Source organism: Planctomonas sp. JC2975, from assembly GCF_012985205.1.
Lineage (GTDB): Bacteria > Actinomycetota > Actinomycetes > Actinomycetales > Microbacteriaceae > Humibacter.
Genome location: NZ_JABEKS010000001.1, coordinates 1203713 through 1433119 on the forward strand (window position 1 = coordinate 1203713; position 229407 = coordinate 1433119).

Annotated in this window: 203 protein-coding genes, 2 tRNA genes and 2 pseudogenes (1 of these 207 running past the window's edge); 94 read left to right on the plus strand and 113 right to left on the minus strand. The window is 68.6% G+C overall.

From position 1 onward, the window contains the following. Nucleotides 1–5 precede the first annotated feature (5 nt). From HII28_RS05600 to HII28_RS05615, 4 genes are all read right to left on the minus strand, one after another. Nucleotides 6–1040: a ribose-phosphate diphosphokinase gene (locus tag HII28_RS05600; protein ID WP_170024500.1), complete on the minus strand. Its 1035-nt coding sequence runs from the start codon at nucleotides 1038–1040 to the stop codon at nucleotides 6–8. Further along, the gene (glmU, locus tag HII28_RS05605; protein ID WP_205864574.1) at nucleotides 1015–2481 is read right to left on the minus strand and encodes a bifunctional UDP-N-acetylglucosamine diphosphorylase/glucosamine-1-phosphate N-acetyltransferase GlmU; all 1467 of its coding nucleotides are present in this window, start codon (nucleotides 2479–2481) and stop codon (nucleotides 1015–1017) included. Before glmU ends, HII28_RS05600 begins: the two co-directional genes overlap by 26 nt. A gap of 88 nt (nucleotides 2482–2569) precedes the next feature. After that, nucleotides 2570–2641 (minus strand) — tRNA-Gln (locus HII28_RS05610). A 131-nt stretch (nucleotides 2642–2772) separates the two neighbouring features. Beyond that, nucleotides 2773–3261, minus strand: a complete 489-nt coding sequence (locus HII28_RS05615) for a DUF1801 domain-containing protein (RefSeq protein ID WP_170024501.1) — start codon at nucleotides 3259–3261, stop codon at nucleotides 2773–2775. A gap of 209 nt (nucleotides 3262–3470) precedes the next feature. Between HII28_RS05615 and HII28_RS05620 the strand changes: the two genes are divergently transcribed. From HII28_RS05620 to cobA, 11 genes and pseudogenes are all read left to right on the plus strand, one after another. Beyond that, a complete protein-coding gene (locus tag HII28_RS05620; RefSeq protein ID WP_170024502.1) occupies nucleotides 3471–3965 on the plus strand; it encodes a MarR family transcriptional regulator in 495 nt (164 codons plus the stop codon). A gap of 604 nt (nucleotides 3966–4569) precedes the next feature. Next, the gene (locus HII28_RS05625; protein ID WP_240977575.1) at nucleotides 4570–5238 is read left to right on the plus strand and encodes a GTP pyrophosphokinase family protein; all 669 of its coding nucleotides are present in this window, start codon (nucleotides 4570–4572) and stop codon (nucleotides 5236–5238) included. 46 nt (nucleotides 5239–5284) lie between these two features. Next, a complete protein-coding gene (locus HII28_RS05630) occupies nucleotides 5285–6010 on the plus strand; it encodes a CbiX/SirB N-terminal domain-containing protein (protein ID WP_170024504.1) in 726 nt (241 codons plus the stop codon). A 193-nt stretch (nucleotides 6011–6203) separates the two neighbouring features. After that, the gene (locus HII28_RS05635) at nucleotides 6204–7910 is read left to right on the plus strand and encodes a nitrite/sulfite reductase (protein WP_170024505.1); all 1707 of its coding nucleotides are present in this window, start codon (nucleotides 6204–6206) and stop codon (nucleotides 7908–7910) included. After that, nucleotides 7907–8653 (plus strand): phosphoadenylyl-sulfate reductase, encoded by a 747-nt coding sequence (locus HII28_RS05640; protein ID WP_170024506.1) that lies wholly within the window; start codon nucleotides 7907–7909, stop codon nucleotides 8651–8653. The genes HII28_RS05635 and HII28_RS05640 overlap by 4 nt, the downstream gene beginning before the upstream one ends. 104 nt (nucleotides 8654–8757) lie before the next feature. Beyond that, nucleotides 8758–9642 (plus strand): annotated as a pseudogene (gene cysD, locus HII28_RS05645) (sulfate adenylyltransferase subunit CysD); the annotation flags it as partial. 160 nt (nucleotides 9643–9802) lie between these two features. After that, the gene (locus tag HII28_RS05650) at nucleotides 9803–11128 is read left to right on the plus strand and encodes a GTP-binding protein (RefSeq protein WP_170024508.1); all 1326 of its coding nucleotides are present in this window, start codon (nucleotides 9803–9805) and stop codon (nucleotides 11126–11128) included. A gap of 146 nt (nucleotides 11129–11274) precedes the next feature. Beyond that, nucleotides 11275–12378, plus strand: coding sequence for an ABC transporter substrate-binding protein (locus HII28_RS05655; RefSeq protein WP_240977249.1), 1104 nt, complete (start codon nucleotides 11275–11277; stop codon nucleotides 12376–12378). Beyond that, nucleotides 12375–13169, plus strand: coding sequence for an ABC transporter ATP-binding protein (locus HII28_RS05660; RefSeq protein WP_170024509.1), 795 nt, complete (start codon nucleotides 12375–12377; stop codon nucleotides 13167–13169). The genes HII28_RS05655 and HII28_RS05660 overlap by 4 nt, the downstream gene beginning before the upstream one ends. Further along, entirely contained in the window at nucleotides 13159–14124 is a 966-nt protein-coding gene (locus tag HII28_RS05665; protein WP_170024510.1) for an ABC transporter permease, read from the plus strand. Before HII28_RS05660 ends, HII28_RS05665 begins: the two co-directional genes overlap by 11 nt. 38 nt (nucleotides 14125–14162) lie before the next feature. Then, nucleotides 14163–14882, plus strand: a pseudogene (cobA, locus tag HII28_RS05670) (uroporphyrinogen-III C-methyltransferase); the annotation flags it as partial. An 88-nt stretch (nucleotides 14883–14970) separates the two neighbouring features. Here the strand turns inward: cobA and HII28_RS05675 are convergent. Then, on the minus strand, nucleotides 14971–15840 hold the full coding sequence (locus tag HII28_RS05675; RefSeq protein ID WP_170024511.1) for a LysR family transcriptional regulator: 870 nt from the start codon (nucleotides 15838–15840) through the stop codon (nucleotides 14971–14973). Nucleotides 15841–15931: 91 nt separating this feature from the next. Here HII28_RS05675 and HII28_RS05680 point away from each other — a divergent pair, with 91 nt between their 5' ends. Together HII28_RS05680 and HII28_RS05685 are read left to right on the plus strand one after the other, a co-directional pair. After that, on the plus strand, nucleotides 15932–17170 hold the full coding sequence (locus HII28_RS05680) for an MFS transporter (protein WP_170024512.1): 1239 nt from the start codon (nucleotides 15932–15934) through the stop codon (nucleotides 17168–17170). A 136-nt stretch (nucleotides 17171–17306) separates the two neighbouring features. Beyond that, complete coding sequence (locus HII28_RS05685) at nucleotides 17307–18203, plus strand: alpha/beta hydrolase (RefSeq protein WP_170024513.1); 897 nt, start codon at nucleotides 17307–17309, stop codon at nucleotides 18201–18203. A 58-nt stretch (nucleotides 18204–18261) separates the two neighbouring features. Here HII28_RS05685 and HII28_RS05690 read toward each other — a convergent pair whose 3' ends face one another. From HII28_RS05690 to HII28_RS05700, 3 genes are all read right to left on the minus strand, one after another. Further along, nucleotides 18262–18804, minus strand: coding sequence for a GNAT family protein (locus tag HII28_RS05690; RefSeq protein WP_170024514.1), 543 nt, complete (start codon nucleotides 18802–18804; stop codon nucleotides 18262–18264). Nucleotides 18805–18936: 132 nt separating this feature from the next. Next, on the minus strand, nucleotides 18937–20052 hold the full coding sequence (locus HII28_RS05695) for a 3-deoxy-7-phosphoheptulonate synthase (protein ID WP_170024515.1): 1116 nt from the start codon (nucleotides 20050–20052) through the stop codon (nucleotides 18937–18939). Nucleotides 20053–20348: 296 nt separating this feature from the next. Beyond that, on the minus strand, nucleotides 20349–21341 hold the full coding sequence (locus HII28_RS05700; protein WP_170024516.1) for a hypothetical protein: 993 nt from the start codon (nucleotides 21339–21341) through the stop codon (nucleotides 20349–20351). Between the two features lie 116 nt (nucleotides 21342–21457). Here HII28_RS05700 and HII28_RS05705 point away from each other — a divergent pair, with 116 nt between their 5' ends. Continuing rightward, nucleotides 21458–22336: a GNAT family N-acetyltransferase gene (locus HII28_RS05705; RefSeq protein ID WP_170024517.1), complete on the plus strand. Its 879-nt coding sequence runs from the start codon at nucleotides 21458–21460 to the stop codon at nucleotides 22334–22336. Between the two features lie 31 nt (nucleotides 22337–22367). Here the strand turns inward: HII28_RS05705 and HII28_RS05710 are convergent, their stop codons facing one another. Beyond that, nucleotides 22368–23144, minus strand: a complete 777-nt coding sequence (locus tag HII28_RS05710) for an SDR family NAD(P)-dependent oxidoreductase (RefSeq protein ID WP_170024518.1) — start codon at nucleotides 23142–23144, stop codon at nucleotides 22368–22370. A gap of 101 nt (nucleotides 23145–23245) precedes the next feature. Between HII28_RS05710 and HII28_RS05715 the strand changes: the two genes are divergently transcribed. From HII28_RS05715 to gdhA, 4 genes are all read left to right on the plus strand, one after another. Further along, entirely contained in the window at nucleotides 23246–24094 is an 849-nt protein-coding gene (locus tag HII28_RS05715; RefSeq protein ID WP_170024519.1) for a helix-turn-helix transcriptional regulator, read from the plus strand. Between the two features lie 62 nt (nucleotides 24095–24156). Beyond that, nucleotides 24157–25506 (plus strand): MFS transporter, encoded by a 1350-nt coding sequence (locus HII28_RS05720; protein ID WP_170024520.1) that lies wholly within the window; start codon nucleotides 24157–24159, stop codon nucleotides 25504–25506. A 63-nt stretch (nucleotides 25507–25569) separates the two neighbouring features. Further along, complete coding sequence (locus HII28_RS05725; protein ID WP_346769204.1) at nucleotides 25570–26277, plus strand: NAD(P)-binding domain-containing protein; 708 nt, start codon at nucleotides 25570–25572, stop codon at nucleotides 26275–26277. Nucleotides 26278–26422: 145 nt separating this feature from the next. Next, nucleotides 26423–27772, plus strand: coding sequence for an NADP-specific glutamate dehydrogenase (gene gdhA, locus HII28_RS05730; RefSeq protein WP_170024522.1), 1350 nt, complete (start codon nucleotides 26423–26425; stop codon nucleotides 27770–27772). A 120-nt stretch (nucleotides 27773–27892) separates the two neighbouring features. Here gdhA and HII28_RS05735 read toward each other — a convergent pair whose 3' ends face one another. Beyond that, on the minus strand, nucleotides 27893–28471 hold the full coding sequence (locus tag HII28_RS05735) for a hypothetical protein (protein ID WP_170024523.1): 579 nt from the start codon (nucleotides 28469–28471) through the stop codon (nucleotides 27893–27895). 215 nt (nucleotides 28472–28686) lie between these two features. Here HII28_RS05735 and moaA point away from each other — a divergent pair, with 215 nt between their 5' ends. The 4 genes from moaA (at nucleotide 28687) to HII28_RS05755 (ending at nucleotide 35237) form a co-directional block, all read left to right on the plus strand. Further along, nucleotides 28687–29790: a GTP 3',8-cyclase MoaA gene (gene moaA, locus HII28_RS05740; protein ID WP_346769205.1), complete on the plus strand. Its 1104-nt coding sequence runs from the start codon at nucleotides 28687–28689 to the stop codon at nucleotides 29788–29790. Between the two features lie 119 nt (nucleotides 29791–29909). Continuing rightward, the gene (fdhD, locus tag HII28_RS05745) at nucleotides 29910–30758 is read left to right on the plus strand and encodes a formate dehydrogenase accessory sulfurtransferase FdhD (RefSeq protein WP_170024524.1); all 849 of its coding nucleotides are present in this window, start codon (nucleotides 29910–29912) and stop codon (nucleotides 30756–30758) included. After that, nucleotides 30755–33070, plus strand: coding sequence for an FdhF/YdeP family oxidoreductase (locus HII28_RS05750; protein WP_170024525.1), 2316 nt, complete (start codon nucleotides 30755–30757; stop codon nucleotides 33068–33070). Before fdhD ends, HII28_RS05750 begins: the two co-directional genes overlap by 4 nt. Before the next feature lie 184 nt (nucleotides 33071–33254). Then, nucleotides 33255–35237 carry an ABC-F family ATP-binding cassette domain-containing protein gene (locus HII28_RS05755; RefSeq protein WP_170024526.1) on the plus strand — a complete coding sequence of 661 codons (1983 nt, stop codon included), beginning with the start codon at nucleotides 33255–33257 and terminating at the stop codon, nucleotides 35235–35237. A gap of 51 nt (nucleotides 35238–35288) precedes the next feature. On the opposite strand, the gene HII28_RS05760 is transcribed toward HII28_RS05755, so the two are convergent. The 6 genes from HII28_RS05760 to HII28_RS05785 form a co-directional block, all read right to left on the minus strand. Continuing rightward, nucleotides 35289–36506: an MFS transporter gene (locus tag HII28_RS05760; RefSeq protein ID WP_170024527.1), complete on the minus strand. Its 1218-nt coding sequence runs from the start codon at nucleotides 36504–36506 to the stop codon at nucleotides 35289–35291. A 9-nt stretch (nucleotides 36507–36515) separates the two neighbouring features. Then, complete coding sequence (locus tag HII28_RS05765; protein ID WP_170024528.1) at nucleotides 36516–37457, minus strand: 4-(cytidine 5'-diphospho)-2-C-methyl-D-erythritol kinase; 942 nt, start codon at nucleotides 37455–37457, stop codon at nucleotides 36516–36518. A 10-nt stretch (nucleotides 37458–37467) separates the two neighbouring features. Further along, a complete protein-coding gene (gene rsmA / locus HII28_RS05770; protein WP_170024529.1) occupies nucleotides 37468–38367 on the minus strand; it encodes a 16S rRNA (adenine(1518)-N(6)/adenine(1519)-N(6))-dimethyltransferase RsmA in 900 nt (299 codons plus the stop codon). Between the two features lie 43 nt (nucleotides 38368–38410). Further along, the gene (locus tag HII28_RS05775; protein ID WP_170024530.1) at nucleotides 38411–39316 is read right to left on the minus strand and encodes a TatD family hydrolase; all 906 of its coding nucleotides are present in this window, start codon (nucleotides 39314–39316) and stop codon (nucleotides 38411–38413) included. A 35-nt stretch (nucleotides 39317–39351) separates the two neighbouring features. Then, entirely contained in the window at nucleotides 39352–40938 is a 1587-nt protein-coding gene (gene metG / locus HII28_RS05780) for a methionine--tRNA ligase (protein WP_170024531.1), read from the minus strand. Between the two features lie 151 nt (nucleotides 40939–41089). Beyond that, complete coding sequence (locus HII28_RS05785; RefSeq protein WP_170024532.1) at nucleotides 41090–41794, minus strand: SDR family NAD(P)-dependent oxidoreductase; 705 nt, start codon at nucleotides 41792–41794, stop codon at nucleotides 41090–41092. Nucleotides 41795–41897: 103 nt separating this feature from the next. Here HII28_RS05785 and HII28_RS05790 point away from each other — a divergent pair, with 103 nt between their 5' ends. Further along, complete coding sequence (locus tag HII28_RS05790; RefSeq protein WP_170024533.1) at nucleotides 41898–42743, plus strand: helix-turn-helix domain-containing protein; 846 nt, start codon at nucleotides 41898–41900, stop codon at nucleotides 42741–42743. Nucleotides 42744–42852: 109 nt separating this feature from the next. Here HII28_RS05790 and HII28_RS05795 read toward each other — a convergent pair whose 3' ends face one another. Beyond that, a complete protein-coding gene (locus tag HII28_RS05795) occupies nucleotides 42853–44856 on the minus strand; it encodes an anthranilate synthase family protein (protein WP_170024534.1) in 2004 nt (667 codons plus the stop codon). A gap of 279 nt (nucleotides 44857–45135) precedes the next feature. Here HII28_RS05795 and HII28_RS05800 point away from each other — a divergent pair, with 279 nt between their 5' ends. Next, nucleotides 45136–46359 (plus strand): MFS transporter, encoded by a 1224-nt coding sequence (locus HII28_RS05800; RefSeq protein ID WP_170024535.1) that lies wholly within the window; start codon nucleotides 45136–45138, stop codon nucleotides 46357–46359. Nucleotides 46360–46405: 46 nt separating this feature from the next. Here the strand turns inward: HII28_RS05800 and HII28_RS05805 are convergent, their stop codons facing one another. The 8 genes from HII28_RS05805 to HII28_RS05840 all read right to left on the minus strand — a co-directional run bounded on the left by HII28_RS05805 (nucleotide 46406) and on the right by HII28_RS05840 (nucleotide 55858). Beyond that, on the minus strand, nucleotides 46406–47689 hold the full coding sequence (locus HII28_RS05805; protein WP_170024536.1) for an aminotransferase class V-fold PLP-dependent enzyme: 1284 nt from the start codon (nucleotides 47687–47689) through the stop codon (nucleotides 46406–46408). Further along, nucleotides 47686–48720 carry an amidohydrolase family protein gene (locus HII28_RS05810; protein WP_170024537.1) on the minus strand — a complete coding sequence of 345 codons (1035 nt, stop codon included), beginning with the start codon at nucleotides 48718–48720 and terminating at the stop codon, nucleotides 47686–47688. The genes HII28_RS05805 and HII28_RS05810 overlap by 4 nt, the downstream gene beginning before the upstream one ends. Then, nucleotides 48717–49622, minus strand: coding sequence for a tryptophan 2,3-dioxygenase family protein (locus tag HII28_RS05815; RefSeq protein ID WP_170024538.1), 906 nt, complete (start codon nucleotides 49620–49622; stop codon nucleotides 48717–48719). Before HII28_RS05815 ends, HII28_RS05810 begins: the two co-directional genes overlap by 4 nt. 78 nt (nucleotides 49623–49700) lie before the next feature. Continuing rightward, nucleotides 49701–51845 (minus strand): alpha-galactosidase, encoded by a 2145-nt coding sequence (locus HII28_RS05820; protein WP_205864577.1) that lies wholly within the window; start codon nucleotides 51843–51845, stop codon nucleotides 49701–49703. Then, nucleotides 51842–52657 (minus strand): DeoR/GlpR family DNA-binding transcription regulator, encoded by an 816-nt coding sequence (locus HII28_RS05825; RefSeq protein ID WP_170025985.1) that lies wholly within the window; start codon nucleotides 52655–52657, stop codon nucleotides 51842–51844. Before HII28_RS05825 ends, HII28_RS05820 begins: the two co-directional genes overlap by 4 nt. A 7-nt stretch (nucleotides 52658–52664) precedes the next feature. Next, on the minus strand, nucleotides 52665–53579 hold the full coding sequence (locus tag HII28_RS05830; RefSeq protein ID WP_170024539.1) for a carbohydrate ABC transporter permease: 915 nt from the start codon (nucleotides 53577–53579) through the stop codon (nucleotides 52665–52667). Further along, on the minus strand, nucleotides 53576–54538 hold the full coding sequence (locus HII28_RS05835) for a sugar ABC transporter permease (RefSeq protein WP_170024540.1): 963 nt from the start codon (nucleotides 54536–54538) through the stop codon (nucleotides 53576–53578). The genes HII28_RS05830 and HII28_RS05835 overlap by 4 nt, the downstream gene beginning before the upstream one ends. Nucleotides 54539–54556: 18 nt before the next feature. Next, on the minus strand, nucleotides 54557–55858 hold the full coding sequence (locus tag HII28_RS05840; RefSeq protein ID WP_170024541.1) for an extracellular solute-binding protein: 1302 nt from the start codon (nucleotides 55856–55858) through the stop codon (nucleotides 54557–54559). 261 nt (nucleotides 55859–56119) lie between these two features. Here HII28_RS05840 and HII28_RS05845 point away from each other — a divergent pair, with 261 nt between their 5' ends. After that, a complete protein-coding gene (locus HII28_RS05845; RefSeq protein ID WP_170024542.1) occupies nucleotides 56120–59239 on the plus strand; it encodes a glycoside hydrolase family 2 TIM barrel-domain containing protein in 3120 nt (1039 codons plus the stop codon). A 40-nt stretch (nucleotides 59240–59279) separates the two neighbouring features. Here the strand turns inward: HII28_RS05845 and HII28_RS05850 are convergent, their stop codons facing one another. The 3 genes from HII28_RS05850 to HII28_RS05860 all read right to left on the minus strand — a co-directional run bounded on the left by HII28_RS05850 (nucleotide 59280) and on the right by HII28_RS05860 (nucleotide 62086). Then, nucleotides 59280–59855 (minus strand): glyoxalase superfamily protein, encoded by a 576-nt coding sequence (locus HII28_RS05850; RefSeq protein WP_170024543.1) that lies wholly within the window; start codon nucleotides 59853–59855, stop codon nucleotides 59280–59282. Between the two features lie 330 nt (nucleotides 59856–60185). After that, a complete protein-coding gene (locus HII28_RS05855; RefSeq protein WP_170024544.1) occupies nucleotides 60186–61574 on the minus strand; it encodes a DHA2 family efflux MFS transporter permease subunit in 1389 nt (462 codons plus the stop codon). Next, nucleotides 61571–62086, minus strand: a complete 516-nt coding sequence (locus HII28_RS05860; protein WP_205864578.1) for a PadR family transcriptional regulator — start codon at nucleotides 62084–62086, stop codon at nucleotides 61571–61573. The genes HII28_RS05855 and HII28_RS05860 overlap by 4 nt, the downstream gene beginning before the upstream one ends. Before the next feature lie 117 nt (nucleotides 62087–62203). Here HII28_RS05860 and HII28_RS05865 point away from each other — a divergent pair, with 117 nt between their 5' ends. Next, complete coding sequence (locus HII28_RS05865) at nucleotides 62204–62746, plus strand: GNAT family N-acetyltransferase (protein WP_240977251.1); 543 nt, start codon at nucleotides 62204–62206, stop codon at nucleotides 62744–62746. A 10-nt stretch (nucleotides 62747–62756) separates the two neighbouring features. Here the strand turns inward: HII28_RS05865 and HII28_RS05870 are convergent, their stop codons facing one another. Together HII28_RS05870 and rsmI are read right to left on the minus strand one after the other, a co-directional pair. After that, nucleotides 62757–63809, minus strand: a complete 1053-nt coding sequence (locus HII28_RS05870; protein WP_170024545.1) for a hypothetical protein — start codon at nucleotides 63807–63809, stop codon at nucleotides 62757–62759. A gap of 100 nt (nucleotides 63810–63909) precedes the next feature. Then, nucleotides 63910–64728 (minus strand): 16S rRNA (cytidine(1402)-2'-O)-methyltransferase, encoded by an 819-nt coding sequence (gene rsmI / locus HII28_RS05875; RefSeq protein WP_170025989.1) that lies wholly within the window; start codon nucleotides 64726–64728, stop codon nucleotides 63910–63912. Nucleotides 64729–64987: 259 nt separating this feature from the next. On the opposite strand from rsmI, the gene HII28_RS05880 reads away from it, so the two are divergent. From HII28_RS05880 to HII28_RS05895, 4 genes are all read left to right on the plus strand, one after another. Beyond that, nucleotides 64988–66625 carry a glycosyltransferase family 39 protein gene (locus HII28_RS05880; RefSeq protein WP_346769207.1) on the plus strand — a complete coding sequence of 546 codons (1638 nt, stop codon included), beginning with the start codon at nucleotides 64988–64990 and terminating at the stop codon, nucleotides 66623–66625. Between the two features lie 75 nt (nucleotides 66626–66700). Further along, complete coding sequence (locus HII28_RS05885) at nucleotides 66701–68308, plus strand: S53 family peptidase (protein WP_170024546.1); 1608 nt, start codon at nucleotides 66701–66703, stop codon at nucleotides 68306–68308. Nucleotides 68309–68382: 74 nt separating this feature from the next. Next, complete coding sequence (locus HII28_RS05890; RefSeq protein ID WP_170024547.1) at nucleotides 68383–69675, plus strand: O-acetylhomoserine aminocarboxypropyltransferase/cysteine synthase family protein; 1293 nt, start codon at nucleotides 68383–68385, stop codon at nucleotides 69673–69675. Between the two features lie 127 nt (nucleotides 69676–69802). Further along, the gene (locus tag HII28_RS05895; RefSeq protein ID WP_240977590.1) at nucleotides 69803–70294 is read left to right on the plus strand and encodes a CoA-binding protein; all 492 of its coding nucleotides are present in this window, start codon (nucleotides 69803–69805) and stop codon (nucleotides 70292–70294) included. A gap of 101 nt (nucleotides 70295–70395) precedes the next feature. On the opposite strand, the gene HII28_RS05900 is transcribed toward HII28_RS05895, so the two are convergent. Beyond that, nucleotides 70396–70779 (minus strand): hypothetical protein, encoded by a 384-nt coding sequence (locus HII28_RS05900; protein WP_170024549.1) that lies wholly within the window; start codon nucleotides 70777–70779, stop codon nucleotides 70396–70398. A gap of 69 nt (nucleotides 70780–70848) precedes the next feature. Between HII28_RS05900 and HII28_RS05905 the strand changes: the two genes are divergently transcribed. Further along, nucleotides 70849–74133, plus strand: coding sequence for a BTAD domain-containing putative transcriptional regulator (locus HII28_RS05905; RefSeq protein WP_170024550.1), 3285 nt, complete (start codon nucleotides 70849–70851; stop codon nucleotides 74131–74133). Between the two features lie 25 nt (nucleotides 74134–74158). Here HII28_RS05905 and HII28_RS05910 read toward each other — a convergent pair whose 3' ends face one another. After that, nucleotides 74159–74710, minus strand: coding sequence for a TetR/AcrR family transcriptional regulator (locus HII28_RS05910; RefSeq protein ID WP_170024551.1), 552 nt, complete (start codon nucleotides 74708–74710; stop codon nucleotides 74159–74161). Nucleotides 74711–74877: 167 nt separating this feature from the next. Here HII28_RS05910 and HII28_RS05915 point away from each other — a divergent pair, with 167 nt between their 5' ends. Beyond that, nucleotides 74878–75831: an oxidoreductase gene (locus tag HII28_RS05915; RefSeq protein WP_170024552.1), complete on the plus strand. Its 954-nt coding sequence runs from the start codon at nucleotides 74878–74880 to the stop codon at nucleotides 75829–75831. Nucleotides 75832–75846: 15 nt separating this feature from the next. Here the strand turns inward: HII28_RS05915 and HII28_RS05920 are convergent, their stop codons facing one another. The 6 genes from HII28_RS05920 to HII28_RS05945 all read right to left on the minus strand — a co-directional run bounded on the left by HII28_RS05920 (nucleotide 75847) and on the right by HII28_RS05945 (nucleotide 81341). Beyond that, nucleotides 75847–77535 (minus strand): PH domain-containing protein, encoded by a 1689-nt coding sequence (locus HII28_RS05920; protein ID WP_170024553.1) that lies wholly within the window; start codon nucleotides 77533–77535, stop codon nucleotides 75847–75849. Then, a complete protein-coding gene (locus HII28_RS05925; protein WP_170024554.1) occupies nucleotides 77532–78191 on the minus strand; it encodes a PH domain-containing protein in 660 nt (219 codons plus the stop codon). The genes HII28_RS05920 and HII28_RS05925 overlap by 4 nt, the downstream gene beginning before the upstream one ends. A 100-nt stretch (nucleotides 78192–78291) precedes the next feature. Then, complete coding sequence (locus HII28_RS05930; RefSeq protein ID WP_170024555.1) at nucleotides 78292–79137, minus strand: ABC transporter permease; 846 nt, start codon at nucleotides 79135–79137, stop codon at nucleotides 78292–78294. After that, a complete protein-coding gene (locus HII28_RS05935) occupies nucleotides 79134–80159 on the minus strand; it encodes an ATP-binding cassette domain-containing protein (protein ID WP_170024556.1) in 1026 nt (341 codons plus the stop codon). Before HII28_RS05935 ends, HII28_RS05930 begins: the two co-directional genes overlap by 4 nt. Nucleotides 80160–80374: 215 nt before the next feature. Further along, nucleotides 80375–81109 (minus strand): Clp protease N-terminal domain-containing protein, encoded by a 735-nt coding sequence (locus tag HII28_RS05940; RefSeq protein ID WP_170024557.1) that lies wholly within the window; start codon nucleotides 81107–81109, stop codon nucleotides 80375–80377. After that, complete coding sequence (locus HII28_RS05945; protein WP_170024558.1) at nucleotides 81102–81341, minus strand: hypothetical protein; 240 nt, start codon at nucleotides 81339–81341, stop codon at nucleotides 81102–81104. The genes HII28_RS05940 and HII28_RS05945 overlap by 8 nt, the downstream gene beginning before the upstream one ends. A gap of 354 nt (nucleotides 81342–81695) precedes the next feature. Here HII28_RS05945 and HII28_RS20645 point away from each other — a divergent pair, with 354 nt between their 5' ends. Both HII28_RS20645 and HII28_RS05955 read left to right on the plus strand, forming a co-directional pair. Continuing rightward, nucleotides 81696–82130 carry an SHOCT domain-containing protein gene (locus HII28_RS20645; protein ID WP_170024559.1) on the plus strand — a complete coding sequence of 145 codons (435 nt, stop codon included), beginning with the start codon at nucleotides 81696–81698 and terminating at the stop codon, nucleotides 82128–82130. Nucleotides 82131–82218: 88 nt separating this feature from the next. Then, nucleotides 82219–83166, plus strand: coding sequence for a rhodanese-like domain-containing protein (locus tag HII28_RS05955; protein WP_170024560.1), 948 nt, complete (start codon nucleotides 82219–82221; stop codon nucleotides 83164–83166). Nucleotides 83167–83208: 42 nt separating this feature from the next. Here the strand turns inward: HII28_RS05955 and HII28_RS05960 are convergent, their stop codons facing one another. From HII28_RS05960 to HII28_RS05970, 3 genes are all read right to left on the minus strand, one after another. After that, entirely contained in the window at nucleotides 83209–83568 is a 360-nt protein-coding gene (locus HII28_RS05960) for a cupin domain-containing protein (RefSeq protein ID WP_170024561.1), read from the minus strand. A gap of 45 nt (nucleotides 83569–83613) precedes the next feature. Next, on the minus strand, nucleotides 83614–86202 hold the full coding sequence (locus tag HII28_RS05965) for a DUF3516 domain-containing protein (RefSeq protein WP_346769208.1): 2589 nt from the start codon (nucleotides 86200–86202) through the stop codon (nucleotides 83614–83616). A 113-nt stretch (nucleotides 86203–86315) separates the two neighbouring features. Then, a complete protein-coding gene (locus tag HII28_RS05970; RefSeq protein ID WP_170024562.1) occupies nucleotides 86316–87059 on the minus strand; it encodes a LysR family transcriptional regulator substrate-binding protein in 744 nt (247 codons plus the stop codon). A 261-nt stretch (nucleotides 87060–87320) separates the two neighbouring features. Here HII28_RS05970 and HII28_RS05975 point away from each other — a divergent pair, with 261 nt between their 5' ends. Then, nucleotides 87321–87728, plus strand: coding sequence for a DUF5997 family protein (locus HII28_RS05975; RefSeq protein WP_240977253.1), 408 nt, complete (start codon nucleotides 87321–87323; stop codon nucleotides 87726–87728). A gap of 149 nt (nucleotides 87729–87877) precedes the next feature. On the opposite strand, the gene HII28_RS05980 is transcribed toward HII28_RS05975, so the two are convergent. Further along, entirely contained in the window at nucleotides 87878–90925 is a 3048-nt protein-coding gene (locus tag HII28_RS05980; RefSeq protein ID WP_170024563.1) for an AAA family ATPase, read from the minus strand. Between the two features lie 104 nt (nucleotides 90926–91029). Further along, nucleotides 91030–91224, minus strand: coding sequence for a hypothetical protein (locus HII28_RS05985; RefSeq protein WP_170024564.1), 195 nt, complete (start codon nucleotides 91222–91224; stop codon nucleotides 91030–91032). 236 nt (nucleotides 91225–91460) lie between these two features. Here HII28_RS05985 and HII28_RS05990 point away from each other — a divergent pair, with 236 nt between their 5' ends. Next, on the plus strand, nucleotides 91461–91742 hold the full coding sequence (locus HII28_RS05990; protein ID WP_170024565.1) for an acylphosphatase: 282 nt from the start codon (nucleotides 91461–91463) through the stop codon (nucleotides 91740–91742). 161 nt (nucleotides 91743–91903) lie between these two features. On the opposite strand, the gene HII28_RS05995 is transcribed toward HII28_RS05990, so the two are convergent. Further along, a complete protein-coding gene (locus HII28_RS05995; RefSeq protein WP_170024566.1) occupies nucleotides 91904–93199 on the minus strand; it encodes a M18 family aminopeptidase in 1296 nt (431 codons plus the stop codon). 213 nt (nucleotides 93200–93412) lie between these two features. On the opposite strand from HII28_RS05995, the gene HII28_RS06000 reads away from it, so the two are divergent. From HII28_RS06000 to HII28_RS06010, 3 genes are all read left to right on the plus strand, one after another. Beyond that, nucleotides 93413–93916: a glutathione peroxidase gene (locus HII28_RS06000; protein WP_170024567.1), complete on the plus strand. Its 504-nt coding sequence runs from the start codon at nucleotides 93413–93415 to the stop codon at nucleotides 93914–93916. Nucleotides 93917–93925: 9 nt separating this feature from the next. Continuing rightward, nucleotides 93926–94159, plus strand: coding sequence for a hypothetical protein (locus HII28_RS06005; RefSeq protein WP_170024568.1), 234 nt, complete (start codon nucleotides 93926–93928; stop codon nucleotides 94157–94159). 71 nt (nucleotides 94160–94230) lie between these two features. Then, nucleotides 94231–95016, plus strand: a complete 786-nt coding sequence (locus HII28_RS06010; protein ID WP_170024569.1) for a glycosyltransferase family A protein — start codon at nucleotides 94231–94233, stop codon at nucleotides 95014–95016. Here HII28_RS06010 and HII28_RS06015 read toward each other — a convergent pair. The 7 genes from HII28_RS06015 to HII28_RS06045 all read right to left on the minus strand — a co-directional run bounded on the left by HII28_RS06015 (nucleotide 94982) and on the right by HII28_RS06045 (nucleotide 103246). After that, nucleotides 94982–95917, minus strand: coding sequence for an alpha/beta fold hydrolase (locus HII28_RS06015; RefSeq protein WP_346769209.1), 936 nt, complete (start codon nucleotides 95915–95917; stop codon nucleotides 94982–94984). The genes HII28_RS06010 and HII28_RS06015 overlap by 35 nt on opposite strands. Continuing rightward, complete coding sequence (locus tag HII28_RS06020) at nucleotides 95917–99477, minus strand: bifunctional RecB family nuclease/DEAD/DEAH box helicase (RefSeq protein WP_170024570.1); 3561 nt, start codon at nucleotides 99475–99477, stop codon at nucleotides 95917–95919. Before HII28_RS06020 ends, HII28_RS06015 begins: the two co-directional genes overlap by 1 nt. Before the next feature lie 42 nt (nucleotides 99478–99519). After that, nucleotides 99520–99936, minus strand: coding sequence for a hypothetical protein (locus HII28_RS06025; protein WP_170024571.1), 417 nt, complete (start codon nucleotides 99934–99936; stop codon nucleotides 99520–99522). Nucleotides 99937–100051: 115 nt separating this feature from the next. Further along, entirely contained in the window at nucleotides 100052–101083 is a 1032-nt protein-coding gene (locus HII28_RS06030; RefSeq protein WP_170024572.1) for an aldo/keto reductase, read from the minus strand. A 32-nt stretch (nucleotides 101084–101115) separates the two neighbouring features. Further along, entirely contained in the window at nucleotides 101116–102114 is a 999-nt protein-coding gene (locus HII28_RS06035) for an aldo/keto reductase (protein WP_205864580.1), read from the minus strand. Continuing rightward, complete coding sequence (locus HII28_RS06040) at nucleotides 102111–102473, minus strand: MerR family transcriptional regulator (protein ID WP_170024573.1); 363 nt, start codon at nucleotides 102471–102473, stop codon at nucleotides 102111–102113. The genes HII28_RS06035 and HII28_RS06040 overlap by 4 nt, the downstream gene beginning before the upstream one ends. A gap of 116 nt (nucleotides 102474–102589) precedes the next feature. Beyond that, on the minus strand, nucleotides 102590–103246 hold the full coding sequence (locus HII28_RS06045; protein WP_170024574.1) for a nicotinamide mononucleotide transporter family protein: 657 nt from the start codon (nucleotides 103244–103246) through the stop codon (nucleotides 102590–102592). A gap of 303 nt (nucleotides 103247–103549) precedes the next feature. Here HII28_RS06045 and HII28_RS06050 point away from each other — a divergent pair, with 303 nt between their 5' ends. Next, complete coding sequence (locus HII28_RS06050; protein WP_170024575.1) at nucleotides 103550–103891, plus strand: hypothetical protein; 342 nt, start codon at nucleotides 103550–103552, stop codon at nucleotides 103889–103891. 21 nt (nucleotides 103892–103912) lie between these two features. Here the strand turns inward: HII28_RS06050 and HII28_RS06055 are convergent, their stop codons facing one another. The 4 genes from HII28_RS06055 to HII28_RS06070 form a co-directional block, all read right to left on the minus strand. Next, on the minus strand, nucleotides 103913–106042 hold the full coding sequence (locus HII28_RS06055; RefSeq protein ID WP_170024576.1) for a DUF255 domain-containing protein: 2130 nt from the start codon (nucleotides 106040–106042) through the stop codon (nucleotides 103913–103915). 17 nt (nucleotides 106043–106059) lie between these two features. After that, nucleotides 106060–106818 (minus strand): phosphotransferase, encoded by a 759-nt coding sequence (locus tag HII28_RS06060; RefSeq protein WP_170024577.1) that lies wholly within the window; start codon nucleotides 106816–106818, stop codon nucleotides 106060–106062. Between the two features lie 147 nt (nucleotides 106819–106965). After that, nucleotides 106966–107796 carry an aldo/keto reductase gene (locus HII28_RS06065; protein ID WP_170024578.1) on the minus strand — a complete coding sequence of 277 codons (831 nt, stop codon included), beginning with the start codon at nucleotides 107794–107796 and terminating at the stop codon, nucleotides 106966–106968. A 32-nt stretch (nucleotides 107797–107828) separates the two neighbouring features. Further along, nucleotides 107829–108515 (minus strand): helix-turn-helix domain-containing protein, encoded by a 687-nt coding sequence (locus tag HII28_RS06070; RefSeq protein WP_205864581.1) that lies wholly within the window; start codon nucleotides 108513–108515, stop codon nucleotides 107829–107831. 94 nt (nucleotides 108516–108609) lie between these two features. On the opposite strand from HII28_RS06070, the gene HII28_RS06075 reads away from it, so the two are divergent. Beyond that, nucleotides 108610–109983, plus strand: coding sequence for an MFS transporter (locus HII28_RS06075; protein WP_170024579.1), 1374 nt, complete (start codon nucleotides 108610–108612; stop codon nucleotides 109981–109983). A 126-nt stretch (nucleotides 109984–110109) separates the two neighbouring features. Here the strand turns inward: HII28_RS06075 and HII28_RS06080 are convergent, their stop codons facing one another. The 3 genes from HII28_RS06080 to HII28_RS06090 all read right to left on the minus strand — a co-directional run bounded on the left by HII28_RS06080 (nucleotide 110110) and on the right by HII28_RS06090 (nucleotide 113004). After that, nucleotides 110110–111717 carry a long-chain fatty acid--CoA ligase gene (locus HII28_RS06080; RefSeq protein ID WP_170024580.1) on the minus strand — a complete coding sequence of 536 codons (1608 nt, stop codon included), beginning with the start codon at nucleotides 111715–111717 and terminating at the stop codon, nucleotides 110110–110112. Nucleotides 111718–111961: 244 nt separating this feature from the next. Beyond that, nucleotides 111962–112273, minus strand: coding sequence for an AzlD domain-containing protein (locus HII28_RS06085; protein WP_170024581.1), 312 nt, complete (start codon nucleotides 112271–112273; stop codon nucleotides 111962–111964). Next, nucleotides 112270–113004 (minus strand): AzlC family ABC transporter permease, encoded by a 735-nt coding sequence (locus HII28_RS06090; protein ID WP_170024582.1) that lies wholly within the window; start codon nucleotides 113002–113004, stop codon nucleotides 112270–112272. The genes HII28_RS06085 and HII28_RS06090 overlap by 4 nt, the downstream gene beginning before the upstream one ends. Before the next feature lie 214 nt (nucleotides 113005–113218). On the opposite strand from HII28_RS06090, the gene hrpA reads away from it, so the two are divergent. Continuing rightward, complete coding sequence (gene hrpA / locus HII28_RS06095) at nucleotides 113219–117151, plus strand: ATP-dependent RNA helicase HrpA (protein ID WP_170024583.1); 3933 nt, start codon at nucleotides 113219–113221, stop codon at nucleotides 117149–117151. 161 nt (nucleotides 117152–117312) lie between these two features. Here the strand turns inward: hrpA and HII28_RS06100 are convergent, their stop codons facing one another. Beyond that, a complete protein-coding gene (locus HII28_RS06100) occupies nucleotides 117313–117846 on the minus strand; it encodes an NUDIX domain-containing protein (protein ID WP_170024584.1) in 534 nt (177 codons plus the stop codon). A 41-nt stretch (nucleotides 117847–117887) separates the two neighbouring features. Between HII28_RS06100 and HII28_RS06105 the strand changes: the two genes are divergently transcribed. The 3 genes from HII28_RS06105 (at nucleotide 117888) to HII28_RS06115 (ending at nucleotide 122641) form a co-directional block, all read left to right on the plus strand. Next, nucleotides 117888–118472, plus strand: a complete 585-nt coding sequence (locus HII28_RS06105) for a GNAT family N-acetyltransferase (protein WP_170024585.1) — start codon at nucleotides 117888–117890, stop codon at nucleotides 118470–118472. A 183-nt stretch (nucleotides 118473–118655) separates the two neighbouring features. After that, nucleotides 118656–121361 carry a phosphoenolpyruvate carboxylase gene (locus HII28_RS06110; protein ID WP_205864582.1) on the plus strand — a complete coding sequence of 902 codons (2706 nt, stop codon included), beginning with the start codon at nucleotides 118656–118658 and terminating at the stop codon, nucleotides 121359–121361. 278 nt (nucleotides 121362–121639) lie between these two features. Continuing rightward, complete coding sequence (locus HII28_RS06115) at nucleotides 121640–122641, plus strand: LacI family DNA-binding transcriptional regulator (protein WP_170024587.1); 1002 nt, start codon at nucleotides 121640–121642, stop codon at nucleotides 122639–122641. A gap of 285 nt (nucleotides 122642–122926) precedes the next feature. On the opposite strand, the gene HII28_RS06120 is transcribed toward HII28_RS06115, so the two are convergent. From HII28_RS06120 to HII28_RS06130, 3 genes are read right to left on the minus strand one after another with little or no spacing between them, the layout of a single operon-like run. Next, the gene (locus tag HII28_RS06120; RefSeq protein WP_170024588.1) at nucleotides 122927–123832 is read right to left on the minus strand and encodes a carbohydrate ABC transporter permease; all 906 of its coding nucleotides are present in this window, start codon (nucleotides 123830–123832) and stop codon (nucleotides 122927–122929) included. Nucleotide 123833: 1 nt separating this feature from the next. After that, the gene (locus HII28_RS06125) at nucleotides 123834–124784 is read right to left on the minus strand and encodes a sugar ABC transporter permease (protein ID WP_346769210.1); all 951 of its coding nucleotides are present in this window, start codon (nucleotides 124782–124784) and stop codon (nucleotides 123834–123836) included. A 30-nt stretch (nucleotides 124785–124814) separates the two neighbouring features. Next, a complete protein-coding gene (locus tag HII28_RS06130; protein ID WP_170024589.1) occupies nucleotides 124815–126167 on the minus strand; it encodes an extracellular solute-binding protein in 1353 nt (450 codons plus the stop codon). Nucleotides 126168–126691: 524 nt separating this feature from the next. Here HII28_RS06130 and HII28_RS06135 point away from each other — a divergent pair. Then, entirely contained in the window at nucleotides 126692–128233 is a 1542-nt protein-coding gene (locus HII28_RS06135) for an alpha-N-arabinofuranosidase (protein ID WP_170024590.1), read from the plus strand. A gap of 180 nt (nucleotides 128234–128413) precedes the next feature. Here the strand turns inward: HII28_RS06135 and HII28_RS20455 are convergent, their stop codons facing one another. After that, complete coding sequence (locus HII28_RS20455) at nucleotides 128414–128719, minus strand: hypothetical protein (RefSeq protein WP_205864933.1); 306 nt, start codon at nucleotides 128717–128719, stop codon at nucleotides 128414–128416. A 47-nt stretch (nucleotides 128720–128766) separates the two neighbouring features. On the opposite strand from HII28_RS20455, the gene HII28_RS20460 reads away from it, so the two are divergent. Then, on the plus strand, nucleotides 128767–129252 hold the full coding sequence (locus HII28_RS20460) for an aminoglycoside phosphotransferase family protein (RefSeq protein ID WP_205864583.1): 486 nt from the start codon (nucleotides 128767–128769) through the stop codon (nucleotides 129250–129252). 33 nt (nucleotides 129253–129285) lie between these two features. Here the strand turns inward: HII28_RS20460 and HII28_RS06145 are convergent, their stop codons facing one another. From HII28_RS06145 to msuE, 4 genes are all read right to left on the minus strand, one after another. After that, nucleotides 129286–130083, minus strand: coding sequence for an amino acid ABC transporter ATP-binding protein (locus HII28_RS06145; protein WP_277348395.1), 798 nt, complete (start codon nucleotides 130081–130083; stop codon nucleotides 129286–129288). Beyond that, complete coding sequence (locus HII28_RS06150; RefSeq protein WP_170025998.1) at nucleotides 130080–131024, minus strand: amino acid ABC transporter permease; 945 nt, start codon at nucleotides 131022–131024, stop codon at nucleotides 130080–130082. Before HII28_RS06150 ends, HII28_RS06145 begins: the two co-directional genes overlap by 4 nt. A gap of 139 nt (nucleotides 131025–131163) precedes the next feature. Further along, nucleotides 131164–132066, minus strand: coding sequence for an ABC transporter substrate-binding protein (locus tag HII28_RS06155; RefSeq protein ID WP_170024591.1), 903 nt, complete (start codon nucleotides 132064–132066; stop codon nucleotides 131164–131166). A gap of 341 nt (nucleotides 132067–132407) precedes the next feature. After that, a complete protein-coding gene (gene msuE, locus HII28_RS06160; RefSeq protein WP_170024592.1) occupies nucleotides 132408–133049 on the minus strand; it encodes an FMN reductase in 642 nt (213 codons plus the stop codon). Between the two features lie 378 nt (nucleotides 133050–133427). On the opposite strand from msuE, the gene HII28_RS06165 reads away from it, so the two are divergent. Together HII28_RS06165 and HII28_RS06170 are read left to right on the plus strand one after the other, a co-directional pair. Continuing rightward, complete coding sequence (locus HII28_RS06165; protein ID WP_170024593.1) at nucleotides 133428–134627, plus strand: metallophosphoesterase; 1200 nt, start codon at nucleotides 133428–133430, stop codon at nucleotides 134625–134627. A 144-nt stretch (nucleotides 134628–134771) separates the two neighbouring features. Beyond that, nucleotides 134772–135233: a phage tail protein gene (locus HII28_RS06170; RefSeq protein WP_170024594.1), complete on the plus strand. Its 462-nt coding sequence runs from the start codon at nucleotides 134772–134774 to the stop codon at nucleotides 135231–135233. Between the two features lie 48 nt (nucleotides 135234–135281). Here HII28_RS06170 and HII28_RS06175 read toward each other — a convergent pair whose 3' ends face one another. From HII28_RS06175 to HII28_RS06190, 4 genes are all read right to left on the minus strand, one after another. Further along, nucleotides 135282–136952, minus strand: coding sequence for an ABC transporter ATP-binding protein (locus HII28_RS06175; RefSeq protein ID WP_346769319.1), 1671 nt, complete (start codon nucleotides 136950–136952; stop codon nucleotides 135282–135284). 65 nt (nucleotides 136953–137017) lie between these two features. After that, nucleotides 137018–138100 (minus strand): ABC transporter permease, encoded by a 1083-nt coding sequence (locus tag HII28_RS06180; RefSeq protein ID WP_170024596.1) that lies wholly within the window; start codon nucleotides 138098–138100, stop codon nucleotides 137018–137020. A gap of 1 nt (nucleotide 138101) precedes the next feature. After that, the gene (locus HII28_RS06185; RefSeq protein WP_170024597.1) at nucleotides 138102–139199 is read right to left on the minus strand and encodes an ABC transporter permease; all 1098 of its coding nucleotides are present in this window, start codon (nucleotides 139197–139199) and stop codon (nucleotides 138102–138104) included. 141 nt (nucleotides 139200–139340) lie between these two features. After that, a complete protein-coding gene (locus HII28_RS06190; RefSeq protein WP_170024598.1) occupies nucleotides 139341–140960 on the minus strand; it encodes an ABC transporter substrate-binding protein in 1620 nt (539 codons plus the stop codon). 252 nt (nucleotides 140961–141212) lie between these two features. On the opposite strand from HII28_RS06190, the gene HII28_RS06195 reads away from it, so the two are divergent. From HII28_RS06195 to yidC, 3 genes are all read left to right on the plus strand, one after another. Further along, on the plus strand, nucleotides 141213–143243 hold the full coding sequence (locus HII28_RS06195) for a DUF5107 domain-containing protein (RefSeq protein WP_170024599.1): 2031 nt from the start codon (nucleotides 141213–141215) through the stop codon (nucleotides 143241–143243). 32 nt (nucleotides 143244–143275) lie between these two features. Next, nucleotides 143276–143557 (plus strand): hypothetical protein, encoded by a 282-nt coding sequence (locus HII28_RS06200; RefSeq protein ID WP_170024600.1) that lies wholly within the window; start codon nucleotides 143276–143278, stop codon nucleotides 143555–143557. A 120-nt stretch (nucleotides 143558–143677) separates the two neighbouring features. Beyond that, nucleotides 143678–144418: a membrane protein insertase YidC gene (gene yidC / locus HII28_RS06205; protein ID WP_170024601.1), complete on the plus strand. Its 741-nt coding sequence runs from the start codon at nucleotides 143678–143680 to the stop codon at nucleotides 144416–144418. On the opposite strand, the gene HII28_RS06210 is transcribed toward yidC, so the two are convergent. Together HII28_RS06210 and HII28_RS20110 are read right to left on the minus strand one after the other, a co-directional pair. Continuing rightward, nucleotides 144408–145310 (minus strand): RNA polymerase subunit sigma-70, encoded by a 903-nt coding sequence (locus tag HII28_RS06210; protein ID WP_205864584.1) that lies wholly within the window; start codon nucleotides 145308–145310, stop codon nucleotides 144408–144410. The two genes, yidC and HII28_RS06210, sit on opposite strands and share 11 nt — an antisense overlap. Then, nucleotides 145307–146335 carry an alpha/beta hydrolase gene (locus HII28_RS20110; protein WP_170024603.1) on the minus strand — a complete coding sequence of 343 codons (1029 nt, stop codon included), beginning with the start codon at nucleotides 146333–146335 and terminating at the stop codon, nucleotides 145307–145309. Before HII28_RS20110 ends, HII28_RS06210 begins: the two co-directional genes overlap by 4 nt. Before the next feature lie 145 nt (nucleotides 146336–146480). On the opposite strand from HII28_RS20110, the gene HII28_RS06220 reads away from it, so the two are divergent. From HII28_RS06220 to HII28_RS06230, 3 genes are read left to right on the plus strand one after another with little or no spacing between them, the layout of a single operon-like run. Then, nucleotides 146481–146846: a GntR family transcriptional regulator gene (locus HII28_RS06220; RefSeq protein WP_170024604.1), complete on the plus strand. Its 366-nt coding sequence runs from the start codon at nucleotides 146481–146483 to the stop codon at nucleotides 146844–146846. Next, nucleotides 146843–147760: an ABC transporter ATP-binding protein gene (locus tag HII28_RS06225; protein ID WP_170024605.1), complete on the plus strand. Its 918-nt coding sequence runs from the start codon at nucleotides 146843–146845 to the stop codon at nucleotides 147758–147760. The genes HII28_RS06220 and HII28_RS06225 overlap by 4 nt, the downstream gene beginning before the upstream one ends. Nucleotides 147761–147777: 17 nt before the next feature. Next, on the plus strand, nucleotides 147778–148467 hold the full coding sequence (locus HII28_RS06230; protein WP_346769211.1) for a hypothetical protein: 690 nt from the start codon (nucleotides 147778–147780) through the stop codon (nucleotides 148465–148467). 174 nt (nucleotides 148468–148641) lie between these two features. Here HII28_RS06230 and HII28_RS06235 read toward each other — a convergent pair whose 3' ends face one another. The 3 genes from HII28_RS06235 to HII28_RS06245 all read right to left on the minus strand — a co-directional run bounded on the left by HII28_RS06235 (nucleotide 148642) and on the right by HII28_RS06245 (nucleotide 152331). Further along, nucleotides 148642–149625 (minus strand): ribonucleotide-diphosphate reductase subunit beta, encoded by a 984-nt coding sequence (locus HII28_RS06235; RefSeq protein WP_170024607.1) that lies wholly within the window; start codon nucleotides 149623–149625, stop codon nucleotides 148642–148644. Nucleotides 149626–149755: 130 nt separating this feature from the next. After that, complete coding sequence (locus HII28_RS06240) at nucleotides 149756–149851, minus strand: ribonucleotide-diphosphate reductase subunit beta (protein ID WP_170024608.1); 96 nt, start codon at nucleotides 149849–149851, stop codon at nucleotides 149756–149758. Continuing rightward, nucleotides 149851–152331 carry a ribonucleoside-diphosphate reductase subunit alpha gene (locus HII28_RS06245; protein ID WP_170024609.1) on the minus strand — a complete coding sequence of 827 codons (2481 nt, stop codon included), beginning with the start codon at nucleotides 152329–152331 and terminating at the stop codon, nucleotides 149851–149853. Before HII28_RS06245 ends, HII28_RS06240 begins: the two co-directional genes overlap by 1 nt. Nucleotides 152332–152955: 624 nt before the next feature. Here HII28_RS06245 and HII28_RS06250 point away from each other — a divergent pair. After that, the gene (locus tag HII28_RS06250) at nucleotides 152956–154167 is read left to right on the plus strand and encodes an MFS transporter (protein WP_170024610.1); all 1212 of its coding nucleotides are present in this window, start codon (nucleotides 152956–152958) and stop codon (nucleotides 154165–154167) included. Between the two features lie 32 nt (nucleotides 154168–154199). Here HII28_RS06250 and HII28_RS06255 read toward each other — a convergent pair whose 3' ends face one another. The 3 genes from HII28_RS06255 to HII28_RS06265 form a co-directional block, all read right to left on the minus strand. Further along, nucleotides 154200–155618 carry a glutamate decarboxylase gene (locus HII28_RS06255; RefSeq protein WP_205864586.1) on the minus strand — a complete coding sequence of 473 codons (1419 nt, stop codon included), beginning with the start codon at nucleotides 155616–155618 and terminating at the stop codon, nucleotides 154200–154202. A gap of 79 nt (nucleotides 155619–155697) precedes the next feature. Then, nucleotides 155698–156273 (minus strand): NAD(P)H-dependent oxidoreductase, encoded by a 576-nt coding sequence (locus tag HII28_RS06260; protein WP_170024611.1) that lies wholly within the window; start codon nucleotides 156271–156273, stop codon nucleotides 155698–155700. 147 nt (nucleotides 156274–156420) lie between these two features. Next, nucleotides 156421–157437: an aldo/keto reductase gene (locus tag HII28_RS06265; RefSeq protein ID WP_205864803.1), complete on the minus strand. Its 1017-nt coding sequence runs from the start codon at nucleotides 157435–157437 to the stop codon at nucleotides 156421–156423. A 389-nt stretch (nucleotides 157438–157826) separates the two neighbouring features. Here HII28_RS06265 and HII28_RS06270 point away from each other — a divergent pair, with 389 nt between their 5' ends. Genes HII28_RS06270 through HII28_RS06280 form a run of 3 tightly spaced genes read left to right on the plus strand, consistent with a single transcriptional unit; the run spans nucleotide 157827 to nucleotide 159959 of the window. Further along, complete coding sequence (locus HII28_RS06270) at nucleotides 157827–158987, plus strand: acyl-CoA dehydrogenase family protein (protein WP_170024613.1); 1161 nt, start codon at nucleotides 157827–157829, stop codon at nucleotides 158985–158987. Between the two features lies 1 nt (nucleotide 158988). Beyond that, nucleotides 158989–159744, plus strand: a complete 756-nt coding sequence (locus tag HII28_RS06275; protein ID WP_170024614.1) for a hypothetical protein — start codon at nucleotides 158989–158991, stop codon at nucleotides 159742–159744. Beyond that, the gene (locus HII28_RS06280; RefSeq protein WP_170024615.1) at nucleotides 159741–159959 is read left to right on the plus strand and encodes a DUF6186 family protein; all 219 of its coding nucleotides are present in this window, start codon (nucleotides 159741–159743) and stop codon (nucleotides 159957–159959) included. Before HII28_RS06275 ends, HII28_RS06280 begins: the two co-directional genes overlap by 4 nt. Before the next feature lie 57 nt (nucleotides 159960–160016). On the opposite strand, the gene HII28_RS06285 is transcribed toward HII28_RS06280, so the two are convergent. After that, complete coding sequence (locus HII28_RS06285) at nucleotides 160017–160394, minus strand: RNA-binding S4 domain-containing protein (protein WP_170024616.1); 378 nt, start codon at nucleotides 160392–160394, stop codon at nucleotides 160017–160019. Nucleotides 160395–160573: 179 nt separating this feature from the next. On the opposite strand from HII28_RS06285, the gene HII28_RS06290 reads away from it, so the two are divergent. Both HII28_RS06290 and HII28_RS06295 read left to right on the plus strand, forming a co-directional pair. Beyond that, nucleotides 160574–161413: a DUF2510 domain-containing protein gene (locus HII28_RS06290; protein WP_170024617.1), complete on the plus strand. Its 840-nt coding sequence runs from the start codon at nucleotides 160574–160576 to the stop codon at nucleotides 161411–161413. A 70-nt stretch (nucleotides 161414–161483) separates the two neighbouring features. After that, nucleotides 161484–161645, plus strand: coding sequence for a hypothetical protein (locus HII28_RS06295; RefSeq protein WP_170024618.1), 162 nt, complete (start codon nucleotides 161484–161486; stop codon nucleotides 161643–161645). Between the two features lie 38 nt (nucleotides 161646–161683). Here the strand turns inward: HII28_RS06295 and HII28_RS06300 are convergent, their stop codons facing one another. Further along, on the minus strand, nucleotides 161684–162268 hold the full coding sequence (locus tag HII28_RS06300; protein WP_170024619.1) for an isochorismatase family protein: 585 nt from the start codon (nucleotides 162266–162268) through the stop codon (nucleotides 161684–161686). 191 nt (nucleotides 162269–162459) lie between these two features. On the opposite strand from HII28_RS06300, the gene HII28_RS06305 reads away from it, so the two are divergent. The 4 genes from HII28_RS06305 (at nucleotide 162460) to HII28_RS06320 (ending at nucleotide 166517) form a co-directional block, all read left to right on the plus strand. Continuing rightward, nucleotides 162460–163554: an outer membrane lipoprotein carrier protein LolA gene (locus HII28_RS06305; RefSeq protein ID WP_170024620.1), complete on the plus strand. Its 1095-nt coding sequence runs from the start codon at nucleotides 162460–162462 to the stop codon at nucleotides 163552–163554. Nucleotides 163555–163598: 44 nt separating this feature from the next. Then, a complete protein-coding gene (locus tag HII28_RS06310; protein ID WP_170024621.1) occupies nucleotides 163599–164537 on the plus strand; it encodes an ABC transporter ATP-binding protein in 939 nt (312 codons plus the stop codon). Further along, a complete protein-coding gene (locus HII28_RS06315) occupies nucleotides 164524–165441 on the plus strand; it encodes an ABC transporter permease (RefSeq protein ID WP_170024622.1) in 918 nt (305 codons plus the stop codon). Before HII28_RS06310 ends, HII28_RS06315 begins: the two co-directional genes overlap by 14 nt. A 167-nt stretch (nucleotides 165442–165608) precedes the next feature. Beyond that, nucleotides 165609–166517 (plus strand): Fpg/Nei family DNA glycosylase, encoded by a 909-nt coding sequence (locus HII28_RS06320; RefSeq protein ID WP_170024623.1) that lies wholly within the window; start codon nucleotides 165609–165611, stop codon nucleotides 166515–166517. 103 nt (nucleotides 166518–166620) lie between these two features. Here HII28_RS06320 and HII28_RS06325 read toward each other — a convergent pair whose 3' ends face one another. Further along, on the minus strand, nucleotides 166621–167127 hold the full coding sequence (locus HII28_RS06325) for a nitroreductase family deazaflavin-dependent oxidoreductase (RefSeq protein ID WP_170024624.1): 507 nt from the start codon (nucleotides 167125–167127) through the stop codon (nucleotides 166621–166623). 85 nt (nucleotides 167128–167212) lie between these two features. Here HII28_RS06325 and HII28_RS20465 point away from each other — a divergent pair, with 85 nt between their 5' ends. The 6 genes from HII28_RS20465 (at nucleotide 167213) to HII28_RS06355 (ending at nucleotide 174024) form a co-directional block, all read left to right on the plus strand. Continuing rightward, entirely contained in the window at nucleotides 167213–167344 is a 132-nt protein-coding gene (locus HII28_RS20465) for a hypothetical protein (RefSeq protein WP_277348396.1), read from the plus strand. A 35-nt stretch (nucleotides 167345–167379) separates the two neighbouring features. Next, on the plus strand, nucleotides 167380–168399 hold the full coding sequence (cofD, locus tag HII28_RS06335; protein WP_346769212.1) for a 2-phospho-L-lactate transferase: 1020 nt from the start codon (nucleotides 167380–167382) through the stop codon (nucleotides 168397–168399). A 121-nt stretch (nucleotides 168400–168520) separates the two neighbouring features. Further along, nucleotides 168521–168934 carry a nitroreductase/quinone reductase family protein gene (locus HII28_RS06340; protein WP_170024625.1) on the plus strand — a complete coding sequence of 138 codons (414 nt, stop codon included), beginning with the start codon at nucleotides 168521–168523 and terminating at the stop codon, nucleotides 168932–168934. A 130-nt stretch (nucleotides 168935–169064) separates the two neighbouring features. Further along, nucleotides 169065–171617: a 7,8-didemethyl-8-hydroxy-5-deazariboflavin synthase CofG gene (gene cofG / locus HII28_RS06345; RefSeq protein ID WP_346769213.1), complete on the plus strand. Its 2553-nt coding sequence runs from the start codon at nucleotides 169065–169067 to the stop codon at nucleotides 171615–171617. Beyond that, nucleotides 171614–173116, plus strand: coding sequence for an NAD(P)/FAD-dependent oxidoreductase (locus HII28_RS06350; protein ID WP_170024627.1), 1503 nt, complete (start codon nucleotides 171614–171616; stop codon nucleotides 173114–173116). Before cofG ends, HII28_RS06350 begins: the two co-directional genes overlap by 4 nt. A gap of 86 nt (nucleotides 173117–173202) precedes the next feature. Then, complete coding sequence (locus HII28_RS06355; protein WP_170024628.1) at nucleotides 173203–174024, plus strand: LLM class F420-dependent oxidoreductase; 822 nt, start codon at nucleotides 173203–173205, stop codon at nucleotides 174022–174024. Here HII28_RS06355 and cofE read toward each other — a convergent pair. Both cofE and HII28_RS06365 read right to left on the minus strand, forming a co-directional pair. After that, a complete protein-coding gene (gene cofE / locus HII28_RS20650) occupies nucleotides 174021–175625 on the minus strand; it encodes a coenzyme F420-0:L-glutamate ligase (RefSeq protein WP_170024629.1) in 1605 nt (534 codons plus the stop codon). The two genes, HII28_RS06355 and cofE, sit on opposite strands and share 4 nt — an antisense overlap. After that, the gene (locus HII28_RS06365; protein WP_170024630.1) at nucleotides 175622–176629 is read right to left on the minus strand and encodes a TIGR03557 family F420-dependent LLM class oxidoreductase; all 1008 of its coding nucleotides are present in this window, start codon (nucleotides 176627–176629) and stop codon (nucleotides 175622–175624) included. Before HII28_RS06365 ends, cofE begins: the two co-directional genes overlap by 4 nt. Before the next feature lie 257 nt (nucleotides 176630–176886). On the opposite strand from HII28_RS06365, the gene HII28_RS06370 reads away from it, so the two are divergent. From HII28_RS06370 to HII28_RS06380, 3 genes are all read left to right on the plus strand, one after another. Next, the gene (locus HII28_RS06370; RefSeq protein WP_346769320.1) at nucleotides 176887–177954 is read left to right on the plus strand and encodes an acyl-CoA desaturase; all 1068 of its coding nucleotides are present in this window, start codon (nucleotides 176887–176889) and stop codon (nucleotides 177952–177954) included. Nucleotides 177955–178129: 175 nt separating this feature from the next. Further along, nucleotides 178130–178984, plus strand: coding sequence for an LLM class F420-dependent oxidoreductase (locus HII28_RS06375; protein WP_170024631.1), 855 nt, complete (start codon nucleotides 178130–178132; stop codon nucleotides 178982–178984). 2 nt (nucleotides 178985–178986) lie between these two features. Then, complete coding sequence (locus HII28_RS06380) at nucleotides 178987–179427, plus strand: nitroreductase family deazaflavin-dependent oxidoreductase (RefSeq protein WP_170024632.1); 441 nt, start codon at nucleotides 178987–178989, stop codon at nucleotides 179425–179427. Between the two features lie 85 nt (nucleotides 179428–179512). Here HII28_RS06380 and HII28_RS06385 read toward each other — a convergent pair whose 3' ends face one another. After that, entirely contained in the window at nucleotides 179513–180400 is an 888-nt protein-coding gene (locus HII28_RS06385) for a LysR family transcriptional regulator ArgP (RefSeq protein WP_170024633.1), read from the minus strand. Nucleotides 180401–180471: 71 nt separating this feature from the next. Here HII28_RS06385 and HII28_RS06390 point away from each other — a divergent pair, with 71 nt between their 5' ends. After that, nucleotides 180472–181212 (plus strand): LysE/ArgO family amino acid transporter, encoded by a 741-nt coding sequence (locus HII28_RS06390; protein WP_346769214.1) that lies wholly within the window; start codon nucleotides 180472–180474, stop codon nucleotides 181210–181212. Nucleotides 181213–181227: 15 nt separating this feature from the next. Here HII28_RS06390 and HII28_RS06395 read toward each other — a convergent pair whose 3' ends face one another. Continuing rightward, a complete protein-coding gene (locus HII28_RS06395; protein ID WP_170024634.1) occupies nucleotides 181228–181743 on the minus strand; it encodes an SRPBCC domain-containing protein in 516 nt (171 codons plus the stop codon). Nucleotides 181744–181882: 139 nt separating this feature from the next. On the opposite strand from HII28_RS06395, the gene HII28_RS06400 reads away from it, so the two are divergent. Further along, the gene (locus HII28_RS06400) at nucleotides 181883–182356 is read left to right on the plus strand and encodes a helix-turn-helix domain-containing protein (protein ID WP_170024635.1); all 474 of its coding nucleotides are present in this window, start codon (nucleotides 181883–181885) and stop codon (nucleotides 182354–182356) included. Between the two features lie 8 nt (nucleotides 182357–182364). On the opposite strand, the gene HII28_RS06405 is transcribed toward HII28_RS06400, so the two are convergent. The 5 genes from HII28_RS06405 to HII28_RS06425 all read right to left on the minus strand — a co-directional run bounded on the left by HII28_RS06405 (nucleotide 182365) and on the right by HII28_RS06425 (nucleotide 190661). Further along, the gene (locus tag HII28_RS06405; RefSeq protein ID WP_170024636.1) at nucleotides 182365–183081 is read right to left on the minus strand and encodes a hypothetical protein; all 717 of its coding nucleotides are present in this window, start codon (nucleotides 183079–183081) and stop codon (nucleotides 182365–182367) included. 43 nt (nucleotides 183082–183124) lie between these two features. Then, nucleotides 183125–185356, minus strand: coding sequence for an MMPL family transporter (locus HII28_RS06410; RefSeq protein WP_170024637.1), 2232 nt, complete (start codon nucleotides 185354–185356; stop codon nucleotides 183125–183127). Nucleotides 185357–185507: 151 nt separating this feature from the next. Further along, nucleotides 185508–189011: an endo-1,4-beta-xylanase gene (locus HII28_RS06415; RefSeq protein ID WP_170024638.1), complete on the minus strand. Its 3504-nt coding sequence runs from the start codon at nucleotides 189009–189011 to the stop codon at nucleotides 185508–185510. A gap of 171 nt (nucleotides 189012–189182) precedes the next feature. Then, a complete protein-coding gene (locus HII28_RS06420) occupies nucleotides 189183–189839 on the minus strand; it encodes an NAD(P)H-binding protein (RefSeq protein WP_170024639.1) in 657 nt (218 codons plus the stop codon). Nucleotides 189840–189974: 135 nt separating this feature from the next. Then, nucleotides 189975–190661, minus strand: a complete 687-nt coding sequence (locus tag HII28_RS06425) for a hypothetical protein (protein WP_170024640.1) — start codon at nucleotides 190659–190661, stop codon at nucleotides 189975–189977. A 154-nt stretch (nucleotides 190662–190815) separates the two neighbouring features. Here HII28_RS06425 and HII28_RS06430 point away from each other — a divergent pair, with 154 nt between their 5' ends. From HII28_RS06430 to HII28_RS06440, 3 genes are read left to right on the plus strand one after another with little or no spacing between them, the layout of a single operon-like run. After that, on the plus strand, nucleotides 190816–191211 hold the full coding sequence (locus tag HII28_RS06430) for a DUF2255 family protein (RefSeq protein WP_170024641.1): 396 nt from the start codon (nucleotides 190816–190818) through the stop codon (nucleotides 191209–191211). 49 nt (nucleotides 191212–191260) lie between these two features. Continuing rightward, complete coding sequence (locus HII28_RS06435; protein ID WP_240977257.1) at nucleotides 191261–192259, plus strand: phosphotransferase; 999 nt, start codon at nucleotides 191261–191263, stop codon at nucleotides 192257–192259. 60 nt (nucleotides 192260–192319) lie between these two features. Next, nucleotides 192320–192748 (plus strand): pyridoxamine 5'-phosphate oxidase family protein, encoded by a 429-nt coding sequence (locus HII28_RS06440; protein ID WP_170024642.1) that lies wholly within the window; start codon nucleotides 192320–192322, stop codon nucleotides 192746–192748. A 103-nt stretch (nucleotides 192749–192851) separates the two neighbouring features. Here HII28_RS06440 and HII28_RS06445 read toward each other — a convergent pair whose 3' ends face one another. Beyond that, on the minus strand, nucleotides 192852–193751 hold the full coding sequence (locus tag HII28_RS06445) for a PHB depolymerase family esterase (protein WP_170024643.1): 900 nt from the start codon (nucleotides 193749–193751) through the stop codon (nucleotides 192852–192854). 268 nt (nucleotides 193752–194019) lie between these two features. On the opposite strand from HII28_RS06445, the gene HII28_RS06450 reads away from it, so the two are divergent. The 3 genes from HII28_RS06450 (at nucleotide 194020) to HII28_RS06460 (ending at nucleotide 196744) form a co-directional block, all read left to right on the plus strand. Further along, complete coding sequence (locus HII28_RS06450; protein WP_205864587.1) at nucleotides 194020–194838, plus strand: alpha/beta hydrolase; 819 nt, start codon at nucleotides 194020–194022, stop codon at nucleotides 194836–194838. A 143-nt stretch (nucleotides 194839–194981) separates the two neighbouring features. Continuing rightward, a complete protein-coding gene (locus HII28_RS06455; protein ID WP_170024644.1) occupies nucleotides 194982–196025 on the plus strand; it encodes an NYN domain-containing protein in 1044 nt (347 codons plus the stop codon). Between the two features lie 155 nt (nucleotides 196026–196180). Further along, complete coding sequence (locus tag HII28_RS06460; protein ID WP_170024645.1) at nucleotides 196181–196744, plus strand: dihydrofolate reductase family protein; 564 nt, start codon at nucleotides 196181–196183, stop codon at nucleotides 196742–196744. 18 nt (nucleotides 196745–196762) lie between these two features. On the opposite strand, the gene HII28_RS06465 is transcribed toward HII28_RS06460, so the two are convergent. Then, nucleotides 196763–197740, minus strand: a complete 978-nt coding sequence (locus HII28_RS06465; RefSeq protein ID WP_170024646.1) for an alpha/beta fold hydrolase — start codon at nucleotides 197738–197740, stop codon at nucleotides 196763–196765. A gap of 113 nt (nucleotides 197741–197853) precedes the next feature. Between HII28_RS06465 and HII28_RS06470 the strand changes: the two genes are divergently transcribed. Beyond that, nucleotides 197854–198531, plus strand: coding sequence for a GntR family transcriptional regulator (locus tag HII28_RS06470; protein ID WP_170024647.1), 678 nt, complete (start codon nucleotides 197854–197856; stop codon nucleotides 198529–198531). 149 nt (nucleotides 198532–198680) lie between these two features. Here the strand turns inward: HII28_RS06470 and HII28_RS06475 are convergent, their stop codons facing one another. The 5 genes from HII28_RS06475 to HII28_RS06495 form a co-directional block, all read right to left on the minus strand. Continuing rightward, complete coding sequence (locus tag HII28_RS06475; RefSeq protein ID WP_170024648.1) at nucleotides 198681–199883, minus strand: amidohydrolase; 1203 nt, start codon at nucleotides 199881–199883, stop codon at nucleotides 198681–198683. Nucleotides 199884–200169: 286 nt separating this feature from the next. Continuing rightward, nucleotides 200170–200559, minus strand: a complete 390-nt coding sequence (locus tag HII28_RS06480; protein ID WP_170024649.1) for a Rid family detoxifying hydrolase — start codon at nucleotides 200557–200559, stop codon at nucleotides 200170–200172. A 33-nt stretch (nucleotides 200560–200592) separates the two neighbouring features. Next, a complete protein-coding gene (locus tag HII28_RS06485) occupies nucleotides 200593–201324 on the minus strand; it encodes an IclR family transcriptional regulator (RefSeq protein WP_170024650.1) in 732 nt (243 codons plus the stop codon). Between the two features lie 3 nt (nucleotides 201325–201327). Beyond that, a complete protein-coding gene (locus HII28_RS06490; RefSeq protein ID WP_170024651.1) occupies nucleotides 201328–203019 on the minus strand; it encodes an amidohydrolase family protein in 1692 nt (563 codons plus the stop codon). 11 nt (nucleotides 203020–203030) lie between these two features. Next, complete coding sequence (locus HII28_RS06495; protein ID WP_170024652.1) at nucleotides 203031–204356, minus strand: alanine racemase; 1326 nt, start codon at nucleotides 204354–204356, stop codon at nucleotides 203031–203033. 135 nt (nucleotides 204357–204491) lie between these two features. Between HII28_RS06495 and HII28_RS06500 the strand changes: the two genes are divergently transcribed. Together HII28_RS06500 and HII28_RS06505 are read left to right on the plus strand one after the other, a co-directional pair. After that, nucleotides 204492–205502 carry a sugar kinase gene (locus HII28_RS06500; protein WP_170024653.1) on the plus strand — a complete coding sequence of 337 codons (1011 nt, stop codon included), beginning with the start codon at nucleotides 204492–204494 and terminating at the stop codon, nucleotides 205500–205502. Between the two features lie 34 nt (nucleotides 205503–205536). Further along, nucleotides 205537–206139 carry a bifunctional 4-hydroxy-2-oxoglutarate aldolase/2-dehydro-3-deoxy-phosphogluconate aldolase gene (locus HII28_RS06505; protein WP_170024654.1) on the plus strand — a complete coding sequence of 201 codons (603 nt, stop codon included), beginning with the start codon at nucleotides 205537–205539 and terminating at the stop codon, nucleotides 206137–206139. 213 nt (nucleotides 206140–206352) lie between these two features. On the opposite strand, the gene HII28_RS06510 is transcribed toward HII28_RS06505, so the two are convergent. The 4 genes from HII28_RS06510 to galU form a co-directional block, all read right to left on the minus strand. Further along, nucleotides 206353–206428, minus strand: a tRNA-Ala gene (locus tag HII28_RS06510). Nucleotides 206429–206727: 299 nt separating this feature from the next. Then, nucleotides 206728–207984: a hypothetical protein gene (locus HII28_RS06515; protein ID WP_170024655.1), complete on the minus strand. Its 1257-nt coding sequence runs from the start codon at nucleotides 207982–207984 to the stop codon at nucleotides 206728–206730. A 109-nt stretch (nucleotides 207985–208093) separates the two neighbouring features. Beyond that, on the minus strand, nucleotides 208094–208741 hold the full coding sequence (locus tag HII28_RS06520; protein WP_346769215.1) for a GNAT family protein: 648 nt from the start codon (nucleotides 208739–208741) through the stop codon (nucleotides 208094–208096). A 23-nt stretch (nucleotides 208742–208764) separates the two neighbouring features. Next, entirely contained in the window at nucleotides 208765–209706 is a 942-nt protein-coding gene (galU, locus tag HII28_RS06525; protein WP_170024657.1) for a UTP--glucose-1-phosphate uridylyltransferase GalU, read from the minus strand. A 140-nt stretch (nucleotides 209707–209846) separates the two neighbouring features. Between galU and HII28_RS06530 the strand changes: the two genes are divergently transcribed. The 3 genes from HII28_RS06530 to mscL all read left to right on the plus strand — a co-directional run bounded on the left by HII28_RS06530 (nucleotide 209847) and on the right by mscL (nucleotide 211418). Further along, entirely contained in the window at nucleotides 209847–210428 is a 582-nt protein-coding gene (locus HII28_RS06530; protein ID WP_170024658.1) for a 5-formyltetrahydrofolate cyclo-ligase, read from the plus strand. 60 nt (nucleotides 210429–210488) lie between these two features. After that, on the plus strand, nucleotides 210489–210818 hold the full coding sequence (locus HII28_RS06535) for an FmdB family zinc ribbon protein (protein WP_170024659.1): 330 nt from the start codon (nucleotides 210489–210491) through the stop codon (nucleotides 210816–210818). 126 nt (nucleotides 210819–210944) lie between these two features. After that, nucleotides 210945–211418 (plus strand): large conductance mechanosensitive channel protein MscL, encoded by a 474-nt coding sequence (gene mscL / locus HII28_RS06540; RefSeq protein WP_170024660.1) that lies wholly within the window; start codon nucleotides 210945–210947, stop codon nucleotides 211416–211418. A gap of 93 nt (nucleotides 211419–211511) precedes the next feature. Here mscL and HII28_RS06545 read toward each other — a convergent pair whose 3' ends face one another. Together HII28_RS06545 and HII28_RS06550 are read right to left on the minus strand one after the other, a co-directional pair. Then, nucleotides 211512–211724: a hypothetical protein gene (locus tag HII28_RS06545; protein ID WP_170024661.1), complete on the minus strand. Its 213-nt coding sequence runs from the start codon at nucleotides 211722–211724 to the stop codon at nucleotides 211512–211514. A 50-nt stretch (nucleotides 211725–211774) separates the two neighbouring features. Further along, nucleotides 211775–215518, minus strand: a complete 3744-nt coding sequence (locus HII28_RS06550; RefSeq protein ID WP_346769216.1) for an AAA family ATPase — start codon at nucleotides 215516–215518, stop codon at nucleotides 211775–211777. Nucleotides 215519–215740: 222 nt separating this feature from the next. On the opposite strand from HII28_RS06550, the gene HII28_RS06555 reads away from it, so the two are divergent. Further along, a complete protein-coding gene (locus tag HII28_RS06555; RefSeq protein WP_170024663.1) occupies nucleotides 215741–215995 on the plus strand; it encodes a hypothetical protein in 255 nt (84 codons plus the stop codon). Nucleotides 215996–216008: 13 nt separating this feature from the next. Here HII28_RS06555 and hutI read toward each other — a convergent pair whose 3' ends face one another. The 3 genes from hutI to hutH form a co-directional block, all read right to left on the minus strand. Continuing rightward, complete coding sequence (hutI, locus tag HII28_RS06560; RefSeq protein WP_346769217.1) at nucleotides 216009–217220, minus strand: imidazolonepropionase; 1212 nt, start codon at nucleotides 217218–217220, stop codon at nucleotides 216009–216011. Continuing rightward, entirely contained in the window at nucleotides 217217–218872 is a 1656-nt protein-coding gene (hutU, locus tag HII28_RS06565) for a urocanate hydratase (protein ID WP_170024664.1), read from the minus strand. Before hutU ends, hutI begins: the two co-directional genes overlap by 4 nt. Before the next feature lie 123 nt (nucleotides 218873–218995). Next, nucleotides 218996–220582 (minus strand): histidine ammonia-lyase, encoded by a 1587-nt coding sequence (hutH, locus tag HII28_RS06570; protein WP_170024665.1) that lies wholly within the window; start codon nucleotides 220580–220582, stop codon nucleotides 218996–218998. A gap of 101 nt (nucleotides 220583–220683) precedes the next feature. On the opposite strand from hutH, the gene HII28_RS06575 reads away from it, so the two are divergent. Beyond that, nucleotides 220684–221436, plus strand: a complete 753-nt coding sequence (locus HII28_RS06575) for an IclR family transcriptional regulator (protein WP_170024666.1) — start codon at nucleotides 220684–220686, stop codon at nucleotides 221434–221436. Between the two features lie 21 nt (nucleotides 221437–221457). Here HII28_RS06575 and HII28_RS06580 read toward each other — a convergent pair whose 3' ends face one another. After that, on the minus strand, nucleotides 221458–222399 hold the full coding sequence (locus HII28_RS06580) for an arginase family protein (RefSeq protein WP_170024667.1): 942 nt from the start codon (nucleotides 222397–222399) through the stop codon (nucleotides 221458–221460). 288 nt (nucleotides 222400–222687) lie between these two features. Here HII28_RS06580 and HII28_RS06585 point away from each other — a divergent pair, with 288 nt between their 5' ends. Then, nucleotides 222688–222993, plus strand: a complete 306-nt coding sequence (locus tag HII28_RS06585; protein WP_170026006.1) for a metalloregulator ArsR/SmtB family transcription factor — start codon at nucleotides 222688–222690, stop codon at nucleotides 222991–222993. Further along, nucleotides 222990–223469, plus strand: a complete 480-nt coding sequence (locus HII28_RS06590) for an SRPBCC family protein (RefSeq protein ID WP_170024668.1) — start codon at nucleotides 222990–222992, stop codon at nucleotides 223467–223469. The genes HII28_RS06585 and HII28_RS06590 overlap by 4 nt, the downstream gene beginning before the upstream one ends. Nucleotides 223470–223569: 100 nt before the next feature. Here the strand turns inward: HII28_RS06590 and HII28_RS20125 are convergent, their stop codons facing one another. From HII28_RS20125 to HII28_RS06605, 4 genes are all read right to left on the minus strand, one after another. Then, a complete protein-coding gene (locus HII28_RS20125) occupies nucleotides 223570–224154 on the minus strand; it encodes a M24 family metallopeptidase (RefSeq protein ID WP_346769218.1) in 585 nt (194 codons plus the stop codon). Beyond that, nucleotides 224094–224684 carry an aminopeptidase P family N-terminal domain-containing protein gene (locus HII28_RS20130; RefSeq protein ID WP_240977260.1) on the minus strand — a complete coding sequence of 197 codons (591 nt, stop codon included), beginning with the start codon at nucleotides 224682–224684 and terminating at the stop codon, nucleotides 224094–224096. The genes HII28_RS20125 and HII28_RS20130 overlap by 61 nt, the downstream gene beginning before the upstream one ends. Nucleotides 224685–224854: 170 nt before the next feature. After that, nucleotides 224855–225712, minus strand: a complete 858-nt coding sequence (locus tag HII28_RS06600; RefSeq protein WP_170024669.1) for an EamA family transporter — start codon at nucleotides 225710–225712, stop codon at nucleotides 224855–224857. Between the two features lie 94 nt (nucleotides 225713–225806). After that, complete coding sequence (locus HII28_RS06605) at nucleotides 225807–226295, minus strand: MarR family transcriptional regulator (RefSeq protein WP_170024670.1); 489 nt, start codon at nucleotides 226293–226295, stop codon at nucleotides 225807–225809. Nucleotides 226296–226396: 101 nt separating this feature from the next. On the opposite strand from HII28_RS06605, the gene HII28_RS06610 reads away from it, so the two are divergent. After that, the gene (locus HII28_RS06610) at nucleotides 226397–227020 is read left to right on the plus strand and encodes an NADPH-dependent F420 reductase (RefSeq protein ID WP_170024671.1); all 624 of its coding nucleotides are present in this window, start codon (nucleotides 226397–226399) and stop codon (nucleotides 227018–227020) included. Nucleotides 227021–227257: 237 nt separating this feature from the next. Further along, nucleotides 227258–228634 carry a glycosyltransferase family 87 protein gene (locus HII28_RS06615; protein ID WP_170024672.1) on the plus strand — a complete coding sequence of 459 codons (1377 nt, stop codon included), beginning with the start codon at nucleotides 227258–227260 and terminating at the stop codon, nucleotides 228632–228634. Here the strand turns inward: HII28_RS06615 and HII28_RS06620 are convergent. Then, on the minus strand, nucleotides 228586–229407 hold the 3' portion of the coding sequence (locus tag HII28_RS06620; protein ID WP_170024673.1) for a DUF561 domain-containing protein. 246 nt of this gene lie beyond the right edge of the window; the window shows 822 of its 1068 coding nt (coding positions 247–1068); the start codon falls outside the window, past its right edge — the gene reads right to left on this strand; the stop codon is at nucleotides 228586–228588. The genes HII28_RS06615 and HII28_RS06620 overlap by 49 nt on opposite strands.

The following is a 229407-nucleotide window of genomic DNA, read 5'->3' on the forward strand; positions in this document are numbered from 1 at the left end:
TGCGGCTAAGCCTCGCCGTTGAACATCGAGGTGACGGATCCGTCCTCGAACACTTCGTGGATCGCCCGTGCCAGCAGCGGGGCGATCGGCAGGATCGTCAGCGACGGGAACCTCTTCGCCTCCGGCAACGGGATCGTGTCAGTCACGACCACCTCGTCGATCGAGGCGTCCTGCAGCCGTTCCGTCGCCGGATCGCTGAACACCGCGTGGGTCGCCGCCACGATGACCCGCTCGGCGCCGGCGTCCTTGAGCGCCTGTGCCGCCTTGACGATCGTGCCGCCGGTGTCGATCATGTCGTCGACGATGAGGCACACGCGGCCCCGTACCCGGCCGACGATCTCGTTGACCGTGACCTGGTTGGCGACGTTCGGATCGCGACGCTTGTGGATGATGGCCAGCGGCGCTCCGAGGCTGTCCGACCACTGGTCGGCGACGCGCACACGCCCGGTGTCAGGAGAGACGACCGTCAGCTTCTCGCGGTCCTCGGGAGACAGGGTCTCCTTGAAATGGTGCAGCAGCACCGGCTTCGCGAAGAGGTGGTCGACGGGTCCGTCGAAGAAGCCCTGGATCTGCGCGGCGTGCAGGTCGACGCTCATCACGCGGTCGGCCCCTGCCGTCTTCAGCAGGTCGGCGACGAGCCGGGCGCTGATCGGCTCGCGGCCGCGACCCTTCTTGTCCTGACGCGAGTACGGATAGTACGGCGCGACGACGGTGATGCGCTTGGCTGATGCGCGCTTGGCGGCATCCAGCATGATGAGCAGCTCCATGAGCCACTCGTTGACGGGCGGCCCGAACGACTGGATGAGGAACACGTCGCACCCGCGCACCGACACCTCGAAGCGTGTGAGGATCTCCCCGGACGCGAACGTGCGGTACTCGGTGGGAACCAGCTCCGTGCCGAGCTCGGAGGCGACGGCGGCGAGGAGCTCCGGATGCGAGCGCCCGCCGGAGACGACGAGCCGCTTCTTCGTCTTGGCGACGAGACCCGGAGCTATCCCCCGGTCCCGGTCGAGATCAACCGTCTTGTCTTTGCGAGCCATCGTTCGCTTCCTGTGCGGATCGAGCACGCTCAGCGACCTCGGCGGCCGCCGTGCCCGATCGGTTCTTCTCGACCCATCCCTCGATGTTGCGCTGAGGGGCGACGCTGAGAGCCAGGGCACCGGCCGGGACGTCCTTGCGGATGACTGCACCGGCGCCGGTCTTCGCGCCGTCTCCGATCCTAACCGGCGCAACGAAGACGTTGTGCGACCCGGTGTGCACCTCGTCGCCGATCTCGGTGCGGTGCTTCGTCAGATCGTCGTAGTTCGCCGTGATCGTCCCCGCGCCGAGGTTGACGCCGCGGCCGACGTTCGAGTCGCCGATGTAGCTGAGGTGCGGCACCTTGCTTCCCTGGCCGATGTGCGAGTTCTTCGTCTCGACGAATGTGCCGATCTTGCCGTCCGCATCGAGCACCGTCCCCGGGCGCAGGTAGGAGAACGGACCGACGGATGCCCGTGCACCGATCACCGCGAGCGTCGCGTCCGTTCGCTTCACCTTCGCGCCCTCGCCCACCTCGCAGTCGACGAGGGTGGTGTCAGGACCGATCACGGCATCCTTCTCGACGGTCGTCGCGCCCTTGAGCTGCGTGCCGGGAAGGATCGTCACATCCGGCGCGAGCGTCACCGTGAGGTCGATCCACGTCGTCGCCGGATCCTGCACCGTCACACCGTTCAGCTGCCAGCCGCGCACGATGAGCGCGTTGAGGCGTGCTGCGGCCTCGCTGAGCTGGGCGCGGTCGTTGATGCCCTCCGCCTTCCAGGACTCGGCGACCGGCACGGCCGAGACACTGCTGCCGGCACGATGCAGCAGCTCGACCATGTCGGTGAGGTACTTCTCGCCCTGGGCATTGTCGGTGCGCAGGTACGCCAGCTGGTCGCGCAGCGCGCTCACGCCGAACACGTAGATGCCCGCGTTGATCTCGTCGATGGCGCGCTCGGCGGCTGTGGCGTCCTTGTGCTCGACGATGCGCTCCAGCCCGCCATCGGCCGCACGCACGATGCGGCCGTATCCAGTGGCATCCGAAACCACGCTGCTCAGCACCGTCGCCGCAGCGCCACTGGCCCGGTGGCCGTCGATGAGCTCGCGCAGCGTGTCGGCATCCAGAAGCGGCACGTCGCCGTTGAGCACCAGGACATCCCCGTTGAAGCCCTCAGGCAGATCGGCCACCGCCTGTTCGACGGCGCGTCCCGTGCCGGGCACGTGATCCTGGTCGATGATCACGGCGTCGGGCAATTCGGCCTCGATCACCTCGGACACGCGGTCGCGCTCGTGGCGGACGACGGCGAGGATCAACGCCGGATCCATCGCTCGAGCCGTCGCGAGCACGTGACTCACGATCGGCGCGCCGGCCAGCGGATGCAGCAGCTTGGGCGTCGCGGACTTCATGCGCGTTCCCTGGCCTGCGGCGAGAACGATGATGGCGAGGTTGGGATCGGTCACCATGACAGTATTCCCGCACTGCGGCGTCGCCTGCCATTCGGGCTCCGCCGCTGTGCCACCACCGAGCTCCGCCGCTCCAAGCACGGGCGAGCTCCGCCGCCAGGACTCGAACCTAGACCTAACAGCTCCAAAGGCTGTCGTGCTGCCATTACACCACGGCGGATAGCGCCCTCCAGTCTGCCAGACGCCGGAGGGCGCCTCGGTCCTTCACCCCTCGTGGAGCCCGTCGGAACCGGCCGATACGAGCCTGTTTCGACGGGTGCGACGAGCGGTAGGCCGTCGACCGGGATGGACTCAGGAGACGGCGCGACGCACCAGTTCGGTGATCCGGTCCCGGACCTCGGGAGTGAGCTCCTTCAGCGAGTAGTAGATCGGCCACATGTCGCCGTCGTCGAGCTTCGCCTTGTCACCGAATCCGAGCGTCGAGAAGCGGGCCTTGAACTTGTTGGCCGGCTGGAAGAAGCAGATGGTGTCGCCGTTGAACGCGTACGCGGGCATGCCGTACCAGGTCTTCGGCGTGAGCTGGGGCACCGCCGCCATGACCAGCTCGTGCACCTCGCGCGCCATGGTGCGATCCGGCTCGACCATCTTCTCGATCTGGGCCATCAGGTCGGTCAGGCCGTCCGCCTTGGTCGCCTTGCCGCCGCGACGAGCGTTCGTCTTCAGCTCGTTCGAATACTCCTTGATGGCCGCCCGCTCGTCGGCAGTGAACTCCACGGAGTTCGCCTGCTTCGTCGTGCTGCGCGGCTTCGCCGCCTTTGCTGTCGTCGTGTTCTCGCTCATGGAACCGATCGTGACAGAAGCCTGCCGGACCGGCTTCTTCAAAACTGCGCGATGCACGAAACGTACAACCGAGCAGTTCCGTCCTAAGGAAACGGTGCGGGCCAGGGCGCGTCACCCGGGACCACTGAGCGGTCTCCTTCCGGCCGCCGAGCTGCGCACGCCGGGCGCGCATCCGCCGAACGCCCGCCTCCCTGCTCGATAATGGACGGATGCCGGAGCACGCTGACGAGGTCGCGCGGATCGTCGACGCCTGGGAGCGCGAGCGCCCCGATCTCGACTTCGCTCCGCTTCAGGTGCTGTCCCGCGTCGACCGTCTCTCCAAGCACCTCGACCGTGCGCGACGCGCCGCGTTCGGACGCTCCGATCTGCAGTCGTGGGAGTTCGACGTGCTCTCCGCGCTCCGCAGGGCGGGGACGCCGTACCGGCTCAGCCCGAAGGCCCTGCTCACCCAGACCCTCGTGTCGAGCGGCACGATGACCAACCGCATCGATCGTCTCGTCGAACGCGGACTCGTTGAGCGCCAGACCGACCCGAACGACGGGCGCGGCATCCTGGTGCGAATGACGGCACAGGGCCTCACGCGCGTCGACGCCGCGATCACCCGGCTCGTCGACGCAGAGGCTGAACTGCTGCGCACGTTGCCCGCCGGCGAGCAGACCCGGCTCGCCGGCCTCCTCCGCAAGCTCAGCTTGGATTTCGACTGAGTTCACGTGCACGCCGAAACCTGGCGGCCGACACGGCCGACAGCCCCGGCGTCGCGGAGGCCGAAATGGCCTCCGCTCCTAGCTCCAGTGCACGCCGCCCGGCGTGCCGCAGTCGACCGACAGCGCGGTCGGGCATGTCCTTCCGCCCCCACTAGTGGTCACGTCGAGGCCCGACAGAGCCGTCCTTTCCCAGAAACGACCAAGAAATGTACCCCGACTGTCCACCCAAATGCTGACTATCTCTGCACTACGGCCACGGCGATAGTTGTCTTGTTGCACGGACTCTTGGAGGAGATCCACCCGGTCGGGGGGACTTGGGGCAACACCTGGGGGAGCTGAGCCAGGGCGATATTCGGGTTGTCGCCCTGGCTCAGCCTTAGCCCAGACGATGCGTGACTGCGGGAGATCCGGTCGAGTATCGGCGTCACGTTCCCGGGCGGCATCCGATTCCTGTTGGAGTTGTAACACAGCCGGCATCAGGACTGCACACACGGTTCGCCAAGTTGACACGGATACTGTCAATTTCGTGACTTCCGCCGAACTCGCCCGGTCCGACGAACATCCCGGACCCCGCCCGCTGCTCAGCGCCCGCACGCTCGACCTACTGGAACACGCCGACAGCGGCACGCTGTCGGACCTCACGGCACTGCGCGACCAGGTCTCCAAGTTCCTCATGCGTTACCGGTTCGGCGTGGCGGAAGTCGAGACGAAGCTCAACATCCTGCGCGAGGAGTTCAGTCTCGTCGACGGCTACAACCCCATCGAGAGCATCTCTGTTCGGGTCAAGACCCTGGAGAGCGTGCTCGAGAAGGCTGCTCGCAAGGGCGTGGAACTCGATCTGGATGCCATCAAGTCCGGTCTGTCGGACATCGCCGGTGTGCGCGTGATCTGCAGCTTCGTCAGCGACGTGTACCGCATCGTCGAGCTGCTCACGTCGCAGGACGACATCACGGTGCTCGAGGTGAAGGACTACATCGCGAACCCCAAGCCCAACGGATACCGCAGCCTGCACGTCATCCTCGAAGTGCCGGTGTTCCTCTCCGGAGGACCGGAGCAGGTGCGGGTCGAGGTGCAGTTCCGCACGATCGCCATGGACTTCTGGGCCAGCCTGGAGCACAAGACCTACTACAAGTACGACACCCAAGTTCCTCAGCACCTCATCGACGGGCTGACCGAAGCCGCCGATGCCGCTTCGCACCTCGACGAGACGATGGAACGGCTGCACCACGAGGTGCGGGACTACGCCCCGCCGGAGCGCACGATCGGCGTGTAGGCAACGCCGCAGGAGTGGGTGCTGCCGGTAGCATCGAGCGATCGTCATGACCGCCACCCTCTTCGCAGCATCCCACGGCACGTCCTCCCCCGCCGGGCAGGCGGCCGTGCGCGCACTCGTCACCCGGGTCGCCGCAGCCACGACGATGCCCGTCGTCGGCTGTCACGTCGATGTCGAGCAGCCCGACGTTCCCACAGCCATCGCGGAGGCGCGCGATGCGGACCACGCGATCGTCGTGCCGCTTCTGCTCTCCGCCGGCTACCACGTGTTCGTCGACCTCGCGGATGCCGCACGTTCCGCCTCGATTCCGGCGACGGTCTCGGCGGCGCTCGGCCCGGACGAACGCCTGGTCGACGTGCTCGCTCGGCGACTCGACGAGGCGGGACGAACCCCGCACGACAGCATCGTGCTCGCGGCGGCGGGCTCGAGCGATCCGCGCGCGCTCGAGGACTGCCGTCGCACCGGACGGATGCTCGCCGCCCGCCTCTCCACGCCGGTCACCGTTGGCTTCCTCTCCGCGGCGTCGCCCTCGCTCGGCGACGCCGTCGCGGAGGCGCGTCGCACGGCACCGGATTCCGGGGTGCTGGTCTCCACCTACCTGCTCGCCCCCGGCTACTTCCTCGACCTGGTGCTGCAGGCCGGTGCCGATCGCGTCGCGGATCCGCTCCTGACCCCGGACTCGACGCCTCGGCAGCTCGTGGACGTCGTGCTGGACCGCGCGTCTGACGCATCGGCGGCGGCGGGGCTGCCGGAGATCGTCCGCCTCCGCTGATCCGCCGCACGCGGCCGGCGCGGGTGCACAGGGTCGCGCCATCGCGCATCCTGCGCAACCACGTCTCGAACTGTTACGTCACGTGTACGGCTGTTTCACCCCCCGTCGCGGGGGTCGCGACGCCCTCGTAGCGTGAGGGTCGACATCCGTCCGCCCCTTCGCCTGCGTCGGGGTACCCACCAGTGAGGTGAGCATGACGTCCGTGGATTCGAGACCGGCGCAGAGAGTGCGCCCGCCGCGCGCCGGAGTGCCTAACGGCCAATGGAAGGTCGACGGCCGCGCGCCGTTGAACGGGAACGAAGAACTCAAGCAGGCCGATGACGGTCTCAACGTGCGCGAGCGCATCGAGAACGTCTATGCGGCAGGCGGATTCGACAGCATCGATCCCGGCGACCTGCACGGACCCTTCCGTTGGTGGGGCCTCTACACGCAGCGCAAGCCGGGAATCGACGGAGGCCGCACGGCCACGTTGGAGCCCGAGGAGCTCGAAGACCGCTACTTCATGATGCGCGTGCGCATCGACGGCGGAGCGCTCACCACCGAGCAGTTGCGCGTGATCGGCGAGATCTCGCGCGAGTTCGGTCGCGACTCGGCAGACCTCACCGACCGGCAGAACATCCAGCTGCACTGGGTGGAGATCGAGTCCGTTCCTGAGATCTGGCGTCGGCTCGAAGCCGTCGGACTGCAGACGACGGAGGCGTGCGGTGACGTGCCACGCGTGATCCTCGGCAGTCCGGTCGCCGGCATCGCAGCAGACGAGATCATCGACCCGACACCCGTGATCAGGGAGATCTCGCGCCGGTACATCGGCGATCCCGCCTTCTCCAACCTTCCCCGCAAGTACAAGACGGCCATCACCGGACACCCGAGCCAGGACGTCGTGCACGAGATCAACGACATCTCGCTCGTCGGTGTCGTGCACCCGGAGCTCGGTGCCGGCTACGACCTGTGGGTGGGCGGCGCTCTGTCGACGACGCCGCGTCTCGGCGAGCGCCTCGGTGCGTTCGTCACTGAGGCGCAGGCACCCGAGGTCTGGGAGGGCGTCACGTCGATCTTCCGCGACTACGGATATCGCCGCCTGCGCAACAAGGCCCGCATGAAGTTCCTCCTTGCGGACTGGGGTCCCGAGAAGTTCCGCGAGGTGCTGGAGCGCGAATACCTCGGCTTCACCCTCGCCGATGGCCCGGCAGCGCCGAAGCCGTCAACGCCCGGCGACCACATCGGCGTGCATCCGCAGAAGGACGGTGCGTACTTCATCGGCGTCGCGCCGACCGTCGGGCGGCTGTCGGGAACCCGGCTCGTCGCCATCGCCGACGCCCTGGAAACCCACGGCTCCTTCCGGCTGCGCACGACGCCGCACCAGAAGCTCGTCGTGCTCGACGTGGCCGAGGACGACGTCGAGCCGCTCATCGCCGACCTCGACGCGCTCGGTCTCTCCGCCCGGCCGAGTCCGTTCCGCCGCTCGACCGTCGCGTGCACCGGGCTGGAGTACTGCAAGCTCGCCATAGTCGACACCAAGGACACCGCGACCGAGGCCATCGCCGCGCTCGAGACGCGGCTGAAGGGCATCGACCTGCCGCATCCGATCAGCCTGCACATCAACGGCTGCCCGAACTCGTGCGCACGCATTCAGACGGCAGACATCGGCCTGAAGGGTCAGCTCATCACCGACGAGAACGGTGTGCAGTCCCCCGGATTCCAGGTGCACCTGGGCGGCGGCCTCGCCTCCGATATCCGTGGCGAGGCAGGGCTGGGCAGAACCGTACGCGGCCTTAAGGTCACTGCGAGCGACCTCATCGACTATGTAGAGCGCATCACTAGGCGCTGGATAGCGGAACGTACCTACGATCAGACCTTCGCCGAATGGGCGTTGTCGGCCGACGAGGAGGCACTTCGATGACCACGAGCACGACGACCGGGGTGCGCGCTCCGAAGCGCGACGAGGACGAGCTCCGCGCCATCGCGGCAGCGGGCGAACGCGAGTTGCGCTCGCTGACGGGGGCGGAGGCATCCGCTGCGGATGTCGTCGCCTGGGTCGCCGAGAACGTGCAGGTCGGCGCGGCGGCCGTCGCGTGCTCGATGGCGGATGCCGTGCTGCCGCACGTCGTCGCCCAGTCACTGCCCGGCGTCGACGTGCTGTTCCTCGACACCGGGTACCACTTCCTCGAGACGCGCATCACGCGCGACGAGGTGGCCCGCTCGCTCGACGTGCGTGTCGTGGACGTGCTTCCGGAGCAGAGCGTCGCCGAGCAGGATTCCGCATACGGCAAGGATCTCTTCGCCCGCGATCCCGGCCTCTGCTGCGAGCTGCGCAAGGTCGCACCGCTGAAGAAGTCCCTGGCCGGCTACGAGCTCTGGTTCACCGGCGTGCGCCGTGACGAGGCTCCGACGCGCACCAACACCCCGCTCGTCGTCTTCGACGACCGCCACGGCCTCATCAAGGTCAACCCGCTGGCGGCGTGGAGCTTCGACGAGCTCCTCGACTACGCGGGCGAGCACTCGGTTCCGCTCAACCTGTTGCTCTCGAACGGGTATCCGTCCATCGGGTGCGAGCCGTGCACCAAGCGGGTGGCGCCGGGAGAAGATCCGCGTTCCGGCCGGTGGGCCGGACTGGCGAAGACCGAATGCGGGATCCACTTGTGAGCGCGGTCGAAACGATCGTGGGACGGGAAGCCGCCGAGTATTCGGCGCCTCGACGAGCTCAGGGCGACGCTCGCTTCTCCCGCTCAGGGGCCTCGGCCCACGACAGTGCGTTGGACGTGCTCGAGAACGAGGCGATCCACATCATCCGCGAGGTGGTGGCCGAGTTCGATCGACCGGTGATGCTGTTCTCCGGCGGCAAGGACTCGGTGCTCATGCTGCACCTGGCGGCGAAGGCGTTCTGGCCGGCGCGCATCCCCTTCCCCGTGCTGCACGTGGACACCGGCCACAACTTCCCCGAGGTGCTCGAGTTCCGCGACGAGACCGTCGCCCGGCTCGGGCTCACTCTCGAGGTCGCCAGCGTTCAGGACTACATCGACGACGGACGACTCTTCGAGCGCGCGGACGGCACCCGCAACCCGCTGCAGACCGTGCCGCTGCTGGACGCGATCCGCGGTCACGGCCATGACGCCGTGTTCGGCGGTGGCCGGCGCGACGAGGACAAGGCACGGGCGAAGGAGCGCATCCTGTCGCTGCGCGACGAGTTCGGCCAGTGGGATCCGCGCAACCAGCGTCCCGAGCTCTGGAACCTCTACAACGGCAAGCACACGCCAGGGCAGCACGTGCGCGCCTTCCCGATCAGCAACTGGTCGGAGCTCGACGTGTGGCGCTACATCGAGCGGGAAGGCATCGCCCTCCCGAGCCTCTACTACGCGCACGAACGCCAGGTATATGCCAGGGACGGCATGTGGCGGGCCGTGTCGCCGGTCTCGCCCGCACGGGAAGACGAGTCGGTCGAGATCCGACAGGTGCGCTACCGCACGGTCGGCGACATGTCGTGCACCGGAGCGGTGGAATCGGACGCCGTCGACGTCGCGGCCGTGGTGCGCGAGGTCGCGGCATCCACGCTGACCGAACGCGGAGCCACCCGCGCCGACGATCGCATCAGCGAGGCCGGCATGGAGGATCGCAAGAAGGACGGGTACTTCTGATGCCCGCGCTGGAGCTTGGACCGAAGGCCGTTTCCGGCCTTCGGCGCGACGCCGGCGCCGACCGCCGTCTCGGCGCTCGGGACACAAGGACATGGACGACGCACAGAGCCGGCCACCCACTCTTCAGCTCGCTCCGCTCGCTCAGGGATCTGGAGGCATCATGACCGCAACGCTCTTCCGCTTCGCCACCGCCGGATCCGTCGACGACGGCAAGTCGACGCTCGTCGGACGCCTGCTGCACGATTCGAAGTCGATCCTCGCCGACCAGTGGGATGCCATCACCCGCGCGAGCGAGCAGCGCGGCTTCGCCGGCGGGGAGCGCGTCGACCTGGCGCTGCTCACCGACGGCCTGCGGGCCGAGCGCGAGCAGGGCATCACGATCGATGTCGCCTACCGCTACTTCGCCACGGACCGCCGCAGCTTCATCCTCGCGGACTGCCCCGGCCACGTGCAGTACACGAGGAACATGGTCACCGGATCGACCACAGCGGATGCCGTCGTCGTGCTCATCGACGTACGTCACGGCGTGCTCGAGCAGACCCGGAGGCACCTCTCGGTGGTACAGCTGCTGCGCGTGCCGCACCTCATCGTCGCCGTCAACAAGATCGACCTCGTCGGCTACGACGAGGCGACCTTCCGGTCCGTTGAACGGGATGTGCTCGCCGTCGCCGCCGACTTAGGGATCGACGAGGTCTCCGTCGTGCCGGTGTCGGCGCTCGAGGGCGACAACGTCGTGAACGCGTCGGAGCACACGCCCTGGTACGACGGGCTTCCGCTCCTCGACCTGCTCGAGACGCTCGAGGTGATCGACGAGGTCGAGAACACGCTGGCACCGTTCCGGCTGCCGGTGCAGACGGTGATCCGTCCGCAGGGCGCGCTCGCGCCGGGACTGGACGCCGACGCCTATCGCGACTACCGCGCCTTCGCCGGGCAGGTGGCATCCGGCTCGGTGAACGTCGGCGACGAGGTCACCGTTCTGCCGGCCGGCATCCGCACTCGCGTCGCGGGCATCGACGTGGCCGGACGCTCCCTGGACACCGCCGTTGCGTCGCAGTCCGTGGCTCTGCGTCTCAGCGACGACGTGGATGCCGCACGCGGCAGCGTGATCGTCGCCGCCGGAGAGGAGCCGGAGCTCGTCTCCGAGCTGACTGCGTCGCTGTTCTGGCTGGACCCCCGGCCGCTGCAGCCGGGATCCCGCGTGCTCGTCAAGTACGGAACGGCTACGGTGCAGGCGTTGGTCACCACGATCGACGGCCGCCGCGACCTCGAGACGCTCGAACTCGAACCAGCGGACCGCCTCCAGATCAACGACATCGGCACGGCACGACTGAAGCTCGCCGCCGCGCTCCCGTTGCTCGCCTACTCCGAGCACCGCAGGGCAGGGGCGTTCGTCGTGATCCAGCCGCAGGACGGCGCGACGCTCGCCGCGGGCATCGTCTCGAGGGCCGGCGTCGAAACCGATCCGGCGAACGCGTTCACCATCTGAATCCCTTCCGATCCGCCCCGTCTGGGCCGCTGCCGCTGGCGCAGCGCACTCGAAAGGGCCCGAGCTTCCCACCACTCGAACACACCGCACACTCGAACACCACTCACCCCGATCCATACGCGCACCACCGACACGAGGACACCACCATGACCGCACACCTGACCCGACGCGCCTTCGCACAGCTCACCGTCGCCGCCATGGGCGCCGCTGTCGTCGGGACGATGACCGGGTGTTCGGCAGCGGATGCCGCACCGACTGCCTCTGCGAAGGCCGGATCGGCCGGGACGGCGGCCGCGAAGCTCCGCCTCGGGTACTTCGACAACGTCACGCACGCGCCGGCGCTCATCGGGCTGCAGGAGGGGATCCTGGCGAAGAGCCTCGGATCCACGACGCTCACCACGGAGATCTTCAACGCAGGTCCCGCGACGATCGAGGCGCTCAGCGCCGGCGCCATCGATGCAGCGTTCATCGGACCGAGCCCGGCGATCAGCTCGTACGCATCGAGCGGCGGCAAGTCGATCCGCATCATCTCCGGTGCGACCAACGGCGGTGCGGCCCTCGTGGTGTCGAAGGACATCACGAAGGCTTCGCAGCTGAAGGGCAAGACGCTCGCATCTCCGCAGCTCGGCAACACGCAGGACGTTGCGCTCCGCACCTGGCTGGCCAAGCAGGGGCTGAGCACCTCGCTCACAGGCGGCGGCGACGTGACCATCACGCCGACCGACAACGCCCAGACGCTCGCGCTGTTCAAGCAGGGCAAGCTCGACGGAGCGTGGCTGCCCGAGCCGTGGGTGTCCCGTCTCGTCATAGAGGGCGGAGCGCACGTGCTCGTCAACGAGACGTCGCAGTGGAAGGGCGGAAAGTTCCCGACCACGGTGCTGGTGGCGAACCAGTCGTTCATCGACGCGCACGGCAAGACCGTCGATGCGTTGGTCAAGGGGCATCAGGCATCGGTCGACTGGCTGAACTCCCACTCGCGGCAGGATGTCGCCGATGCCGTCAACGCGAAACTCAAGGCAGACAGCGGCACGAGCCTCGACGACACCGAGCTGCAGAGAGCCCTCGGCCAGGTGACATTCGGCCTCGATCCGATCGCGTCCACGTTCCCGGAGCTGCAGAATCACGCCATCAAGCTCGGCCTCTCCAAGTCGGCGGACCTGCACGGCATCTTCGATCTCACGTCGGTCAACGCCCAGCTGAAGGCGGCGAAGAAGGCGGCCGTCTCGTCCGCCGGCCTCGGGGTGAAATGACCAGCGGCACGGCGATCGCCCCCGGCCGGTCCGACGCCACGATCGATGCAGCATCGCCGGCGATCGACATCAAGGGACTCACGAAGCGTTACGGCGCAGCGCAGCCGCTCGTGCTGGACGGCATCGAGCTGCAGGTGGCGCGCGGCGAATTCGTGTGCCTGCTCGGGGCATCCGGATGCGGAAAGTCGACGCTTCTGAACATCGTGGCCGGACTCGAGGCGCCGACCACCGGCACCGTCAGCGTGCCGAGCGGACGCGCCGCCGTCATGTTCCAGGATGCGGCGCTGTTCCCGTGGCTCTCCGCCCGTCGCAACGTGGAGCTGGCCCTCCAGCTGAGCGGAGCCGCCAAGGCGGAGAGGTCGAGGCGCGCCGTCGAGCTCCTCGAGCTCGTGAACCTCGCGGATGCCGCTGACAAGCGTCCGCACGAGCTTTCCGGCGGCATGCGCCAGCGGGTGGCCCTGGCGAGGGCGCTCGCCCAGGACAGGGATGTGCTCCTGATGGACGAGCCGTTCGCTGCGCTGGATGCCATCACCCGCGACATCCTGCACGACCAGCTCGAGCGCATCTGGCGTACGACCGGCCGCACGATCGTCTTCGTCACGCACAACGTGCGGGAGGCAGTGCGTCTGGGCCAGCGCGTTGTGCTGCTGTCGTCGCGTCCCGGACGCGTGGCCGAGCAGTGGACGATCGACGAGCGTCTGCGCAGCGGCGAAGACGAAGCGGATGCCGCGGAGCTCGCGGCTGGCATCACCGACCGTCTGCGCGGGGAGCTGGTGCGCCATGTCGCTTGACTACAGCGGGTCCGAGTACAGCGGATCCACCTCCACGACGGCACGGCCGCGCGCCGATCACGAGCGATACGCATTCTCTGATGTCGAGGCCGGACTCGACTCGCTGCAGTCCGGCGGGCACCGTTCGACGCGGTCGTGGCGGCGAGCCCTGAGCAGCGTGCTGCTGCCGGTCGCGCTTCTGGTCGTGCTCATCGTCGTCTGGCAGGTCTACGTGTGGATCGCCCAGCCGCGACCGGACATCGTGCCCAGCCCCATCGCCGTCGCGCAGTCGTTCGGCGACCTCTGGTCGAGCGGACGCCTGCAGCAGGCTGTGCTGACCAGTCTGGAACGCGGCGTGCTCGGATTCCTCATCGCCGTCGCCGTCGGGACCCCCCTCGGGTTGCTTCTCTCCGAGGTCCCTCTTCTGCGCCGGGCGGTCGGCCCGCTCATCTCGGGTCTTCAGGTGCTGCCGTCCGTCGCCTGGGTGCCCGCCGCCATCCTCTGGTTCGGCCTCTCGGACGCGACGGCCTACTTCGTCGTGCTGATGGGCGCGACGCCGTCGATCGTGAACGGCCTGCTTTCCGGCGTCGACCAGGTTCCGCCGCAGTTCCGCCGGGTCGGCACCGTGCTAGGCGCCTCGAAATGGCAGCAGGCGACGCTCGTTGTCATGCCGGCGGCGCTGCCCGGCTACCTCGGCGGCCTCAAGCAGGGATGGGCGTTCTCCTGGCGCTCGCTCATGGCAGCGGAGATCATCACGACGGGCGGAACGATGGGCTTCGGCCTCGGAACACTGCTCGACCAGAGCCGTCAGCTCGCAGACCTGTCGGGCGTGATCGTGACGATCGTGGGCATCCTCGTGATCGGGATCGTCGTCGAGCTGCTCGTATTCGCGCCGATCGAGCGCAGGATCGCGCGCGGCAGGGGACTCGCCCGCACCGCGGATTCACGCGTCGGGTCCGTCGGGAGTCCACTGTGACCGGAGCGGAGTCCGAAGCCTCGACTGCAACTGCAGCAGGATCCGTCGCGCTCATCGGCGGCGGCCCGGGGGACGCCGGGCTGATCACGCTGCGCGGGCTGGAGCTGCTGCACGCAGCCGAGGTGGTCGTGGCCGACCGGCTCGGTCCGAGGTCGCTTCTCGACGAGCTCGACGACGCCGTCGAGGTGATCGACGCGGGCAAGCATCCGGGTCACCATCCCGTACCGCAGAAGGAGATCAACCGGCTGATCGTGGAGCGCGCCCTTGCCGGCAAGCGGGTCGTGCGGTTGAAGGGGGGCGACCCGTTCGTCTTCGGCCGCGGGCATGAAGAGGTCGAGGCGTGCCGTGAGGCGGGCGTCCCTGTCGAGGTCGTGCCCGGCGTGACCAGCGCGGTGTCGGTGCCCGCCGCGGTCGGCATCCCGGTGACCGCGCGTGGCGTCGCGAACGGGTTCACCGTGCTGACCGGACATGAGGACCTGGACGTCGTGCCGGGTGGAGGCGACCACACCGTCATCCTGCTGATGGGCGTGAGCGGACTGGCCACCAGCGGGGCCACGCTGGTCGGCGAGAGACGGCCCGCCTCGACCCCGGTGGCGATCATCGAGGACGGCTTCGGGCCGCGACAACGGGTGACCATCGGCACACTGGGCACCATCGCCGGCATCGCGGCGTTGGCGGGCGTGCAATCACCGGCCGTCATCGTGGTGGGCGACGTCGTGAGGCTGTACCGGGCCGAGGCCGAACTCGGTCCCCGCTGAGGGCCGGCCTGGGAGACGGTGAATCCGTCGTAGCGGCGCGGCTGGCCGCCTGACCGGCAGCATCCTGACCACTCGAGCACTATGCCTATCAGTGAGTCGAGAGCAGCGCATCGAGCAACGCCTTCGTCGCAGCGCCCGGCGAGGTGCGGGTCACCACGCTGAAGTCCCAGTCGATGCGCTCGGCCAGCGGCACACGGACGGCCTCCATAGTCGGCGGGATGAGCAGACCCGGAAGAAGCGCGACTCCCAGGCCTGCCGCGACGAAGGCCGGGATGGCGGCGGTTTCGGTCGCCTCGATGGTGACATTTCGCACGATTCCGAGGCTGCCGAGAGCGATGTCGAGCACATCCCGGTTGCCGAAGCCGACGGGGGCGTCCACGAATCGTTCATCTGCGAGTTGCGTCAGCCGCAACGTCGCGCGGCTCGCGAGTTCGTGGTCCGGCGGAAGGATGGCCTCGAAGGGCGTCGTCGACAATCTGTGCACCGCCAATCCTGGGGCTGCAGCCGCGGGCAGCCCGAACAGGCAGAGGTCCAGACGACCACGCCGCACGTCCTCCGCCAGCTCCCTCGACCCGGTTGGAGCTGAGCGAAGCCGCAGGTCGACGAGGGGGTGGTCACGATGGAAATCGCCGATCGCCCGAGGGAGCGCCAGGTAGCTCACGCTCGAGAACACTCCGATCCGCAGTTGACCGCGCAATTCTCCCCCCGGGTCGGCCGCGGTGCGGGCACGAGCTTCGGCCTCAGCGAGCTCCCGGAGCGCCGGCAGTACCGATTCTCCGGCTTGCGTCATCCGCACGCCGTGCTGGTCGCGTTCGAACAGCACGACCCCGAGCGCGCGCTCCAGAGCCTGGACGCCTGCCGAGACGGTCGACTGCACGGCGTAGACCCGTGCTGCGGCACGGGTGAAGCTCAACTCGTCGGCGACCGCGATCGCATACTCCACCTGTCTGGTGTCCATGCGGCGAGCTTAGTTTGTCATCGATGTGATCGATGGCATGCATCGAAGGCGTTCGTTGGACGCGATGACGGTGGTTGACCAGTCTTGGGGGATGACATCGACGACCACCGCGCCGACACCAACCCCGGCTGCTGCACGGATTCAGCACCGCACGGGGTTCTGGATCATCGCCCTCGCCTTCCTCACCGCAATGGCGTTCTGCGCCGTTCCGACACCGCTCTACGCGATCTATCAGCGGCGCGACGGCTTTCCGACGATCGTTCTCACGGTCATCTTCGGTGCATACGCCGTCGGCGTCATGCTGAGCCTCTACCTTGCGGGGCACGTCTCCGACCGGATGGGCCGCAGGCGGATCATCGTCGCCTCTCTGGGCGTGAACCTCGCTGCGGCAATCCTGTTCCTCGTCTGGAACGACGTCGCCGGCCTCATCGTGGCGCGTTTCGTCAGCGGGCTCGGGATCGGCGTGCTTGCGGCGGCCGCGACCGCATACCTCGCCGAGCTGGGCGCAGCCGCAGGCGGCTCGGGCGGACGATCCGCGCTCGTGGCCACGTTCGCCAACCTGGGCGGCATCGGGCTGGGCCCACTGGTGGGCGGACTGATCGCCACCTGGTCCGCGCGGCCGCTCGTGGTCCCGTACGTGCTCTTCGCCCTCCTCTTCGCCGCGGAGGGCATCCTCGTGGCACTCGTGCCCGAGACCGTCGAACAGAAGACCGAGCATCAGGCATACCGGCCGCAGCGCATCGCGATTCCCGTCGAGCGGCGCGGCGCCTTCTGGGCCGCCGCCCTGGGCGCCTCCGCCGCTTTCGCCGTGTTCGGCACGTTCATGGGGCTCTCGTCGACATTTCTCGCCGGCGTCTTGGGGCTCCAGTCAGCGCTTCTCACGGGCGTGGCGCCCTCGGTCGTGTTCCTGGCCGCGGCAGCGGCCCAGGCGGTCACGGCACGGCTTCCGATCGCCCTCCAGCTCCGGCTGGCCGTGGCACTCGCGGTCTGCGGGCTCGCGGCCGTCGGCGTCAGCGCGCTCGCCGCATCGCTCGCGCTCTTCCTGGCCGGCGGAGGCGTCGCGGGCGCCGGCATCGGCATCCTGTTCCGTTCAGCGCTCGCCACCACGGCGGCCATCGCAGGGCCTGAGCGCAGGGGTGAGGCTCTCGCCGGCATCTTCCTCATCGCATACGCCGGCATGACGGTTCCACCGCTGCTCACGGCTGTCGCGCTCGGCGTCTGGCCGGCAGTGACGGTCCTCGTCGTCCTCTCGACCGCAGGGATCGCGCTCGTCATCGTCTCCGGATCCGCCATGCTCCGGGGGTTCACCCACCGCCTGCGCACCCGGTGACCGCACCGGACAACCCGCGTCGATCGGTGGGTCAGCCGGGTCGTCACGAAACGATCACCGGATCAGGCTGGATCTGCGGCCGGATCCGGTCGATCCGAGTCCGCGCAACCCACTGTCCGAGGGAGAGAAATCCATCATGAAGCCCGAGTCCTTCTCACTCCACCGCCACCTCACGGTCGCCTTTGTCGCCGCGACAGCGGTCGCCGTCGCGGTCGGCCTGTCGGCGTGCGCGACTCCCGCGCCTACGAGTTCCCATGCCGCGTCCACCTCCGCCGCCTACCTCCGGATGATCGAGAACGACGGGCACAGGATCGCGTTCCACGTGACCCCCGGGTCCCTTCCGGCCGTCGTGCTCGACGCGGGCGGCGGTGCGGACTCCAGCTACTGGAACATACTGGTGCCGCTGCTCTCCGCTGCGACCGGGTCCGAGATCGTGACGTACGACCGCGAAGGGATGGGCGGCAGCGACGTCGTTTCTGGCGCGTATTCGATGAAGAGGGAGGCATCCGATCTGCACGCCGGCATGAAGCAGCTCGGGATCGCCGGACACTCGGTCCTCGTGTCGCACTCGGAAGCCGGCGAGATCGCGACCAGCCTGGTGAACGAGCACCCGCGGGACGTCGAGGGTGCCGTGCTCGTGGACGCGAGCCTTCCCGAGTTCTACACGAAGACGGAGATCGCGCGTGTGGTCGCCGCGAACACGCCAGAGGTCGCTCAGCTGAAGAAGCTGACGAAGCTGACGCCTGCCGAGCGACAGCTGGTCGCCACGGCCAAGGATTACGCGCCCGAACACGCCGCGTACCACGAGCTGAGCTGGCCGGCCTCTGTTCCTGCAACGGTCATCCCGTCGGCATCCACCCCGTTTCCGACCGCAGAAGACGCGAACCTCTGGCGGCAGGCGCAGGTGGACTTCGCGAGTGCTGCTGCGAACCGACGCCTCGTGAAAGCGCCGGGTACCTCGCACGACGTGCCGTTGGATGCCCCTCAGCTTGTGGTCCGGGAGATCACGGACATGCTGACGAGCGTCGGCTGATGCGAGCTGCGCCCCGAGCCGCAGGGGCAGGGGCGCAGCAGTTCGGCGGATGCTCGCCTCAGTCGGCCGCGCCTTGTCGCGTCTCCCACTCCGAGCGCAGCAGGCCCATGACGACGTTGTCCTCGTACCGTCCTCGCACCCAGGCATGTTCGCGCTGTCGGCCCTCGACCACGAAACCCGCCTTCTCATACGAGCGGATCGCGCCGGCGTTCGACGCGATCGCCTCGAGGTGCACGCGTCGCAGGTTGCAGCGCACGAACGCGAACTCCAGCAGCTGCGACATCGCCTCCGTGCCGATGCCCTTGCCGCGGGCCTCGGCGACCAGGGCGATCCCGACCTCGCCATGACGAGCGAGCTCATCGACGTCGAACAGCGAGACCGTGCCGACGGCGACGCCGTCGGCGTCGATCACGAACTGCACATTTCTTGCTGACGACTCGGCGTTGCCGGCCAGTCGGGCCTCGAATGCGGCCCTCGTCATCGGCGCCGGCGACGACGGGCTCCGCTCCTCCCAGGTCTCGAGCTCGGACGCGAGCGCGAACAGCATGTCCAGATCGGCATCGGTGCGGGCACGGAGCGTGACAGCGGCGGAACGTGGCATGCACCGTAGGTTACCGAGCGCAGCCGACGTCACGGATCCGTCACACCGCTGCGGCCCTCTCCCCGATCGCTGGAGTGCTGCGGAGGTCACCGGCGCAGCACTGCGGTCGCCACCGAATGCGCGCCGCTACCGTCACAGGGCGAGGCCCGCGTGCGATCCGTGCTCGCTGCGGGCGCGAGCCGCATCCGCCAGCTCGCCGATCAGGACAGCGGTGTCGTCCCAGCCGATGCAGGCGTCCGTGATGCTCTGGCCGTAGACGAGACCCGCGCGACCGGCATCCGTGAGCGGCTGGTTGCCCGGCAGCAGGAAGCTCTCGGCCATGACGCCGGCGATCGGCTCGCCGGCGCGCACCTGATCCGCGAGTTCGCGGAGAACGGATGCCTGCCGCACATGGTCCTTGCCGCTGTTGCCGTGACTGGCGTCGACGACCACGCGAGGGGTGTGGCCGGCGCGTGCCAGCAGCGCCGCAGCATCCGCCACGTTCGCCGTGTCGTAGTTCGGCGCGCCGCGTCCGCCGCGCAGGATGACGTGGCCCGCATCGTTGCCGCTCGTGGACACCAGCGCCGCCCGGCCGTCGTCATCGACGCCGAAGAAGACGTGGCGCTGCGCGGCGACCGTGCATCCGTCGACCGCGACCTGCACGTCGCCGTCGGTCGCGTTCTTGAAGCCGATCGGCACGGACAGCCCGCTCGCGAGCTGGCGATGGATCTGGCTCTCCGTGGTGCGGGCGCCGATCGCGCCCCAGCTGACCGCATCGGCGATGTACTGAGGGCTCGTGGGCTCCAGGAACTCGCAGCCGACCGGCAGCCCGAGCTCCAGGATGTCGATGAGCAGCTTGCGCGCCATCCGCAGGCCCTCGGCGACGCGGTGGGTTCCGTCGAGGTGCGGGTCGTTGATGAGACCCTTCCAGCCTCCGGTGGAACGCGGCTTCTCGAAGTACACGCGCATGACGACGAGAAGGTCGTCGCGACGTTCGCGTGCAACGACAGCCAGCCTGCGCGCGTAGTCGAGCGCGGCATCCGGATCGTGCACGGAGCACGGCCCGACGACGACGAGCAGTCGCGGATCGTCGCCGCGCAGCACTGCCTCGATCTCGCGGCGGCTGCCGGCGACGAGCTCGGCCGCGTGCGCGTTCAGCGGCAGTTCGGCGCGCACCTGCGCCGGCGTCGGCAGCGTCTCGAGCGCGACCACGCGCGTATTCGACGTGGCTGCGGCCGGCGCGGCTTCTCCTGCGGATGGGATAGTCATCGGTGGTCCTCACGTTCTGCGGCGAGAGGGCCAGGCCAACCCGCCGGTTAAAGGCGAAAGGCAGGATCTGCGATCCTGCCCGTTGGCTCTGGAGAAGTGCTGGTCAGCGCGTTCCGACCGTCGGCTCCTCCAGAGCCAACGCGAAATACGCATACCAGCGGGTGTTCATGCGGGCGAGGCTATCAGAGCGGACGCGGATGCGCCAAAGAGCCGCATGCCCGCCGAGACGACGATCGCGCCGTGACGATGGCTTCACCATGGTCACGGCGCGAGTCCTCGGTCGACGTTCGGGCCGGTCAGTACTCGACGGCCACGCGCGGCATGCGTCCGCGACGCGTGCGACTCACGGCCAGACGCAGCAGCAGCACGACGGCCGCGACCACGACGGTCAGCACCAGAGGCGGCAGCAGCACGCTGAACTCGAACAGCGTCGACTGGAACGCGGCGACACCGTGTCGCGCCAGCACGGACGGGGCCGACGACAGGGCGTGCGACGCGGCCACTGCGCCGATCGCCACATTGATGGCAGGAGCGATCCACACGAGCGCCAGCGCCACGAGGGCCGCGATGATGCGGCCTACCGTGTCCATCCCGCTCCAGCCGATCGCGGCCGCGATGATCACGGCCGGAAGCCAGGCGTCGATCTCGGTGCCGATCAGCTGCATGCGGGACAGCGACGTCAATGTCGTGTAGCTCGCCAGCCACTCCGAGAAAGGCAGCGCGGCGAGGGCGAAGCCGAGCAGGGCACCGGCGCGCGGCGCGCGGGCGATGAGCGCGAGGATCCCGGCACCGGCGATGATGGCGACCAGCGCGACGAGCACGATCACGGACAGGTAGGCCGTGGACTCGATGCGGTGCTTCACGCCGGCCTGGAGCACGAAGGCGGCCTGCGCCGTCGCCACCGCCTGCACGAGGACGACGCCGGCGAGCAGGGCCCAGAATCCGCCCTGTGTCAGCTTGGTGCGGGCGAGACGGCCGACGAATCCGGCGATCGCGGACCCGGCGAGGAACATCACGACGACGTCGCCGAGCCCGTTCTTGCCCAACGGCAGGAGTGCCAGGGGCATGTCGGATGCCGACGTGTGCGTCGCCCAGAGCTTCTGCACGGGTAGGGCCATGCCGCTCAGCAACCAGGGCAGCAGGCCCAGTGCTCCGACGACGATGCCGACGATGAGCCACGCCCACCAGAACGACGAACGCGGATCCTCCTCGATCACGTCGATCGAGCCGGTCCGTGGGTAGTGTCCGCTGCCGTTCAGCGCCGAACCCACCGAATACCCCTCTGACATGCCGCTCCTTCCGCCGCGCCCTTGCGAGCCGACGGGAAGCGGCCCGCCCCCCGCGTGTAACCCTTTCACGGGTCATGGCGCCTTTACAAGGTGGACCGACGCGTTACCGTGGTCGGATGCCTGACGCCCTGCCCATCGCCCCCGATTCGCAACGCCTCAGGGCCGACCTCGCGGCACTCGCCGACGAGGGCTGGCCGGCGACCGAACGCGCGGATGTCGACGGCTGGGTCGCCCGATTCGCGTCCGGCGTCACCCGCCGCGCCAACTCCGTGTATCCGGCGGCGGACGTCCTGGAGCCCGACCAGGCGATCGCGACCGTCGAACGCCTCTATCGCGACCGCGGTCTGCGTCCCGTCTTCCAGCTCTCCGACGACGACGCCGAGCTGCAGCGCGTGCTCGCCGCTCGCGGATACCTCGAGGACAGCGAGACGCTCATCATGACCGCGACGCTTGCGACTGTCGCAAACCGCCTCGCGGAACCGCTGGCCACCGCGAGCGACGTCGCGACCGGTGAACCGACCGCGGGAGTCCAAGCCCGAGTCAGCACCGACGCCGCGGGGGCTGAATCCTCCGTGGTCGTCCGCGATGAACCCGACGACGAGTGGCTGGCCACGTGGTGGACGGTCGACGGCAGGGGCGGCGCGGCGGAACTCGAGGTGGCCCGACGCATCCTCACCGGGGTCCCCTCCCTGTACGCGACCGTGCGGGACGAGCACGGTGCGGCATCCGTCGGCAGGCTCGCGATCGTCGAGCGGGACGAGACCACCTGGGGCGGCCTGTACGCGGTCGCCACGCGGGAGGACGCCCGCGCACGCGGCCACGCCAGCGCCGTGATCGCCGCGCTGGTCGCATCCGGAGCCGATCGCGGAGTGACGGATGTCTGGCTGCAGGTCATGGCGTCGAACGCCGTGGCCCGCAGGCTCTACGGACGCCTCGGGTTCCTGCACTCGGCGACATACCGGTACCTAGCGGCGCCGATGCAGACGGGATCCTGAGGATCACCGCCGGCGTCGGGCGCGACGCCCGTCACGCTGCGCTGCGCGCCGCGTGCGGATCTTGCCGGTTCAGCGCTGCGACCACCGTGTCGTACTCGCCGCGCACCTCCGCGTAGCGCAGGAACTTGACGCGCTCCACCTGGATCTCGCGGGCGTCGGGATCGGACTCGATGAGTCGCATCACCTCGGCGATGAACTCGTCGAGCGGCATCGCGACCGCGCTCGTCTCCTGTCCTGGCATCAGAGCGGTACGCACCGCGGGCGGCTCCAGTTCGAGGAGCTGCACGCTCGTGTCGGCCAGCTGAAGGCGCAGCGACTCGGTGAGGAGGTGCACGGCAGCCTTCGTGGCGTTGTAGGTCGGCGTTGCGACGAGCGGCACGAACGCGAGACCGGACGAGACGGTCATGATGACCGCGTCGGTGCGCGTCTGCAGGTGCTCCACGAACACGCCGATGAGACGGATCGTGCCGAGCAGGTTCGTCGTCACCGTCGCCTCGGCCGTCTCGAGGAATCCGGCGGGCGTGTGCCAGTCCTCGGCGCGCATGATGCCCGCCATGGTCACGATCACGTTGAGGTCGGGGTGGTCGGCGAGCACGCGGTCCGCTGCGGCCGTGATGCTCGCCGCGTCTGCCGTGTCGATCTGCACGGCGTCGATGCCGGGATGCTCGGAGCGGATGCTCTCGAGCAGTTCCGTCCGCCGCCCTCCGACGATGACGGTGTTGCCGCGCTCGTGGAGGGCGAGCGCAAGGGCGAGCCCGATGCCGCTGGTGGCGCCGGGGATGAAGATGGTGTTCCCGCTGATCTGCATGACTTCAGCGTGATCGCACCGGGACGCTGGCGGCAGAGAGCACTCATCGTGGGATCCGGGATCCCTGGATGGCTTTGCGGACGACAGGCCAGGATGGAGCGATGGATCCCGCCGCTCTCGCCGAATTCCTGCGCCGCCGACGCTCCGCGTTGACGCCTGCCGACGTCGGGCTTCCTGAGGGCGCGCGTCGGCGCACACCCGGTCTGCGCCGCGAGGAGGTCGCGCAACTGGCGGCCATGTCATCCGACTACTACACGCGACTGGAGCAGCGGCGCGGACCGCAGCCGAGCGAGCAGATGCTCGCATCCCTCGCGCGTGCGCTGCGCCTCAGCCGTGACGAACGGGACTACCTCTATCGCGCGGCCGGCCACGCGGCGCCGGACCGCACATCCGTGTCCGCTTATGTCGCGCCGGCGCTGCTGCGCGTGCTCGACAGGCTCGACGACTCCGCCGCCCTCGTCTTGTCGAGCCTCGGCGAGACGCTCGCGCAGAACCACATCGCCACGGCCCTGTTCGGCGACCGTGTCTCGCTCACCGGCTGGGAGCGCAGCGACGTGTACAGGTGGTTCGCGCATCCGGAGACGGAGCGGATGATCTACCCCGCCGATGACCGCGACCGGCAATCCCGCGCCGTCGTGGCCAACCTCCGTGCAGCGTACGGCGCGATGGGTCGCCGGTCGCGCGCCGGCGAGCTCGTCGCCGAGCTGACCAGGATCAGCCCCGAGTTCGCAGCCGTCTGGGCGCGCCACGAGGTCGCCAAGCGCTTCGAGGACCACAAGGTGCTCATCCATCCGGAGGTCGGCGAGATCGAACTCGACTGCCAGGCGCTCTTCACCGAGGATCAGGGCCAACTGCTCCTCGTGCTCACCGCCGCACCGCGCAGCGACGCGGACGAGAAGCTCCGCCTGCTGTCGATGCTCGGGGCTCGAGCGTTCACCGGCGGCGACTGAGCGACGGTGGGGCCCGGCGCCCCTGGTCGGGAGACGACGCCGTATCCGCTTAGGGTGAAGGGATGTCCGACCCCGCCGACGCGCCAGCCAACGCGGACTCCCCCGACGTCGTGGTCCGCAGCGACACGGCACGCGACTCCTCGCGCGAGGCGTCCGTGTGGCGCAATCGGTCGTACGTGCGGCTCTGGATGGGCGAGACGTTCTCGCAGGTCGGCGAGCAGCTCGGCACCCTGGCCATCCCGGTGCTCGCCGTGCTCGTGCTGGATGCCACCGCACAGGAGGTCGGTCTGCTGAATGCGGCCGAGACGCTCGCGTTCCTCCTCATCGGCCTGCCGGTCGGCGCCTGGGTGGACCGGATGCGCAAGCGCCGCGTCATGATGACGGCGGATGCCGTGCGGGCGGTGGTGCTCGCGTCGATTCCGCTGCTGTGGGCGTTCGGCGTGCTGCAGATCTGGTACCTGTTCGTGGTCGGCGCGGTGGTGGGCGGCGCGACAGTCTTCTTCGATGTCACGTATCAGAGCTATGTGCCGAGGCTCGTGCGGCCGGAGCAGGTGGCGTCGGCGAACTCCGGCCTGGAGGCGAGCGCTCAGGTGGCGCGGGTGGGCGGGCCTGCGGCATCCGGTGGTCTTCTAGCGATCATGCCAGCACCGCTCGTCGTGCTCGCGACCTCCATCGGCTACCTCTTCTCGTTCGCGTTCGTGGCCTCCATCCGCGACGACGAGCCGCGGCACGAGAGGTCGCAGCACGCGTCGCTGCCGCGGGAGATCGGCGAGGGCCTCCGCTTCGTGTTCGGCACACCGCTGCTGCGCCGCATCACCCTGATGACCGGGTCGTTCAATCTCTTCGGCGGGCTGGTGCTCACGCTCCTGCCGCTCCTGGTGCTGCGGGAACTCGGGCTCTCGCCGGCCGTGTACGGCGTCGTCACCGCGATGGGCGCCGTCGGCGGCATCCTCGGTGCGCTGTGCACGCCGTGGCTGTCCCGGGTGATCGGCGAGGGTACGGTCATCGTCGTCGCGGCGCTCGTGTCGTCGGTGCCGCCGTTCGTCATCCCGCTCGCCGCGCTCTTCCCGTCGGCGGCGATCCCGCTGCTCGTCGGTGCCGACTTCCTGTTCAGCTTCGGCGTGCTCGTCTACAACATCGCGCAGGTGTCGTTCCGGCAGCGCATCTGCCCGCGGCCGCTGCTCGGCCGGATGAACGCGTCCATCCGGTTCGTCGTGTGGGGTGTGATGCCCATCAGCGGTGTGCTCGCCGGCGCGCTCGGCGGATGGCTCGGCGTGACCACGACGATGTGGATCGGCGCCGTGCTCTCGCTGCTCGGCTGCGGCATCGTGCTGTTCTCGCCGCTGACCGGCATGCGCAAGCTGCCGGACGGTCCGGCGGAGCCTGTGCGTCCCAGCGCAATCGCGGACTGAGGCGTCACCGATCGACGGACGAGATCGGACCGCACGATGGCATCCGACCTACGATTGAGCATCGTGACGACAGACAGCGGCGACGGCATTCGCACGGTCGGCATCCTCGGCGCGGGCAAGCTCGGGACCGTGCTGGCCCGCCTTGCGGTCGCAGCGGGGTTCCGCGTGCTGGTCGCAGGGTCGGGCGATCCGGCGAAGATCGCCCTGATCGTCGAGGTGCTCGTACCGGGAGCCAACGCCGTGTCGGCGGACCAAGCCGCTCGTGAGTCAGACATCGTCGTGCTCGCCCTGCCGCTGGGCAAGCACGAGACGCTGCCGGTGGAGGCCCTGGACGGCAAGCTCGTCGTCGACGCCATGAACTACTGGTGGGAGGTCGACGGGATCCGCGACGACCTCAACGACCCGCTCACCTCCACCAGCGAGATCGTGCAGAAGTTCCTGCCGGGATCCCGTGTCGTGAAGGCCTTCAACCACATGGGCTACCACGATCTCGAGGAGGAGACCCGGCCGCGCGGCGAAGAGGGCCGCAAGGCCATCGCGATCGCCGGCAACGTCGGCGCCGATACTGACGCCGTCGCCGACTTCGTCGACGACCTCGGCTTCGACCCTGTGCTTGCGGGGCCGCTGCCAGAAGGCATCCGCATGGAGCCCAACACCGAGCTCTTCGGAGCGGATGTCGATGCCGACCAGGTGCGGCACCTCCTGACCACCTTCCCGGACTCGGCACGGGGACGTGTCGTCGCGCGCGCACGCGCCGAGCGAGCCGCCTGAGGCGCTCGCCGTCCTGAGCCCCTGCACACCCGCGCGATGGTCGCCGACGAGTGGTATCCCACTTGCGGGTACCCTGGGGAGGTTGCCTGTGAATCTTGACAGATTGTCCGGGCCACCCCTCTCCCCCTGATCGATTGGAGACCTCGTGCCCGAGCTCGAACAGAATCTGTCGTCGGTTTTCGACGAAGTCGTGCGACGCAATCCAGGTGAAACGGAGTTCCACCAGGCGACGCGCGAGGTTCTGGAGAGCCTCGGACCCGTTGTGGCGAAGCATCCGGAGTACACCGACGCACAGGTCATCCGCCGTCTCTGCGAGCCGGAGCGCCAGATCATCTTCCGCGTGCCGTGGACCGACGACGCCGGTCGTGTGCAGCTCAATCGCGGATTCCGCGTCGAGTTCAACTCGGCGCTCGGCCCGTACAAGGGTGGCCTGCGCTTCCACCCGAGCGTCTACCTCGGCATCGTGAAGTTCCTCGGATTCGAGCAGATCTTCAAGAACTCCCTCACCGGACTGCCCATCGGCGGCGGCAAGGGCGGCAGCGACTTCGACCCGAAGGGCAAGTCAGACGCCGAGGTCATGCGCTTCTGCCAGTCCTTCATGACCGAGCTGTACCGCCACATCGGCGAGCACACCGATGTCCCGGCCGGAGACATCGGCGTCGGCGGACGCGAGATCGGCTACCTGTTCGGCCAGTACAAGCGCATCACGAACCGCTACGAATCTGGAACGCTCACGGGCAAGGGCCTCACCTGGGGCGGATCGCAGGTGCGAACGGAAGCGACCGGCTACGGTGCCGTCTTCTTCGTCGACGAGATGCTGAAGACCGCAGGCGACTCCTTCGAGGGCAAGCGCGTCGTGGTCTCCGGATCCGGCAACGTCGCCATCTACGCGATCGAGAAGGTGCACCAGCTGGGCGGCGTGGTCGTTGCCTGCTCCGACTCCGACGGCTACATCGTCGACGAGTCCGGCATCGATCTCGATCTGCTCAAGGAGATCAAGAACGGGCACCGCGGCCGGGTGAGCGAGTACGCGGAGAAGCGCGGCGCATCCGCTCACTACGTCGCCGGCGGTTCCATCTGGGATGTGCCGTGCCAGATCGCGCTGCCGTGCGCCACGCAGAACGAGCTCGGCGCGGCCGGCGCCCACGCGCTCATCACCAACGGCTGCCGAGTGGTCGCCGAAGGCGCGAACATGCCGACGACGCCGGATGCCATCCGCGCGCTTCGCGAAGCGGGCGTCGCGTTCGCCCCTGGCAAAGCAGCCAACGCGGGCGGTGTGGCGACGAGCGCACTGGAGATGCAGCAGAACGCATCGCGCGACTCGTGGACGTTCGAGTACACCGAGGAACGCCTCGCCGAGATCATGCGATCGATCCACGATCGGTGCCTGACGACGGCCGACGAGTACGGCGCTCCCGGCAACTACGTCGCCGGCGCCAACATCGCCGGCTTCACCCAGGTGGCAGACGCGATGCTCGCATTGGGACTGATCTAGGCCCGATCGCGGAAGAGGCGGACCAGCGCCTGGCGCCGCCGTCGTCGGCACGAGGGGATGTGTGCCGACGGCGGACGGTGGTCGTTATACCGACGACGTCCTGTCGCTGGACGACGCCGATCAGACCGGCAGCTTCCAGCCGAGTGCGAAGTTGAACGCGACGGCCAGCATCAGGTACATCAGCCACAGCCCTGTGATGATGTGGAAGAGGCCGAGCGCGCGCTCTCCGAGCTGAACGCCGATCGCGGCGAAGAAGTCGGCGAGGTAGATCAGCGCCAGTCCGAGGAACAGCAGTCCGACGGCCCAGTCGCCTGAGACGAAGAAGACGACGAGTCCGACGATCGAAATGATGAAGAACGCCACGCACATGCCGGCGTTCGGGCGGGGGTCGTGGCCGCGATAGCGGTTGAATCCGATCGCGAACCAGTGGATGCCGTACGCGGAGAACGCGAGTGCGGCCATGTAGAGCGGCGGTGCTTTGAACACCTGGAACCAGGTGAGGCCGACGAACAGGATCATCCCGGTCAGGAATTGGCAGAATCCGGGCAACCAGATGCCCCAGATCCCCGTTGCCCTGTCGACGAGTTCGTTGCGTTTAGGCCAGCCGAACAGTTCCTGCGGCCCGTAGATCAGGTATCCGGTGCCGAGACCGAAGAACCCGAGTGCGAGCGGCGGGAACATCGAGATTGCGAATTGCATGGTGAACCTTCTTCTATCCAGTTCCCCTCCATCTCATGGTGACCCCGTTCCCAGCGAACTTCAAGACTCGACTCAGTGTGAGGTCTCACAGGTGCGCGCACTGCACCACCCACGAGTTCGGCACGCGGCTTACTCTCGAATCGGTGAGGACGTACGCGCAATGCCGCGCGATGTCATGGCACACCGGTTCTCGACACCGAGGTGAGGAGCACGTCGTGGCGGAGACGATCCGGAGAGGAGCCGGGCAGGGTGCTCGGGCGCTGCCTGCCACCGGCGAGCTCGCGGATCAGCGCGGCAGACGCCTCACGGACCTGCGTGTCTCCGTCACCGATCGCTGCAACTTCCGCTGCGTGTACTGCATGCCGCGGGAGATCTTCGGACGCGACTACGCCTTCCTCCCGCGGGCAGAGCTGCTCACGTTCGAGGAGATCGAACGCGTCGTTCTGGCCGGAATGCGCCTCGGCGTTCGCAAGGTGCGGCTGACCGGCGGCGAGCCGCTGCTGCGCAAGGGCATCGAGGAGCTCGTCGCCATGCTCGCCGCCCTGCGCACTCCGGACGGTCAGCGGCTCGACCTCGCCCTGACGACGAACGGATCCGCGCTGGCCGCCAAGGCCGAAGCCCTGGCCGAGGCCGGTCTGAACAGGGTCACCGTCTCCGTCGACTCCCTCGACGACGAGACGTTCCGGCGCATGAACGACGTGGACTTCCCGCTCCAGAGGGTGTTGGACGGACTCGAGGCCGCACGCGGTGCGGGACTGGGACCGGTCAAGGTGAACATGGTCGTCAAGCGCGGGCAGAACGACGACGACGTGCTGCCCATGGCGGAGCATTTCCGCGGGAGCGGATGCGTGCTGCGTTTCATCGAGTACATGGACGTCGGCACGACCAACGGGTGGCGCCTGGAGGAGGTGGTGCCATCGAGCGAGGTGCTGGCGCGGATCGCCGCCGTCCATCCGCTCGAGCCGATCGCGCCGACCGCACCCGGCGAGACGGCGACACGGTGGCGCTATCGGGACGGCACCGGCGAGATCGGGGTCATCTCCTCCGTGACGCAGCCGTTCTGCTCGGGCTGCACCAGGGCACGTCTGTCGACCGACGGACGGCTCTACACCTGCCTGTTCGCCGACCACGGCACGGACCTTCGGGCCCTGTTGCGATCAGGATCCGACGACGACGGGCTCACCGCCGCGATGGCCGGCGTCTGGTCGAGACGAGAGGACAGGTACTCGGAGCTGCGGGCATCGTCGACGCCGTCCTCCGGCCGATCCGCTGCTGACCGCGATGGCCACCGCATCGAGATGTCGTACATCGGCGGATGACGCGGCTGCACCGCGTCGTGGCCATGCGGGAAGGCGCTTGCCGCGCAGCCATCCTTCCAGTGCTCTCACGCTCGCCGTCGTCTGTTGCGATATCGGGGGCAGCAGCGTATTCCTGAAATATGGGCAGGGTCACGACCCGACGTCGAGTCGCCCGGCTGACGATCGGCGCCGCAATCGCGAGACGGGAAGACACCCTCGTCGTCGAGGAACCACTCGAAATCCGTGTCGGCGGGCGCTCGCTCGCCGTGACGATGCGGACACCGGGCAACGACGTCGAGTTGGCGGCGGGCTTCCTGGTCTCGGAGGGAGTCATCCATCGCGGCGACGACTTCGCCACCGCACGGTTCTGTGCCGGTGAGGGCGTGGAGAACACGTACAACGTGCTCGACGTGACGCTCGGTCCGGGAGTCGCGCCGCCGTCATCCGCTCTCGCCAGGGAGTTCTTCACGACCAGCTCGTGCGGCATCTGCGGAAAGTCGAGCATCGACGCCGTGCGCACGAGTTCGGCGTTCGAGGTGCGCGACGACCAGGTGCGCGTGCCGGTGCAGACGCTGGTGCAGCTGCCCGATCGGCTGCGAGCAGCCCAGGACGTCTTCGAGAAGACCGGGGGCCTGCACGCCGCCTGTCTGTACCGAGTCGCCGACGACGAGCTCATGGTCGTGCGCGAAGACGTCGGCAGGCACAACGCCGTCGACAAGGTGGTCGGCTGGGCGCTGACCCACGACCTGCTTCCGCTGACCGGGACCGTGCTGATGGTCTCCGGCCGCGCGAGCTTCGAACTGACGCAGAAGGCGCTCATGGCCGGCATTCCGATGCTGGCGGCGGTGTCCGCTCCGTCATCGCTGGCTGTGGAACTCGCCATCGACGCAGGCATGAGCCTGATCGGATTCGTGCGCGGCGACTCGATGGTGGTCTACGCGGGCGGGCAGCGGGTCGACGAGACGTGTACGGAGGGAAGTGCGGCATGACGATCAACGAAGCGCCGAGCGAGCGAACGGTCGACGACGTCGAGAACCTCCAGATCTCGCATCCGAAGCAATGGGCCGCCGGCATCCCAGGGATCCTGCATTCGGTCGGACCGGCGGTGCGGGAGCTGGGCCCGACGCGCGCCGCGAAGCTGCTGACCTCGATGAACCACAAGGACGGCTTCGACTGCATGAGCTGTGCGTGGCCGGATCCGTCGCACCGCAAAGTTGCGGAGTTCTGCGAGAACGGAGCGAAGGCGGTGACCTGGGAGGCGACGCCCGTCACCGTTGCGAGTTCCTTCTGGGCCGAGCATCCGATTCCGGTCCTGCTGGAGAAGTCGGAGTACTGGCTGGGCATGCAGGGGCGGCTCATCGAGCCCGTCTACAAGGCCGCCGACAGCGATCACTACGAGCCGATCGCCTGGGAGGAGGCGTTCCGCATCATCGGCGACAAGCTGAAGTCGCTGGACTCCCCCGACCGCGCCGCCTTCTACACGAGCGGCCGTACGTCGAACGAGGCCGCGTTCACGTATCAGCTCTTCGCGCGGGCGTTCGGCACCAACAACCTGCCCGACTGCTCCAACATGTGCCACGAGTCCACGGGTGCCGCGCTCGGCGAGGTGATCGGCGTCGGCAAATGCACGGTGACGTACGACGACTTCGCCAACGCGGACCTCATCGTCATCATGGGCCAGAACCCGGGCACCAACCATCCGCGCATGCTGACGGCACTCGAGGAGGCGAAGCAGGCAGGGGCGAAGATCGTGGCGGTCAATCCACTGCCGGAGGCGGGCCTCATGCGGTACAAGAACCCGCAGCAGGTCGGCGGCTGGATCGGCAAGGGAACGGGTCTCGCCGACGACTACCTGCAGATCAGGCTGAGCGGCGACCAGGCACTCATGCAGGCCGTGGCGAAGCGTGTGCTCGAGGCGGAGGATGCCGCGCCGGGCACCGTGCTCGACCGCGACTTCATCGACACGTACTGCCAGGGATTCGACGAGTACGCGGCAGCCGTGCGCGAGCTGGACGAAGTGGATGTGCTTCGAGCGACCGGCCTCACTGCTGGAGAGATCGGCGGACTCGCCGACCGCTATATGAAGGCGGATCGCGTCATCATCACGTGGGCGATGGGCCTCACCCAGCACAAGAGCGCAGTGGCGACGATCAAGGACATCATGAACCTGCTGTTCCTGCGCGGGAACATCGGGAAGCCGGGGGCCGGCGCCTCGCCCATCCGCGGACACAGCAACGTTCAGGGCGACCGCACCATGGGCATCTGGGAGAAGATGCCGCCGGCCTTCCTCGACAAGCTGCAGCAGGAGTTCCACTTCGACCCGCCGCGCACGAACGGCGTCGACAGTGTGGACGGCATCCGTGCACTGGCCGACGGCCGCATCTCCGTGTGGTTCGCGCTCGGCGGCAACCTGGTTGCCGCCATCTCCGACACCGATGTCGCCGAGAACGCCGTGCAGAAGGCCGACCTGACCGTTCAGGTGTCGACCAAGCTCAACAGGTCGCACGCCGTCGTCGGCAAGGAGGCGCTCATCCTGCCGACGATGGGACGCACGGAGATCGATCTCCAGGCATCCGGCGAGCAGTTCGTCTCGGTGGAAGACACCGTGTGCGCCGTGCATCCGTCATGGGGCAAGGTGGAGCCGGTATCGCCGAACCTGCTGTCGGAAGTGTCCATCATCACGCGGCTTGCCCGTGCGACGCTCGGTGACTCCGTGCCCATCGACTGGGCCGGATTCGAGAACGACTACGACAGGATCCGGGATCACATCGCCCGCGTCTGCCCCGGCTGCGAGGACTACAACACCAAGATCCGCAGGGAGGGCGGCTTCGTGCTACCGCACGGACCACGCGATTCGCGCACATTCCCCACCGACACCGGCAAGGCGAAGTTCACCGAGAACGAGTTGAAGTACGTGGAATGCCCTGACGGGCGGCTGCTGCTGCAGACCATCAGGGCTCACGACCAGTTCAACACCACCATCTACAGCCTGAACGACAGGTATCGCGGCGTGAAGAAGGGCCGCGACGTGGTGTTCGTGAATCCGCTCGACATCGCCGAGCTCGGGCTGCGCGACGGCCAGCGCGTCGACGTGCACAGCGAGTTCAGCGACGGCGTCGACCGCGTGATCCGCGGGTTCCGGCTCGTGTCGTATCCGACAGCGCGCGGATGCGCCGCCGCCTACTTCCCCGAGGCGAATCCGCTGGTGCCGCTCGACGCCACGGCAGACGTCAGCAACACGCCGGCGTCGAAGTCCGTCGTCATCCGCATCGAACCGGCGGCGATGCTCGTGAGCGTCTGAGCAGTCCGCACAGCTGTGCCCTACGGACTCGGCATCCGCGTGGGCCGTGCCGACTGCGGCACTTCGTGCTGCCGTCCGACGGGTCGAGGCCCGCGACACGACGCGTCGCGCCGACGTGCCGCGATTCGGCACAGACCACCGGTGGACACCGCCGGCCCGCACCTCCCCTACCCTTTAATGCGACATGGCGCATCTTCTCGGGGCCGAAGCCCTGCATCTCGAGTTCCCCACCAAGGTCGTCTTCGACTCCGTCTCGCTCGGAGTCAACGAGGGCGACCGCATCGGCATCGTCGGCCGCAACGGCGACGGCAAGTCGAGCCTGCTGGCCATGCTCGCTGGGCGGCGAGAACCCGACGCGGGCAGGGTGACGGTGCGCGGCGGCATCCGCATCGGCGTGCTCGACCAGGATGACGTGCTCGACGACACGCACACCGTGGGGCACATCGTGGTCGGCGACATGCCCGAGCACGAGTGGGCCGGCGACGCGCGCGTGCGCGACGTGATCGCCGGACTGCTGGCGGACATCCCGTGGGATGCCCGCATCGGCTCCCTGAGCGGCGGTCAGCGGCGCCGCGCGGCCCTCGCCGCGCTGCTGACCGGTGACTGGGACGTGCTCGCTCTCGACGAGCCGACGAACCACCTCGACGTCGAGGCCATCACGTGGCTGGCAGGGCACTTGAAGCGTCGTTGGGCAGCCAGCGCGGGCGGCCTGCTGGTCGTGACGCACGACAGGTGGTTCCTCGACGAGATCTGCACGGCGACGTGGGAGGTGCACGACCGCATCGTCGAGCCGTTCGATGGCGGGTACGCCGCCTACATCCTGCAGCGCGTGGAGCGCGACCGGATGGCCGCGGCCACCGAGGCGAAACGGCAGAACCTGGCGCGCAAGGAGCTCGCGTGGCTGCGCCGCGGCGCACCGGCGCGCACGTCGAAGCCGAAGTTCCGCATCGACGCCGCGAACGCGCTGATCGAGGACGTGCCGCCCATCCGCGACTCGGTCTCGCTCAAGGCGCTCGCGGTGTCGCGACTGGGCAAGGAGGTCGTCGATCTCGTCGATGCGTCGGTGTCGTATCCGGTCCGCGACGATGACGGCACGATCGAAGGCGCACCCGAGGGCCGAGCGGACGGCGCGTCCGTCGACACCTCGACCGCAGATCACGCTGAGCGGAAACCAGTGCTCCGCGACGTGGAGTGGCGGATCGCGCCCGGCGAGCGCACGGGCATCCTGGGGGTCAACGGCGCGGGCAAGTCGACGCTGCTCGGACTGGTCGCCGGCACGGTCCAGCCGACGTCCGGCCGCGTGAAACGCGGCAAGACCGTCAAGGTCGCCTCCCTCACCCAGCGCCTGGACGAGCTCGAGCAGCATCTCGGCGACCCAGTGCGGGTGGTGCTCTCGCGTCTGCGTACGACCTACACGATCGGATCCGGATCCAAGGCCCAGGACCTCACGCCGGGCCAGATGCTGGAACGACTCGGATTCTCCTCCCCGCAGCTCTCCACGCCCGTGAAGGATCTCTCCGGCGGCCAGAAGCGGCGCCTTCAGCTGCTTCTCATCCTGCTCGACCAGCCGAACGTGCTGATCCTCGACGAGCCGACGAACGACCTCGACACCGACATGCTCGCCGCCATGGAGGACCTGCTCGACTCGTGGCCGGGAACCCTCATCGTCGTCTCGCACGACAGGTACTTCATCGAGCGCGTCACCGACCAGCAGTACGCCATCCTGGACCACCGACTGCGCCACCTGCCAGGAGGGGTGGACGAATACCTGCGGCTGAGGGCGCTCGAGGAGAAACGGGGTGCCGGCGCCCGGACGACCGGTTCGGCTCGAGACGGCGCAGCGTCCGGCGGCTCTGCCGGGTCGGTCGGGCTCGTTTCGGCGGGCTCGACCAGCGGTGCAGGCCGGACCGACGGTGCGAGCGCGACGGGTGACGGCGGGGGGCTCCAAGGCGCCGCCCTCCGCGACGCGCAGAAGGAGGTCGCGTCGATCGAGCGCCGCATCGCCAAGCTCGTCGAGCGCATCGACGCCGAGCGGACGGCCCTGGCCGAACACGACCAGGCGGACTACGCCGGCCTGCTCGCGAAGACGGATGCCATCGGCTCGCTCGAGCTCGAGGCATCCGCTCTGGAGGAGCGCTGGTTCGAGCTCACGGAGTTGATCGGCTAGTTCGGTCCCACCGACCACGCACTCTGCACGGAGCGCCCGAACCGCGGGTGGTCAGGACGCGGGCGCCCGGCGTGACCGGAACGCGTACACGACGACGAGTGCCGCCGCGAGTACGGCGAGTCCCGCGACGAGCGCGATCGTCGCGCTCCATCCCCCTCCGCCGTAGACGAAGCCGCCAACCCAGCCGATGAGGCTCGATCCGAGGTAGTAGAAGACGTTGTAGAGCGAGGCGGCCTGTGCCCGGCCGACCGTCGCCCGTGCGCCGACCCAGCCGGATGCGATCGCATGGGCCGCGAAGAATCCGCCGGTGAACACGACGAGTCCGACGATCACCGCGACCAGCTGGGTCGCCAGCGTGAGGAGTGCTCCCGCGATCATCACGGCGATTCCGGTCAGCAGTACAGCTCTGCGCCCGAAGCGACGGGCGGACCCTCCGGCCTGCCGTGACGTGTACGTGCCCGCCAGATAGGCGAGGAAGAGCAACGACGTCGCGAACGCGCCGAGCTCGAACGGCGGCGCCTCCAGCCGGAACGCCAGGTAGTTGTAGACCGTGACGAAGCCGCCCATGAGCAGGAACGCCTGAGCGAACAGCACCAGCATCCCGACGTTGCGCAGGTTCGCGAGCGCCGCCTTCGCCGCCCATACGAGCGTCGCCTGCTCCGATCGCCGACTGCCGAACGGCTTCGGCGTGATGAGGACGAACCCCACGGTCGCGACGGCGCACAGCGCCAGGACCACCCCGACGCCGAGACGCCAGCCGCCGAGTTCCGCGAACGGCGCTGCGACGATGCGGCCGAGCAGTCCGCCGATCGTCGTGCCGGAGACGTAGGTGGCGGCCGCCACCACCGTGTGCGACGCCCGCACCTCTTCGTGCAGGTATGTGATCGCCAGCGCGGGAACACCGCCCAGCGCTAGACCCTCCAGCACGCGCAGCACGAGGACCGCCTCGAAGCCCGGCACCACCACGACGGCCGAGCCGAACACGACGGCTGCGACGAGCGCGATGCGCATCGCCGGCAGGCATCCGATCCGACCGGCGAGCCACGACCACGGCAGCACGCCGACGGCGAGCCCGATGGTCGCAGCAGAGATGAGGAGTGCGGACTGGGCTGCAGTGACGTGCAGATCGCGGGCGACGAGAGGGAGTATGCCTTGCGGGGAATACAACTGGGCGAAGGTCGCCACGCCGGCGAAGCCGAGCGCGATCACGATGCGTCGGTACTCCGGCGTTCCGCGGTCGTGGCCGCGCCATCCCGCGACGTCGGTCATGCCCGGCGGTCACCCACCGAGCGTCATCACCCTCGCACCGTGCACTGGGCCGGACACCCGCACGGCTCGCAACTGCGCCGCGCTCAAAGCGATCTGCAGGTCGATCGCGCTCTCCCGGTCCTCGGCGAGGAACGCGACGGTGGGACCGGATCCGGAGACGAGTCCCGCCAGGGCGCCGCTGCGCTCCCCCAGCTCCAGCACGTCGGCGAGCTCGTCGGAGAGGTGGATGGCCGGCGCCTGCAGGTCGTTGGCGAGATTCTCGGCGAGCATGGCCGGATCCCCCGCACGCAGCGCCTGCAGCAGCTCCGTGCTGACCGACGGATGCTCGACCACCGGTCCCAGCTCCCCGACATGCCGTTCGCGGTGCAGGTCGAGCTCGCGGTAGACGACCGGCGTGGACAGCTCGCCGTGCGGCAGCACGAGCACCCACTCGAACCGGCCCTGGGTGAGAACAGGGCTCAGCTCGTCACCGCGTCCGAGCCCGATCGCGGTTCCCCCGGCAAGCGCGAACGGAACATCCGCGCCGAGCTGTGCGGCGAGATCGTGCAGGTGGTCGCGGCTGAGGCCGGCGCTCCAGAGGGCGTCGCACGCGATGAGCGTGGCAGCGGCATCCGCTGATCCGCCGCCCATGCCGCCCGCGATCGGCACGTTCTTCTCGATCTCGATGCGCACGCCACCGGAGACGCCGGCCGCCTCGGCGACGAGCCCGGCCGCGCGCACGGCGATGTTGCTGTCATCCGTCGGCAGTCCGCTGCAGTCGATGGGGCCGCTGAAGCTCACCGTCACCTGGGACGCCGGCCACACCCGCACGTCTTCGTACAGCGACACCGCCTGATAGACGGTGGCGACGTCGTGGTAACCGTCGTCGCCGACGGAACCGACGCCGAGGTACAGGTTCACCTTGCCAGGGGCACGGGCGTGAACGGGAAGGCCCAGGCTCGCGGACGTCATGTGTACCAACCTACGGGGTCGTCGAACCGGGGGTGTGGCGGGCGAGGGCCAGGAACTGCTCCATCGTGAGTTCCTCTCCCCTGGCCGTCGGCGGCAGGCCGACGGCTTCCAGAGCGGCGGATGCCCGTGCAGAATCCCCGAAGACGCCCGACAGCGACTGCCGCAGCATCTTGCGACGCTGGCCGAAGGCCGCATCCACGATGGCGAACAGGCGGCGTCGCAAGGCTTCCTCGCTCAGAGCGTCGCCCTGCCGGTGCTCGCCCTGCTCGGTGCCGCCCGGATGCTCGTGCCGCTGGAAGGCGACCAGGATCGAGTCCACGTTCGGCACCGGCCAGAACACCTGACGGGAAACCTGTCCGGCCGTGCGCCACGATCCGTACCACGCGGCCTTCACGCTGGGCGACCCGTACACCTTGGATCCGGGCCCCGCCGCGAGACGCTGCCCGACTTCGGCCTGCACCATGACGACTCCGGACTCGAGCGTCGGGATGCGCTGCAGCAGGTGCAGAAGCACGGGAACCGACACGTTGTACGGCAGGTTGGCGACGAGCCGAACCGGATCGGCGGGGAGCGTGTCGACCGTGAGCGCATCCTGGTGCACGACGGTGAGCCGCTCGACCGCTTCTGGCGCCAGCTGTTCCACCGTGATCGGCAGCTGTGCCGCAAGCCGACCGTCGATCTCGACCGCCACGACCGACGCATCCGCCTCCAGCAGGCCGAGGGTCAGCGATCCGAGTCCAGGACCGACCTCGAGCACCACGTCGCCCGGCTCCACCTCGGCCACCCGCACGATTCGTCGCACCGTGTTGGCGTCGATCACGAAGTTCTGTCCGAGCTTCTTCGTTGGCGTGACATCGAGCAGCTCCGCAAGATCACGGATCTCCGCTGGTCCCAGCAGTTGCACGGTCATCGTTCGCCCCCGGCTCCGACTCGCACGTCCGACCCTGTCATGATCACGCGATGATGCCGATCGGCGTCGTAGGCGGCGCCTGAACGGGCTCGGAATCCCACTTGCCGTAGACGAGCTCGGTGTTCGAGACGATCTGAGCGGCGAGCACCGACACGTCGGTGCCGATCACGTCGGCCATCCCGCGCATGGTGTGAGGGATGAGGTACGGGGCGTTCGGGCGGCCGCGGTACGGCGTGGGCGTGAGGTAGGGCGCATCCGTCTCGACGAGGATCAGCGAGCGCGGAGCGATCTCCAGAGCGTCGCGAAGATTCTGCGCGTTCTTGAACGTCACGGTGCCGGCGAACGACATGTACCAGCCGTTGTCCGCGCAGATCTCGGCGAGGTCGCGTCCACCTGAGAAGCAGTGGAACACCACCGTCTCCGGTGCGCCGACGCGCTTCAGCGTCGAGATGACATCCGCGTGCGCGTCGCGATCGTGGATCTGCAGTGCCAGCCCGTGCCGCTTCGCCATGTCGATGTGCGCCTCGAAGGAGCGGTACTGCGCCGCGCGGCCGTCCTCGTCCGTTCGGAAGAAGTCGAGGCCAGTCTCACCTATGGCCCGCACCCGCGGACGACCGGCCAGCTGGTCGATGACGGCCAGCGCGTCGTCCAGGGTGCCCGCGGCATCGAGCTCCGGCGCATCGTTCGGGTGGATGGCCACAGCCGCCAGCATGCGAGGCTCTATTGCGGCCGTCTCTGCCGCCCAGATGGACGACGCCACGTCGGTGCCCACCTGCACCACGCCGCGCACGCCGACGGACGAGGCGCGGTCCAGCTGTTCGCGATAGCTGAGCGCCAGGCCGTCCTCGATGCGTCCGGGACGCGCAGACGGATCGATGTGCGTGTGGTTGTCGTACACCGGCACCGTGAGCGGTGTCGGCAGCGGCGGATACGTCGGGTCGCTAGGCATGGGGCTCGCTGCACATGAAGTCGGCCGCAGACCAGCTACTCGGCGGCGATCTGGTCGATGCGCGGGAAGAGCGACTCGAGCGAGGACACGCGGATGCCGGCAGGCAGCTGCCCCCAACGCCCGGCGTCCCGCAGCGGCTGAGCGTCCAGCTCGCCGAGTGCACCATCCGCCCCGAGCGCGGTCCACAGCCTGCCCGTGGCCTTCGGGACCACCGGCGAAAGGAGCACGGCGAGCGCGCGCAGACCCTCGGCCGCCGTGTACAGCACGGTCTGGAGGCGCTCGCGGTTCGCGTCATCCTTGGCGAGCGTCCACGGCTCCTGTTCCGTGATGTATCCGTTGAGCTCGTCGACGATCGTCCAGATCGACGCGATGCCCTCGTGGATCGCGAAACGCCCGATGGCGGCGTCGGCACCCGCCGCGGCATCCGCGACGGTCTTCTGGATGCCCGCGTCGGCCTCCGTCGGGGTACCCGCTGCGGGCACCTCGCCGTCGAAATAGCGCTGCAGCATGGCGATCACGCGAGAGGCGAGGTTGCCGAAGCCATTCGCGAGCTCCGCCTGGTAACGGGCGGAGAGATCTTCCCAGCTGAACGAGCCGTCCTGGCCGAAGCTGATGGCGCGCATGAAGTAGTAGCGGAACGCGTCGGACCCGAACGTGTCGGTGATTTGCGACGGCGCGATTCCGGTGAGCTTCGACTTGCTCATCTTCTCGCCACCGACGAGCAGCCAGCCGTGGCCGAACACCTTGTGCGGCACCTCGAGACCGGCAGCCAGCAGCATGGCGGGCCAGATGACCGCGTGGAAGCGGGCGATGTCCTTGCCGACCAGGTGGTACGCCGGCCAGCGGCGGGCGAAGAGCTCGTCATCCGTTCCGTAGCCGACGGCGGTCGTGTAGTTGAGCAGAGCGTCGAACCAGACGTAGACGACGTGCGACGGATCCCACGGCACCTTGATGCCCCAGTCGAAGCTCGACCGCGAGATGGACAGATCGGAGAGGCCCTGGCGAACGAACTGCACGATCTCGTTGCGCACGCTCTCCGGCTGCACGAAGTCGGGACGCGACTCGTACAGGTCGAGGAGCTGCTGCTCGAACGCGCTCATGCGGAAGAAGTAGTTCTTCTCCTTGAGGATCTCGATCGGCCGCGAGTGGATCTTGCACACCAGCTGGCCCTGGTATTCGCCGCTGAGCGGTTCGTCCAGCTCGTCGCGCAGCTTGTACTCCTCGCAGCCCACGCAGTAGTAGCCCTCGTACTCGCCTGCGTAGATGTGTCCGTCGTCGTGCAGCTTCTGCAGGAAGCGGGTGACGGCCACCTCGTGACGCTCGTCGGTGGTGCGGATGAAGTCGTCGTTGGCGATGTCGACCGTGTCCAGCAGCGGCTTCCATGCGGATGCGACGAGCCGGTCGGCCCACTCCCGCGGCTCCAGGCCGTTCGCGGTCGCCGTGCGGAGGATCTTCTGGCCGTGCTCGTCGGTTCCCGTCAGCAGCCAGGTGTCGTCGCCGGCCTGGCGGTGCCAGCGGGAGAGCACATCCGCGGCGACCTCGGTGTAGGCGTGCCCGATGTGCGGAACATCATTCACGTAGAAAATGGGCGTGGTGATGTAGAACGAGGAGCCGTCGGACATGCGTTCCATCCTAAATGGAGCGCGGTGCCCGCCTCGGCCGCATTACAACGCGCAGGAGTGGTGCGCCGGCGTGAAGGCGGAGGCCCGGTGGGGCCTCCGCCTTCACGCCGGGTCCGAGGCGGCTACGCTTCCCCGGGCAACCGGAATGAGGTCACCAGCCGAGTCCGCCGGCATCCTCCTGGAAGGTGCCCGTCGGCCCGTCGACACCGATGGTCGCCAGGCGCACGACGACCTCCGCGCTCTCCTCGGCCGGACGGCCGGGGTGGCTGCCTGGATCGCCGCCACCCAGCTCCGTGGCGGTGATGCCCGGCTCGACGGCGTTGAACTTCACCTCGGGCACCGCCTTCGCGTACTGCACGGTGATCATGGAAACGGCGGCCTTGCTCGACCCGTAAACGATCGACGGGAATGCGAAGGCCGGCCGGGTGGGCTCGTGCGTCGCCCAGAAGGAGCCGAGAGCGCTCGACACGTTGACGACCACCGGGTTCGCCGACTTGCGCAGCAGCGGGAGGGCAGCCTCCGTGACGCGGATCAGACCCACCGCGTTCGTGTCGAACACCTCGAGCACGCTCGGGCCGTCGAGAGCTTCTCCCCCGCCCTGTCGCTTGGCGATGCCGGCGTTGTTGACGAGCACATCCAGCCCGCCGTCCGCCTCGATGGTCTTCAGTGCGGCGGCCACCGACGCATCATCGGTGACGTCGAGCTGGACGAAGCGGGCGCCGAGCTCCTCGGCTGCCGCGCGGCCGAGCTCCTCGTTGCGTGCCCCGAGGTAGACGGTGTGCCCTGCGGCGATGAGCTGAGCGGCCGTTGCCTTTCCGAGGCCCTTGTTGGCCCCGGTGATGAGTGTCGTTGTCATGTGCAACAGCGTGCGCCGATCCGCAGAGCCCAGGCAGTCGCTTGCTTATCGTAGGAACGCCAAGGCCAGGATGCGTCAGCGGATCCGTCGCAGACTGGAGAACGTGGATGTGTGGGACTTCGGCGGCGCCGTCCGTCAGTGGCGGGATCGCGCGACCCCTGAATCGGTGGGTCTGCCCCTCGGGCTGCGCAGGCGAGCAGCAGGGCTCAGGCGCGAGGAACTCGCCGGCCTCGCCGGCATCTCGGTCGACTATCTGACTCGGCTCGAGCAGGGGCGGGCATCCGCTCCGTCACTGCAGGTCGTCGAGGCGCTCGCCAGGGCGCTGAGACTGTCGGATGCCGAGCGCGACGTTCTCTTCCAGCTCGCGGGCCTCGCCGCGCCGGGTCCGGGCCTCGTGCCGACGCGGATCGCGCCCAGCGTGCAGCGACTCCTCGACCGCCTGGATCACACCCCTGTGATCGTGCAGGACGCCGCCTTCAACTTCGTCACCGCCAACGGGCCGTACGACGCGCTGATGGGCGACACGTCGGCCTGGACCGGCAACGAACGCAACGGCGTCTGGCGCAACCTGGTGGGTCCTGGCACGCGGGCAGTGCACACGCCCGAGGGACGTGACGCGTTCGAGCGCGGCATGGTCGCCGAGCTGAGGCTGACGGCGAGCCGCTATCCGGCCGATCCCGGCCTGAAGAAACTCATCGGGGAGCTGGCCGCGGCGAGCGCTCGATTCCGTGAGCTCTGGGAGACGGCCGAGATAGTCGACACGGCCGATCGCACCAGGCAGAAGGTGATCGACCACCCAACGGTCGGCCGCATCACGCTGGACTGCGACAACCTCACCGTCGCTCGCGACGACCTGCTCATCACCGTGTACACCGCCGAACGCGGCACCGACGATGCGGACAAGCTCGCGCTCGCCATCGTGCTCGGCACACAGCAGGTGGTCGGCTGAGGCCGACCCGGGTGCTGCTCTCGGCGGCTTTGGTACCGGGCGGCGTCAATAGGCCATCCGGCCAGGAACCTGCCTACCTGACATGTTTCCGGCTTGCGCGCGCGTTCCGTCATGTCGAGCGGATGCGAGCGGGCGATGCGCCGGCGGCCGTGCCCGCGGTGGCGAGCGCGTGCTCGATGAGGGCGGACAGCATCCGCTCGCCGTCCGGCGAGAGCACCGACTCCAGGTGGGCCTGCACCGAGGCGATGCCCGGCGCCCGGAACGCCGTCACGACCCCGTTCGCGTCGATGGACGGCTCCAGCGTCACTTCGCGTCGGTCGTCGTCCGACTCGGTGCGCTCGCGCACCCCGAACGTGTTGTAGAACCCGACGCGCGCCGGCGAGCCGAAGACGTCGACCGCGAGCTGGATGCCCTGCCGCGGCTCAGCGAGCGGGGCGACATCGTGGCCGGCGAGCATCCCGAGCACCTGATGGCTGAGGCACACCGAGAGCAGCGGCCTGCCGCTGCGGATCCGCTCCACCATCAGCGCACGGAGCCGGTTGATGCGGGGCTGCGGGCGCCGCGGATCGCCGGGTCCGGGACCGAACACGACGAGGTCGTCCGTCAGCACGTCGTCGACGTCGGCGCAGGGTCGCACGCGCACCGTCATCCCCGAGTGGCGCAGCTGGTGCGCGAGCATCTCGGTGAACCCGTCCTCGTTGTCCACCACCAACACGCTCGCGCCGGCGAATCGCGTCGAGGTAGGGGTCTGCTCGCGCATCCAGAACGGGGCAAGGGCGTTGTTGCGTCGCTGCAGCGCCGCGGCGATTTCGGGATCCGTCTCGGTGAACGGCGTCGGTGCAGCGCCCGCCTCGGCCGACCCGGTCTGTGCGGCAGGCCTGGGCGGGGCATCGTGCAGTCCGAGTGCGGTGAGGATGCCGGCGGCCTTCGCCCTGGTCTCCGCCGCCTCCGCTGCCGGGTCGGAGTGCCGCACCAGGGTGGCGCCCGCCGTCACGGTCACTCGCCCGTCGGCCGCGATCCTGGCCGTGCGGATGAGGATGGGCGCGTCGAGCGACCATCCGTCGTCCTCCGGCTCGAACAACGCGATGACGCCGGAGTAGTAGCCGCGCGGGCGCGTCTCGTGGCGCGCGATGACCCGGCAGGCGTTCTCCATCGGGGATCCGGTGACGGTGGGCGCGAACATCGTGCGCCGGAGCGCCTCGCGCGGATCCAGCGACGAGCGTCCGTCGAGCAGGTACTCGGTGTGGGTGAGGCGGGACATCCGCTTGAGGAACGGGCCGGACATCCGTCCTCCTGTCGGGCAGAGCGAGCTCATCAGCTTCAGCTCCTCGTCGACGACCATGAACAGCTCGTCGGTCTCCTTGGGATCAACGAGGAAGTCGAGCAGCGCCTCGCGCGTCGGTCCGTCGCTCCCGTGCCGGTACGTGCCGCTGATCGGGTTCATCACGGCGCGTCCGCCCTTCAGCGTCAGGTGCCTCTCAGGGGTCGCGCCGACGAGCATGACCGGCTCGGCCGCTTCGAGCCCCGAAGACGCGGAGCGCAGCGGCGCCGGAAGGTGCACGGCGAATGTCCAGTACGCACCGTTCTCGCCGGTGAGCAGCGCCCGCATCCACGCCAGGAGCGCGCACGCAGGTGCGTCGTGCAGCGTCGCCTCGAAGCGACGGGCGATCACGAAGTTCGCGCCCTCGCCTTCGCCGATCTCCGTGTCGATCACGCGCCGCACGATGCCCTCGTACTCCTCGTCGCTGCTGTCAGGACCGTGGAACGTGGTCGCCGGGGCGTGCGCGGGGAGCAGGGACAGGGCATCCGCGAGTCGAACGCGTTCCACGCGGGATGCGATCAGGCAGCGCAGCGGGGCACCGTCGTCGTGGGCGACGAAACCGCGCTCGAGAATCTGCCGGTACGGGACGGCGGCAAGCACCGGTGCGTCCGTCAGCGGAACGTCGGCCAGTGCGTCGACGTCGACGACTTCTCCGGTGAGTACCTCGAGGTGGTCGTCGCCCTCGCGTCGCAGCAGCGCGAACGGCGGACACTCTGCTGTGTCGTCCGATTCGGCGGCGAGCGCCAGCGAGATGAGCTCGGTGAGGAGCGGATGCGGATCGGTGTCGGTCATGGCGGGTCCTGTCTGCCGCCTACCGGAGATCACTCCCCCGATACGGGAAACGACCGCCGAGAGGGCGGTCGTCGTGTGCGTGGGTGCGCGTTCGTCGGTCCGCCGATCAGGCGGGCCACCAGGTGAGGAAGGTCGAACGCATGGGAACACCTTAGTCGACCGACTCCCGTAGGCGTCAAAAGGACGTCCGGCCGGAAACATGCCATTCGGCCATGTTCTCGGCGGGAGAGCGCGCACTGTGCTGTCGAGCCTGCCGGCGAGGTCTGCCAACATCGACCTGTGCCTGAACTGAAGACCGGCCCGCGCGCAGCCTTGGCCGTTCGCCCCTACCGCCGCTGGTTCGCGTCCCAGATCTTCTCCGCCTCCGGCACGTCCACCCAGCTGATCGGCATGGCATGGCTGGTGGCGCAGGCCACCGGCAGCGGGATCGCCCTGGCCGGGATCACGTTCGCCATCTATCTGCCGGTTCTCGTGCTCGGTCCGTTCGCGGGCGTGCTGGTGGACAGGTTCGATCGTCGGCGGCTGCTCGTGTGGACGCAGGTGGCGTTCATCGCGCTCGGCACGGTTCTGGCGGTCGTGACCGCTCTCGGATACGAGAGCCTTCCGTTCATCTACGCCATCGGCATCGCCACCGGCCTGGTGAACTCCGTCGACGCTCCTGCCCGCCAGGTGTACCTGATGGATGTGCTCGACCACCGCCTGCTTCCTTCCGCGATCGGCCTGTACGAGGTCGTGATGAACAGCGCACGAGTGCTCGGACCCGCCCTTGCCGGAGTTCTGCTCGCCACCGTGGGCATCGTGCCGTGCTTCGTCTTCAACGCCGTGTCGTTCGTGCCGGCCCTCATCGCGCTGATCCTGAACCGCCACGTGGTCAGCCATCGGGAGGCGCACGCCGAGCGCCGCGCGCGGCTGCTCGACGGCGTCCGCTGGACTCTGCGAAACCCCAGTGTGATCGTCACGCTGGTCCTCGCCAGCACCTCGGGGATGCTCTTCAACCTCACCGTGACGCTGCCGCTCATCACCACGAAGACGTTCGCACTCGACGGCGGCGTGTACGGCACGCTCACGGCCGTGTTCGGCGTCGGTGCGCTGATCGGCGCAGTGCGCGCGACGATGCAGACCACCTCGCCGCGCTTCCGCGCGACCGTTTCCCTCGCGCTGGGGACCGGGCTCGTCGTCATCCTGACGGCGCTCGCTCCGAGCGTGTGGCTGTTCGGCATCGGTCTCGGGCTGGCCGGCGCGGGGTCGATCTGGTTCATCGCCCGCGCCAACGCGTACGTGCAGCTCTCCGCGCCGGCACCCATCCGCGGTCAGGTGATGAGCATCTGGAACATGGCTCTGCCCGGCATGAACCCGTTCACCGGTTTGCTCGCGGGAGCGGTGGCGGATGCCGTGAGTCCGCAGGCGGGCTTCGGCCTGTCCGGTGTGCTGTACGTGGTGATCGCCGGCGTGGGCCTGCTCGGTGCGGCGGCGCGCCGCCGATCCCGTACCGAGCTCGGCTAGGCGAGCAGGCCGCCCGGTGCCACTGATCGTGAGTCGCCGCGCCAGGTCACCCGAGCCCCGTGGCCCTGAGCAGTTCCGCCCGGAGGGCGTCCCGCACGGCGGCCATGCCGTCGTACGTCTCCTCGAACGAGGTCGACAGGGGCGAGAGCCCGATGCGCAGGCCGTCCGGGTCGCGGTAGTCAGGGATGACGCCGCGGCCCCACAGCGTCGCCGTGACCGTGCGCATCGAGCGATGCGACACGGTGATGTGGCCGCCGCGGCGGGAGGGATCCCGCGGGGATGCCAGCTTCGCGCCAAGGGGCGCGAGCCACTCGTCGAACAGCGCGATGGCGAAATCGGTCAGTTCCAGCGACTTCGCCCGCACCGCCGCGATGCCGCGATCCTCGATCATCTCCAGCGTGTCCTGCATCGCCAGCATGCCGATGATCGGCGGGGTGCCGCTGACGAACCGGCGCATGCCCTCCGCCGGCCGGTACTCGGGGCCCATGGCGAAGACATCCGATGATCCCATCCAGCCCTGGATCGGCTGCCGCAGCACGTCCTGCAGGTCGGCGCGCACGTACGCGAACGCGGGCGACCCCGGCCCGCCGTTCAGGTACTTGTAGGTGCATCCCACGGCCAGGTCGACGCCCCAACGATCCAGCTCGACCGGCACCGATCCCGCCGAGTGGCAGAGATCCCAGAGCACGAGTGCGCCGGCTTCGTGCGCGATGCGCGTGATGGCCGGGGCATCCGCGAGGAAACCGGAGCGGTACGCCACGTGACTGAGTACCACGAGCGCCGTCTCCGCGCCGACGACGGCCGCGACCTGCTCCGGCGTCACTCCCGACGCCGGATCCGCTTCGATCCACCGCAGCGTGAGACCGCGCTCTGCCGCGATCCCGTCGAGCACGTACCGGTCGGTCGGGAAGTTGTCGGTGTCGAGCACGATCTCCGTTCGCCTGCCGGAGCCGCGTGGGGCATCCACAGCCGCCCTCGCCAGCTTGTAGAGCAGCACCGTCGTCGAGTCGCCGATCACCGTCTGACCGGATGCCGCACCCAGCACTGCGCGCCCCAGCCGGTCCCCGATCGCGAACGGCAGCTCCATCCACTCCTCGTCCCAGCCGCGGATCAGCCGGCCGGCCCACGCCTCGGTGAGGAACTTCTGGATGCGCTCCACGCTGTGCACCGTCGGCCGCCCCAGCGAGTTGCCGTCGAAGTAGGCGACGAGGCCTTCCGATGGCACGAACCGCGTGCGGAAATGCGCCAGTCCGTCGCTGCGGTCCGCCCTGCGGGCGAACGAGTGGAACGGATCAGGCGCACCCGTGCGGCCGTCGTGCTGGGTCGTCATTCCAGGGTCTCCTCCAGGTAGTCGATGGTCGTCCCCCTTGCACCGGCCAACCAAGCCGCAGCCGCCTCCGCCGTAGCCGGCGGCAGTCCCGGCACCCACGCCAGCCGCTGGCCGATCTCGTCCGGATGCGCCGTGCCGGCGATCGAGGCGACCAGCGCATCCCTGTCCTGCCCGGTGGACGCCAGCGCGGCCAGCTCGCGGGCGTTGATGCCGATCGGCAGCGGACCGTTGCCGAGATCCGTCCCGTAGAGCACACGGGCTCCGGCCGCGACGAGATGGCGCAGGTTGTCCGTCGCGGTGTCGAACTCCGCTGAGCGATCGCCGTATCCGTGGATGTCGAGCGTCGACACGACCGCCGTGCCGGCCCGCGAGATGCGCGACACGAGCCCCTGGTCCAGCAGTTCGGTGAACGGCGTATGCGCGAGCACGTTGACGCCTGCGTCGAGGGCCCTGCGGGTCATCCCCTCGCCCTCCACATGGGCCGCGACGGGCACGCCCTCCGCGCGCGCCGCCGTGACGATCGCCTCGAGCAGCTCCGGCGACGGAACCGGTCCCGCCGTCGCGTTCAGCGTCACCTTGATGACGGATGCCCCTGCCGCGGCCTGCGCGCGCACCGCCGTCTCCGCATGGTCCGCCTCCGCCAGTTGCACGACGGCCGGTTCCGGCGCCCAGTCGCGCTGGGACGGATACCCGCCGACGCACGTGAGGAACGCGCCGGCGATGTGCACCCGCGGCAGCATGGATCCGGGGAACGCGGCCTGCGTGCGGATCCGTCCCGTGACCGCCGGATCCCCTCCAAGGTCGACGACGCTCGTCACGCCGCCGGCGAGCAGCGGTTCGGGGTCGATGAGGCCCAGGTGCACGTGGTGGTCGGTGAGGCGCGGGAACAGCGTGCCGGGGACGGAGAGGTCGGCACGGGCATCCGCATCGACGGGGTGCAGAAGCCCGTCGCGCACGGCGAAGACGCTGCGGCCTCGGAACGCTCCAGCCCACGACGCCTCGAACGCGACAGTCTGCCCCTCCTCGATCACGACGCGCCGATCTGCGTGCGCACCGCATACAGCTCGGGGAAGAACGTGATGTCCAGCGCCTTCTGCAGGAAGGGCGCGCCGCTGGACCCTCCCGTTCCGGTCTTCATGCCGATCGTGCGCTGCACGGTCTTCAGGTGACGGAACCGCCACAGCTGGAAGTTGTCCTCGAGGTCGACGAGTTCCTCGCACGCTTCGTACTCCGACCAGTGCTCGTCGGCGTTCTCATAGATGCCGACGATGACGGGCACGAGCTCATCAGACATCCGGTACGCCTGGGTCACGTCGCGGTCGAGGACCGCGGGCGGCACGGCGAATCCGGCGCGTGCCAGGTACCTCAGGAACTCGTCGTAGAGCGTCGGGGCCCTCAGGATGCCCTCCAGCAGCTCGTGCGCACCGGCGTCGCTCTCGAACACCCGCAGCATGCGCGCATCCTTGTTCCCCAGCGTGAACTCGACCGCCCGGTACTGCCAGGACTGGAATCCGGACGAGTTTCCGAGGAACCCGCGGAACTGCGCGTACTCCGTCGGCGTGAGCGTGGCGAGAACGGACCACTGCTCCGTGAGGGTGCGCTGGATGTGCTTCACCCTGGCTATGCGCTTGAGCGCCGGCTGCAGGAGGTCGTCGCGAAGCAGGGTGCAAGCATCCGTCAGCTCGTGCAGCACGAGCTTGAGCCACAGCTCGGTCGTCTGGTGCTGCACGATGAACAGCAGTTCGTCGTGGTGCTCCGGATGACTCACCGGATGCTGCGCCGACAGCAGGCGCTCGAGGTCGAGGTACGACGAGTAGCTCATGCGCCGCGCGAAGTCGGTGACGATGGACTCCTCGTAGCGGTCCGCCGAGCTGGGACCGACCGCCGCAACAGCCCTTCGAGCCGGCTCCGTCTCGGGTGCGTCGTGCGTCATCGTGCCTCCTCGCAGTCCGCCCCCATTCTTGCCGGGACGCCCGGATCGTCGCATCACCGCACCGCGGTTCGGACGCTCCTACACGGCGACGAGTTCCAGCACCATCGCGTGCTCCGGGTGCAGTGCAGGCAGCGGGAGCCCCGCCTCGGCGAGCACTCGGCCCGACACGACTGCGGCCTCGCCAGAGGCGATGGCATCCTTCAACCAGACCGGGACGGCGCCGAACGCGACGGCATGCGGATCCACCGGCAGGCCGGGAGCGACACGGTAGTGGCGGTCGGGATCGAGGCCCGGGATCCGGAGCCGGGCCGGCGTCTCGTTCGGCGACGTGGCGAGCACGACGTAGGCGAGCAGGGCTCGGGAGCGGTCGTGTGCGACGGTTCCGTATGCGGCGTCCTCGGTGCCGGGACGGTCGACGTGCACGGCGCGGCCGGAGTGGATGAGATCGCGGTTCGCCTTGTAGAACGCGATCACCTCACGAAGCTGGTCGCGCTCGCCCTCCCCGAGGGTGCGCACGTCCCACTCCATGCCGAAGTGCGCGAAGAGCGAGGTGATCGCCCGGAACGACAGGTCGTGCGTGCGCCGTGTGGTGTGCGAGGTGCCGGGCCCGACGTGCGATCCGATCAGCTCCGGTGGCAGAACGAGACCCGTGCCGCGCTGGATGCTCTGCCGCTCCAGCGCGTCGTTCGTGTCAGACGCCCAGACCCGGTCGGTACGACCGAGGATGCCCAGATCCACTCGGCCGCCACCCGACGAGCAGCTTTCGATCTCCACCCCGGGATGTGCTGCCCGCAGCTCGTCGAGCAGCCGGTAGACGGCGAGCGTCTGCTCGTGCGTCGAGGCGCGACCGTCGTGGCCGAGCTCGAGCTGGTCGCGGTTCTGGTCCCACTTCAGGAACCCGATCGGATACTCGCTGAGCAGTGCATCGAGCCGCTCGAAGACATACGCCCAGGCATCCGGATTCACCAGGTCGATCACCTGCTGGTGGCGCCACGGCAGCGACATCCGGCCGTGCCTGCCGTCGGGGCGCGAGATCCAGTCCGGATGCTCGCGCGCCACCCGTGAATCCTCGCTGATCATCTCCGGCTCGACCCAGAGTCCGAACTGCATGCCCTTGCCGCGCACGTGCTCGACGAGCGGGGTGAGGCCGTTCGGCCAGACATCCGGATCCACGAACCAGTCGCCCAGTCCCGTCGTGTCGTCGCGACGGCCGAGGAACCAGCCGTCGTCGAGCACGAAGCGCTCGACGCCGAGGTCGGCTGCGGCATCCGCGAGCTCGGACAGCACGCCGAGGTCGTGGTTGAAGTACACGGCCTCCCACGTGTTCAGCACGACGGGACGCGGTGTCGACGGATGTCCGTCCCTGGCCCGCACCCAGGAGTGGAAGCGAGCGCTCATGCCGTCCAGCCCGTCGCGCGAATACGACGCGTACACCGTCGGTGCGACGTACGTCTCGCCCTCGGCGAGCGCGACCTCGCCGGAGTGCAGCAGTTCGCCGACCGCGAGCACGGTCTGACCGTCGCCGGCGCGCTCGACGCGACTGGTGTGGTCGCCGCTCCAGCCGAGGTGCAGCGCCCAGACCTCTCCGTCGCGCCACCCGAAGCCTGGGGTGCCCGCGGCGATGATCAGCGTCGAATCGTGTCCGGTTCGGCCATGACGGCCGCTCCGCACCCAGGTGCCCTGGTCGATCCGTCTGCGTTGCTGGTGCTTCTCGCGCGACCAGTGGCCGGTGAGATCGAGCGACTCCCCGGCCTGGGCTGGTACCGGCAGCGTCGCGTCGAGCACGTCGAGCCCGTACGTACCGGTTCCGGTGTTCGTGACGCTCTGGTCGACGAGGAGGAGGCCGTCGGCGCCGAGGGTGAGCGCGACATCCACGCGCAAGCCGGAGGCGTCGTCGGTGAAGACGAGCACGGCGCGCTGCGAGCCGGCCGGATCCGCGGACTCGGTGCGGGCGTCCTGCAGGACGAGCCGTGGTGAGAACGACCTGCCCGAGCGGTTCCCCTCGATGCCAGGCGTGCCGCGCCATCCCCGTGCCGGCTGCGGGATCAGGGACGCGGTGACGGGTGCGTCGAAGCTGGAGGCGCCCGTGCCCCCTGCGAAGAAGGCCGGATCGGGAGCCTGCTCGCCGAGGTCGGCTCCCCAGTGCGCGACACGCGCATCCGCGTCGCGCAGGTCGAGGAGAACGCTGACACCCGCCGCACGCAGGTACAACCGGTCGATCATGAAGGAGCCTCCGAAGGGGTTCGATTCTCGTGAATGGTGACGATGCGCAGCTCGCCTGCGCGCGTGGACAGTATTTCTCTTGCGTGGCCGCCGAGTCCGTCGTCGCTGATCACGACTGCCGCCTCGTCCAGTTCGGCGATGGTGGACATGCCGACCGTTCCCCACTTGGTGTGGTCGGCCAGCACGACCACGCGGCGGGCAGCGGCGACCAGCGCCCTGTCGGCCTCCGCCTCGAGGAGATTCGGGGTCGTGAAGCCTTCGTGCTCGTCCATGCCGTGCACGCCGAGGAACAGGTAGTCGAGGTGGAGCTGTCGCAGCGCCGAGATCGCGATCGGTCCGACGAGCGCATCCGACGGCGTGCGCTCACCGCCGGTGAGGATGACGTGCCCCCGCCCGCTGGACGCCATGGGGAACAGCACGCTCGCCACCTGCACCGAGTTCGTCACGACCGTGCAATCCAGCGGCGCGTTCGCCAGGATCGACGCGAGACGCCACGTGGTCGTTCCCGCGCTGATGCCGATGGCGCTGCCCGGCTGCACGAGAGATGCAGCCTCCCGCGCGATCGCCAGCTTCTCCAGTTCTTCGCGCACGATCTTCGTCTCGAACCCTGGCTCGTCGGTGCGCAGCCCGCCGCCGGGCAGCGTGGCACCGCCGTGTACGCGCTCCAGCAGTCCGCCGGTGACGAGCACGTCGATGTCACGCCGAACGGTCATCTCGCTCACCGCGAATTGCGCGGCCAACTCGGTGACGCGTACCGTGCCGCGTTCCCGCGCACGAGCGACGATGGCGCTCTGACGCGCAGCTGCAAGCATCATGCGATTATCCCTTGCTGGCGCCGAGCGTCAGACCCGCGACGAACTGCCGCTGGAGCACGAGATAGATGATCAGCGTCGGGATGACCGTGATGATGGCGCCGGCCGCCAGCAGGTTGTAGTTCGAGAGGAACTGCCCCTGTAGGTTGTTGATCGCCGTGGTCACCGGCAGCCGGTCACCGGACTGGATGAAGATCAACGGCCAGAAGTAGTCGTTGTAGATGAAGATCACTTCCAGCGTGCCGAGGGCGGCGAGCGCCGGCCTGGTCAGCGGGAGGATCACGTTCCAGTACTGGCGCCAGATGCTCGCACCGTCGACGCGCGCCGCTTCGGTGAGCTCGTTCGGGATCGCCTTCATGAAGTTCGAGAGCACGAACGTGCAGAAGCCGATCTGGAACGCCGTGTTCGCCGCGATGACGCTCACGTACGTGTTCAACAGCGTGCCGGAGTCGCTCATCCAGTAGGGCAGCGTCGTGTGCTTGAACATCTCGAAGAGCGGGGCCGCCAGCACCTGGGGTGGCAGCAGGTTGCCCGCCGTGAACATGATCAGCAACGTCACATTGAAGCGCCAGCTGTACCGCGACACTGCGAAGGCCATCATCGAGGCGAAGAACAGGGTCAGCAGCACTGCCGGCACCGTGATGATCACCGAGTTGCCGAAGTAGGTCGGGAATCCGCCCTGCGTCCACGCGTCGATGAAGTTCTGGAAGTTGTAGTGCCCGGCGATCGAGAAGTAGCCGTACTTGTCGGTGTCGGCCTTCGGCCGCAACGACGTGTACAGCGCCCAGGCGAGTGGCAGCAGCCAGATGACCGCCATCACGATGATGAAGATCGCGGTGCCCCAGAGGCGCTTCTTGTGGCGCCTCGGTGGAGTCGGGGCGTGCGGCGGCACGCGGACGGATGTCGTCGTCGTGGCGCTCATTCCGTCTCCTTTCGGAATGTCCTCGCCAGATACCAGACGATGGGCACGAGAGAGATGATCAGCAGCACCACGGCGAGCGCGGATCCGACGCCGATCACCTGACCCTCACCGATGAGGTTCTGGATGACCAGTGCGCTGAGGAGTTCGAGGCCGTTCGTGCCTCTGTTGATCACCCAGACGATGTCGAACGCGCGAAGCGACTCGATGATGGTGATGACGACGATGATGATGTTCGTCGGCTTCATGGCGGGGAACACCACCTGGAAGAAGGACTTCCAGGCGCCGGCCCCGTCGAGGGCTGCCGCCTCCTTCAGGCTCGGATCGACGCTCTTCAGGCCCGCCAGGTACAGGATCATCACGTAGCCGGCATGCCGCCACGTGGCCGCGACCATGGCGGCCCACAGATTCACTCCCGGCGTTCCGAGCCAGTCGACGGCATTCGGTTTGCCCGCTGTGCCCAGCAGGAAGTTCAGCAGGCCGTTGTCCTGCGAGTAGAAGAGCTGCCAGATGATGCCGATCAGCGCGAGCGACAGCATCACCGGCGCGAAGAAGATGCTCTGGTAGATGCGGCTGCCCTTGAGCGCCTGGTCGAGCAGCACCGCGAGCAGGAGCCCGAGAGGCGTTCCGACGACGCCGAGGAACAGCAGCCAGACGATGTTGTGGAGTACGGCAGGCCAGAACGGTGTGTAGTCCTGGAAGACGTACTGGTAGTTGCCCCAGCCGGCCCACTTCATGTCGCTGAAGTCGAGGCCGTTCCACTGCACGAACGACAAGCCGATCGAGAACAGGGTGGGCAACCAGACGAGGACGAGCTGGATCAGGGTGGGGATTCCCACCATGATCGACAGCACCACCACGTCTCTGCGGGTGAATTGGCGCAGCCGACGGCGCTTCCGGGCGGGGTTGCTGCCCCGCCCGGAAGCGGTCGCCTTCTGCGTGTCTGCAGACGTGACCGCCATGAGGATACTTCGCTGCCGCTACTCGGCGGCGTAGAGCGTCTTCGCCTGCGCCTCGATGTTGCTCAGGTCGACGCTGCCGTTCTTGATGAACGTCTGCATCGCCGGCTCGAGCACGTTGGATGCCATGGCCGGCAGGGCGTCACGGTCGAAGAACTGGCTGATGTACTTCGCGTCGGCGATCACACCGCCCAGCTTCTTGGTGAACGCGCTGTAGCCGGAGGTGTCGGCATCCTTCGCCGTCATGATGTTCGACTTGTCGATGGCGTAGTACGCCTCCTGGCCCTTGCCGGTTCCCATGAACTGCAGCATGTCCTTCGCCGCCTGGTTCTGGTCGCCCTTCTTCGACAGCATGAGACCGTCGATCGGCGCCTCGACCGCGTCCTGACCCTCGACCGCGACGGACGGGAACGGGAAGAAGTCGATGTCGGCGAGCACCGTCGGATCCGTGAACTGCTGCGTGATGAACGAGCCGAGCAGCATCATGCCGGACTTGTTCTGCGCGAGCTTCTGCGCGGCATCCTGCCAGGTGAGACCGAGCGCGTCGGGGTCCTGGTACGGCAGCATGATCTTCCAGGTGTCGAAGACGTCCTGAACCTTCTTTTGGTTCCAGGACTCCTTGTGCGCGCACAGGTCGACGTGGAACTGGTAGCCGTTCGTGCGCATGTTGAGGTAGTCGAACGTGCCGCACGCGGGCCAGGCATCCTTGTCGGCGAACTGGATCGGGATGATCCCGTCGCCCTGCATCTGCTTGCACAGCGCCTCGAACTGGTCCATCGTCGTCGGCACCTGGTAGCCCTTGGACTGCCAGAACGACTTGCGGTAGAAGAAGCCCCACGGGTAGTTGTAGTTCGGCACGAAGTACTGCTTGCCGTCCTCACCCGTCGACGCCTTCTTGAGCGCGTCGGAGAAGTTGCTGCCGATCTTGTCCCACACGTCGCTGACGTCGCCGACGAGACCCTTCTTCGCGTAGTACTGCATGCGGTAGCCGGCGAACCAGGTGAATGCGTCGTCAGGGCTGCCCTGCAGATAGTTGTTGATCTTGTTCTGGAACCCGTTGTGGTCGACCGTGTTGACTGTGACTTTGTCGCCCGACTTCTTCTCGAACGCCGAGACGAACGACGCGTAGGCCTTCTTCGGGACCGGGTCGGACGCATTGGATCCGAACGTGAGGGTCTTGCCTCCGGACGACGATCCGCCGCCCGAGGTGGTTCCGGTGCAGGCCGCCAGCAGCGGAACGGCACCAAGACCCAATGCCCCGACGCCGACACCCTTCAGAAGAGTGCGGCGACCGATGGGGGTGCCACCGTTGAGCTCGTGCATGTTGACTCCTTTGTAACGTGCAGAGGGGTGTGCAAAAACGCACATTGTCGATCATATTCACGCACTGCTCTCGACGGAATAACGAATCGGACACGACAGGTGGTTCGTGATCGATTTCCCGGTTGGAGAGCGGTTTCCCATACGCCATCGGTCCTCTCCGGTCCGTCCGGGCAGGGTGGCACCGCCCACCCACGATGTGCATCGGGGTACGAAATCGCATAAATTCGCACACGAGTCACCCCATCGATCGAAGGAGCTCGAATGCCGTCGTCACATGAAGCATCCCTGGGCGCGGTGTGGAGGCATCCGGAAGTCACCTCCCTGGGCCGCGAGCCGCAGCACGCCGTCGCCAGGACAGCACTCTTCGATGGCAGCGTCCCTGCCGACGTGATCGACCTGGACGGCACGTGGCGATTCCAGCTGCTTCCGCGGCCGGAGGCCGAACTCGGGGATGGATGGCGTGACATCCGCGTGCCGGGCGCGTGGACCATGCAGGGCACGGACGATGCCCCGCAGTACCTGAACATCAGGATGCCCTTCCCCACCTCCCCGCCCACGGTGCCAGACGAGAACCCGACGGGCGTCTACCGCCGCTCGTTCACGGTGCCCGGCGAGTGGTCGGGCCGAAGGATCATCCTGAGCGTCGGCGCTGCCGAGAGCGTGCTCCTCGTCCGCGTGAACGGCGTAGAGGCCGGTGCGAGCAAGGGAAGCAGGATCGCCGCCGAGTTCGAGGTGACCGATCTCGTGACGGCCGGCGAGAACGAGCTCGAGCTGACGGTCGTGAAGTGGTCGGACGCCAGTTTCATCGAAGACCAGGACCAGTGGTGGCACGGCGGCATCACCCGCGGAGTGCGCCTGTTCGCCACGAACCGCCTCTACCTGCGCGACGTGAAGGCCATCGCGGACTTCGACGCGGCATCCGGATCCGGACGCCTCGATGTGCAAGTCGTCGTCGGCGCGCCCGACGACGTGACGCCCGCAGGGCTCAGCGTGCGCGTTCGGCTGGAGGACAGGACGTCGGAGGGCAACGCCGCCGGTATCGACGCGGCAGTCGGCGAGGTGGCGCGGGGGGCGGCATCCGTCTCCACCCGGGTCGAAGCGGATCCCGACGAGGAGGAGTCGCAGGAGCTGATCGCGCAGATCCCCGCCGACCAGAGCCTGTTCGAACTGCACGGCAGGAACGCCGCGGGCGTGCAGCTGGAGGAACCGCTGCGCACTCTGGCCGCGATCGCGACCTCGGTGATCCTGCCGGAGGCGCACGGACGGGCGGCGACGAACCTTCCCGTCCCGCACGTCTCGCCGTGGAGCGCCGAGACGCCCGCGCTGTATCCGCTGACCGTCGAGCTTCTGGACACCGAAGGCACCGTGCTCGACACCGCGCGGCTGCGCGTCGGCTTCCGTCGCGTCGAGATCGTCGGCAGGGACCTCCTCGTCAACGGACGCCGGATCATGGTGCAGGGCGTGAACCGCCACGAGTTCGACCCGCGAACCGGTCGCACTCTCACCCGCGATGAGATCGCCGCGGAGCTGGCCGACCTCAAGCGCTGGGGCTTCAACGCCATCCGCACGTCGCATTACCCGAACGACCCCGCTTTCTACGACATCGCGGACGAGTACGGCTTCTACGTGGTCGACGAGGCGGACCTGGAGACGCACGACTGGGCCTGGAGGCTGTGCGACGATGCGCGGTACCTGAACCAGTTCGTCGACCGGGTGTCGCGCATGGTGCTGCGCGACAAGAACCACGCGTGCGTCATCATGTGGTCGCTCGGCAATGAGGCGGGCTCGGGGACCAACCAGGATGCCGCAGCCGGCTGGGTGCGCGGCTACGACCCGACCCGGCCGGTGCACTACGAGGGCGCTATCGCCCGCGACTGGTTCGGCGGGCAGCGGCAGACCGACGTCGTGAATCCGATGTATCCGCCGATCGACGCGATCGTGTCGTACGCGCGCAATCCGCGGGCCGACCGTCCGCTCATCATGTGTGAGTACAGCCACGCGATGGGCAACTCGAACGGATCGTTCGACGACTACTGGAGCGCCATTCGCTCTACTCCCGGCCTGCAGGGCGGCTTCATCTGGGAGCTGAAGGACCACGGACTGGATCCGGAGGGCGACGGGCACTACCGCTACGGCGGCGACTTCGACGGCGGGGACGCCACGCTCAACGACGGCAACTTCTGCATCGACGGGCTGCTGTTCCCCGACGGGAGCCCGCATCCTGCGATCTTCGAGGTGCGACACGTCTTCTCCCCCGTCGAGCTCGTCTCGGATGCCACGGCCGCCCGCGCCGGCACCCTGCGGGTGCTCAACCGGCAGACGTTCGCGTCGCTGGACGACCTTGCGATCGAGGCGACCGTCGCCAGGACCGACGGTGCACCGACCGCCCCTGTGCGGCTGGATGCCTCGGCCGACGCCGGCGGTACAGCCGAGGTCGCGCTGCCGGCAGGACTCGTCGAGCAGCTGACGCAGGATGGCGCGCTCGCACTCCGCGTCACCGTGTGCACCGCGATCGATCGGGTCTGGGCGCCTGCTGGCACCGAACTCGCGGTCCTCGAGGTGCGACTGCCGGCGGTTGCTCGACCAGGTCGGCCGGCTGTCGCAGCAAGCTCCCCCATCGTGCTCGATACCGACGGTGTCGTGCAGCACCCTGTGTTCGCGTCCGGCCCTCGCCTGCTGTTCTGGCGCGCACTGACCGACAACGACAAGTCCATTCCGCTGCAGCAGCGGCTCGAGGCGACGGGGCTGCGCGATCCCGAGCGTCGGGTCGGGGCCGTGCGGCAGGACGGCGACGCGACCGTCGTGTCGGCGACGTACACGACCGCATCCGGACACGTCATCGAGCACGCGCAGCGGGTGACGGCATCCGGCGACGAGCTCGTCTTCGTCGAGCGTGTGATCGTGCCAGAGGGGATCGGTCCGGTGCCCCGGATCGGCGTCGAGTTCGCGCTCGTCCCCGGGTTCGAGGGCGTGTCGTGGCTGGGCGACGGGCCGCACGAGACGTACCCGGACCGCAGGTCGTCCGGGCTGCTCGGCCGGTGGGAGTCCACCGTCGACCAGCTGCAGACCCCCTACGTGCGGCCGCAGGAGAACGGCGGGCGCACGGGCGTGACGAACGCCGCGCTGAGCGATGGGACCAGCACCGTCGAGCTTCGGTTCGGCTCGCCGGTGCTGTTCCAGGCATCCCACCAGAGCGTGGAAGACCTCGAGCGCACCGGTCACTCGTGGGAGCTGCCGCGGCACGACGAGACGTACGTGCGCGCGGACATCGCCCATCGCGGCCTCGGCACGGCATCGGTCGGACCGGACGCGCTCGAACCCTTCATCGTGCGACCCGGCGTCTACGAGTGGACGTGGTCGTTCTGCGTCGTGCCGTCGTGACGGCCGGCTGAGCACCTTCCCGGCGCTGCTGCCGCGACGATCACGGTGTGTGGAACACCAAGCGGTTGCCGAACGGATCCGGCACGACGAGGTCAGCGCCCCACTCCTGAACCGTCACGCCGATGCGCAGCGGGTACAGCGGATCCGCCTCGAGCCGACGCTGCAACGCGTGCACGTCGGCGACCCGGATGCGCACGGCGGATCCCGGTGTCGCATCGCCATGGTGCTCACTGAGGTGGAGCACGCAACCCTCGCGTGACACCTGGCGGTAGAGCGGCATCCCGTCGTCGAAGCGGTGCTCCCAGTCGAGCTGGAATCCCAGATAGCCGACGTAGAAGCGCTCCGCCTCCTCTCCGGGGAACGTTCGCAGGATCGGGACCGTCACCGGGTGGGAGACGGATGGCGTGGCATCCGTCTCCCTGTTTTCGGAGTCGGTCGAGGCTGCGCGAGTCTCTGCAGAGAGAGCCGCTGCCGCGGTGTTCCAGTCGCGATGGCCGAGGGCGGCGGCGACCAGTTCGAGGGCGTGCGAGTGCGTGATCGGGATGCCGTCGGCATCCATTCGTGCGCGGAGCCTGCGAGCCATCGCCTTCGCCCGGTCTGGCTCCGTGGCAGCCATCCGAGCCGTTGCCTTCGGACCGTCACTCCGGGGAACGGTGCTGCTCGGACGAGCGCCCCTGGGATCGGATTCGGTGTCCATGCGTCGTGCCTTCCGTCGACGAGACGTGAACGGGGTCTCTCCGTTGCCCGGATCGCCGACTGCAGCGTCGCGGATGATATGCGGTGTGATCAGGGTTTCACCGTCTCGGCTTGGCCGAGGGAGATGGCAGGCACCTGTGGCCGCCGCCAGCCTAGCCCGCGACGGCCGCGCGCGACAGCGGGTCCGAATTCGATGCGTCGCAGCTGCAGCACGCTGACAACGGTGCGCGGCGCGGTGATCGCAACTCCGTTACGGCGCATCCCCGAGTCGCCCGAGTGGCCGCCGCGGAAGGAAGAGCGAGACGATCGCCGCGGCGCCGGCCAGCATCGCGACGATGACCGCCACCTCGTGCAGCGCGGAGATCGGCCCGACCGAAAGGCTCCGTGTGGTGAAGAGGTTCGCGATCAGACCGATGCCGAGCGACCCCGCGATGCGCTGCACGACGTTGAACGCGGTGTTCGCGTCGGCCTGCTCCTCCTGCGAGAGTCGGAGGTTGATCAGTGTGAGCAACGGAGTGACGACCAGCCCGATGGCGGCCGAACGGGCAGCAAGCACGAGCGCTGTGATCCAGAGCGGAGTCGTCGCATCCACGGCGAGAAGGCCGAGACTGGCGACGACGAGCACAACGAAACCGCCGAGGACGACCAGTCGCACGCCGAGCCGATCGGAGGCGCGCTGCCCGAGCACGGTGCCCAGACCGGTCAGGATTCCCTGCGGCAGCAGCGCCAGCCCCGTCGCGACAGCGGTGTGCCCCTGAACGGCCTGGAGGAAGACAGGCAGCAGGAACACGATCGACCATGCGGCGACGGAGGCGGCAGCGCACAGCACGAAGGAGAGCGCTGCGTCGCGATCCTTCAGGATGCGCAGGTCGAGCGCAGGGTGATCCGTTCGGCGCAGATGCAGGCCGTAGGCGGCGAGAAGGGCGGCTCCGAGGATCACGGGGATCCAGACATCCGCTCTCGACCAGCCGACGCTCGCACCACGGTCGAGGCCGAAGAGCACGCCGAAGAGGCCGGGCGCGAGCAGGAGAGTTCCAAGCACGTCGAAGCGCGCGTCGGGATTGGCCGCAGGCGCGAGCTCCTTCGGTATGGATCGCATGGCAAAGGCGGCCAGGATGCCAACGGGCACGTTGATGAGGAAGATCGAGCGCCAGCCGAACGCACCGATCAGCAACCCGCCGAGGCTCGGCCCGAGAGCCGGCCCCAGGAAAAGCAGCATGCCGGCGAGCGGCGAGATGCGACGGGACGACCCGCTGGACCCCATCAGCATGCCCATGGCGAGTGGCACCAGCGTCGCACCGGAGAGTCCCTGGAGCACTCGGGCCGCGATGAGCGTCTCGCTCGTCGGCGCCATCGCGCACAGCAACGACGCCAGTGTGAACGCGATCACGCCCGTCGAGTAGACGCGCAGCGTTCCGAAGCGGCGAGCGAGCGTCGAGGTCAGCGCCAGTCCCGTGCCGAGAGCGAGCAGGTAGCCGCTGGAGACCCACTGCACCGTGGCAAGTCCGGCGTGCAGCTGCACCGAGATGGGCGCGATCGCCACGTTGACGATGCTCGAGTCCAGCATCGACAGCAGCGGCCCGGCGAGCAGCGCGTACTGGGTGACGACGCCAAGCCGACGAACCGGAGCGGTGGTCATGCTTCGGAAGCTCTCGCACGCAATGACGCGAGCCAATCGAGCTCCGCGTCGATCTGTTCGCGGGAACGCTGCACGACGGCACTGCTCCAGTACTCCCCGGACGTGCGCTCGGAGAGCCTCGCCAGTCCGTCGGCGAGCGTCATGATGGCGGTGACCCTGGCGTCCAGGATGGCCAGGCGCTCCGCGGGCTCGAGGAACGAGAACTGGCCCAGCCGCGTGAGGAACTCCAGATCGTCACCTGCCTGGGCCGCCGGGAATTCGGCGATGAGGTCGTGCAGGAGCTCGCGGCCGACATCCGTCAGCTCGTAGATGTGGCGAGGAGGGCGGGATTCCTGCTGCTCGACTGTCATTCTGACGGCACCCGCCTCGACGAACCGACGCAGGGCCGGATACAGCGAGTTGTTGTTGATGACGATCCCCGTCGTCCCCTCGATGCGCTTGCGCAACTCGTAGCCGTGCGCAGAGCGTCGGGAGAGGTGCCGCAGGATCAGGATCTCCGGATAGGCCATCATAGGTTAACGTAACCTATGTTTGGTCGACGCGCCAGTACCTGAAGCCGCCCGTCACCACCGTCACAGAGACCGCGGAGAACGGACGTGGGCGCGCCCGACCTGGTGGAGGCTGTCGGTATGAGCACCTCGCAGACTCCCGACCTCTCCGCCACCTCGTCGCCGGCCCCACTCCTCGCCATCTCGACCGCCGACGACGACGATCGCGTCGTGTTCGAGAGCTTGTGGCAGCTGTTCCGCCACGAGATGTCCGCGTTCACCGGGTCGTTCCCCGACGCCGATGGCCGCTACCGTCAGGAGCGTCTCGACGCCGCGCTCGATCCGTCGGAACCCGGCTGGATCGGATACCTCTTCCGAATCGACGACGCGCCGGCCGGGTTCGCCGTGGTGCGCGGCCTCGATGCCGAGGAGCGCGTCATCAACAGCTTCTTCCTCGTGAACCCGGCTCGTCGCGGCGGCCACGGTACGGCTGCCGTCGAGGCGATCACGGCACTCGATCCGGGACGATGGGCCGTCGCCTTCCAGGACGCGAACACGGCTGCGGCGGTGTTCTGGCCCAGGATCGCCGCACGGCTGGATCCGGATTTCGTGCTCGAGCACCACGCCGTCCCAGACCGGCCCGACGTTCCAGCTGATGCCTGGGTGCGATTCCGCCGTCGTTAAAGCAGGTGGGTCACCAGGCTGCCGACACGTCGGCGTGGGTGCGCAGGATCCCCTCTGTCGAGCCATCGGGCGCGCGCCCGATGCCGCACTCCGTCGCCACGCCGAACACAGCGGCGTGCGGGAGCGCCGCCGAGATCCGACGCCTCGCGCCCTCTTCCCCGTCCTCGCGGTGGACGAGCCCGAGGTAGAGCTCCGTGTCGGCGTGCAGGCGGAGGTCGTCCAGCGGGGCGAAATAGGCGTCGTCGTCGCGCTCGATCGGCACCGGAAGGTGGATCCACGTGATCGGGCGGGTGACGGCATCCGTCAGCATGTTCGCGAAGCGCACCAGGTTGCCTGCGTCCCGGGGCTCGATGAAGTGCTTCTCCGCCACATCGCCGTAGCAGAGGTGGAATCCGACTTCCACGTCGGCGGGCACGCGGGACGCCTGGTCGGCGGATCGCTCGGTGAGCCCAGCCCACACGTCGTCGCCCCACCACGACTCTGCGCCGTATCCGCCGCGGTGCACGATGTCTTCGATGATGCCGAACTCCACGGCGTTGTCCCACTGGATCGCCAGGTCCTCGTGCGGGATGGCATCAAGGATGCTCTCCAGCTCCCGGTACATCGCCTCCCGGTAGACGGGCTCGAAGGCGGCCCGTTGGTCCGCCGGGAAGTACGCGCCGACGACGGCGAGGGGCGTCGGCAGCGAGACCTGGAACCGGACCCCGGCGGGGATGTCCCCTTCGGCGCGAAGGCGCCGGAAGGTCGCGAAGGACTCCTCGGCGGCCTCGGCGTAGCCCAGCGGCGGGAGCTCGATGGTCGCCGGGTCGACGCCGTCGGCGATGCGAAGCGGACGGGCGTCCAGCATGCGCAGCGGGATCGGATGCTCCCCAACGCGCTCGATTCCCTCTGCTCGACCCAGCACGTCCGGCTGGAACATGATCCAGTGGAAACGCTTGCCGGGTTCGCCGTCGGGGATTCGCTTGAGCCGGTCGCCCAGGATTCCTGCGGCCGCCCGCATCGTGGTCTCGGCGTCGTCGTAGTTGACGCTGCCGACCAGCAGCGCGCCTTGGGGTTGGGTCACCACCCCATTGTGCCGGATGCGGGTTGTGCTCCCGACGGCTGCACCGGCCGGAGAGAGCGAACAGTCCTGTCGACGGAATCCGTCTGGCAGACGACGACGGCTAGCGGGTGCGGGCGCGCAACGCTGCTTCGTACAGGGTGCGGCGCGAAAGGCCGGTGGCTGCTGCTACGGAGGCGGAGGCATCCTTGAGGCTCTCGGTGGCCGTGAGCAGCAGCACCTCCTGCACGGCGGTGTCGAGATCCACCGTGCGCGGCACCGCACCGGCGACGACGACGACGATCTCGCCCCGAACGCCGTCATCGGCCCAGGCCGCGAGCGCCTCCGGCGTTCCGCGACGGACCTCCTCGTGCAGCTTCGTCAGTTCGCGGCACACGACGACGAGACGCGATCCGCCGAAGGCGTGCCCCATGGCGCGCAGCGAATCCGCCAGCCGGTTCGGCGACTCGAAGAACACCATGGTGCGTCGCTCGTCGGCCAGCGATCCGAGAGCCGATGCGCGCTCCCCCGCCTTGCGCGGCAGGAATCCCTCGAACGTGAACCGGTCCGTCGGGAGTCCGGAGACGGCGAGCGCGGTGAGCACCGCGCTCGGCCCCGGGATCGCGGTGACGGTCACACCCGCTTCGATGGCTGCCGACACCAGGTGGAAACCGGGGTCGGAGACGGTGGGCATGCCGGCATCCGAGAGCACGAGGAGGTCGTCTTCGCGGGCGAGCTCCACCAGGTCGGCGGACTTCTCCCGCTCGTTGTGATCGTGCAGCGCGATCAGGCGCGGACGGTTCTCGACGCCGAGCGCCTGCATCAGGCGCTGAGCCACCCTGGTGTCCTCTGCGGCCACCACCCTGGCCGTTTCGAGCGCCTCCACCAGCCGGCGAGAGGCGTCGCCCAGATTTCCGATAGGCGTCGCCGCAAGGATGATCACGTGTCCAGTCATATCGCGGCTGCGCCGCTCACGGGCTCGATCAGCTCGGCGATGCGAGCAAGCTTGCACCGCTCTCACCTCAATCGCCCATATCGCGGCTCACCGCTCATAGGCTCAATCAGCTCGGCGATGCGAGCAAGCTCGCACCGCTCTCACCTCAATCGCCCATATCGCGGCTCACCGCTCATAGGCTCAATCAGCTCGGCGATGCGAGCAAGCTCGCACCGCTCTCGCCTCAATCGCCCATAGCATTGCCGTCGTGACTGACGCCCCCGCCCACCATCGCTCGACGGCCGCCGGCGCCGTCGGGTCGCGGCTCGATCGGTGGTTCGCCCGCCACGTGAACACCCCGGCGAAGCTGCGCTGGTACACCTGGGGCCTGCCCGCACTCGTCACGCTCGTCGCCGCCGTGACGCGACTGTGGGCGCTCGGGGATCCGCACACCCTCGTGTTCGACGAGACCTTCTACGTGAAGGACTCGTGGACCCTCCTGCACAAGGGTTGGGAGGCGGCCTGGCCGCCGAACATCGACGAAGCCTTTGCGGGCGGCGACGTGAACGCGTACACCGGCGATCCGGAGTTCGTGGCGCATCCGCCGTTCGGCAAGTGGATGATCGCGATGGGCCTCGCCGCCTTCGGCGCCGGGAACAGCGTCGGCTGGCGCATCTCGACGGCGGTGGTCGGCATCCTGGCGGTCGTGGTGCTCATGCTCATCGCGAAGCGCATGTTCCGCTCGACGCTCATCGCCTCGCTCGCCGGATTCATCATGGCGATCGACGGCAACGCCATCGTGATGAGCCGGGTCGCCATCCTCGACAACTCGGTGATGTTCCTCGCCCTGCTCGCCTTCGGATGCCTCCTGCTCGACCGGTCCTGGCAGGAGAAGCGACTGGCGGCATGGGTCGCGGTGCGGGCGGAGGCCGGCGAGCCGCTCGGCTGGGGTCCGTGGATGTGGTGGCGCCCATGGCTGCTCGTCGCCGGGCTGCTGCTCGGACTCGACGCCGGCGTGAAGTGGACCGGGTTCTATTTCCTGGCGTTCTTCGCCGTGTACGTGTTGATCACCGACGTGCTCGCCCGGCGCCGCGCCGGCGTGCCGTTCTGGCCGGAGGCGGGGATCCTCAAGGGCGGCGTGGTTGCGTTCGTGCTGATGGTGCCGCTCGCTTTCGTGACTTACGTGGCCACGTGGTCCGGCTGGATCTTCACCAGGGGCGGCTACTACCGGGACTGGGTGCAGACCACGGCGGGCGCGGCGTGGACGGGTCCGCTCTCCTGGGTGCCGAACTGGGCGCAGAATCTCTGGCACTACCAGTCGGAGATGTACGGGTACTCGATCAATCTGCACACAGCACATCCGTACCAGTCGAATCCGCTGACCTGGCTGCTGCAGCTGCGGCCGACGAGCATGTACTACGTCGGAACGAGGTACGGCGTCGACGGCTGCACCTCCCAGGGCGGATGCTCGGCAGCGATCACCGACCTCGGCAACCCGATCATCTGGTGGCTCGGCACAGCAGCCCTTCTGTACCTGATCTACCGCCTCATCCGGTACCGCGACTGGCGGCACGGCTTCATCCTGATGGGCCTCGCCGCCGGCTACCTGCCGTGGATGCTGTACGCCGGCCGCACCATCTTCACCTTCTACTCGATCGCGTTCGCCCCGTATCTCTACCTGGCGCTCGCCGCCGTGTTCGTGCTCATCATCGGCACGCCGGCGGATGACCATTACCGGCGCACCCGCGGGCTCAACCTTCTCGTCGTCTTCCTGATCGTGATCACCGTTGTCTCGGTGTTCTTCTACCCGATCTGGACGGGCATGCAGATTCCGTTCTGGTACTGGCAGATGCACATGTGGCTGCAGAACTTCCCGACCGGCATCGGCACGATCGGGTGGATCTAGGGGCGCGCGGAAACTTCTGCGTACACGGTGGCAAGCCCTTGCGCCGATGTCGCGCCCTCGTGGTACCCAGGAACCATGACGCGCGACGAGAACCCGACGAACGACGACCAGCGGCCCGGCAGCACGCCGGCCAACGAGCTTCCGGGCAGCGAGCGCGCGCCGCTCGGGTCAGCGACCACCACGGGTCCCGTTCCCGACGACGAAACGATCGAGGCCACGATCGTGCTGCGGCGCCGGGAGCCCGTGCCCGACGAGGTGCTGGTGAATCCGATCCCTCGCGACGAGTTCGTGCAGCGGTACGGAGCGGACCCCACGGATGTGGACGCCGTGGTCGCCGAGGCGGAGTCGGCCGGTGCCGAGGTGCTCAGCGTGGACGCGGGCGAGCGGCGCATCCGGATCAGGGCGAAGGCGAGCGTCGTGCACGATCTCTTCGGCGCGAGCCTCGAGACGGCGGAACACGAGCCACGCAGTGGCGGCACGGTGCGCTTCCGGCAGCGCACCGGCACGCTCGCGCTCCCCGAAGGCATGCAGGGCCGCGTGGTCGCGGTGCTCGGGCTGGACGATCGCCCTCAGGCGACGGCGCACTTCGTCTCGATCGCGTCGGCCGCCGTCGCCGTCAGCTACACGCCGCCGCAGGTCGGCGCCGTGTACAAGTTCCCGCAGGGCACCGACGGAACAGGGCGCACCATCGCGATCATCGAGCTCGGCGGCGGCTTCGACCAGAGCGACCTCGACACGTACTTCGCCGGACTCGGCATTCCGACACCGAGCGTGACGGCGGTCGGCGTCGACGGCGCGGCGAACGTGCCGGGAGGCGACCCGAACGGAGCCGACGGCGAGGTCCTGCTCGACATCGAGGTGATCGGCGCGCTCGCTCCCGCCGCGAACATCCTGGTGTACTTCGCGCCCAACACCGACGCCGGATTCGTGGATGCGGTCACCAGTGCCGCGCACGCCGACCCCACTCCCGATGCCATCAGCATCAGCTGGGGCGAGAGCGAGGACGCATGGACCGCGCAGGCGCGCCAGGCGTTCGACGACGCGCTCGTGGATGCCGCAGGACTCGGCGTCACCGTCACGGCGGCCGCAGGTGACGACGGCAGCTCGGACCGCGTCACCGACGGCAAGCCGCACGTCGACTTCCCCGCCTCGAGCCCGCACATCCTGGCCTGCGGAGGCACGAGCCTCAATGCGAATGCCGCGACCGGACACGTTACCTCCGAGGTGGTGTGGAACAACGGATCGGGCCGCGGCGCAACGGGCGGCGGCGTCAGCGACGCTTTCGGGGTGCCGTCCTGGCAGGCAACCGTCGGCGTTCCGAAGACGAGCTCGGGATTCGCAGGCCGAGGCGTGCCCGATGTGGCGGGCGATGCGGATCCGCAGACCGGCTACAAGGTGCGCGTCGACGGCACAGACACCGTCATCGGCGGTACCAGCGCCGTCGCACCGCTCTGGGCGGCGCTCGCCGCTCGGCTCGTGCAGGCGACGGGATCCCGCGTCGGCCTGCTGCCGATGCGCCTCTACACAGGCGCGACCGCGACGGCCACGGCAGCCGGATTGCGCGACATCGTCACGGGCAACAACGGTGCCTACGCCGCCCGTGCGGGCTGGGATGCGTGCACCGGCCTCGGTGTGCCGGACGGCGACGCACTGGTGGCGACCCTGCGCGCCACGGCCGGCTGATCCTGCGGCGGCGGCGTTGACACTGTGTTACGCGCGGTCCGTGACGACGTGCGAGGCTCCGCTACGGTAGCCGCGTGGCAGACCGCGAATTCGGCTTTCGCACGCGTGCGATCCATGCCGGCAACATCCCCGATCCCGTGACCGGAGCCAGGGCGCTCCCGATCTACCAGTCCAGTGCCTTCGTCTTCGACGACACCGCGGATGCCGCCGCCCGCTTCGCCCTGCAGAAGTACGGCAACATCTACTCCCGCCTCGCCAACCCCACCGTCGCGAGCTTCGAGGAACGCGTTGCGAGCCTGGAAGGCGGTCTGGGAGCCGTCGCGACGGCATCCGGACTCTCTGCGCAGTACATCACCTTCGCGTCGCTGGCCGGGGCCGGCGACCACATCGTGGCATCCGCGAACCTGTACGGCGGATCCATCACCCAGCTCGACGTGACGCTGCGCCGGTTCGGGGTGGAGACCACGTTCGTGCAGAGCTCGGATCCGGCCGACTACGCGGCAGCGATCACGGACAGGACGAAGCTGATCTTCGCGGAGACCATCGCCAACCCGTCGGGCGAGATCGCCGACATCGAGGGCCTGGCCGAGGTCGCGCACGCCGCGGGCATCCCGCTCATCATCGACTCGACGATCGCGACTCCCTACCTGAACCGTCCGATCGAGTGGGGTGCCGACGTCGTCGTGCACTCCGCGACGAAGTTCCTCGGCGGTCACGGCACGACGCTCGGCGGAGTCGTCGTGGAGTCTGGCCGTTTCGACTGGCACTCCGACCGCTTCCCGCTCTTCGGCCAGCCCGTGCCGAGCTACGGCGGGCTGCAGTGGTCGGGCAACTTCGGCGAGTACGCGTTCCTCACCAGACTCCGCGCCGAGCAGCTGCGCGACATCGGGCCGTCGCTCGCCCCGCACTCCGCCTTCCTGCTCGCCCAGGGCGTTGAGACGCTGCCCTTCCGCATGCAGGCGCACGTCGACAACGCGCGCGCCGTCGCCGAGTGGCTCGAGGCGGATCCGCGCATCGAGGCCGTCCACTGGGCGGGGCTGGAGTCGCATCCGCACTTCGAGCGGGCGAAGAAGTACCTGCCCAAGGGTCCGAGCTCGGTCTTCACGTTCGAGGTCGCCGGCGGACGCAGCGTCGGCCAGAAGCTCATCGAGTCGGTCGGCCTGGCCAGCCACCTGGCCAACATCGGCGACGCGAAGACGCTGATCATCCATCCGGCGTCCACCACGCACGCTCAACTCACCGAGCAGCAGCTGATCGACGCAGGCGTGCTCCCCGGATCCGTGCGCCTCTCGGTCGGCATCGAAGACGCCGACGACATCATCTACGACCTCGACCAGGCGCTGGCCGCGGCCACCAAGGAGGACTGAGATGACCGCAGCGCAGCCGGCCGCGACGCAGTCGACGGATGCCGCACCCACTTCCAGCGAGGACACGATCGTGCAGCTGGCGAACGGCCTCAGCTGCGAGCTGCCGGCCGACTCGCCGCTCGCGAAGCTGCTGAAGTCGCAGCGCACGTGGGTGGGTCCGGATGCCAAGCAGCGCCTCAAGCTGCTGCGGAACGCGAAGTCGGTCGCGATCGTCGGCGCTTCCTCGAATCCGTCTCGTTCCAGCTACTTCGTCGGAACGTACCTTCAGCAGTCCAGCGACTACCGGGTCTACTTCGTGAATCCGAACGCCGACACGATTCTCGGTCAACCCGCGTACAAGTCGCTCGCCGACCTGCCAGAGGTGCCGGACATCGTGGATGTGTTCCGCCGCGGCAGCGACATCCCGCAGGTCATCGACGAGGTCGTCGCGGTCGGCGCGCCCACCATCTGGGTGCAGCTGGGCATCTGGAACCAGGATGCCGCGTACTACGGCGAGGAGAAGGGCCTCACCGTGGTCATGGACCGCTGCATCAAGATCGAGCACGCCCGCTTCCATGGCGGCCTGCACCTGCTCGGCTTCGACACCGGAGTGATCTCGTCCCGCAAGCAGGAGCGCTAGGCGCTCCGCCGCTTTCCGTCGACTCGCCCCTCTGGCTCCCGGCTAGTCCTACTGCGCCACGCGGTTAGGGGCGAGTCGCGAACCGACAGTACGTGGATTGGTCAGGACAGGCCGTCGAGCACCACCGGCGCATGCGGGTCGAGCGGACGCAGCTGCGGCGGTATCGGGAACGGGAGGGTGTATTCCAGAAGCGGAATGTCTATGGCTCCCCAGTCATCCCGCTTCACGACGATCTTCTCGATCGACACCTCGGTGACACGCACCCGCAGCCAGCGTCCGTCGTCGAGGTGCAGCTCGTACGGGTCCGCCAGGTAGCCGATCCCGAGCGCCTCGAGCGTTTCCTCGGCCACGAGCCAGTCGACGGCGTCCGTGCGTTCGCGGCCGAGCAGGTCGACCACCACGAAGTCGTCCGCCTCCGGACGGATCCAGCCGAGCAGTTCGCGGTCGCCTCTGCGGTGTTCGATCCAGTCTGCGGGGATGGGCATCCCCCGACGCTACCGCCACCGCTGCGCACGGGCCGGGCTCGGACACCCGTCCTGGGTAGACTGTGCCCGGTGAGCCAGGCGACCGCACGCGTCCGAGTGCATCGCGTCGCCGTCCTGGGTCCGGTGCTCGTCGAGGGCCATGACGGAACGGCCGCCGAGCCGGGCGGTGCCACGGCGAAGGGTCTCGTCGTGTCGCTTCTGCTGGCCAGGAACGCGCTGTCGGTGCGCGGCATCGGCGAGGACCTTTGGGAGGACGAACCGCCTCGCAACGAGAAGGCGGCCCTGCAGACGCTCGTGTCGCGGGTTCGCGCTCTCGCGGCCGACGGTCTCATCGTCTCGACTCCCGGCGGATACGCGCTCGGCGTCGACGGACACGACAGCGACCTCGGCGCGGCGGCCGCCCATCGCGATGCGGCACGCGCCGCTCTGGAACGCGGCGATGCGCACGCGGCGGACGCTGAGGCATCAGCTGGGCTGACGCTCTGGCGCGGTGAACCGGGAGCCGACCTGCCAGACGGCGACCTGGCCCGGCGCTTGGCGAGCACGGCGTCGGACCTGCGCAGGAGCCTTGCACTGCTGCGAGCGGATGCGCGGATCGTCACGGGCGACGGCCTCGGCGCCCTCGCCGACCTCGACCCGTACGCCGAGGCTCTCCCTCTGGACGAAGACGTCGAGTTGAGGCGGCTGCGGGCGTTCGCGGCCATCGGACGTCGTAACGAGGCGATCCGCGACTTCGGGGAGTTCCGCACCAGGATGCGCGACGAGCTCGGCACGACGCCGTCCTCGGATCTCGTGGCCTTCCACACGGAGCTGCTGCGCGAACCGGAGCCAGACACCGCTGCGCGAACGGTGCGCGTCGGCATCCGTGTGGCACCGAATCCGCTCGTCGGCCGCGATGAGGACGTCGCCGCACTCGAGGAGCTGGTGCGCACGTCGCGGCTGACCACGATCCTCGGCGCTGGAGGTCTGGGCAAGACGCGTCTCGCCCAGGAGATCGCCGGACGCGTTGCCGAGCGGATGCCCGCCGTCGTGGTCGTGGAGCTGGCGAGCGTTCGCGCGGGCGACGACGTCCCGCTCGCGCTGGCCTCAACGCTCGGCATCCGCGAGTACACCGGCACGCGCCTCACTCTCGCAGACCCCGCGACGCGCGTCGACGTGCGCGGTCGCATCCTCTCCACGCTGGCCGAGAGGCCGACGCTGCTCGTCATGGACAACTGCGAGCACCTCATCGATGCGGCTGCGGAGTGGATCGACGACATCCTGGCCTCCACGCGCGACGTGCGCGTGCTGGCCACGAGCAGGGCGCCGCTCATGATCGCCGCCGAGCAGGTGTACCAGCTGCAGCCGCTGGCCGCAGCGCCGGCCGAGCACGGCACGCACGGTCCGGCCGTCGCCCTCTTCATGGATCGGGCACGGGCGGCGAGGCCGTCCGTCGTGCTGCCGGAGGACGTCATCGAGCGTCTGTGCGTCAAGCTCGACGGCCTGCCACTGGCCATCGAGCTCGCGGCTGCCCGAGTACGTTCGATGTCGGTCGAGGAGATCGAGCGGCGCATCGACAACCGGTTCGCCCTGCTGCGCGGCGGCGATCGATCGGCTCCCGAGCGGCATCGCACGCTCCTCTCGGTGATCGACTGGAGCTGGAACCTGCTGCGCGGTTCGGAGCAGCGCTCGCTGCGTCGGCTCTCGGCGTTCGTCGACGGCTTCGACGCGGATGCCGCGCTCGCGGTCTGCGATCCGCGCGATGACGTCGAGGCCGACCTCGAAGGCCTGGTGAACCAGTCTCTGCTCACCGCTGCGGAGAGTCCGCTCACCGGGCGGCTGCGCTACCGCATGCTGGAGACGGTTCGCGAGTTCGGCGACCAGCGCCTGGCGGAGGCGGACGAACGCGACGAGGTGGCCACGAGCATCCGCGGCTGGGCGGACGCATTCGCGCTCGCGGCACTCGAGACGACGTACGGACCGGAGCAGATCGACACGTTCCGGCTCGTCGAGGACGAGCAGGACAACCTCGTCGCGGCCCTGCGTGATGCGATCACCGTGCCGGATCCGGACACCGCGTCCTCCGTGTTCGCCGCCCTCTCGATGCATTGGACCCTGCGCGGCGCTCACGCCGAAGTGCTCGGATTCGCCGGCTCCCTGCTGGAGGCGCTGCGCCGGTACTCCCCGGATGCGACGCACCGCGACGCCGCATTGGTGTCCCTGAGTCTCATCGGCGCGACCTCGATGTTCGGCGACGCGCGGCAGGGTCTGCGCTCCCTCGTGCGTGCCAAACGGGTCTTTGCGGAGGGGCGGCCGACGAGTCCGCAGCTGGCGGCGATGATCCGGCTGGTGCTCGCGCTGCCTGACGTGCCTCGGATGATCGCCATCGTGGGAGAGCTGCGTGCCAGCGACGACACGGCGACGGCATCGATGGGCTACCTCATCAGTGCGCAGCTCGCTGAGAACTCCGGCGAGATCGACGAGGCGCTGGCCTTCGCGACACGTGCGTTCGAGAAGGCCGAGCAGGCTCGCGACGTATGGACCGTCGGCATGGCAGCGCACTCGGTGGCGTCACTGCACAGCCAGCGTGGCGAACCATCCGAGGTGCTGAGGTGGGCGGATCGCGCGCGACGCAATCTCGAGCTGCTGAACGCGGGCGAGGACCTGCAGCAGCTCGACTGGATGTGCGCGATCACGGACATCACGCTCGGTGATCCGGAAGCGGCGCGCCCGACGTTCGACCGGCTGGCGCAGTTGGAGGGCGACAGGCAGAGCTTCGACTGGCGCGACCTCAAGGCGATCGGGCTCGCCGGACTGGCCGAGATCGCCATCGCTCAGGGCGACTTCACCGAAGCGGAGCGGCAGTACGCGCTCTCCGAGCAAGTGTGGGGCGATCCGCCCAGCGGCTTCGCCCCCTGGTATTACGTCGCGGGGGCAGGGCTCATCGTCGCGTCGGTTCGTGCCGGGCACGTGAACGATCCGCGCGTGACGCGCACGGCCGGGCGGATGCGGCGCCGGCTCCTGCGCGACTTCCGGGTGCGCGCAGCAGGAGTGGACCTGCCCATCACCGGCCTCGCAGTCCTCGGCCTTGGCGCGTGGCTCCTCGCCCCGGATCGGGAGGGTGCGGATGCCGCCCAGCGCACCGCAGGGCTCGAGCTGATCATGCTCGGGCACGGTGTGCACGCCAGGCAGGATTTCCCGTCCCTGGCCTGGGGTCGCATTGTCGACGTCGTGCGGCGGGATCATCCCGGCCTCGACGTGGACGCGGCATGGTCTGCCGTGGAGCCCTTGCCTCTCCCCGCCCGCTCCGCCCGGATCCTCGAGGTGATCCACTCCCTGCGCCCGCTGTTCGCCGCCGCGGGACTCGAGCGCTGACCGAGCCACGGGGTCCGTGCGGCGATCAGCCGACGCGAAGACCCCGTGAGACCACGTCGATGACGCGGTCGGGATCCGGACCGTCGTAGGCCAGGCATCCGGCCATCAGCGCCTTGACGGCGGCGAACGTCACGTCGGGGTCGATGGTGCCATCCCGCTGCGCCCGCTCGAGCAGGCGGCGCAAGCGGTCGGACACGTTGCAGTCCGCAGCCGTCGCGGCCGCCTCAATGTCGAATCCACTTCCGGCGAGCGCCTCCGCCAGGCCGCGGTGCGCCGTGCCCTCGTGGATCAGCCGGGCGAAGAGCGCGAGGAACGCCGCACCGGCGTCGTGTTCCGCCGCGAGCGCGTCGGCCTCAGCGCTGAGTTCGGCCATGCGGTCCAGCAGCACGGCAGCGTAGAGGGACTCCTTCGACGGAAAGTGCCTGCTGACCGTTCCCGTGCCGACGCCCGCGCGGCGGGCGATCTCGTGGACGGGAACCGACAGACCGTCGATGGCGAAGGCATCCGCTGCGGCTCGCATCACCGACGCCCGGTTGCGCTGGGCGTCGGCCCTCATCGGTCGCTGCTGGTCTGACACGGTGGTCCTCTCCACGGGATGGCGTCTGTCGATCGTCTCGTTCGGCGGCCGCTCTTGACAACCGGGATGTCGGTCCCGGATAGTTCTAAGCGGGACGTTCATCCCGATTATCGCCTCCGCACAACGACGGCGCCACCGCCACGACGGATTCAGAGAAGGAGAACACCATGACCACCGACTGGACTGAAACGGATGTACCCGATCAGACGGGACGGACCGTCGTCATCACCGGCGCGAACTCCGGCCTGGGATTGGAGACGGCCCGCGTGTTCGCCCGACACGGGGCGCATGTCGTGTTGGCCTGCCGTGACCCGCGGAAGGCGGACGACGCGCGCCAACGGATCCTCGCGGAAACGCCCGACGCGCATCTCGGCACGCTCGAACTGGATCTCGCGTCCCAGACCTCGGTGCGCCGGGCGGCCCACCGCATCACGACCGATATCCCCCATCTCGACCTGCTGATCAACAACGCCGGAGCTCTCATCCGTCGATACGCGGTGACGGAGGACGGCTTCGAGACCACGTTCGCCACCAACCACCTGGGCGCATTCGCACTCACCGGACTCGTCCTGAACTCCCTGCGCTCGACCCCCAACTCCCGTGTCGTGACGGTGAGCAGCGTCGGCCACCGGCGAGGCGTTATGGACTTCGACGACCCGAATGCAGCCCGCGAATTCCATTCCCACCAGGCATATTTCCAGTCCAAGTTGGCGAACCTGCTCTTCGCGTACGAGTTGCAGCGACGGCTGACGGAGGCAGATGCCTGCACGATCTCGGTCGCCGCCCACCCTGGGAACGCGCGCACCGCCTTCGGCGGTGACCAGCGGATGATCCGCATCGCAACAGGCCAGCGACTTCGCTGGGCGACGAGCTGGCTGATGCAGGATCCTCGACTCTCCGCGCTCGCCACCGTGCGGGCCGCCGTTGATCCGACTGCGACTGGGGGCGAGTACTTCGGACCGGACGGACGCAACGAATGGACGGGGCATCCGGTGCAAGTGGACTCCATCCCGCGATCACATGACGTCGGCGACCAGCGACGGCTGTGGGAGCTGTCCGAGTCGCTGACCGGGGTGCGGTACCCGCTGCGGGTACGTTCGGCGGCACATCCGCCCGTCTGAGCGGATTCGCGCGTCTCAGACGCGCGCGGTCTCCCGCGGGCCGACGAGCACGGCATCCGTGATGCGCCACGCCTCCTCGATCGGCACATCCGGAATGCGGTAGCGGTGTCGTCCCGCGGCCGTGGTCGCGATGAGGGTGGCGAGTCCCGCACGGCGCTGGAAGTACGACCTGCGCACCGTGAAGCCGATGATGCCGGCGGTGCGCAGCACCACGCGCGTGCGGGCGAGCGATCCGGATCGGGCGACGAGCACGTCTCCGAGGAGAACGTGCCCGAGCGAGCGCCAGCGATCCTCGGCCAACAGCGCGGCGACGGGCACGATGACGGCGAACGCCGTCCAGGCCCACGCGCTGAGGTATCCGAGCAGGACGGCCGCGAGCACGGCCAACGCGATGACGGCGACGCCCGTCGCGGCGCGCGTGTAGCGGCGGCGATGGGCCCGCGGACCGTGCGGCGTCAGGTCGCACGTCAGCGGTTGGAGGTCGCCGAGAACCGCTTCCGCCACGCGGAGGGCGTCGGAACGCGGACCGGCCGGCTCGATGACCATGAGTCCGCCGCGTTCCCGTCCGATCCCCGTCATGATCGCGTGGGCCGACGACGCACCGACCATCCGCAGCGACAGCGCCTCACCGAGCTGGATGCCACGCAGCCGGCGCTCGTCGAGCGTCACCTGACGGGTGCGCAGCAGTCCGTGCCGCACATGAAGGGTCGCGGCATCCGATCGCCAGATGGTGAACCCGCTGTACGCGAGCACGTACCGCACGAGAGCCACGACAGACGCGATCACAAGCAGTGCGACGATGATGCCGACCACCAACTCCAGCGTGGGGATGCGGGCCGCCGTGTCGATCGACGCCCGCACGACCGGCAGCTTCAGCAGCAGCCCGCCGTCGAAGAACTGCAGCTGCAGGGCGAAGAACGCGGCGACGAACAGCGATCCGACCCCGGTCAGCGTGAACGGCGCGAAGCGCGCCCACGACCAGCGCCATCCGCTGAAGTTCTCGGAGTCGGACCGGCCCACGTCGGACCGGGAGCCTGCCGCGGCTTCGATGTCGACACCGCCGGGTCGGTTGGACGCCGCCTCTCCCCCGAGCGCTGTCGCACCCTTCAGCAGTTCGGCGCGCAGCGCGGGCACCTCCGCGATCGAGACACCGTCGAAGTCGAGGCCGTCCTGGCCGTGCGAGGCGCTCGTGCCGACCTTCACCACGGCGAGACGCACCAGTCGGTGCAGCAGGGTGGCGTCGACGTCGACGGAGCGGATACGCTCCCGCGGCACCGACAGCATCCGTCGGTTCAGCAGTCCCCTTCGCACTTCGACGTGGGTGGGCGTGATGCGATAGCTAGTCGTGAACCAACGGGACAGACCCGCCAGCACCCCGATTCCGGAGAGCACATACGTCCACCACGGCTCGCCGCCGACGGATCCCGCGACCACGGCGAGCAGGAGCACGGGAAGGTAGCGGATGAGCTCGCGCACGGGGTGCACGAGCAGCATCCGCGGATCGAGCCGACGCCACGGAGTGGGGTCGTCGTCGGGAGAGTCGGCTGCAGCCGCGACAGCGGCGAGCTGGTCGGACGAACCTTCGGCCCGATCCGCTCGCTCAGGCAGCTCGAGGGTCGCACGATGGTCCGATCGCTCAGCAACCCCGGTGGTGTCGACGGCCTTCACGTGCTCGGGAAGCTCCGGCTCGGGAGCCGAGGTCATGTCGCGTCGCCCTTGGTCTGCTGGGCCACGGCCGCGAGACGTGCAACGACCTCCCGCGCCACTGCGTCGTCGAGCGCATGGATGCTGAGTGCACCGGCGGATGACGCCGTCGTCACGGTCACAGTGGTGAGCCCGTAGATGCGGTGCAGGAACCCGCGCCGCGAGTCCACGGTCTGCAAGCGGGCGATCGGGGCGACGCGCGTCTCCTGGGTGAGCCATCCCGATCGCACGAACACCGCGTCATCCGTGATCTCCCAGCGGTGAACGCGGTAGCGCCACCTCGGCATGATCGACACGTGCACGATCGCGACCAGCACCGTGATGGCGAGGCCTGCGAGGTGCAGGGAGTTGGTCCAGGCATCCGCGATCAGCATCCAGAGGAGCTGGAGGCAGAGGAAGACGACCCACCCGATGATCGCGTTCCACGTCCAGAACGCGATGGCCCTGGTGCTGGGACGTCCATTCGGCTCGCGGACGAGGAGCGCGATCCGGCCCGTCGCATCTGCGCGCTGGAGCTGGGAGCGAAGGCCATTTCCAGCCTTCGCCGCGACGCTCCCTCTTGCTCGGCCGGACGGCGGAACAACGCCGCCCGGAACCGGCTCGTGGGGCCCAGCGCCGACCGCCGTCTCGGCGGTCGGTTGCGAGTCAGCAGTCATTCCAGTGTCCTTTCCTGGAGGCCTCGAGAGGGACGAACGCAACCGGCTCGCACGCCCGCACACCCATGATCGGGCTGCGGGCGTGCGAACCGGCTACGAATCACGCCTTGCGCATGTACGCACGCACCGTGAGGGGCGCGAAGACGACCACGATGATCGCAGCACCGAGCAGCGAGATCCAGAGATCGACACCGACGGTTCCGTTGTTCGCCAGGTCGCGCACGGCGGTGACGAGGTGCGAGATCGGGTTCACGTTGACGAACCACTGCAGCACCTCTGGCAGGCTCTTCACCGGCACGTAGGCGTTGGAGAGGAACGTCAGCGGGAACAGCACGAGCATCGAGATGCCCTGCACGCTGGATGCCGTGCGCGCGATCACGCCGAAGAAGGCGAAGATCCAGCTGATCGCCCAGGAGCAGGCGATGACCAGCAGGCCGGCGAGCACGACGGGTCCGAAACCTCCGGCTGGGTGGTATCCGATGACGTAGCCGACCACGAACGTGATCGTCGTGGCGATGGCGTATCGCACCGTGTCGGCGAGCAGAGCGCCGGAGAGGGGCGCGATCCGTGCGATCGGAAGCGACCTGAATCGATCGAACACGCCCTTGTCCATGTCCTCACGGAGCTGAACGCCCGTGACGACGGAGGTCGTGATGACCGTCTGCACCAGGATGCCGGGGATGAGCAAAGGCAGATAGTTCTGCACGTTGCCCGCGATGGCGCCGCCGAACAGGTAGGCGAACATCAGGGTGAAGATGATCGGCTGCACTGTCACGTCGACCAGCTGCTCCGGCGTGCGACGGATCTTGACGAGTCCGCGGTACGCCATGGTGAACGTGTTGCGCACGGTCTGGCCCGCGCCGGTGTGGTTCTTGAGCTTGCGCTCCGACGGCGGGGTGATGCGATTCGGCGCCAACGTTCTGGGTGCTTGCGTGATGGTGCTCATGCGTTCACCTTCTCCTTCTCGGCGCCGTTCTCGTCCGGACCCGGCGTCGTCTCGTTCTGGTCGGCCGCGTCGTGGCCTGTGATGGTGAGGAAGACCTCGTCGAGGCTGGGCTTCTGCACGCTCATCTCGATGAGGTGGATGCCGGCCTCGCGCAGCGTGACGAGCAGATCGGTCACACGGTCGGGGTCTGCCATGGGCGCCGTGATGCGCGCAGCCTCCGGCGAGAGCGTTCCGCGAACGCCGAGCACCTGCTCGATGGCGCGCAGCGCGTCGTCGGTGTCGGCGGGATCCTCGACGCGCAGCTGCAGCGCCGAGGTGCCGACGGATGCCTTCAACTCGTCCGCCGTGCCCTCGGCCACCACGCGCCCGCGGTCGATCACCGCGATACGGTCGGCCAGCTGGTCCGCCTCGTCGAGGTACTGCGTGGTCAGCAGGATGGTGGATCCGCTGGCGACGAGCTCACGGATCGTGTCCCACATCTGACCGCGCGTGCGAGGGTCCAGACCCGTCGTCGGCTCGTCGAGGAAGATGAGCGGAGGCTGCGCGATGAGCGACGCCGCGAGGTCGAGCCGACGACGCATGCCGCCGGAGAACTTCTTGAGGGGCCGCTTGGCGGCATCCGTGAGTCCGAAGCGCTCAAGCAGGTCAGCGGCCTTCGCCTTGGACTCTGCGCGCCCGAGACCGAGCAGGCGAGAGAAGATGACGAGATTCTCGGTGGCCGAGAGGGTCTCGTCGACCGAGGCGAACTGCCCGGTGACGCCGATCAGCTGGCGCACGATCTGCGCCTCCTTCGCGACGTCGTGGCCGAAGATGGCCGCGCTGCCCGCGTCCGCCCTCAGCAGAGTGGCGAGCATGTTGATCGTCGTGGTCTTGCCGGCGCCGTTCGGGCCGAGCACGCCGTAGACGGTGCCCGGTCGCACGAGCAGGTCGACGCCGTCGACCGCCCGGTTGTCGCCGAACGTCTTGACGAGACCGTGGGCCTCGATGGCCCAGTCCGCGCCGCTGTTCCGCTGTGCGTTCATGGCGTTCCTTCCGTATGTGTTCTGTGTGATTCGAGGTCTGTGTAGAGGATGACGGGGCGCACTGTCGCGGCTCTGTCGCGGCTCTTACAGCCGCTGTTGTCGGGCGACAGCAGCTGCTCACGGCCAAGGTGACCGTGCTGCCGGAGAGCGCGCTCGATCGCGCGCTGCTCGGGCGCACCCGACCAGCTGTCGATGCGGTGTGTGATTGTGCGGTTCTAGTCGGAGGTGGGTTCGGAGCCGGTAGCCGAGTCGGAGCCGGCGTCCGCCTCCGACGCCCGCGAATCCCGCTGGGGAGCTCGCGCGGCCCGCTGCGTTTCGCGACGTCTCGCCTGCGCGTCGCGCTGGGCCTGATGGCGGGCGTCCTGCATACGCCTCTGCGCGTCGCGGCGGATGACCTGACGCTCCTGTGCGGAGAGTCCCTGAGCGCCACGCTGCGGATCGTCGTCTGCCACCAGCCGCTCCCGCTCGACCCGTCCGATGAGCGCGTCACGGTCGACGCCCGCGTATTCCAGCGCTCGCGGCACGGTGCCGACGTTCGCCGTGACGATGCCGTAGAGCACGTCGAGCTCGGCGCTGCGTCCGCGACGCCTGCCGCCTGCCACCTGCGCCCTGCGGAACACCTCCCGCGTCGTCGAGACCCAGCTCGGCCTGGTGGCCGTGCGGTTCGTCGCCGTCAGAAGCGCGGGATCGAGCTCGTCGATCCCGATCACGGCCAGCGAGCGGGCCGCCTCCACATCGAGCGCATGGTCGAGGGCATCGTGGCCGATACCGAAGTCCGCCAGCACGGCAGAGGCGCGCGAATCCGATCCGGCGGCGATCGCGAGCATCAGGTGTTCCGGGGCGACAGCGGAATCACCGCGCCGCTGCGCCTCCTCGACCGCCGCGATCACGATGTCGCGGATGGGCTGCGGAAGGCGATCTTCGCGGATCCGCGGAGCCTCGTCAGGCACGGCGCCTCCTCAGCTCGATGTCGGCATCGGCGAGTCGCTTCAGATGCTTCTTGTGCACGGCCTGACGAGTGACGCCCAGCGCCTCGGCGACCAGGCCCCAGCTCCAGCCGTCGCGGAGCGCATGCTCTACAGCGGCATCCTCGAGCCGGTCTGCGAGATCGCGCAAGGCGACGACCGCGGCGAGCTCGTCGGCGACACCACCGATCGGCGACGGTATGCGTACGGGGTTCATGTTTAAGCAACTTAGGTTGCTGATGCATCGCAGTCAACTTGAGTTGCTTAGTTCCCAGGAGCTGCCCAGGTAGGCAACCTCAGTTGCTTACCTGTCGAAGACGGCTCGATGATCGTGGCCCGCTCGGCGATTGCCGGGCGCTCCTCCCGGGCGGTCACCTTCGACGCGGTGCCGGTCGCCGGCCAGCCGGGCGAGCTTCGGCTGAGAGTCCGGAAGGCCGCATCACGCCTTCTGCCTGCCGCTCGACATGGCTCTCGGCGCGGGCCGACCGATCGGTGGAGCCTCCACCCACCGATCGGCCACATTCCCGCTCAGCCAGCAGACACGGTTCGCGGATTCTCCTACGCTGCCACCGTGAAAGAACGACGAAAGGCCTGGCGCGTGCTGGGCATCCTGGGGCTCGCGCTGGCCGTGAGCGGAACCGTGATCTGGGCCGTGGCCAAGGGAGCCATCGATCGAGAGCAGAGCCTGTATTGGTTCACGCGCACGCTGTCGTCGAAGGGCTACGCCGACAACGCCGGCCTCGTCGCGGCTTCGGTCTGGCAGTGGATCGGCGTCGCCGCCATCATCGTCGGCACTGCGGCCGTCGTCGCCGTCTGCGTCGCGTTCGCGGTCTCCGCCGACGACCGTTCGCGCCTACGGCCATGGTTCGACAACGAGGCGATCCGTGCCGAGCGAATGCGACACCGGCAGCCGGTGTCGCTGCCCGACCTTGTCGCCCTGCACGAGCGCGGCGCTCTGACCGACGAGGAGTTCACGGCCGCCAAGCGTGTGCTGCTGGGGCTGTAGCCTCACTTTCTCGAGACGTGCCGCCGCACCGTTACCGAATGTGTCAGGACGGCGTCGGTCGCGCTCAGCCCCGCCTTACCGTGTAGGCGTGACCAGCACCCCCGCCGAGCCCTCAGACTCCTCCGTGTCATCCGTGCGGCCGGCAACGGCGCGTCGCCACCTGGTGAGCACGGACGAACTCGCGCGTCTGCTCGCGGATGCCGACGATCCCGTCGGCGGGCGGCACACGCTCGTGCTCGACGCGACGGTGCTGCAGGTCGCGGGGTTCGACGGGCATCCGTCCTACGTCACCGGACACGAGCAATACCTGGTCAACGGGCATATTCCGGGCGCAGTCTTCGCGGATCTCCTCGAGGAGCTCAGCGATGCCGATGCGCAGTATCCGTTCTCACGCCCGTCCGCAGAACGCTTCGCCGCTGCCGCGCAGGCGCTCGGCGCTGACGCCGCAACGACCGTCGTGGTCTACGACGATTCGTTCGGGCAATGGGCGTCGCGACTCTGGTGGCTGTTCCGGTCTTTCGGCCACACCGACGTCGCCGTGCTCGACGGAGGTCTGCGCAAGTGGGCGGCCGAGGAACGCCCGCTGGAGATCGGTCACGTCGCGCCCACGTCATCCACCGGGTTCGCCGCCTCGGGCCAGAAGGGCTTCTGGGCCGACAAGCACCGCATCGACCGCGCACTCTCCGGCGCCGAACCTGCGACCCTGGTCTGCGGCCTGCCGCCGCGGGAGTTCACGGGCGAAGCCGGACATCGCCCGCGTCTCGGGCACATCCCGGGCAGCCACAGCGCGCCTGCTTCCCGCCTCGTCGATCGCGAGACCAATGCCTTCCTCACCGAGGAGGCATTGCGTGCGCTCCTGGCGGATGCCGTCGACTCACCCGACCCGATCGTGACGTACTGCGCAGGCGGCATCGCCGCATCCGCCGACGCGCTCGCCCTCACCGTGCTCGGGCGCGACGACGTGAGCGTCTACGACGAGTCCCTCAACGAGTGGGCAGCGGATGACGCACGGCCTCTCGTGGTCATCGCCGGATAGCGATCAGGACTCGCGCCCAGACACCCCTCTCGGAGCCCGCGCTCAAAGCTCTCGGAGTGGCGCGGTTCGTTCCCCGCCCGCGTCGCCGGTGTTCACGGTTCCCTTCGGCTCGAACATCAGCACGGCAGCCTCCGATTCGGCCCGCGGACAGTGCTCCGTTCCGGCCGGAACCACGTAGATGTCACCCGGTCGCAGCACGACGTCTCCCGTGCGCAGCTGGATGGTGACCTCACCGGAGTGCACGAGGAACAGTTCGTCCGTCTCGGGATGCGTGTGCCACACGAACTCTCCGCTGAACTTCGCGATCTTCACGTCGTAGTCGTTGATACTCGTCAGGCGGTGCGGCTGCCAGGGCTCATGAATGCTTGCAAGCGCGATGTCGATGTTGCGCACGTCGGTCATGGGCACCATCGTCACCCACCCGGCGCCCGCACGCCAGCATGCGCCTCACAACCGGTCGACAGCCGTGACTTTCAGCACCGCGGATCCCGCCTCGTCCGACGCCGCCAGGTCGACCACTGCGGCGATGCCCCAGTCGTGGTCGCCCTCCGGATCCGCGAGGATCTGGCGAACGAGCCACCTACGGCCTGTGCCGTTCCCGCCAGCTGCATCCGTCTCGTCCACGATGAGCATCGCCGCGCTGCGGGCGTCGGCGCCGATGCCGATGGAGTCGTGGTCGGCGTAGTAGGAATCGAGGGCGAGACCCCAGGCATCCTCTCCGAAGTCGGGATCGAGCTCGCCCAGCCGGTCGGCACGGTCGAGGGCCGCCAGCTGCACGCGGCGGAACAGCTCGTTGCGCACCATGACGAGGAACGCCCTGCGATTCGAGGTGATCGTGCGGGGCACGGGCGGCACGATCGCGGTCTCCTCCGCGTGCCGAACGGCATCCGGATGCACCATCTCCTCCCACTCGTCGAGCAGGCTCGAGTCGACCTGCCGAACGAGCTCGCCGAGCCACTCGATGAGGTCACGCAACTCGTCGGTCTTCGCTTCGTCGGGCACCGTCTGTCGCAGCGCCCGGAAGGCGTCTGACAGGTAGCGCAGCACGACGCCCTCGCTGCGGGCGAGGTTGTAGAACGACACGAACTCGGCGAACGTCATGGCGCGCTCGAACAAGTCGCGCACCACCGACTTGGGACTGAGCTCGAAGTCGCGCACCCACGGCTGGCTCGCGCTGTAGGTCTCGAAAGACTGCTGCAGGATGCTCTCCAGTGGCTTCGGCCACGTCACATCCTCGAGCAGCTCCATGCGCTCCTCGTACTCGATGCCCTCCGCCTTCATCGCGGCGACGGCTTCACCGCGCGCGAGGTGCTGCTGCGCCAGCAGTACCGGACGCGGATCGTCCAGCGTCGCCTCGACGACCGAGACCACATCGAGCGCGTAGTCTCCTGAGCCGACGCCACCGGACACGCTGCGCTCACCCGTCGCGGCCGAGCGGGTCTCATCGTCTTCAGCCGAGAACAGCTCCAGCACGGCGAGCGCGAAGGGCGACAGCGGCTGGTTCAGGGCGAAGTTCGGCTGCAGATCCACGGTGAGGCGGGGGATGCCGTCCGTCCCCTTCTCGACGATCCCGGCCGTGACCAGCGTGCGATAGATGCCGAGGGCCCGTCGCGCCAGCTCCAGCTGTCGCTTCCACGGCTCGTGGTTGTCGAACACGAGAGTGCGCACGTTGCCGAAGACGTCGCCGCCGCGGCCGACGACATTGACGATCATCGCGCTGGTGATCTGCATGTGCGGGGTGAGCGTCTCAGGCTCGGCGTCGATCAGGCGCTTGAACGACGGCTCACCCCAGGAGACGAACCCCTCCGGCGCGCGCTTGCGCACGATCTTTCGCTTCTTCTTCGCATCGTCCCCCGCCTTCGCGACGGCCCGCGCGTTCTCGATGTCGTGCTCCGGCGCCTGCGCGACGACCGTGCCGGCCGTGTCGTATCCGGCGCGGCCTGCACGGCCGGCGATCTGATGGAACTCCCGAGCGGTCAGCTGCCGCATCTTGGTGCCGTCGAATTTCGTCAGCGCCGTCAGCAGCACGCTGCGGATGGGCACGTTGATGCCGACGCCCAGCGTGTCCGTTCCGCACACCACGCGCAGCAGCCCGCGCTGCGCGAGCTGCTCGACGAGCCTGCGGTACTTGGGCAGCATTCCCGCGTGGTGCACGCCGATGCCCAGGCGCAACAAGCGCGACAGGGTCTGCCCGAAACCGGTGGCGAAGCGGAACGCGCCGATGGCATCCGCTATCGCGTCCCGCTGCTCACGGCTGGCAACGGATGCCCCGGCCAGCGCTTGTGCCCGCTCCAGCGCGTCCTTCTGCGAGAAGTGCACGACGTAGACGGGTGCTTTGCCGTCATCCAGAAGCTCCTGGATCGTCTCATGCACCGGCGTCAGCACGTAGTCGTAGTCCAGCGGCACCGGACGCTCGACACCGGTGACCGCCACCGTCTCACGGTGCGTGCGCCGGGAGAGGTCGTCGGCGATGCCGCTCACGTCACCAAGCGTGGCGCTCATCAGGATGAACTGCGCACGCTCCAGGAGCAGCAGCGGAACCTGCCAGGCCCAGCCGCGATCGGGATCCGCGTAGAAGTGGAACTCGTCCATCACGACCTGGTCGATGGGGGCGACCGGGCCGAGCCGGAGCGCCAGGTTGGCGAGGATCTCGGCCGTGCAGCAGATGATCGGGGCATCCGCGTTCACCTGCGAGTCGCCGGTCATCATGCCGACGTTCTCGGCACCGAACGTGTCGGCGAGCGCGAAGAACTTCTCCGAGACGAGCGCCTTGATCGGCGCCGTGTAGAACGTGCGCTTGCCGTCGGCGAGTGCTGTCGCGTGCGCGCCGACGGCGATCAGCGACTTGCCGGTGCCCGTCGGCGTCGAGACGATGACGTTCGCCCCGGAGACGATGCCGATCAGCGACTCCTCCTGGGCCGGATAGAGGCTGATCCCGCCTTCGGAGACCCACTCGACGAAGACGTCGAACACGTCGTCGGGGGAATCGAGCCCGACGACCCGTTGATCGAGACGGATGCTGTCTGCCGGACTCACCCGTCAAGGCTAGCCGGGAGCTCCCCGCACGCTCGCCACCGGTGCTCGAGCTCTCCGAGCCGTGGTGGGTGAGCCCGACCCAGCGGTAGGTCGGCTCGACCCTCGACGCCGCCTCAGTCGCGCGAGCTGTTGGCCGTGCGTCCGCGCACGATGCCGATGAACGTATCGATGTGCTCCTGCTCGGATTCCGTGCGCGGCGGCTGCGGATCACTGAGCCAGGCCAGCGCGATGCCGGTCGCTTCGGCATCCGTCACCGGCTTCGCCACCAGGTCCCGCCTCGCATGCAGCCGCGCGACGGACTGCGGGAGCACGATGCTGCCCACACCTGCAGCGACGACCTCGAGCGTCGTCTCGACGTTCGGATCGAACGGATGCACCGGCGACCCCAGCTCCGCGACCTCGGCCATGCTCACCTCGTCGGCCGCGGCGATCGCGTGACCCTTCGGCACGACGACCACCGGCTGCTCCTCGTAGAGCGGTATGGCGTGCAGCCCGTCGCGGTCGATCGGCAACCGCACGAGCGCGACGTCGGCCGTGCGCTCGTGCAGGACGGATTCCTGCTGCGGCTGGTCGATCCGGGTGAGTTCGAGCGGGATGCGGCGCATGCGTTCCACCCAGATCCGGGCCCACTTCGCCGGCGTCACCCCGCGCACGTACGCCAGCCGGAACGGCTCAGCCGGAGCGCGATCGGCTGATCGGGCTGCGTCGCCGTCCGAGGGACGTGGCGCCTCGCGCTTCGAGCTCCGCTGAGCGTCGCGGTTCGTCGGCTTCGGCCGACGGTCCGCTGCAACGCCCACTCGACGACCGGATGACCGACGCGCCCCGCGGCCTCCAGCCGACCGACCTGCTGTCGCCACGGATGCCTCCCCTCGACGTGCCCCGACCGTTAACGCTACCCGGCCATGTCCGGCTCCGGCCCGCGCCACCGCGGGGATGTCCGGCCGTGGCGTCGGAGAAGCGACCGCGCCGTACGGATCGCCAGGGTCGCAGAGGATCACCAGGGTCGCAGAGGATCACCACGATCGTCGGGAACCGTCGGGGTCGGCGAGGACGTCGGGTCGGCGATCGACATCCTCGTTGGAGCGCGGGCACGCGCCGAGACCTCGTACCCTTGAGGGATGAGCGAATCCGTGCAGCCAGGGCCTGGCGCGATGAAGCCGGAGACGGCCGCCAAGAAGCTCGGCGTCTACCTGCCTGCGACACCGGAGGAGTTCCGCTCCTCCGCGATCACCCGTGAGGCGTTCGCTGCCCTGCAGTCCGAGCCGCCGCAGTGGCTCGTCGACCTGCGACGCGACGGACCGCATCCCCGCGACGTTGTGGCGCGAAAGCTCGGAGTGTCCACGAGCGGGCTCGCCCGTGCCGACGTGAAGGATGCCCTCACGACGGAGCAGATCCGCCAGCTCCTCGCCGCGCCGCCCGAGTGGTTGGTGCGAGAGCGCGGGACCCAGGCGGCCGTCCGCGCCGAGAACGCACGGGTCAAGCAGCAGCGAGCGGACAAGCTCGCGCGCAACGACCGTTCGTCCTGACACACCGCAGGCTCAGACGCGGCACGTCCGGGAACCGCGGGTCTTGGCATCGTTCGTCCGGGGAACCGCACGTCCTGAAACCGCACGTCCTGCCACGGGTCGTCCCTGGCCGAGGCCGGCACGTGGGCCGTCCGCTCTGACGTGGACGGTCAGGCCGTTGCGCGATCCAGTCCGGCGACGTAGACCGCCTCGGTGCGACTCGTCGCTCCGAGCTTGCGCAGGATCGCCGACACGTGCACGCTGGCGGTCTTCGTGCTGATGTAGAGCCGCTCGCCGATCTGCTTGTTGCTCAGTCCCTGGGCGATGAGCTCGAGTACCTGTCGTTCACGCTCGGTCAGCTCGGCAGAGCCGACCACCCGCCCGCGCCCCTCGGCGCCGCCGCGAGCAGGCGACGCCTCCAGCCCCGCACGTCGCTCGAAGTCGTCCAGCCACCCGAGGATGAGCCCCGCGCCGAGCTCGTCGGCGAGTCGCCGCGATGCGGCGGCCTCCTCCTGAGCCTCCGTCCGCTTGCCGGCGCCGACGAGAGCCTGAGCGTGACGGAACCGGGTGTACGGCTGCAGATGCGCAGTAGCGATGGATGCCGTCGACGCCTTGACCGCCTGCTGCCAGGCGTGCGTGTCGGCTCCGTTCTCGGCGAGTTCGGCCTCGAACAGCGGAACCCAGACGGATGCTGTCGGCCAGTCGCGCACGGATGCGAGCACCTCCCGCAGCCCCGACTCGGCGGTCCCGAGGTCGATGTGCTCCACCGAGTCCGCGCCTCTCGGACGCGAAGCATCCGGACCGCGCTGGCCGATCGCGGACGCGGCATCGGCATCCGCTCCCCTGCCACCCGTTCTGAGCAACGCGAGAGTGCGTGCGGCGTCCACGAGCAGCGGGAGGTCGTACGCGATCATCCTTCGGTGGTCTCGAAGCACCACAGCCACCGCACGCCAGGCACGCTCGACGTCGCCGAGCGCGAGCGCCAGCTCCGCCTCCACGCGCGCGATGCCCAGCAGGGACTGCATCTCGATGTCGGCCTGCACATGCATCATCGGCGCCCATGACCGCCAGAGCTCGTCGGCGACCTCGGTCTCGCCCTTCCACGTCAGCAGAAGCAGCTTCATGCGTTGCAGGTGCACCCGGAATCCGGGCGGGGGGTTGAGCGCCATCGCCGGTTCGAGGAGCGCGTCGGCCTCGCCCCATCTGCCGAGGGCGATCAGCGGTTCGACGGTGTTCGATGCCAGCATGATGCCGCTCGTGCGCTCGACGCCGAGCCGGCGGGCACGCTCCACACCGGCGTTGCCGATCTCGACCGCTTCGGTGAACCTGCCGATCAGGTGCATCACGTCAGACGTGTTCACGTGGTAGCGCAGCATCGCGCCGTCGCGCGTTTCGGCGAGCTCTTTCGCGCGCCGGAGGTCGGCGAGTCCGTCCTCCACTCGGCCGAGTCCGACGAACGAGACGCCTCGAATGTTGTGAGCGACGGACTGCCGCGACAGGGATCCGGCCGCCTCCGCCTGAGCGAGCGCCCTCGTCGCCACCTCGACACCTTCGTCGTACCGAGCCTCGAGCATGAGACGCCCTGCGAGGTCCCCGAGGATGGCGGATGCCGTGTCCGAGCAGGCATCGGGACCCACCTCCGCCAGAGCCTCCTCGAGCAGCGCCGTCGAACCCGGACGCGACAACGATGCGAGGTACCGCGCCTTGTCGACGAGGAGTCCCGCGTGCTGGTCGACATCCGCGGGATCGCATTCCGCCAGGGCGACGTCGATCACCGCCAGGGCCCGATCGCTGTCTCCCGCATCGCGCCACGCGTCGGCGGTGCGCTGCAGGAGGTCGATGTGACTCATCCCAGCGCCCGACTCCGGGTCGGCGATCTGCTCCCACAGCTCCAGGGCGCGCTCGCCCATGCGTGCGGCTCTCGAGAACGCGTAGCTGTCGCCGGCCTCCCGCATCGCCACGATCGTGGCCGGAAAGGCGCGCACGGCATCATGGGCTTCCATGCGATGGAGGGCGACCTCGTGGGCGACCGGACGTCCTGCGTGGGCCAGCGATTCGAGGGCGTCCGCATAGGCCGTGTGGTACCGGACCCGTTCCCCGGGCAGCACCTCGCCGAGCACGGCGGCGCGCACCAGGGCGTGGCGGAAGTCGTAGCAGACGTCGTCGATGACGAGGAGGCCACCATCGACGGCTGCTCTCACCTCCGCCTCCAACTCGGCGGATGATCCCGCGTAGACCAGGTCGAGCAGGTCGTGCCGAACGCAGGCACCGCCGACGGCGATGAGCCGCAGCAGGTGCTGAGTGCTCTCACCGACGCGCTCGTAACGCGCGAGCAACAACTCGCGCAGGGTCTCGGGCAGGGGCCCGGCAATGCCGGAATCACGCACACCGCGCTCGGCGCCGGCGAGCTCCTCGACGAAGAACGGAACGCCCTCGCTGCGCTCGAAGACGTCGTCGATCATCGCGGTGTCGATCGTGCCTGTCTCGATCATCGTGCCGGCGGACGACGCGGCGTCGCCGCCTTCCGCCCCGGACACCGCGGCAATGGACTGCACCTGGGCGGCGACCTGCTCGCGTGTCAGGCGGATCAGCTCCCAGCGCACCAGGCGGCGCGAGCGTTCCAGCTCGGGGAGCACGGGACGCAGCGGATGCCCGCGCACGATCTCGTCGCTGCGGTACGTGACGATGATCAGGATTCCGCCCCCCGTGAGCATGCTCACCAGGAACCGCAGCAGCTCGACAGTCGACCGATCCGCCCAGTGGATGTCCTCGATCACCAGTACGAGCCGACGCTGTCGCGCGACGTTCTCGAACAGCACAGCGATCAGCTCGTAGAAGCGGTCGGAGCTGGCCTTCGGCCGCCCTTCCTGGGCCGAGGCCAATTCGGGCAGCACGAAGGGCAGCGCGGAGGCCGCCGGACCCGCGAGCTCGAGCAGCGCATCCGGCCCGAGGGTCGCGGCCAACTCGCGCACGATCGCCGTGAACGGTGCGTACGGAGCGCTCTCGGTGCCGATGTCGACGCACTTGCCGAGCAGCACCATGGCCCGGTCGCCGATCTCCCGGGTGAACTCGGCGACGAGCCGCGTCTTGCCGATGCCCGCCTCGCCGCCGATGGCGACCGCGCGCGGCTCCTCCGCGCTGCGCTCGAACTCATCGCGCAGCGCCGCGAGATCGGCCTCTCGACCGATCATCTGCGGGCTGCTGATGGGAGATCTCACTCGGTCAATGCTGCCACTTGCCACCGACATCGATGGCGCCGATGCCGCTTGTGCGGGCATCGGCGCCAATGCCGTGCTGTCGAGTGTTGGACCGGCCGCTCCGATCACCGGGCGCCGAGGTGCGTGAGGGCGGCGAGACCACGCCGTCCGCGCGCACCGCGCGTGGGAGTGGCATCCGTTCCGGAATTCTCCGAGATCCGCTGTGCAGTGATCTCGCGCTGCGTGCGCAACCGCTCGAGATCGTCGTAGTTGCGCTGACGGTCGGCGTTGAGCGCATTCACCAGGGCTTCGTTGTACATCGCCTGTTCCTTCTTCTCATTCGTTCTACAGACGATGTTCGTGACTAAGGTAGGCGGGTCAGATCGGGCGGATGCCCTATCTTTCGAGGCACGGAATCCCGCCTACCTCAGACCCCTCGGCAGACGCCTAAGACATGCGTCCAACGGCGCCCCGACAGCAGCACAATGGCATGCCAGACGGGCACAGAGCCGTGGCGAACGGATGGATGAAGCACGATGAGCACGAGAGGCCGAGGATGAGCAACGAGCCCGCCGTCCGGGTGCGCGTCGTGATCCATGGGCGGGTGCAGGGCGTCGGCTTCCGCTACTCCTGCGCCGACATGGCCGACGACTCCGCGGTCTCCGGATGGGTGCGCAACCGTCCGGACGGCACCGTCGAGGCGGTCTTCGAGGGATCCCGCGACGCCGTCGCCGCTGCCGTCGCCTGGTGTGCTCACGGACCGGCCTACGCAGCGGTCTCCGGCGTCGAGACGTCGGATGAGCAGGTCGAAGGACTCAGCGGCTTCCGGATCCCCTGACGGATCGTCATCGACACTGAGCGCCCTCCGCCCGCCGGCCTCAGCGCACTCCGCTCCGAAGGGCCCCAGGGCTCCGAATCCCATTCGAAGTGCAGAAAACGCGCGTCACCCAGTGGTGACGCGCGTTTCCGCACATTCGAACGGGGCGCCGCTGCGTGCCCTCACGCCCCTGCGTAGAAGGCGGTGAGCGCTCCGGCGAGGAACTCCGGGTCGTCGACGTGGCACAGTTCGCGGGCCGAGTGCATCGACAGCAGCGGCACTCCGACGTCGACAGTGCGGATCCCGAGGCGCGTCGCGGTGAGCGGTCCGATCGTGGTGCCGCAGGGTACGGAGTTGTTCGAGACGAACTCCTGGTACGGCACGCCGGCGGCCGCGCAGAGGCGTGCCCAGAGCGCCGCGCCGTGCGCATCCGTCGCGTACCGCTGGTTCGCGTTGATCTTCAGCAACGCACCACCGCCGGCGATGGGACGGTTCGCCGGGTCGTGCCTCTCCGGATAGTTCGGGTGCACCGCGTGGCCCGCATCAGCGGAGACGCACCACGAGGCCGCGTAGGCGCGCTGCAGCTGGTCGCCGTCCGCTCCGGAGGAGCCCGAGATCCTGGTCAGCACGTCATGAAGGATCGGTCCGTTCGCGCCCGACCGCGACTCGGATCCGAGTTCCTCGTGATCGAACGCCACGAGCACGCTGATGTGGTCGGATGCGGGTGCCGCCCCGCCCGCTCCGGCCGCGATCATTGCGCGCAGACCGGCGTACACCGAGCTCAGGTTGTCGAGCCGCTTGCTCGCGAAGAGCGATCCGTTGAGTCCGAACACGTGCGGTTCCTGCGTGTCGACGGTGACGAGGTCGTATCCGGCGATCTCGGACGCCTCGGCTCCGCTCCCCTCGACCACGCGCGCGAGCAGATCCGCCGCTTCCGCATCGCCGACGCCCCAGACCGGCTGCGTGTGCCGCTGCTTGTCGAGCACCAGACCCTCGTTGTTCACGCCGCGGTCCAGGTGCACGGCCAGCTGCGGGATGCGCAGCAGCGCACCTGAGCGCACCAGGTGCTCAGTGCCGTCCGTGGTGACGATGCGGCCGGCCAGTTCGAGTTCGCGGTCCAGCCACGAGTTCAGCAGCGGACCGCCGTACACCTCGACTCCGGCCTGCAGCCATCCGGCGGCGCCCGTCGTCGGCTTCGGCTTCAGCTTGAATCCGGGGGAATCCGTGTGCGCGCCGACGATCCGGAACGGCGTCGTCGACCCCGCGTTCGGCGGGGCGGCCCAGGCGACGACCGCGCCGTCTCGCACCAGCACGCCGCGCTGCGGGAGGTCCGCCTCAGGGGTGGGCCAGGCATCCGTCTCGTCGATCCGGGCGAAGCCGGACTCCTCGAGCTGCCGAGCGACCTCGGCTGCCGCGTGATAGGAGGAGGGCGAGGCCTGGATGAACGCAGCGAAATCGTCGATGTACTCGGATGCCATGGCCTCATGTTGCCATGCGCGCGTGCGCGGTGGAGCTAGGAGCGAAGACCCGATGGGCCTTCGACGCGACCCCAGCGCCGAGGCAGCTGCGCTGCCTCGGTAGGTACCGGACCAAGGGCCCACCCGACCCCACCCCGAGGCAGCAGTGCTGCCTCGGAAAGCCCCGGAACAATGGCGCACCCCAGCGCGGGACCGCCGAACTACTCTCAGACCATGACCTCCCTCTCCCCCGAAGCGCGCGATCTGCCGCTCACCACGATCGACGGTGCCGAGACCTCGCTCCACGCCTACGACGACAAAGCCCTCCTCATCGTCAACGTCGCCTCCCGCTGCGGGCTCTCGCCCCAGTACGAGGCGCTCGAGAAGCTGCAGGAGACCTACGGCGAGCGCGGCTTCACCGTGCTCGGATTCCCGAGCAACCAGTTCCTGCAGGAGCTCGGAAGCGAGGACGCCATCAAGGAATACTGCTCGACCACGTGGGGCGTCACGTTCCCGATGTTCGAGCGCATCAGGGTGAACGGCAAGTCCGCGCATCCGCTCTACCAAGAATTGAAGAAGACGGCGGATGCCGACGGCAAGGCGGGTCGCGTGCAGTGGAACTTCGAGAAGTTCCTCGTGACGCCCGGCGGTGACGTGCACCGCTTCCGTCCCCGCACCGTGCCGGACGACCCCGAGGTGATCGCCGCGATCGAGGCTGCGCTCCCGAGCGACGCATAAGCTTCTTTCGTGAAAGCGCTCCTCCCCATCGGCATCGTCCTCGTCGTGCTCGGCATTGCCGCGGGCTTCGCCCACCAGGTGCTGGTTGCCATGACGACGGGTCTCCCCACGGGCGGAATCGGTTGGATGCAGACATCCGGATTCGTGCTCGCCGCCATCGGCGCCATCATGATCGGCGTCTGGATCGGCAAGCGCCGTGCCGCCAAGCGCAGGGCTGAAGAGGGAGTCGATCGGCGGGTGTAGGCGGAGGTTCCGCTCGCACCGCCGCATCCGCACGCGTTCGGTTTGCCGCCCATCGCTATGCTGACCCGTACATGCCTACCGTCAGCGTCGTCATCCCGTCCCTGAATGACGCGTGCATGCTGCGGCAATGCCTCGCGGATCTCGCCGTTCAGACGGTGCAGCCCGACGAGATCGTCGTGGTCGACAACGGTTCGACGGATGACACGTCCTCCGTTGCGCACGCTGCGGGAGCGAGGGTGATCCACGAGCCGACGCGCGGAGTGCTGCATGCGACCGCGGCCGGCTTCGACGCGGCCGGATACGAGATCATCGGCCGGCTGGACGCCGACTCGCGCCCGGCGCCCGACTGGATCGAGCGGATCCACGAGCGCTTCGCCAACGATCCGACGCTGAGCGCTGTGACGGGCACCGGCACCTTCTACGGATGCGGTCCGGTCTGGCGCGCGATCGGCAAGTACCTCTTCCTCGGCGGCTACTTCGTGTTCATCGGTTCGCTCGTCGGCCACACTCCGCTCTTCGGCTCGAATTTCGCGATCCGTCGAGACGCCTGGCTCGCCGCGAGAGACCGGATCCACCTGGACGATCCGAAGGCGCACGACGACCTCGACCTCAGCTTCGCGCTCGATGAAGGTGCCGCCGTCGAGTTCGACCGCCGGCTGCGGGTCCGGGTCTCGGCGCGAGTGTTCCTCTCCGCTCCCGACTTCCTGCGCAAGGCCGAGTGGGCGTTCCACGGCGTGGGGGTGAACTGGGCGGAGGTGAGCTGGCCGCGCCGGGTGCTGCGCAGTGCACGCGTGCGGGCTGCGCGTCGTCGGGCTCGACCGTTCAACGGCGAATGTTCGCCAGAATCTCGTCTGTGAGCTGGTACGGCGCCGTCTCATTCGGCGTGTGACCGGTGTCGAGCACTGAGAGCCTGGCTCCGATCCGCTCGGCGTAGGCGCGGTGCATCCGCACCGGCCACACGTCACGGGTACCGACCGCGACCAGCAGCGGGATTCCGGATGCCCGCAGCTCGTCATCCAGGTCGGGAACGCCCTTCATGAGGCCGATGATGTCGTCGACACTCGATCGCCTGGTCATCTCGAAGCGCTCGCGCACGAAGGCGATCCGTTCGCGCGGCGACCTGTTGAGGTTGCGGCGCGTACCCCAGATCATCAGCCCGGCGCAGACGTGAGGCGAGATCGGGCCGCTGAGAGGACCGACCACCTTGAAGCCGCGGAGCGACTGGCCGGCGAGCGGCGGCGTGGAGAGTAGAGCGAGGCTGGCGACGAGGCCGGGATGCCGGGCGGCGACCATCGCCGCAACGGTGCCCGCGAACGAGTAGCCGACGAGGTGCACCGGCGTCGAGCCGGTCCCGATCACTGCGAGAAGGTCGTCGACGAAGAGGTCGAGCGTGTAATGCCTGCCGGGCGGATCGAGGTTCTCCGGGCCGGCGGAGTGGGACTCGTACTGTCCGGCCAGGTCGTAGGACTCGGCGCGATATCCGGCATCCGCCATCAAGGGTGCCATGCGACTGAAGTCCTCCTTCGACCCGGTCACCCCTGGTGCGAGCACGATCCGGACGCCGTCGGCAGGGCCGAGACTCAGTCGAGCGAGCTGACCGCTCGGGGCAGCGACCGCATCCTTCACCGCGCCGGACGGCAATGCGCCCCAGTCGAACGCGATCGGCGCCTCGTCCTTCCGCCTGGATTCGTTCGAGCCGGGCCGGGTCAGGGCCGCTGACTCTCGACGTTGAGCTGTCGAGTCCCGACGCCGTATCACTACCGCTCGCCCTCGACGAGCGTGATGAAGGCGCTCAACTCGGCCACACCTTCTGGTCGATGCGGCAAGTGCTGCGTGAGCTCGGGAGAATAGACGATGAATGCAGCCCACTGGGCGCGGGAGACGGCAACGTTGAGCCGGTTCTTCATGATGAGGAATCCCATGCCGCGCGGTGCATATCTGGCCGAGGATGCGGCCAGCGAGACGATCGCCACGACAGCCTCGCTGCCCTGGAACTTGTCGACGGTGCCGACGCGCACCTCCGGATGCCCCGCCGCGTCCAGTGCCGCCCGCACCAACGTCAGTTGCGCGTTGTACGGCGTCACCACGATGACGTCGGCCTCGGTGAGCTGCCGCACGGATCCCTTCTCCGTCCACGTCCAGCCGAGCGCACGATCGACGAGCTCGACCACCCGCGCCGCCTCCACCGCGGACTCGGTCGAATCGCCGTCGTGCCGCACCGGGTCGGGATGCAGGCCGGGCGCGATGCCGTCGAGGTGCCGCGTTGCGGCATCCGCGTGCGAACGGAGCCGGCCTTCGTAGGAGAGCACGGAAACCGGTGCCGCGAGGGCCGGATGCATCCGCCTGGTCTCCGGCAGGAAGAAGCCGAGTTCTGCCGGGAGCACGTCGTGGCCCGCACTGATCCACCCCAGGGCCGATTGGTCGACGGGCTCGGGATGCAGCCCCTGGCTCACCTGCGGAAGCTGTTGCGGATCGCCGAGCAGCAGCAGGTTGCGGGCCGACACAGCGGCCGCGGCCGTCGATGCCAGGGAGAACTGCCCTGCCTCGTCGATCACCAGGAGGTCGAGGCTCTTGGCGGGGACGCGGGCCGGGTGGCTGAAGTCCCACGCCGTTCCGCCAATGACGAATCCGCTGCCCAGGTGTTCCAGCGCGAACTCGAGCTGGCCGTCCTTGGGAAGCACCGTGTACGGCTCGTCACCGTCCGGGTCCGCTCCGGACTGCGGCACCTTGCCGACCAGCGACGCATCCAGTCCGGCGCTCGTGATCACGGCGCGGAGCAGGTTCTCCACCACATTGTGCGACTGGGCGACGACGCCGATCTTGAAGCTGCGCTCCCTGACGAGCGCAGCGATCACGTGCGCTCCGAGATACGTCTTGCCCGTACCGGGAGGTCCCTGCACGGCGAGATACGAGGAATCCAGTTCCGAGACGGCCTCGGTCACCTCGTCGATGCGGGTGGCGTCGGATGCCCGCCCTGCCCGCTCGGCGACGCTCGCGCCCACGGTGCGCGGCGGCACTCTGCGCAACAGGTCGCTGACGGGATCGTGCGGCCACTCCGGTTGCCCGTCGACGATGGACTGGCACCATGACGCGATCGCCTCGACCTGGCGGCCGGCATTCGGCGGCGGGCCGGGCGTGATAGCGCTTGGCAGCACGCCATACGGATGGACGTCGTCGTCGATCGTCTCCTCGATCTCGATCCAGTCGTCCGCGGAGTCGACGACCTCGACGAGGCGAGCGCTCCGCGTTCCAGGCCCGCTGGTGGAGCGGAAGGGACCGGGGAACTCGTACAGCTCGAAGACCTTGGACCCGTGCTTCAACTCCTTGCTGCCCGGCGCGAAGACACCGTGCAGACGCAGGAGTCTGCGGTCTTTCCGTTGGCTCTCTTCCCGGTACCAGTCGCGCTGCACGACTCCCGTCTCAACGAGAAAGACGTCACGCGAGTTCCCCCACGCTTCCACGGGGTCGCCGAGGCGTGCGAAGTGACTCCACCAGAGGCTCTTCTGCTCCCGCCGGTGGTAGTCGAGCGCCGCTGCGGCGAACGCGGCGGCCGTCTCGTCGTCCGTGCGTTGGCGGGTGGCGTCCGCGCCAGAGGCGTGCGGCACATCCTGTTCCCCGGCCAATGCGAGCAGGTCGTCGCGCAGCGTCGAGGGCGCGAGCTCAGGAGTCGCACGCTCGGGCTTCGGAAGGCCGACCGGGACCCCCGCCTCGGTCGCACGGTCCAGCAGCCAGTCGCGCAGCCGTAGAGTCGACACGCAGTCGTAGCGGTTGTATGCGGCGATCTCGTCCAGGCGCCGCTGCCCCTCCTCCACGTCACCGGACAGCATCAGCCTGCGCGCGACGGCGTACTCCTCTATCGATGTGCCTGCATCCTGCACCTCGCCCGATCGCAGCTCGTCACCCATGTAGAGCGGCTCGAGCTTCTTGATCGAGTAGGAACGGGATCCCACTCGCAGCGACTTGCGGACGAGCGGATACAGGTCGACGAGCACGTCGTCGCGCAGCAGACCGTCGACCTCGTCCTCGCCCACCCCGTGCCTGGCCGCGAGGGTCAGCAGATGCGTTCGCTCGTAGGACGCGTAGTGGTAGATGTGCATGCCGGGATGCTCGGCCCTGCGGCGTTCGACATCGCGGAGGAAGTCGATCAGCGCCCGCCGCTCCTCGGCGAACGTGTGCGCCCAGAACGGCATGAACTGGAGGTTGGTCTGCACGAGCCCGAACAGGTAGTCGAGACCCCATTGGCCGTCGTCTCCCTCCGTGTAGAGCGGGTCCCCCTCGAAATCGAAGAAGATGTCGCCCGGATCGGGATCGGGGAGCGCCGCGAGGGCTGCGGCGTTGTAGACGACGACCGGCGGCGCTTCACCGGCCTGCGCCGCGAGCTGGAGCTGCGCCTGCTGCCTGAGTGCCGTCAGCGTGGTCGCAGCGACCCCTTCAACGTCGACATCGTCGGGCATCGCCGCCACGTCCTCGATGGTGCGGATGCCCGCGGCGACGAAACGGGGACGTTGCGTCACCCGCAGCCCGGCAACGAGCAGCACGTCGCGGTTCGCCTCGACCTCGGCCGCGCAGGTGTCGCAGCGGCCGTCGGCGATGAATCGTTCATCGCCCCACTCCACTGCCGCGCCGTCCGCGAGGTGCTGTCGAACGATGGAGTGCAGCCTCGCGATCCGCTTGCGGTACACGGGCAGGATGTCGTCGAGTCGATGCGTGCTGACGCTGCCGTCGCCGAGCAGCAGCCGCACCTCCGGCGACGGCTCGATGCCGATCCGTTCCAGCTGCAGCGCATACGCCGCCACCTGCAGCAGTGCCGTCACCTTCGCTCGGCGCGCGAGCTTGGTGTCCTCGACCGTGTAGCGCCCGTCGGGCTCGCGCACGATGAAGTCGGCGTATCCGACGAAGGCGACGGGCGGACCTGATTCGCCGCGGTTCTGCTCCGAATCTGCGCTGTCCGGCGTTTGCTCGTGGTCTCCATGCAGCGGATCGAAGAACACGCCCTGGTACACGACCGGCGCCCCCGCGCGGAACGCCGCGGCGGTCTCCTTTGCGGCGGCGGCGAGCCCGTCGGCATCGGGATGCTCCGGCCGTTCGAACCGGGCGACCCCCTCGCCGAAGCGGTCGACGTAACGCTGCAGGACACGCAGCTCGTGTTCATCGCCAAGCCGAGAGGTGCGCTCGAGCATCGCATCCGTCGACCGCGCCACCACCGGCCCCCAGCCCAGTCGGCCGTCGAGCCTTCGCAGGAAGTCGAACTCGCACGTCGATGCGGTGGTCAGGTCGCTGGGGCTCAGCACGATCGTGCCGTCGGACAGCAGGAACATGCGTTCACGCTAACGCCAGCCTCCGACTCTCCGGCTCCCGCATCACAGGTAGTCGTCCGGCGCGAGCCAGCGCACGCCGGAGCGGTGGCTGATGAGCTGGCCGCGGAGTGCGAGATCGGCTCGCGCGAACGCCACGGCGAGAGCGGATGCCCACGCCCGGTCCGCTGCATTGGCTTCTTCCCCGAGTGGTCGCTCCCACACCACGACGACACCCGACGCCCCGCGCGCCCTCATCACGTCGGACACGACCTCCGCGACGATGGGCGCCTCGTCGCCGGGCTCGGGCGGATAATCGTCGATCGGCATCACCATGGGCAGCTGGAGGTCCGCGGCGTCCACGAAGAGGAACCACATGCGCCGTCCCAGCGCACGGCCGATCAGCGACCTCACCCGCTCGAGCACCGCAGCGTCATCGGACAGGGGAATCGTGGCCGCGTCGGCGGCGGAGATCATCGTCATGCCACCAGGCTGGCGGTGGGTTGCGGTCGGAGACGATCGCGGAATCCGGATTGTGGGAACAAAGAAGGATGCCTCCCTTCGGGAGGAAGGGAGGCATCCAAGAGGTGGTCAGGGCTCAGCGCCCTCCGTCGATCCGGCGGTGCCTCTGCTGCACACCGGGCCCGCCGTACGGATACGGTTCGACCCGCGGCGCGCTGGCCTCGTCGAGCGCGGCGAGCTGGGCGTCCGTGAGTTCGACGTCGACCGCACCCAGGTTGTCCCGCAGCTGGTCGACAGTGCGTGCACCGAGGATCACGCTCGTCACTGCAGGCCGCGACAACAGCCATGCCAGCGCCACCTGCGATGCGGATGCGTCCTGCACGCCCGCGATCTCCTGCACCGTGTCGAGGATGCGCCAGATGCGCGGGTCGTCGTTCCGCGCCCGCCAGGCCTCCATGCCGCGCTCCGGATCCTCGCCGAGACGCGTCGCGCCAGACGGCGTCACGTCACGCTGGTACTTGCCGCTCAGCCAGCCCCCGCCCAGCGGCGACCAGGGCAGCAGCCCAACGCCCGCATCCAGCGCCGCCGGCACGATCTCGTGCTCGATGCCGCGCACGATGAGGTTGTACTGCGGCTGCAGCGTGACCGGCTCCGCCCAGCCGTGAGCGCGCGCGACGTGCACGGCCTTGGTGAGCTGCCATCCGGTGAAGTTGGAGAACCCGTAGTACAAGATCTTGCCCGCCGAGATGGCGTCGTTCAGGAACCGGACGGTCTCCTCGATGGGGGTGAGGGCATCCCACGCGTGCATCTGGTACAGGTCGATGGTTTCGACGCCGAGCCGTTGCAGCGACGCGTCCAGCGCGCGGGACAGATGCCTTCTGGACAATCCGAGGTCATTGGGGCCCTCACCCATCGGGAAGCGTCCCTTGGTCGCGATGACGACCTGGTCGGCCTCGGTGGGGTGCGAGGCCAGCCACCTGCCGACGATCTCCTCCGAGATGCCGTGGGTGTAGACATCCGCTGTGTCGATGAGCGTGCCGCCCGCCGCCACGAAGGTGTCGATGATGGCGTTGGATGCCTGTTCGTCGGCCTCGTGGCCGAAGGTCATGGCGCCCAGCGTGAGCGCCGAGACGGCGGTTCCGCTGCTGCCGAGTGTGCGGTACTGCATGTTCCTCCTTGATACGGGATGACGGATGTCGCTCACGCCGCGTCGGCGCCGCGCAGGGTCTGCTCGATGCGGTCGAACGCCTCGGGTGACAGCGGTCCGAACTCGGCCGCGCCCACGAGGTCATTCACCTGGCCGGCGTTGCGGAATCCGGGGATAGGCACCGCCCGGTCGGACCGCGCCCAGATCCACGCCAACGCACCCTGGACCAGCGAGCGGCCGTCCGATGTGAGGGCGTCGCGCACGGCGTCCAGGGCGACGAGATACTCCGGACTCGGCGTTCCCTTCACGAACCACTTCAGCCACTCCGGCTGATGCGTGCGCACGTCGTCGGCACCGGCGACCGGGCGGTCGGCCGAGTACTTCCCGCCGAGCAGTCCCATCGCGAGAGGCGAGCGGCAGAGCACGCCGAGGTCTGCCTTCTCGCAGAGCTCGAGCATCGCCGAGTTGTCGTCGAGCACGTTGAGCTCGATCTGCATGGCCGTGCAGTGGTCGCCGGCCACGAACGGCTGTGCCAGAGCAGGGTCGTCGGTGCTGACTCCGTACCAGGCGATGCTGCCGGCATCCACCAGCTCCTCGAGCGCAGCGAGCACGTCGTCAGCCTGGGCCGCCGTGATATCAGGCGTGTGCAGCTGGAACAGGTCGATCCTGTCGCGCCCCAGCCGTGCGAGGGACGCCTCCGCGGCGGAGCGCACATGCTCTGGCGACACGTCGACGCCGGTGAGCTGACGCGTCCGCTCGTCGATGACGTTGCCGAACTTCGTGGCGATCAGTACCTCGGGATGCGCAGCGAGCACCGGCCGGAGCGCGTGCTCTGCGTGTCCGGCGCCGTAGGCATCCGCAGTGTCGACGAGCGTCACACCCGCTTCGAGCCCTCGCTCCAGAGCGCGGATCGTCTCGCTCTCGTCGATGCCCGAATAGCCGAGCTTGAGGTCGCCGGCGGCCATGTCACCGCCGAGCGGCCACGTGCCGAGGCCCATCGCGCTCACCTCGATGCCCGATCGACCCAGTCGACGGGTGGGAAAGCCTGTCACAACGTGATCCCCTCGTAGTAGCTGATCTTGCGTTCGATGTAGCGCAGCGCCTCCTGCTGACGGCGCAGGTCCTCGATCACGCGCTCGCGGTGGGCGCGGAGCACCTCGAGGCGCGCATGAGCCGTTCCGTCGCCCTCCCTGGCGAGCTCGACGAACTCGCGGATGGCGCGGATCGGCATGGCCGTCTGCCGCAGGCATTTGATGACGTCGATCGACTCGAGGTCGTCGTCGGAATAGGCGCGGCGACCGCTGGCATCCCTTCCGACCGGAGACAGGATGTCGGCACGCTCCCAGTAACGGAGCGTCTCGGCCGAGACGCCGAAATTCGCGGCGGCCTGAGAGGGAGTCATCGTCGTCATGTCACCATCGTGACCCCCGGAGCACGCTCCGGGTCAAGTCGGCGACGAACCAGGGTGCGGCAGAGCCACAGTGAGGTCGGGCCGATGGCGGGGATGCCCGATGGTCGGCGGGGAGCTCAGGCCACGAGGTCTTCGTCGACGATCTCGTCCGCGATCGGGAAGTCGAGGACTTCGGATGCCCGCGCATCACGTCGCCACTGCACCCAGCCGTACACGGCGAGAGCACCGGCCGCTGCCGAGACGATCGCTCCCGCCCACGAACCGCTCGCCGCTGCGAGCCCGAGAGAGACGACGGCACCGGCGAGTACGACCCACCAGCCCGTGACGAGCCCCCTGGCGAGAGCAGCGAGCTGCACGAAGAGGGCGGCCACGACGACGGCGCCGCCCCACGAGACCGAGTCCTCCGTCTGCGCCGTCAGCGCGTAGGCGACCACCACCGTGGCGATCGCGAAGAGCACGACCCCGTAGGCCATCTCCCTGCCGGTCGCGAACCGCACGGCCATGGCTTGCGAGCGACGATGCCGCCAGCCGTATGCGCAGAGCGCGGCCACGACGATGCGGATGCCGGAATCCACCCACCGTCCGTCGACCAGCGCAAGAGCGGCGAGCACGAGTGCGGCGATCGCTCCGACGGACCACACCCACCGTGCGCCGCGCGCCGCCGCACCCTCGCACACGAGGAACGCGAGCGCACCGAGTACCGAAGGAAGGGCGATCGCCTCCGTGCCGAGCGTCACGAACGGCCCGTTGATCCAGTCGAGCACGGCGAACATAGGGGCCTTTCTCGACGGGGTTGCTGGGGGCCACACCATTGTGCCGCGATCGAGGGTCGGCTGAATGGTTCGAGGGGGCCACCCGTGAAGTCCTGAGGGAATCGTTATGCAGGCGAGACCGTGCGCGGACGACCCGCCCGCGCCGTCCGTCACGACGCCTTCTCCCTCAACGGCCGAACTCCGACACCGTTCGACACGCGGCCGGTGGGCGATTCGCACGTGTCGTGCGCCCGTCGTACCCTTGTCGCACATCGGTCGCCTGCCCGGCGTCCGATCCGGCCGCAGTGAGGGGAGGCCTTGCGGATGAACGCACACCACCGGCATCCGATGAGCCTCGAAGTGCTGCGCCAGGAAGCCAGGGACGAACTCGCCGCCGTGATCGAGTTCCGGTGCCGTCTCGGCGACGATCCGTGGGAGTTCCTGCCCGACCTTCCGACCGTGGACGAACAAGTCGTCCTGACCCTCCGCGAAGAGACGATCGAGGCGCACGACCTCGGCGAGGCCCGCTCCCGTGCGTACCATCCGGCTTCGCCGTCGAGCGCGCGTGAACGCTTCGAGTATCAGCTGCTGCGTCGCGTGGCGCTCGACCATCCAGAGCTCACGCCGGCCGTGTGGGGCATGCTCGGGCGGCTCAACGCGGCCTGAACCGCGCACTCCGGCCTACCGTCAGATCTCGAACGGCCGAGGCAGTTCGCACCGGAATGCGGTGCAGAGGTACTCGGTCGGCCGACCGTTCAACGCGATTCGCGACTCGAAGAGCCCGAAACCGTCGGCTGCGAGGACGGATGCCGCCCCCTCCGTGACAGCGACGCCCACCGCATCCGCGCCGAGCGTGCGCGACCGGCGTGCCGTCTCACGATGCACCGCCGCGGCCCGAAGGGGCGACTCCGCGACCGCGGCCGAGGCCGGACCACTCGACGACTCGTCCGCCGCCGACACGTCCACCGGCGACTCGTCGGATGCGGAGCCTCCCGGCTCAGACGGATCCCCGCCGTCCCCCTGCAGGATCACGACCAGCTGCCGGAGATCCTCGCCCAGCGCCGTCGCGACGCGGAGGATCCCCCCGAACGCGATCGGCGATGCCACAGCTCGCCGCCCGACCGCCGCCACAGCGGCACGGGCTGCCGCGTCGTAGCGCGGGTCGTCGGTGAGCGCGTAGAGCACTCGCGCCGCATCCGCGAGCGAGGACACCCCACCGGGGTACGCACCCTCCGACGGATCCGCATCCGCGACGATCCGGTGCGCCGACAGGACGGAGTCGCCGCCTCCCGGCACGGCGAACGTGCGGGCCTGCGGGTCGTGTGCCGAGCCGGAGGTCGTGTCTGATGCGTCGGCTGACGCATGCGGTTTCGCGGCCTCTTCCTGCCGGGTCGCCGCATCCACGGCGGTTGCCCCGCCGGCAGACGCGTCACTCGTCGCCGCATCGAGGGTTGCGTCCACCAGGGTGCGTGCCGCGACCGCGAATCGCGGCTCGCCGGTGGCGAGGAACACATCGAGCAGGCCGCGGGCGAACAGACCGTAGTCCTCAAGGGCAGCGCTCGCGGCCGAGAGACGGCCGTCCAGACTCGTCCGCACGAGCACACGGCGGTCGTCCGTGGTGTGCTCAGCCAGCAGCGAGTCCGCGGTCTCGGCGGCGACGGCGATCCAGTCCGCGTGTCCGAGCAGGGCTCCGGCATGCGCCAGGGCGCCGATGGCGAGGCCGTTCCAGCTCGTCAGGACCTTCCGATCCAGTCCGGGCCGAGGCTGGGCGGCTCGTTCGTTCGCATCCAGCAGGTAGTACGCACCCTCGCGCCGCACCCCGTCCACGTCGCTCTCCGAATCCTGCGCCGAGGCGAACCCCCCGGTCACACGCATCGTGCCGAGGAGGAACGCTGCGATGCCTTCGGCGACGGCCGCGGAATCGGCATCGCCGCCGGTCTCGCCGACCGCGGCGTCGGCATAGAGCCGCAAGAGGCCGGCGTTGTCGTACAGCATCCGCTCGTAGTGCGGCACTCCCCAGTCGCGGCGCGTTCCGTACCGGAAGAATCCGCCGTCGACCGGATCGCGCAGTGCGGAAGCAGCCATCCGCTCCAGCGTGTGCCTGGCCGCCCATTCGCCGACCGGGACGCCGCTGCCGAGCAGGAACCCGAGAACGGGCACGACAGGGAACTTCGGACCCGAGTAGTCGGGCGGGTTGCCGAATCCGCCGAACTCGGGGTCCTCCGCCGCGGCCAGCGCTGTCGCCGCCGACTCGAGCTGCCGCGATGACGGCACGGATGCCCGACCGGAGTCACCCGCGGAAGTCGCCTCGTCAGCACGCAGAGCCCCGACGGCGGATGCCACGCGCGATGCCGTGTCGGCGACGTCCGCGCGACGGTGGGTCCAGGCATCCGTCACGGCATCGAGGATCTGCGCGAACGACGGCATGCCTGCCCGCGGCTCCGGCGGAAAGTACGTGCCGGCGAAGAACGCCTGTCCGTCCGGCGTGGCGAACACGCTGAGCGGCCAGCCGAGATCGCGGGTGAACGCGGCAGCCGAGGCGAGGTACGCGGCATCCACGTCCGGATGCTCCTCGCGGTCGATCTTGACGGGGACGAACTGCGCATTGAGGCGCTGCGCGAGCATCGGGTCGCTGAACGTCTCGCGCGCCATGACGTGGCACCAGTGACAGGTGGCGTACCCGATCGAGATGAACAGCGGGACATCCCGTTCACGTGCCTCGGCGAACGCCTCCTCACCCCACGGATGCCAGTCCATCGGATTGTCGGCGTGGGCCAGCAGGTAGGGACTGACGGCATCGGCGAGACGATTGGGCATGTCTCGACTGTAGGAGTTCAGACCGCGCGCGGCTCGAGGAAGTAGGAGTCGAGGCATCGCGGAGCCGAAGCCCGAAGCCACGCGGCTTCCGTCGCGGTGTTGCTCGGGTTGAGAGCGCGAAACGCGATGGCCTCGTCGAGCCCGTCCCGTGGGTCTGCGCCGCAGGTCTCCAGGTAGGCATCGACGAAGAGCGCCCGGAACGGCTCGATGCGCTCCACGACCTCCGCCGGAGCCTCCAGTTCGGCACCGAGCGTGAGGATCACCGTGATCGCCGTGTCCATGGCCGCGGTCCCGGCACCCACGTCCGTCCAGTCGATGACGACGGGTCCGCGTTCGCTGAGGATCACGTTCTGCGGATGCAGATCCCGATGCACGATCACCCGACGGGCCACATACCCGCCGTCGAGCCCACGTGCGCCATCCGTGCCCGAGATGTCCGCGCCCCCGACCTGTCCGGCCGAGACGCTTCCCAGCCACGCCGGTGCGTCGAGTCGGTGCAGCCGCTCGTGGAGTTCGCCGAGCAGCCGGCCGTAGCGACGGTATTGACCTGGTTCGTGCAGCAGCGCCTCGAAGAGCGTGCCGCCGTCGACGCGCTCCATCACGAGATCGGTGCCGTCGGCATCGAACACGTGCGGAACAGGGAACCCGCGCTCTTCGAGGTGCAGCATCACGCGCGCCTCGAGCCCGGCGTCGATGTCCGATCGGTAGCGACGCAGCACGCGTCCGCGTTCCACCTCGTAGACGTCGGCGCTGCGCCCCTGCGCGATGAGCTCCATGACCTGAGCCTACGGCGCACGACGACACCGGTCGGCGATCCACGCGCTCATCCCGCGACCGCTGCACCGGATTCGTCTGCTGCGCACCACCTCGACCGCGCTTCACCGTGTACCCCACGACCCGTCGCGGTGCCGGGGGCGCCGTTCTCAGCCGACCTGAAGCGGATGTCCGCCGCGCCGGCCTTCTTCTGCCTTGTCGAGCGCGGCGATGGCGTCGAGGTCGGCGGGCGTGAGCTCGAAGTCGAAGATGTCGAGGTTCTCGACCATCCGCTCGCGGTGATTCGACTTGGGGATGGCGATGTTCCCGTCATGCATGTGCCAGCGCAGCACGACCTGCGCGACCGTCTTGCCGTGCGCATCCGCAATGCGTCTCAGTTCGGGCGCCTCGCTCAACGAGCCACCCCCGAGCGGATACCACGCCTCGGTCGCGATGCCGTGCTCGGCATGGAACGCCTTGAGCTCGCGCTGCTGGAAGTCGACGTGCAGCTCCACCTGGTTCACCGCCGGGACGACGCCCGTCTCGGCGATGATGCGTTCGAGGTGCTCGATCCGGAAGTTCGAGACGCCGATGGAGCGGGCCCGGCCGCTCTCGGCGATCGCGATGAGTGTCTTCCACACGCTCGGATAGATGTCCTTGGCCGGCACGGGCCAGTGGATCAGATACAGGTCGACGGCGTCGAGGCCCAGCGCATCGAGGCTGGCCTGGAATGCGTCATCCGGGTGTTCCTGGTCGCCGTTGGCGAGCTTCGTGGTGATCCAGAGGTCGTCGCGGTCGATGCCTGACGCGCGCACCGCATCGCCGACGCCCGCCTCGTTCCGGTAGCCGGCTGCCGTATCGATGTGGCGGTAGCCGACCTCGAGCGCGGTTCCGGCGATCTCCGCCGTGCGATCGGGATCCACGCGGAACACGCCGAACCCGAGCTGCGGGATGGCGGTGCCGTTGTTCAGGGTGATGGTGGGAACGTTCGTCTCCGACATGGGTGCAACGCTACCGAGCGTGCCGGGAACGTTCACGCCTGCCGGTCGGACGGCTCGTCGACAGAGGCACGTGGTTCGGCCGATGGCACGGCATCCGTCGGACGAGGGTTGCCGACGAACGCTGCGGTGAAATGGAAGACGCGATCCGGGTCGTCCTGGCTCTCCGAGAGCCGGTCGATCCCGTGCTGTCGCCAGCGCTCCATCACCTGGATCACCTCCTCCGCCATTCGCCGGGACTCGTCTCTGGTGAGCATCGCTGCGCCGAGATAGATCGCGCGGGTCGTGTTCGGCTCCTGCGGAATGCTCTCGTCGAGCATCCCGCGCAACCAGTCGAGCCGCTCGGCCGCGAACGGATCAGCGGCGATGGCGCCGCCGCCCGCGGCTTCGCCCGGCAGGTTCAGGCCTCCGGGATGGGTCATCCGCCACACTCTGTCGCGCGCGTCCCTGGCATGCTCTGGCGACTCCTCGATCAGTCCAGCCTTGGCCAGGACACGAAGGTGGAAGCTCAGCGAGTTCGCCGGTTCGCCGATGATGTCCGCAAGGTCGGCTGCTCTGGCGTGACCGCGCGCTCCCAGCTCCCACATGATCCGCTGCCGCATGGGATGCGTCAGCGCTCGCAGCATGACGGGGTCGGTCACGGTGAACGACTGCAGCAGGCCGACCTCGTCCTGGCCGGTCTCCGTCTCGGCACTCGACCCGGTCTCTTGCGGTGCGTTCACGCTGGGATCCTCATATGTCCGAGTCTAGCCGTTCTGCAAATCCCATTGCGCAATAGTCCTTGCGCAATACTTCTTGTGCATCTAGAGTGGCCACATGCCCAGAACCCGACGGATGCCGACGGCCACCGACACGACCATGAAGGTCGACATCGGCAGCAGTACGGATGTCCCAGAGACGACAGACACGGCTCCGACTGCCCTCCCGGCCGATAGCGCGGCTGTTCGCCACGGAGCGACCCTGTGGGGCAACGCCCCCTACCTGCTGTTGATGACCGGCAAGACCGGCCAGCTCGTCGGAGCGGGCGTCGCCGCGTTCGCCGTGCCGCTCGTCGCATTCGCGGTGACCGGCTCCGTGTTCCTGGCCGGAGTCATCACGGCCGTGGCCGAGGTCGGTGTGCTGGTCGTCACCCTTCCAGCCGGCATGATCGCCGACCGCGTCGATCGTCGCCGGCTGATCATCGTCTGCTCGGCGATCGGCATCGCACTCTGGGCGTCTCTCGCGATCACGGACGCCGCCGGCGCGCTCGGCGGGTGGCAGCTCGCGGCCACGCTCGCCGCGGCTTCGGCGGTAGCGGCGTTCTACGGGCCGGCCGAGACCGCGTCGATCCGTTTCGTGGTCCGGCCAGAACAGCTGGGATCGGCCATGGCGGCCATGCAGGGTCGCAGCGCGGCAGCGTCTCTCGCAGCGGCACCGCTCGGCGGTCTGCTCTACGGGCTCTCGCGCGCGCTGCCGTTCGTGGCCGGCATCCTCGGCTACCTGGTGGCCGGCATCACCGCGCTCGCCGTCCGCGCTCCACTGAACGACCCGCCTTCTTCCGAGCAGGCGAGCGGTGCGGGATCGATCGCCGAAGGCATCCGCTTCGTGCTCGGCGTGCCGTTCCTGCGGCTGGGCGTCGTGGTGTTCGCCGCGATCAACCTGGCTTTCGACGGCGTCGTCGTTGGGGTGAACCTGCACCTCGTGGCCGCGCACACTGCACCGCTCGCCATCGCAATGGTCGACGTGGCCGTCGGCATCACGATGATCGCGGGGTCGGTGCTGGCGCCGACGCTCGTGAAGCGGTTCCCGACCGGATGGCTCGCCGTGGCGTGCCTGATCCCGTCAGGACTCGGGGCGGTCGGCATGGCCGTCACCGACGACTACGCGGGCTACATCGTGTGGTCGTGCGTGATGACCGCGTTCATCCCCACGGTCAACGCGGGCCTCCTGGGCTACGCCGCCGCGATCACGCCGCTCTCCCTCCAGGCTCGGATGAGCTCGGTCGTCATGATCTCGTCCCTCGCCGTCGCCCCGATCGCTCCGGTGATCGCGGGCTGGGCGTTGCCGACGCTCGGCGTGCCGTTCACGCTCGGTGCGTTCGGCGCGCTGCTCCTCGCCAGCACCGTCGCCCTCGGCGTCGCGCGTTCCGTTCGTCGCATCGGACGCCCTGGCACCTGGGAGTCCGACGCACTCACCGCAGCCGCCGGTTGAGCCTGCGGCGGGCCACCGGTTCCGGCGCATCACATCGCGTCTGCGACGTGACGGCCGCACGTGCTGGGGAGCGAAACCAGCATGCAGCACCCGGAGTTCGACGGACTCGCGCGGCGGTATTGCGGGCTACACGTCGTAGACGCGGATGAGCTCGCGCTTCAGCACCTTGCCGCTCGGGCCGAGGGGCAACGTCTCCACGATCACCAGGCGTCGCGGGAACTTGTAGGCCGCGACCCGCTCCTTCGCGTGCTCGATGAGTTCCTCCGGCGTCGCCGTCGCACCGGGCATGAGCGTGACGGCCGCCATGATCTCCTGTCCGTGGGTTTCGTGCGAGACCCCGAACACCGCCACCATCGAGACGGCCGGATGCGCGGACAGCACCTCCTCCACCTCACGCGGGTAGACGTTGTAGCCGTTGCGCACGATCATGTCCTTCTTGCGGTCGACGATCGTCACGTAGTCGTCGTCGCTCTTGGTGCCGAGGTCGCCCGTGCGGAACCATCCGTCGATCACCGCTTCCGCCGTCGCCTCCGGAAGGTGCAGGTATCCCTTCATGAGGTTGTGTCCGCGCACCACGATCTCGCCGAGCTCGCCCCGCGGGAGCAGTGCGATGCGGTCGTCGACATCCGCGTCTGCGATCTCGACCTCGACGCCCCAGAGCGGCTGGCCGACGGTGCCGGCGCGGGTCGGCTTGCCGACCACGTTGAACGTCGCGACCGGGGAGGTCTCGGTGAGGCCGTATCCCTCGTGGATGTTCACGCCGTACACCTCCTCGAAGCGCTCGATGACCGCAAGCGGCAGTGCCGAGCCTCCCGAGAGGCCGTATTTCAGCGGCGGACGTTCCGGATTCGCCTTCGCCGCCTCCAGCAGTGCGATGTACATGGTCGGGACGCCGGTCATGATCGTGCACTTGTGCTTGTTCAGCAGTTCGAGTGCCGTCGCACCGTCGAACTTCGGCACGAGCACGACCGTGGCGCCTGCGCGGAAGCCCACGTTCATGACGCACACCTGGCCGAAGGTGTGGAAGAGCGGGAGGCAGCCGAGCACCCTGTCGTCCGCACCCAGGTCGAACGCGTCGGTGAGGAGCGAGCTGGTCTGCTCGACGATGGCGAAGTGGCATCCCTCGGCACCCTTCGGCTTGCCGGTGGTGCCGCTGGTGTAGAGGATCGTCGCGGTGTCGAACGGGTTCATCGGCTCGTACCCGTCGACGGGCTGGGCCGCGGACGCCTCGTCCTCCAGCCGCGGGAACGGCAGGGATTCCTTCATCTCGTCGGGCACCAGCACGCTGAGCACGTCGATGCCGGCCTGTGCCGCGCCCTTCGCTCCCTCGCCGAGCAGCGGCGCCGCGCAGATCAGTGCGCTCGCGCCGGAGTCCTCGAGGACGTAGGCGATCTCATCCGCCTTCAGAAGAGCGTGCACGGGAACGACGACGCCGCCGAGCGCGAGGATCGCGAAGTACACGCGAGGAAAGTCCGGGACGTTCGGGATGAGCACCGCGACCGGCGTCCCGCGACTGACACCGCGGGCCTTGAGGGCGCCGGCGTAGCGCCGCGTCTCCCACCACAGCTGGGCGTAGGTGATCTCCTGGTCGCCGAAGATGACTGCGATCCGATCGGGATTCTGACGGGCCGCCTCGGTGAGGATCGAGGCGACCGAGATGGTCGCGAATCCGGTGGGCTGGGAACCCTGTCCATCGGAGGCGGAAACGGGTTCGGCATTCAGGACGTCGGTCATGGCTGCTCCTTGTCGTCATTGACATGGAAAGTGGGTCGCCCGCCCAGGTCGGCGGTGTTGCAAGAAACCTACACTCTGTCGCGCGCTCCGGACGCCCCCAGTCCCGCCGACATTTCACCCCCACCCCACGGCTGCGAAAGCAGCAGGATCAGCTGTCGTGCATGCAGAACAGCAGGATCACTGCTGTTTCCAACGACAGCTGCTGTTTTCGGCACGGCTTGCCGCGACCGCCGCATCGGCGCGTTCATGGCAGGCCCGCGAGGCGCAGGAGCGCGGCGGCCGCCGCTCCGACGATGACCACCACGAGGAACGGCGCCTTGAACAGCAGGGCGATCAGCGCTGCGACGAGCGATCCGATCCTCGAGTCGAAGGCCAGCTGCTGTCCTGACGCCAGCGTGTTGATCACGGTGAGGGATGCCAGCAGACCGATCGTGAGCGTGCCTGCGATGCGAGTCATCCGCTTGTTCTTCAGCCATGCTGCCGGCACGAGGTAGCCGATGAGCTTCGTGAGGTACGCGACAATGCCCGCCGCGAGGATGTAGAGCCAGGTGGTCACGGCATCCGCCCTTCTTCTGCTGGATCCACGAAGTCGGGCTCGAGTCCCTCATCGGCCGAGCCGACACCGAGGAAACCCCACACCGCAGCGACCACGGCAGCCACCAGCACGGGGATCCCCGGCGGCACGAACGGAATGACGACCACCGTCACGACGGCACAGGCCACGGCGATGGCGACCGGCTCCCGCGCCTTGAGCCGCGGCCAGAGCAAGCCGAGGAACGCGGCGACGGCGGCACCGTCGAGGCCCCATGCCTTGGGATCGCCGATGGCGTTGCCGAGCAACGAGCCGACGGCGGTGAACACATTCCACAACAGGAATATGCCGATCCCAGTGACCCAGAATGCGCGTTTCTGCTCCGCCGGATCCGTCTGCGCGCTGGCCGTTGCCATCGACTCGTCGATCGTGACGTGGGCGGCGCCCAGGCGCAGCAATCCTCGTGGCTGCAGCAGCGCGTTCAGCTGCATGCCGTAGACGGCATTGCGGATGCCGAGCAGGGCGGCCGACCCGAGCGCAGCGCCTCCCCCTCCGCCGCCGGCGAGAACGCCGATGAACGCGAACTGCGAGCCACCGGAGAACAGCAGCAGGCTGAGCACCTGGGTCTGCCAGAAGTCCAGGCCGGATGCCACTCCCAGCGCGCCGAACGACACGCCGTAGAGCCCGGTGGCGACGGCGACGGATGCTCCGGTGCGCGCCGCTGGAGAGCGCCAGAGCGAGTGCCAGAGTTTCACGCGGACAGTCTGCCAGTGCGCACTCCGTCGCCCGGACTCGGCGCTTCTCGTCGAGCCTTCCGCACACGCCCGACACCCAGCTCGGGCTCACGCCCTCGAGAGCGTGACCCGCTCGGCGACTCGGCGGCCACGACGGCAGAGCGGCTCCCAGCCACGCACCGACCCGATCGCGCACGCCCGGCGGGGACGCCCACACGAATAGAATGGAGGGCTCATGTCTTCCGTGCCGCCCGCCGAATCGTCCCCGACCGCCGTTGCGGGCATCCCCGTCATCTATTTCCCACCCGAGCTGCCCGTCTCAGAGCGCCGGGAGGAGATCGCGCGCGCCATCGAGGCGAACCAGGTCGTGATCGTCGCGGGAGAGACCGGATCCGGCAAGACCACCCAGCTGCCGAAGATCTGCCTCCAGCTGGGGCGCGAGTCCATCGGGCACACCCAGCCCCGCCGCATCGCGGCGAGGGCGATCGCCGAGCGCGTCGCCGAAGAGCTCGGAGACGAGGTCGGAGGCCTGGTCGGCTACAAGGTGCGGTTCACCGACGAGGTGTCGAAGGCGACACGCATCAAGGTGATGACCGACGGCATCCTGCTCAACGAGATACACCGCGACCGCGACCTGACCGCGTACGACACGATCATCATCGACGAGGCGCACGAACGCAGCCTCACGATCGACTTCCTGCTCGGCTACCTGAAGCGGCTGCTGCCCAGGCGCCCCGACCTCAAGGTCATCGTCACCAGCGCGACCATCGACCCGGAGAGCTTCGCGAAGCACTTCGCGGATGCCGCAGGCAACCCGGCGCCGGTGATCGAGGTCTCCGGACGCACCTATCCCGTCGAGGTGCGGTACCGACCGCTCGTCGCGGACGACGAGGGCGATGACGACGATGTGGACGCGACGCCCTCCGTCGACAGGGACTATCTGACCGGCATCACGGATGCCCTTGACGAGCTCGGCCGCGAGAAGGCGGGCGACGTGCTCGTGTTCCTCTCCGGCGAGACCGAGATCCGGGATGCGGAAGACGCGATCCGCGGACACCTCACGCGCCGCGGCGACGCGGCAACGACCCAGGTGCTGCCGCTGTACGGACGCCTGTCGTCCGCGGATCAGCATCGCGTGTTCGGGCCGGTGCCCGCCGGGATCCGCCGCCGTGTCGTGCTGTCGACGAACGTCGCGGAGACGAGCCTGACCGTGCCGGGCATCCGCTACGTGATCGACGCCGGAACGGCGCGCATCTCGCGGTACTCGACAAGGGCGAAGGTGCAGCGACTGCCGATCGAGGCCATCTCGCAGGCGTCGGCGAAGCAGCGCTCAGGGCGCTCGGGCCGCACGAGCGACGGTATCGCGATACGGCTGTATTCCGAAGAGGACTACGAGAAGCGGCCGGAGTTCACGGAGCCGGAGATCCTGCGCACGAACCTCGCCGCCGTCATCCTGCAGATGATCTCGCTCGGGCTCGGTGACATCGAGGCCTTCCCATTCCTCACCCCTCCTGATTCGCGCGGTGTCAAGGACGGCCTCGACCTGCTCGCGGAGCTGAACGCAACGCACCGTACGGAGCACGCCCCCGACAGCGGGTCGACGGCGAGCATCAGGTTGACGAAGACGGGGCGCACCCTCGCCCGCTTGCCCATCGACCCCCGCTTCGGACGGATGCTCGTCGAGGCCGGCCGACAGGGCGTCGTTCGCGAGGTAATGGTCATCGTCGCGGGGCTGACCATCCAGGACCCTCGGGAGCGTCCTCTCGAGCGCAGGGCGCAGGCGGATCAGCAGCACGCCAGGTTCACGGATCCGACCAGCGACTTCCTCACCCTGCTGAACCTCTGGAACCATCTGGAGGACAAGCAGAGGGAGCTCGGATCCAGCGCGTTCCGCCGCCTCTGCAAAGCGGAGTACCTCAACTACCTGCGCATCCGCGAATGGCAGGACCTGTACCGGCAGCTTCGCCGCACGGCGAAGCCGTTGGGCCTGGCACCTGGGGACCCGAAGGTCGACGGCGACGGCATCCACCGGTCGCTGCTCTCGGGGTTGCTCTCGCACATCGGACTCCGCGACGCCCAGAAGAAGGACTACGTCGGCGCCCGCAACCAGCGCTTCCTGGTCTTCCCGGGATCCGTTCTGGCGAAGAAGCAGCCGCAGGCCGTGATGAGCGCGGAGCTCGTGGAGACGAGCCGGCTGTTCGCCAGGATGAACGCGGCCATCGACCCGGCATGGGCGGAGCCGCTCGCGGGCGACCTGGTGCGCCGCAGCTACAGCGAACCGCACTGGGAGAAGCGACAGGGATCAGCCGTCGTCTACGAGAAGGTGACGCTGTTCGGCGTGCCGATCGTGCCACGGCGGCGAGCGCAGCTCAGTCGCATCGACGCTCCGCTCGCCCGCGAGCTGTTCATCCGGCACGCCCTCGTCGGCGGCGAATGGCCAGGCGACACCCGCGATCACGCGTTCGACTTCCAGCGTGCGAACGCCAGACTCCGCGCCGAGCTCGAGAAGGTGGAGGAGCGCACGAGACGGCGCGACATCCTGCTCGACGACGAGGCGATGGTGTCGTTCTTCGAGCGACGCATCCCGCAGGAGGTCACCGACACCCGCTCCTTCGAGGCCTGGTGGCGACAGGAACGGCGCACCGATGGGCGCCTTCTCACCATGCGCCGCGAGGACCTCGTCGACGACGTCGATGAGGCGAAGGTCGACGAGAACGCCTTCCCGCCGGTCTGGCAACAGGGCGATCAGCGACTCGCGCTGAGCTACCGCTTCGAGCCAGGCGAGGCCGACGACGGAGTGACGGCGCAGGTGCCGCTCGCGCTGCTCCCCCGCCTGAGCCCCGTCGGATTCGACGCCCAGTTGCCCGGACTGCGCACGGAGCTGATCACCGCGTTGATCCGCACATTGCCGAAGGCGTTGCGGCGCTCGGTCGTGCCCGCGGCCGACTGGGCGGCGCGCATCGCGGCCGAGCTTCCGACCGGAATCGGATCCGGCGCGGCCCAGGTCACCGCCGGAACAGGAACGGCGAAGTCCGCGCCCGAATCCGAGCCGTTCACGGCGATCCTGTCGCGCACCATCCGCCGTCTCACCGGAACGCCGGTGGACCCGACCGACTTCGACGTCGAGCGCGTTCCGCCGCACCTGCGAGTGACGTTCCGCGTCGTCGACGAGCGCTCCAAGGTGGTCGCGGCGGGCAAGGATGTCGTCGAGCTGCAGCGCAAGCTCGCGCCGAAGGTGCGCGAGTCGGTGGCCAAGGCATCCGTTCGTCGGCGGGATCCGATCGAACGCACCGGTCTCACCTCCTGGGACTTCGACGAGCTGCCGCGCTTCGTCGACACGGAGCAGGGCGGACGCGGAACGGGGATGCCGCGCAGCGTCATCCGCGGATATCCGACGCTCGTCGCGGAGAAGGGCGGCGTCGCGATTCGCGTCGTCGGCACGCAGCAGGAGCAGGAGCGGTCGCTCCCGGATGGCGTGCGCGCGCTCCTGCTGAACGTCATCCCCTCCCCCACCGGCTACGTGCAGGAACACCTCACCGGCGCCGAGAAGCTGGCGCTGGCCGCGAGTCCGTATCCGTCGACGAAGGCCCTGTTCGAGGACTGCCTCGCTGCGGTCATCGACGACGCGCTCTTCGAGGCCGCGCCGGGCGGGCTCGTGTTCACGCGCGCGCAGTTCGATGGCATCCGCGATCGCGTATCGACCAGCGTGATGGATGCCCTGTTCGACACGGTCTCACTCGTCGCGCGCATCCTCGCCGAGCATCGCTCGGCGGAGAAGGTGTTGTCCGCGACATCGTCCATCGCGCTGCTCGGAGCACTCACCGACGCCAAAGCGCAGCTCGCCGGCCTCGTCTTCCCCGGATTCGTCTCGCGAACCGGACGCGCCCAGTTGCGTCACCTGCCGCGTTACCTGCAGGCGCTGACGTGGCGCATCCAGCGGCTCCCCGACAATCCGGGACGCGACCGCGTGTGGATGACCGAGGTGCAGACCGCGATGGCGCGCTTCACGGATGCCGGCGGCAGCATCCCGCTCCCGCCGCACGCCAAGGCGTCCCTGGTGCACGCCCGCTGGATGATCGAGGAACTCCGTGTCGGCCTGTTCGCCCAGCACCTCGGCACGGCCGAGACGGTGTCGCTGCAGCGCATCCAGAAAGCGCTGGCCGCCTGACGCGAAGGTGCCCGTTCCGCCTCCCGAAAGTGCCCGTTCCGCCTCCCGAACGTGCCCCTTCCTCCCCCGGAACGTGCCTGTTCCTCCCCCCGAAAGTGCGCGTTCCGCCTCCCGAAAGTGCCCGTTCCTCCCCCTGAGGCTGCGCCTTCCTCTCGAGCGGATCACTCACGCGTGAGAGCATCTCTTGCCCGGGCCAGCCGGGTGCCCAGCCCGGGAGCAACGTCCGACGGCAGGTCATGGATCGGGAACCAGCGCACATCGAGGCTTTCGTCGCTGACCGTCACCACCGCATCCGGGTCGACGACCGCGACGAAGCTGATGTCCCAGTGCGCGGTGCAGGCGAACCGTCCGTGGAGTTCGTGACGTTCCAGATCCACAATCAGATCGGACGTCACCTCCAGGTCGTCGATGCCGGACTCCTCGCGCGCCTCCCGTTGCGCCGTTGCCACGATGGTTGCGTCATCCGCTTCGATGTGGCCGCCGAACTGCACCCAGAACCCGCCCTTCCTGTGGAAGCACAGCAGAGTGCTGCTCAGGTCGGGCGAGAAGACGAAGCAGGATGCCGTGACGTGCTCCGGTCCGCCGTCCCGCCGCAGCGCCGCATCACCGCGCGCCGACACGAAGCCGACGAACGCGTCGCGGACTTCCGACGGGCCGGCGGCGACAAGACGGGCGAGAGTGTCGTCGAGAATCATGCAGCCATTCTGCCGGGGCTCCGTGGCCCTATCCTCGCTTCATGGATGCCGATGCCTCGCACCCCGTGAACGACGACGGTGCTCTTCCGCGCCGTGATGACGGTCTTCGCCTCATCAGCGACGACGGGGCTGTGGAGATCCGCGACGCAGTGCCGGCGGATGCCGAAGCCATCGCCCGCGTTCATGTGGACACCTGGCGCGAGACGTACTCCGGAGTGCTCGCAGAGCGGTACTTCTCGGAGGAGGCGTACCAGGACCGGCCGCTGATGTGGACCGGATACCTCTCGCTGCGGCCGCGCCCCGGCCGGCTGTCCGTCGCCGTCCACGACGGACGCATCGTCGGCTTCGCCAATGCCGCCGACTCGGCCCTGCCCGCCGCCTCGCACGGAATCCCGCCGGCACGTCCGCTGCACCTGTTCGCGATCTACGTACGCGCTGCCGTCTACGGCACGGGAACCGGACGGGCTCTTCTCGATGCGGTGATCGGCGACGATCCGGCACAGCTCTGGGTGCTGCGCGGCAACGAACGGGCGATCGCGTTCTACGAGCGCAATGGATTCGCCTTCGACGGTGTCGAGTACCGCGATCCTGCAGACGACAGGATCGAGCTCCGAATGGTGCGATGACGGGCACCTTCCAGCGGAGGAACGGGCACCCTCGGGCGGAAGAACGGGCACCCTCGGGCGGAGGAACGGGCACCCTCGGGCGGAGGAACGGGCACTTTCGGGGAAGGACGGGAGCGTCGTCGGCGCTCGGGTCGCGTCCGCTCGGTTCGCTGGTATCCCATGTGCTGGGTACCCTGGACAGCGATGACGAACGGTGCCCCCTCGAATCACCCGCTTGAAGACGCCCAGGCGCGCGCCCTGCGCAGCGGCGACGTGCCGGAAGCGCTGCGCTCCGACGTGCGCTTCCTCGGTGAACTGCTCGGCCGTGTGCTGATCGAGTCCGGCGGGCAGGACCTGCTCGACGACGTCGAGAAGCTGCGCGCGCTCACGATCGATGCCTACGAACGCAAGGGCGAGGCGTCCATCGAAGACGCTGAAGCCCTCGTCGAGGGCTTCAGCCTGCAGCGCGCCGAGCAGGTGGCGCGCGCGTTCACGTGCTACTTCCACCTCGTGAATCTCGCGGAGGAACGGCACAGGGTACGCGTGCTGCTCGCCCGCGACCCGTGGGCGACGGACGGCCACCGTCCCGCCGAATCCTTCGCAGCCGCGTTCGCCGCCGTCAGCGCCGAGCTGGGCGACGAGGAGGCCAGGGATCGCGTCGAGAACCTCGAGTTCCGTCCCGTGCTCACCGCGCACCCGACCGAGGCCCGTCGTCGTGCGATCGCGTACAGCATCCGCCGCATCAGCGACCTCGTCGCAGAGCACGACGATCCCCGCCTCGGCACGCTGGCCCAGTCGGAGAACGAACGCCAGCTCCTCGCCGAGATCGACACCCTGTGGCGAACTGCGCCGCTGCGGTCGACACGCCCCACCCCGCTCGACGAGGTGCGCACGGCGATGAACATCTTCGACCAGACCCTTTTCCAGGTGATCCCGCAGGTCTACCGTCTCATCGACGAGCGTCTTGCCGGACCGGACGCCTCCCCGCGCCGCCCCGACGCACGGGCCTTCGTGCGCTTCGGATCGTGGATCGGTGCCGACCGCGACGGCAACCCCTTCGTGACCGCCAAGGTGACGCGCAAGGCTGCGGCGATCGCATCCGAGCACGTGCTCCTCGGACTCGAACGCGCCACGGACCGGATCGGACGCACCCTCACCCTCGATGCCGGCGACACCCCGCCCAGCCAGGAACTGCAGGAGCTCTGGCGACGCCAGCGCGCCCTCGCAGAGGACCTCACGGCCGACGTCGCCACCCGCTCGCCCAACGAGCCGCACCGCCGAGTGCTGCTGGTGGTCGCCGAGCGGATCCAGGCCACACGGCGTCGCAACGCCGACCTCGCCTACGAGAACCCGGATGCCCTCCTCGACGACCTGAGGATCGTGCAGCGCTCGCTCGCCGAGGCCGGTGACCTGCGCAACGCCTACGGAGAGGTGCAGCACCTCATCTGGCAGGTCGAGACCTTCGGATTCCACCTCGCAGAGCTCGAGGTGCGCCAGCACTCCAAGGTGCACCGTCAGACGCTCGAGGCGATCGCGGCCGGAGCGCACGGCGACGACGACCTCGACGAGATGAGCGCAGAGGTCCTCGACGTGTTCCGCGTGATCGCGCACCTGCAGAGCAGGTACGGCGTGGACGCCGCCAAGCGCTACATCATCTCGTTCACGCAATCCGCCGACGACATCGCCAATGTGTTCCGGCTGGCCGAGCACGCACTCGGGTCAGCGGAGGCTGCACCGGTGCTCGACGTCATCCCGCTGTTCGAGACGTTCGACGATCTGAACGCGTCGACCGAGATCCTCGACCTGATGATCACCCTCCCCGAGGTGCAGAAGCGGCTGGAGCAGACCGGCCGGCGCCTCGAGGTGATGCTCGGCTACTCCGACTCGTCGAAGGATGTCGGTCCCGTCTCGGCGACCCTCGCGCTCTACGACGCCCAGGCCCGCATCGCGCAGTGGGCGAAGCGCAACGACATCGTCCTCACGCTCTTCCACGGACGCGGCGGAGCACTCGGACGCGGCGGCGGACCGGCCAACGAGGCCGTGCTCGCACAGCCGCCGGGATCCGTCGACGGCCGGTTCAAGCTCACCGAGCAGGGCGAGGTCATCTTCGCCCAGTACGGGGATCCGGTCATCGCCGTTCGCCACCTGGAGCAGATCGCCGCGGCGACGCTGATGGCATCTGTCCCCTCCATCGGCGAACGGAACGCGAGCGCCGCCGCCGAGTTCGCACCGCTGGCCGCCCAGCTCGACAAGGTCAGCAGGGAGCGCTTCTACGAACTCGTGCGCGCTGACGGATTCGCGCCGTGGTTCGGCCGCGTCACGCCGCAGGAGGAGATCGGACTACTGGCACTCGGATCCCGTCCGGCACGCCGTGGGCTCTCGCTCGAGTCCCTCGAGGACCTGCGCGCGATCCCGTGGGTCTTCGCCTGGACGCAGGCCCGCATCAACCTCACCGGATGGTTCGGGCTCGGCTCGGCGCTCGCCGCCGTCGGCGATGAGAAGCTCCTGCGGGACGCCTACGACCGGTGGCCGCTCTTCCGCACCATGATCGAGAACGTCGAGATGTCGCTCGCGAAGACCGACGAGCGCCTCGCCCGCCGCTATCTGGCGCTCGGTGATCGCGACGAGCTCGCGCAGCTGGTGCTCGACGAAATGGCGCTGACGCGCGAATGGGCGCTCAAGACGAGCGGCGCATCCGAGCTCGTCGCCGGCCGCCCCGTGCTGAGCCGGGCCGTACGCCTGCGCAGCCCGTACGTCGACGCCCTGTCGCTGCTGCAGCTGCGCGCATTGCGCGCCCTGCGCTCCGACGCGGATGCCTCCACCATCGACGAGACACAGCAGGACGAGTTGCGCCGCCTGCTCCTGCTCAGCGTGAACGGAGTCGCGGCCGGCCTGCAGAACACCGGCTGATCTGCGTTGTCTTGCGCGCCGCTCCCCGCGCGGCGCGCCGCAGTCAGCGCCCTGCACGGCTGCGTTCGGCGGCGTACACGCCGCCGCCTCGTGGAGCGTGTCGCGCCCCCGAGACACTGACTTGTCACGAACTCCTTCTCAGCATGAAGGGCGCCGCGGCGGAGTCCGGAAAGGGCTCCGCTCCCAGCTCCAGCGCGCCCTGGCTCAGGCGACGGTGATTCAAGACTCCCGCGACGGTAGGCTCACGGAGAGACATCCTGTCTCGGGCGGAGGTCTGCGTGCGCGCAACGGTGAAGGACGTCGCCGCCATGGCAGGCGTGTCGCCGAAGACCGTCTCGAACGTGATCAATGGCATCGTCTTCGTGCGTCCGGAAACCCGGGAACGCGTCGAGAAGGCACTGACCGAACTCGACTATGTGCCCAACCTGAGCGCACGCGGGCTGCGCAACGGACGAACGGGCGTCATCGCACTCGCCCTCCCCGATCTCGCCACCGCATACTCAGCCGAGATGGGCCACCACTTCGTGGAGGCCGCACACGATCGCGGATGGGCCGTGCAGCTCGAGGAGACCGGCGGCCGTCCGGAGCGCGAGGAGCTGCTCCTGTCGCGCGCAAGGGCGCACCTTGTCGACGGCCTGGTGCTCAATCCCGTGGTCTCGGACGAGTTCGCGCTGCCCGACGATCCCTCGCGCATCCCCGCCGCCGTCGTGATCGGCGAGGTCGAGCAGAAGCGGCTCGACCAGGTGCGCGTGGATCCCGTGCGGGCGGCATATGACATGACGACGCTGCTCCTCCAGGCGGGTCACCGGCGCATCGCCGTGCTCGGTTCGCCCGTGACGTCGGCCACGTTCACCGCCCGGCTGCGCACCGTCGGTTACCGGGAGGCGCTGGCGGATGCCGGCATCCGGCACGACCCCGCCCTGGAACTCGGCTGCGACGACTGGTCACCGCGCGGAGGTGCCGCGACGCTCGCAGTCTTCCTCGAGCGCAACCCGCTGCCCGACGCCTTGTTCTGCTTCACGGACTCGCTCGCCATCGGCGCCCTCAGCGAGCTCTGGCGGCGCGGCATCCCGGTGCCCCAGGCCGTCTCCGTCGCCGGATTCGACGATGTCGCGCACGGCGAGTTCGCCAGTCCGCCGCTCACCACCGTGTCGTTCGACAAACGCGCCTTCGCGGATGTGGCGCTCGACCGCCTCGCCGACCGCATCTCGGACCCGGCGCGTGCGGCCTCCGTCACGACCGTTCCGCACCGGATCATCGAGCGCGACAGCACGCGCTGACCCGGGCACGGCTGCAGCTCTCCGGTCGACGCCGCCCGTCTTCACGACGGAGGACGCCTTCTGGCTGTTCGATGGCGCGAGGTTCAGCCTCGTCCTGGACTGCACGGCTCACCGAGGGTGGCTGTGCAAACGGGCGATGGGCTCGCGTGGAGCGTCAGTGCCCTGAGGCGGTTGCTCGCGCACAGCCGTTCGGAGCGCTGACGGACGAGGACCGGATGCCTGCGCCCAGACATCCGGTCCCCTTCCCCGGCATGTGCGTCGTGGTCCGCCGGGCGGACCGGGACGTCAGCCCTTGAGGCCGCTGCCCGTGACGCCCTCGACGATCTGACGCTGGAAGATCAGGTACAGGATGATCAGCGGCAGCGCCGCGAGGATCGCTCCCGCCTGGATGTCGGCGTAACGCTGCCCGAAGCTGCCCTGCACCGTGGCGAGCCCGACCGGGATGGTCATCAGGTTCGGGTTGGACAGCACGAACAGGGGCAGCAGCAGGTTGTTCCAGACGCCGACGAACGTGAGGATCGTCACCGCCGCCAGCACCGGACGCGACAGCGGCAGCACGACGGACCAGTAGATCTTCCAGAGGCCTGCGCCGTCGATCCGCGCCGCTTCCTCGAGCTCCCGGGGGATGCCGTCGAAGAACTGCTTGAAGATGAACACCGCGATCACCGCCGGCACCTGCGGGAAGATCACCGACCAGTAGGTGTTCAGGAGGTTCATCGCGTTGAGCTCCTGGAAGATCGGCACGATGAGCACCTGGCTCGGGATCATGATGCCGAGCACGATCAGCAGCAGCACGACGTTCGAGAACCGGAACCTCAGCCGCGACAACGCGAACGCTGCCATCGACGCGAAGAACACGGTGAGCACCGCCGTGAACACCGAGGTGATCGCGCTGGCGATGTACCAGTTCCAGATGTCGCCCGCCTGGAAGTACGACGCGTAGGAGGCGAGCGTCGGGTTCCAGTCGCCGAGAATGGCCGACGCGCCGAGGGCTGCCGTGCCGTTGTCGGTGAGCGAGGTCTTCAGTGCGAAGAGGCTCGGGATCAGCCAGACGATCGCGAAGACGATCAGCACGATGAGCGCGACGATGTTGAACGTGCGCCCGCTCACGCGCGTCGACGGCGCCGTGCGCGCCGGTGCCGCTGCGGAGATCGGAGACTTCATGCGGGGACGTGCGGTCGTAGCCGACATGTCAGGCCTCCTTCTTGGCCGCAGAGCGATCGGTGAGCTGACGGATGATCGCGATCACGATGATCACGATGAACAGGAGCACGCTGGCGGCTGCCGCGGCGCCGAGGCGGTTGTCCGTGAATCCGGTGTTCGTGATGAGCTGCAGGGAGACCTGCGTCGAGATGCCGGGGCCGCCTCCCGTCATCAGGTAGACCTGGTCGAAGATCTTCAGGCTGGCGATGATCTGCAGCAGGATGACGAGGGTCGTCGTCCTGCTCAGCATCGGGATCGTGATGTAGCGGATCTGCGACCACGTCGACGCTCCGTCGACCGCCGCCGCCTCATACAGCTCCCGAGGGATGTCCTGGAGTCCGGCCAAGTAGAGCACGTAGTTGAAGCCGAGCGTCCACCAGACCGTGGCGATCGCCACGCCGATCATCGCGGTGTCCGGGCTGGAGAGCACGCCCGATCCGGGGTTGATGCCGAACCAAGTCTCCACCAGCGCCCAGAGCCCCGTGCCCGGCGTGAAGACGAACACCCAGATGAGGGAGATCGTCGCCGAGGGGAGGATGAACGGCAGGAAGAACGCGAGCCGGTAGAACCACTGACCCCGATTCATCCGGTTGGTCAGCACCGCGAAGATGAACGCGAGGATGACCAGCGGCGGGGTGGTGTAGAGCGTGAACTGCAGCGTGTGCCACAGCGAGTTCCAGAAGTCCGGCCTGGAGAGCATCTCCTCGTAGTTGGCGAGACCGGCGAACGATCCGAGGCCCGTTCGCACCATCGACGTGTTGAAGAAGCTCATCACGAGCATGTAGATGGTGGGCCCCAGGAGGAACGCCAGGTAGAAGATGCCGAACGGGGCGAGGAAGAGCCAGGCGCGGCGTCCGTCCTTGCGCTGCATCGGCGAATGGGTCAGGCCCGTACTGCTCGCGGCACGGGGCCGGGGTCGGGCGGCGGTTGCGGTGGTCACGACGTTGGTACCTCCGAGTGAGGAAGGGGATCAGAGGGGGCTGGGGGTATTGAGGTACACCCCGAGCTGGTCCTTCATGGCCTGCAGGGCCTGTTGAGGAGTCAGCGAGAGCTGCTGCACGAGTCCGAGCTGGGCACCGACGATGCCCTCGAACGTGGATCCGGAACCGCCGTACCACGCCGGGTCGTCGTAGACGGCGCTGGATGCGACGGAGGCGTAGTCCGACTGAGGGGTGAGCGCCTTGTACGCCGAGCTCTGCGCAACACGCTGGAACGCCGGGATGTGTCCGCCCTTCGCCCAGGTGAGGCTCTGATCGAGCATCGAACGGATGAACAGCATCGCCTGTTTGCGCTGCTCCGGTGTGCGGTCCTTGCGGGGCAGCACGAACGTGTGCGAGTCGGCCTGCGTCGCCGCCTTGTCCCAGAGCGTCGGCACCGGGACGATGCCGAACTTCAGACCCTTCACCGATTGCGCCGTGGTGATCTCCCACTCGCCCTCGAGGTAGAGCCCCGACTTGCCAGTGAACATGTACGACTCGGCGGTGGCGTAGTCGAGGGCCTGGTTGACCCAGCCCTTCTTCACCCACGACTGGAGCCGGCTCGTCACATCGTTGTAGACGTCCTCGTTCACCGTCAGCTTCGACCCGTTGTCGGAGAGGAACGGCGTGGCCGCCGAGTGCTGGTTGTAGAACGTCCAGAACACGCGCCACGGTGTCGCCGTCTCGCCCGCGACGTTCGCGATCGTCATCGCAGCACCCTTGGTGACCTTGCTGATCGCCGCGAGCGCCGACTCGAAGGAGTCCATGTCGTTGAGCTTCTTCATCACGCCGTCCGAGTCCAGCAGGCCGGCCTTCTTGATGACGTCCTGGTTGTAGAACATGACGAGCGGATGCGTGTCCAGGGGCACCGCGATGTTGTGGCCGTTCGTGCGCTGGGCATCCCATGGCCGCTTGCTGAAGTCGGCTGAGCTCAGTCCGACGGATGCCAGGTCGTCATCCGTGATCGGCTCGAGGAGTCCGCCGTCCCAGAGCGGCTTCGCCCTGGTGAGGTGCGAGACCGCGACGTCCGGCGGCTTGTTGCCGACCGTCGCCAGCGTCACCTTGGTGTAGTACGGATTGCCCCACGCGAACGTGGTGGACTGCAGGGAGTCCGCGCCGTACTTGTCCATGTAGCCGGATTCCATCGCCTGCATGCGAGTGCCGTCGCCGCCGCCGAACAGGTTCCAGTAGACGAGTGTCGAGGTGGGAAGCCGCGTGCCGAACAAGCCGGCGGCCACCGTCTGGCCGATGTTGCTCGAGCATCCGGCGAGGAGTGGAATCGTCGCGGCGCCCAGGCCGGCCGCGAGGAATCCGCGGCGGCTCAGGCCCGTGCTGCTTCGTGCCATGTCGATGACGACCTCCTTGTCGTGGTGCCGCCGTCGGCGGCTGTGGGGTGCGGCGTCAGCGGTCGTTCGTGACGCCGGTGTTGGTCGTCGCCCTGCCTGCAGCACGCGCCGCACGGATGCCTGGGTGGTGGCATCCGTGGTCCCGGCAGTCTTCGTCAGGCATGTGCGATCTCCACGTCGAGGGCGTACCGCCCGCGAGCGGCCGAGGCCGGCCGCTCATTCCAACGTGGTAAAGGTAACCATCCGCCGCGGGCGGGTCAAGGGGCAATCGCGAACTCATGACGAAGGTGCAAAGGCGCCTTCGCATAGCAGCGTCGCACGCTTCTCGGTCCGTGTTCTCGGCGAATCTCGGCTGTCTCAGCATCGCTCAACGGAGTGCCTTCGACCCCGTTTCCTGCTCTCACTCCCCTCGGTTCGCCCTCCGCTTTCACTCTGGCTCCAACGATGTAATACTGTCGAGGTCGGATCGAAGACAGCGTCCTCGCGCCGATCCGACAGGGGCAACGACACGACGAAGGAGACCCATGTCACGCGCCAGCATCACGATCGATCGCGACTTCACCGTCGGACCGGTGCCGAGACGGATCTTCGGCAACTTCGTCGAGCACATGGGCCGCTGCGTGTACACCGGTATCTACGAACCAGGGCATCCTGAGGCCGACGAGAACGGCTATCGCCGTGACGTGCTCGACCTCGTGAAGGAGCTCGGCGTCAGCGTCGTGCGCTACCCGGGCGGCAACTTCGTGTCCGGCTACAACTGGGAAGACGGAATCGGGCCCGTCGAGTCCCGACCGCGCCGTCTCGACGGCGCCTGGCACACCGTGGAGACCAACGCGTTCGGACTCCACGAGTTCGCCGGGTGGGCGAAGAAGGCGAACGTCGAGATCATGGAGGCCATCAACCTCGGCACCCGCGGAGTGGACGCCGCCCGCGAGCTCGTCGAGTACGCCAACCACCCGGGCGGCACCTACCTGAGCGACCTGCGCAAGAAGAACGGCTCGGCTGATCCGTTCGGCATCAAGCTCTGGTGCCTCGGCAACGAGATGGACGGCCCCTGGCAGATCGGCCACAAGACGGCAGAGGAGTATGGCCGCCTCGCCCAGGAAGCCGGCAAGGCGATGCGTCTGGTCGACCCCTCGATCGAGCTGGTCGCCAGCGGCAGCTCCAACCGCGGCATGCCGACGTTCGGCAGCTGGGAGCAGACAGTGCTCGGCCACACGTACGACGTCGTCGACTACGTGTCGTTGCACGCGTACTACGAGGAGAAGGACGGCGACGTCGCCAGCTTCCTCGCATCCGGCGTCGACATGGACCTGTTCATCGACGGTGTCATCTCCACCGCCGACGCGATCCGGGCCAGTGGCAAGCACTCCAAGTACCTGAACCTCTCGTTCGATGAGTGGAACGTCTGGTACCAGACCGCCCGCGAAGGCGACGACCTGCCCGAGGCCATCGAGGCCAGGGGCGAGTGGCACGTGCATCCGCGCATCATCGAGGACGAGTACAACGTGACGGATGCCGTCGTCGTCGGCACCCTGCTCAACTCGCTGCTGCGTCACGGCGACCGGGTCTCGATCGCCAACCAGGCCCAGCTCGTGAACGTGATCGCGCCGATCCGCAGCGAGGAGAACGGGTCGGCCTGGCGTCAGTCCATCTTCTGGCCGTTCGCGCGGATGTCGGAGCTCGCGCGAGGCGAGATCCTCCGTCTGGCCACGACCAGCGACCGCTTCGACACCGCCAAGTACGGCGACGCCGACCTGGTCGACGCCAGCGCCACCTGGGACGAGGAAAGGGGACGCGTCGCGCTGTTCCTCGCCAACCGCGGACTGGATGAGGCTGCGGATGTCGCAGTCGCCCTGCGCGGATTCGACACCGGCCGCGTCACCCGCGCCGAAGTGCTGCAGATTCCAGAAGGTACGGACCGCTTCACCACGAACGACGAGCAGCACCAGGACCGCGTCGGGCTCATCCCGCTGAACGACGTGACGGTCGAGGCCGGCGCACTGCACGTGACGCTGCCCGCTCTGTCCTGGGCCGTCGTCGAGATCGAGGTGACGAAGGCCTAGCGCCCTCCCGTTCGTCGAGACGTCGGAAGACGCGATCGCACTCTCGAGTGGATCGCGTCTTCTGGCGTCTCGGCCCTGAACTCCTCCGTCCCGTGCCGTCGGCCGTCCGCTTCTAGGCTGGAGCGCATGCTCATCGTGCCCGCGTCGTTCCGTGCCATGCCGCGGTGGTGGCGCGACGATTCAGGCCGGGCATGGCTCGACGCACTCCCCGGCCTGATCGCCGATCAATGCGCGCTCTGGTCCCTGCAGGTCGACGGCGCGCCCATGCACGGCAGCAACGCCATCGTCGTCCCTGTGCGTCGCGGTGACGAGCCCTTGGCGCTGCGGATGGCACCGCCGGGAGACGACATCCGCGAACTGATCACGGCGCTGCGCCTCTGGGACGGACGCGGCACCGTGCGACTGGTGGACGCCGATGCGACCAGGAACGCGATGCTGATAGAACGGCTCGACGGATCCCGCCCTCTCACGCTTCTGCCGGTCCACGACGCGGTCGAAGTGCTCGCCGAGCTCTCCCGCGCGCTGGCGTCCCTATGCCCGACGACATCCCGACGACGCGCGGGATCGCCGCGTCACTCGCGACGGAGCTCGAACGCGACTGGACGGAAGCGGGAGAGCCCACCCCTCGCTCGCAGCTCGCTGTCGGCCAGCACCTCGCGGCCGAGCTCGCGACAGCACCTTCGGGCGCCGCCGACGCGTTCGCCGTGAACGGAGACTTCCACTTCGATCAGGTGCTCGCGGCCGAGCGCGCGGCATGGCTCGTCGTGGATCCGGTGCTCCTTCGCGGTGATCGCGAGTACGACATCGGGCGGGTGCTGTGGAGCCGCCTCGACGAGCTCCCGGATGACGGAGACGTGCGCGACGCGTTCGAGCTGTTCGTGCGAGTCGCGGAAGTTCCGCGCGATCGCGCCCGATCCTGGGTGGTGCTGCGCTCGATGTCCTACCTGACGTGGGGCATCCCCCGGGGCCTCACCGAGGATCCGGTCCGCTGCCGCCGGCTTCTCGACCTCTTCGCCTGAGGCCGGCCGACGACAGCGTCCCGGGTTGACGCCTCACAGCACCTTGGACAGGAACGTCTTTGTGCGCTCGTGCTGCGGATCCGTCAGCACCTGCTTCGGATCGCCCGACTCGACGATGACGCCGCCGTCCATGAAGACGAGGGAGTCGCCGACCTCGCGGGCGAATCCCATCTCGTGCGTCACCACGACCATGGTCATGCCGCTCTGCGCGAGTCCGCGCATGACGTCGAGGACATCGCCGACCAGCTCCGGGTCGAGCGCGCTGGTCGGTTCATCGAACAGCATGAGCTTCGGATCCATGGCGAGCGCCCTGGCGATCGCGACGCGCTGCTGCTGACCCCCTGACAGCTGGGACGGGTAGTGGCCGATGTGGCCGGCGAGCCCCACCCGGGTGAGGAGTTCCTTGCCGCGGGCCACGGCATCCGCTTTCGACATGCCGTTCACGCGGATCGGTGCCTCGATCACGTTCTCGAGCGCCGTCATGTGCGGGAACAGGTTGAAGTGCTGGAACACCATGCCGATGTCGCGGCGCTGCCTGGCGGCGTCGGCCGGCTTCAGCTCGAAGAGCTTGTCGCCCTTCTGCTGATAGCCGACGAGCTTGCCGTCGACATAAAGGCGGCCCGCGTCGATGTTCTCCAGGTGGTTGATGCAGCGCAGGAACGTGGACTTGCCGGATCCGCTCGGCCCGATGACGCACATCACCTCGCCGCGCTGCACCTGCAGCGAGATCGACTTCAGCACCTCGTTGCTGCCGAAGCTCTTCGACACCCCGACCGCGTTCACCATCGGAACGGACGCCTGTGCCGTGGCATTCTGACCGGTCTCGCTCATCGGAATCCTCCCGCGCCGCCTGTTGTCACAGCCGGGTCGACATCGACGCCCACTCCCACGACCGGGCGATCGCGACCTACGCCGCGGGAGAACCGCTTCTCGAGGAAGTACTGCCCGATCATCAGGATCGACGTGAAGAACAGGTACCAGAGCGATGCCACGATCAGCAACGGGATGGGCGTGAACGTCTCCGCGGAGATGTCGCGCGCCCGGCCGAACAGATCGAGCGTGAACGGCACCGCGGCCACCAGGGTCGTAGTCTTCAGCATCGAGATGACCTCGTTGCCCGTCGGCGGGATGATCACCCGCATCGACTGCGGGATGACGATGCGCCGCATGGTCTGCCACCACGACATGCCGAGGGCCTTCGCCGCCTCCTCCTGACCCGGGTCGACCGAGAGCAGGCCGGCGCGCACGATCTCCGCCATGTACGCGGCCTCGTTGAGAGAGAGTCCCACGACGGAGATGAAGAACAGCGGGGGCACCCACGTGATGGGGATGGTCGTCCACGTGTGCACGAACGGGATGCCGATCACGATCGAGTTGTAGATAAGCGTGATGAGACCCCAGAACACGAGCTGCACGTACACCGGGGTGCCGCGGAAGATCCAGAGGTACAGCCAGGCGACGGACTTCAGCACCGGATTCGGCGACAACCGCATGACCGCGAGGACGAGCCCGAGGATGATGCCGATGACCATGGAGTACACGGTCAGCTCGAGGGTGATGAGGGCGGCCTGGCTGATGCGGATGTCGAAGAGGTACTTTCCGACGTCGGCCCAGCCGAAGGCCTTGCGCTGAGCCGCGTCCAGCACGAACAGCACGAGGAGCACGATGAGCACGATGGCGATGACGATGCGCCACGGATGCCGCAGCTTCACCGCCTTGATCGCTTCGGCTCGCTCCGTCGGCGTGCTGCTCGTGGTCGGCACGCCTGTCATCACGGTCGAAGGAGACGCTGCAGACGCGGATGCGGGGGTGGACGCCGCAGCGTCCACCCCCTTCCGTGCTTCCTCGCCCTGCGATGCGGCGTCGTCCGAGGCCGGACGACCCGATTCCGGGGAGTCGGTCATGACGTGGTTACTGCTTCGAGGCGGCGTTGACCGCGGCAGCGGTGACCGCTCCGTCGTCGACGCCCCACTTCTTCAGGATCTTCCCGTAGCTGCCGTCGTCGATGAGCGACTGCAGGGCGTTCTTGATCACGTCGGTCAGCTTGGAGCCCTTGTCGACCGCGATGCCGTATGGGGCCACGTCGAACGTCTCGCCGGCCTTCTGGATCTTGTCGCCCTGCTTCGCCACCGCGTAGTCGGTGATGGGCGAGTCGGCGCTCATGGCGTCGACCTGGCCGAGCACCAGCGCGTTCGTGGCCTGGTCCTGGCCGTCGTACTTCAGCACCTGGATCGCGGGCTTGCCGGCGTCGGTGCACGCCTTCGACTTCGCGGGCACCTCGTCGGTGTCCTCGTACGTGCCCGCCTCGACCGCGACCTTGAGCCCGCACGCGTTGTCCGGGTCGACGGTCTTGCCCTTCTGGGACGCCCAGAGCACGCCGGCGTTGTAGTAGTTGACGAAGTCGACCTGCTTCTCGCGCTCGGTCGTGTCGGTGAACGACGAGACGCCGATGTTGTAGCGTGCGCCAGTGATGCTCGGGATGATGTTGTCGAACTTCGCGATCGTGTAGTTCATCTTGACACCGAGCTTCGCGCCGATCGCGTTCGCCAGGTCGATGTCCCAGCCGATCGGGTTGCCGTTCGAGTCCTTGTACTCGTTCGGGGCGTACGTGGCGTCGACGCCCACGGTGATCTGTCCGGCCTTCTCGATGTCGGACGGAAGGGTCTTCGCGAGCGCGTCGTCCTTCTTCACGCCGTACGGGTTGGATGCGCCGGTCGTCGAGCCGGAACCGGATCCGCCCGAGTTGTCGACGCATCCGGTGAGCAGGAGTGCCGCCGCGACGGCGACCACCGGGAGCGCATATCGAATTCGCATGTGGGTATACCTTTCCTCGTCTTTGAGGCGCGACGTGCTGCTGTGTCCACGTCGACGGGATCGCCATAGGAGACGACTGACTGAGACGAAAGTCTACGTACTCCTGGAGCCTCGACTGTGACGATCCGGTCTCGAGCGCCTCTGACGCAAGGTTACGTTGCGTTCATTTCGTGAAGATTTCCCCGATACGCCGCTCGGGATCGTCGTCAGAGTCGCGGTCGCACGTCGTGGCTTGGAGCCGACACCGGCCAGAACATCCAGGCGCTCGACAATCTCGTGGTGAGCGTGTCGTACGGCGACACGATGTCCATCGGCGCGGTCGCCACCACCGCGGTGCCGGCTCAGCTGAACAGCCTCACCGGCTTCTGCGGATGCTGCGGCGCGACGGTCGCTTCCACCTGCTCCCCCTGGTCGAGCGTCTGCCTGATGCGCGCCTTCTCCCGCACGCTGGAGGTGATCAGCGGAAGACCGCGTCCGATGGACGTCTTGATCCGCTCGACCAGCAGCGGCGAGTCGATGGCGTATCCGTCGAAGTCGGACTCGTGCGCGTAGACGCCGACCGGGAGCGTCAGCGCCTGGAAGAAGCCGAACAGCGGACGCAGCTGATGCTCGACGATGAGCGAGTGGCGCTCACTGCCGCCGGTCGCCGCGAGCAGCACGGGGGTGTCGACGAGCGCGTACTGGTCGACGAAGTCGAAGAAGTGCTTGAAGAGTCCGGTGAACGAGGCGCGATAGACCGGGGTGGCCACGACCAGCAGGTCGGCGGTCTCGACTCTGCGGAGCTCGTCCTCGACGGAGCGCGGCAGGTCTGCGCGGTTGAGCACACCGGCGAACTGCGGGCCGACATCCGTGATGCGGATGACGTGCGTCTCGACGTCGAGCACCTGACCGAGCCGGCGCAGGATCTCGTCGATCAGCACGCCGGTCTTCGACGGATCGTGCAGGCTGCCGGAGACGGCGACGACGCGGAGCTTCTCGGTCATGACGGTCTGTCCTCTCGCTGAGGGAGACGGCCGCCGACGCGACCGCCGCACCGCCGACAACGACGACTGCCTGCAGCGGATGCTGTCCCGACGCTAGGCGGGGCCTCCCGCGCCCGCACTCGGCGCTGTCACGAGACGACTCCGACCGTGACGCTTCGTCATCCGTGGTCATCGGACGACGTTTGTGCGGCGCCTCAGCCTCGGACAACTCGATCCCTCAATGGCCTGAGAGTTCGAACAGATGGGATCGGCGCGCCGGCCCGTTCACCCGCAGGTCGACTCCGGTTCACGCGGATGTCGCGGGCGGGCGGAAGCGTCGGGCGCTGATCCTTTCCCTTTCCATTCCCGATTCTTGAACGACCGATAAGGAGAAGTGCCATGGGCATCCGCATCCGGAAGCTCCCGCTCGTCGCCGCCGGCGTCGTCGCCGCGCTCGTGTTCGGCGTCGGCGGCGCCGCCATCGCCCAGAGCGTCGACAACGGCTGGCCGTACGACACGACGAAGTCGAATGCCAGCGCCGACGGTCGCAGTTACACGCTCGCGGCGGTCGGCGACATCGCCTGCGAGCCCGACGATGACGACAACGCCGCCAACCCCAGCGAACTGAAGTGCGGCAGCCCGTCGCTCGGCGGATACGACGCCGAGTTCGCGACGGCGAAGCAGGCGGACGACATGCATCCGAACGCCGTGGCCCTGCTCGGCGACGAGCAGTACCAGGTCGGCAAGCTGAGCGACTTCGAGGGCTCCTTCGAGACGGCATGGGGCGGCCTCAAGTTCCTGGAGCGCCCGGCCCCCGGCAACCACGAGTACTACTCGTACACGAAGAAGGGCGACGACGAGGCCGCGCAGAACGGCAACGGCTACTTCGCCTACTTCAACGGTCACAACCAGGCAGGGACGCCCAACACTGCGGGCCAGGCCGGCGACGACACGGAGACGAACCAGGGCTGGTACTCCTACAACCTGGGCAACTGGCACATCATCTCGTTGAACGTCGAATGCAATTCCGCGGCGTTCGCCAACGACTGCTCGACGACGGATGACGGCCTCCTCGCCCAGGAGACGAAGTGGCTCGCGCAAGACCTCAAGAGCAACACGCGTCAGTGCACTGTTGCGTACTGGCACCAGCCGACGTTCAGCTCCACGACGGAGGCCACCCCGACGGTCGCCGCATCGGCTCCGGGCGCCGGCGGCCAGGAGGGTGCCGTCTCCGACGCGTGGTGGAACCTGCTGTACCAGAACCACGCCACGTTCGTGCTCAACGGCCACGAGCACGCCTACGCTCGCCTCAAGCCGATGAACCCGGCGGGCGAGTACGACCCCAAGCACGGCATCCCCGAGTTCATCATCGGCACGGGCGGCGAAGCGCTCGACACGACGGCCGTGGCCAGCAACGGCGCCTACGCCAACTCGAACGTCGTCACGGCATACGACCAGGGCTTCGGCGTGATGGACTTCACCCTCAAGCCGAACGGTTACTCGTATTCGTACAAGCCGGTGCTCGCAGGGCCGGGTGCCACGGCATCCGCTCTGGACTACAGCGACTCGGGATCGGGATCCTGCCGCGGCAACTCCTGAGTCTGGCCGGCGAACCGGTGGGGCGGGCTTCGAGTCGACCCGTCCACCGGTTCGCCGTCTTGCGCTTCAGGCGTCCCCGGCGGCATGCGGCCGTCGCCGGGTCGGCTGCTACCGTGGATCGGTCGGATCGTCGCAGGGGGAAGCATGTCGCAGATCGTCGATTTCGAGAACGTGTCGACGGCAGGACTGGAGTCCTCGCCGGTCGCCGAGGCCCTCGCGGGACTGCGCGCGAATGAGGCGCGCTACTTCAAGAACAAGTACGACCACGTCTTCACGGTCGACAAGGCCGCCGACGCGGCGGCAGCCGTGGAGTGGGTCAGTCGCATCCTCGACGACGAGCGCGGTATCGTCATCGCCTCCCCCGCGCTGGAGGCGACCGCGTTCGAGGTCGACGGAATCCGGATGGCGTACGTGTTCTACGAATCCGGCCTGTCCATCAACGTGATGTACACGATCGCCGACGCTGGCAAGCGTGCCGTCGGTTTCAAGCTCTCCGAGGGCATGCAGATTCCGGACGAGCTGTCGTCCTTCAAGTTCGCGCGGCAGAAGTCGCGGTTGGCAGGCACCATCCGCGGCTCGTTCTTCGTCATCAAGGGCGAGCACTGAGGCGCGGGCGAGCCGGTCGCTGACGCGAACCGGCTCGCCGACTCGGCTCTAGGCTCCCGTGACCAGCTCCTGCAGCGCGGCCCGGCGCTTCGCCTGCTCCACCGGATCCGGTACGGGCAGGGATGCCAGCAGCCGGCGCGTATAGGGATCCTGCGGCGCTCCGAGCACCTGCTCGCCGTTGCCCTCCTCGACCAGCCGGCCGTGGTGCATGACGGCGATCCGGTCGGCGACGATGTCGACGACCGCGAGGTCGTGGCTGATGAACAGGCAGGCGAAGCCGAACTCCCTCTGGAGGTCGGCGAACACCTCGAGCACGCGCTGCTGCACGGAGACGTCGAGTGCGCTCGTCGGCTCGTCGGCGATGAGCAGGGGCGGCTTGAGCGCGATGGCCCTGGCCAGGCTCGCGCGCTGACGCTGGCCGCCGGAGAGCTCGTGCGGATACCTGTCGCCGTACGAGCGAGGCAGCTGCACGGCCTCGAGGAGCTCGTCAACGCGTTCTCTGACGTCGGCGGCGTTGCCGGCCTTGCCGTGCACGATGAACGGCTCTGCCACGCACTGCGCGATGGTCAGCAGCGGATTGAAGCTCGACGCGGGGTCCTGGAACACGAATCCGATCCGGTCCCGAACGGGACGGAACGTGCTCTCGCGCACGCCGTTCATCTCGTGTCCGAGCACGGACAGCGATCCGCCGGTCACCCTGGTGAGGCCGGCGATGGCGCGCCCGATGGTGGTCTTGCCGGATCCGGACTCCCCGACGAGCCCCAGCACCTCGCCGGGACGGATGGCGAAGTCGACGCCGTCAACGGCGATGAATCCGCGCTGCCCGATGCGCCCGGGGTACTGGATCTGCAGTCCGGATGCCTTGACCACCGGCTCGGCGTCCGTCCAGCCGTCGGGACGCGCCTCAGCGCGCTCCCTGGCGGTGACCGTTCCCTCGCCGATGCGCGGGACCGCGGCGAGCAGCCGCTTCGTGTAGTCCTCGCGCGGTGCGGCGAACAACGTGGAGACATCCGCCTCCTCCACGAGCTTGCCGTTGTACATCACGGCGACCCGGTCGGCGAGATCGGCGACGACGCCCATGTTGTGCGTGATGAGCACGATGGCAGAGCCGAATTCGACCCGGCACCTGCGCAGCAGATCGAGGATCTCGGCCTGCACCGTGACGTCGAGGGCGGTTGTCGGCTCGTCCGCCACGATCAGGCGAGGCCCGAGCACGAGCGCCATCGCGATGACGACGCGCTGCTTCTGCCCGCCGGAGAACTGGTGCGGGTAGTAGTCGACTCGCTCCTCGGGATCGGGGATGCCCACCTTGCGGAGGATGTCGATCGCTTGTGCGCGCGCGTCCTTCTTAGAGATCTTGCCGTGGGCACGCAGCCCCTCCGCGATCTGCCAGCCCACCTTGTAGACCGGATTGAGCGCGGTCGACGGCTCCTGGAAAACCATCGACACGGCGGGGCCGCGCACGGCTTTCAGCTGCTTGTTCGTCATGGTGACGACGTCCACCTCGCCGGCCGCCGTGTTCAGCAGCACGGCGCCGGACGACGTGGCGGTCTCCGGCAGAAGCCCCAGGATCGTGCGCGCCGTCACCGTCTTGCCGCTGCCCGACTCGCCGACGATGGCGAGCACCTCGCCCGGCGACACGTGCAGGCTCACGCCGTCGACGGCCTTCACCGCGCCGGCGTCGGTGGAGAACGACACGGTTAGGTCGTCGATGCGCACGGCGTTCCGTACCTCGTCGGCCGCGGCACCGGATGCCCGTGACGGCCTCTGCGCGTTGGTCGCGTTCACTCGCGCACCTCGATTCCCTGCTCCTCGATGCCTGCTCCCGGTTCGAGCCCTTCCAGGCCTCCCGGCGCCATGTTCGGGCCACCGGGAACGACGCTGATGTCCGCCGTCGCACCTGATGCCGCGGCGACGGCCCGCCTGCCGCGCAACCGCGGGTCTGCGAGGTCGTTGAGGCTCTCGCCGACGAGCGTGATGCCGAGCACGACCAACACGATCGCCAGTCCCGGATACAGCGCCGTCCACCAGATGCCGCTCGTTACATCGGCGATGGCCTTGTTGAGGTCGTAGCCCCACTCGCTGGCGGACGTCGGCTCGATGCCGAATCCGAGGAATCCGAGGCCGGCCAGCGTGAGGATGGCCTCTGACGCGTTCAACGTGAAGATGAGCGGCAGCGTCCGCGTCGAGTTGCGGAACACGTGCTTGAACATGATGCGGCCGGCCGACGCGCCGATCACCTTCGCCGACTCGACGTACGCCTCGGACTTGATGCGCACCACTTCGGAGCGGATGACGCGGAAGTACTGAGGGATATAGACGACCGTGATGGAGATGGCCGCGGCGAAGATGCCGGCCCACAGACCGGACTGGCCGCCGGAGATCACGATCGACATCACGATGGCGAGCAGCAGGGTCGGGAACGCGTAGATGGCGTCGCAGATGACGACCAGAACGCGATCGACCCAGCCGCCCAGGTATCCGGAGACCAGGCCGAGCAGCACGCCGGCGAAGATCGACAGCACGACGGCGATGATGATCACGAGGGCTGCGGTCTGGGCACCCCAAAGCACACGCGAGAACACGTCGTAACCGCCGACGGTGGTGCCCCAGATGTGTGCGGGGCTCGGCGGCTGCTGGGATCCGAAGTCCTTGCCGTCTGCACCGTGCAGCTGCGCGAATCCGTAGGGGGCGAGGACCGGAGCGAAGATCGCCACCAGGATGAACACGGCAGTGATGACGAGGCCGGTGACGAGCATCCCTCGCTGCACGCCGACCGATTGCCGCAGCTGATGCACGACGGGCAGGCGCGACCAGAGACTGCGCTTGGGGGCGCGCACGGTGGGCACGGTGGCTGTGGTCGCCATGTCAGTACCTCACTCTCGGGTCGATGAGCGCTGCAAGCACATCCACCAGGAAGTTCGTGATGGCGACGATGACGGCGAGCAGGGCGACGATGCCCTGCACCGCCACGTAGTCGCGAGCCTGCAGGTATTGCGCGAGCTGGAATCCGAGGCCCTTCCATTCGAAGGTGGTCTCGGTGAGCACCGCGCCGCCGAGCAGCAGAGCGATCTGCAGGCCCATCACGGTGATGATCGGAATGAGCGCCGGCCGGTAAGCGTGCTTGCGCACGAGCCGGAACTCGCTGACGCCGCGCGAACGTCCGGATGCGACGTAGTCCGTCGACAACGTGCTGATCACGTTGGTGCGCACCAGTCGCAGGAACACGCCCGCGGTGAGGAATCCGAGGGCGATGCCGGGCAGCACCGCGTGCGCGAGCACGTCGCCGACGATGGCCGGATCTCCCGTCTGGAACGCGTCGATCAGGTAGATGCCGGTCGGATGGTCGAGCGACTGCAGCGTGAGCTCGTTGGCCGTGGTGGCGCGCCCAGAGACGGGCAGCCATCCGAGCCACACGGAGAAGACCAGCTTGAGCAGCAGGCCGGCGAAGAAGACCGGCGTCGCGTAGCAGAGGATGGCGAAGATGCGCAGGGCGGCATCCCAGCCCTTGTCGCGCAAGTAGGCGGCGAGCATGCCCAGTGGGATGCCGATGATGAATGCGACGATCAGCGCGTAGAACGCGAGCTCGAGCGTCGCCGCCCCGTATGTGACCAGCACAGTCGTGACGGGCTGGTGGTCGCTGAAGGTCGTGCCGAAGTTCCCGGTGAAGATCTGCCCGAGGTACTCCAGGTACTGAACGATCAGCGGCCGGTCGTAACCGGCTTCGTGGATGCGCTTGGCCAGCTCGTCAGGCGGAAGCCGGCCGCCCTGCGCGGCGGTGATCGGGTCTCCGGTCGAGCGCATCAGGAAGAAGACGACGGTCACCAGGATGAACACCGTCGGGATGATGAGCAGGAAGCGGATGATGATGTACCGCAGCAGGCCGCCACCACGGCGGCCCGTTCGAGCGGAGGTTTGCGGTGCGGCCGATAGAACCGGATCCGGCTCGTCGAGGAGGGCTGTCATAGGCTTCTTCGGTTTGAAGCCCGTCGCGAAGACGGGCCCACCGATCCGGACCGCGACGACGTCGCTGGCCAGGATCGGCGAGGATGGAACATTTCGAGAGCGGGCGCCGTCGCGTGACGGCCGCCCGCTCTCGAACCTTACTTACTTCTTGTAGATCGACGCGATACGCAGCTTGAACGACGCGTCGAGCGTGAGGCCCTGGACGTTCGAGCCGACGACCGCCACCTGCGAGCCCTGGAGCATCGGCAGCGTGGAGAGGTCCTGCGCCACCTTGTCCTGGATCTGCTCGATCAGCTTCGTGCGCTCCGCCTTGTCCGTCGTGCCCACCTGCTGCGTGATCAGCTTCTGCACGTCGGGGTTGTCGTAGTGGTTCGACAGGAAGTTGTCCTTCGAGAAGAACGGCGTGAGGTAGTTGTCGGCGTCCGAGTAGTCCGGGAACCAGCCGAGCTGGTAGGCCGGGTAGACGTCGGCGACGCGGTCCTTCGTGTACTGCACGTACTCGGTGGACTGCAGGTTGACCTTGAACAGGCCGCCGGTCTCGAGCTGGTCCTTGATCAGCGCGTACTCGTCGGCGGACGACGGGCCGTAGTGCTCCGGGGTGTACTGCAGGCTGAGCGCGATCGGCGTCGTGACGCCGGCATCCTGCAGCGTCTTCTTCGCCTTGTCGAGCGAGATGCCGCCGCTGCCGTCGCCGTAGAGCGACTTGAGCGACTCGGTGGCACCGGTCAGGCCCTGCGGAACATAGGAGTACAGCGGCGTGTAGGTGTCCTTGTACACCTGGCTCGCGATCGCCTTGCGGTCGATGAGGTCGGCAGCTGCCTGGCGGACGGCGAGCGCCTTGGCCGGATCGGCCTCCGAGGTCTTGGCACCGTACGGCATCGAGTTGAAGTTGAACACGATGTAGCGGATCTCACCGCCGGGGCCGTCGACGATCTTGACCTTCTTGTCGGAGCGCAGGCTCGCGATGTCGGTCGCGGACAGCTGCCGGTACGCGACGTCGATGCCGCCCTGCTGGATGTCCAGCTTCATGTTCGGCGCGCTCGTGTAGTACTTCATGTTGACCGTGTCGGTCTTCGGCTTGCCGAGCAGGCCGTCGTAGCCGTCGAACGCCTTGAACTGGATCAGGTTGTTCACCTTGAACGACTTGATGTAGTACTGACCGGCGAAAGCGTCACCCTTGACGATGTCCGTGTCGGGCGTCACCTTGGTGGCCGAGAAGACCTGCTCGTCGACGATCGGTCCGGCCGGGCTCGAGAGCACCTGCGGGAAGGTCTGGTCGTTCGCGACCTTCAGGTGGAAGACCGCGGTCAGCTTGTCCGGCGTCGACACGCTGTCGAGATTGCCGAGCAGCGAGGCGGGACCGTTCGGGTCGTTGATCTTCAGCTGACGGTCGAACGTGAACTTCACGTCGGATGAGGTCAGGTCGTGGCCGTTTGCGAACTTCAGTCCGCTCTTGAGCTTGACCGTGTACTCCGTCGGCGAGGTGAACGACGCGGACTGCGCGATGTCCGGCTTCACGTCCGGGCTGCCGTACGGCGTGTTCATCAGGAACGGGTACACCTGGTTCATCACGGCGAACGATCCGTTGTCGTACGAACCGGCCGGGTCGAGGCTGGTCGTCTTGTCGGTGGTGCCGATCGTGATGGAGCCGCCCGAACTCGAGCCACCGGAGCCGGAGCATCCTGTGAGTGCGAGGGCGGATACGGCGAGCGCCGAGACGCCCAGCAAGACGCGGGCGCGGCGGGTAGATGCCGATTTCATTCGGTGGGGCCTCTCTGCTGACCGTTGAAAGTGGATCATCCTGCGAGCATGCACAGGTCACGGCACATGCTCAGGGGTTCTTATGTCCTAACACACGGCGAATCGTCATCGGCGACACAGCCCGGTATCGCCCACCGGATCGTTACTCGATGGAAACGCATACGAGACGATTCGTGCATTCGGATGCGCGTTCGCGCAAGATCCGTGCGCGGCCTTCGGCTTGCGCGCGCGGGTCTGACACGATGGGCGACCATGAGCACAACTGCCCGGGTCGCCGTGGACGAGATCACGATGCCTTCTGGCGATCTCGGGCCGACCGATCCGCTCCCTCCCATCGCCGGAAGCGGCGACCTGCACAAAGATGCCGGCGGCGAAGGTCTCGACGACGAGATGCGGTTCGGCCTCGGCTACGGCAAGGTCGACACGGTGCTGCCGTACCTGATGCAGGACGGTTACTCGCGCGACCTGGAGGAGCGGCGGCATCCGATCGCCGTGCTGGAAGACGAGCGGATGCGTGCCGAGTTCCTGATCGGACTCGGCGGCAGGCTGTGGTCGCTCGTCGACAAGCGAACCGGCCGCGAGCTGCTCCACAAGAACCCGGTGTTCCGTCCGGCGAATCTGGCGCTGCGCAACGCGTGGTTCGCCGGCGGCGTGGAATGGAACCTCGGGACGACCGGACACTGGCCGCTCACCTGCTCCCCGCTGCACACCGCGCGCGTTCGGCGTCCGGACGGCACAGAGGTGCTGCGCATGTACGAGTACGAGCGGATGCGCGGCCTCGTCGTGCGCATCGATGCGTCGCTCGCCCCCGACGCACCGCTTCTCGTCGTGACGGTGACGATCCGCAATCCGCGGGATGCCGAGGTTCCGGTCTACTGGTGGTCCAATATCGCGGTGCCCGAGCGGGACGACGTTCGTGTCGTGGCTCCTGCGGAGTCCGCGTACCGATTCGGCTACGAGGGCACCCTGTCGGTCGTGCCGTTCCCCGATGCTGCAGGCGACGGCGTCGACCGCAGCCACACCACGCGCTCACGCGATGCCGCCGACTACTTCTTCGAGCTGAACCGCACCACATTGCCGTGGATCGCTGCGCTCGACGGCGAGGGTGCCGGCTTGTTCCACGCGTCGACGCCTCGCCTGCGCGGACGCAAGCTGTTCCTCTGGGGATCCGGTGCCGGCAGCGCGCACTGGCAGCGCTGGCTCACCGATGGCGAGCATCCATACCTGGAGATCCAGGCGGGGCTCGCGCGTACCCAGCTCGAGCATCTGCCCATGCCGGCGAACTCGTCGTGGCGCTGGACGGAGGTCTACGGGCTCGCCGAAGCCGAAGCGGATGCCGTGCACGGCTCCTGGAGCGACGCGGTGGCAGCAGCGGCGAAGGCCGTGGAGCGGGTGGGTGCGCCTCAAGTGCTCGCTCGGGAAGAGGCGCGCGACGATCGGGACGACGAGGTCGTTGACGTGCTGCAGCGGGCATCCGGATGGGGTGCACTCGAAGACGCCCGTCGCGCGAGCACCGGCGAGCCGGCGCTGTCCACCGCGGACACGCCGTTCATGGCAGGCGACCTCGGACCCGAGCAAGGGTGGTGGCTCACCGCGCTGAACGGAGCTTCGCCGGACGACGCATCCGCGTCGGCCGATGCAGCCATCGATCCGACAGCGGCGCCGCTGTCGTACCAGTCCGACCAGGCATGGGCCGTCGCAGTGGACTCTACCGACGGATGGCTCGCGTTGCTCCACGCCGGAGTGTTGGCCATCGCCCGCGGAGACTGGGCAGCGGCGACCGACGCCTGGCGTGCATCCGCCGCCGACACGGACAACGGCTGGGCCTGGCGCAACCTCGCGGTCGCCGCGATGCGCGATGGCGCTCCCGCGGCCGCCGCGGATGCCTACGCGCACGCCCGCAGCCTGCTTCCGCACCTGCTCCCCATCAGCATCGAGGCCGTTGGCCAGCTTCTGGACAGCGATCGCGCGACCGACGCACTGACACTCATCGGGTCGCTGGACGCTGTGCACCGCACGGACGGTCGGATCCGCTATGCGGAGGCGCGGGCGTCCCTCGCCGTCGGCGATGTCGAACGGTGCGGACGCGTGCTCGACGATGGCATCGAGATCGCCGACCTCAAGGAGGGCGAGGCCTCGCTCGACGGCCTCTGGCTGGACTACCAGGTGGCCCGCCTCGCGGCGCTCGATGGTGTTCCGGCCGACGAGACGTTGCGCGCAAGAGCCGCTCGCGAGTTCCCGCCGCCCGCGCGCTACGACTTCCGCATGCACGTGGAGGACTGACCACCGCCCGTCGATCGGGATACGATCGGCGCATGCTCCGTCGCCTCATTCCCGTGCTGCTGACCGCGCTCGTCGCAGTCGCCGGGTTCGAGGTGACGCCGGGCGGCGCCGCGAGCCTGCTGCTGGCCGCAGCGCTCGCGGCAGCCGTGGCGACCGCAGCGGCGCGGATGCTCGCGCGCACCGCCGCGCGGACCCGTCCCGTCCGCATCGCCTCGGCCCGCGAGGCATGGCTCGACGCCACGGTGGCGCTCTCCCCCACGCATACGGATGCCCGCGCCATGATGCGTCCGCGGCCTCCGTCGATCGCATCCTGACGACGCCGCACGCCTGAGCCTTCGTCTCACGTCGGCGTCTCTGGCCGCGCGGCACTCGCGCGGAACGCGCCGATGCGCGTACTCGCCACCTTCTCCTTAGGAGACGTCAGGACTCACTTCATGGACCCGTTTTCCTTCCCGCCGTTCGCGGCGGTGCTGGGCGGAGCATCCGCTCTCATCACCTCGATGGCCGACACGATCGCCGGCGCCGTGCCGACCGGCGTCGCTGTGCTCATCGCCATCGCGATAGCCACGCTCGCCGTGCGCGCGGCGCTCATTCCGGTCGGCCTGTCGTCGGCGCGCGCGCAAGTCGCTCGCGCTCGGCTCGCACCGCGCATCCGCGAGCTGCAGAAGCGGCACGCGAAGGAAGCCCCCCGCCTCGCCAGCGCGACGCAGGAGCTCTACAGGGCAGAGGGCGTCTCGCCGTTCGCCGGCATGCTGCCTTCGCTGTTCCAAGTTCCGATCGTCTCCGTCGTGTACGGCGTGTTCACGCGGGTCACCATCGCGGGCCAGACCAACGCACTGCTCGCCCACACGGTTCTCGGAACACCGCTCGGGGCATCCTTCGCCGGGCTGGCGGCGGCAGGAGCAGTCGGCCAGCTGGTGCTCCCTCTGTCACTGCTCGTGGTGATCGCAGCGATCGCGCTTCTCTCTCGGTGCCTCGCCATCCGGAGCGCACGACTCATGGATCCCACGGCGCCCGATCCGACGCGCCTCGCGCGTGTCCTCAGCTGGCTGCCGCTGCTCGCTGTCGTCTTCGCCGCTCTGGTGCCTGTTGCGGCATCCGTGTACCTGGCGGTGTCGATGGCCTGGACCGGCGTCGAGCGGACGCTCGCCACGCGCCGCTGGCTCACGGTCTGAATGCCGCGCCCTCGAAGACGGAGACGCGCGCGATCCCGTCGACGCGCGCGTCGAGGACGGCCACGCCGTATCGACCGCCCTTCCACGTGACCAGGGCGGCCGGCTGTCCGTTCGCCACGGTCGGCTGCATCGCCCACTCGCCCGCCGTGCCGACAGCGGCCTCGAAAACGGATGCACAGGCATCCCGTCCACGGAAGCAGTCGCCGGACGGCATCAGCTCGAGGGAAGCGTCCGCTCTCAGCACGGCGAGGAGCGGGGCGACCTCGCCGCTCTGGAACGCCGTGATATAGGCGTCGAGGAGGCGCCGGGCGACGGGATCGAGGGGCTCGACCACGTCGTCCGGCGTGCGGCGTCCGTCGCCGAGTCGCGACCTCGCGCGCTGCAGAGAGCTCTTCACAGCGGCGACTGTGGTGTCCAGCATGAGCGCGACGTCGGCAGCGGAGAAGTCGAGCACCTCTCGCAACAGGAACACGGCTCGCTGGCGCGGACCGAGCAGCTGAAGCGCGGCGATGAACGCGAGCCGGAGGTCGTCGCCGTCGCCCGGCGCGGGCTGAACCCAACGTTCGGGTGCGTCGACGTCGGTCGGCAGATCGACGTCCGGTCGCAGTTCGAGAGGCAGCACGCGACGCGATCGGGAACGCAGTGCGTCGAGGCAGACGTTGATCGCGATGCGGTGCAGCCAGGTGCGCACCGACGAGCGGTGGTCGAAGCCGTCCCAGGCGCGCCAGGCCTTGAGCTGCGTCTCCTGGACCGCGTCCTCTGCATCGTCCCATGAGCCGAGCATGCGGTAGGCGTGCGCGACGAGCTCGTTCCTGAGGGACGCGACCGTGTCGTCGAACGTGGCGATCTGGTCGGTGCGCGTCTGCGCGAGGTCGCCTCGATCCGGTGTCACACGTTCAGTATCGACCGCAACCATGTCGCTCCCTCCGCGATCGCGTCGTCCGCGACCCGGGTTCGTCCCGCCGTCATCTGGAAGGTGTGCAGCTGATCCTCGTAGGCGTCCAGTCGCGTCTGCACGCCGGCGGAGTGCAGACGCTCGGCCAGCATCCTGCTGTCATCGAGCAGCGACTCCTCGGCGCCGACCTGAAGGTAGACCGGCGGGAAGCCACGGAGATCGGTGAACAGGGGTGCGGCCGCCGGGTCCCGTGGATCCGTGCCCGCCAGATAGCCATCAGCCAGAGCGCGCACCACCTCGCGGGTGAAGAACGGATCGGATCCGGTGTCGTACGACCCGCCCATCGCCTCGAAGTCCGTCGATGCGGACGCGAGGAGGAGTCCCGCCGGCATCGGCAGGCCATCGTCGCGGACCCGGGCGGCGAGGCCGATGGCGAGGGTCGCCCCGACGGAGTCTCCGACGATGGCGATCCGACGCTCGCCGGCCGGCTGCGCCTGGTCGCGGGAGCGCCGAGCGGCGGATGCGAGCAGTTCGCGATACGCCTCGAAGACCGTGTCCGGCTGCGAAGGGAACGTGTGGTCGGGGACAAGACCGTACTCGACCGCGAAGACCGGGATGCCGCTCGCCGCCGCCAGGTGACCGAACATGCGTTGGTGGGTGGTCGCCGATCCGCCGACGAAGCCCCCGCCGTGGATCGCGAGGATGACGGCATCCGAATCCGAACCGGATGCTGACGCGGACGCACCACTGGAGCTCTGGTCGGAAGTCCCGGGCCGGCTCGCGTTCGGCGTGAGCCAGAGCCCGGAAGGATGCGCCATCCGCTCGACGGTCACGCCCTCCGGCTGTGCGCCGAGTTCCTCCCACGTTGTCGGCTCACCGCGGGCGACGGCCTCCCAGTGCGCACGGTTGAGGCGTTCCGCGCCGAGATCCCGAGCAGCGGATCGCGCTGTCACGTCGGCCGAAGTGGCCGACGGTGCGGCCGTCGTCGTCGATGCTGCAGATGTGGTTGCTGTCGTCTTCACACAAGGACAGACGACGAACCGGGCCGCGAGGAATCGCGACGGCCGAACTCCGCCGAAGTTCGCAGCACTCGTCCACTGGCCGAGACGGATCGAAAAAGTTCCGGGCCACTGGTCCATTAGTCGACTAATGGACTAACATGATGACGTGTTCTCCGGAGATGCGCCGATCTTCCAGCAGCTCGCCGACAAGATCGCCGACGACATCGTGGCCGGCGTGTACCCGGAGGAGACAGCCGTTCCGTCGGCCACAGACTTCGCCACGTTCCATCAGATGAATCCTGCGACCGCCAGCAAAGGCGTCAACCTGCTCGTCGACCTCGGCGCGCTCTACAAGAAGCGGGGAATCGGCATGTTCGTGGCACCCGGCGCACTGGACCTGTTGCGCAAACTACGACGCGACGAGTTCCGGACGCGATACATGCGCCCGTTGCTCGACGAGGCGCGAATGCTGGGAATCGAACCACACGAGCTCCACTCGATGCTCGACGACGAAGAAGGGGGCCGGTCGTGACGAACGCGATCGATCTGCAGTCCGTCTCCCGCGCCTACGGCGGCGCGAAGGCTCTCGACGACGTGAGCCTCGCCGTTCCGGAGGGAAGCATCCTGGGCCTGCTCGGCCGCAACGGGGCCGGCAAGACCACGCTCATGTCGCTCGTCGCCGGACAGGACCGGCCGTCGTCCGGCACGGTGACCATCGACGGTCACCGGCCGTTCGAGAACGAGAGCGCGCTGCGGAAGACCATCTTCGTGCGCGACAACCAGCGCTACCCCGATCGCTACCGTCTCCACCACGTGCTGCGCATCGCACCGGCGTTCGCGCCGAACTGGAGCGCGGAGGTCGCCGCCGAGATCGTGGACGGCCTGCGAATCCCGGAGAAGACGCCCATCAAGAAGTTCTCCAGAGGCCAGCTCTCCGCGGTGGCGATCGTGCTGGGCATAGCGTCGCGCTCGCCGATCACCCTGCTCGACGAGCCGTACCTCGGCCTCGATGTCACGGCGCGATGGTTCTTCCACGACATCCTGCTGCGCGACTACACGGAGCACCCGCGCACGATCATCCTGTCCACGCACCTCATCGACGAGTCGGAGGCGCTGTTCGACAGGGTCGTGATCCTCGACCGCGGACGCGTCTGCGTCGACGCGGAGAGCGACGCCGTGTCGGAACTCGCGTTCGTCCTCAGCGGGCCATCGGATGCCGTCGACCGGCTCTCCGCCCCGCTCGACGTCCTCAGCGGTCACGCCGTGCCAGGTCTGAAGTCCGTGACCGTGCGCGGCTCCGCCGACGTAGACCTCCTCAGCGATGCCAGGGCGGCTGGCGTACAGGTCTCGCGCACGTCGCTGCAGGAGCTCGTCGCGGCATTCGGTGCGGATGCCCAGGCACCCGCCGTTGAAACCACTCCCTCGCAGAAGGGCACACGCCGATGAATACGGTCGTTTCAGCCGTGAAGCTTCATCTCAACCAGCGTCGGGGCACGTTCCTGACCCCGCTGCTCATCACCGGTATCGTCGCCGTCGTCTCGGTGCTGATCTCGCTCATCTTCTGGCGTGCTGGCAGCCAGCCCGGTTCGCCCGCCTGGGTCCTCTCCAGCCAGAGCAATCCGGGCATCGTGTACGCCCTCGGCGGGTTCCTCGTCTACTTCGGGGTGGCGTCGGTGGCGATGACCTATCCCTTCGCGCTCACCCTCGGATGCACCAGACGCGGTTTCGTCCTTGGAACCCTGGTCTGGGAGGCCGTCGTCTCCGCGTACGTCGCCGTAGTCTTCCTGGTCTTGAACGGCCTGGAGCAGGCCACCGACCACTGGTTCGTCGGCTTCTACGTCTTCGACATCTATGTGCTCGGAGCGGGGGATCCGTGGCGGCTTCTGGCCACCGTCTTCCTCGGAGTGCTGGGGTTCCTCGCCGTCGGAGGCGTGTTCGCCGCCTCGTGGGTGCGCTTCGGAAGTCGCGGTCCGCAGCTGCTCGCCATCGGATTGCTCGTCGCCATCGGCATCACGCTGATCCTCATCGTGCCCGATCTCGGCACGATCTTCGCGGGATTCCAGCTCTGGTGGCTCGCGGTCGCCGCAGGCGTCGTCATCCTGCTCGCTTTCGCCGGCACGTGGCTGTTCCTGCGCACGGCCGTCGTGCGATAGAGGACCCTTCCGACGGCAGTCCGGGCAACACGCCGCGGATGCCGGACGCCTCGCCGGAACGCGGCACGGACTGCCGCAGAAGCGCACGTGTTCAAGGACGCATAAGGAAGTGGTGCCCGGTACGGAGGCTATTCGGACCTCCGTACCGGGCACCGCTGCTCAGACGAGCCGGTGTCAGCTGCTCGCCTTCGCGTTGGACTCGTACGAGGTGTTGATCGACTCGAAGAAGTTGACCAGCTCGAGCGTGTCGTTGGCGGCAGCCATCCATTTGGCCGGGTTCGTCACGTTGTACTCCGCACCGAAGCCGAGCTCCTCGAGACGACGGTCGGCGAGGTACTTGACGTACTGGTTGATGTAGTTGGCGTTGAGGCCGAGGATGCCGCCGGGAAGCAGGTCGTTGTTGTACTGCTCCTCCATCTCCACGGCATCCAGGATCATCTGCTTGATCTCCGCCGCGAACTCCGGCGTCTGCAGGTCGGGGTTCTCCTCGAGCACCGTGAGGATGAGGTTCATGCCGAACTTCAGGTGCAACGATTCGTCGCGCACGATCCAGTCGATGAGGGATCCGAAGTTGCGCAGCAGGTTCCGCTGCCGGAACGAGAGCGCCACCATGAAGCCCGAGTAGAACCAGATGCCCTCGAGGATGATGTTGTACGCCACGAGGTTGCGGATGAAGTCCTGCTTGCCTTCTGTCGCGGTGATGTCGAGCTTCTGCTCCAGCATGCGCCGGATGAACTTGACCTCGAACTCCTCTTTACGCGCCATCGAGGGGATCTCGACGTGGGCGCCGTAGGCTTCCTCCCTGTCGATCGGGAACGTCTCGAGGACGTACTCGAACGACATCGAGTGGTTGGCCTCCTCCCACATCTGCTTGGCGAGGTAGAGGTGCGCCTCGGCAGCATTGAGATAGGGGTAGACGCCGAATGCGAGCGCCTTGTTCACGAGCAGCTCGTTCGGGTTGAAGTAGCTGACCAGGAACGTCACGGCGTGACGCTCCTCGTCGGTCATCTTCTTGAAGTCGGCGATGTCCTCGCCGAGCTGCACCTCGTTCGGGAACCACGTGTTCGCCACGGCCTGGTCGTACAGGTCCATCGCCCATTGGTACTTCACCGGCTTCAGCAGCAGGCCCTCTTCGATGCCGGTACCCAGAATGCCCATGTCGCCTCTCTTCGCTCTTCGTCTCGTTTGTCGCTCGGATGTCCTGTGCCTGACCGCCGACACGCGGTCGGCGCCGGCATGAAGGCGAAGGCCGGAACTGGCCCTCGCCTTCAGCTTCAGCCCTCAGGGGTCACTGGCAGGACTCGCATTGGAAGGCGTCCATCGGATCCTCCGGCACGAAGTACTCGCCGACGTACTGCGTGGTGGTCTGAGTTCCGTTGTCCATTACTTGTCTCCTCCAGTGGTGAGTCCTCCGAAGCCGAACCCGCGGCGGGCGGGAGCGGGTGCTGATGTCTGAGCAGGGGCATCCGCGGATCCTGCGCCGACACCGGCCGGCACAGCACCGAAGCCCTTGCGCGCTCCGCCGATCTCCTCGGCCTTGTTCACGCGCACGGTGGTCTGCTCCGCCTGGTGGCGGGGCTTCATGTGCAGGTAGTAGGTGGTCTTGACGCCGCGTTCCCAGGCCGCCGAGTAGATGTCGATCATGTCGCCGAGGTCGCGGGTCTCGAGGTAGATGTTGCGGCTGATCGACTGGTCGATCCACTTCTGCGCGCGGGCCGCGACCTCGAGGAACGCGTACGGCGAGAGCTGGAAGCTCGTCTTGTAGACGGCCTTGATGTCGTCGGGGATGTCCGCGATGCCCTGGATGTCGCCCTGGCTGCGCAGCACCTGCTCGCGCACCTTCTCCCAGAGTCCGTGCTGCTGCAGCGCGTTCACCAGGTTGCGGTTCACCTCGAGGAACTTGCCGTTCGAGGTGGAGCGGCTGAAGATCTGCGAGAACTGCGGGTCGAATCCGGGTGTGGTTCCCGCGACGAGACCGATGGATGCCGTCGGCGCCACGGCCATCAACGTCGCGTTGCGCATGCCGCCTGCGACGCGCGCACGCAGTGCGTCCCAGTCCAGCCGGGTCTTGCGATTGACCTTGATCTCGACTCCGCGGTCCTGCTCGGTGATGGCGAGCGTGTCGAAGGGAACCAACCCCTGGGACCAGCGGGATCCGGCGAAGTTCGGGTACGACCCGCGCTCCGCTGCAAGGTCGACGGACTCCTCGATCGCGTAGTACGAGATGCGCTCCGCCACCTCGTCGATGAGTTCGTACGCCTCTTCGGACTCGTAGGACAGGCCGAGCCGCTCGACGACATCCGTGAAGCCCATGATGCCGAGGCCCACCGCACGGTTGTTGATGTTGGCGTGGTCCGCCTCGGGAACCGACGACATCGTGATGTCGATCAGGTTGTCCAGCTGGCGAACGGCGAGGCGCGCGCTGCGCTCGATCGTCGCCCAGTTGAACGTGCCGTCGTCCTGCAGGTGGCGGGACAGGTTGATCGAGGCCAGGTTGCAGACGGCGATGTTGTCGATGTCCTGCGGCAGGCAGATCTCCGTGCACAGGTTGGAAAGGTGGATCGTTCCCGTGTTGTTGTTCAGGGCACGGTTGTTGATCGTGTCCTTCCACGTGAGCCACGGGTGCGCCGTGGTCTGCAGGCTCATCAGGATGTCCTTGAACTGCTGGCGCGCCGGCATCCGCTTGAACATGCGCATCCGGCCGGCTTCGGCCTCCGCCGCGTAGAACGCGTAACGCTCGGAGAACGCCTTGCCGTACAGCTCATTGAGGTCAGACACCTCGAGCGGATCGAAGAGGTACCAGGGCTCGTCGTTCTGCACGCGCTTCATGAACTCGTCGCTGATCCACACTGCGGTGTTCGCGGTGCGGGTGCGGCGGTACGGGTCGCCGGAGTTCTGTCGCAGGTCGAGGAAGTCGGGGAAGTCGAGGTGCCAGTTCTCCATATAGAACGCGAGGGCGCCGAACTTCTTGCCGCCGCGGCTGACAGCACGCAGGACGGAGTCGATGGTGTGCATGAACGGGATCGGCCCGGTCGACACGGTGTTGTTGGAACGGATCGGCGACCCCTGCGAACGCAGCTTGGTGACCGAGAGACCGATGCCGCCGGTGCCCTTGGTGATCCACATCACGTCGCGGACGGACTTCGCGATGTGCTCGATGTCGTCGTGCATCTCCATGACGAAGCAGTTGGAGAGCTGCGGGGTCTTGGTGCCCGCGTTGACGAGAGTGGATCCCGCTGCCAGGTAGTCGAGGCGCGACATGGTCTCGTAGAACTCGATCGCGATGCCTGTCGCATCCGCCTCGTTGAGAGAGAGCCCCATGGCGATGCGCATCCAGAAGTACTGCGGCACCTCGAGCGGATCGCCGTTTCGCGCCTTGATGCCGTACCGGTTGTTCAGCGTGACGAGTCCGATGTACTTGAGCAGACCGTCGTTGGCCGGCTCGAGTTCCGCGGCGAGGCGTTCGAGGTCGAAGAGCTCGGTGAAGCGCGGGTCGAGAAGGTCCTCGGCGACTCCGCGCTCGATGTACGCCCGGAATCCGTCGCTGTGGAGGCGCTTGAGTTCCACGTCGTCCTCGTAGTCGCCGAGCACGCGCTTGTAGATGGTCTTGAGCAGCAGACGCGCGGCGACGGTGTCGAACGCGGGATCGTCCTTGACGTTCTGCAGCGCGACCTGGATCACGGCCTCGTCGAGCTGCTGCGTGGTGATCCCGTCGAAGAGGGTCAGCTCGAGCTCGCTCGCGATCTGGGTGACCCACGTGATGTTCTCGTCGAGACCCTCCGACGCCTTCTCGATCGCCAGGTTGATCTTGTTCGCGTCGTACGGCTCCCGCTCGCCGTTGCGCTTCACGACCGTGATTGTCACTTCGCCTCTTCCTTACTTCTCACTCGTGGCGTCCGCCTGAGAAGGCGTCGCCGATCGCCCCGCATCTCTGCAGGGTCGTCAAGGCCACCCGACCACCCTCCACGGCGAATCGGATGCCTCATCTCCCCCTTGTCACCGAGCCGGCGGTTCTCACCCGGCGTTTCCCACCGGGTGATCCCCTCTCGACTCGCTACGCCGTGCGTCGTCGTCCCTCATCGTGCGGCAGACCCCCGACACCCGAATCCCCGTTCGCGCCCGACCATCTCCCGATCGGATTTCCCTGATCAGAGCGGTGGTCGAGACCGCTTTCGAGGCCCTGACATCGTGTCTGCCGGCTCTGGGAGGCCCCCAACGGAACCGGCGTGTGACCACTATATAGCGGGGTCCCCACGAGCGGCCAACCCTAGATGTTGTGGGCGTGTCGTCCACAGAATGTGGAAAACTTCGCCGAGTTATCCCCACATTTCACAGGTACGGGTGTATGTCGAGGAACGCGATTCCTGCCCTGCCCGCTGCACGGACGACGCACGGCGCACACCTAGAATCGAACGTCTGGCCACGCCGTTCCTCTTCGTCCTCGACGGTGGACGTCGCGACCTGACGGGAGCAAGGAGAGACGGCCGAGTGAGCGCGTACAGCGATCTGTTGAGAACGCCGGGCGTCGCGCGCATCATCGCGGCGCAACTGGTGGCCCGTTTTCCGAACGGCATGCTCTCGCTGGCGATGCTCACGCACATCGAGCAGGTGCACCACACCTACGGGGCGGCGGGGCTCGTGCTGGCCGGCGCGAGCATCGGACAGGCGATCGCCGGACCGCTGACCAGCCGACTCATGGGCAGGGTCGGCATGCGCATCGTGCTCATGATCACGACGTTGGTGTGCTCGGCCGGCATCGTGCTCATCGCGCTCGTCGTCATGCCGATCCCCGTGACGATCGTGGTCGCGGCGATCGCGGGGCTCTCCACTCCCCCTGTGGTGCCGGCTGTGCGAACGATCTACCCCAAGCTCGTCAACTCGCGTCTGCTCGCCCCGTTGTTCTCCCTGGACGCCTCGGCGCAGGAGCTCATCTGGATCGCCGGGCCGGTGGTCATCACCTTCGTCGCGACGCAGATCTCGACGACGATCGGCCTGCTGTTCTGCGCCGCCGTCATGCTGGGCGGCGGTGCGTGGTTCATCTCCCTTCCCGAGCTCGGCAGGGTGCGGATCCCGAGGAGCAAGCGCCGGATCGGCGCCACCCTGAAGCGTCCGACCGTGCTTCTGGCCACGGTCGTCGGGTTCCTGCTCGTCGGAGCGTGCGCCGCCATCGAAGCCGGCACGATCGCCAACTTCAACGGACACGGTCCTGAGGCGGGAATCGTGCTCGGCATCTGGTCGGCGGCCTCGCTCGTCGGCGGTTTCACGTTCGGCTCCCGTCCGATCGGCCCGTGGGCGCTCGGCACGCGCATGCTGGTCGTCTTCGCAGGGATCGCCTTGGCGTCGATCTGGGTGTCCAACGTGTGGTGGCTGACCGCCATGCTCGTCATCAGCGGTCTTGGCATAGCGCCGGCCCTGGCCGTCACCTCCACCATCGTCTCGACGAGCGTCAGGTTCTCCGACACTGCTGAGGCGTTCGGCTGGGTCGGCACCGGACAGCTGATCGGCGCGGCGCTGGGCAGTGCCTTCGCCGGATTCCTCATCGACAGTCACGGTCCCGTCGGAGCCTTCTGGGTCGCGGCCGCGTTCGCACTGCTGGGCGCGCTCGTTCCCTTGCTGGGCAAGCGATGGCATCCGGATCTGCGCGGCCGTGAAATCAGTCCGATCCCCGACACGGAGCCCATCCAGACGCAGCCCAGCTGACGTCCGCCGCCCTGCACCCCGCGGGGCAGCGGCTAAGACAGCGGCACTCTGGGCACCGCGTCGTGGTTGAATCCGGTGGATTCGGAACTCGGCATGTGCATGCCCGCCGGAACCTTGGCGAGCGAATCCAGCGATCGGCGGATGTCGGCCAGGAGCAGATCAGCCATGTCGACGCTCATCCCGTGTCGCACGACAACGCGCTGCACGGCGCGGGCGTCCTGGTCCGCCGGCAGCGTGTACGCGGGGACCAGCCAGCCGCGCGCGCGGAGCTCGGTTGCGAGATCGAAGAGGATGGCGTCGTCCCCGTCCGCGCTCCGCCAGGTGATGCACGGAATGCCGCGCGAAGGGTCGCCGTCGAACACCAGGTCGAAGCGGCCGAGGTCGCGCACGCCGTCCGCGATGCGCTGGGCGACCGTGTACGCGGCATCCTGCACCTTCGCGTACCCGGTGCGTCCCAGCCGGAGGAACAGGTAGTACGAGGTGATCACCTGCCCGCCGGGACGTGAGAAGTTCAGCGTGAACGTCGGCATGTCGCCACCGAGGTAGTTGACGTCGAAGATGAGCTCGTCAGGCAGGTCGGCTCGCTCCCGCCAGATCGCCCAGCCGCTGCCGAGCGGCGCCATGCCCGTCTTGTGTCCGGACGCGTTGATCGACTTCACACGCGGCAAGCGGAAGTCCCACTCGAGGTCCGGTGCGCAGAACGGTGCGACGAAGCCGCCCGACGCCGCGTCCACGTGCAACGGTATGTCCAGGCCCGTGCGCTGCTGCAGGTCGTCGAGTGCGGCCGAGATCCCCGCGACATCCTCGAACAGGCCGGTGAACGTCTGGCCGAATGTCGCGACGACGGCGATGGTGTTCTCGTCGCAGTGCGCGACGGCGTCCTCCGGGGTGAGCAGGAATCCGGACGGCATGGGCACCTGACGCAGTTCGACATCGAAATATCGCGCGAACTTCTCCCAGCAGACCTGAACAGACCCGCACACCAGGTTGGGCTTCGAGTCGTCGAGCCCAGCGGCCTTCCGCTTCGCGCGCCACCGCCACTTCGCGGCCAGTCCCGCGAGCATGGCCGCCTCGCTGGACCCGGTCGTCGACGTGCCGACCGCGTGCGCCGGATCGGGGGCATGGAACAGGTCGGCGACAAGCGCGACACCCCGCCGCTCGATCTCCGCGGTCTGCGGGTACTCGTCCTTGTCGATGATGTTCTTGGCGACCGAGTCCGCCATCAGCTGGGCCGCTTCCGGCTCCAGCCACGTGGTGCAGAACGTCGCGAGGTTCATGCGTGCGACGCCGTCGAGCAGCAGCTCGTCCCTCACCAGCTGGTACACCTCGCGCGCCGGGCGCTCGTCGGTGGGGAAGGAATCCTTCGGCGCAGGAGTGCGCATCGCCGCAGTGGCGAAGACATCGTCGATTTCGTCGTCCATGGTGCCCCAGACCGCCGGCGGATCCGGCACAGGATCAGTGTGCCGCACGAGGCGTGCCGGCCCCAGCGTTCCGAAGTTCCGGTGCTCTCAGGTCGAAGGGTCGGCCGACTCAGCGCTGCCGCGCGGCGCGCAGCGGGGCCAGCGCATGGTCGAGCGCGACGAGCTCGTCGAACTGGGCGGCGAGCATCCGCTCCTGGTGTTCGTTGGGCTCGAACCGGCTCTCGTCGTCGATCTGGCGCGCCACCCAGGGAATCTCCACGTTGGCCGACGTCGGCACCAGTCCCACGGCGACTTCGGGCACGCGCAGGGCTGTCACGCCGCGCGTGCCACCCGAGATGCCGCCGTAGCTCACCGTGCCGAGCGGCTTGCGCCACCACTCCTGCGACAGATGGTCGAGCGCGTTCTTCAGCGCCGGCGAGTAGCTGTAGTTGTACTCGGGCTGCACGAAGACGAAGGCCGCGGCCGCGTCGACGCGTTCGCTCCAGTCCATCGTCGACTGCTGCGTGTACTGGCGGAGCCGCGGATGATTGGGCTCCGTCATCAGCGGTAGCGCGAGCTCCTTGAGGTCGGCCCAGTCCAGCTCGAATCGTCCGTCGCTCGCGGCGGCGTCCCGCACCCACTCGGCGATCGGAAGCCCGATGCGCCCCTCGCGCACGCTTCCGACGACGATCATCAGTCTCGTCATACCGACGTCCTCCCTGTCAACGCGCTGGTCTCCTTCGTGCCTTCACTGCAGCCGCGGCCCGTCACGCCATCGAGTCATCGGCGACGGACAGAGCGACGGCTTCACGCACGTGCTGATCGCTGTCGCGACCGGAACGACGGATCCCGGTCACCACTTGTCGTGCACACTCGCGCGGATGTACTCGTCGTAGATCTCGCGCACTGCCGTCTCGAACTCGTCGCCGAGCGGCGGAACCGATCCGGCAGCGGCGTTGGAGCGGGCCTGATCCACGTTGCGGGCGCCGGGGATCACAGAGCTCACGCCACCTTGCTGCGCCACCCACGCGATGGCAGCCTTCGCCGGCGTCAGCCGGTCGGCGCACTCCTCGCCGAGCTGCGCGCGGACGGATGCCACGGCATCCGCGAACCGCCCAGCCGCCTCGACCCCTGTCTCGAAGTCGACTCCGGAGAAGGTCTCACCCTGGTCGAACGCCTCGCCGTGCCGGTTGAACGTGCGATGATCCTGCGGCGCGAACGTCGTGTCCTTCGTGTAGCGGCCGCTGAGCAGGCCGCTCGCCAGCGGGACCCGCGCGATGATGCCGACCCCGGCATCCCTGGCGGCGGGCAGGACCCGTTCGAGCGGCTTCAGCCGGAACGCGTTCAGGATGATCTGCACCGTCGCGACGCCGGGACGGGCGATCGCCGTGAGCGCCTCCTCGCAGCGCTCGACGCTCACGCCGTAGCTCGCGATCGCCTGTTCGGAGACGAGCGTGTCGAGCGCGTCGAACACCTCGTCGCTGGAGTACACGGGTGTCGGCGGGCAGTGCAACTGCACGAGATCGAGCGTGTCGGTGCGGAGGTTCGCGCGCGAGCGATCGATCCACTGCCGGAAGTTGGCGAGCGTGTAGTTCTCCGGTACCTGGGCGACCCTGCGGCCCATCTTCGTGGCCACGGTGATATCGGCATCCGGATGCGCGCCGAGGAACCGCCCGATGATGGTCTCGCTGCGTCCGTCGCCGTACACATCCGCGGTGTCGAAGAACGTGACGCCCGCCTCAGCCGATGCCTCGAGCACGTCGAGCGCGTCGCTCTCGCTCACGCTCCCCCAGTCCGCGCCGAGCTGCCAGGTGCCGAGGCCTATCGCGGAGACTGTGCGTCCGGTGCGGCCAAGGGTTCGGGTGGGCAGGATGCGCTGGTGCATGCGCCCCACCATAGCGGCGCGTCCCCGACCTGCCGGCGGCCCGCAACCGCTGGCTGAGCGTGCCGAGATCAGCACAGGTGGTCGCCCGGAAGGTCGGGAGGGGATGCGGGCACCCTCAGGAGGAAGGACGGGCACCCTCGGGAGGAAGGACGGGCACCCTCGGGAGGAAGGACGGGCACCCTCGGGAGGTGGGACGGGCACGTTCGGGAGGTGGGACAGGCACTTTCGGGAGGCGGAACGGGCACGGTCGGGATTCAGCGGCGTTGCCGGGGTGGATGTGTCCCCGACCGCCGAGACGGCGGTCGGCGCCGGCGTCGCGGCTAAGGCCGGAAATGGCCTTCGCCCATGGCTCCCGCGCGCGTAACGTGACGAGCATGAGCGAGTCTGCGCGTGTGCTGTCCGACGAACTGCTGGAGCGCATCCGGTCCCGTGCCGCCGGATACGACCGGGACAACGCCTTCTTCGCCGACGACCTGGCCGAGCTGGAGGACGCCGGATACCTTCGTGCGCTGGTCCCCACCGACCGGGGCGGACTCGGCCTCTCGTTGCGCGAGGTGGCGCGGGAACAGGTGCGACTGGCATCCGCAGCGCCCGCCACGGCGCTCGCCGTCAACATGCACCTGGTCTGGACGAGCGTCGCGAAGATCATGCGCGACCGCGGCGACGATGTGCTCGAGTTCCTGCAGCGCGAGGCCGGCGCCGGTGAGGTGTTCGGCTTCGGCATCAGCGAGGGCGGCAACGACCTCGTGCTCTTCGGATCGCGAACGGACGCCCGCCCAGACGGCACGGGCGGCTACACGTTCCACGGCACGAAGATCTTCACGTCGCTCTCGCCGGCCTGGACGCGCCTCGGCACGATGGGCCTGGACTCCACGAGCGAGGACGCCCCGAAGATCGTGTTCGGGTTCATCGAGCGGTCGGGCGGCGGATTCGAGGTCGCCGACGATTGGGACACGCTCGGCATGCGCGCCACCCAGTCCAACACGACGAAGCTGGACGGCGCGCATGCGCGGGCGGACCGCATCATCCGACGCCTGGATCCGGGTCCCAACGGCGACCTCCTCACCTTCGGCATCTTCGCCAGCTTCGAGCTGCTGCTCGCGGCGGTGTACACGGGGATCGGCGCCAGGGCGCTGGAGCTCGGGGTGGCAGCGGCGAAACGACGCACTTCGATGAAGAACGACGGACGTTCGTACGCGCAGGATCCCGACATCCGTTGGCGCATCGCAGACGCCGCCATCGCCCAGGATGCGCTCTACCCGCAGCTGGATGCCATCACGGGCGACGTCGACGCAATCGCCGACCACGGATCCCAGTGGTTCGCGAAACTCGTCGGCATGAAAGTGCGAGCCACGGAGACGGCCCGCGACGTCGTGGACAAGGCCATCCGCGTTTCGGGCGGCGGGAGCTACTTCGCGGGCAACGAGCTGGGACGCCTGTACCGCGACGTGCTCGCCGGCATGTTCCATCCGTCGGACGACGAGTCTGCGCACTCGACCGTCGCGACGGCGTGGCTCGGCCCGATCGAGGACTGACATGGCAGGAGGGGCATCGGAACGCTCGACGGGTCGAGACGAGCAGGACCCGTCATCGGACGGCATCCCCTCTCGCGCGATTCCCGCGCAGACGGGACCGTCGCGCGCGGCGCCGACCGTCCGCGCCGGCTTCGCGGCCCGGATGCGCCTCGACTGGTGGTGGATCGTGATCCTCGCGCTCTGCGGCTCCTTCCAGATCTACCGCGGCGCCCCGGTCGACGGCGTGTTCTTCCTCGTCGCTGCCGTCGCACTGCTCACGGATGCCGCAGGCTGGCTCGCCAGGCTCGACCGGTATCCGCTCCCCCGCGTGAGCCTCGCCGTGCAGCTCGTGCTCGGCGCGCTCGCCGTCACGGTGATCGCGTTCACACCGCAGTGGGCGATCCTCGACGTGATCGTGGTGGCCGTGGTCGGAGCGACTGCGGTGATCATGGCGTGGCGTGACGACGATCCATTCGCAGCGGAGGCGACGGAGCCATCCGCGCCTCCCGATGCCCTGCCGGATGCGACCGATGCCGTCGCACTGCGTCGCCCGGTACGACGAGCCGCGGTTCTGTGGGCATCCGTCGCCGTGTTCCTGTGCCTGTGGGAGCTGGCGTCGTTCTTCCTCGCCATGCCGTCGCCGCAGGCGGAGTTCGACCACCCGCCGCTCTCCGACCTGATCGATCCGGTCGTCGCGAACCCCCTGGGCCGCGCAGCCTGCGCCGCGCTCTGGCTGCTCGCCGGAGCGGCGTTCCTGCGTCGAGGGAGGCGCTCATGAGCCGCATCATCACGATCGCCGGCTTCGCGGCCGTCGTCGTCTTCGGTCTCGTGCTCGCCTGGTACAGCAGACGAGCACCTGATCGCGTCGCACCGCTGGGAACACTGCTCGATCGCGTGATGGCATCACGGGCCATCCGCATCACGATCATCGTGTTCTGGTGGTGGCTCGGCTGGCATTTCTTCGCTGCGGCACCGCTTCCCGCTTCGTCGTGAGCGGCGCGCCTCGTCGTGACGTCGATGGCGACCGAGCTCGATGACGCGCGGATGTCGTCAGTCGCGCCCGCGAAGCCGGTTCAGTTCGCGCCGATCCCGTTTGGTCGGCCTGCCTGCACCACGTTCGCGGTGCACGATCGACGGCTGCTCGACCCGCGGCGGAAGTGCGGGGGTCTTGTCGAGGTACGCAGCCTGGGCAATCGGCGCGCCCACCCGCTTGGTGAGGATGTCGCGCACCTCCACGATGTGCTCGCGATCGGTCTGCACGCGGATCTCATCGCCGATCCGCACGACCTGCGCCGCCTTCGCCCGATCGCCGTTCACCTTCACGTGACCGGCCTTGCAGGCCGCCGTCGCAAGGGATCGGGTCTTGAAGAAGCGCACCGACCACACCCAGATGTCGGCGCGCGTCGTCTGCGGTGTCGCCTCGGCCATCGCCCCATCGTATGCACTCGGTCTTCAGCGCAGAACTGTGGCGAATCCATGGTGTCGGTGCGCTACGCTCGCCGCGTCCGCGAACATCGCGTGCTCTCATGCCATGCCCGCGACGACAGCGATCCCGTCGACCGCGTCCCTGCGACGCTGCGTCCCCGAATTGAGTGCGGAGCTACACCATGAGCGACCCCGACCAGCCGACGACACCTCCCGCCTGGTATCCGGATCCGGATCCGCAGAACCCTGGCGGACAGCGCTGGTGGGACGGCGCGCGCTGGACGGAGCACTCGCGGCCGGCTCCGCAGGGCGGTCAGCCGCTCTACGACGCGGGAACGCAGACCTCCGGACCCGCAGCGCAGCCCGCGTCGTCGCCTCAGCAGGTGCCACCGGTCCCGCCGGCGCCCGCCGGCGGGCCGGGAACGTATCCGCCCGTGAACCAGCAGGGCGCCTACCAGCAGGCCGGATACCAGCCCGTGTATCCGGCGCAGCCGCCGGGCTTCCCCCGCGTGCAGCCGGGAACGTCAGCGCTCACCTCGTACATCTGGCTCGTGGTTGCGCTCCCGCTCGTGACGGCTGTCGCGTTCCTCTTCGTCGACTACTCGTCGTACTTCCGCACCGTGATCTCGCTCAGCCAACAGGGGGAAGTCTCTCGGGGCGACACGACGCAGCTCATCGCGTCGATGTCCGGTTTCATCGTCTCCGCGCTGGCGGTCCAGGTGCTCGGCGTCGTCATCTACGGGCTCTCAGTGCTGTTCGCGTTCTTCGACTCGCGAGTGCTCGCGCGACGCGGATTCGTCCGTCCGTTCCACTGGGCGTGGACGTTCCTCACCGGCCCGGTCTACGTGATCGGTCGCACCGTCGTCGCCCGGCGCCGCGGAGGGGCGAACACGATGTGGCCGATCTGGGGACTGATCGCCGTCTACGTCATCTACTTCGCCGTCGTCATCATCAAGCTGGCCACCGCGTTCTCCGCCATCTACGACTCGTCGTACGGCCTGGTCACGGGATCCGTCTCGTAGGACGGTGCCGGACGGATGCCGTCGCTGGTCACGGTAAAGTGAGACGCGCAACGACGAAAGGGAGCATTCCGTGGAGTACTTGGTCTTCGCCGCCGGAGCGGTGATCTTCGGTTTGTTCTGCTTCTGGACGCTGTTCGATGCGGCCAAGGACGCCCAGACCCGCAAGGCGCATCCTGAGCGCGGCTCGATCGTCGACACCGAGCACTACGCCATCGAGAGCGCCGAGCACTGACCCTCCGACGACGTCGAGCCGCCGATAGAAGCTAGCGCTCAGTCGTCGCTGCGGCCCAGTCGAACGCCGGCCGAGCGCAGTTCGTCCAGAGCCCGCGCGCTTGTTTCCGGTGACACTCCGGCGATGAGGTCCAGCAGGACGCGCACATCGCGGCCATCGCTGAGTGCATCCAGAGCGGATGCGCGCACGCAGTAGTCCGTCGCGATGCCGACGACGTCGAGACTGTGCACATCCGCGGCGTCCAACAGCGCGGTGAGGCCGGTGCCTGCATCCGTCCGTCCCTCGTAGATCGAGTACGCGGGAACGCCCTGCCCCTTCAGGATGTGGGCGTCGATCGCCCGCTCGTCGAGCGCCGAGTGGTACTCGGCCCCGAAGGTGCCCGCGACGCAGTGCACCGGCCAGGTCGTGACGAAGTCGGGTGGGGCATCCGTTGCGAAGTGCCCGCCGTTGTCGTCGTCGCCGTTGTGCCAGTCGCGCGAGGCGACGACGAGGTCGTAGCGGTGCGGATCGGAGGCCAGCAGCCGCGTGACGCCGGCCGCCACCGCTGCACCGCCGTCCACGCCAAGGGCCCCGCCCTCGGTGAAGTCGTTCTGCACGTCGATGATGAGGAGTCCGCGCGCCATGCCTCCATTGTGATTCACGCAGCTTCGGGCTGTGATTCACCCAGCAGGGACGGAGCATTCCGTCCTAATCTGACGGCAACGACAGCGAACGCGTCGACCGTGATCCGGCAGGAATCGAGCGGTGAGCTCGGTGAATACGATCCTCACGAAGTCGGTCGCGCATGAACAACCCTCACCGAGGTGGTCACCCGATGAACAGGCTTTCGAAGTGGATGCCGGCACTCGTCGCACCCGTCGTCGTGGCGGGCGTGGCGTTCGGAGCGGGCGCGATGGCGCCCGCGCTGGCGAGCCCGGCATCCGCGACGCATGCGTCCGTCGCACAGAGCGCCAAGACGCCGACCGCCGCCCAGGTGATCGCACTCATCGCGAAGGCGAAGGATGCCCACTACTCGGGGACCCTCGAGCAGTCCAGCGATCTCGGCCTGCCGTCCCTGCCGTCGAGCGCCACCGGCGGCGTCGACTCGCAGGCATCCGGGATCCTCGAACTGCTCACCACCCCTCACAAGGCCGAGGTGTACGTAGACGGCCCGAGCAAGCAGCGGCTGCAGGTGCTGGACAGCCTCGCCGAGCGCGACGTGGTGCGCAACGGCACGAGCGTGTGGACATGGGACTCCGCCAAGGACCAGGCCACGCACACGACGCTGCCGTCGAAGACCGCAGCGAAGAAGTCGACGGCATCCGCGACACCGCAGGACCTCGCCGAGCAGCTCGTCTCCAAGGCGAGCACGGACGCCACGCTGAGCGTCTCCTCGGGCTCGCAAGCCGGCCGATCGGTGTGGAAGCTCACCATCGAGCCGAAGACGCAGGACACGCTCGTCGGCGCAGCGGTGCTCTCGGTCGACACGAAGACCGGGGTGCCGCTCGCGGCAGAGATCGACGCGCGCGGCCAGACGGCGCCTGCTGCCTCCGTCGAGTTCACATCGATCGATTTCGGGGTGCCTGCGGCATCCAACTTCACGTTCACGCCGCCGAAGGGCGCACAGGTCACGCAGAAGACGCTGCCGTCGCACACATCGCATCCTGACAACCGCACGCCCGGCTCGTTCGAGAAGCCGAGCGTGATCGGGTCCGGATGGTCCTCGATCGTTGCGGTGCCCGCCGGATCGACCGGCGCCGGCCTGTCCGGCCTCACGCCGTCGCAGTCGCACCTGCTGAACGAGCTGTCGCAGTCGGTCGACGGCGGCCGCGGACTGCAGACATCGCTGTTCTCGGTGCTGATCACCTCCGATGGCCGGGTGTACGCGGGAGCCGTTCCGCTCACCGCGCTCGAGTCGGCGGCGAAGTGACGGCGCCTGCCACGACCGCCATCGTGGCGGGCTGAGGAGGCGCGGTGACGGGCACCGGTTCCGCGATCAGCGTTCGGGGGCTCACGAAGAAGTTCGGCAGGCAGGTCGCGGTCGGCGGCCTCGACCTCGAGGTGCCACAGGGATCCGTCTTCGGTTTCCTCGGGCCGAACGGGTCGGGCAAGACCACGACCATCCGCATGCTGCTCGGACTCGCCGCGCCGAACGCCGGCACTGTCGAGCTGCTCGGCGAGCGGATGCCCCGCGCATCCGCGACAGTGTTGCCGCGCGTCGGCGCTCTGGTGGAGGGTCCGGCGTTCTACCCGTTCCTCACCGGGCGTGCGAACCTCAGCAGGCTCGACGCCGCCGACCCGCGATCCGTGTCGCCGACGAGGCGGAGTCGCGTCGCGGACGCGCTGGATCGCGTCGGCCTCACGCACGCCGCCGACAAGAAGGCGCACGCGTACTCGTTGGGCATGAAGCAGCGTCTCGGCCTCGCCGGTGCGCTGCTGCGTCCGCGCGAGCTCCTCGTGCTCGACGAGCCGAGCAACGGGTTGGATCCGCAGGGCACGCGCGAGGTGCGCAGCCTGATCCGTCGGCTCGCAGACGAGGGCGCGACCGTCTTCGTCTCCAGTCACCTGCTGAGCGAGGTGGAGCAGTTGTGCAGCCATGTGGCGGTGATGCGCGCCGGCCGGCTGGTGGCATCCGGATCGCTCGACGAGCTGCGATCGAGCGGCGGACGTCGCTCCGTCGTCCTGTCGCCGGACGCCGGCGCAGCGGCCGCCGTTCTGCTGAGCCTGGGACTCGACCCGCGCACCGAGGGCGACCGGGTGACCGCCGAGCTGTCAGCGGATGCCGCACCGGAGGCGCTCGTGGAATCGCTCGTCACGATGGGCGTCCGGGTGCGCGGCTTCGAGGTCACGACGCCATCGCTGGAGGACCGGTTCGTCGAGCTCACCGGGGAGGGTTTCGATGTCGCCGGCTGAGTCGCCCGGCGAGGCGCGTGACGGCGTGCCGACGCAGATCCCCGTGCGGCCGACGGATGCGCCGTCCGCAGCGGATGCCGCGCCCCGGCTTCGTCCGTTCGCACTGCTAGGCTCGGAACTGGGCACCCTGTTCCGCCGGCGCCGCACGATCGCGATGCTGGTGGCGCTGGCCGCCATCCCCGTGCTGATCGCCATCGTCGTGCGCATCACAGGAGCAGGATCGCGTGGACGCGGGCCCGCCTTCCTCGGCTCCATCACCGACAACGGACTGTTCGTCGCGTTCACCGCGCTCGTGGTGTGCATCCCGCTGTTCCTGCCGCTCACGCTCGGCGTGGTCGCAGGCGACACGGTGGCGGGCGAGGCCGGGCTCGGCACGTTGCGTTATCTGCTCATCGCCCCGGCGGGGCGCATCCGGATCCTCGCCGTCAAATACGCCGGCGTCGTCGTGTTCTCCGCGGCTGCCACTGCAGCCATCGTGCTGGCGGGCATCGGGATCGGGGCGATCCTCTTCCCGATCGGACCGGTCACGCTGCTCTCCGGCGACACCACGGATGCCGTCGGCTTCGTCACCCGCACCGCCCTCCTCGCCGGATACGTCGCCATCTCACTCACCGGCCTCGGCGCCATCGGGCTGTTCATCTCCACGCTGACGACGGTGCCCGTCGGCGCCATGGCCGCGACGGTGGTGCTCGCAGGCGCCTCGCAGATCATGGATCAGCTTCCGCAACTGGACTGGCTGCATCCGTGGCTCTTCACCCACTACTGGCTCGGATTCGCGGACCTGCTGCGCGATCCGATCGTGTGGGATTCCTACGGACAGAACGCCGTGCTCCAGCTCGGGTACGTCGTGGTGTTCGGTGCGCTCGCGTACGGACGGTTCGCGACCAAGGACATCCTGAGCTGAGGCTCGATGCCGGCGGCACGGTCGGCGCCGTCGCCGATCGGTCCGTTTTCGACGACGGGTCCCGTTCTCCGGGTGAAGACGAGAACCCGACCTCGGCGAAGAGCCAGATCGGCCGTTCTCCGGTTGTCCGCGAGACAGCGGGCACGCGAGAAGTGCAGACTTGACGGGTGCCCGAGTTGCCTGAAGTGCACGCGCTGGCCGCCGATCTCGACGGTCGGCTGCGCGGGCACGTCATCGACCGCCTCGATGTGACGGCCTTCGCCGCGCTCAAGACATTCGATCCGCCGGTCTCCGCGCTTCATGGAAGGTCAGTGGCCGGCGTGGGCAGGCACGGCAAGTTCCTCGACTTCACCCTCGTTCCGACGGAAGCGACGGCCGGCGCCGTGAGCGAGCACGAGACCCTCCACCTGATCGTGCATCTCGCCAGGGCCGGTTGGATCCGCTGGCGCGAAGCTGCGCCGATCCCGGCCGCCCGACCGCGCGGACGCAGCGCCGGTCCGCTGGCCGCCAGGCTCGTGCTGGACGACGGGTCGGGACTCGACATCACCGAGGCCGGCACCAAGAAGAGCCTGGCCATCTCGCTCGTCCGCAACCCCGATGACGTCCCCGGTGTGGCGAGCCTGGGCCCAGACCCGCTGGCACCCGAGTTCACGGAAGAGGTCTTCGCCGGCATCCTCGCAGCGGCAGGACGCTCGCAGATCAAGGGCGTCTTGCGCAGCCAGTCTCGCATCGCCGGGATCGGCAACGCGTACTCGGATGAGATCCTCTGGGCGGCGAAGATGTCGCCGTTCAAGCCGGCGAACATGCCCCCGGAAGACGTGCACACCCTCTACGAGGCAATGCAGCGGATGCTCCGCGAGGCGCTCGAGCGGGCCGACGGGCTGAAGGCCTCGGAACTCAAAGCGGAGAAGAAGTCGAACCTGAACGTGCACGCCCGCTTCGGCGAGCCGTGTCCGCGCTGCGGCGACACGATCCGGCAGGTCATCTACGCGGACTCGACGTTCCAGTACTGCCCGACGTGTCAGACCGGCGGCAAACCGCTCGCGGATCGGGTGCTGTCGCGGCTGCTGAAGTGACGCATTGCACCGCGGGCTGAGCGGGGGCGCTCGTTGAGCTCATCGAAACAGCCGAGTCCGACGTCGTGATCCGTTCTGCAAGCTGAGCCAGTGGGCGGCAAGCTCAACCAATGGGTGGGGCGGATGGCTCCGCCGGCGTCAGCCGGAAGATGCGGAGGACGCGTCCGCTCGCACGTTCGTATCCGCGGTATCCGGGCCACTGACGCTGGATGTGTGTCCACACCGCTTCGCGTTCGTCGTCGCCGATGAGCTGCGCCCGCACGGCGATCGGGCGCCCGTGCACCACGACAACCGCATCCGGATGCGCCAGCAGGTTGGCGGTCCAGGCCGGGTGCGTGTCACGGGCGAAGTTGCTGCCGGTGACGAGCATCCGTCCGGCGGGCTCAGGGCAGTACATCAACGCCGTCTCGCGCTCCAGCCCGCTCTTCGCGCCGGTCGTGCGCAGCACGAGTGACGGCACCAGAAGGCCACTCATCTGTACTCGTCCGCCGGTCAGGAAGGCGATGCAGCGCTCGAGCGGCGGCATCACGGTCGGCCCGACGGCACGGAAGAACCGGGTGCGGGAGAACCAGGCGACGGACGCACGAGTGAGACGCAGAGCCGAGGGCATGCGTCGATTCTGGCCCGATGTCACATCTCGCACAGCCGGCTCGTCTGAGAGGGAAGACATGTGAAGCGATCACGCGACGGCCGACGTGCTCGGCGCCCGGATCCAGGCCATTCGCACGGTGCTCAACCCCTACAAGCACGCGCATCTGGGACCCGTCGCGGATGCCTGGGCGGTCGTGCAGGAGGCGATGCGAGCGCGACAGCGGACCGAGCAGTGATCATCGGTTCCCGTGCCGTGCTGTTGACTTGTGCGGTGAGCGAGCTTCAGCGTGTGACAGTGTTGGCCGGCGGCGTCGGAGGCGCGCGATTCACCAGGGGGCTGCTCGCCCATCTGGAAGATGCCTACCCCGACGGCACGGGCGGCTCGCGCGTGGCCGTCACCGTCGTCGTCAACACGGGCGACGACATGACGCTGAACGGCCTCCGGGTCTGCCCCGACCTCGACACGGTGATGTACACCTTGGGCGGCGGGATCAGCGAGGAGCAGGGCTGGGGCCGCGATGACGAATCCCGCCGTGTGTCCGGCGAGATCGCGGCGTACGGGCGCGGCTGGGACTGGTTCACCCTCGGCGACCTGGACCTCGGCACGCACATCGTGCGCACGGAACTGCTGCGCGACGGCGCGACGCTGAGCGAGGCGACGGAGTACCTGTGCAGGCGCTGGAAGCCGGCGGCACGCCTCCTGCCGATGAGCGACCAGCCAGTCGAGACCCAGGTGCGGGTGGGCGAGGCCGTTGACGAGCATCCGGCCGGCGCCCTCATCCACTTCGAGGAGTGGTGGGTGCGGTATCGAGCCCACGTTCCGGCGACGGAGTTCGTGCAGCGGGGACTGGAGCAGGCCACGGCGGCTCCCGGCGTGATCGAGGCGATCCTCGACGCGGATGTCGTGATCCTGCCGCCCTCCAACCCGGTGGTGTCGGTCGGGACGATCCTCAACGTGCCGGGCATCCGCGACGCTGTGCGACAGACCGCGGCGCACGTCGTCGGCGTCTCGCCCATCATCGGAGGCGCGGCAGTGCGCGGAATGGCGGATGCCTGCCTCACCGTGATCGGCGTCGAGACGTCCGCGCAGGGGGTCGGCCTGCACTACGGCGCGCGCCGCACGAAGTCAGCCGGTCTGATCGATGGCTGGCTCGTCGACGAGACCGACGCGGACGCCGTCCCTCACCTCGCTGAGGCGGGCATCCGTGCCCGCGCGGTTCCGTTGTGGATGCGCGACGTTCCGGCCACAGCGAGGATGGCCGCCGACGCCTTGGAGCTCGCCTTCGAGTGAGACCGCTGCCACCGCCACCGTGCCAGCGTGACCGGCGTTCGCTGTGCGCGGAGTGCTGGTCGATGGCCCCACGATCCCGGGATGCCTCCCTAGGCTCAGCGAAGACCAAAGGAGAGCATCCATGGCTGACCACTCGGGCTACAACCAGCCGATCATCGACGAGTTCCGTGCGACCGGCGGCACGGTCACGCACTTCGGACGCAGCCTCGTGCTGCTCCACCACGTCGGGGCGAAGAGCGGACAGGAGCGCGTGACGCCTGTCGCCGCGCTGAAGTCGGGCCCGGATTCCTGGTTGGTGTCGGCCTCGAAGGCAGGAGCGCCCGAGCACCCCGCGTGGTTCCACAACCTGGTCGCGAATCCGGAGGTCGCGATCGAGACCCCGGACGACGGCGTCGTACCCGTGCACGCGACGGTGCAGCGAGGGCCGGATCACGACGCTGCATGGGCGGAGTTCACGGCGATCTATCCGAGCTTCTTGGACTATCAGGTCAAGACGAGCAGGGTCATCCCGATGGTGCGCCTGACGCGGCACTGAACGGCACGCGGCAGGCGCGGTCACCGGCGCGGGGCCGCGCCGCTAGGCTGGCGGCTGATCCGCTGTAAGGCCCGGGCTGTGGGCCGCATCCTCATTGTCACCGTCGTCCGTTCCGTCGCCGAGGATGTCCGTGCCCGCCGAATTGCTCCCCGCCCCCGAGATCCGCTCCGCCACCAGGCCGTCAGTACCTGAAGACCCACGACCGACGGCGGATGCCATCGCCTCCGCGCTGACCCGTGCCCTGGTCGCGGCCGATTCCGGCATCCCTCCCGAGATGGACGACGCCGAGACCCTGCTGTACGCACGCGATGCCCAGCTCGACGAACTGCTCGACCTGGCCGGTCGGCTGCGCGACGCCGGACTCGACACCGCGGGTCGGCCGGGCGTCGTCACGTACTCGCGCAAGGTCTTCATCCCTCTGACCCACCTCTGCCAGGACCGCTGCCACTACTGCATCTTCGTGCAGACCCCCGGCAAGCTCGCCAAGGCGGGAATCGCGCCGTTACTCTCCGAGGAGGAGGTGCTGGAGATCGCGCGGCAGGGCGCAGCGATGGGCTGCAAGGAGGCCCTGTTCACGCTCGGCGACCGTCCGGAGAACCGCTGGGCCGTCGCCAGAGAGTGGCTGGCGGACCACGGATACGCCTCGACCATCGAGTACATGCGGGCCATGGCGATCCGGGTGCTCGAGGAGACAGGGCTGCTCCCCCACCTCAACCCGGGCGTCATGTCGTGGGCCGAGCTGCAGCGCCTCAAGCCGGTCGCGCCATCCATGGGCATGATGCTCGAGACCACCTCGGTGCGGCTCTGGGCGGAGAAGGGGCAGGCGCACTTCGGCTCGCCCGACAAGGATCCTGCCGTGCGGCTGCGCGTGATCGACGACGCAGGTCGGTCGCAGATCCCGTTCACCACGGGCGTGCTGCTGGGCATCGGTGAGACCGTGCGCGACCGGGTCGATGCGATGTTCGCATTGCGTGCGGCATCCGAGCGCTGGGAGCACGTGCAAGAGGTGATCGTGCAGAACTTCCGCGCCAAGGATGCGACGGCCATGATGCATCACCCGGACCTCGCCGCCGACGAGTATGCGGCAGCTGTGGCGGTGACGCGGCTCGTTCTCGGAGCGGATGCTCGCATCCAGGCTCCCCCGAACCTCACCGATCACGACGAGCTGGCCCTGCTCCTGCGCGCTGGCATCGACGACTGGGGCGGTGTCAGCCCGCTCACTCCGGATCACGTCAACCCCGAGCGTCCCTGGCCGCAGATCGACGAACTCGCACGGCTCACGGCGCGCGCCGGATACCGGCTGCACGAGCGTCTGACCACGCATCCCCACTTCGTGAGACGGGGCGAGCCCTGGATCGATCCGGCGGTGCTGCCGCACACGCGCGCACTCGCGGACGCCGCGGGCCTCGCCGACGAGGCCGCGCCCGTCGTCGGACGGCCGTGGACACTCCAGACGCCGGCAGCGGCGCCGGCAGCGCACCATCACGCCACCGCGAATGACGCGTCGGTGCCCACGCGCGACAGCGCCGGCAGCTTCCGCACGCTGCTGGAGGCTGCTCGACGCGATCCGTCTGGACTCGACGACACGGACTACATCGCGCTGCTGGACGCCGACGGCGCCGAGCTGGAGAGCCTCGCCGCGCTCGCCGACGATATTCGCCGAGAACGAGTCGGCGACGAGATCACCTATGTCGTGAACCGGAACATCGACGCGTCGCTGTTCCGCACAGCGGATGGCCTTCGTGAGGAACAACGGGCACGCTCGGGAGGGGAGACGGGCACCGTCGAGCGGGGGAACGGGCACCCTCGTGAGGAGGAACGGGCACCCTCGGCGGAGGGCTTGGTGCTGACGGCCGAGGTCGTCAGCGCGCTGGCCGACGAGGCCGCGCGGCTGGGGGCCACGGAGGTCTGCGTGCAGGGGCGGATCGATGCGCGGATGCCGGCATCCGCGTACGCAGACCTGGTGCGGGCCATCCACCTGAACCAGCCGCAGGTGCACGTGCACGCTTACCGGCCGATCGAGTTGCTGGACGGAGCCGCCCGGTCGGATATGCCACTGGCGGCATATCTCGCGAGCTTGCGGAACGCCGGCGTCGGGACGGTCCCTGGGACGGGCGCTCGAATTCTGGACGATCGGATCAGGGACATCCTCTCCGGCGGCACGGAGCTGCCGGTCGCCGAGTGGATCGTCACGATCGAGGCGGCCCATCGGGCGGGCCTGCGCTCGACGGCGACCATGGTTTACGGGCACATCGAGACGGCTGCGGATCAGGTGGCGCACCTGCGCACCCTCTCCGCAGTGCAGGGGCGAACGGGCGGGTTCACGGAATTCATCGCGATGCCGTTCGTGCCACAGGACTCGCCGGTTGCCGTTCCAGGGGCGCGGCCGGGTCCGGACCTGCGGGAGTCGCGTGCCGTGCACGCCGTCGCCCGCCTCATGCTGGCCGGCACGATCGACCACGTCCAGGCGGCGTGGACGAAGCTCGGTTTCCGAGGAACGCGTCTCGTGCTCGCCGGCGGCGTCGACGATCTCGGCGGCGTGCTGATCGACGGTGAACTCGCACCGTGGGCGGGACCGGAGCAGGGCCGCGTGCTGAGCGTGACGGACATGCGACGCATCGCGGACGAGGTCGGTCGTCCGCTCGCCCAGCGCACGACGACGTACGAGCCGGTCGGACGATGAGCTCGGCCGAGGCGCGCACGGGCGAGGTCGTCGAGGTCGACACACTCATCGTCGGCGCCGGATTCGCGGGGCTCGGGCTCGGCATCCGATTGCGTCGACGGAACGCGCAAGAGGGCAGGGACGAGTCGTTTCTGATCCTCGAGCGGGCGCACGACGTCGGCGGCACCTGGCGCGACAACGTGTACCCGGGCGTCGCGTGCGACATCCCCTCGCACCTGTACTCGTTCTCGTTCCGCACCAGCGCCGAGTGGACGCACGTGTACCCGAGCGGGTGGGAGCTGCAGGAGTACCTGCGCCAGTGCGCGCGCGAGGAGGGCCTGCTGCCGCACCTCAGGTTCGGCGAGTCGGTCGAGGATGCGCGCTGGGACGAGGCCGACGGCCACTGGATCGTGACGACGACGGCCCGTCGACGGTATCGAGCGAAGAGCCTGGTGAGCGCGGTCGGCCGGCTCAGCGAGCCACGGCTGCCTGCCGCCGGCCGCCTGGACGGGTTCCCCGGCGCCGTGCTCCACACCGCCGGATGGGATGCCGACCTCGACCTGCACGGCGCGCGCGTCGGACTCGTCGGTACCGGCGCATCCGCCGTGCAGGTGCTGCCGCATCTGCAGCGCGCCGCCGACCACGTCACGGTGTTCCAGCGCAGCGCGCCGTACGTCGTGCCGCGCGGCGACCGCGCTTACACCGAGGCTGAGCGCGCAGAGCTGGCCGATCCGGCAGCAAGGGAGCGGCTGCGCGACATCCTGTTCTGGGATGCAGAGGCCGGCTTCCCCGCGCGAATGCGCGAGCCGGCCGCGATCGCCGCGCTGCGCGAGCGCGCAGCGTCTCACCTGCGTCGGCAGGTGAAGGATCCGGCGCTGCTCGCTGACCTCACGCCTGACTACGAGATCGGCTGCAAGCGCGTGTTGCTGAGCGATGACTACTACCCGGCCGTCGCCTCGTCGAACGTGACGCTGGAGACCTCGGCCCTCGACCGGATCGAGCACGGCACCGCCGTCGCGGAATCCGGCGCGCGGTACGACCTCGACGTGCTCGTCTTCGCCACCGGGTTCAACGCCACGCGGCCGCCCTTCGCCGATCTCGTGACGGGACGCCACGGCATCCGCCTCTCCGAGCACTGGTCGGACGGTATGCGAGCGTATGCCTCGACGGTCGTGCACGGGTTCCCGAACCTCTTCGTGCTCGACGGCCCGAACGCGAGTCTCGGGCACAACTCTGCCATCTACATGATCGAGACCCAGCTCGACTACGTGCTCGGGGCACTCGATCACCTTGCGGCCACCCGCATGCCCCTCGACGTGCCGCAGGACGCAGAGGATGCCTATGTCGCGGACATCGACGCCGCTGCCGCCGACTCGGTGTGGCTGAGCGGATGCAGCAACTGGTACGTCGACGAGCGAAGCGGCCGCCTCACGCTGCTCTGGCCCGGATACGCGCACACGTTCCGCGACCGCGTCGGCACGTTCGATGCCGCGGTGTTCGGGGTGCCGGTCGCGGGATGAGGATCGGCTCCGACGCGACCGATCGCCGACGACGCGTCGCGGGCGCTACGGTCGGAACATCCTGACCGCCCGACACCGGGAGAACCATGCCCTTCGACCTCGACCAGCCCGTGAGCATCGGCGTGCAACTCGCGCCCCAGCACGCCGACTACGCCACGATCCGCGACACCGTCTTCCGTCTTGAAGACGCGGGCGTCGACGTGGTCTTCAACTGGGACCACTTCTTCCCGCTCTCCGGCGACCGTGACGGACTGCACTTCGAAGGCTGGACCATGCTCGCAGCCTGGGCGGAGCAGACGGAGCGCATCCAATTCGGCCCTCTCGTCACGTGCAACAGCTACCGCAACCCCGATCTGCTCGCCGACATGGCCCGCACCGTCGACCACATCAGCGCGCAGGACGGACCGGACGGATCGCCCGCGCAGGGCAGGCTGATCTTCGGCATCGGATCGGGCTGGGCGCACCGCGACTACGACGCGTACGGGTACGACTTCGGCACGGTGGGATCCCGGCTGGACGACCTTGCAGAGGCGATGCCGCGCATCCGCCGCAGATGGGAGGTGCTCAACCCGGTGCCGACCCGCAGCATCCCCGTGCTCATCGGTGGTGGCGGCGAACGCAAGACGCTGCGCATCGTGGCCGAGCATGCGGATATCTGGCACAGCTTCTCCGACGCGCACACCCTCGAGCGCAAGCTCGGCATCCTCGACGAGTGGTGCAGTCGGGTGGGGCGCGACGCGTCCGAGATCACGGTCTCGGTCGAGCCCGGCCGTGGAGAGGGCACGGCGGCCTACGACGAATTCCACGCCCTCGGCGCCCGCCTCTTCACCACGCAGATCACGGCTCCCGACTACGACTGGGACCGCGTGCACCGCCTGCTCGCCTGGCGAGACGCCGTGAACGGCTAGATGCCGCGGCCGAGCAGCTGCTGCGTCGCACGCCCGAGGCGGTCGGCGGATCCGCGAAGGGTCGCGACGTCGTCGATGTCCAGGCGCAGCGAGGACCCGGGCGGCACGGTCAACTCCTGATACCCGGCGTCGGCGTGATGCGCGCGGGAATCACGTCCGAAGCGCGACGACACGGCCGCGCCCGGCGCAGCCGTGATCGCCGTCGTGCCCGTTCCGTCGTGGTCGGCGACGAACGCGTACGGATGCCCGCACCGCGCCGCCTCCACCGCGAGGCCGAGAGCAGCGTCGAGGTCGTCGGGCAGAAGCGCCGGCAGGTCGCCGACGAGCACGGCCACGAACGTCCCTGGGTGCGCCGTTCGAGCCGCTGAAACCCCGGCCGCCACGGCAGCGTTCAGGCCCATCGCCGGATCCGGAACGACGGAGTCGACGAGCACGCCGAGAGCGTCGGAGAGCCCGGGTTCACTCGACACAACGACCACGGAGTCCACCGACCGCGACGCACGCACGGCCCGCAGCGTATCCGTCAAGAACGCCGCGGACAGCAGACGCCGGTCGACACCGGGTTCGGCGGCGAACCGCGACTTGGCGCCGACGCCGCCCTTGAACGGCACGACGACGGTCCAGCGCGGTTCGTCGCCGCGCGCAAGGGCGACGCCTGCGGCGAATCCGTGCCGGTATCCGTCGGCGAGCGCCTCGTCCGTTCCGAGGCGGAACATGTCGCCCGGTCCCGTTCGGGTGAGGGAGCGACCGGTCAGGAACGGGTCGGCGTTCTGGTGAGGGATGGCGGCTCGGACCGCGCCGTCGCCGTTCGACGCGCTCCGACCATCCGACTCCCCGTCGCCACCGGACTCGCCACGCTCGCTGAGGGAGCTCGGGGTGGACGCGGAGGTCGTGACGAAGCGCACCGCGCCGCGGACGACGGCGACGGGGCATCCGCTCGCCTTGCCCTTGACGAGGTCGCCCAGCCCGGCGAGCTCGTCGCCCACTGCCGGCTGCGTGACGGTCAGAGGGCGGCCGGCGGCATCCGTCTGTCCTCGTAGGTCGTCGACCACGCGGACGCCTGACGCACCGATCGCGATGTCCGTCTGGCCGATGCGCCAGGCGCGTCCAAGTGTGTCGCTGACGATCACGCCGACCTCGACGCGGAATCGCTCCGTGAAGGCGTCGCGGAGCGCTTGCGCCGAGGCATCCGGATCTTCCGGGAGCAGCAGCACGCTGCCCTCTACGACGTTGCTCGCGTCGACACCTGCAGCTGCCCCGACGACGCCCTGACGGTTCTCGACGATGCGCGTCAGGCCACCGTCATAGGCGCGGGTTGCGACGACTCGGACCGTCTCATCGGTGATCGCCTGTTCGCGGTCGTCTGCGGCGACCAGGCGTCCCTCCGCCTTCGACACGATCTTGCTCGTGACGACGAGGATGTCGCCGCCCAGCAGCGCACGGTCCGGGTGGGCAACGGCGTCCGCACTCAGCGCGTCGCCGATCACGGCGGCGAGATCGGTGCCGGGCACGATCTCGGGGATGCCGGGCACCGCCCAGGCGGCGATCGGACCTGGCGCCTCGACGTGATCGTGCTCCTGCCTCGTGCCGGCCTCCGTCATCGGTGGAGCGCGGGCAGCACGTCGCGCCCGAAGACCTCGATCCACTCCCGCTGGTTGCGGCCGACGTTGTGCAGGTACACCCGGTCGAAACCGAGGTCGACGTACTTCTGGATGGCGGCGCGATGCACGTCGGGGTCGCTGGAGATGACCATGCGGCCCTCGAAGTCCTCAGGTCGAACGAGCTTGGCAATCTGCTCGAACTCGAACGGCGAGCGGATGTCGGCCTTCGGGAACTTCATGCCGCCGTTCGGCCACTCGCGCACAGCGTTCGCCAACGCCTCCTCGTCGGTGGGCGCCCAGCTGAGGTGCAACTGCAGAACGCGAGGCGCGTCATCCGGATTCCTGCCGGCATCACGCTGTCCCTCGTCGAACTTGGCGAAGAGGCCGCTGATCTTCTCCAGCGGCGCGCCGACCGTGATCAGGCCGTCGACGGTCTGTCCGGCGCGCTTCGCCGTGACCGGACCAGCCGTCGCGATGAGGATCTCCGGAGCCTGCTCCGGCATGGTCCACAGCCTGGTGGACTCGAGCTTGAAGAATTGCCCGGAGTGCTTGGTGTCACGCCCGGCCAGCGAGGCCGAGAACAGCTTCTTGATGATGTCGATGGCCTCGAACATGCGGTTGATGCGCTCGGGCGCCTCCGGCCAGTAGGCGCCGACGATGTGCTCGTTGAGCGCCTCGCCGGATCCCAGCCCGAGCCACGTGCGGCCCGGATACATAGCAGCCAGCGTTGCCGCCGCCTGCGCCACGATCGCCGGATGGAAGCGGAAGCTCGGCGTCGTGACGCCCGGCCCCAGATCGCCCTTCGTGCGCTCGCCGAGCGCTGTGAGCACGTTCCAGACGAAGGATGCCTGCCCTTGGGTCGGCACCCACGGCTGGAAGTGGTCAGCGGCCATCACCCCCGAGAAGCCGTGCTGTTCCGCGTGCGCGCTCAGTTCGACGACCTCCATCGGGGCGAACTGCTCGAGCATCGCGGCGTATCCCACCTGGAGTTCACGCGTAGCCATGGACCCATTCTGCCGATCGCGCCGCGAGCCCGTCGAACTGGAACGTGCCCGATCCCGAGACGTCGGAGACGCCGCCCGTGCCGTCCCATTGCCAGCGACCTGCCGGTTTCGGGCGAGTGGACACCCGTAGCATCGCTAGTAGCGATCGGCGATCCGCCCTTGGCACACATCAGCCCCTCGGGCTGCCGATCGGAACGGGCACTCTCATCGCCACATCATCAGCACCCGTCGCCGTACCCGAAAGTCGTCTCGGCGGCATCCGTTCCACCACCGCGACGGGTACCCGGTCCGACGTCGCCGCGTCGTACACCCGGATCTCGCGCCTGGTGAAGAGCGAGAATCTTCTCGCTCGCACCCGCGGCTTCTACGCCATCGTCGCCGCTGCACTCGTGGCCGCGACGGCAGCGGACGTCGTGGGCATGGTGCTGCTCGGCCACAGCTGGTTCCAGCTGATCCTTGCTGGGGTGCTCGGACTGATCCTGACGCAGTTCGCCTTCCTCGCGCACGAGGCATCCCACCGGCAAGTGCTCGGCTCCGGCCCCGCGAACGACCGGCTGGGCCGCTTCCTGGGCACGTTCGTCGTCGGCATGAGCTACGCATGGTGGATGAACAAGCACAGCCGGCACCACGCCAACCCGAACCAGGTAGGAAAAGATCCCGACATCGACGTCGACACGATCTCGTTCCTCGAAGAAGACGCGGCAAAGCGCACCGGGTTGATGGCATGGCTGACCAGGAGGCAGGGATATCTGTTCTTCCCGCTTCTGTCGCTCGAAGGGGTGAACCTGCACTGGACCTCGGTGCGCATGCTCTTCGGCCACGGCGAGGTCAAGCGCCGCAAGACCGAGATCGCGCTCATCGCCGTGCGCTTCGGCCTCTACCTCGGCGCACTGTTCGTGTTGCTCCCGCCCGGCATGGCCGCTGCCTTCCTCGGCGTGCAGCTGGCGGTGTTCGGCATCTACATGGGTGCGTCGTTCGCCCCCAATCACAAGGGGATGCCGATCATTCCGGCCGAGCTGAAGCTCGACTTCTTCTCGAAGCAGGTGCTCACCTCCCGCAATATTCGCGGCGGATGGTGGGCGACGCTGCTCTTCGGCGGCCTCAACTACCAGGTGGAACACCACCTCTTCCCCAGCATGGCCAGGCCTCATCTTGCTCGCGCGCGACTGATCGTGCGCGAGCAGTGCGCCGAGCAATCCGTCCCCTACACCGAGACTTCGCTCGTGCGGTCGTACGCGATAGTCATCGCCTATCTCAACCGTGTCGGCCTCCAGGCCAGAGACCCGTTCGTGTGTCCTGTCGTCGCGCAGTTCCGGCGGGTCTGAGGTTTCCCAGGGTCCGGGAGTTCCACAGTTCTGAGGGTCGGGCCGGCCTGAGTTCCGGCGGGTCTGATGTTCCGGTGGGTATGGAGGTTCCACTCGCTCGGCGACGCGGCCCTGCCGGGGCCTGCTGCGTCGCGCGCAGCCCCACGCCAGGGGATACGCCGCTAACGTGCAGTCCATGGACATCGGCTTCCACATCGCGAACTTCACCTGGGACGTTCCGGAGAACCTTCTCGCTGCCACATTCGCCCGCGCGGCGCGCGAGGCAGAGGCATCCGGCATCAAGCGCATCACGGTCATGGACCATTTCTGGCAGATCGGCAACATCGGGACTCCCGAGAAGCCGATGCTCGAGGGCTACACGGCCCTCGGCTTCCTGGCGTCGCACACCACGAAGGTGCTGCTGCACACACTGGTTACGGGCGTCATCTACCGTGAGCCTGGGATCCTCGCCAAGCAGATCTCCACACTAGACGTGCTCTCCGGCGGTCGGGCAGGACTCGGCATCGGCGCCGGCTGGAACGAGGAGGAGTCCAAGGGCCTCGGCATCCCGTTCCCTCCGACGAAGGAACGCTTCGAGCGCTTGGAGGAGGCCCTCCAGATCTGCCTGCAGATGTGGAGCGATGACGAGGGTCCGTACGACGGATCGCACTATCACCTCGGCCGCACCCTCAACTCGCCCCAGCCGCTCTCCAAGCCTCGCCCGTATCTGATGATCGGCGGCGTCGGCGAGCAGAAGACCCTGCGCTACGTCGCGCGATATGCGGATGCCTGCAACATCTTCGGCTCCCCCGATGCCGCCCACAAACTCGACGTGCTGCGGCACTGGTGCGATGTCGAGGGTCGCGACTACGACACCGTCGAGAAGACCACTACGACGGCGATCACGCCGGACACCGACTTCGACGAGTTCGTCGGGCGCCTCGAGGCGCTGCGCGAATTGGGGTTCACCGCCGCCTATGTGTCGGCGCGCACGCCGGATCCTCTCCACGCAGTGGAGTTCTTGGGACGAGTCGCAGAGAAGGTTGCATAACCATGCCGTTGACGGGTGAATGGGAGCCGGGCACTTCCGGCTGGGCACGCGAACAGGTCGAAGAGTTCGAGGCATCCGATGGCCGCAAGGCCAACACGCTGCGCGGAGTGCCGATCGTGGTCGTGACCATGGTGGGCGCCAAGAGCGGCAAGCTGCGCAAGAATCCGGTGATGCGGGTGGAGCATGACGGGGAGTACGCGGTCGTGGCGTCCAAGGGCGGGGCCGAGCAGCATCCGACCTGGTTCCACAACATCGTGAAGAACCCGAACGTCGAGCTTCAGGACGGCGCAAAGCGCCGCGATTACGTCGCGCACCTGGCAGAGGGCGCCGAACGGGATGCCTGGTGGGAGCGGGCGGTCGCCGTCTGGCCCGACTACGCGGGCTATCAGAAGAAGACCGAGCGGATCATCCCCGTCTTCGTGCTCGTTCCCGTCGAGGTCTGAGCCACCGAACGGGGAAGAGCCAGGGCTCCTCGCCGCAGACATCACCGCCTTCCTCCGCCTCGTGCACTGATCGTGCACACGATCGTCAGCGCAGGTCCGCCGCTCCCGTCATGATCGCCGTGCGCACGCGCTCGAGCACCGCGCTGCGCAGGTTCCACTGCTGCCAGTACAGGGCGACGTCGACGCCACGTCGGTCGAGCACAGTGACGCCGGCCCCGGCGTCATCCAGTTGCCATGTCGGCACCATGCCCCAGCCGAACCCGAGACGAAGGGCCGCGACGAAGTCCGCCGATGCCGGCACCTGCGAGCGCGGCGGTGTCGCGCCCGCGACACCTCTGTCTGTCAGGTAGCTGCGCTGCAGCTCGTCTTCACGGTCGAAGTCCACCAGCGGGGCGGATGCCAGTGCCGCGCGCGTCACCCCGTGCGGGAACCACCTCGAGACGAACTCCGGGGACGCGCACGGAACGTAGCGCGCAACGCAGAGCGGCTCGACCGTGCAGCCCTGCACCGGTGTGGACTCCGACGTGATGGCCGCCATCACCGTTCCGTCTCGCAGGTAGGCGGCGGTGTGCTCCTGATCCGCCCGATGGAACTCGAAGCTCACGTCGCGCAACCCGGCGAGGGCGGGCAGCACCCAGGTGGCCAGCGAATCCGCGTTGACCGCGAGGGGGACGAGCGGGTGAGGAGCACCGGCATCCGTGCCGTCGCCCGATGCGTCGCCGGCCACCTCGGCCGCGAGCTCCGCGGTGAGGGCGTCGATCTGGCGGGCGATCCGGAGCACGGCGGCGCCGCCATCCGTCACCGCCACCGGTTTGGAACGCACCAGCAGCACCCGCCCGACGGAGGCCTCCAGCGCGCGGATCCGCTGACTCACGGCCGACGGCGTGATGTGCAGGGCGCGGGCGGCGGCGTCCAGCGTGCCGTTGGTCACGGCAGCGTCGAGTGCACGCAGTTGCGCGAGATCCATCTCCATCGGAAGTGATGCTAATGCACCTGAAGAAACTGAAGCTGGGCTTCAGCTTGCGATCCGCATAGTCTCGTGCGGTGCCCCCGCTGTCCTCCCCCACGCTCGCGATCGTCGCCGCAGACACTCTCGGCCGCCTCGGCGGCTCCATGTCCGAGCACGTCGTCACTCAGGTCGCGTCCGCCGTCGTCACGCAGGCCGCGCCGACCGCCACCGTGCTGGCGGGGTTCGCATTCAGCATGTCGCTCATCGTGGCGATCGGCGCGCAGAACGCGTTCGTGCTGCGGCAGGGACTGCGCAAGGAGTACGTGCTGCCGATCGTGATCGTCTGTGCGGGGACGGATGCCCTGCTCATCACCGCCGGAATCGCCGGCGTGGGGGCCATCATCCTCGCCGCTCCGTGGGTACTCGTCGTCGTGCGCTGGATCGGCGTTGCGTTCCTCGTGATCTACGGCGTGCTGGCGGCGAGGCGGGCGATCCGTCCCGGTGAGCTCGATCCGGCATCCGGATCGGGTCCCGCCGGCCTGTGGCCGACGATCGCCGCCTGTCTCGCCTTCACCTGGCTCAACCCGCACGTGTACCTGGACACCGTCGTGCTGATGGGGACCGTCGGCAACGGATACGGGGACAACCGCTGGTGGTTCGCACTCGGCGCCGCGTTCGCCAGTGCCGTCTGGTTCACCGCCCTCGGCTTCGGCGCTCGGGCGCTGCGCCCGATCTTCCGCTCGCCTGTCGCGTGGCGCCTGCTCGACGTGCTCATCGCGCTCATGATGTTCGCGATCGCCATCACGCTGGCGGTGGAGGCGATCACAGCGCACTAGGCGCCGCCGCCGCGATCATTCGGCGAGCGCGATGGCTTCCTGCACGCCTCGGTGGAGCGCCTCGTGGTCGTCGGTGGAGAGGTCCTCGTCGCCCCCGAAAAGGTAGGGGCGTCCCTCGCCCGTCTCGATGAAGTCCTTGAGGCTGCCGTTCACGAACATGCTCCAGGCGCTCGAGCACGAGTCGTAGCACTCCACTTCCGGGGAGAGTCCTTCGTGGGTGAATGTCACGCGGGCCCCCTCCTGGGACTCCGCGATCTCGAAACGCACGGTGCTGCCGTTCCACTCCTGCTTGTCCTCGATGTAGTCGAGGTAGCTGCCAGTGACCAGCCAGGCGATCCTTCGGTCGGGCACGATGTCGGTGACTCGGAATCCGCTGTAGTGCAGCCCCGGGACCACGTAGACGAACTCGTCGCCCACCGCGGTGGTCGAGCCGGTGATGCGACCCCACCATCCCGAGACGTCGTTGATCCGCTCGAACGCCTGATGCGCTGTGGCATCCACGGTGACCGTCGTCGTGTAGTCAGTGCTCATGGCCGTCTCCTTCGTCGAGTCCTCGTCGCGAGCCCGGCGCATCCGGCGGTCTGGAATCGAGCCGCGGATGCGCCTGCTTGCGTGATGCAAGTGAGACTAACTCCGTCCGCTTGCATGACGCAAGTGTTAGCGTCGGATCATGTTGGGAAAGAACTACGACTCCCAGGTGTGCTCGATCGCACGATCGCTCGAGCTGGTCGGCGAACGGTGGAGCCTGCTCATCATCCGCGATGCCCTGTTCGCCGGAGTGACGCGATTCGGGGACTTCCAGCACAACCTCGGCATCGCGACCAATGTGCTCGCCTCCCGGCTCGACGCCTTCGTCGCTGCCGGCATCATGCAGCGGGATGCCGCGTCCGACTACGTGCTCACCGAGAAGGGTCGGGCCCTCGCGGTCGCGCTGATCGCGCTCACCGAGTGGGGCGACGGGTGGGCGTCTCCGATCGAGCCGCCCATCCTCTATGAGCACAGCAGATGCGGAGCCGCCGTCCATGCCATGGCCGTGTGCGAGACCCACGGTGCCGTCGATGCTGACGAGGTCTCGGTGCGGATCGGGCCAGGGATGCCTGCCGAGTACCTCGCGAACCGTCGCGGAGGATCTGCGGCACGGTAGCCGCTCCGCTACGGCTTCGCCCCGTTCGCGAACGACCCGTGCAGCGTGATGTCGCGGAACTCCGTGGTCTTCACCACCGCTTTCACGGCGGCCAGGGTGGCGTCGTCGTTCGGACTCACGTCGATGGTGAGCTGTCCGTAGTCGATCCGGCCTGTGTAGGGAATGCTCACCGACAGCGATTGCACTCCGGGCGTGGTCGCGAGCACGAAGAGGCCCTGGGAGACACCGAGCGAGTTGTCCTGATCGACGTTGCCGTCGAAGGTGCCCGTCCAATTCTGCCGCGTGGCGATCCGGCCGTTCGTCGCGGGGGTCTCGATCGCGAGGTCGATGCCGGTCCATCCCACGTCGCGCGCGAGCGTCCTGGTGACGGCAGCGGTCTGCCTGGCCGTGGCATCCGCCGACATCGCGACGGCGAACGATGCGTGGAACGAGTGCTGTTCCACGGGCGTCGGGCGGGCCCCGTCCTTTCCCTTGATCAGGATGAACGACTGGGAGAACGTGACCGCCTTCGTCGCGGAGGCGACGGCCGGCAGGGCGCGAATGTCTGCAAGCGCCCGGGTGAGCTCTCCTGAGACGGTCGGATCGAGGGTCGGCGTGGCGGTCGGCGTCGGCGTGGCCGATGACGCGTATGCGCCACCCATCGGGAGGCCGGCCCGCGCCGTGCAGCCGGCGAGACATCCGCTCAGCACGAGGACGGTGACAGCTGCCCACCTTCTCGAACGCATGCGCGCCATCCTACGGAGTCGGCTGCAGCCGGCTTCTCGCGCCTCAGTCCTCGGCGATGCCGATCTTCGCGTGCAGGCGCTTCGCCCAGCGCGGCGCCCACCACATGATGCGTTCCTGCCACGTCATGAACGCGGGCACCAGCAGGCAACGCACGAGGGTGGCGTCGATGAGCACCGCGAAGGCGAGCGCCACGCCGAGCTGCTTGATGATGAGAAGGTCGCCCGTGGCGAATCCGGTGAACACCACGATGATGATGAGCGCTGCCGACGTGATGATGCGTCCCGAGCGCTGCAGGCCGAGCGCGATGGACTCCCGACCGGAGGTGCCGGCGTCCACCCGCTCCTTGATGCGGCTCAGGATGAACATCTCGTAGTCCATCGCCAGCCCGAAGCCGAACGCGAGGGTCAGCACCAGCACGATCACGTCGACGCCGTACACGTGATCCGCATCGAAGCCGAGGATGCCGGCGAATGCGCCGTCCTGGAAGCCCCAGACCAGCAGGCCGAGGGATGCGCCGAGAGAGAGCGCACTGGCCACCAACGCCTTCAGCGGCACGACGAGCGACCCGGTCATGAGGAACAGCAGCACGATCGTGCCCACGGCCACGATGAGGATCGCCCAGGGTGCGCCCTCCGCCAGCGAATCCGCGAGGTCAACCGTGCCGGCGTCGATGCCCGTCACCCAATGCCGGAACGCCGGTGGACCCGCGCGGATCTCGCGCACCACGCCGACGCCGTTCCGCGCATCCAGCGACACCCGCGCGGTCCACGAGTCGCCGGAGCGCTGCGGATCCTGCACCGACGTGACGTTGTCGAGCTTGCGCACGTCACCCGACCAGGCGACCAGGTCGGCGCGCGTTGTGGTGACCAGCTGCACCCGCGCTGGGGCGGCATCCGGGAACCGGTCGGTGAGGGTCGTCTCGAACGTGTACTCGCTGGATGCACGCGGCACGGCGTCGATGCTCGTGTTGGCCAGCAAGAGCGTGATGACCGGGCTGGCGAGCACGAGCAGGACCACGACGACGCCGAGCGTCACCAATGCCGGACGCCGCTGCACGCGACGCGTGAGCCGCGAGAAGAACCCTTCGTCCGGCGCCACGTCGCCGAACCGGATGATGTACCTGCCGAGCAGCGGCAGCCGGGTGAGCGCGCCGGGCTTCAGGAGCTTGCGTCCGGTGAGCCCGATGATCGCAGGGATGAGCGTGGTGGCCGAGAGCATCGCGACCATCGTCACCGCGATCGCCGCGATGCCCACCGCCCGCACGAACGCGGGCTCGAAGACCAGCAACCCGAGACTGGCGATCGCGAACGTCGTGCCGGAGAACAGCACGGTCCGTCCGGCGCGATCGAGGGCTATGGCCACCGCGGCGAGCCGGGTCGCGCGGTCGGCCGCATCTGCTCCACCGGCGACGGATGCCCGGTATTCCTCCCTGAACCGGCTCACGACGAGCAGGCCGTAGTCGATCGAGAGGCCGAGGCCCACGGCGGTGATGACGTTGATCACGGTGTTCGCGATGTCGGTCCAGTACGTGAAGGCCATCAGGACGCCGAGCGAGGTCACGATGGATGCCCCGGCGCCGATCAGCGGCAGCCCTGCAGCGATGAACCCGCCGAACACGACGAGCATCACGATCAGCGCGATGGGCAGCGCTACCGTCTCCCCTCGCCTCAGGTCGTTCTCGGAGATCGCCTGCAGGGAGTCGGTGAGCAGCTGCGTGCTGCCGACCTCGGCGGTCGCACCAGGGTGAGCGGCTCGCAGGTCGGAGGCGGCGTCATCCATCAGTCGTTGCACTCGATCGACGGTGGCCTGCGACGCCGAGCGGCCGTCGGCTCCCGTCACCGTCGCCGTGATGAGCACCCCTTTGCCGTCCGCCGCAATGAGCGACGCCACCTGCGGATTGCGGATGCCGCCTGGCACCGCGAGCGGATCGACCACCGCCGTGTGCGGCAGCGCGACGAGATCCTGCGCGAGCCGCGTCGTGCGGGCCGCCACCTGGACATTCTCCGGGTCCACGCCGTAGATGAGCAGCGTGGTGGTCTTGCCGGATGCCGCGGCCAGCCGATCCGATCCTTGCGAGCTCTCGCCGTGCACCTGCGGTACGGATCCGGCGAGCCGGTCGAAGAGGTTCTGCCCGCCGATGCCGCCGAGCGCCGTGGCGGCGGTGGTGCCGACGACGATCAGCCAGACCACGAGCGTGAGCCACGGATGCCGCGCGGCGGCCGCGCCCATTCTCCCGATCGGTCCGATGCGTCGTTGGACAGTCGGCTGCGTCATCCTGCCTCCACCAGAAGCGCCTCCCACGACTGCGTGACCCGACTGTGACTGCACGACCGACGCGCGAACGACGGCCCCAGACACCACTGTGCCTCGCCGCGCGACACGGCGGCGAGGCACAGTCTAGGTCGGTAGAGGTAAGAGGCGAGCGCTACTTCGTCAGGCTCAGGGTCACCTCCTGGGTGGTCGCGGATCCCTGCGAGTTGGTGAACACCGCGCGGAACTTCGCGCCGTTCCAGCCAGGCGTCGCCTTCACGTTCAGCGTTGTCGACGTCGCGCCGTCGATCGTGACCCACTTTCCGCCGTTCGTGAGGCGTTGCCAGGTCACGGTCGGGTCGGGGCTGCCGAGCGCCGCGGCGCTGAAGGCGACAGTGGCGTTCTTCGTGGCTGCGACGTCCGTCGGCTGCAGCGTGACGACCGGGGCGAGCTTCGCCGGGCCGCCGAGCTCTGCGACACCCCAGCGCGAGGTCGTCTGGTACGCCGACCCGGTCTGCTCCGCCCAGCCGAAGTTCGCCGTGCGGGCTCCGTTCGTGCCGTCGTTGACCTCGTAGTCCACGCCCTCGAACGTGCCCACGCCCGTCGAGTCCTTCATGTCGATCCGCGCCTCGACGATGTAGCCGGTCGAGGTGCGCGAGGTCGCGCTGGTCAGTCGAGCCTGCTGTGCGCTCTCGGCGTCGCCGGCACCGAACGACACGGCGTTGTCGACGCTGATGCGCATCTGTGCGTCATCGGCCCGGTAGGAGCCGTTCTTGGCGTTGCCCAGGTCGGTGAAGATCTCCACCGAGTCCTGCTCGTACGCGTTCGGGGATGACACGTCGATCGTCGGATCGGTGACGTCCGCCAGCACGTAGAGGTAGCCGTCCTTCCACAGCTGGTAGACCGTGGCCCGAGCGCCGTCCGCGGATCCGGAGAGCAGCTTGCTGGTGGTGACGCTGGACGCCTCGGCCCACACCGGGTCCTTCGTCCCGTCGATGACGGGCGCGACCGAGGCCTCGGGAATCGTCGTGAAGGACAGCGGCTCGACGAGCTGCAGCGTGCCGAGCGAGCCCGGCGTGTTCCAGTCCTCCACCGCGGAACCGTTCGTGACCGTCACGTCGAACTTCGGCGTGCTCGATGCGGTGAGGCCTGCATCCGGAAGGTTCACCACGGCGCTCCATCCGCTCGAGGTGGAGGCGACCTTCGCCACCACACCCGTGCCGGTGACGGTACCGTCACGGTTCACGGTGGCCGTCTGCGTTCCGTCGCCCCACGCGAAGCTCGCCTGGTCGGTCGCGTCGCTCGACGAGTCGGTCACCGACACGTAGGCCGTGAGGTGATCGGACGTCCAGCGGAGCTGGAATCCGGCGTCCCCGTTCTGGCCGATGGGTACCAGCGGCAGCCTCTGCCATTCGAGGGCGCCCGTCGGGTCGGTGCCGGTGGCATCCACGTCGTCGGCGCTCTGCTGGAACACGATGTCCGTCAGCTGCTTCGCGGGCAGCGCCTGGTCGGTCACGCCGTAGTACGCCGGCTTGGCCTGCAGGTCGTCGTCGAACAGGAGCGGCGCGCCGGAGCTGGCGCGCCAGCTCTGACCGTCGGTGAGGCCCCAGACCGTTGCGGAGAAGATGCTCGCTCCCGAGGTCGCCTCGCTGCGCAGCATGTCGAAGATGCCCTTGTCGTAGTAGCCCTGGTCGATCTCGTTGGCCGTCGTCACAGGAGTGCCGGTCGGCACGTCGAGCTCGGTCACCGCCTGGTAGAGCGCGTGGCCGTCGGCCGTCTGGATGCCGTTGAACGCATCGATCGCGTCCTTCAGGCTCGACAGCGGAGTCGAAAGGGTGACGTGGAACTGGTGTCCGATGCCGTCGACGGCCACGCCGGCCGCGATCAGGTTCTTCACGAGCTCCATCACGCGAGCGCGCTTGCCTGCCTGCTCCGTGTTGTAGTCGTTGTAGAACAGGGCGATCGGATGCGCCGCCGAGTCCGCAGCGAACCCGCCCTGCGCTGCCGGCTGGTTGAAGTACTTGTTCGCGTCGTTGAACGCGTCCGCGATGTACTCCGATCCGAGCACCTGGTACCAACGGCTCTGCCGCAGGTCGTCCTGATCGTCCGCGTTGTCGGACACGGCCTCGTTCACCACGTCGAACGACACGAGCGGATTGGTCGAGCTGCCGAAAGCGCCGAACTTGGCGGAGAGGTACTGGGCGACATCCTTGATGTGGGTGTCGAGACGAGCGCGCAGGATCGCCTGATCGGCTGAACTGCTGGTCAGCGGCGTGCTGTCGGTCGGTGACACGTCGAAGAACCACGCAGGCGTCTGCTGGTACCAGACGAGGTTGTGGCCGTAGACCCGCAGCTTGTTCTGCTGTGCGAAGGTCATCAGCGCGTCGGCATCGGCATTCGTCGTCACGAAGTTCCCGTTCGCGTCGTACCACGACTCGGGCTTCATCGAGTTCTCGGGGGTCACCTGATCGAAGTGCTTGACCAGCAGCTGGCCAGGAACTCCGGTGATCTCCGGGTCGCTCACAGCGGCGCCGACGGGGAAGGGCAGCGTGTCCTTGATGGGCGTGATGTCCTGCACCGAAAGCGCGCTGGGCACGGTGACCGACAGGTCGTCGAAGTACAGGTCGGACGTGTTGCCGATGGGATCGCTGCTGGAGTACGTCGTCTCCAGGTACAACAGTGCGGAATCGCTCTGCGCCGGCATCGTGAACTTCTGGTCGACACTGACCCAGCCGGTGTCGGACATGTCCGTGAACTGTCCGAGTGTCGAATACGTCGTCGACGTGCCGACCGTGTTGGCGAGGCTCAGCCAGACGTTGTCGGTCGGCTGTCCGGCGCCGAACTTCACCTCACCGGTGAACTCGTAGGTCTGCCCCGGCTTCAGCAGGCACGTGACGTCGTGGGCGACGCCCTGCCCCTGATCCTGCCGAGCGGATGCCTCCAGCGCGCCAGCGCTCCCGTTCGCACCGCCTGCAACTATGCCGACCGTTGCTGAGCCCTTGCCGTCAGCCCGCGCGATCCAGCCGCCCTGGTCTCTGCTGTCGAAGTTCGAGCCGACGACCGTGTCGCCCGACGGATACGTGCACGTCGAACCCGATCCGCCGCTCGTCGTCTGGCCGGTGATCGTGATGTCGTCGATGAGCACGTCGGGATACGTCGATCCGCCCGTGTCGAGGTACACCTTGCCGGATGCCGTGCCCAGCGATGTCGGCAGCGTGTAGCTCCCGGTGATCGTGGTCCACGAGTCGGCGGTCAGGGCACCGTCGCCGGAGATCCACGAGTACGTGCCGTCGTCGACCGTGAAGTGCACTCCGCCCGCGGGCTGCGACGCGTCGGCGAGCCGTGCCTCGAACGTGTACGTGTAGGCGACACCCGGCGTGACCAGCGTCGGCAGAGTGGTGAGCTGGATGCCGTCGTACGCGTGCGTGCGGCCGGACACCTTCAGCGACTTGCCCGTGCCGTCCGGACTGTCGACGACGGCGAGGGTGGCGTTGCCGTTCTGCGTCCACGGCGCGTAGCTGCCGTCGTCGAAGTTCGTCGACAGCACGGTCGTCGTGTCCGCGGCATGGGCGGGGGCCGCCACACCGCTTCCGACGATCGAGGCGGCCAGGACTGCCAGCGCTGCCCCTCCGACCGCCACGGTGCCGGCGACTCCTCGCCGGCGTTTGATCATTCTCATGTCGCTCCTTCGCGCACGATCGGATTGCGCCGCGCTGTTCCGGATGTCGGGCTGGAACAGCGGCGCGAGGGCGATCTTAGGGACGCGAAAGGGGCCCCGTACAGGGGGAACGACGAATTTGTCGATTAATCGACCAAAATATTTCCGAGCGGCGACCCGGCGTCGCCCGGATCAGTGTCCGACGGTGAATCGGCGGTTCTGATGTGCAGGCGTCGCGAGTTCGTCGACGAATGCCAGGGCGAAGTCGGGACCGGAGATCTCGGAGGATCCGTCGGACTTCGTCACGAGCACGTGCCCGCCGACACGATAGGCGCCGGTCTCCTCCCCCGGTGCGTAGCTGCCGTAGAGGGCCGCAGGGCTCACATAGAACCAGCTCAGCGCGGCGTCATCCGCACCGTGCTCCTGCTCCAGCCACTCCAGGATGGTCGCATGCGTCGTCGCCTCGGGCTTCCAGGCCTCCTGGAACTCCGGGGTGTCGAACAGCCGCGGTCCGCCGTCGGAGACGTACGAGCTGCCGGCACCGCCGACCACGCCCAGACGTGCTCCAGCGGCGGCAGCGGCATAGGCGATTCCCTGGAGGGCGGGCACCAGCACGCTGGTGCCGTCGTCGGTGACCGCGTGCACCGCGAGAACGAGGGCGTCGGCTCCAGCCGCGAAGCGCTCGACCGTCGCGGCATCGGCATACGAACCGGTCACGTACTCGACGCCGTCGATCGGATCCGTCGGCTCATTGCGAGACAGCGAGCTCACCTCCCAGCCGCGCTTCAGCGCCTGAAGCGCGATGTTTCCGCCGGTGTACCCCGTGCCTCCGATGATCGCGATCTTCATGTCGTTGGGCTCCCGCCTCGCTGGTTGGATGGTTCCGTCGTGTGACGCCGTGCGAGAGAACCGCCTGCGGCGCCCGAGAATTCCCGGCGCCGCCACCTGTTGATCGACCCGTGCTCCGCCCGGGCCCGGGAACCTCTACGAGTGAGCGGAGCCGCCGGCCACGGTCAGCAGCACCGCGTCGGACACGCCGTTCCACTCGCCGATCAGGGACGCGTGGCCACGCGCAGCACCCGCCGCATCCACGGCGTTCGACGTCTCGAGGCGCCGGAGCACGGTGACCTCCAGATCGCCCCAACGCGAAACGGTCGCCGTCGCGTCGGAGGCGAGCCGTGCATCCGCCCCGGGTTCCTGCGCTCCGCTCAGCACCGCCGGCAACACGGCCGCAGGATGCCCGCTGCCGTGCACGTGCGCGTCGCCCGGCTTGGTCACCGGCACGCCGTCCTCCTCGTAGTGCTGCTCCACCTCCGTGCCGCCCGTCGCCGCCGCGCGAACGACCTCGGAGAGATACACCGGATCGGCCGGACCGTCGTAGACCCATCGTGTGCCGAGCACGCTGTGCTCCATCGTGCCGACGAGCGAGTTCTCGGCGCCCTCGAGCGGCCCGTTCCGGTACGTCAGCGGCACCTGGAGCACGTGGTCGCCGGCACCGACGAGCAAGGTCTCGACACCGACCTCGCCTGCTGGGTCGTCGAAGCGGAACGACGCGATCCTGGTGAGCCCGCTCGCATCGGCGTCGGCGGGCCAGAACGGCTGCGACGGGAGCCAGGCGGCGACCAGATCGAGTTTGGACGGGGTGAGCTGGGCGTGATGGAGGAGGGCCATGCGCCAACCCTGACACACCTCCACTCGGGACACCCTTTCCTCTACTCGGGGCACCCTTTCCCACCCCTCGCTTCCTCCGACCCTTCCCTCGCGCACCGCGCCCATCGACTCGCCGTCCCTGGTCCATCTCCTGGCACGCTCGTACGCTGAAGGCATGAGCGCGACGTGGAATCCGGACGAGCTGCAGACGATCGCCGACGAGGACGAGGTGGTTCTGGCGTCCCGCCGTCCTGACGAATCGCTCGGCATCGTCACGACCATCTGGATCGTGCGCGTCGGCGACGATGCGTACGTGCGGTCAGCGTTCGGATCCGGCAACCTCTGGTACACGCGGGCGAAGAAGGCCGGAGCAGGACACGTCACGATCGGCGGCATCTCGCGTGACGTGACCATCGAAGACGCCTCGGCCGATTCGGATCATCCCGCGGACGACGAGGCGATCGACAACGCGTATCACGCCAAGTACGACGCCAACTACCCGCAGAAGTACATCGAGCCCGTCGTGGACGCCGCCTCGCACGCCACGACGCTGCGGCTGATCCCGGCGTGATGCACGCGGGCTCGACGGCGGCCGCCATGACACAGAGGCGGAGGCCGGCATGACGGATGCCGCGGTCGGCCCCGTCTCCATGCACGACGGGCAGCTGCACGTTGACGTCCCGATGGTCAGCGGCCTGATCGCCCGGCAGTTCCCGCAGTGGGCGCGTGAGCCAGTGTGCTTCGCTCCCGGATCCGGCACCGTCAACGCCATCTTCCGGCTCGGTGACGCTCTGGCCGTGCGCCTCCCGCTGGTCGTCGACGACCCAGATGCTGCGCTCGGCACCCTGCGACGCGAGGCGGATGCGGCGCGCGAGTTCGCGGCATCCACCCGGGTCCCGGCCCCGACCGTCGTCGCCGTCGGCGAACCGGATGCCGACTACCCAGGGCCATGGAGCGTCGCCACGTGGATCGACGGTGACGTCGCGACCGAGGCGAGCGTCTCGGACTCCGCTGCCTGTGCGCGCGACATCGCCGAGCTGATCCTCGATCTCCGATCGGCGCCCACCGGCGGCCGCACGTTCGCGGGAGTCGGCCGGGGCGGCGATCTCACCGGTCAGGACGGATGGATGCAGACCTGCTTCGCCGAAAGCACCGGCCTGGTCGATGTTCCGGCCCTCCGCGCAGCCTGGGCCGCGCTTCGTGCTCTGCCGAGACGCTCGGCCGATGCCATGTCGCACACCGATCTCATCCCGGGAAATCTGCTGATCCGCGACGGGCGCCTGGCCGGCGTGCTCGACGTCGGCGGCTTCCAGGCAGCGGACCCGGCCCTGGATCTCGTCGTGGCCTGGCACCTGTTCGACGAACCGGCGCGCGAGGCGCTGCGGCACGGTGTTCGAGGGCAGGGTGTCGAGCGACGCGGGGTGCGAGGTCGGGCGAGGGACGGCATCCGTCAGTCCGACGACGACGAACGGATCGAGTGGGCGCGCGGCGCGGCGTGGGCGTTCGCCCAGGCGATGGGCCTGGTGTGGTACTACCGGGAGAGCAACCCGGTGATGAGCGCGCTCGGCCGCAGCACGCTCGAGCGAATTCTGTCATCCGACGTGCTCGACACGCTCTGACACGCATTCGAGTGCACCTGGTAGACGGCACGGTGTCGTGACGATCGAACGGAGTCGACGATGGAGTTGAACGACAAGCAGCGCACCTTCCTGGAGAGCCACCACGCAGCGGCGATGATCACCATCGCCAGGGACGGCATCCCGAAGGCCGTGCGCGTGGGTGTCGCACTGGTCGACGGCCGGCTGTGGAGCAGCGGCACCCAGGAACGCGTGCGCACCCGGCGACTTCGACGCGACCCGCGGTGCACGCTCTTCGTTTTCGATCAGGCGTACTCGTTCCTCACCATCGAGGGCACGGTCACCCTGCTCGAGGGAGCGTATGCTCCGCGCGACAACCTGCGCCTGTTCCGCGCCATGCAGCACCGGCCGGCTGGCCCGCTGAATTGGTACGGGGAGGAGCTCGACGAGGATGCCTTCCTCACGCGCATGGCAGACGAGCACCGGCTCATCTACGAGTTCGCACCGACGAACGCGTACGGCCCGGCCTGACCGTATCTCCGACTCGCCCTGAGGGCATCCGACCCGGCCTGAACGGGTCGGCTCGTGCGGCGCTCGGGCGCGTCCCGTCGACGGCAGGTCGGCAGTGCGGCGCTCAGTGGCTCGACCGCGTGCCGGCGATCTCGAGGAACTCCGCGATCTCGTCCGCGGCGCTGAACTGGTGCGATGTGCGTCCCATCAGGATCGGCGCCCTGGCATGGCCCGGCACGGTGTGGCCGCCGCCGTGCACCGTCATCAGGCGCACCGGCTGGTGTCCGTCCAGCGCCCAGTCCGTGACCGTGACGGTGGTCTTGTCGCGATCCGCAGCCGGCAGGTCGCGCACGACCGGATCCGCGACGATGCCGTTCTGCACGGCCGAGTGCTCGGCGCTCTGCACGGCGGACAATCCCAGCCCGCGCGGCTTGAGCCCCCAGAGGCTCGCGACCCCGCCTTCGTACGGCACGAGCGGATCGGACGTGCCGTTGATGTAGAGCATCCGCAACGGACCAGGGCGCGCGTCGGCGAGCAGGAAGTTCTCCGGCGCTGGCACCGTGGCACCGATCGTCGCGGCACCGGCGAAGCGCCCCGGAACCTCGTGAGCAAGACGGATCACCAGTGCACCGCCGTTGGAGAATCCCACGGCGAAGGCCCGCTCGGCATCCGCGCCGAGGCGGTCCGCTGCCCAGCCGATGGCCGCCAGCACGAACGCGACGTCGTCGTACCCCTCCAGCCGAGCGGCGAAGTCGATCGAGGTGCGGGCGTCGTTCCAATGCTTCTGGTATCCGTCGAGGTACAGGAGCACGGCGCCGTCACGCGCCGCGAAGCGGTCGAACTCGCCGCCGGCGAAGCGGCGCAAGCCGTCTCCGGTCTGGTTCGATCCGTGCAGCGCGACCACGATGGGTGCGCCGGGACGGATGCCCGCGGAACGCACGACGAGCATCCGTCGCACGTGCTCGCCCACCGGCAGCTCTACGCGCTCTTCGACAAGCAGCGCGGCATCCGCTCCAGTCGTCATGACCCTCCTCATCCGACTCACCACGCTAGACGGGATGCCCTCAGCGGGAGGAGCGCCGAGCAGAACGAGATGGCGGCCGGTCTCGCCCGAATACTGTGCTCGCCGGGCGATGACGTGCTAGCGTCCCCGTTGATCGTGATTCTTCTGGCCAGGAGGTGAGACCCATGAACGCTGCATCTGTCCTGGGTGCTCCCCTGCGGTTCACGGTCCGCGGCTGATCAGAAGTCGCCGGGAGCGCCGCATTCGGCACTCACGAAAGGCGACGCCGATGAACACTTCACCACGAGCCGCTCTGCGGTTCACTTCCCTTCACGTCGACACCCCGAACGTCGACTCCCCGCACATCGCAACCGAGACGATCGCCGACGGCGTCGTCGAACGTTCCTTCTCCATCGGAGACGTCCCGGGCGCACTCTGGTCGCCCGTAGACGCACCGCCCGGCGGGCCCCTGCTGCTCATGGGTCACGGCGGCGGGCTGCACATGCGACATCCCGCACTCGTCGCCCGCGCAAGGGCCAGTGTTCTGCGCGACGGCTTCACCGTGGCGGCGATCGACGCTCCAGGCCACGGCGGCCGTCCGCGGTCGGCGGAGGACCAGCGCTGGGTCGACGACATGATTCGCGCACGCGATGCCGGCGAGCCGATCGCGGGCATCGTGTCCGAGTTCAACGGTTCACTGGCCGAGCGCGCGGTGCCGGAGTGGCAGGCGACGATCGATGCACTGCAAGCGCTGCCCGAGATCGGGAAGGATGCTCCCATCGGCTACCAGGGACTGACCCTGGCGACCGAGATCGGAATCCGGCTCATCGCGGCTGATCCGCGGATCACCGCCGCGATCCTGGGCGGCGTCTTCCCCTCGGATGCGCTGCTCGCAGCAGCACGCCGGGTGACGATCCCCGTCGAGATCCTGCTGCCGTGGGACGATCCCGAACTCGGACGCGAGACGGGGCTGGCGCTCTTCGACGCGATCGCCTCCGAGGACAAGACGCTGCACGCCTTCCCAGGCAGCCATTTCAGGGTTCCGGAGGAGCGCACCGACACCCGCTTCTTCGCCCGTCATCTCCACAGCCCTGGCCGCACGGCCTGATCAGCGCAACGGCGGCCGGGCACCTGCTCGGCCGCCGTTGCGCGGTCTACGCTCGTAAGCATCCGCGCCACCTCGCATCGAATCTCGGTGTGCCGGAACGGCGACGTTCCCGAGGCCACCAGCGGATCCTGCGAAAGGATGCCATGGCCGAGACCTCCGACAGCCGCGTGGCCGTCTACATCGACTTCGACAACATCGTCATCTCTCGCTACGACCAGGTGAACGGACGCAACTCGTTCACGCGCGACCGAGTGCGCCAGTTCGACCCGGACGAGACGGGAGCGGATTCCACGCTGGCAGCCAAGCTCGACGCGTCGACCGTCGATGTGGGTGCTGTGATCGACTTCGCCGCATCATTCGGCACGCTCGTGCTCACCAGGGCGTACGCCGACTGGTCGGCGCCCGTGAACGCGGACTACCGCCATCAGCTCGTCGGCCGTGCCGTTGATCTGGTGCAGCTCTTCCCGGCGGCCGCCTACGCGAAGAACGGGGCGGACATCCGCCTCGCCGTCGACGCTGTCGAGGACATGTTCCGGCTGCCAGACCTCACGCACGTCGTCATCGTCGCAGGCGACAGCGACTACGTCCCCCTGGCACAGCGCTGCAAGCGACTGGGACGCTACGTCGTGGGAATCGGCGTCGCCGGATCCACCAGCCGTACGCTCGCCGCCGCGTGCGACGAGTTCTACACGTACGACGCGCTGCCCGGTGTGGAGCGGCCCGAAGTCCCGGAAGTGAAACCCGCGCGTTCGACGGACGGCAAGGCATCCTCCGCGGCGAAGGGCTCGACGAAGAAGCCGGCACGGACGACCGAGGCCGCGAGGCGCAGTGCCCCGGCCGAGTCGACGGAACCGGACGAGTCTGCGGAGACCGAGGACGCGGAGGATGCCGCGCGTGACCCCCAGCAGGAGGCGACGAGCCTGCTCGGCCGCGCGCTGCGCATCGGCCACGAGAAGGACGACTCCGAGTGGCTGCACAGCTCGGCGGTGAAGTCGCAGATCAAGCGGATGGACCCGTCGTTCAGCGAGAAGCAACTCGGCTTTCGGTCGTTCTCCGACTTCATCAAGTCGCGTGCCGACATCGCCGAACTCGACGACTCGAGCACGGCGCAGCTCGTCCGGCTGAAGCCCGGCAACGCCGCACCTCCGGCGGCGGCGAAGCGCGCACCGCGTCGTGCGAAGGGCTGACTTCTGGCGACGGCTGCAGCACAGTCCGAGGCGAATATCGTGGACGTGTCGATCGGGCAGCTCCCCGTTCGACCTCGTGCTGAGGGCGTCGCACGGCAATGAGTCGCGTATCGCCCCCATCCCCGACTCAGTCTCCAGACGAAAGAAGCCAGCACATGCGCCCCATCATCATCACAGCGTTCGTCTCTGTCGATGGCGTCATGCAAGCCCCGGGAGGCCCCGAGGGCTACCGCAACGAGGGCTGGACCTTCAGGCTCGTCGATTTCGATCCCGCCGCCTACGAGCTCAAGGGAACGGAGCAGGAGGAGGCGACTGCGCTCCTTCTCGGACGCCGCAGCTATGAGTCGTTCGCTCCCGTCTGGCCCACCATGGACGAATTCGCCGGTTACAACTCCATGCCGCACTACGTCGTCTCCTCGACGCTGGAGCACGACGACGAGAGGTGGCCGGCGACGATCCTCCGGTCGCTCGACGACGTCGCCGCGTTGAAGCAGACAGACGGCGGGCCGATCCTCGTGCACGGCAGCGCCGTGCTCGGAAAGGCGCTCGCGGATGCCGGCCTCGTCGACCGCTACAACCTGCTGGTCTTCCCGCTGCTGCTCGGCGCTGGCACGCGACTGTTCAGCGACGCCGATGCTGATGCCACGAAGCTCACCCTCGTCGACCACGCGGTGTATCCCAACGGCATCGTCAAGCAGGTGTTCGACGTCGTTCGCTAGCTCACCAGAGCAGCTGGGCTACGCGAACACTCCCCTCAGCCAGTCGAGGATGATGTCGAGGCTCTCCGGGTCGAGGTGCGTGTCCTGGTCGTTGTAGCCGTTGCCGGGTGAGGCGGCGACCTCCGCCGGGGTGCGGTCGTCCTCCTTGAACACGTGGTTGGCGTGCGGCGGGAACGCGTACGTGACGTTCGTCATTCCGTCAGTTGCGCGGCGGAGCGGATCGCCGTCGAGGTGCACGTCCACCTGAACGTCCTTGCCTCCGATGAGCACGAGCGTGGGGATCCGCACCCGCGACAGCGAGTCGACGGCGGATTCCGACCAGAGCTCGCGCGCGAACGGCAGATTGGCCGGCGTCTCGAAGCTCTGCAGGACCATGCGGACGCTCTCCGGCAGTGCCGGATCGGGATTCATCGGCTCGCCGGCCTCGAACCGCGCGGCCGCCTCCTCCACCTTGGGCATCAACTCGGCGCCGCCTGGCAGCTGGGACGCCTGCAGGGCGAGCTGCGTGAGCAGCACGTCGCGGATCGCACGTCCGGGAGGCGCTGCGAGCACCAGGCCGACGAGCGGAACCTCCTCGGTCGCCGTCGCGTAATGCAGCAGGTGGATGGTGCCCTCGCTGTTGCCGAGGCCGGCGATCCGGGAGGCGTCCACGAACTCCTGTCCGGCCAGTGCCTCCACTGCGGCGACGAGTTCGTCGAGGTGGGACTTCATGCTCATGGTGCCGATGAGCTTCGGCAGATTGTCCATGACGTGCGGGCCGGACGCCCGCTTGTCGTAGCGGAGGGATGCGATCCCCGCCGTCGCGAACGCCTCCGCCAGCAGGCGGGCGCTTCCGTTCGTGCCCGGCAGCAGAGGCGAGCACCAGTCGCGGTCGGTGGGTCCGGATCCCGCAACGAACACGACGGCCGGGAACGGACCGTCTCCGTCCGGGCGAACGAGCGTGCCCGCCATCGTGATGCCGTCGAGTTGCCAGGAGACCTCTGTCGAATCCGTCACCCGGCCATTCTGGACCCGACTGCGTCCGGTCACGAGCGGTCTTCGGCCTCATCAACCGTCGCAAAGTGGTATACCAAATTGCTCAACCGAGCCACGGATGGGAGGATGAGCCCGTGGTCAGTCCCTCAGCGCGCGAACCGGAAGCCGTGCGCATCGCCGACCGCCTGCGCGACGAGATCCTCGACGGCGCGCGGGCACCGGGCGGCAAGCTCGTCGAACGCGACCTCGCCGGCGAGCTCGGAGTGAGCCGCGTCCCGGTGCGCGATGCACTCAAGATGCTCGAGGCCGAGGGACTCGTCACACTCCGTCCGAACACGTGGGCCGTCGTGCGGGAGTTCACGCCGAGCGACATCGCCGACCTGCACGAGGTGCGAGAGGGATTCGAGGCACTGTCCTTCCGCCTCGCGGCCCAGCGGCACTCGCGCGAGGGCCTCGAGCGCCTGCACGACGCGCTCGATCGGGAACAGGCCGCCGCTGCCGCCGGGGATGCCGTGGCCGCTCGCCGTGCAGCGGCCGACTTCCACGAGACGATCACCGAGCTCGCGGGCAATCGTCTGCTGTCGGAGGTGGAACTCGTCTTCCGCTCCCGGATGCGCTGGCTGCTCGGACAGCACGACGACACGCAGCAGATGGCACGCCGGCACGCCGCTCTGTTCGACGCCATCGCTCATCGCGACACCGACCGGGTGGCCCGACTCGCAGCCGAGCACCTCGGCGAGAGCCGCACGGCTCAGGCCGAGCGCGGCTCGTCGGGTGGGTCCGTCTGGGAGGACGACGGCGCGCCGGACTGACCGGCATCCGCTCTCCCAATCCTCGGCAGCCCCGACACGCTCACGACCAGCACGATCAGCGTCGCGAACGCGCCGGCGGCTACTCGGGTTACTCGGGTTACTCGGGCTACTCGGGCTACTCGGGCTTCGGGCTACTCGGGCTACTCGGGCTACAGCGTCAGTTCACCGGCACGTGTCACGACGCGTCCGCCGGCGACGACGAGCTCGCGTCGCGGCGTGCGCACCACGGCGTCCTGCACATTCTGGGCGTCGAGCAGCACGACATCCGCGCGGTCGCCGACCCCGAGACCGTGACGGTCGCGATGCACGAACGACGCCGCATCGCTCGTGGCGAGGCTCACGGCGGCGGCGAGGTCCTCGTCGGTGCGCATGCCGTGCAGCCGCGCGAACTGCAGCGCGATCTTCAGCAGATCGCCGTCGCCGAACGGGTTCCACAGGTCGCGGATGCCATCCGTCCCGAGCCCGAGACCGATCCCCGCCTCGCGCATGGCACGCCACGGCAGAGGCGCTGTGCCGATCGGCGCCACGGTGGTCCAGGAGATGCCCGCCTCGGCGATCCGCTCGAGCAGCGCCTGTTGAGCGGCGCCCTTCGTGTCGCCGAGCGCGAATCCGTGCGCGATGTTGACCCGGCCCTGCGCGCCGACCGCCAGGGTGCGCTCGATGATGAGGTCCAGCTGGAACGCGCCCAGCTCGTTCGGATCGTGCAGGTGGATGTCCAGTCCGGCACCGGTGCGGTCGACGATGTCGAACAGTCCGCCGAGCTGCGCCACCGGATCACGGTCGATGCCGGCCGGATCGAGACCGCCGATGCTGCGCGCACCGAGCGCCACGGCATCCTCGAGCAGCTTCAGCACGCCAGGACGGCGGATGACGCCGTCCTGCGGGAACGCCACGATCTCCACGTCGACCGCCCCGCCCAGGTTCTCCGCGGCGGCCAGCACATCCTCGACGCCCTCGAGGCCGATGCCGAGGTCGACGTCCACGTGCGAGCGCGTCGCGGTCGTGCCGTGCCGCAGGAACTCCCGCAGCACGAGCTCGACGCCGTCGATGGAGGGGATGCCCAGCTTTGCGCGGTGGGCGCGCTCGTGCTCGATCCGTCCCTGCGTCGTCGCCACGCCACCATAGGAGACCCAGTCCCGGCCCCACCACGACTTGTCGACGTGCGCGTGGGCGTTGATGAGACCGGGGAGCGCGAGGAGCCCTCGCCCGTCTTCGACGACGGCATCCGGATTCGGCGTCCCGCCCGACCCGGCCAGCCGCACGTCGGAGATCACGCCGTCGGCGATCACGATGTCGGAGGCCGCGCCGCCCAGTGGGCGCACGTTGGCCAGGATCAGGTCTGCGGTGCTCATCACAAAATGGTATACCAAAGCGGAAATCCGACCAAGCCGACCGGTTCACCGTGAGGGCGCCGAGGCCTCATCGCCCGTTTTCAGGACATGCGGCGGGATGTCCCGACTGTGCGGGCATGTCGCCGCATGTCCTGAAAACGGGCGGAAGGGATGAGGAGAGGGACGGCGGACGGGATGAGGGGCGGTACATCGGCCGGGGTGAGGACCGGGACAGCGGACGGGGTGAGGATCAGTGCAGCGGCCGACGTCGGTGGATCGGTCCTGGTGCGGCCCCCTGGCTGCCTGACTATTCGCCCGGCCGGGCGGGAACTGCGGCGACCACGTCGATCTCGACGAGGATGTTCGCCAGCTGCGAGCCAACCGTGGTGCGCACCGGATACGGCTCGGTGAAGAACTCCTTGTACGCCTCGTTGAACTCGGCGAAGTCGGCGAGGTCCGCCAGGTGAACGGTGGACTTGACGCAGTCGTCGAGCGTCAGACCGTGCTCGGCCAGCACGGCGGACACGTTGCGCAACACCTGCCTGGTCTGCTCGCCGACGGTGTCGGCCACGGCACCGGACGTCGGGTCCTGGGGGCCGAATCCGGCCGTGTAGAGGAATCCGTTGGCCACGATTCCCTGGCTGTAGGGCCCGGCCGGCTGAGGGGCTTTCGTGGTGCGGATGGCCGTCTTCGGCATGGTGCTTCCTTTCGTCGATGGTTGATCGAGAGCTCAGCGGAGCTCGCGGGAGATCTGCTGAGCAGTCTGCTGCAGCACCGGGATGCGCGTCTCCAGTTCGCGGAGGTCGTGCACGACGCGCAGCGACGTGACGGACAACGCTCCCACGACGCCCGCTGAGCTGGTGATGGGCACGGCGACGCAGTTGACGACCTCTTCGAACTCACCGTCGTCCGTTGCCCATCCGCGGCGGGCGACGGCGTCGAGCTCCATGTCCAGTCGGTCGCGCGTGGTGATCGTGCGCTGCGTGTACGGCGTCCAGTCGACGCCTGCGAGCACGGCGTCTCGTCGCACGGTGCCGAGGGATGCCAGGATCGCCTTGCCCAGCGCGCTGCACTGCGGGCGCACGGGCGACCCGACGCGGGAGTACAGGCGCACCCGGCTGGCGTCTTCGACCTTGTCGACGTAGACGATCTCGTCATCGACCAGCGCAGCGACGTGCACGGTGTCGCTGACCGCCCTGTGCAGACGTCGCACGGCGGCGTGTGCCGCCTCTCGCAGGTCGAGGCTCTCCAGTGCGGCGGCCCCCAGCACGGCGAGCCGGAAGGCAGGCGCGTACGTTCCGTCGCGGCGACGACGGGCGAAGCCGACTCCCTCGAGGGTCTGCAGCTCGCGGAACATCGTGGAGCGATGGATGTCGAACTCGGCGGCCAGCTGCGCCACCGTCTTCGGCTCGGCCGCGAGCGAGTCGAGGATGTCGGCCGCCCGCTTCACGCTCTGAGACACGTGCTAGCTCCTTCCGTCCGTCGAGGTCTTGTCGTTTCTGCGCAGCCCGCGTCCGGGCAGCGCGCCGTGAAGCGCACCACCGGAGAGCCGGCCGCCTGAAAGCACGGGCGCACCGGCAACCAGCACGTCGTCGATGCCGACGGCATCCGTCGACGGGGACTCGTACGTCGCGGTGTCGGTCACGGCGTCCGGATCCACGACGATCAGGTCGGCGATCGCTCCCGGTGCGATCACGCCGCGGCGGCCCAGCCCGAAGCGGACCGCCGCCGTGCGCGAGAGGTGGCGTGCGGCATCCGTCCAGGTCCATGCGGCTATTTCGCGCACGTACTCCCGCAGGAACCGGGGGAACGTGCCGCGGGCGCGCGGATGCGGATGCGCGCCGATGAAGATGGCGTCCGAGCCGCCGATGTGCCCCGAGTGCGCGAAGATGCGGGCCAGCTCCGACAGCCCACGCGAACCGAGCACGGCCATCACGACGTTCACCTGCAGCCGGGACGCCTGCAGCACGTCGAGCGCGAGGTCGATGGCGTCGACGCCGGTCTGCCGTGACGCCTGATCGATCGTGAGTCCGTGCGCCCAGGCGAACTCCGGCGCGCGGATGTGCGCGAACGTGATCATCGACGGCCAGCCCGCACCGAGGCTGGGATACGTTGCGACGCGGGGGAACCATTCGGACCGCAGGCGCTGCCGCTCCGCCGGATCGCGAAGGACTCGCACGACGGCATCGACCGGCTGCCGGGAGAGATCGGGCGGCAGCAGGGGCATGGCGAGCAGCGAGCATCCGCGGATGTAAGGGTAGGCGTCGAACGTCGCGTCGACACCCGCAGCAGCGAGGGCGTCGAGCTGCCCGAGGACGATGTCGGCGTCGGCATGGAAGTGCGACACGTGTACGGACAGCGCGCTTCCGGTTCGCGCCCGGACGAGTTGCGCGATGCGCGTCATCTCGTGGATTCCGGCGGCAGCGTTCGCCTCGTATCCGCCGCGCATGTGGCTCACGTACACGCCGCCGAAGCCGGCGACCGGAGCCGCGAGTGCAGCGATCTCCTCGGTCGACTGGAAGAGGCCGGGAACGTAGTCGAGCCCCGTGGAGAGCCCGACCGCGCCCTCGCGCATGCCCTGCTCGACGAGGGTGACCATCGCTTTCAGTTGTCCGGGGTCTGCTGGCGAATCGGCACGGCCGCACACCTCGAACCGCACGGTTCCCGCTGGCACCAGGATCGCGGCATTGAGCCGGGACGAGCCGTCCGCGAGGTTCAGATACTCGGCGATGCCGCCGCCCGAGTACGACGGGTGCGCACCGTTGATCGCTGCGAAGTACTCCGTCGCGTACGACCCGTCGCCTGGAGCGTACGACAGGCCGTCCTGTCCGACGACGACAGTGGTCACGCCCTGCCGCAGCAGAGCGAGCTGCACCTCGTCGTCGGCCAGCAGACCGTCGGCGTGCGAGTGGGCGTCGACGAAGCCCGGCATCACGTACCTGTCCGAGCAGTCGATGACCCGGTCGTCGGGCTCGGCGCGGATGTCGCCCACCGCCTTGATCACACCGCCCTCGATGGCGACGTCGGCGCGGAACACCGTCTCCGCGTCCCGTCCCGGATCCGGCTCGCCGACCGAGCCCCGACTCGCATCCCGGCCGCCGAGCGCCGCCTGGGTCCCGACGACCGAACCGCCGCGCAGCACAGTGCGTCCCGTCATCCACGACTCCATCAGAAGTAGGTGCGCACCAGGTCGACGACGCGGGTGGAGTCCGCCGACTCCACGACCGGGAGCACGCGCCACTTGTCGAACGCCGTGCACGGATGCGAAAGACCGAGCGCGACGAGGGATCCGATCGGTGCAACGCCGCGCGCAGCATCGGCGCCGTCAAGGCGCAGATAGCTGTGCTGGTCGTTCATGGCCGACACCGTGGCATCCGTCAGCGGCGCCCAGGGGCCGTCGAGGTCGGCTGCGACCCCGCGCGGGATCGGCAGACCCTCGTCGTACGGGAAGTCGCGCTTGCCGCCGTCGAGCAGCGCCAGTCCCGGTTCCGGATGCGACACCACGCGCGCGATGCCGCGCATCGCGGAGACCAGGCGCGGGCTGTCCTCCGAGGCGCGCGAGCCGTCGAAGGGCGAGACGGTGCGGTAGTAGCCGTCGTCGTGAACGATGTAGGCGCCGGAGCGCAGCACGAAGTGTGTTCGTGCGCCGCCAGCACCCGCCGAGTCGCCGCTCGCGCTCTCGGCCCCTGCGTTTCTGTACACGTCGGCCACGACGTCGAAGTACGCGCTCCCGCCGGCCGTGACGTACACCTCACCGTCGTCGTAAAGCGAGCGGATGCTCTCGTGCAGCTCGACCTGCCGCTCCAGGTAGTCCCGAACGGCCCGCAGCGACGCCTCCGACCGGTCATGCGCGAGCGAGCCCTCGTATCCGGCGACTCCGGCGAGCCTCAGCACTGCGGATGCCGCCACCCGCTCCGCCACGCGCGTCGCCTCTGCGACCGTGCGCGCTCCGGTGCGTCCGCCTGGAGCTCCGAGCTCGACGCACACGTCGAGCCGTCGCGGCGGGGGCCCTACGACCAGCGCACGTTCCATCGCCTCGACGGTCTCCACCGAGTCGACCCAGCACACGAACCGTAGACCCGGATCGGCCAGCTCGCCGGCCAGGTACCGCAGCGCACGGGCGTCGACCGCGGCGTTCGCAAGCATGATCGAGTCGAATCCCAGGCTGCGCGCCGTGCGCACCTGCCCCATGGTCGCGAGGGTGATGCCCAGGGATCCGGCGTCGAGCTGCCGCCGCCACAACGCGGGCGCCATGGTCGTCTTGCCGTGCGGCATGAGCTCGAGGCCGCGGACCCGGGTCCACTGGGCCATCACCGCCACGTTGTGGGCCATCGCCTCGTCGTCGAGCACGACGAGCGGCGTCCAGAACTCGGCAAGATCCGGCGAGGTGGCGAGGAAGTCCGCGATCGTCTCGCCTGCCGCACGAGCGGGAAGACCCTTGTCGTGGCTGGTCAGCACGTCGGATCCGTCGTCAGGCGGTGGCACTCGCGTCATCGTCGGTTCCTTCGTCGTCGTCTGGCGCTGGCGGGCGTCGGCTCGGTTCTTCCACTGCAGCGGCGTCTGCCTTCGACGTGTGCAAATAATACAACGCCCGTTGCACTGAATGCAGCACCTCGTCACACTGGACGCATGGCGCTTGAGGCGAGTCCGACATTCCATCCTCGCCTCATCGCGCTCGGCGAGAGCATGGTGATGGTCACGCCAGCGCTGCCGGAATCCCTCGCCACAGCCGACGACCTGCGGCTGCACGTCGGCGGCGCGGAATCCAACGTCGCGTGCCACGCCGCGGCGCTCGGCGTTCCGAGCGCCTGGGTGAGCGCCGTCGGATCCGACGTCCTCGGCGAGCGGATCGTGCGCGTCATCCGGGACCGTGGAGTCGACGTCGGCTGGGTGACCAGCGATCCTGATGCCCCGACGGGCGTCTACTTCAAGGATCCGGGCAACGGCGTGCTGTACTACCGCAGCAGTTCGGCTGCGTCCCGGATGAGCCCGGCGTCCGTGGTGGATGTTCCGCTCGAGCAGGCGGACATCGTGCACATCTCCGGCATCACGCCCGCACTCTCGCGCAGCTGCGCCGACCTGATCGATGCCGTCATCGATCGTGTCGCCGCTGTCGACGGTGTACTGAGCTTCGACGTGAACCACCGTGCCGCGCTCTGGGAACCCGGCGCCGCGGCATCCGCACTGCTGGTCCTCGCCGACCGTGCCGACCTCGTCTTCGTGGGTCTGGACGAAGCCGAGATCATCTGGGAATGCCGAACGGCCGACGACGTGCGCGCCGTGCTGCCTTCGCCGCGGCGTCTGGTGGTGAAGGACGGCGCAGTCGGCGCCACCGAGTTCGACCGCATCGACGGTCGCGACGTGGTGACGTTCGTTCCGGCCATCGCCACCCGGGTCGTCGAGCCGGTCGGAGCAGGGGACGCCTTCGCCGCCGGTTATCTCGCCGCCATGCTGAACGGAGCGGATGCCGCCACCCGCCTCACCGCCGGCCACGAGCGCGCGCACCTGGTGCTGCTCTCGACCAGCGACTTCATCGTCGAAAACGGCACGACGGATGACGCTCGAGAGGGCGACATCCACGCCGGCGACATCCGAGCCGACGGCATCCCACCGATGACGCACGAGCCCAGCGCTCACTGACAGCCAGCACCCGCACTGAAAGGCGCACACCGCCATGACCGACAACTCCTCCTTCGGCGAACTCTTCAACGACGTGCCGCTCATGGCGATCCTGCGCGGCATGGGCGTCGAGCGCAGCCTCGCCGTCGCCACCACCGCCTGGGATCTCGGCATCGAAGTCGTCGAGCTTCCGGTCCAGACGCCGACGGACGTCGAGGCGTTGCGCGTCGTCGCGGATGCGGCCCACGCCCGCGGCCTGAGCGTCGGCGCCGGAACGGTCGTCTCGCCGGAGCACGTGCGCCTGGCCAAGGAGTCCGGTGCCGACTTCACCGTCTCTCCCGGCTTCGACGTCGACGTCGTGCGCGCGTCCCACGCGGCCGGCATGCCGTCGCTGCCCGGCGTGGCGACGGGCACCGAGGTGCAGCTCGCGCTGAAGGAGGGCCTCACCTGGCTGAAGGCGTTCCCGGCGTCCCTGCTCGGCACCGGTTGGTTCGGCGCCATGCGCGGCCCGTTCCCTCAGGCGACGTTCGTGGCCACCGGCGGAATGGATGCCTCCACCGCTCCGGCCTTCCTCGCCGCCGGCGTGCGCGTGGTCGCGGTCGGCTCCGCGCTGGAGGATCCGGATCAGCTGCCGAAGCTCGCGGCACTACTCGGATAGCCCTGACGGCATCGGATACTGCCGCCTCATCTCGTTGCCGACTAGCCGACTAGCCTGACGGTCCGACACGACCGCGCGTTCCTCGAGCTGTTCGCAACTGTCGTATGCGTTCGTGCAAGGCTGGATGCGCACGGGAGACCGATACAAGGCCGCCTGGTGACCTCCGCCAGCGAAAGCAAAACCCCCGCTCTTCCGTAGAAGAACGGGGGTACTTGGTGGAGCTACGGGGATTCGAACCCCGGACCTTCTCATTGCGAACGAGACGCGCTACCAACTGCGCCATAGCCCCAAGTGCGTATGAGACTCTAGCACGCCCGACCCGCTCTCCTTGAATCGAGGCCGGGCCACGCGTGCGTCTTCACGGGGTCGCCAGTGGCCCGCCATCGTCACGAAAACTGGACAGGATTGCGCACGCCAGTCGGGCACCGATCTGCTTCGGTCACCACCTCCTGCGGAATCCGTGACCCGCCGCGGCCGACGACGGCGCAGGCCACCGGGGAGGCCGCAGAGCGGGTCACGGCCCGGAGTCGTGGTCAGCAGAGGCGGCGCGAAGCCACGTGCGTCAGTTGCTGGCAGGGTGACGGCAGGTCAGCCCGCGGCGCGACGGCGCCGCAACGCCTCGTCGAGGTCGATGTGCTCGCTCTGCACGTCGTCGACCATGCCCATGCGCGCGTACCTGCTCGGAGGCTTGGGAGGCGTTGGCGGGTCGCTCGCCACCTGCGCACCCGAGGAGACGGCCGGCGCGGCAGGCTGCTCGACGGGACGTTCCTTCTGCGGCTGAATCGTCGGTACCTGGGCGGCAGCGATGCGTGCCGCCCGCTGCTCCAGCTCGGCGCGAGCCGCTGCACGACGCAGCGCGACCGCCGCGTCGACGGACGCCATGGCCGCCGCCGCCCGCGACCCCGGCGACTGATACATCGGCTTCGGCAACGGCTGGGGCTGCCAGCTGACATCCACCGGCTCGTCCTCGACGGTCTCCGGTTCGGCGTGCAGCGCGTGGTCGTACAGCTCCGGATTCTGCCGCACCACCTCGACCCTCGTGCGCCGAGCCGCATTGTGCGCCGCCACCTGCTGGGCGAGACGCCGGAGCACGGCGACAGCACAGACGAGCAGTGCCGCCGAGGCGGCCAGTACCCACCAGCTCCCCGCCGTCGCGAGCGAGTACACGCCGAATCCGATGCCGACGAGCGACGCCAGCACCACCCCGGTCGTCATCAGCCTCGTGCGACGCACCGCGTGCGCGAACGCGCGATCGTGTTCGGCTCGGGCCGCCGCCGATATGCCTGAGTGCGTGATGCGGGGGGCCGCGGGCTGGGCGTTCGTCCGTGTCGGGGTCGGCCGCTGCGCATCATACGATCGCGAACCTTCGGTCCGGCGGTGGGTGCGCTCGGGCTCGGCAGGCTCGGCTCCGAGGTCGTCGATGGCCCGGGTCTCGTCCGGGGAGGCGTCCGGTTCACCGACGGCGTCGGCCGCACGCTGCCGCGACGGTGACACGCTCGGGAACGTCGGGCCGTCGTCCGGCTGCGCTTCTTCCATCGCCGCGAACCGGGCAGCGGCACGAGCCTCGGATGCCGCGTGCGCGCGAGCAGCGGCATCCGCCTTGCCTTGCACCTTCTTCAGCAGCCTCTGCTGACGTGCTACCTCTCGTGCCGTCGCCTCGACGTGCACCTCTTCCGGCGCCTCGGCGGTCTCGGCGAGGATCCGCAGTGTCTGCTGCAGCCGAACGGCGTTGCGCTCGGCGTTGAGATAGTCGCGCCGCCGCAGCCAGGTGGGAACGAGGTACGCGAGCCAGAGTGCTGCGGCGAGAGCAATGACGACGCCGCCACTCAACGTTCCCCCGTTCATGCCACCACGCTAGGCGGGCGTCGGCCCAGGGACCGGGCGTGGACTCCGTGTGTCACCGATCGCGTCGTCGAACCCGCCCGCGGGACGGTCCGCACGGGGTGCGGCGGGTTCACCGGGCGCGCGGAACGATCGGATGCGTCGCCGCCTCGATGTCGGACAGCGGAACGGTCGCTGCATCCAGCGGCGCGTTGCCCGACTTCCAGCGGCGCAGCACGCCCTGCGGGATCTCCTCGACGACGAGCGCGAAGCAGAAGTGGTCGCGCCAGTCGCCGTTGATGTGGATGTAGCGGCGGCGCAGCCCCTCGTAGCGGAAGCCCAGCTTCTGCACCACGCGCAGCGACGGCCCGTTCTCCGGACGGATGCAGATCTCCATGCGGTGCAGCCCGAGCTGGAAGAAGCAGTAGTCCGTCGCGAGCGCCACGCCCGTCGGCGTCACGTTCTTGCCGGCGAACCGCTCGGCGACCCAGTACCCGATGGTCGCCGAGGCGAGGGAGCCGTACGTGATGGAGGAGACGTTGAGCTGACCGGCCAGCTGACCGTCGTGCTCCATGATGAACGGCAGCCCGTGACCGGCCCTCGCCGATGCCTGCAACGAGCGGATGCTCGCCCTGGTGTCGAACGAGACGGGTGCGTGCGGGCTGGTCGCCTCCCACTGCCGCAGCCAGCTGCGGTTGTCGATCAGCTCCTTCTCGAGCGCGCGCGCATCGCGCAACCGGATCGGTCGGATGCCTACAGCTCCGTCGCTGAGGCTGGGCACGTACACGAGTCGCCGGCCTTCGGTCAGTTCGCGGTGTGGCCGACGCCGGGTTCGTCGAGCGTCTCGCCACGTGCCGGCTCGTCGGCCAGCCCGGACGCGAACTCGCGCAGCCACGGACGGAACTGCGGTCCCAGATCTTCGCGGTCGATCGCCAGCTGCACGATCGACTTGAGGTAGTCGAGGCGGTCACCGGTGTCGTAACGACGACCTCGGAACACAACGCCGTACACCCCGGGGCCGCTCTCATCGGCTGCGAGCTCCTGGAGAGCATCCGTCAGCTGGATCTCGCCGCCCTTGCCCGGCTCGGTGTGCTCGAGCACGTCGAACACCTCGGGCTGCAGCACGTAGCGTCCGATGATCGCCAGGTTCGACGGGGCGTCTTCGGCTGCCGGCTTCTCCACCAGGCCGCGCACGCGCACGACATCGCCCTCGTCTGTGGCATCGACCGCGGCCGCCCCATAGAGGTGGATCTGCGAAGGGTCGACTTCGAGCAGGGCGACGACGCTGGCGCCGCGCTGCTCGGCAACCTCGATCATGCGCGTGAGGAGTACGTCGCGGCTGTCGATGATGTCATCGCCCAGGAGCACGGCGAACGCCTGCTCGCCGACGTGCTTCTTCGCACGCAGCACCGCGTGGCCGAGACCCTTCGGATCCCCCTGCCTCACGTAGTGCATGTCGGCCAGATCGGTGGAGTACATCACCCGGCGCAGCTTCTCCGTGTCGCCCTTGGCCAGGAGGGTGGATTCGATCTCGGTCGCACGGTCGAAGTGGTTCTCGAGGGCGTTCTTGTTGCGTCCTGTGATGAGGAGCACGTCGTCGAGTCCGGCATCCACGGCCTCTTCGACCACGTACTGGATCGCTGGCTTGTCGACGACCGGGAGCATCTCCTTGGGCATGGCCTTGGTGGCGGGAAGGAACCGCGTGCCAAGGCCCGCGGCAGGGATGACTGCTTTGGTGATGGCCATGCTGCTCAGGGTATCTGCTGGCCCGTCGACACCGACAATCCGATCCCGTCGCCGACCAGGGCGATCCTTGGGGTCGGCGGTGCGACCCCGCTCGACCGTCGGCGGAAGCGCCGCCGACCCCAGACCCTAAACTTCGAGGTATGCCCTCCGACCCGAGCAGCGCGAAGCGCGCGCTCCGCGCCGACCTCCGCGAACGCCGGCAGAATCTCACCGCCACAGAGCGGGAGAGGGCCGAGACCGGCATCACGAAGAACCTGCAGACCCTGGTCGCCGAGCTGGGTGCTCGCTCGCTCTCCTGCTACCTGTCAGGTCCGGCGGAGCCCAACACACGTCCGTTCCTGAATTGGGCCTTCGCCGAGGGACTGCGGGTGCTGCTGCCGATCAGCCGCGAGGACGGCCTCCTCGACTGGACGGTGGACGACGGCGAATCCGAGGCCCTCGGCATCCACGGATGGCCGGAGGCCGTCGGCGAGCTGCTCGGTCCGATCGCGGTCAACGACGTCGATCTCATCGTCGTTCCGGCGGCCGCCGTCGACGAATCGGGCATGCGGATGGGCTGGGGCAAGGGCTACTTCGACAAAACCCTGGGCAGCATGGAAAAATGTCCTCCGGTGTTTGCCGTGGTCTTCGACGGCGAGGTGCTCGACGAGGTGCCTCGGGAACGACACGACGAGCCGGTGACCGGTGCTGTGACCCCGACTCGCATCATCCGCTTCCGCTGAAGAGCGGATGCCGCGCCATCCGCCACCACGACGCACCCCCGATCAAGTCAGCGAGAAACAATGCCCACCTATTCGTACAAGTGCTCCGCATGCGGACACGCCTTCGACATCCACCAGTCCTTCAGTGACGACGCGCTGACCGCGTGCCCCGAGTGCGGCGGACCGCTGCGCAAGGTGTTCGGATCCGTCGGCGTCACGTTCAAGGGATCCGGCTTCTACCGCACGGACTCCCGCACCGGCACGTCGTCTTCGTCGCCCGCGGTGAAGAAGGATGCAGCCAAGACGGATGCGTCGAGCTCCTCCTCGTCAGAGTCGAAGCCGGCGTCGGCCGAGAAGAAGAGCGCGCCCGCGCCGTCGACCTCGTCCGGATCCGCCAGCTCCGCCGCCTGATCCGAGACGCTCCATCGCCGGCTGAGTCGCACTCACTGTCGGTGTGCAAGCGATTCTCGACACTCGCCGCCACTTCCGTACCATCGGAGGAGACGACACCGACGGTGACGGATTGAGGGGAACACCGTGATCAAAGGCTTCAGAGACTTCATCACCCGCGGCAACGTGATCGACCTGGCTGTCGCCGTTGTCATCGGCGCAGCGTTCACGGCTGTGGTCAACGCGATCGTCAACAGCCTGATCAACCCCCTGATCAGCGCGGTTTTCAAGGCCGGCTCTCTCGACAAGGCGCTGCTCGTGCCGATCCCCGCGATCGGAGGCGGATACACGCATCTCGCGTTCGGCGCGATCATCGGGGCGCTCATCCAGTTCCTCGCCGTGGCCGTCGTCGTGTATTTCGTCTTCGTGGCGCCCATGAACCACTTCCGCAAGCTCGCGGAGGCTCGCAAGGGCATCCCCACCGAAGAGGAAGACACTCTGCCGGCCGACGTCGAGCTGCTCACGCAGATCCGCGACCTGCTCGCCGCTCAGGCCGACGCGAACCTCACGGCCCCGCGCGCCGACGGCGCGGGCCGTCACGCAGACGGCGCGACCGACTGACTCGGAGCCGACTGACTCCGAGCCGACGCCGCCGTCCGGCGCCGGAGCGCGACCGACGTCGTCGGTGACGGCCTCCGGCTCACCGCGCCGGGCTCAGTGCGTCTTGCCCCAGTGCGGCGGCACGTCCTGACGAAGGCGCTCGTCGTTGCGGCCGGCACCGTCACCCCACGCGCGATCCGTGTCCTCGGATGCTCGCACAGCGGCATCCGCTCCGTGCTGCCCCTGCGGGGTCGGGTCGGCTTCCGGCGCTCCTGGCCGTTGCACCCGTCGCCCGGTTCGCCGCCCTCCGGTACCGCTTTCGCCCACGCCATCCAGAGTACGTGGCCGTGCCCGGCCGGACGAACGGCTGCCGGCGGCTACTCGTCCTTCGGCTCCGGCTCGAGCGCACCGAGCAGGCGTCCGATCCGCTGGGCCACCGCCTCCGGATTCGCGAACAGCTCGAAGCTGTGCACCCGGACGTAGTGCCAGCCCAGCCGACGCAGCACCTCGGGTCGCAGCCGGAGCGACTCGCGCAGACTGGCCATGCCGAGCACGCGATCCGTCTCGATGACGACCGCTTTGGATCCGTACGACGCCGCGAGCGGCAGCACACCGCGGTGACCGAGTCGCACCGTCATGTCGAGGTTCTCGAGACGACGGGCCAGGTCGACGAGCAACGGCTCGGAATCGTCCGGCTCGTCCTCGACAGCACCCTCGATCTCCGCAGCCTCCTCGAGCACCTGTGCGAGCGCGACGATGCCGTGCTTCATGCGCGAGGTGTCGATGTCTTCCGGGCGGAAGCACGACACGATGTCCATCGCGCGCCGCGCCCTGGTGAGCCCGACCGCCAGCAGCCGCTCACCGCCCGGCTCGCCGAGCGGGCCGAACGACGACAGCAGGCGTCCGTGCGGGGTGCGGCCGTATCCGATCGAGAAGATCACCCGGTCACGGCTCTGCGCCACCGACTCTTCGAGTGTGACAACGGTGAACGGCTCAGGACGATCGCCCATGACGAAGTCCGCGAGCTCCTGCCGTTTCGTCGATGCCGCGAGCACCTCGTGCTGCACCCGCACCGCGTGCTTCTGGCTCGCCGTGACGACCATCAGGGACTCGCGCGACCTGTTCAGTGCGTGCTCCATGACGAGCTCGACGACCCGCGTCACCTCGGCATCCACACTCTCGACGGTGCCGGTGTCGCCGTCGGGCATGCCGTGACCGCCGTGCACGTAGCTCAGCGTGAGGCTGGAGTGTCCGAGGAAGCTGCCGGCCCATGGCAGGGAATCGATCTGTCCGCCGTAGAACCGCCGGTTGACGAGCTCGGCGAGGTCGTCGCCGACCGAGCGGTAGCTGCGCGTAAGCGTGTAGACGGGCAGCAGGCCGGAGAGATGAGCGAGAGCGGATGCGTCGTGCCAGGCATCCACGTCGTGCGGCTCTTCTTCCACCACGCCGGGTGCCGAGGAATCCGTCACGGCGATGCGGAACGGCGACGGCGTCTGCGTCACAGGATCGCCGAACGCGACCACCTGCCGAGCACGGCGGATCGCGCCGATGTTCTCGGCGAGCGTGCACCCGCCAGCATCCACGAGCACGACGGCGTCGAACGCCATCGACAGCGGAAGGGATGCCACGTCGTACGGAGAGGCGAGCCATACCGGTGCCAGCACCCTGGAGAGCTGCGGCGCGCGGTCGGTCAGGATGTCGGGGCTCGCGGTTCCGGCGCGGAGCATGCGGCGCAGCGCATCCGCCTGCTCGGCGTTGTCGGCCAGCGCGATCTTCCACTGCACCGCGAGCTGCGCTGAGAGGAGCTGGCCGGTGGCTGAGGCATGCGCCTGGTCGACGAGACGGAAGTCGGCCTCGAGGCGGTCCAGCACTCTGGTGTTCGCGCCGAGCAGCGCGCGGTCGTCTGCGAGCAGTGTCTCGAGCACGGACTGCCACCACGCCAGTTCCAGCTCGGCGGCGACGTTCTCGCTCGTGACGTGACGGGCCGAGAGGTCGGAGAGCAGCGGATCGAGGCGCAGCTCGCGCAGCCGGGACAACTGAGAGGTGCGCTCCTGGAGGTTGACCAGCACCTCGGACTCCATCGCGAGTCCGCCGAGCATGTTCGTCAGCTCGCTCAGCGGCAGAACGAGGAGGGAATCCGGACGACGAGTGCGGCCGAGCGGCTCGTCCAGGCTCATCAGGTCTTCCGCGACCTTCTGGTACGCCACCTGCACGTCGGCGACCCCGAGCGGCACGCTGGGCGGTGCGCCGGCATCCGCGAACCTGTTCCACAGCTTGCGCTGCTGCTGGATGCGCCGCAGCGACTCGTTCAGGTCGGCGACGTGTCCGCCGGGTCGAACGTATTCGAGGGCGAGCTTGCGCAGCCTGCGGCGGGTGGCTCCCGACATCCCCGGTGCATCGCGACGCGTCGACGTGGCTGCGATCAGCTCGTCGAGCGGACGGTCGAACACGGAGGGCACGAAGCGGTCGAGCGTCTCGCGCAGGTCGGCGAGCAGCCGCAGGTAGATGCCCAGCTCGGCGATGTTCTCGAACGGACGGAGCCGGGTGCCCTCGATGAGCGTGGTGGAGCGGTCGATGAGCCGCGGCACCTCGATGGTGCTGAGCTTCTTCGCCAGGGTGTGCGCGTTCGTCGCCTCGGCCGTGGTGTGGAAGCCTGCCCCGTACCACGGCGAGTCGTCCGGGCCGTAGCGGAACTCGCCCAGCGTCGCTGCCCGACGCAGGATTCCGGCCGCTTCGCTCCGGTCGACCGCCAGAGCCTCGATCGTCTCGCGGTCGAGACGGGCGTGGGTGCGCGGCGGCGACTGCAGCAGCGCAAGCCGCGCCAGCTCGCCGAGCGCGTCGAGCACGCTGACCCCGAACTGCGGATGCGGCGCCGTGAGCGCACCGCGATAGTCCAGCAGCACGCGGCGCAGCCGAACGAGCGCATCGTCGACCTCGTCGACGCCCGGCTTCTCGGTCTTCTCGTTGCGGGTGATGGAACGGATCAGGTCGCGGCGGATGGTGCGGGTGGCGACCGCAGCGCCGCCAAGGCCGACCTGGTCGAGCCGGTGGGCGATGGCATCCAGGCTGGAACGACGCGGACCGACGACGAGCACGCGGCGATTGCGCGAGACGAGCGCACCGATCGCGTTCACGACGGTTTGCGTCGCGCCCGTTCCCGGCAGCGTCTTGACGACGATGGAATTGCCGTTCGCCACCTGGGCGACGACGCTCTCCTGCTCCGGATCCGAATCGAGAAGCAGCGTGTCGATCGACGGCGGGCGGTTGTCCTGCGGCACGATCTCGGCCGGCGAGAAGGCGCTCTCCACCCGCTCCCGCGCAGTGGGGTTGCCGGCGAGCGCCAGCAGCACGTCGTGGTCGAACTCGCCGAGATCGTCGGACATGGATCGTGCGACATCCGCGAACGACGAGACGACCAGTCGTGGCTGCACGGTGAAGTACTCGAGGTGGCTGGTCAGCCCGCGCAGGCGATCGATGACGGGCTGCGGCTTGAACACGCCATTCGTCTCGGCCAGGGCGACGAACGCCTCGGCATCCAGCCGGATGCGGAACTGCTCGTGCAGCGCTCTCGACAACTCGGGGTTGAGGAACGTCTTGCCGCGCAGCTTCAGTTCGAAGTCGCGGCCGTAACGGCGGATGGCCACCGGGCGCAGCAGCACCGGTGCGCTGTACTCGTCGGCGCCGTTGCGCCAGTGCGCCAGCCCGATACCGAGGTGCACAGCGTCGATCCCGCGAACGGCCCGCAGCTCGATGCCCTTCGCCGTGATCGCACCAGCCGCGCCCTTCGCGGTGCGCAGCGCCAGGTCGTCGCGGATCAGGCTCGACAACAGGGTGCGATCGCCCGTGATGAACTGCGGCAGCCCGCCCGGATGCGTCGCGCTCAGCTCGATGCGCGTGCGTGGCGTGTCCACGAAATGCAGGAGCGGGGACCGGCCGCCGACCGCCGCGACCTCGTCGCGCCACTGCATCCACGTCGGCTCCGCGATGTTGCCCGCCGCCACGCGCGGGTCCCCTAGAGTCACGGTCTCAGGACCCGTCGCAGTGCGCGGGTCGAGGGAGACGTCTTCCAACGCCTCCAGCGACGTGAAGTCCACGTCGTGCCTCTTTTCGGGTCTCCGCACACCGGAAACCTTATGCGGAACAAGGCCGTATGCCGATGAGGCAAGGCCGTTTCGACGGCATCCGGGGGCATCGCGCCACCCTATGCCTCGCAGCGGTCGCGGCGTAGGCTGACGGGCGACGATGGAACAGGGCGGGCTGTGGCATCCGCGAGACGCTTCGGTTCCGCGCCATCACGGCGAGGCTGACCGCCGTCGCCAGGCACCGTGCAGTGGGGAGCATCGATGAGCAAGCGCGACGAGATCGTGGAACTCGCAAGCAACGACCCGATCACGACATTGAGCGGATGGGGTGTCCGCAGCGAGCACGCCTATCTTGCGGCGTTCGTCTCGCTCGGACTCGTCTTCCTCATCTGGCTCGTCTCGCGTGCCAAGAAGGACGACCGATCGAGGTCGGAGCACTGGGGGCTCTTCCTCGGCGAGTGGGTGGCGTCGCTGCTTGCGCTCGGCGTCGCTCTGAAGCTCGAAGAGAAGGACTGAGCGGCACAGCTGCTCAGTCGACGCGGAGTTCCACTCCGTGCTTCCACACACGGCGGACCAGCGGAACGCCGGGACGGTAGGCGAGATAGACGTGGCTCGGGGCGTCGAGCAGGACCAGATCCGCGCTCGCGCCGGGTGAGAGTCGTCCCACGTCGTCGCGTCGCAGTGCGCGCGCCCCGCCGGCGGTCGCCGCCCAGAGCGCCTCGTCTGGTGTCATCCCGAGTTCCCGCACGGCCAGAGCGATGACGAACGGCATCGACGAGGTGAAGCACGAGCCGGGGTTGCAGTCGCTGGCGAGCGCGATGGTGACGCCGGCGGAGAGAAGGGCACGGGCATCCGGATAGGGATGTCTCGTGCTGAACTCGACCCCCGGCAGCAACGTGCACACCGTGTTCGATGCGGCGAGCGCGGCGACGTCGTCCGCCGAGAGGTAGGTGGCGTGATCGACGCTGGCGGCGTCGAGTCCGACGGCGACCCTGACGCCCTCGCCCTCGCCGAGCTGTCCGGCGTGGATGCGCACCCCGAGCCCGCGGTCGCGTCCCGCGGTCAGGATGCGCTCCGCCTCCTCCGCGGTGAACGCACCCTCGTCGCAGAAGACGTCGATCCAGCGCGCATGCGGTGCGCAGGCGTGGAGCATGGGACCGGTCACGAGGTCGACGTATCCGCTGCGGTCGTCCGCGTACTCGGATGGCACGACGTGCGCGCCGAGGAACGTCACCTCATCGGTCACCTCGCGTGCCAGACGGGCGAGACGTTCCTCGTTGTCGACGTCGAGCCCGTATCCCGTCTTCACCTCGAAGCTCGTCGTTCCTTGCGAGGCGAGCTCGCGTTCGAAGTGCTGCAGCGTCGCCCGAAGCTGTTCGTCACTGGCGGCACGGGTGGCGGCGACCGTGCTGCGGATCCCGCCCGCCGCATACCGCTCCCCCGCCATGCGCGCCACGAACTCGGCGGAGCGGTCTCCCGCGAAGGCGAGGTGGGTGTGACTGTCGACGAAGCCCGGGATGACGGCGCGACCGCCGGCATCCACGCGTTCCACGTCACCCTGCAGGAGCCGGGCTACCTGCGGTGCTGCGTCGGCCTGCCGGCCGGCCCAGACCACCTGACCGTCGCGGGCGATGAGGGCGGCGTCCTCGACGGCGCCCAGGGGATCGTCCGCTCGCGCGCCGCTCGTGTGCTGATCGTTAGTCACGAGCAGCCCGATGCCGTGCAGGAAGAGCGTGCTCACCCTTCAAGCATGGGGATGCGCAGGCCGCGTTCGCGTGCAACCTCCGCGGCGCGTTCGTATCCCGCGTCGACGTGACGCATCACGCCGGTGCCCGGATCGTTCGTCAGAACGCGCTCGATCTTCTGCGCCGCGAGGTCCGTGCCGTCGGCGACGATCACCTGTCCGGCGTGGATGGAGCGTCCGATCCCCACCCCACCGCCGTGGTGGATCGACACCCACGTGGCACCCGACGCCGTGTTCAGAAGCGCGTTGAGCAGGGGCCAGTCTGCGATGGCATCCGAGCCGTCCTTCATGCCCTCCGTCTCACGGTACGGCGAGGCGACGGACCCGGAGTCGAGGTGGTCGCGGCCGATCACCACGGGCGCGGAGAGCTCACCCGATGCCACGAGCTCGTTGAACCGCAGGCCCGCGAGGTGCCGCTCCTTGTAGCCCAGCCAGCAGATGCGGGCCGGCAATCCCTCGAAGTGCACCCGCTCGCCCGCCTTGGTGATCCAGCGGCGCAGCTTCGCGTCGTCGGGGAACAGCTCGAGGATGGCGCGGTCGGTGACTGCGATGTCGTTCGGATCGCCAGACAGCGCCGCCCAGCGGAACGGGCCCTTGCCCTCCTCGAAGAGCGGACGGATGTGCGCCGGCACGAATCCCGGGAAAGCGAACGCCCGCTCGTACCCGCCGAGCTGCGCCTCGGCCCTGATCGAGTTGCCGTAGTCGAAGACCTCGGCGCCGGCATCCAGGAAGCCCACCATCGCCTCGACCTGTTTGGCCATGGAGGCACGCGCCTTCGCCGTGAAGCCTTCCGGATCCGCCTGCGCGGCCGTGTGCCACTCCTCGACGGAGACGCCCTCCGGCAGGTAGCTGAGCGGATCGTGGGCGCTCGTCTGGTCGGTCACGATGTCGATCGGCACGCCGCGACGCAACAGCTCCGGGAAGACCGTGGCGGCGTTGCCGACGAGTCCGACCGAGAGCGCCCGCCGCTCGTCCTTGGCTGCCAGAACACGGGCGACGGCGTCGTCGAGGTCGTCGGTCAGCTCATCCAGATAACCGTGGTCGACGCGTCGCTGCAGACGCGCCCGATCGACGTCGACGATGAGCACCGCGCCCTCGTTCATGGTGACGGCGAGCGGCTGAGCGCCGCCCATGCCGCCGCATCCGCCCGTGAGCGTCAGCGTGCCGGCCAGAGTGCCGCCGAACCTCTTGTCTGCGGCCGCAGCGAACGTCTCGTACGTGCCCTGCAGGATGCCCTGGCTGCCGATGTAGATCCACGAACCGGCGGTCATCTGGCCGTACATGGTGAGACCGGCCGCCTCCAGGCGGCGGAACTCGGGCCACGTCGCCCAGTCGGGCACGAGGTTGGAGTTGGCGATCAGCACGCGCGGCGCCCACTCGTGCGTGCGGAAGACGCCGACCGGCTTGCCGGACTGCACGAGGAGTGTCTCGTCGGCATCCAGGGTCGTCAGCGTGCGCACGATGGCGTCGAACGCTTCCCAGCTCCTGGCTGCGCGGCCGGTGCCTCCGTAGACGACGAGATCCTCCGGCCGCTCCGCCACCTCGGGATCCAGGTTGTTCATGAGCATGCGCAGCGGCGCCTCGGTCTGCCACGACTTGGCACGCAGCGTGGTGCCGCGAGGAGCGTGGATCGGCAGGCGATCGTTCATGGTCTCTTCCTTTCGGGGCGGGCGGCGAAAACAGCAGGTGTCGCCGAGAACAGCTGAAATCCGGCTGTTCTCACGCCGTATCGTCGGTTTCTGCTGTTTTCGTGGCGGAGCATCAGCGGAGGGTCAGCGGAGGGTGCCGGTGACGGACTCGACGGCGGACAGGATGCGTCCGCCGGCCACCAGCGCGACCGACGCCTCGATCTCGGAGGACAGCGGACGGTCCGGACCGGGACCTGCGACGTGCTCACGCAGCGCGGCGCGGGCCGCGCCCGTTGCCGGACCAGGCTGCAGCGGGGCGCGCAGGTCGAGCGACCTGGCGGCCGTCATCAGCTCGATGGCGAGCACGCGCGTGAGGCCGTCGACCGCGCGGCGGAGCTTGCGCGCGGCCGCCCAGCCCATCGAGACGTGATCCTCCTGCATGGCGCTGGAGGGAATGGAGTCGACGGATGCCGGTGCCGCCAGCCGCTTCAGCTCGCTCACGATCCCGGCTGCCGTGTACTGAGCGATCATGAGTCCGGAATCCACTCCGGCACGGTCGGCCAGGAAGGCCGGCAGCCCCTTGTTCCTCGCCACGTCGAGGTGCCTGTCGATGCGGCGCTCGGCGATGCTGGCGGCATCCGCGACGGCGATGGCGAGGAAGTCGAGCACGTAGGCGACCGGAGCACCGTGGAAGTTGCCGTTCGAGACGACCCTGCCGTCTTTCGTCACCACCGGGTTGTCGACGGCGGACGCCAGCTCGCGTTCGGCGACCATCCGTGCGTGCGACAGGGTGTCGCGACCGGCACCGTTCACTTGCGGTGCGCAGCGCAGCGAGTACGCGTCCTGCACCGTCGGGTCCTCGGGGCCGGCATGGCTGGCGACGATCGCCGATCCGGCGAGGATGCCGCGCAGGTTGGCAGCCGAGTCGGCCTGGCCGGTCTGCGGACGCAGGGCCTGCAGGTCGGCGGCGAAGACGGCATCCGTTCCGAGCAGCGCCTCAACGCTCATCGCGGCCGTGAGATCGGCGACCCGGTACAGCGCCTCGAGGTCGGTGAGGGCGAGGGCCAGCATGCCGAGCATGCCGTCGGTGCCGTTGATGAGTGCGAGGCCCTCTTTCTCGGCGAGCCGGATCGGCTGGATGCCGGCCTCGGCCAGCGCCAGCGCTGCCGGCACGATGCGGCCGGAGGCGTCGCGCACCTCTCCCTCGCCGATGAGCGCGAGCGCGCAGTGCGCCAGTGGTGCGAGATCACCGGAGCAGCCGAGGGATCCGTACTCCCGCACGATCGGAGTGATACCCGCGTTGAGTGCATCTGCGTAGGCCCGAGCGGTGGAGGCGCGAACGCCTGTTCGTCCGGTCATCAGCGTGCTCAGGCGCAGCAGCATGAGGGCGCGCACGACCTCGCGCTCGACCTCCGGGCCGGATCCGGCCGCGTGCGAGCGGATCAGGCTGAGCTGCAGCTGATCCCGATCCTCGCTGTGGATGTACGTGGTGGCGAGCGCGCCGAATCCCGTGGAGATGCCGTAGTGCGGCTGCGGGTCGTCGGCGAGCGCCTCGATGACGCGGCGGGTCTCGGTGACGGCGGCGACGGCATCCGGATCCAGCACCACTCGCGCGTCGTCGCGCGCGACGGCCACGACGTCGGCGATGCTCAGGGCGCCGATCCCGACGACCACCTCTGCGCTCGGTTCAGGTGCCGACGGACGGGTGTGCGGTGCTGCTGCGGCGCTCATGCTTCCATTGCACGCCGCCCGCGGGAGACGCGTCCCCGCTGACCATCGATCCGTGTCCGGGATACCGGACCACGTGCATCCGTGCCGCCTAAACTGGAGGGATGCCGGGCAAGGCTCCCGCCGCGGACGCGACGTTGCGCATCCTGCGGCTGATGTCGCAACAACGCGGTCCCGTTGCCGCCTCGACCATCGCGCGCACCCTGGAGTTGCCGCGCTCGACCGTCTACCAGCTGCTGAGTGCGCTGACGGAGCACGGGTTCGTCATCCCTCTTCCCGAGCTCGCCAAATACGGGCTCGGCGTCGCCGCGTTCGAACTCTCCAGCGGCTTCAACCGGCAGCAGCCGCTCACCCGCGTCGGCGCCCCCGTGCTCGCGCGACTCGTCGACGAAACGGGACTGAGCGGTCACCTCACCGTGCTGTTGGGTCGCGACGTCGTGTACCTCGTCGAGGAACGCGCACCGCACGGCCCCTATCTCGTGACGGATGTCGGCGTGCGGCTTCCCGCGCACCTCACGGCGTCTGGACTGGCGATGCTCGCCGGCCTTCCGGCTGCCCAGGTGCGTGCGCTGTATCCGGACAAGGGCGCGTTCACGACTCGGACGGGCAGCGGCGTGACGTCGTACCGCGAGCTGAGCGCGGAGCTGGGCGCGATCCGCGAGCGCGGCTACGCCGTTGAGGACTCGTCAATCACGCAAGGGCTGCGGTCGCTGGCGGTCGCCGTGCCGGACCACGTCGGCTGGCCCGCGGCGTCCGTCGCCGTCACGTTCCCCGCCGATCGCGACGTCGACCTCGATGCGACAGCCGCGCGCATCGCGCGGGCGGCGGCGGAGCTGGGGCGCCGCATCGGAGGGTGATCGCGCTGGAGCTCTGAGCGCTCAGTGCGCGGCAGGAATCCGCTCGGCGTAGCCGGCGATCGCCTCCAGCACGACGAGGGCGGCGAGGCGCACGGTGCGGCCGTCGGCCGCGTCGCGCGTCGCGTCCACCTCGGCGATGTCGATGGATGCCACACGCGGGTCGCGCGCCAGAAGGCGCACGGTGCGCCGCAGCTGATACGCGGACAAGCCGCCGGGCACCGACGCCGGGCAGGCGGGCGCGACGGAACGGTCGCAGGCGTCGACATCGACGTCCACGTGGATGGGACCGCCCGAGGTGCCCGCCACCTCGAGCGCGTCATCCGCGATCTCCGCCAACGAACGCTCCTCGAAAGCACCCCGCCGCACGATGGTGATGCCAGCCTCGCGCGCCCTCGTGTCGTAGAACTCGGAGTTGGCGAAGTCCGCGATGCCCAGCTGCACCACCCGCCGCCCGTCGAGGCCCGCCTCAAGCAGTCGGCGTACGGGGGATCCGTTGGAGATGCCGTCGCGCAGGTCATGGTGGGCGTCGATCGTGATGAGGCCGGCGTTCGCTATGCGATCGCCGCCTTCGCCGTCAGGACGGGCACCCCGCCAGGCACCGCGCGCCACGCTGTAGGTGAGCGCGTTGTCGCCGCCGAGCGCGATGACGAGGTCCGACCGAGACGCGGCTGCACGCACGGCGTCGAGGGCATCGGCCTCTCCGTCGCCGTCCGGCTCGACGACGTCGCCGAAGTCCGCGACGGACGGCCAGGCGGCGCCATCCGCGAAGGTGCCGTAGCGCTGCACGGCTGTCCGGATGGCCGCCGGCGTCGCGTGCGCCCCCGTCGGCGAGAGCGAGGTGCGCCAGGTCGGCACCCCGATGATTCCGACGCCGACACGTTCAGCGGATCCGAGCGCATCCGCTGAAAGCCATCGGCCGGCGCGCGGCCAGTGCGGATCGTCGAAGAGCGGCGCCTCTGTCATGAGCACCACGTTAGGCCGGTCGGCGGGCGCGGGACGCGGCGGGTTCGGGCATCCGTGTCCGGCGGGGCGGACACGCCGACGGCACCGCGCACGTCGACCGAGGCGGACCGTTCACACGGACCGACCTGGACCGTTGACACCACGAGATAGGGGGCGTACCGTATTCAACATCTTCGTTGATAAAGGATTCTGTTGAACACTGACACCGACGCCAAGGATGCCATCGACCCCCGTGAGGAGCGGCTCGACAGGGCCTTCCATGCGCTCGGCGACCAGGTGCGTCGGGCGATGATCGCCCGGCTCAGCCGCGGTCCGGCAACCGTGAACGAACTCGCGGAGCCGTTCGGCATCACGGTGCAGGCGGTCTCCCGACACATCCACGTGCTCGAGGAAGCCGGCCTCGTCACCAGGACCCGCGATGCGCAGCGACGCCCCGTGCACCTGAATGCGGGTGCGCTCGAGGAGCTCACGTCGTGGATCGACGGCTACCGCCTCGCGCACGAGAGCTCGTTCCGGGCGCTCGACGGTGTGCTGGCGGGACTGAAGCCCGGGAACCACACAACCGACAACGAGAAACAAGGAGAGAGATCATGAGCAACGAACTGACGGTGAACGCCCCGGAGGGACTGCCGTTCGTCGACTTCGCGCGCGAGTTCGACGCCCCCGTTGAAGCCGTCTTCCGCGCCTACAAGGACCCCGCACTGTATCGGCAGTGGAACGGTCCGCGCGGGTACGAGATGGACCTGCAGGAGTACGACTTCACGAGCGGTGGCCGCTACCGCTTCATCCACCGCGACCCCGACGGCAACGAGTACGGGTTCCGCGGTGTGTTCCACAAGGTGCGCGACAACGAGTTCGCCGTGCAGACCTTCGAGTTCGACGGAGTGCCCGATGCCGTGAGCATCGAGTTCATCACGTTCGAGGCGCTGCCCGACGGTCGGAGCCGCGTCTCCGGCCACGCCGTGTATCCCAGCCTCGAAGGCCGCGACGGCATCGTCGCGATGGGGATGGAAGACGGGATGCGCGACAGCTACGAGAAGCTCGAGGAGATCGCGACGGCTCGCGTGTGAGCGAGAGCCGGACGCGAACCGCTGACGATCGCGACCGTCACTGAGCCGGGACCCGCAATGGGGCTCCCGGCTCGGCGCGTCATCGCCCGTCAGAGCCCCGTCAGCTCCTCAGAGGCGTGCCAGCGAGTGCGGCCTCACGTTGAGCGCCTCGACGCCGTCGTCCGTCACGACCACGATGTCTTCGATGCGGCCCCCCCCACTCGCCGTCGAAGTAGATGCCGGGCTCGATGCTGAACGCCATCCCCGGCACCAGTTCGATCGCGTTGCCGGCGACGATGTACGGCTCCTCGTGCACGGAGAGCCCGATGCCGTGCCCTGTGCGGTGGATGAAGCGATCGGCGAGACCGGCATCCGCCAGCACGGCGCGCGCTGCGGCATCAACGCTTTCGGCGGTGACACCGGGCCGGACGGCGTCCACGGCCGCCTGCTGTGCACGCTCGAGTGCGGCATACGCATACCGGATGCCCGCGCCCACCTCGCCCGTGGCATACGTTCGCGTGCTGTCCGAGTTGTATCCGAGCGCCGTCGGGCCGCCTATGTCGACGACCACCGTCTCCTCCTCGCCGATCACGCGGTCGGACACCTCGTGGTGCGGGTCGGCGCCGTTCGGACCGGATCCGACGATCACGAAGTCCGCCAGCGCGTGGCCCTCCTCCACGATCGCCGCGGCGATGTCGGCAGCCACCTCGCGCTCGGTGCGTCCAGGCCGGAGCCACTCGCGTGCACGCGATCGATCGCGGCGCCCGCCTCACGGAGGGCCGCGATCTCCGCGGCGTCCTTCACCATGCGCAGGCTGCGCAGCACGGGAGTGGCCAACTCGATGGCGGCGTCGGAGGTGACCGCGAGCGGCACGGTGTGCAACGCGGGCGTCGCCTCGCTGACGCCGATCCGTTGGGTGATGCCGAGGCCGCGCAGTGCCAGAGCGTACGGATCCTGGCCGTCGACCCAGTCACGCACATCGAGGCCCGCCTCGCCGACGGCCGACGCTCGCAGCGCTGCCAGCTCCATCCTCGGCGCCACGACGAACGGATCACCGTCGGCGGGGAGTACGAGCGCCGTGAGCCGTTCGAACGTGCTTGCGCGCGATCCGACCAGGTACTGCAGGTCGGGGCCCGGCGTCACGATGACGGCGTCGAGTCCGTTCTCCCGAACGAGTTCGACGGCCCGCTGCAGGCGGGAGAGGTACACGGCTGTGCTGAATCGATCCTCGGCCATGCCTCGAGCCTAGCTACGGCCGAACGTCGCGTCGGCGGTCCGTGAGGGCACTCTCGTGGGGAAGAACGGGCACCCTCGGGAGGGAGAACGGGCACCCTCGGGCGGGAGAACGGGGACCCTCGGGAGGGAGAACGGGCACCCTCGGGCGGGAGAACGGGCACCCTCGGGAATCAGGCTAGGGCGACGACGGCGACGGAGGCCGCGGACAGGACGAGGCCGACGCGCTGCGGCCAGTTCCATCTCTCCCTCAGCACGAAACGGGCCAGCAGTACGGTGACCGCCGGATACATCGAGGTCACCACCGCGATGATCACGAGCTCGCCGAACCCGGTCGACGCGAGATAGGCCAGCGCCGCGACGGCGCCCAGCACGCCGGCGATGAGGGGAAGGCGCCACTCGGCGGCGAGAAGACCGCCGCGAGCGCGGAATCCGGCCACCGCGAACGGCACGATGAGCACGCACGCCACGAGCATGCCGGAGGCGACGGGCCAGGCGCCCGATCCGGATCCAGCCCGCTCCAGGGCGATGAACAGCAGAGCGAAGGACGCGCCGGCGATGATCCCGTAGAGCGCGCCCCCTCGGTGCTGGCGCTGTTCACCGTCTGCCGCGCCTGATCCGCCCGTCCACGACACGAGCGCGACGGCGACGATCGCGGCGATGACGCCCAGGATGCCCAGCACGGGCAGCCGGTTGCCGATCAGCACGCCGACGACCGCCGGGATCACCACAGTGAGCACACCGGACACGGTCGCCACGACGCTCATCGAGCCGACCGCGAATCCCTGGTACAGCGCCAGAGTGCCGACGGCGCTGCCCACCCCGCTGATCGCTCCCCAGAGCAGCACGGATGCCGTCGGTCCGCTCCCGTGCACGAACACGAGCACGACGCCCGAGAACACGAGCTCCACACCCAGCGTCACCGCCGTCACGAGCATCACGGGCGTCCTGCGCCCTGCCATGCCGGCGAAGAAGTCGGATGCGCCGTAGCCGACGGCGGCGATCAGCGCGAGCAGCGCTCCCACGGGCATCCCCTTCCGTTCCTCCGGCTTCCGGTGTCACGAGCCGCGGATTCGACGCAGCACGACCCACGGATCGCGACAACACGAACGGGGCCCGGTGTCGCTACTGAGGCGCGACCCTCATCATCCTCCGCTGCGGGTCGAGACGCCCGACGACGGGCTCCAGGATGTCGGCGAGCGCCTCCAGCTGCTCGCGGTCCAGCCGGTCGATCACGAGATGACGCACGAGCTCGAGGTGCCCGGGCAGCGCGCGAACCAGCGCCTTGCGCCCCTCGGATGTCAGCCGCACGTTGATCACCCGTGCGTCTTCAGGGCTGTCGACCCGTTCCACCAGCGCGCGAGCCGTGAGCTTGCCGATCACCTTGGACAGCCTCGGCAATGTGGAGTTGACCATGACGGCGATGTCGGACATGCGCATCGTGTTGTGCCCAGCCTGCTTGAGGCCGCTCAGCACCATGAACTCGAAGTGCGTCATGCCGGCGTGCGCCCTCAGGTCGGCGTCGAGGGCGGCGGGGAGCAGCTCGGCGGTCGCCACGAGCGCCAGCCATGCGCGCGACTCGAGCGCATCCATGCGGGGCACCGTTGGAACCATGGAAGGAGTTTACCGAGGTCGGAATAGTTGCAGCTGCAAGTTGTTGTAGCAAAGGTTGCAGCTGCAACAATCAAGCTCATCGAACGTCTCAGGAGGACGACATGACAAGCATCTCGGTGATCGGCACGGGCAACATGGGCTCCGCCATCTCGGCCGTCGCGGTGAAGGGCGGCGCCCACGTTCAGGTCGTCGCCCGCGACACGACCAAGGCCCAGGAACTGGCCGCTCAGCTCGGCGCGACGTCTGCGACGTTCGGCGACGTGCTCACCGGCGACATCGTGGTGCTGGCGCTCCCCTACCCGGCGCTCGACGAGGTCGTCTCGACGTACGGCCCGCGCCTGGACGGCAAGACCGTCGTCGACCTCACGAACCCTGTCGACTTCGCCACGTTCGACGCGCTGACCGTGCCCGCGCACTCGTCGGCCGCCGACGAGCTGCAGGCGAAGCTGCCGAACGCCCACGTCGTGAAGGCGTTCAACACCAACTTCGCGGCCACGCTCGCCAGCGGCACGGTGGGCGGCGAGCCCACCACCGTGGTGATCGCGGGCGACGACGACAGCGCGAAGGCCGAGCTGGCGGCCGTGATCACGGCCGCCGGTCTGAAGGCTGCCGACGCCGGATCGCTGAAGCGCGCCCGCGAGCTGGAGGCCGTCGGATTCCTGCAGATGGTGCTCGCCGTGCGCGAGCACGTCAGCTGGACCGGCGGATTCGGCGTCCACGCCTGATCGGCGGATCCGGTCAGGGTCGATGGCGCGTGCGAGACCCGAATCGCACGCGCCATCCGCGGTGTGAGACGTGTTCATAGTGAAGACCCTCACAGGCGCTCTCCGCCCCGTGCTCCCCGTCATTCCGCGGCAGAACAGGGCATTCGACCCCGCTGATCGCGGTGCGGACAGCCCGGGCATCCGCTCCGGCTTCTCGTCGGGAGGATGCTGTTACCCACCGTTCCTAGCATCGCGATCATGCGAACTCCCCGGGTCTCGACGGTCACCATCGAGGACACGGATCCCGCGACGGCGGCGTCCGGCGCCACGCCCAGTGGTTCGCGGGGTGACCGCGACGATGTCCTGGAGGTCTGGCGCAGCCGGATAGCCGTCGCACGCGAGTCCCGCGCCTGGATGTGGGGCGCCTTCGCGTTCGTGCACCTCGCGATCGCCGCCGCCGTGCTCTCGTTCGACGGCTACCACCTCGGCGACGTGCACACGGCATATGTGACGTGGGCGCAGCACGCGTTCACCGGAAATCACGACCTCGTGGGGATCGACTCGAGCTGGGTGTATCCGATCGGAGCGCTGGTGCCGATCCTGCTGCCGATGCTGTTCGGGCAGGCCGCATACGGCGTCGCGTGGGTGGCGATGGTGACCGCGCTGAACGCCGGCGCGCTCCTCGTCCTCACCCGCCGGCGCATCCGCGCGCGATGGACGGCAGCCTGGTGGTGGCTCGGATTCATGCTGCTGCTCGGCCCCATCTCGCTGGTGCGCCTCGACACGGTGTCGGTGCCGATCGCGATCGTCGCGCTGGTCTGGCTGACGACGCGGCCCCGCGTTGCCATCGTGCTCCTCACGATCGCCACCTGGATCAAGGTCTGGCCCGCCGTGCTCCTCGCGTCGGTGCTCGTGCTGCTGCGGCGGCGGATGCGCACGCTCGCCATCTCTCTGATCACCAGTGCGGCCATCGTGGCGGTGCCGCTGGCGCTGGGTGCAGGCACGCGCATCCTGAGCTTCGTCGGAATGCAGGATGCCCGCGGCCTGCAGATCGAATCGCCCGTGGCCAGCGGATGGCTCTGGGCAGCCGCCTTCCACGTTCGGTCGTCCCACGTGTTCTACAGTTCCGCGTTGAACACGTTCGAAGTGACGGGTCCCGGTGCGCGGATCGCGGCCGAGCTGATGACGCCGCTGCTCGCGGTGGCCGTCGTGGTCGTTCTGGCGCTCGGCATACGGGCGGCGGTCCTCAAGGATGCCGGGGAGTTGCCGACCCTCATGCTGTCGCTCGTGCTGGCGCTGATCCTCTTCGACAAGGTGCTGTCGCCGCAGTACATCACGTGGCTGGCCGCGCCCGTCGTGTTCGGGCTGGTGCAGAATCCGCGCCGGTTCCGCTACCCCGCGCTGCTCGCACTGGCGATCGCGGCGCTCACCCAGTCGTTCTATCCATGGCTGTACCACTACGTCGTCGTGGTGAATCCCGGCGTGCTGGAGCTTCTCGCCGCACGCAACGTGGCGCTCTGCGCGCTGTTCGCGTGGACGATCCTCGAGCTGTGGAGGGCGAAGCCCGCCGTTCGCCCGCAGCCGCGCTACTCCGCGAGGCCCGGGACTCCGGCGGCGAGCTCGGCGAACGCCTGATCGGCGTTCTCGTACCGCGCCAGCGAGCCGGCCTGACCTAGCCAGAGCGATTGCAGGTCGCCCCTGCCCTGCTCCCCCGCGGCGGCACGGAAGCGGCCGGTGAGCCAGTTCTGCGCCGGGAAGGGCGCGATGACGCCCGCCTCCTCCATGGCGCGCACTGCGCGGTTCGGCGCGCCTCGAGAGAGGCGTCCGCTCATCGCCCGCGTCAGCACGGTGCCATCGGCGGGTGTCGATCCGATGGCCGCTCGATGCGCCTCGCTGGCCGCGGATTCGCGGGTGCGCAGGAATGCGGTGCCCACCTGCACGCCGTCGGCGCCAAGGGCGAACGCGGCCGCCACGCCGCGGCGATCCGCGATGCCGCCGGTCGCGACGACGGGAACATCGACAGCGTCCCGCACCTGTGGAACCAGAGCGAACGTTCCGACCAGCGAATCCTCCGCGTCGCGGAGGAACGACACGCGGTGTCCTGCGGCCTCTGCGCCGGAGGCGACCACGACGTCGACCCCGCCTGCGGCGAGCGCGACGGCCTCCTGCACGGTGGTCGCCGTGCCGATCACGACGATTCCGCGCTCGTGTGCCGCATCGAGGATGTCGCGTCCCGGCACCCCGAAAACGACGCTGAGCGCCGCAGGCCGCGCCTGGAGCACAGCGGCCAGCTGCTCCTGGAACGGCGGAAGGTAGCGCGCAGGCGGATCCGGCACCTCAAGACCCACCTCGGCGAAGAGCGGGCGCATCGCGTCGGCGGCGCGGGCATACTCCTCGGCGCTCGGATC

What these genes read in the sequence shown, in the direction of transcription:
- HII28_RS05600 (WP_170024500.1), bottom strand. Translation starts at nt 1,040, where the DNA reads ATGGCTCGCAAAGACAAGACGGTTGATCTCGACCGGGACCGGGGGATA.
- glmU (WP_205864574.1), bottom strand. Translation starts at nt 2,481, where the DNA reads ATGGTGACCGATCCCAACCTCGCCATCATCGTTCTCGCCGCAGGCCAG.
- HII28_RS05615 (WP_170024501.1), bottom strand. Translation starts at nt 3,261, where the DNA reads ATGAGCGAGAACACGACGACAGCAAAGGCGGCGAAGCCGCGCAGCACG.
- HII28_RS05620 (WP_170024502.1), top strand. Translation starts at nt 3,471, where the DNA reads ATGCCGGAGCACGCTGACGAGGTCGCGCGGATCGTCGACGCCTGGGAG.
- HII28_RS05630 (WP_170024504.1), top strand. Translation starts at nt 5,285, where the DNA reads ATGACCGCCACCCTCTTCGCAGCATCCCACGGCACGTCCTCCCCCGCC.
- HII28_RS05635 (WP_170024505.1), top strand. Translation starts at nt 6,204, where the DNA reads ATGACGTCCGTGGATTCGAGACCGGCGCAGAGAGTGCGCCCGCCGCGC.
- HII28_RS05640 (WP_170024506.1), top strand. Translation starts at nt 7,907, where the DNA reads ATGACCACGAGCACGACGACCGGGGTGCGCGCTCCGAAGCGCGACGAG.
- HII28_RS05650 (WP_170024508.1), top strand. Translation starts at nt 9,803, where the DNA reads ATGACCGCAACGCTCTTCCGCTTCGCCACCGCCGGATCCGTCGACGAC.
- HII28_RS05655 (WP_240977249.1), top strand. Translation starts at nt 11,275, where the DNA reads ATGACCGCACACCTGACCCGACGCGCCTTCGCACAGCTCACCGTCGCC.
- HII28_RS05660 (WP_170024509.1), top strand. Translation starts at nt 12,375, where the DNA reads ATGACCAGCGGCACGGCGATCGCCCCCGGCCGGTCCGACGCCACGATC.
- HII28_RS05665 (WP_170024510.1), top strand. Translation starts at nt 13,159, where the DNA reads ATGTCGCTTGACTACAGCGGGTCCGAGTACAGCGGATCCACCTCCACG.
- HII28_RS05675 (WP_170024511.1), bottom strand. Translation starts at nt 15,840, where the DNA reads ATGGACACCAGACAGGTGGAGTATGCGATCGCGGTCGCCGACGAGTTG.
- HII28_RS05680 (WP_170024512.1), top strand. Translation starts at nt 15,932, where the DNA reads ATGACATCGACGACCACCGCGCCGACACCAACCCCGGCTGCTGCACGG.
- HII28_RS05685 (WP_170024513.1), top strand. Translation starts at nt 17,307, where the DNA reads ATGAAGCCCGAGTCCTTCTCACTCCACCGCCACCTCACGGTCGCCTTT.
- HII28_RS05690 (WP_170024514.1), bottom strand. Translation starts at nt 18,804, where the DNA reads ATGCCACGTTCCGCCGCTGTCACGCTCCGTGCCCGCACCGATGCCGAT.
- HII28_RS05695 (WP_170024515.1), bottom strand. Translation starts at nt 20,052, where the DNA reads ATGACTATCCCATCCGCAGGAGAAGCCGCGCCGGCCGCAGCCACGTCG.
- HII28_RS05700 (WP_170024516.1), bottom strand. Translation starts at nt 21,341, where the DNA reads ATGTCAGAGGGGTATTCGGTGGGTTCGGCGCTGAACGGCAGCGGACAC.
- HII28_RS05705 (WP_170024517.1), top strand. Translation starts at nt 21,458, where the DNA reads ATGCCTGACGCCCTGCCCATCGCCCCCGATTCGCAACGCCTCAGGGCC.
- HII28_RS05710 (WP_170024518.1), bottom strand. Translation starts at nt 23,144, where the DNA reads ATGCAGATCAGCGGGAACACCATCTTCATCCCCGGCGCCACCAGCGGC.
- HII28_RS05715 (WP_170024519.1), top strand. Translation starts at nt 23,246, where the DNA reads ATGGATCCCGCCGCTCTCGCCGAATTCCTGCGCCGCCGACGCTCCGCG.
- HII28_RS05720 (WP_170024520.1), top strand. Translation starts at nt 24,157, where the DNA reads ATGTCCGACCCCGCCGACGCGCCAGCCAACGCGGACTCCCCCGACGTC.
- HII28_RS05735 (WP_170024523.1), bottom strand. Translation starts at nt 28,471, where the DNA reads ATGCAATTCGCAATCTCGATGTTCCCGCCGCTCGCACTCGGGTTCTTC.
- fdhD (WP_170024524.1), top strand. Translation starts at nt 29,910, where the DNA reads ATGGGCAGGGTCACGACCCGACGTCGAGTCGCCCGGCTGACGATCGGC.
- HII28_RS05750 (WP_170024525.1), top strand. Translation starts at nt 30,755, where the DNA reads ATGACGATCAACGAAGCGCCGAGCGAGCGAACGGTCGACGACGTCGAG.
- HII28_RS05755 (WP_170024526.1), top strand. Translation starts at nt 33,255, where the DNA reads ATGGCGCATCTTCTCGGGGCCGAAGCCCTGCATCTCGAGTTCCCCACC.
- HII28_RS05760 (WP_170024527.1), bottom strand. Translation starts at nt 36,506, where the DNA reads ATGACCGACGTCGCGGGATGGCGCGGCCACGACCGCGGAACGCCGGAG.
- HII28_RS05765 (WP_170024528.1), bottom strand. Translation starts at nt 37,457, where the DNA reads ATGACGTCCGCGAGCCTGGGCCTTCCCGTTCACGCCCGTGCCCCTGGC.
- rsmA (WP_170024529.1), bottom strand. Translation starts at nt 38,367, where the DNA reads ATGACCGTGCAACTGCTGGGACCAGCGGAGATCCGTGATCTTGCGGAG.
- HII28_RS05775 (WP_170024530.1), bottom strand. Translation starts at nt 39,316, where the DNA reads ATGCCTAGCGACCCGACGTATCCGCCGCTGCCGACACCGCTCACGGTG.
- metG (WP_170024531.1), bottom strand. Translation starts at nt 40,938, where the DNA reads ATGTCCGACGGCTCCTCGTTCTACATCACCACGCCCATTTTCTACGTG.
- HII28_RS05785 (WP_170024532.1), bottom strand. Translation starts at nt 41,794, where the DNA reads ATGACAACGACACTCATCACCGGGGCCAACAAGGGCCTCGGAAAGGCA.
- HII28_RS05795 (WP_170024534.1), bottom strand. Translation starts at nt 44,856, where the DNA reads ATGACCGACACCGATCCGCATCCGCTCCTCACCGAGCTCATCTCGCTG.
- HII28_RS05805 (WP_170024536.1), bottom strand. Translation starts at nt 47,689, where the DNA reads ATGACGACCCAGCACGACGGCCGCACGGGTGCGCCTGATCCGTTCCAC.
- HII28_RS05815 (WP_170024538.1), bottom strand. Translation starts at nt 49,622, where the DNA reads ATGACGCACGACGCACCCGAGACGGAGCCGGCTCGAAGGGCTGTTGCG.
- HII28_RS05820 (WP_205864577.1), bottom strand. Translation starts at nt 51,845, where the DNA reads ATGATCGACCGGTTGTACCTGCGTGCGGCGGGTGTCAGCGTTCTCCTC.
- HII28_RS05825 (WP_170025985.1), bottom strand. Translation starts at nt 52,657, where the DNA reads ATGCTTGCAGCTGCGCGTCAGAGCGCCATCGTCGCTCGTGCGCGGGAA.
- HII28_RS05830 (WP_170024539.1), bottom strand. Translation starts at nt 53,579, where the DNA reads ATGAGCGCCACGACGACGACATCCGTCCGCGTGCCGCCGCACGCCCCG.
- HII28_RS05835 (WP_170024540.1), bottom strand. Translation starts at nt 54,538, where the DNA reads ATGGCGGTCACGTCTGCAGACACGCAGAAGGCGACCGCTTCCGGGCGG.
- HII28_RS05840 (WP_170024541.1), bottom strand. Translation starts at nt 55,858, where the DNA reads ATGCACGAGCTCAACGGTGGCACCCCCATCGGTCGCCGCACTCTTCTG.
- HII28_RS05845 (WP_170024542.1), top strand. Translation starts at nt 56,120, where the DNA reads ATGCCGTCGTCACATGAAGCATCCCTGGGCGCGGTGTGGAGGCATCCG.
- HII28_RS05850 (WP_170024543.1), bottom strand. Translation starts at nt 59,855, where the DNA reads ATGGCTGCCACGGAGCCAGACCGGGCGAAGGCGATGGCTCGCAGGCTC.
- HII28_RS05855 (WP_170024544.1), bottom strand. Translation starts at nt 61,574, where the DNA reads ATGACCACCGCTCCGGTTCGTCGGCTTGGCGTCGTCACCCAGTACGCG.
- HII28_RS05860 (WP_205864578.1), bottom strand. Translation starts at nt 62,086, where the DNA reads ATGATGGCCTATCCGGAGATCCTGATCCTGCGGCACCTCTCCCGACGC.
- HII28_RS05865 (WP_240977251.1), top strand. Translation starts at nt 62,204, where the DNA reads ATGAGCACCTCGCAGACTCCCGACCTCTCCGCCACCTCGTCGCCGGCC.
- HII28_RS05885 (WP_170024546.1), top strand. Translation starts at nt 66,701, where the DNA reads ATGACGCGCGACGAGAACCCGACGAACGACGACCAGCGGCCCGGCAGC.
- HII28_RS05900 (WP_170024549.1), bottom strand. Translation starts at nt 70,779, where the DNA reads ATGCCCATCCCCGCAGACTGGATCGAACACCGCAGAGGCGACCGCGAA.
- HII28_RS05915 (WP_170024552.1), top strand. Translation starts at nt 74,878, where the DNA reads ATGACCACCGACTGGACTGAAACGGATGTACCCGATCAGACGGGACGG.
- HII28_RS05920 (WP_170024553.1), bottom strand. Translation starts at nt 77,535, where the DNA reads ATGACCTCGGCTCCCGAGCCGGAGCTTCCCGAGCACGTGAAGGCCGTC.
- HII28_RS05925 (WP_170024554.1), bottom strand. Translation starts at nt 78,191, where the DNA reads ATGACTGCTGACTCGCAACCGACCGCCGAGACGGCGGTCGGCGCTGGG.
- HII28_RS05930 (WP_170024555.1), bottom strand. Translation starts at nt 79,137, where the DNA reads ATGAGCACCATCACGCAAGCACCCAGAACGTTGGCGCCGAATCGCATC.
- HII28_RS05935 (WP_170024556.1), bottom strand. Translation starts at nt 80,159, where the DNA reads ATGAACGCACAGCGGAACAGCGGCGCGGACTGGGCCATCGAGGCCCAC.
- HII28_RS05945 (WP_170024558.1), bottom strand. Translation starts at nt 81,341, where the DNA reads ATGAACCCCGTACGCATACCGTCGCCGATCGGTGGTGTCGCCGACGAG.
- HII28_RS05960 (WP_170024561.1), bottom strand. Translation starts at nt 83,568, where the DNA reads ATGACCGACGTGCGCAACATCGACATCGCGCTTGCAAGCATTCATGAG.
- HII28_RS05975 (WP_240977253.1), top strand. Translation starts at nt 87,321, where the DNA reads ATGAGCGAATCCGTGCAGCCAGGGCCTGGCGCGATGAAGCCGGAGACG.
- HII28_RS05985 (WP_170024564.1), bottom strand. Translation starts at nt 91,224, where the DNA reads ATGTACAACGAAGCCCTGGTGAATGCGCTCAACGCCGACCGTCAGCGC.
- HII28_RS05990 (WP_170024565.1), top strand. Translation starts at nt 91,461, where the DNA reads ATGAGCAACGAGCCCGCCGTCCGGGTGCGCGTCGTGATCCATGGGCGG.
- HII28_RS05995 (WP_170024566.1), bottom strand. Translation starts at nt 93,199, where the DNA reads ATGGCATCCGAGTACATCGACGATTTCGCTGCGTTCATCCAGGCCTCG.
- HII28_RS06000 (WP_170024567.1), top strand. Translation starts at nt 93,413, where the DNA reads ATGACCTCCCTCTCCCCCGAAGCGCGCGATCTGCCGCTCACCACGATC.
- HII28_RS06010 (WP_170024569.1), top strand. Translation starts at nt 94,231, where the DNA reads ATGCCTACCGTCAGCGTCGTCATCCCGTCCCTGAATGACGCGTGCATG.
- HII28_RS06020 (WP_170024570.1), bottom strand. Translation starts at nt 99,477, where the DNA reads ATGTTCCTGCTGTCCGACGGCACGATCGTGCTGAGCCCCAGCGACCTG.
- HII28_RS06025 (WP_170024571.1), bottom strand. Translation starts at nt 99,936, where the DNA reads ATGACGATGATCTCCGCCGCCGACGCGGCCACGATTCCCCTGTCCGAT.
- HII28_RS06030 (WP_170024572.1), bottom strand. Translation starts at nt 101,083, where the DNA reads ATGCAGTACCGCACACTCGGCAGCAGCGGAACCGCCGTCTCGGCGCTC.
- HII28_RS06040 (WP_170024573.1), bottom strand. Translation starts at nt 102,473, where the DNA reads ATGACGACGATGACTCCCTCTCAGGCCGCCGCGAATTTCGGCGTCTCG.
- HII28_RS06045 (WP_170024574.1), bottom strand. Translation starts at nt 103,246, where the DNA reads ATGTTCGCCGTGCTCGACTGGATCAACGGGCCGTTCGTGACGCTCGGC.
- HII28_RS06050 (WP_170024575.1), top strand. Translation starts at nt 103,550, where the DNA reads ATGAACGCACACCACCGGCATCCGATGAGCCTCGAAGTGCTGCGCCAG.
- HII28_RS06055 (WP_170024576.1), bottom strand. Translation starts at nt 106,042, where the DNA reads ATGCCCAATCGTCTCGCCGATGCCGTCAGTCCCTACCTGCTGGCCCAC.
- HII28_RS06060 (WP_170024577.1), bottom strand. Translation starts at nt 106,818, where the DNA reads ATGGAGCTCATCGCGCAGGGGCGCAGCGCCGACGTCTACGAGGTGGAA.
- HII28_RS06065 (WP_170024578.1), bottom strand. Translation starts at nt 107,796, where the DNA reads ATGTCGGAGACGAACGTTCCCACCATCACCCTGAACAACGGCACCGCC.
- HII28_RS06075 (WP_170024579.1), top strand. Translation starts at nt 108,610, where the DNA reads ATGCCCAGAACCCGACGGATGCCGACGGCCACCGACACGACCATGAAG.
- HII28_RS06080 (WP_170024580.1), bottom strand. Translation starts at nt 111,717, where the DNA reads ATGACCGACGTCCTGAATGCCGAACCCGTTTCCGCCTCCGATGGACAG.
- hrpA (WP_170024583.1), top strand. Translation starts at nt 113,219, where the DNA reads ATGTCTTCCGTGCCGCCCGCCGAATCGTCCCCGACCGCCGTTGCGGGC.
- HII28_RS06100 (WP_170024584.1), bottom strand. Translation starts at nt 117,846, where the DNA reads ATGATTCTCGACGACACTCTCGCCCGTCTTGTCGCCGCCGGCCCGTCG.
- HII28_RS06105 (WP_170024585.1), top strand. Translation starts at nt 117,888, where the DNA reads ATGGATGCCGATGCCTCGCACCCCGTGAACGACGACGGTGCTCTTCCG.
- HII28_RS06110 (WP_205864582.1), top strand. Translation starts at nt 118,656, where the DNA reads ATGACGAACGGTGCCCCCTCGAATCACCCGCTTGAAGACGCCCAGGCG.
- HII28_RS06120 (WP_170024588.1), bottom strand. Translation starts at nt 123,832, where the DNA reads ATGTCGGCTACGACCGCACGTCCCCGCATGAAGTCTCCGATCTCCGCA.
- HII28_RS06130 (WP_170024589.1), bottom strand. Translation starts at nt 126,167, where the DNA reads ATGGCACGAAGCAGCACGGGCCTGAGCCGCCGCGGATTCCTCGCGGCC.
- HII28_RS06135 (WP_170024590.1), top strand. Translation starts at nt 126,692, where the DNA reads ATGTCACGCGCCAGCATCACGATCGATCGCGACTTCACCGTCGGACCG.
- HII28_RS20460 (WP_205864583.1), top strand. Translation starts at nt 128,767, where the DNA reads ATGCCCGACGACATCCCGACGACGCGCGGGATCGCCGCGTCACTCGCG.
- HII28_RS06145 (WP_277348395.1), bottom strand. Translation starts at nt 130,083, where the DNA reads ATGAGCGAGACCGGTCAGAATGCCACGGCACAGGCGTCCGTTCCGATG.
- HII28_RS06150 (WP_170025998.1), bottom strand. Translation starts at nt 131,024, where the DNA reads ATGACAGGCGTGCCGACCACGAGCAGCACGCCGACGGAGCGAGCCGAA.
- HII28_RS06155 (WP_170024591.1), bottom strand. Translation starts at nt 132,066, where the DNA reads ATGCGAATTCGATATGCGCTCCCGGTGGTCGCCGTCGCGGCGGCACTC.
- msuE (WP_170024592.1), bottom strand. Translation starts at nt 133,049, where the DNA reads ATGACCGAGAAGCTCCGCGTCGTCGCCGTCTCCGGCAGCCTGCACGAT.
- HII28_RS06165 (WP_170024593.1), top strand. Translation starts at nt 133,428, where the DNA reads ATGGGCATCCGCATCCGGAAGCTCCCGCTCGTCGCCGCCGGCGTCGTC.
- HII28_RS06170 (WP_170024594.1), top strand. Translation starts at nt 134,772, where the DNA reads ATGTCGCAGATCGTCGATTTCGAGAACGTGTCGACGGCAGGACTGGAG.
- HII28_RS06180 (WP_170024596.1), bottom strand. Translation starts at nt 138,100, where the DNA reads ATGGCGACCACAGCCACCGTGCCCACCGTGCGCGCCCCCAAGCGCAGT.
- HII28_RS06185 (WP_170024597.1), bottom strand. Translation starts at nt 139,199, where the DNA reads ATGACAGCCCTCCTCGACGAGCCGGATCCGGTTCTATCGGCCGCACCG.
- HII28_RS06190 (WP_170024598.1), bottom strand. Translation starts at nt 140,960, where the DNA reads ATGAAATCGGCATCTACCCGCCGCGCCCGCGTCTTGCTGGGCGTCTCG.
- HII28_RS06195 (WP_170024599.1), top strand. Translation starts at nt 141,213, where the DNA reads ATGAGCACAACTGCCCGGGTCGCCGTGGACGAGATCACGATGCCTTCT.
- HII28_RS06200 (WP_170024600.1), top strand. Translation starts at nt 143,276, where the DNA reads ATGCTCCGTCGCCTCATTCCCGTGCTGCTGACCGCGCTCGTCGCAGTC.
- yidC (WP_170024601.1), top strand. Translation starts at nt 143,678, where the DNA reads ATGGACCCGTTTTCCTTCCCGCCGTTCGCGGCGGTGCTGGGCGGAGCA.
- HII28_RS06235 (WP_170024607.1), bottom strand. Translation starts at nt 149,625, where the DNA reads ATGGGCATTCTGGGTACCGGCATCGAAGAGGGCCTGCTGCTGAAGCCG.
- HII28_RS06240 (WP_170024608.1), bottom strand. Translation starts at nt 149,851, where the DNA reads ATGGACAACGGAACTCAGACCACCACGCAGTACGTCGGCGAGTACTTC.
- HII28_RS06260 (WP_170024611.1), bottom strand. Translation starts at nt 156,273, where the DNA reads ATGACGAGACTGATGATCGTCGTCGGAAGCGTGCGCGAGGGGCGCATC.
- HII28_RS06270 (WP_170024613.1), top strand. Translation starts at nt 157,827, where the DNA reads ATGAGCGAGTCTGCGCGTGTGCTGTCCGACGAACTGCTGGAGCGCATC.
- HII28_RS06275 (WP_170024614.1), top strand. Translation starts at nt 158,989, where the DNA reads ATGGCAGGAGGGGCATCGGAACGCTCGACGGGTCGAGACGAGCAGGAC.
- HII28_RS06280 (WP_170024615.1), top strand. Translation starts at nt 159,741, where the DNA reads ATGAGCCGCATCATCACGATCGCCGGCTTCGCGGCCGTCGTCGTCTTC.
- HII28_RS06285 (WP_170024616.1), bottom strand. Translation starts at nt 160,394, where the DNA reads ATGGCCGAGGCGACACCGCAGACGACGCGCGCCGACATCTGGGTGTGG.
- HII28_RS06290 (WP_170024617.1), top strand. Translation starts at nt 160,574, where the DNA reads ATGAGCGACCCCGACCAGCCGACGACACCTCCCGCCTGGTATCCGGAT.
- HII28_RS06300 (WP_170024619.1), bottom strand. Translation starts at nt 162,268, where the DNA reads ATGGCGCGCGGACTCCTCATCATCGACGTGCAGAACGACTTCACCGAG.
- HII28_RS06305 (WP_170024620.1), top strand. Translation starts at nt 162,460, where the DNA reads ATGAACAGGCTTTCGAAGTGGATGCCGGCACTCGTCGCACCCGTCGTC.
- HII28_RS06315 (WP_170024622.1), top strand. Translation starts at nt 164,524, where the DNA reads ATGTCGCCGGCTGAGTCGCCCGGCGAGGCGCGTGACGGCGTGCCGACG.
- HII28_RS06325 (WP_170024624.1), bottom strand. Translation starts at nt 167,127, where the DNA reads ATGCCCTCGGCTCTGCGTCTCACTCGTGCGTCCGTCGCCTGGTTCTCC.
- HII28_RS06340 (WP_170024625.1), top strand. Translation starts at nt 168,521, where the DNA reads ATGGCTGACCACTCGGGCTACAACCAGCCGATCATCGACGAGTTCCGT.
- HII28_RS06350 (WP_170024627.1), top strand. Translation starts at nt 171,614, where the DNA reads ATGAGCTCGGCCGAGGCGCGCACGGGCGAGGTCGTCGAGGTCGACACA.
- HII28_RS06355 (WP_170024628.1), top strand. Translation starts at nt 173,203, where the DNA reads ATGCCCTTCGACCTCGACCAGCCCGTGAGCATCGGCGTGCAACTCGCG.
- cofE (WP_170024629.1), bottom strand. Translation starts at nt 175,625, where the DNA reads ATGACGGAGGCCGGCACGAGGCAGGAGCACGATCACGTCGAGGCGCCA.
- HII28_RS06365 (WP_170024630.1), bottom strand. Translation starts at nt 176,629, where the DNA reads ATGGCTACGCGTGAACTCCAGGTGGGATACGCCGCGATGCTCGAGCAG.
- HII28_RS06375 (WP_170024631.1), top strand. Translation starts at nt 178,130, where the DNA reads ATGGACATCGGCTTCCACATCGCGAACTTCACCTGGGACGTTCCGGAG.
- HII28_RS06380 (WP_170024632.1), top strand. Translation starts at nt 178,987, where the DNA reads ATGCCGTTGACGGGTGAATGGGAGCCGGGCACTTCCGGCTGGGCACGC.
- HII28_RS06385 (WP_170024633.1), bottom strand. Translation starts at nt 180,400, where the DNA reads ATGGAGATGGATCTCGCGCAACTGCGTGCACTCGACGCTGCCGTGACC.
- HII28_RS06395 (WP_170024634.1), bottom strand. Translation starts at nt 181,743, where the DNA reads ATGAGCACTGACTACACGACGACGGTCACCGTGGATGCCACAGCGCAT.
- HII28_RS06400 (WP_170024635.1), top strand. Translation starts at nt 181,883, where the DNA reads ATGTTGGGAAAGAACTACGACTCCCAGGTGTGCTCGATCGCACGATCG.
- HII28_RS06405 (WP_170024636.1), bottom strand. Translation starts at nt 183,081, where the DNA reads ATGCGTTCGAGAAGGTGGGCAGCTGTCACCGTCCTCGTGCTGAGCGGA.
- HII28_RS06410 (WP_170024637.1), bottom strand. Translation starts at nt 185,356, where the DNA reads ATGACGCAGCCGACTGTCCAACGACGCATCGGACCGATCGGGAGAATG.
- HII28_RS06415 (WP_170024638.1), bottom strand. Translation starts at nt 189,011, where the DNA reads ATGAGAATGATCAAACGCCGGCGAGGAGTCGCCGGCACCGTGGCGGTC.
- HII28_RS06420 (WP_170024639.1), bottom strand. Translation starts at nt 189,839, where the DNA reads ATGAAGATCGCGATCATCGGAGGCACGGGGTACACCGGCGGAAACATC.
- HII28_RS06425 (WP_170024640.1), bottom strand. Translation starts at nt 190,661, where the DNA reads ATGGCCCTCCTCCATCACGCCCAGCTCACCCCGTCCAAACTCGATCTG.
- HII28_RS06430 (WP_170024641.1), top strand. Translation starts at nt 190,816, where the DNA reads ATGAGCGCGACGTGGAATCCGGACGAGCTGCAGACGATCGCCGACGAG.
- HII28_RS06435 (WP_240977257.1), top strand. Translation starts at nt 191,261, where the DNA reads ATGACGGATGCCGCGGTCGGCCCCGTCTCCATGCACGACGGGCAGCTG.
- HII28_RS06440 (WP_170024642.1), top strand. Translation starts at nt 192,320, where the DNA reads ATGGAGTTGAACGACAAGCAGCGCACCTTCCTGGAGAGCCACCACGCA.
- HII28_RS06445 (WP_170024643.1), bottom strand. Translation starts at nt 193,751, where the DNA reads ATGACGACTGGAGCGGATGCCGCGCTGCTTGTCGAAGAGCGCGTAGAG.
- HII28_RS06450 (WP_205864587.1), top strand. Translation starts at nt 194,020, where the DNA reads ATGAACACTTCACCACGAGCCGCTCTGCGGTTCACTTCCCTTCACGTC.
- HII28_RS06455 (WP_170024644.1), top strand. Translation starts at nt 194,982, where the DNA reads ATGGCCGAGACCTCCGACAGCCGCGTGGCCGTCTACATCGACTTCGAC.
- HII28_RS06460 (WP_170024645.1), top strand. Translation starts at nt 196,181, where the DNA reads ATGCGCCCCATCATCATCACAGCGTTCGTCTCTGTCGATGGCGTCATG.
- HII28_RS06475 (WP_170024648.1), bottom strand. Translation starts at nt 199,883, where the DNA reads ATGAGCACCGCAGACCTGATCCTGGCCAACGTGCGCCCACTGGGCGGC.
- HII28_RS06480 (WP_170024649.1), bottom strand. Translation starts at nt 200,559, where the DNA reads ATGCCGAAGACGGCCATCCGCACCACGAAAGCCCCTCAGCCGGCCGGG.
- HII28_RS06490 (WP_170024651.1), bottom strand. Translation starts at nt 203,019, where the DNA reads ATGACGGGACGCACTGTGCTGCGCGGCGGTTCGGTCGTCGGGACCCAG.
- HII28_RS06495 (WP_170024652.1), bottom strand. Translation starts at nt 204,356, where the DNA reads ATGACGCGAGTGCCACCGCCTGACGACGGATCCGACGTGCTGACCAGC.
- HII28_RS06500 (WP_170024653.1), top strand. Translation starts at nt 204,492, where the DNA reads ATGGCGCTTGAGGCGAGTCCGACATTCCATCCTCGCCTCATCGCGCTC.
- HII28_RS06505 (WP_170024654.1), top strand. Translation starts at nt 205,537, where the DNA reads ATGACCGACAACTCCTCCTTCGGCGAACTCTTCAACGACGTGCCGCTC.
- HII28_RS06515 (WP_170024655.1), bottom strand. Translation starts at nt 207,984, where the DNA reads ATGAACGGGGGAACGTTGAGTGGCGGCGTCGTCATTGCTCTCGCCGCA.
- galU (WP_170024657.1), bottom strand. Translation starts at nt 209,706, where the DNA reads ATGGCCATCACCAAAGCAGTCATCCCTGCCGCGGGCCTTGGCACGCGG.
- HII28_RS06530 (WP_170024658.1), top strand. Translation starts at nt 209,847, where the DNA reads ATGCCCTCCGACCCGAGCAGCGCGAAGCGCGCGCTCCGCGCCGACCTC.
- HII28_RS06535 (WP_170024659.1), top strand. Translation starts at nt 210,489, where the DNA reads ATGCCCACCTATTCGTACAAGTGCTCCGCATGCGGACACGCCTTCGAC.
- HII28_RS06555 (WP_170024663.1), top strand. Translation starts at nt 215,741, where the DNA reads ATGAGCAAGCGCGACGAGATCGTGGAACTCGCAAGCAACGACCCGATC.
- hutU (WP_170024664.1), bottom strand. Translation starts at nt 218,872, where the DNA reads ATGAACGATCGCCTGCCGATCCACGCTCCTCGCGGCACCACGCTGCGT.
- hutH (WP_170024665.1), bottom strand. Translation starts at nt 220,582, where the DNA reads ATGAGCGCCGCAGCAGCACCGCACACCCGTCCGTCGGCACCTGAACCG.
- HII28_RS06575 (WP_170024666.1), top strand. Translation starts at nt 220,684, where the DNA reads ATGCCGGGCAAGGCTCCCGCCGCGGACGCGACGTTGCGCATCCTGCGG.
- HII28_RS06580 (WP_170024667.1), bottom strand. Translation starts at nt 222,399, where the DNA reads ATGACAGAGGCGCCGCTCTTCGACGATCCGCACTGGCCGCGCGCCGGC.
- HII28_RS06585 (WP_170026006.1), top strand. Translation starts at nt 222,688, where the DNA reads ATGATCGCCCGGCTCAGCCGCGGTCCGGCAACCGTGAACGAACTCGCG.
- HII28_RS06590 (WP_170024668.1), top strand. Translation starts at nt 222,990, where the DNA reads ATGAGCAACGAACTGACGGTGAACGCCCCGGAGGGACTGCCGTTCGTC.
- HII28_RS20130 (WP_240977260.1), bottom strand. Translation starts at nt 224,684, where the DNA reads ATGGCCGAGGATCGATTCAGCACAGCCGTGTACCTCTCCCGCCTGCAG.
- HII28_RS06600 (WP_170024669.1), bottom strand. Translation starts at nt 225,712, where the DNA reads ATGCCCGTGGGAGCGCTGCTCGCGCTGATCGCCGCCGTCGGCTACGGC.
- HII28_RS06605 (WP_170024670.1), bottom strand. Translation starts at nt 226,295, where the DNA reads ATGGTTCCAACGGTGCCCCGCATGGATGCGCTCGAGTCGCGCGCATGG.
- HII28_RS06610 (WP_170024671.1), top strand. Translation starts at nt 226,397, where the DNA reads ATGACAAGCATCTCGGTGATCGGCACGGGCAACATGGGCTCCGCCATC.
- HII28_RS06615 (WP_170024672.1), top strand. Translation starts at nt 227,258, where the DNA reads ATGCGAACTCCCCGGGTCTCGACGGTCACCATCGAGGACACGGATCCC.